The organism is Enterobacter sp. 6722112 (assembly GCF_058661685.1).
In genome coordinates this window covers 1144041-1374726 of sequence record NZ_JBZWGR010000007.1, presented here as the reverse complement: position 1 = coordinate 1374726, position 230686 = coordinate 1144041, and the positions used below count along the sequence as shown (strand labels likewise).

Genomic DNA, 230686 nt, shown 5'->3' with positions numbered 1-230686 from the left:
CCGGGCCGGGATGCTCCTCATGGGTCATCACGCCGTAGACCGTCGGCATGCGGACAGTCCCTTCCCGCGCCAGCATCGACATTTTCCAGGCCAGCTGTCTGGCGACGCCCGGCGAGGTAAAACTTCTGGCCATCAGCGGCATGGGGTTTCCCTGACTGTCGTACAACGACCAGAGTGCGGTGTCGGCCTTTTCATTCACGCATTCCACCCGGCTTAGCTTTTCGCCAAGGAGATGGCTGAGTTCAGCACGCAGCTGTTCCATATGAGATTACCCCCATTAAGACTACTGCTTTTATAATGAGCGCGCGAAACCCGGATGTCACCCGGTAGAGATCAATAATGAAAAAGAAAAGGAAAATAGCCAGGCGGGAGAGCATCCCCCCAGACGAGGGGATGCCAGCGAATTAACGCATTTCGACGCGTACGCGCTCGAGATCTTCAGGGGTATCCACGCCGGTGCCTGGGATTTCCTGGGCAACCGCAACGTGAATTTTCTCGCCGTACCACAGCACGCGAAGCTGTTCGAGCATTTCAATATGCTCCAGCGGGCTTGGTGCCCAGGCGACGTAGCGACGAATAAAGCCGGCGCGGTAGCCGTAAATACCGATGTGGCGCAGGAAGGTTTCGCCGATTGTCTCTTTCGATTGCGCGAAACGATCGCGATCCCACGGAATGGTGGCGCGGGAGAAATAGAGCGCGTAGCCCTCTGCGTCCATGACCACTTTCACCGCATTCGGATTGAACGCCTCTTCAGCGTGGTGAATCGGCACCGCGAGGGTCGCCATCCCGACCTGACGCTGAGCCAGGTTGTCGGCCACCTGACGGATAATCGCCGCCGGGATCATCGGCTCATCGCCCTGCACGTTCACAATCACCGTCTCGTCGCTGAAACCGCATTTTTCGACGACTTCCGCCAGGCGCTCGGTGCCTGACTGATGATCGGCACGGGTCATGCACACTTCCCCACCCGCGGCCTCAACCGCGCGCGCAACATCCGGGTGATCGGTGGCGACGATGACGCGTCCGGCGCCCGATTCGCGTGCCCGTTCAAGGACATGCACAATCATCGGTTTGCCATTGATATCCACCAGCGGTTTACCTGGCAGGCGCGTTGAAGCATAACGCGCAGGGATAATGACAACAAAACTCATGGTTTGATCTCTTCTGCCACCAGGGAACGGGCTTCATTTTCCAGCAGGACCGGAATACCGTCACGCAGCGGGAACGCCAGGCTGTCCAGTTTGCAAATCAGCTCTTGTTTATCCTGGCTGTAATACAGTTTGCCGTTGCACACCGGGCAGGCAATAATTTCAAGTAAACGGTGATCCATAGTTCCTCCGTATGGGTAATCGCTAAAGCTTATCACATTCCCTTTTCAGGGAGTGCCTGTTTCCCAGCCACCTCGACAGGTCGTAAACAGCCCCGCAGGCACGCGACCGAGTACAATTTCATGCGCCCCCTGCCAGCGCGCAAATTCACTGAGCGCAGTCGTTAACCCTTTTTCCAGGCCAGCCGTCACCTTTATGCCCTCTTCAAGCCAGAGCGCGATAATTTCAAGTATGCCGGTTTTACGGTGCATTTTAGCGTCCATGCGCCCGACTAGCTGGCCTTTGTGCAGCAGCGGCAAAACAAAATAACCATATTGCCGTCTGGGCGCCGGGGTGTAGCATTCCAGACGGTAGCTGAAATTAAACAACTGCCCGGCCCGCTTTCTGTCCCAGACAACGGGGTCGAACGGCGACAGCACGGCACTGTGGGTCGCCTGGAGTTTGCCCTCCTGCGCCTGCGCCAGCAGTGGGAATAAATCCGCATGCAACCACATTTCACCTAACGACTCTACCGAGACCGGCATGACGCGCTGTTCGCGCTGCCACAATTCCAGCAGTGGTTTTAGCTGCGGCTGACGCAAACGATAATAATCCGCCAGCCACTGTGGGCGGAAGATGCCAAGGCTGCGGGCGCTATTCCCGAGCATGATGGCTTCGGCTGCGTCCTGAGACAGCAGGTCACGCGTATCGTCCCAGTGAGGCATAACGCGGTGTGTGAGGTCATAGACGCGCTGAAAGTTGCGACGCTCGACCACCATCACTTTGCCCGACGTAAACAGCCCTTCAAGATGGCGTTTGTGCGGTTTCCACTCCCACCATCCACTTGCCCCTTTTCGCGGGTGTTCAAAATCCGCGGAGCGTACCGGCCCGTTTTCCTGAATATGGGCAATCAGTTGCTCTATTTCATCCGCGTGTTCCACCATCCACTCCTGACGGTATTTCCAGCCCATTTTGTCCGGGGCGAGCATGCGGTGACGCACCAGTGCAAAATCGCTTCGCGGGAGAAAACAGGCTTCATGCGCCCAGTATTCCATCAGTTCGCCCTGACTTAGCGCATTATCCAGCCACTGCGGAGGATAGTTTCCCAGGCGGCTAAACAGGACCAGATACGGGCTACGCGCCACGATGTTAATGGTGTCGATTTGCAGCAACGACATGCGTTGCACGGTAGAGAGGATATCCGCTGGCTGCGCGCGGCGACGGGGCTTTTTCAGAAGCCCCTGGGCGGCAAGATGCAAGTTTCGTGCGGCTGCAAGTGAGAGTTGCGGTAGAGACATGCGTTTTCCTGTCAGTCAAAGCGCCACCGGAACCGCGTAGAAGTTACTGCACTAACGCGAGCAGTTCCTTGAGCAAATGTTCCGGCTGTTCGCCGCTGAGTTCAGCGTCAACCGGCAGATACCACCAGTTTTCTTTCGCAAAGGCCCGGCATTTTACCGCGTCTTTTTCCGTCATGATCAGCGTCTGTCCCGGCGCTGCCAGCCTTTCAACCTCTTCGGCAACTAACGCCTGGTGATCGGCGAGCGGCACCCGTTTATCAAGCTTTGCGCCGCACTGCTCCAGCGTTGCGAAGAAACGCGGCGGATGACCTATACCGGCCATCGCAACCAGATGTTCCAGTTGCGCGACGTCTTTACGCACGCCGGTCAACATATTCACGGCCTGTCCGGGACGAAGATGCATCGGGATTTCGCCCGCTCTGGCTTCACCACCGTTTACAATCACAGCATCGACGCTCTTCAGGCGCGACGCACGCTCACGCATTGGACCGGCTGGCAGCCGCCAGCCGTTGCCAAAACGCCGCACGCCGTCAATGACCACGATCTCTTTGTCACGCGCCAGCGCGTAATGCTGCAAACCATCATCGGTAATAACGATTTGTACGTCATGCTCCGCAAGCAGTGCCTTCACGGCATCACTGCGCACCGGCGATACCGCAACCGGCGCGCCGGTACGCTGGTAAATGAGTACCGGCTCATCACCGGCTTCAGCGGTTGTCGTAGCTGGGCTCAGCACCAGTGGATACTGCGCCGCTTTACCACCGTAACCGCGTGAGACAACTCCCGGGCGGATACCGCGCCTCTGGAGCTGTTCTACCAGCCAGATCACCACCGGGGTTTTGCCGTTTCCACCCGCCGTCAGGTTGCCGACCACCACCACAGGTACCGGTGCGCGCCAGGCGCGCTTGATCCCGAGGCGGTAAAGCAGACGAATAGCACCGCTCACCAGGCCATACAGCCAGGAGAGCGGGAGAAGCAGCACCCACAGAGGGGATTCACCCGACCAGATGCGTGCAATCATTGACCGAACTGCATTTTATGAAGCTGCGCGTAAACACCACGCTGTTCCAGCAGGTCCGCATGGCTGCCGCGTTCAACGATCACGCCATCTTCCACCACCACGATTTCGTCAGCCTGTTCGATGGTCGACAGACGGTGCGCAATAACCAGCGAGGTACGGTTTTTCTGTAATTCATCCAGAGCAGACTGGATAGCGCGTTCAGATTCCGTATCCAGTGCGGACGTTGCTTCATCGAGGATCAGAATCGGGCTGTTGCGCAGCAGCGCACGGGCAATCGCGATACGCTGACGCTGACCACCGGAGAGCAGCACCCCGTTTTCGCCAATGATCGTATCCAGACCGTTATCCATTTTGTTAATGAAGTCCATCGCATAGGCCATACGCGCCGCATTCTCAATCTCTTCACGGCTGTACTCTTCGGTACGGGCATACGCAATGTTGTTCGCCACCGTATCGTTGAACAGATGCACGTTCTGCGAGACCAGCGCGACCTGGTTACGCAGCGACTGGAGGGTATATTCCCGCAGGTCGTGACCATCAAGCAGGATCTCGCCCTGGTCGATATCGTAGAAACGGGTAATCAGGCTGGCAATGGTCGACTTGCCCGAACCGGAACGACCGACCAGCGCAACGGTTTTACCCGCCGGGATGGACAGGCTGATATCACGCAGCGCCGGCACTTCACGGCCTGGATAGGTAAAGGTGACGTTACGGAATTCCAGGTCGCCTTTAGCGCGCTCGATCACGCGTGTACCTTCATCTTTTTCCTGTTCGGAATCGAGGATGCTGAACAGCGTCTGACAGGCTGCCATCCCGCGCTGGAACTGGGCGTTGACGTTAGTCAGCGATTTCAGCGGACGCATCAGCGCAATCATGGATGAGAACACCACGGTAATGGTACCCGCAGTCAGGGTTTCCATGACGCTCGGGAAACTGGCGGCATACAGGACGAAGGCCAGAGCCAGAGAGGCAATCAGCTGAATGATCGGATCGGAAATCGACGAGGCCGATACCATTTTCATTCCTTGCAGGCGCATTCTGTTGCTGACCTTGTCAAAGCGTTTGGTTTCGACTTCCTGACCGCCGAAAATCAACACTTCCTTATGGCCTTTCAGCATCTGCTCGGCGCTGGTCGTCACCTGCCCCATCGTATTCTGCATATTTTTACTGATGTTGCGAAAACGCTTTGATACCACGCGGATCGCGATGGAGACAATCGGCGCCAGCACAATAAGGATCAGCGACAGTTGCCAGCTGTAATAGAACATCATCGCGAACAGGCCGATGATGGATGCGCCTTCACGCACAACGGTAATCAGTGCGCTGGAAGAGGACGACGCCACCTGCTCTGAATCGTAGGTAATACGCGACAGCAGGGTGCCGGTTGACTGTTTGTCAAAGAATGAGACCGGCATCCCCATCATATGGCTGAACAGCCGGCGGCGCATGGTCATCACCACTTTACCGGATACCCAGGAGATGCAGTAGCTGGATACATAGCTGGAGATTCCGCGTAAGATCATCAGCCCAATAACCACCAGCGGCATCCATAGCAGCACTGAACGATCCGTTTTACCGAAACCGTCATCCAGTAACGGTTTGAGAAGCGATAACATAAACGTATCGCTGGCTGCGTTGAGGATTAACGCTACGCCCGCCACGATCAAGCCTGCTTTGAAAGGAGCAATCATCGGCCAGAGCCGGCGGAACGTTTGCCACGTGGAGAGATCTTTGTCGTTATGCATTCAAAAAACCAGCATTTGTTGAAATAGCCGCATATTCTACCCGTTATCTACGGGCGCGCCAAACCACTGATGATACCAACGCGGTAAATAGTGTTCGCGTAAGCGACGAATTTGCCGACTATGGTGCGAAAAGGTCACAGATATCTGCCCGGAATGCGGGGTATCAAGCCAGAGATATCCCTCCGTTCGATAGCGCCGGACCACTTTAATAGAAGGGAAACGCCACGCGTTATAGCGAGCCATCGAGGCCAACGAAACCTGCCCCTCTACGCGCTGTAGCAACGGTGTTGAAGATGACGTGTTACTTCCATGATGTGGCACCTGGATCAGTGTAGACGCAAGCTGACGCCAGCGATGGCTTAGCATTGCCAGTTCTGCCTGCGCTTCAATGTCTCCGGTCAGTAAAACGCTCTGTTCGCCGTCATCGATTTTTACCACGCAGGAGCGGTTGTTACCTTTCGCCGAGGTGTTTTCGGGTGGCCAGTGCACGGAGAACGTTAAACCCTGCCACTGCCATCGCTGTCCTCGAAAGCACGGAAGATGTCCGGACCAGGATAAGGGGCTCCTGATCCACATTGCGGGCCAGGCAGCTTTTAGCGATGCCAGTCCCCCCGCGTGGTCGAGATGTTCATGGCTCAGGATCGCCCCTTCCGGTTTCAGATGATGCCAGCGTAGCCAGGGGATAATCAGCTGCTGCGCACTGTCCCCACCGGGCCATGCCAGCCCGGTGTCATACAGAATGGCCTTCCCGTGACGCTCAATGACCATCGCCAGCCCCTGCCCTACATCCAGCATATGCAGGGACCAGCTGTCTGTTTTAACCCTGTGCCAGAGGGGAAAGGCCAGCACCACGCTGCCTGCCAGACAGACTGCGGGTGCTGCGCTGAAGGCCCTGAATCGCCAGCCAATGACCAGCAGCCACGGCAGTAACGTCAGGTATTGCCAGCGTTCATCAACGTCCTGCCAGCCATTCGGTAAACGCATCAATAGCCTGAAAAGCCCTGCCAGAGATTTATCAGTAGCCAGCCAGACGATACTTTCCAGCGCAGCGACCGGAAACAGATGCAGAAACATGCCGAGCAGGATCAGCGGAACTGAGATAAACGTGACCAGAGGAACGGCAAACAGGTTCGCTACCAGCGAGGAGAGGCTGAAACCATGGAAAATCAGGACCTGAAGCGGCAACAGAAGCAGCAGCATTCCGACCTGCAAATACACTAGCGTCGCCAGCGGCCGCAGGCACCGGCCACGTTGCCAGTGCGGGAGAGGCAACCACTGATACCAAAAAATAAGCGCGGCGACCGCAAACGCTGACAACGCCAGGCTTTGTGACAGGACCGCCAGTGGATCGAAAATCAGGATCGCCGCCACGCAGGTAAGCCATACCTGCCAGGGCGACCACTGGCGACCACTCATTTTTAATGCAGCCAGTACCACAAGCGCGATAACCGTGCGCAGCGCGGGCGGCTGCAAGCCCGTTAGCCATGCGTAAAACGCGGCAAAAATCAGCCCTGCCAGCAAGGGGATTTGCCAGATAATCCAGCGGCCCGTCAGGAAGAACTGAATGCCCCGCGCCAGAAACCAGATGACAGAAGCGGCCAGCGCAATATGTAGTCCCGAGATTGCCATCAGATGCATCGTTCCGGTATCACGCATCAGGTTTTTTATCTCCCGCGAGACCGACAGCCGCTCCCCCATCCCCAGCCCCAGGATCACGGGTCCCCACTGATATGCTGAAAGAGTATTCTGTAGTGATGTCAGGTATTGCGCACGCAGACTACAGCCTTCGTCAACGAGCGCCGCATGGGTAAACCGTCCACTCAGCGTCTGGTGTCGGGCAAAGGCATTTTTCTGTGAATCATAGCCGCCATCGTTGAGTTCTCCGTGTACCGCCCTGAGACGCAGGGTCATTGCCCAGCGTTGACCCACGCAGACTTTTTGCGGCAGATAGTTGCCATACAGCGCCACGCCCATGGCAGCCCACACGCGTTCTCCATTGAGGCTGACAATCTTTCCCTGATGCATCGTTGCGCCGTCCGTTGCGGTAATGACCACCTCGGCCTGCTGCGGTGCTTGCGTTAAATGGTTCATCGGCCATACGCTTTCCTGAGCGGCCAGGATCCCCCAGCACATAAAAAGCAATGCCAGGCCTGAAAACCTGAGCCATTTTCTCTGCTGTACGGATAACGCAACTCCTGCGGCAATCAGCAACCAGACAATATGCAAATCTGGCAAATCGGGTAACCAATAGAGCGGGATTATGGCCAGAATGGCGCACATACTGATGACGTGGATCCCCATCTTCACCTCCATGTTTCAGGCGATTATGCGGCGGGGCTGATGCGTCGTCAGACAGAAAAGGCGTGATTTACAGCGGGCGCTGCAACGTTTTTAAGTGTTTACAGCAAAGAGGAAATGAATATGCGGCGCGTATTCAGAAATGCAGGGGCGGGATACAAAAAAAGCACCCTAAGGTGCTTCCTTTAAACTCAGTTTAACCCTAATGATTAAACTCAGTTACCGTAAATATTGGCGCGATCGCGCAGTTCTTTACCCGGCTTAAAGTGCGGAACATACTTTCCTTCCAGCTCCACTTTATCGCCAGTCTTCGGGTTACGCCCGGTACGTGGTGCACGATAGTGCAGGGAAAAACTACCGAAACCGCGGATTTCAATGCGCTCGCCCTGGGCAAGAGTGGTAGCCATATGCTCCAGCATCTCTTTAACGGCATCTTCCACAGCCTTAGCAGGGATATGCGGTTGCTGACTGGCAAGTCTTTCAATCAATTCTGACTTGGTCATGATTCCTCCGGTTCCTTTCAAACCCATTAGCTGAACAGCTTATTAAACAAGGGCGGCCGTAGCCGCCCTTTGTTATTGATTACAGGACGAATCCTGCAATCTGTCAAGTCTGCTCTCCATCCTTCGCGCTGTAAATGCGTTACAGCTCAAATGATGGTGCGAACCTGAACTTACTCGCCTTTAGCTGCTTTGAAAGCTTCAGCCATTGCGTTGTTAGAGAAGTTTGCATCTTCCTGTTTGTTCACAGTTGCGATTGCATCTTTCTCATCAGCTTCGTCTTTAGCACGAACAGACAGGCTGATTGCACGGTTCTTACGGTCAACACCGGTGAACTTAGCTTCAACGTCGTCACCAACGCTCAGAACCAGAGTTGCATCTTCAACGCGGTCACGTGAAGCTTCGGAAGCGCGCAGGTAACCTTCAACGCCGTCAGCCAGTTCTACGGTTGCGCCTTTAGCGTCAACAGCAGTCACTTTACCGTTTACGATTGCGCCTTTCTTGTTCAGTGCAACCCAGTTGTTGAACGGATCTTCTGCGAGCTGTTTAACGCCCAGGGAGATACGCTCACGCTCTGCGTCAACTTGCAGAACAACTGCTGCGATTTCGTCGCCTTTTTTGTATTCACGAACTGCTTCTTCGCCTGCAACGTTCCAGGAGATGTCAGACAGGTGAACCAGGCCATCGATGCCGCCGTCCAGGCCGATGAAGATACCGAAGTCAGTGATAGACTTGATTTTACCTTCAACACGGTCGCCCTTGTTGTGGGTTTCCGCGAACTGCTGCCATGGGTTGTTTTTGCACTGCTTCAGGCCCAGGGAGATACGACGACGTTCTTCGTCGATATCCAGAACCATCACTTCCACTACATCACCAACGTTAACAACTTTGGATGGGTGGATGTTTTTGTTGGTCCAGTCCATTTCGGAAACGTGCACCAGACCTTCAACGCCTTCTTCGATTTCAACGAAGCAGCCGTAGTCAGTCAGGTTGGTAACGCGACCAGTCAGTTTAGTACCTTCTGGGTAACGCTTAGCGATAGCTACCCATGGATCTTCGCCCAGCTGTTTCAGGCCGAGGGATACACGAGTACGCTCGCGGTCGAACTTCAGCACTTTAACAGTGATTTCGTCGCCCACGTTCACGATTTCGCTTGGGTGCTTAACGCGTTTCCACGCCATGTCGGTGATGTGCAGCAGGCCATCAACGCCGCCCAGGTCAACGAATGCGCCGTAGTCAGTGAGGTTCTTAACGATACCTTTGACTTCCATGCCTTCCTGCAGGTTTTCCAGCAGCTGATCGCGTTCTGCGCTGTTTTCGGATTCGATAACGGCACGACGGGAAACAACAACGTTGTTACGCTTCTGGTCCAGCTTGATTACTTTGAACTCAAGCTCTTTGCCTTCGAGGTGCAGGGTGTCACGGACTGGACGAACGTCTACCAGAGAACCTGGCAGGAACGCACGAATACCATTCAGCTCAACAGTGAAGCCACCTTTAACTTTGCCGTTGATAACACCGACCACAGTTTCAGCTTCTTCGTAAGCTTTTTCCAGCGTGATCCATGCTTCGTGACGTTTAGCTTTCTCACGAGACAGCAGGGTTTCGCCGAAGCCGTCTTCTACTGCGTCCAGAGCAACGTCAACTTCGTCACCAACCTGGATTTCCAGCTCGCCCTGGGCGTTTTTGAACTGCTCAGCCGGGATGGCAGACTCAGATTTCAGACCGGCGTCAACCAGTACAACGTCTTTGTCGATAGCAACAACAACGCCACGAACGATGGAACCCGGACGGGTTTCGATTTCTTTTAAGGATTCTTCAAACAGTTGAGCAAAAGATTCAGTCATGTTTAATCTTCAGGTTAATATTAACGTCCACCTGGCTCCGTGCCGGATGGGGTTGTTTCACATACCCGCCGTCAATCCATTGCAGCGGGGGTACTGCTAAATCGGTCGCGATTACGCGAGTGCCAGTTTTTGGCGCGCATATTGTAGCGCTTTTTCAATCACTTGCTCAATAGTTAAACTGGTTGAATCCAGCACTAATGCGTCTTGCGCGGGAACAAGTGGTGCGACGGCGCGGTTACGATCGCGGTCATCGCGCTCTTTTATCTCGGATAAAAGGCGATCAAAGTTAACACTAAACCCCTTTTCCTGCAACTGAAGCATGCGGCGTTGAGCACGTTCTTCTGAAGAGGCGTCAAGGAAAATTTTCACTGGCGCATCGGGGAATACCACGGTTCCCATGTCGCGGCCGTCGGCGATCAGCCCCGGCGCTTCACGGAAACCGCGCTGGCGACGTAACAGCGCTTCACGAACGCGTGGGAAAGCCGCCACCTGAGAGGCCGCATTGGCCACTTCTTGCGTACGGATTTCACCGCTGACATCTTCCCCTTCCAGGATCACTTCAAGGTTGCCATCGGTCGAGACAAAGCGCACATCCAGATGCGCAGCCAACGGTACCAGCGCTTCTTCAGACGCAACATCCACATGATGATGCAGCGCAGCCAGCGCCAGCACGCGATAGATTGCTCCCGAATCTAAAAGATGCCATTGCAATGCTTCCGCCATCGCTTTGCACAGAGTACCTTTCCCTGCGCCACTTGGCCCATCAATGGTGATTACCGGGGCAATTGCCGTCATCTTTTTCTCCTTAATTAAGGCATACCGTTTACATGAACGCCGCGCATTATACGCGCCAACGTGCGCAACTGTTACCTTTGCGTGCAAATTACGGAATGATTGAAGCAGAGTGTAGAAGAAATGAAAGAGGATGAGTGTCAGAAAGCGTAAGGAAATGCCGCATCAGGTGATGCGGCATACGATCATCAGGCCAGGGTGCTAATGCGCGCCAGCTGTTCGAAGTAGTCCGGGAACGTTTTTGCCGTACACTTCGGATCAAGGATAGTGACTGGCGTATCTGACAACGCCACCAGCGAGAAACACATCGCCATGCGGTGATCGTTGTAGGTGCCAATTTCTGCAAATTGCAGTTTTGCCGGCGGCGTGACGCGAATGTAGTCTTCGCCCTCTTCTACCTCGGCCCCCACTTTACGCAGCTCGGTTGCCATCGCGAACAGGCGGTCCGTCTCTTTCACACGCCAGTTGTAAATGTTTCGCAGCGTGGTGGTGCCTTTCGCAAACAGCGCAGCGGTGGCAATGGTCATCGCCGCATCCGGAATATGGTTCATATCCATATCGATGGCGTTCAGCTCACCGTGGGTGCAGGAGATGAAGTCATCGCCCCAGGTCACCACCGCGCCCATTTTTTCCAGCACGTCAGCAAAACGGATATCGCCCTGCACGCTGTTGCGGCCAATGCCCGTCACTTTAACCGTACCGCCTTTAATCGCGCCTGCGGCAAGGAAATAGGAGGCGGATGAAGCATCGCCTTCAACCAGGTAGTGGCCCGGGGAGTGATACTGCTGCGCTCCGCGCACCACGAAAAGCTGATAAGACTGGTTTTCCACCTCAACACCAAAGGTGTTCATCAGGTGCAGGGTGATATCAATGTACGGCTTAGAAACCAGGTCGCCTTTAATGTTGATGACGGTGTCCTGTGGTGCCAGCGGTGCGGTCATCAGCAGCGCGGTCAGGAACTGGCTGGAAACGCTACCGTCAACCTCAACATTGCCGCCAGTGAATCCCCCGCGCAGACGCAGGGGCGGGTAATTTTCCTGCTCAAGATAATCAATCTGCGCGCCGCCCTGACGCAGGGCATCCACCAGATGGCCGATCGGACGCTCTTTCATTCGCGGCTCACCGGTCAGCACAATATCGTTACTCCCCAGACACAGCGCTGCGGCCAGAGGACGCATCGCGGTACCGGCGTTACCCAGGAAAAGCTCCAGCGCTTCAGCAGAATGTAACGCGCCGCCGTTACCGGTGACTTCACAACGGGTACGATCGTCAGACAGCGCGTACTGAACGCCCAACGCTTTCAGTGCATTGAGCATATGGCGCACGTCATCGCTGTCCAGCAGATTAGTGAGGACGGTGGTGCCGTTTGCCAGAGCTGCCAGCAGCAGAGCGCGGTTCGAGACACTTTTTGAACCAGGCAGATTAATGGTGCCATCTACCCGCGCGATAGGTTGTAACGTCAGGGATTCCATGAAACTCAACTCTCAACTCAACATAATAAAAACCCCGCAGGAACGCTGCGGGGGTGAAAAACAGCCAATTAACCGTGACGACGTTCGAAGTCGATCATGAAATCAGTCAGGGCTTTAACGCCCTCCAGCGGCATGGCGTTATAGATAGAGGCGCGCATTCCGCCTACCACACGGTGGCCTTTCAGCGCATGCAGACCCGCCGCGAAGGACTCTTCCAGGAACACGTTATCCAGGTTGCTGTCCGCCAGCTGGAACGGCACGTTCATGCGCGAACGGTTAGTTTTGGCGACATCGTTACGGTAGAAATCGCTCTTGTCGATCACGCCGTACAGCAGTTCAGCCTTTTGCTGATTGATCTTATCCATCTGCGCCACACCGCCTTTTTGCTTCAGCCATTTGAAGACCAGGCCGGAGAGATACCAGGCAAACGTTGGTGGGGTGTTGAACATGGAATCGTTGTCGTTCAGGACGGTGTAATCCAGAATTGACGGGCAAGACTTATGGGCTTTCCCCAGCAGGTCTTCACGCACAATAACGATAGTCAGACCCGCAGGACCGATGTTTTTCTGGGCACCCGCGTAGATGACGCCGTAGCGGCTGACATCCAGCGGGGTGGACAGAATGGTTGAAGAGAGATCCGCCGTCACAATGACATTTTCGCCAAAGTCTGGCTCTTCGTGAATGGCAATACCGTCGATGGTTTCGTTCGGGCAGTAGTGAAGATACGCGGCGTTGTCAGAAAGCTGCCACTCACTCATCGGCTTCACGGCGCGCAGACCGTCAACGGTCACTTTGGCATCGATGACATTCGGCGTGCAATATTTGTGCGCTTCTTTTACCGCACTGGCCGCCCAGTAGCCGGCATCAACGTAATCAGCGGTGGTTTTGTCGCCCAGTAGATTGAGCGGGATACCCGCAAACTGGCCGCGTCCACCGCCATGACAGAACAATACTTTGTAGTTCGAGGGAATGTTCAGCAGATCGCGAAAATCCTTTTCTGCTTCTTCCGCCACCTGAATAAACGCTTTACCCCGGTGGCTGACTTCCATCACCGACGTACCCAGACCGTTCCAGTCACACAGCTCCTGTTGAGCCTGTTTGAGCACGTCTGCCGGTAACATTGCCGGACCTGAACTGAAATTAAAGACTTGAGCCATTTCCCCTCACCACGCTAAAAGCCATAAGTTATAACTGTGGATATCGGTTTTATCATTCAGTGACACGCGCCGCAATGTCTAAAACTGATGGCCGAAGAAATGTGCCCCTCGTCACACAATACAATCTGCCGTACCGTTGTCACAAAACCGACAAAATCGCTGTCAGGTGTTACGTTTAGCCCGGCTAACCTTCGTCCATTCTGGATTCGTACAGCGGGGGCATAATTGATGATCGCCCGCCTGCATAACCACGACATGACTACATTTTATGCAGGCGTACTCGCCCGCTTCAGGTACAGTTTTGTATCGCTCGATGAGCATATCCGGCAGGATGCACAGGCCGGGCTTCACCTCATCGTCGGAATAGTAATAGACGCTGATTTGACCATTCGTTTCCATAATCGCCAGACGCACCTGCCCCAGTTGCTCAACGCTGCTCAAACGGAGTTCCATAAAGAACTCAAACTCCGTCATATTGGCGCTTTGCACATTCTCCCAGGCCAGTTGACCATCTTCGACAATCACCACCGGCTTCCCTTCGAGCAGATCTTCCAGTTTCTCACTTTTCGACATCAGCCACATGACCAGCCGGTACAGCAGTGCAAGCGTCACGAAGACGATAAAGACCGGCACCATCGGCACATCGTCATAAAAGGCAACGTCCCCTGCCGCCGACCCCAGCGTCAGGATGATCAGCACTTCAAACAGCGACATCTGCCGCACGCCGCGACGTCCGGTAATTTTCAGAAACAGGAAAACGAGTACAAAGGTGTACAGGCTGCGCAGCGCTACTTCGCCTAAAAACTCAGGAGGGACTTTATCAAACGCCATCCGCTGGAGATCGAAAGCTTTCATTTTTTTATGCCTTAACAGTAGGTTACTGCTTATAAGCATAGTCCAGCCATTTATTTTCGCCGGAGATAGCACCCGTCACGCAAAACCCGTATCATTGCGCGCTTTACGTACGATAAAAGTGAACGCCATGACTCAAACGTTTATCCCCGGCAAAGACGCCGCTCTGGAAGATTCCATCGCTCGCTTCCAGCAGAAACTGACCGACCTGGGCTTTAATATCGAAGAAGCCTCCTGGCTGAATCCGGTGCCTCACGTCTGGTCCGTGCATATTCGCGACAAAGACTGTGCGCTGTGCTTTACCAACGGTAAAGGCGCGACCAAAAAAGCGGCACTGGCCTCTGCGCTGGGTGAGTATTTTGAGCGTCTGTCCACCAACTACTTCTTCGCCGACTTCTGGCTGGGCGAAACTATTGCCAACGGTCCGTTCGTTCACTATCCGAACGAAAAATGGTTCCCGCTGACCGAAAACGATGAACTGCCGGAAGGCATTCTCGATGCCCGCCTGCGCGCGTTCTACGATCCGGAAAACGAACTGACCGGCAGCATGTTGATCGACCTGCAATCCGGCAATGAGGATCGTGGGATCTGCGCCCTGCCGTTCACCCGTCAGTCTGACGAGCAGACCGTTTATATCCCGATGAACATCGTCGGCAACCTGTATGTGTCTAACGGCATGTCTGCCGGTAATACCCGCAACGAAGCGCGCGTGCAGGGATTGTCTGAAGTTTTCGAGCGTCATATCAAAAACCGCATTATTGCTGAATCCATCAGCCTGCCGGAGATCCCGGCTGACGTGCTGGCGCGCTACCCGGGCGTGGTGGAATCCATCGCCAAACTGGAAGCAGAAGGTTTCCCAATCTTTGCTTATGACGGCTCTCTGGGCGGCAAATATCCGGTTATCTGCGTGGTACTGTTCAACCCGGCAAATGGCACCTGCTTCGCCTCCTTCGGCGCGCACCCGGACTTCGGCGTGGCGCTGGAGCGTACCGTAACCGAACTGCTGCAAGGTCGTAGCCTGAAAGATCTCGATGTCTTTACTCCGCCAACCTTTGATGACGAAGAAGTCGCCGAGCACACCAACCTCGAAACACACTTCATCGACTCCAGCGGTTTGATCTCCTGGGATATGTTCAAACAGGACGCGGACTATCCGTTCGTGGACTGGAGCTTTGCCGGTACGACGGAAGAAGAATTCGCCACCCTGATGGCGATCTTCAACGCGGAAGATCAGGAAGTCTACATTGCCGACTATGAACACCTCGGCGTTTACGCGTGCCGTATTATTGTGCCAGGTATGTCGGACATTTATCCGGCAGAAGATCTGTGGCTGGCGAACAACAGCATGGGCGCGCATCTGCGTGAAACCCTGCTGGCCCTGCCAGGCAGCGAGTGGGATAAAGAAGATTATCTGAACCTGATCGCCCAGCTGGACGAAGAAGGACACGATGATTTCACCCGCGTGCGCGAACTGCTGGGTCTGGCGACCGGAAAAGATAACGGCTGGTACACCCTGCGCATCGGCGAGCTGAAAGCGATGCTGGCGCTGGCGGGCGGCGATCTGGATCAGGCTTTGGCCTGGACCGAGTGGACGATGGAGTTTAACCAGTCCGTCTTCTCCGCCGAGCGCACTAACTATTACCGTTGCCTGCAAACGCTGCTCCTGCTTTCTCAGGAAGACGACCGCGAGCCATTGCAGTATCTGAACGCCTTTGTACGTATGTACGGTGCGGATGCCGTTGAAGCTGCCAGCGCGGCGCTAAGCGGTGAAGAACCATTCTACGGCCTGCAAGCGGTTGACAACGATCTGAAAGCCTTCCCGGCGCATCAGTCACTGCTGAATGCGTATGAAAAATTGCAGAAGGCAAAAGCCGCTTACTGGTCAAAATAAGCGCATATAACATTAATGGCTGTAGGCGTATTCAATCGCCTGAGCTATATTACGGGGCAATTTCATTGCCCCTTTTTTTTATTTTTCCGCAATGACGTTTAATTGTAATAATTAAGTTAACCACGGGTAAATATAAAAACGCTTACCTGAGCTTTACTGTTACTAATTATAATAAATACTCCATTTTAATTAACTGTTCCACGGGAGGCTGAAGGAAAAAATTCAACTCTTTTCATAACTTTTAAAATTTATTTTTATACGGATAATCAAATACTTACTCCGCTTTTGCTGTAAAACCATACACACTGCGGGCCTATAAGCCAGGCGAGATATGATCTATATCAATTTCTCTTCTATAATGCTTTGTTAGTATCTCGTCGCCGACTTAATAAAGAGAGAGTTAGTGTGAAAGCTGACAACCCTTTTGATCTATTACTCCCCGCTGCGATGGCGAAAGTTGCCGAAGAAGCGGGTGTCTACAAAGCCACGAAACATCCGATGACGACGTTCTTTCTGGCCATTACGGCTGGGGTGTTCATCTCCATCGCTTTCGTCTTCTATATCACAGCCACCACCGGCACTGCCGGGATGCCTTTCGGCATAGCGAAACTGATTGGTGGTATTTGCTTCTCACTGGGCCTGATTCTCTGCGTCATCTGCGGCGCCGACCTCTTCACCTCAACGGTGCTGATTGTGGTGGCAAAAGCCAGCGGAAGAATTACCTGGGGTCAACTGGGGCGCAACTGGCTCAACGTTTACGTTGGCAACCTGATTGGCTGTCTGCTCTTTGTTCTGTTGATGTGGCTCTCTGGCGAGTATATGACCGCCAACGGCGGCTGGGGGCTTAACGTCCTGCAAACCGCCGACCACAAAATGCACCATACATTTATCGAAGCTGTTGCTCTCGGCATCCTCGCAAACCTGATGGTCTGCCTGGCGGTCTGGATGAGCTACTCTGGTCGTAGCCTGATGGATAAAGCCATGATTATGGTTCTGCCGGTTGCGATGTTTGTTGCCAGCGGCTTTGAGCACAGTATTGCGAATATGTTCATGATCCCGATGGGGATTGTTATCCGCAACTTTGCAAGCCCGGAGTTCTGGACTGCTGTAGGTTCAACCCCGGAAAGTTTTTCACACCTGACTATTATGAACTTCATTACTGATAACCTGATCCCCGTCACTATCGGGAACATTATCGGTGGGGGTCTGTTAGTTGGGTTGACATACTGGGTCATTTACCTGCGTGGCGGCGATCATCATTAATGGTTGTCTCAGGCAGTAAATAAAAAATCCACTTAAGAAGGTAGGTGTTACATGTCCGAGCTTAATGAAAAGTTAGCCACAGCCTGGGAAGGTTTTACGAAAGGTGACTGGCAGAATGAAGTCAACGTCCGTGACTTCATTCAGAAAAACTATACCCCGTATGAAGGTGACGAATCCTTCCTGGCTGGTGCGACTGACGCAACCACCAAGCTGTGGGACAGCGTAATGGAAGGCGTTAAACTGGAAAACCGCACTCACGCGCCAGTTGATTTTGACACCTCCGTTGCTTCTACCATCACTTCTCACGATGCTGGCTACATCAACAAAGCCCTTGAGAAAATCGTTGGTCTGCAAACTGAAGCACCACTGAAACGCGCAATCATCCCGTTCGGTGGTATCAAAATGGTTGAAGGTTCCTGCAAGGCGTATAACCGCGAGCTGGACCCAATGCTGAAAAAAATCTTCACCGAATACCGTAAAACCCATAACCAGGGCGTATTCGATGTTTACACCAAAGACATTCTGAACTGCCGTAAATCTGGCGTTCTGACCGGTCTGCCAGATGCCTATGGCCGTGGCCGTATCATCGGTGACTACCGTCGCGTTGCGCTGTACGGTATCGACTTCCTGATGAAAGACAAATACGCACAGTTCGTCTCTCTCCAGTCTGACCTGGAAAACGGCGTAAACCTGGAAGCGACTATCCGTCTGCGTGAAGAGATCGCTGAACAGCACCGTGCGCTGGGTCAGATCAAAGAGATGGCGGCTAAATACGGCTGCGATATCTCTGGTCCTGCAACCAACGCTCAGGAAGCTATCCAGTGGACCTACTTCGGCTACCTGGCCGCTGTTAAGTCTCAGAACGGTGCAGCAATGTCCTTCGGCCGCGTATCCACCTTCCTGGATGCGTACATCGAACGTGACCTGAAAGCAGGCAAAATCACCGAACAAGACGCTCAGGAAATGATTGACCACCTGGTCATGAAACTGCGTATGGTTCGCTTCCTGCGTACCCCAGAATATGATGAGCTGTTCTCTGGTGACCCAATCTGGGCAACCGAATCTATCGGCGGTATGGGCGTAGATGGCCGTACTCTGGTAACCAAAAACAGCTTCCGCTTCCTGAACACCCTGTACACCATGGGTCCTTCTCCGGAGCCGAACATCACCGTTCTGTGGTCTGAAAAACTGCCTCTGAACTTCAAGAAATTCGCCGCTAAAGTGTCCATCGACACTTCTTCTCTGCAATACGAGAACGATGACCTGATGCGTCCTGACTTCAACAACGATGACTACGCTATCGCTTGCTGCGTAAGTCCAATGGTTGTTGGTAAACAAATGCAGTTCTTCGGTGCGCGTGCAAACCTGGCGAAAACCATGCTGTACGCAATCAACGGCGGCGTTGATGAAAAACTGAAAATGCAGGTTGGTCCTAAGTCTGAACCGATCAAAGGCGACGTGCTGAACTATGACGAAGTCATGGAGCGCATGGACCACTTCATGGACTGGCTGGCTAAACAGTACGTGACCGCGCTGAACGTTATCCACTACATGCACGACAAGTACAGCTACGAAGCCTCTCTGATGGCGCTGCACGACCGTGACGTCGTTCGCACCATGGCGTGTGGTATCGCAGGTCTGTCCGTTGCTGCTGACTCCCTGTCTGCAATCAAATATGCGAAAGTTAAACCAATTCGTGACGAAGATGGTCTGGCTATCGACTTCGAAATCGAAGGCGAATATCCGCAGTTTGGTAACAACGACGCTCGCGTTGATGACATGGCGGTTGACCTGGTAGAACGTTTCATGAAGAAAATTCAGAAACTCACTACCTATCGTAACGCTATCCCGACTCAGTCTGTTCTGACCATCACCTCTAACGTTGTGTATGGTAAGAAAACCGGTAACACCCCAGACGGTCGTCGTGCTGGCGCGCCATTCGGCCCAGGTGCTAACCCAATGCACGGTCGTGACCAGAAAGGTGCGGTTGCCTCTCTGACCTCCGTTGCTAAACTGCCGTTTGCTTACGCGAAAGATGGTATCTCTTACACCTTCTCTATCGTGCCAAACGCGCTGGGTAAAGACGACGAAGTGCGTAAAACTAACCTCGCGGGTCTGATGGATGGTTACTTCCACCACGAAGCGTCCATCGAAGGTGGTCAGCACCTGAACGTGAACGTGATGAACCGTGAAATGCTGCTCGACGCGATGGAACACCCTGAGAAATATCCTCAGCTGACCATCCGCGTATCTGGCTACGCAGTACGTTTTAACTCCCTGACGAAAGAACAGCAGCAGGACGTTATTACCCGTACTTTCACTCAGTCCATGTAAGTGGAATTGACTGAAATCACGCGTTAAAAAGCGTACAATAAGGGCTCCACGCAAGTGGGGCCTTTTTAACACCCTCGCTTTATCAGTCTCTTTTGTCCGCTATCTATACTTAATGGATAACAGCCAAAACAGACTCGACATAGCCTTTGAGCTGTGCATCTACATAGGCCCCCGGATGGGCCAAATTCGGAGATATCACCGCAATGTCAATTATTGGTCGCATTCACTCCTTTGAATCCTGTGGCACCGTCGATGGCCCGGGGATCCGCTTTATCACTTTCTTCCAGGGCTGCCTGATGCGCTGCCTGTACTGCCATAACCGTGACACCTGGGACACCCATGGCGGTAAAGAAGTCACCGTTGAGGATCTGATGAAAGAGGTGGTGACCTATCGCCACTTCATGAACGCGTCCGGCGGTGGCGTGACGGCATCCGGCGGTGAAGCCATTCTTCAGGCTGAATTTGTGCGCGACTGGTTCCGCGCCTGCCACAAAGAAGGCATTCATACCTGCCTCGACACCAACGGCTTTGTGCGCCGTTACGATCCGGTTATTGATGAACTGCTTGAAGTGACCGATCTGGTGATGCTCGATCTCAAGCAGATGAACGATGAGATCCACCAGAATCTGGTTGGCGTTTCAAACCACCGTACGCTGGAATTTGCCAAATACATTGCCAATAAAGGCGTCAAGACCTGGATCCGCTACGTGGTGGTGCCGGGCTGGTCAGATGATGATGACTCTGCACATCGTCTGGGTGAATTTACCCGGGATATGGGTAACGTGGAGAAAATTGAACTCCTGCCCTATCACGAGCTGGGTAAACATAAATGGGTGGCGATGGGTGAAGAGTACAAACTCGATGGCGTGAAGCCGCCGAAAAAAGAGACGATGGAGCGCGTCAAAGGTATTCTTGAGCAGTATGGCCACAAGGTCATGTATTAACGAAAAGGCCCGGTGAAAACCGGGCCTTTTTATATTCTATTTAAAGACGCCATTAATAACGGAAGTCACAATCGCCGTACTCAGCGCAATTAAGACCAGGTCGTCACCTACCACGCGCCATTCATAGCCCGGATAGGAAGGAAGCTGACCCAGCATATCGGCTGGCACGGTTTTCTTCGCAATGCCCGGCGGCAGTGGCTTACCGCGCGCCAGGTTTTTCGCAATTCCCGGAGGCAGAGAGTCGTAGCCCGTTAAGCCGTAATTCAGTGCCAGATGGCGGGCATGATCAAAGCTCACGCGAGCATCCACATCATTACCGACATCTTTGCTGTTTTTAAAGCTCTTATCCGATTTCCCAGGGTTATCCTGACCGTTATTGTGTTTATTACCATGGTTACCAGCGTTCCCGTTACCATGATTGCCGCTATTACCTTGTCCGCCACCGTTTCCGTGACCACCGCCATTCCCGTTTCCAGGATTAGCCATGGCCGGAGCCGTTGCAAACGTTAAAGCCAACACTACGGCAAGTGCGATAGTGGAAAAACGACGAGTAGACATGATTGCTGCCTTTTAGTGGTAAACTCATTTGAATTATCGCCAGGCAGTAAAAACTCACAATAAGTAAAAGTCTTATATGTGACAGGGACAAAAAAGCCTGTCATCGACAGGCTTTTAATAAGTCATGCATGGGCCACTGGCGTTGGATGTTCGCCCACTTTGCGCAGCAGCATTAACAGATAAATAAACGACACGCTGGCGATCATAATAAACAGCAGATTGTCAGAATAATTTTGCATGAGCATAGCGGTAAAAGTCGGCCCCAGTAAACTGCCGATGGTGTAACTCAGCAACAAAGCCTGGTTCATTGCAACCAGCTGGTGATGCTCAACTTTCTCACAGGCCCAGGCCATCGCGACCGGATAGAGGGTAAAGCCCGCAGCCCCCAGAATGAACAGCGCAGGCGCCATCGCGGCGTTGCTGAGCATGGCGAGACAGCCCATGATGACCACGAAGACCTGAACGCGCAGCACCAGCAGACGACCAAAGCGGTCCGCCAGGCGGCCAATCGGCCACTGGCCGACAATCCCCGCGCTGACCATCACCGCCATCCAGAAACCGATCCCGGAATCACTGACGCCCTGATGGTTAAGATAGAGCGGCATCAGGCCATAGAGCGAGCCCAGCACAATCCCGGAAATAATGCAGCCGTTAACCCCCAGACGCGCCTGGCGCAGTCTCAGCATCGGCCAGACGTGGGTAGCTTCCTGATGCTCGCTGTTTTGATTCACAATGCGGGTAAAGAGCAGCGGCAGGATCGCCGCCAGAACCATGCCCGTCACCCACGGCAGCACGCTCATCAGGTCGGTTGGCAGTTTGCTGACCATCAGCTGTCCCAGAACGGTACCGACGTAGTAAACCATCATATAGGCCGCCAGCAGACGCCCGCGATTACGGGACGTTCCGCTGCACATTAGCGCACTTTCAACCACCACCCAGATCATGGCGCAGCCGACGCCCGCAATAAAGCGCCAGACCATCCAGCTCCAGAAGCCGACCATGAGGCCTAAACCGGCGCAGCCGACGGCAAAGATCAGCGACGCCAGATAATAACTGCGGTTAAAACCAAAGCGCTTAATGAGGCTGCCCGTTAATAAGGTGCCCAGCAGATTGCCCGTAAAAAAGGACGAGCTAACCATACCCACCTGCCAGGTCGGTAAGTTTTCATGGGCGAGCCATAGCGGGACGAGTGTGTTTAACACCGCGATCGCCAGGGTCAGCAAAAGCAGGCCACAGAGCAACAAAAGCACCGGGCGGGTATAGGTGGTCATGGATTAAAAACCGTGAGGAAGTTCAGATTTCGTGCGCATCATGCCACTGGCAAAAACAAAGTCAATCCACCGATTCAGGCGTCACGCACGTTATGCGCCTTGTCGATTTAAAAAACTCATCCTGCTAATGCAAAGCCTGCTACTGATATTAATTATCTATTTGTTTTTATTTATTTCCGGGAATTTTTACAACGAAACATCAGTCGAAAAATTTCATGAATGAAAAAAGAAAAGCCGGGCGCTATGTCCCGGCTTTTATAACAAAATCTAAAATTAGCTGGCGATAGCCATACCGACCGTCATATGCAGACCGTAAAATACGCCGCGACCAATTAACTCCCCTGCCAGCACCAGCACAAAGGCCAGGGACAGTAACGGCAGCGCAGGCGAGTAACCTTTAAGCTGAGGGGCAATCCAGCACACCAGCGCCGCCGTCAGCAGCACCACACGCCAGGCCATCAGCGAACCGTAATCCGGCACCAGCGCCGAAGCCTGCTGGATAGAGCTGTGAATGGTCGCCAGCTCCGCTCCCTGCATGAGCGCGACAACGGTACTGATTACCAGCGCCAGCAGCGAGACCGCGGGCAGCAGGCGCATCGCCCAACCATTAATGCCAGCCACACGCAGCAGCAGATAACCCAGCAGCGGCCCGCCAATAAACATGGTCAGGAAGAAGCTCATCGGCGTCCAGACGCTGTACCAGGTCGGAACGGTATCGATGGTGTTGTACACCCGGACCATCATCCAGACGAAGACAACGCCCAGTACCATGGTGACGATGAGCCACAACGCGCGTAACCCTGACGGCAGCTTTTTCACCGCTGCCAGTAACCACCCCAGCCCGCCAACGGCAAAGAAGATTGCCCCGCTGGCAATCTCGTTACTCAGCGAAGAGGCACCTACGCGGTTCAGGGAGTTGAACGCGCGCATCGGTGAGCCCAGGTGCAGCGTAGAGGCGATAAACCCAATGCCCATCAACACCCACAGGCCAAACATGCTTAACACCAAACGCTGCTGCTGTTCAGCATTGAGGTTCCCTTTTAACAGCGCCAGCGCAAGGACGATAAACCCGCCCGCCACGCACTGCCCAAAGACCGTGAAGATCATCAGCGGCCATTCATGCCATCCACTTCCCATCTCACACCTCCTTCGGGTTTGCCAGGTAGCCGGTGGTGTCACCCGTCGGACGGCTGTTGGCGTTAGGTTTAATCACAATACTCGGCTTCGTGAAGTGCGCAGACGGCAGCGGCGCGACGGCAGCAAGCTGACCGTGTTTTTTGCGCAGCTCTTCAATCGGGCCAAAGTCCAGCGCGCGCAGCGGGCAGGATTCGACGCAGATGGGCTTTTTGCCGTCCGCCACGCGGCTATGGCAGCCGTCGCACTTGGTCATGTGGCCTTTGGCGGCATTGTACTGCGGCGCGCCGTACGGGCAGGCCATGTGGCAGTAGCGACAGCCGATGCAGACATCCTCGTCCACCACCACAAAACCGTCGTCGCGCTTGTGCATTGCCCCGCTCGGGCAGACCTTGGTACAGGCCGGATCTTCGCAGTGGTTGCAGGCAATCGACAGGTAATAGGCGAAGACATTCTGATGCCAGACGCCGTTGTCCTCCTGCCAGTCGCCGCCCGCGTATTCATAGATACGCCGGAAGCTGACGTCCGGGGTCAGATCTTTGTAATCCTTACAGGCCAGCTCGCAGGTTTTGCACCCGGTGCAGCGGCTGGAATCAATAAAAAATCCATACTGGGTTGTCATCGGTTACTCCTTACGCCTTTTCAACCTGAACGAGGTTTGTGTGGGATGGGTTGCCCTTCGCCAGCGGCGACGGACGCTGCGTAGTGAGAACGTTGATGCAGCCCGCCTGATCGATACGGTTCGCATCCGGGTTATACCAGGCCCCTTCCCCCAGCGCGACAACGCCAGGCATCATACGCGGAGTCACTTTAGCTTCGATATGCACTTCGCCACGTCCGTTGAAGATACGTACGCGATCGCCATTACTGATGCCGCGCGCTTTCGCATCCATCGGGTTGATCCACATCTCCTGTCGGCAGGCCGCTTTCAGTACGTCAACGTTGCCGTAGGTGGAGTGAACACGCGCTTTGTAGTGGAAACCGGTCAACTGAAGCGGGAATTTCGCCGTCAGCGGATCGTTGTAGTTTTCGAAGCCTGGCGTATAAATCGGCAGCGGATCGATAACGTCCCCTTCCGGCAATTCCCACGTTGCGGCAATTTTTGCCAGCTCTTCGGAGTAGATCTCGATTTTGCCCGACGGCGTGGTCAGCGGATTGGCCTGCGGATCGTCGCGGAAGGCTTTATACGCCACGTGATGCCCTTCGGGATCGCGCTGCTTGTACATGCCCTGCTTGCGGAAGGTATCGAAGTCCGGCAGGTCAGGAATGGCTTTGCGTGAGAGCTCGTGCAGATGGCGCATCCACCCTTCCTGAGTACGTCCTTCAGTGAACTGCTGCTCAACGCCAAGACGTTTCGCCAGCTCGGAAGTCATCTCATAGATGGTTTTGCACTCGAAGCGCGGTTTGATGGCCTGGTCAGTGAAGATCACATAGGACATGTTGCCGCAGGAGGCGTCCAGCGCGAAATCCATCTGCTCAGACGCGGTGCAGTCTGGAAGCAGAATATCGGCATACTTCGCCGATGAGGTCATGTGGCAGTCGATCACCACAATCATTTCGCACTTCTTGTCGTCCTGCAAAATTTCATGGGTGCGGTTGATTTCAGAGTGCTGGTTGATCAGGCAGTTACCGGCATAGTTCCAGATCATTTTGATCGGCACGTCCAGCTTATCTTTGCCTCGAACACCGTCACGCAGCGCGGTCATTTCCGGGCCGCGCTCGATCGCGTCCGTCCACATAAACATGGAGATGCTGGTCTGAACCGGGTTATCCAGCGTTGGCATACGTTCAAACGGGACTTCATACGAGCCTTCACGCGCCCCGCTATTACCGCCGTGAATACCAACGTTGCCAGTCAGAATCGAGAGCATAGAAATAGCGCGGGTGGCAATTTCGCCGTTCGCGTGACGCTGTGGTCCCCATCCCTGGCTGATATAAGCCGGTTTTGCTGAACCAATTTCACGGGCCAGCTGAACAATACGCTCGACTGGAATGCCGGTAATGGTGGATGCCCACTCAGGGGTTTTCGCTACCCCGTCGCTGCCCTGACCAAGAATGTACGCTTTGTAATGCCCGTTAGCCGGTGCGCTGGCTGGCAGGGTCTTCTCGTCATAACCCACGCAGTATTTATCAAGGAACGGCTGATCGACGAGGTTTTCAGTGATCATCACATACGCCAGCGCATTGACCAGCGCCGCATCGGTACCAGGGCGAATAGGGATCCACTCGTCTTCACGTCCCGCGCCGGTATCGGTATAGCGCGGATCGACGATGATCATACGTGCGTTGGATTTGGCGCGCGCCTGCTCAAGATAATAGGTTACCCCACCGCCGCTCATCCGGGTTTCGCCTGGGTTGTTACCGAACAACACCACCAGTTTACTGTTTTCGATATCCGACGGGCTGTTACCGTCTGCCCAGCCGCCGTAGGTGTAGTTCAGCCCCGCAGCAATCTGTGCGGAAGAGTAGTCGCCGTAATGATTGAGATAGCCGCCGCAGCAGTTCATCAGGCGCGCCACCAACGTTTTACCCGGCGGCCAGGAGCGGGTCATGGTACCGCCCAGCGTGCCGGTGCCGTAGTTGAGGTAGATGGATTCGTTGCCATACTCTTTGATCAGGCGCTGCATGTTAGTCGCGATAATATCGTAGGCTTCGTCCCAGCTAATACGCTCGAACTTCCCTTCCCCACGCTTACCGACGCGCTTCATTGGGTATTTCAGACGATCCGGGTTATAAACGCGACGGCGCATTGAACGGCCACGCAGACAGGCACGAACCTGATGTAACCCTTCGTAGTTATCATCGCCGGTATTGTCTGTTTCGACATATTTGATTTCACCGTCCACAACATGCATACGCAGAGGACAACGGCTACCACAGTTAACGGTACAGGCACTCCACACCACTTTTTCCGGGGCTGAAGCGGGAGACAGAGCCTCCGCCGCCGACGCCAGACGGGTAAAAGGGAGCGTAAAGGCGCTGCTGGCAACCGCCAGACCGCCTATTGCCGTGGTTTTCATCAACCCACGGCGAGTGACCTCGGCAGCCATTAACGCTTCAGGCGCTTTGATTTTCATAAAGACTCACTTTGGTTGCTCACAAAGAAATAAAGGGCGGCATACACCGCTATATAGTTTTATGTATAGCGATATTTTTGGTTATCAGTGTTTTATGCTGACTTTCGTTCGGAGGAGTATTACTACTTTAGAGGGAGGGGTTATTGCTTCGTATCAAATCAGAGGCATAAAAAAAGCGCCCTGAGGCGCTTTTTTGTCTTAGAGCAAATAATTAGCCGATGAACTGCTGGCCTTTCATGTAAGGGCGCAGCACTTCAGGGATCTCAATGCGTCCGTCAGCCTGCTGGTAGTTTTCCAGCACAGCAACCAGCGTACGGCCTACTGCCAGACCGGAACCGTTCAGGGTATGAACCAGACGGGTTTTCTTGTCAGATTTGCTGCGGCAACGCGCCTGCATACGACGCGCCTGGAAATCCCAGACGTTGGAGCAGGAGGAGATTTCACGGTAGGTGTTCTGCGCAGGCACCCAGACTTCAAGGTCGAAGGTTTTGCAGGCACCGAAGCCCATGTCGCCGGTGCACAGCGCCATACGGCGGTACGGCAGGCCCAGCAGCTCCAGCACTTTCTCAGCATGACCGGTCATCTCTTCCAGCGCGTCCATAGACTCTTCCGGACGAACGATCTGCACCATCTCAACTTTATCGAACTGGTGCATACGGATCAGACCGCGCGTATCGCGACCGTAAGAACCGGCTTCAGAACGGAAACATGGAGAGTGCGCGGTCAGTTTGATTGGCAGATCGTCTTCGTCGATGATCTCATCACGCACGAGGTTGGTCAGCGGCACTTCCGCGGTTGGGATCAGCGCGTAGTTGCTGCTATCTGCTTCCTCGTCCAGCGGACGGGTGTGGAACAGATCGCCGGCAAATTTCGGCAGCTGGCCTGTACCGTACAGCGTATCGTGGTTAACCAGATACGGAACGTAGGTTTCGCTGTAGCCGTGCTGCTCGGTGTGCAGATCCAGCATGAACTGCGCCAGAGCGCGATGCAGATGGGCAATTTGACCTTTCATGACCACAAAGCGAGAACCCGTCAGCTTAACCGCAGCCGCAAAGTCCAGGCCCGCGTGCATTTCGCCCAGCGTGACGTGATCGCGCACCTCGAAGTCAAACTCGCGAGGCGTGCCCCAGCGTTTCACTTCAACGTTGTCGTTTTCGTCTTTGCCGACAGGCACGCTGTCGTCAGGAATGTTCGGGATCGCCAGAGCGATATCACGAATTTCAGCCTGAAGAACATCCAGTTCAGCTTTCGCCTGATCCAGCTCTTCACCCAGTTTGTTCACTTCCAGGCGTAATGGCTCAATATCTTCCCCGCGCGCTTTCGCCTGGCCAATGGATTTCGATCGAGAATTACGCTCTGCTTGCAGATTTTCAGTTTGTACCTGCAAAACTTTACGACGCTCTTCAAGAGCGCGCAGCTTATCTACATCCAGCTTAAAGCCCCGGCGTGCCAGTTTTTCAGCGACTGCGTCTGGCTCATTACGCAGCAGATTGGGATCGAGCATGCTTATCCTGTGCTTATCGAATTAAAAAAGGAAAAAGTGACCACAGCCTGCGGCCACAGAGATATATTGCCAACATTACCGCAACGATTGAACTAACGGTAGCGTTTTATAGGGCTATTTTGATCCTGTCCGGCAAGCCAGGCGAGCTTTTCGCCAATCTTACCCTCAAGACCTCTGTTTGTGGGGTGATAATAGCGGGTTTGTGCCATCTCCTGCGGGAAATACTCTTCCCCGGCGGCGTAGGCGTTGGGTTCATCATGGGCGTAGCGATACTCCTGCCCATACCCCATCTCTTTCATCAATTTGGTTGGCGCATTGCGCAGATGAACCGGCACATCGTAGTCCGGACGTTCACGTGCATCTGACATCGCCGCTTTGAAGGCGGTATACACCGCGTTACTTTTCGGCGCGCAGGCCAGATAGACAATTGCCTGCGCAATGGCACGCTCACCTTCCGCGGGTCCGACGCGGGTAAAGCAGTCCCAGGCGGAAATAGCGACCTGCATGGCGCGTGGATCGGCATTACCGACATCTTCTGACGCGATGGCAAGACAGCGACGCGCGACATATAACGGATCGCCACCGGCGGTAATGATACGCGCGTACCAGTAGAGCGCCGCATCCGGGGCGCTGCCGCGCACGGACTTATGTAATGCAGAGATCAGGTCGTAAAAACGATCGCCTTTATTATCGAAGCGCGCGCTGCGTTCACCGGCTATTTCGGTCAGCAGCTCCTGCTTTAGCACCCGCTTTCCGGCATCATCCACTTCGGCCATATCGGCCATCATTTCCAGCGTATTCAGCGCCCGACGCGCATCGCCGTTGACCAGTTCAGCGATCGCACGACGCGTGTCGTCCGGCAGAACGATATCCTGTCCGCCGTAACCCCGCGCTTTGTCCTCCATCGCCTGGGTCAGAACCTTTTCGATATCCTCTGTGGTCAGGGATTTAAGCAGGTAAACGCGGGCGCGGGAAAGCAGCGCGGAGTTGAGTTCAAACGACGGGTTTTCCGTGGTTGCGCCGATGAAGAAAATCGTGCCGTCTTCAATGTGCGGCAGAAACGCATCCTGTTGGCTCTTGTTGAAGCGGTGGACTTCATCAACAAAAAGAATGGTGCGGCGCCCGGCATTACGGTTTTGCCGCGCGCGCTCGATCGCCTCACGAATCTCCTTTACGCCGGAGGTAACCGCCGAGATGCGCTCAACGTCCGCGTTAGCATAGCGGGCGATCACTTCAGCGAGGGTTGTTTTGCCGGTGCCGGGTGGCCCCCAGAGGATCATGGAGTGCAGATGCCCGGCCTCTATGGCGCGCGGCAAGGGTTTCCCCGCAGCCAGAAGGTGTTGCTGGCCGATGTACTGCGCTAAATTTTCTGGCCGCATACGGGCGGCCAGAGGTTGAAACGCATTATCTGAAAAATCGAGCGAAAGGTTGCTCACTCATGCCTCTTACTTATTACGTTGGTCGTCCACCGTTACGCCCTGCGGCGGGGTAAAGGTGAATTTCGAAGCATCTACGGCGCCGTTTTGCTGAGACTTAAGCTGATAGCTACTGCGCTGATCGTCCTGCTCAACCGCACCGAACTGATTAATGGTACCGTTGCTGCTCACGTTAATGGTGAACTGCTTCAGGTTACCGTTGCTGCCTTTTGGCGTCAGGACGAACTCATCACCGTTTTGTTTAATGTTGTACTGCTGCCAGTCGCTGGACTGGTTACGGGCAATGAGCATAAACGGCGTATTGCTGGTCGCGTCTTTCAGCCAGGTGGCGGTCGCCTGCTCAACAAACGGGTTGTAGAACCATAAGGTTTTCCCGTCGGACACCAGCACGCTTTCATCCGGCTGGGTCATGTGCCAGTTGAAGAGATTCGGGCGTTTCACCCACAAATCCCCCTGACCTTCCTGCACCGCGTTGCCACTGCCGTCAGTCACTTTTTGCGTGAAGCTGGCGTGGAAGCTGCTCACTTTATCCAGTCGGCTTTTAAGGTCGCTGGCTGCATCAGCCCAGACGCTGCTGGCAACAAAACTGGAGAGTAATGCACAGACGATGGCGATTTTTTTCATTGTTATTCCTTAAAATACGTCTTCCCGATATGGGGGTTCCGTTTCTATTCTGGACCTGCCCGAAGGCAGGCGACAGAAGAATATGCTTAATTTTTGCTGATTTACCCTTCTTTGCAATCGCTGAAGGTTAATCAAACGGCGGTGGCGCCAGCACCTCACGGTTACCGTTATGCCCCTGTTCGCTCACAATACCCTGGGCTTCCATCTGCTCGATAATACGCGCCGCGCGGTTGTAGCCAATACGGAACTGGCGCTGGACGCCGGAGATGGACGCTTTACGTTTTTCGGTGACGAAATTAACCGCCTGGTCAAATAACGGATCCAGCTCTTCGCCGCCGTCAAAACCACCGCCGCCACCTTCGCTTTCACTGTCGGAGGTGATGCCGTCAACGTATTGCGGCCGACCGCGCGCTTTCCAGTCCTGCACCACCGCATGCACTTCCTGGTCGCGAACAAACGCACCGTGTACGCGCACCGGCGAGGTTGAGTTCGGGCCGGAATAGAGCATATCGCCCATACCCAGCAGCGACTCTGCACCGCCCTGGTCAAGGATAGTACGCGAGTCAATTTTACTCGACACGGTAAACGCGATACGGGTCGGGATGTTTGCCTTAATAAGACCTGTGATAACGTCTACGGACGGACGCTGCGTTGCCAGTACCAGATGGATGCCCGCCGCACGCGCTTTCTGCGCCAGACGCGCAATCAGCTCTTCCACCTTCTTGCCAACGGTCATCATCAGGTCGGCGAACTCATCCACCAGCACCACGATGTAAGGCAGTTTTTCCAGCACCGGATGCTGGGTATCCATGCTGTCCCCCGGCTTCCAGTATGGGTCCGGAATCGGACGGCCCATACGTGCCGCCTCAGCGATTTTCTCGTTATAACCGGCCAGGTTACGCACGCCCAGCGCAGACATCAGCTTGTAGCGACGCTCCATTTCATTGACGCTCCAGCGCAATGCGTTGGCGGCGTCCTTCATGTCGGTCACTACTTCCGTTAACAGGTGCGGAATGCCTTCGTAGACGGACAGTTCAAGCATTTTCGGGTCGATCATGATGAAACGCACATCTTCAGGCTGCGCTTTGTAGAGCATACTGAGGATCATGGCGTTCACCCCGACCGATTTACCGGAGCCGGTGGTACCCGCAACCAGCAGGTGCGGCATCTTCGCGAGATCGGCAACCACCGGATCGCCAGCGATATCTTTACCCAACACCACGGTCAGAGGGGACGGGTTGTCGCGGAATTTGGTGTTATCCAGAACTTCACGCAGATAAACGGTCTGGCGTTTCTTGTTTGGCAGCTCAAGGCCAACGTAAGGCTTACCTGGGATCACTTCCACCACGCGTACCGCCACGGTCGACAGAGAACGCGCCAGGTCACGGGACAGGTTAGAAATACGCGCCGCTTTTACGCCTGGCGCCAGGTTCAGTTCGAAACGGGTGATCACCGGGCCAGGGGAGTAGTTCACCACGTCCGCTTTAATACGGAAGTCAGCCAGACGCGCTTCCACCAGACGGGCCATCTGCTCAAGAGCAAAAGTATCCACCGGTTCGACTTCCGCTGGCGGCGGCGTTAACAGATCCAGCGACGGCAACGGCGTACTTGGTCGTTGCAGCGGACGGCTGTCTCCGTTACGCATCAGCAGCGGGTGAATCAGGCTTTCCTGCGGCTGTGGTGCTGGCTGCTGGAACTGCGGCTGCGGCGGTTGGGCCGGCGGTGTATGCGGCTGCGCATAAGCCTGCGGCGCTGGCTGTTGTGGTTGCGCATTAACCTGCGGCGCTGGCGCCTGACGCACCGGTTCCGCTTCTGGCATCACGCTCGGCGTGAACAGCGGTTCGCTCGGACCGTCATCCACCAGATCTTTCATCGGTGAAAATTCAAAATCCGAGAGCGAGAACGGGTTTGCCCCCGAAGGCTGCTCACCGGAATAACGTTGCTGCTGCGTGGCCGCAAACTGACGCGCTAATTCCGCTTCGGCAGCATCATCTTCATCCTGCTGAGAATGAACATCGTGTTGGTACTCATTCCCGTAGCGTTGAGTCTGCTGGGCGGCAAACTGACGCGCCAGCTCATCCTGATGCAGTTCGTCGGCATCATCTTCGTAGTCGGACTCACGGGCTTTTTCTTCCGCCATACGCTGGGAAGGCAGTTTAATGCCATAAGAGGCCAGCTCCCGGCGCGTCGGTACGCGCACGCGATTAGGAAGCGGCAATTGTGGACCAATGCCCTCTTTTACCTGAGGACGCGGCGCACCATCGGTTGCCGGGCTGAATAGCGGAGCGGACGCGGCAGCGGCAGCGGCTGCCGTTGCCTGCTTCACGGTTTCCGCTCTCGACGCAACGGCTGGCGCTGGGTCTACAGGTGCAACGCTCGCAGAAGGCGCTTTTACAACAGGCTCCTGCACCGGCTCAGGCACGGGCTGATACCAGGCGGCAAGCTGCTCGCGCTCTCGGGCACGGCGCTCTTCCACCTCTTCAAAATAGTACAATGGCGGACGGGATGGCTTCGCTTCCTCCACCATTTCGGGTTCAGACACCGGCGCAACGTATGGCTGTTCAGGCTCAGCGGGTTCGGGCGTATAGGCCTGATACGGCTGTTGCGGCTCGCTGGCAGGCTCAGGCGGCTGATACGGTTGCTGCCACTGTTCCTGCTGCACAGGAATATAGCTTTCAGGCTCCGGCGCAATGGTCGGTTCAGGCGTATGGTCACCTGGCGCAGTCTGCCAGTCCACCTGCGGTTGCTGGATCGCGGACTCCGGTGCCGGAACAGGCGAGGACGGCATCACGGCTTCAACAGGCGCAACATGGGCCTGCGCAGCCGTCGTTGCGGCAGCAGCAGCGGCTACCGGTTCAGTCACGGAATGACCATGCAACAGCGGATCGTATTCATCATACTCACCCGGCGTAGCTCGATGACCAGAGAACAACACATCATCAGGATCGACGGCCGCGCCGCGATACTCAATCTGCTCCTCTTCATCCATACGTTTGCCGGAGAAAAGCGCGGCATCCGTTTTACGGCCTAACGGGTTAGCAAATTTTTCAGCAACGCGCTGGCGGCGTGCCAGAGCACCGCGCAGAATACGGGCACGGCGGGATTCACGACGCTGCACGGGTGCCTCGTCCTCCTCTTCGTACTCATCTTCATATTCGTCTTCATCGACCCACGTATCATCACGACGGGTGCGATTGCTGGCAAACGTCAGCAGAGTCAGAATAAAGCTGCCGATTTTTTCGGCAATGCTCACCCAGGACCAGCCGGTAAACAGCGTCAGGCCCGCTGCCCAGATACAAAGCAGCGCCAGCGTGCCGCCGCTGCTGTGAAGCATCGGTTGTAGCGCGGAGCTCAACAGGCTGCCAATCACCCCGCCTGAGGCGAAGTACCAGATGTCATCGGCGTTGATCGCCGCCAGTCCGCAGGAGGTGAGGATCAGCGCCAGGGCGCCAATCAGGCGCAGCGAAACGGCAAAATAATCGATGTAGTCGTCGTTCTGTCGATGACGCCAGGCAAACCAGCACCCGCCAATAATGATGACGGGAAGGGTATAGGCCATCACACCGAAAATGAAGAAGAGCGTGTCCGCAAGCCAGGCACCGGGAACGCCACCTAAATTATGAATAGGCTCATGCCATGCGGTTTGCGACCAGCTGGGGTCTGAGGGGTTGAAACTGAGTAAGGCAGCCATCAGCCAGACGGCAAAAAGGGCAATAACAATCAGTAACGCCTCAAGGAGACGACGTCCGCTGCTTAGCTTAGATAATGTGACTTCTTTGTCTTCAGTGTATTCCTGGCTCAAGAAAGGCTCTCCAGGTATCAGGCATGTCCTGCCTGTGTGCTAAAACGGACAACAGCGCCGGGACTCCCCGGCACTGTTGCTGTATGGATTAACAGGAGTGTAATCAAACTACACTGATTTTGCACCTGTTCCGTGTTAGCGCGTCTTAATAACCAGACGATTGCTCTGTTTGACCTCTTCCATCACCACATAAGTACGGGTGTCGTTCACGCCTGGCAGACGCAGCAGGGTTTCACCCAGCAGCTTACGGTAGGCGGACATATCAGGCACACGGGTTTTCAACAGGTAGTCAAAATCACCGGAAACCAGATGACACTCTTGAATTTCTTCAAGTTTTTGTACAGCGGCGTTAAATTGCTCAAACACATCTGGTGCACCACGATTCAGAGTAATCTCAACAAATACCAGAAGTGAGGCATCCAGATAATGCGGGTTCAGCAGAGCCGTATAGCCCTGAATAAAACCCTGTCTTTCCAGTCGACGCACACGCTCAAGGCACGGCGTCGGGGAAAGTCCCACACGTTTTGAAAGCTCGACGTTGGAAATACGCCCATCCTTTTGCAATTCATTAAGAATGTTACGATCGATACGGTCGAGATCTTTGCCAGGGCGCTTCTTGCTATCTACCATTATTATTGTCTCTCTGTATTCCTTCCCTACTCCTGCCTGGACCCTGTGCACATCACTGTTCAGAGCCTGGACCCGTTATTCATCACATCGCCTGGTTATGTATTAGACGCGATGTAGATTCGGGTTCTGCGGTAAGAAGACCGTTGCCCGAAAGCAGTCACAGACATCACGTATGGCGTCTGTCCACACCATGCGTAGATTTCACTGACCCGGTAAAAATGGCATTTCCGTGCATGTCTATGCGGCATGCAGTTCGTGCGTCTTTTTTTCTTCCTTGAATGTTTTCGCAAAAGCGCAGGGGATTGTCAAAGCAAAACATCGATTTTTAGTACAACATGCCGGATATTCATTACGGAGGGGTATTAATCCTCATTTTATTGCCTTATAAACGCGCGGTTTTCAGTAGCAGAAGTGATGTGACCGCCTCTGACCCATAGGGCGCGTCTATTGCATATATCGGAAGCAAAACTCTCCTGCTCTTTTTTTACGGCAACAAATTCCCTACAATCCAGCCCATTGCCTGCCAACAACAATGGGGATCTCATGGGCACGACCAAACACAGTAAGCTGCTAATCCTTGGTTCTGGACCTGCGGGATATACCGCAGCGGTCTATGCTGCACGCGCTAACCTGCAACCGGTACTGATCACCGGGATGGAAAAAGGCGGTCAGCTGACCACCACCACGGAAGTGGAAAACTGGCCTGGCGACCCGAACGACCTGACCGGGCCGCTGCTGATGGAGCGCATGCACGAGCATGCCGCCAAATTCGAAACCGAAATCCTGTTCGACCACATCAATAAAGTGGATTTGCAGAACCGTCCGTTCCGCCTGACGGGTGACAGCGGCGAATACACCTGCGATGCGCTGATCATCGCCACCGGCGCCTCTGCCCGCTATCTCGGCCTGCCGTCTGAAGAAGCGTTCAAAGGCCGCGGCGTGTCAGCCTGCGCGACCTGCGACGGTTTCTTCTATCGCAACCAGAAAGTTGCGGTTATCGGCGGCGGCAACACCGCTGTGGAAGAAGCGCTGTATCTGGCAAATATTGCCTCAGAAGTACACCTGATTCACCGTCGCGACACCTTCCGCGCGGAGAAGATCCTGATTAAACGCCTGATGGACAAAGTGGCGAGCTGCAACATTGTGCTGCATACCAACCGTACGCTGGAAGAAGTGACTGGCGATCAGATGGGCGTGGCGGGACTGCGTATCCGTGATACCCAGAACACCGATAACGTCGAAACGCTGGAAGTGGCAGGCCTGTTTGTGGCAATCGGTCACAGCCCGAACACGGCTATCTTTGAAGGCCAGCTGGAGCTGGAGAACGGCTACATCAAAGTGCAGTCTGGCATTCACGGCAACGCCACCCAGACCAGCGTTCCGGGTGTCTTCGCAGCTGGCGACGTGATGGACCATATTTATCGTCAGGCGATCACCTCTGCGGGCACCGGTTGTATGGCCGCGCTGGACGCAGAACGCTACCTGGACGGGCTGGCTGAACAAGGCAAATAATCTTTACAAGTCAGTAACAAACGTAAATAAAGGCGGCCACTGGTCGCCTTTATTTTTGCTCGCGTGTAACATGCAGAGGTCTAATTTCTTATAACGTCACCTGCAAAGTACGCAATGGAAAAAACCCGTCAACAAGAGTTAACCCGCTGGCTGAAACAGCAAAGCGTTCTGTCCCGCCGCTGGCTTATGATTTCCCGCGTTTTGGGATTCATCAGCGGTCTGTTGATTGTTGCCCAGGCATGGCTGCTGGCCCGCATTCTCAACCATATGATCATGGAGAACATCCCGCGCGAAGCGCTGCTGTTGCCGTTTATCGTTCTGGTGCTGGTTTTCGTTCTGCGTGCGTGGGTGGTCTGGCTGCGCGAGCGGGTTGGGTTCCACGCCGGGCAGCACATCCGCTATGAGATTCGCCGCAAGGTACTCGACCGGCTTTCGGAAGCCGGACCTGCGTGGATCCAGGGCAAACCGGCTGGTAGCTGGGCGACGCTGATCCTTGAGCAAATCGACGATATGCACGATTACTACGCGCGTTATCTTCCGCAGATGGCGCTGGCAGTATTTGTGCCCCTGATGATTGTTATCGCCATCTTCCCTGTTAACTGGGTGGCGGCGTTGATCCTGCTGGGCACCGCCCCGCTCATCCCGCTGTTTATGGCGATGGTCGGCATGGGCGCGGCAGATGCTAACCGTCGTAACTTCCTGGCGCTGGGTCGGTTGAGCGGTCATTTCCTGGACCGTCTGCGCGGAATGGAAACCCTGCGGATCTTCGGTCGTGGTGAAGCGGAAACCGAAAACATTCGCCTGGCGTCGCAGGATTTCCGTCAGCGCACCATGGAAGTGTTGCGCATGGCCTTTCTCTCTTCTGGCGTGCTCGAATTTTTCACCTCCCTGTCGATTGCGCTGGTGGCGGTTTACTTTGGCTTCTCCTACCTCGGCGCGCTGGACTTTGGCCACTACGGTACGACGGTCACGCTCTCCGCCGGGTTCCTGGCGCTGATCCTGGCCCCGGAATTTTTCCAGCCGCTTCGCGATCTCGGCACCTTTTACCATGCCAAAGCGCAAGCGGTGGGCGCTGCCGACAGCCTGAAAACCTTTATGGAAACGCCGCTGGCGCATCCGGAGCGTGGTGAGGTAACGCTGAATACGAACGATCCGGTGACCATTGAAGCACAGGATTTTTCCGTTCTGTCGCCTGAAGGCAAAGTACTGGCCGGTCCGCTGAACTTTACCCTGCCTGCCGGGCAACGGGTGGTGCTGGTGGGTACCAGCGGCTCAGGTAAAAGCTCACTGTTGAATGCGCTGTCAGGTTTTATGGCGTACACCGGATCGCTGCGTATCAATAAAACGGAGCTGCGCGAGCTCGATCCGGATGCCTGGCGTAAACAGCTGAGCTGGGTGGGGCAAAACCCGCAGCTGCCAGCTCCGACGCTGCGCGAGAATGTGCTGCTGGCACGCCCGGATGCGCGTGAAGATGAGCTGCAATCGGTCCTCGACCGCGCCTGGGTCAGCGAGTTTCTGCCGCTGCTTGCGCAGGGTGTCGATACCGTCATTGGCGATCAGTCTGCCGGGCTGTCAGTAGGCCAGGCACAGCGCGTCGCGGTTGCCCGTGCGCTGCTGAACCCCTCTTCGCTAATGCTGCTGGACGAACCCGCCGCCAGCCTGGACGCTCATAGCGAGCAGCGCGTGATGGATGCGCTTAACGCAGCCTCACGCCAGCAAACCACCCTGATGGTGACTCACCAGCTGGAAGGTATTGCCGACTGGGATCAGATCTGGGTGATGGAAAACGGACACATTGTTGAACAAGGCGATTACGCCGCGCTTGTTGCCGCGCAGGGGCCGTTTGCGACCCTGCTGGCGAACCGTCAGGAGGATATCTGATGCGCGCCCTGCTTCCGTATCTTGCACTGTATAAACGCCACAAATGGATGCTGACGCTCGGGATCGTGCTGGCGATCGTTACTCTGCTGGCCAGCATCGGTCTGCTTACGCTTTCCGGCTGGTTCCTCTCCGCGTCTGCGGCCGCAGGCTTTGCCGGGCTGTACAGCTTTAACTACATGCTGCCTGCCGCCGGGGTGCGCGGCACGGCGATTACGCGAACTGCCGGACGCTACTTCGAACGTCTGGTCAGCCACGACGCGACCTTCCGCGTGCTGCAACACCTGCGTATTTACACCTTCAGCAAACTGCTGCCCCTCTCCCCTGCCGGGCTGGCACGTTTTCGACAGGGCGAATTACTCAACCGCGTGGTCGCAGATGTGGATACGCTGGATCACCTCTATCTGCGCGTCATTTCACCTATGGTGGGCGCGTTTGTAGTGATTGTCGTGGTCACGCTGGGGTTGAGTTTCCTGGATGTTCCCATCGCACTGACGCTCGGCGGCATCATGCTGATGACGCTGATTATTCTGCCGCCCCTGTTTTATCGTGCAGGTAAAACCACCGGGGAAAACCTGACGCGCCTGCGAGGGGAATATCGCCAGCAGCTCACCGCCTGGTTGCAGGGACAGGCCGAGCTCACCCTTTTTGGTGCCAGCAAACGGTACCGCGCCCGCATGGAAAATACGGAGCTGAACTGGCATGAAGCCCAGCGGCGCCAGTCTGAACTGACCGCGTTCTCCCAGGCGCTGATGATGTTAATTGGTGGGATTGCCGTTATCGCCATGCTCTGGATGGCCTCCGGTGGCGTGGGCGGTAACGCGCAGCCTGGCCCGCTGATTGCGCTGTTTGTTTTCTGTGCCCTGGCAGCCTTTGAAGCCTTAGCCCCGGTCACGGGCGCCTTTCAGCATCTCGGCCAGGTGATTGCCTCTGCGCTGCGCATTACGGATATTGCCGAGCAGGAGCCGGAAGTGAAGTTCAGCGCGGGTCAAACCGCTGTGCCAGAGCAGGTCGCGCTGACGCTCAGCAATGTCACTTTCACCTACGACAAGCAGGCGCAAAACGCGCTGGAAGACATCACCCTTTCTGTTGATGCCGGGCAGCGCATTGCGATCCTTGGCCGTACGGGATGTGGGAAATCGACACTTCTGCAACTTCTCACGCGCGCGTGGGACCCACAGCAGGGCGAGATTCGGTTTAACGACGTTCCGCTGTCTGGTTTTAGCGAAGCGGCCTTGCGTAAAACGGTCAGCGTCGTGCCCCAGCGGGTGCATCTGTTCAGCGCTACGCTGCGCGATAATCTTCTTCTGGCGGCACCAGACGCCTCCGACGATACGCTGCGGGCAATGCTGGAGCAGGTTGGGCTGCACAAGCTGCTTGAAGACGACGGGTTGAACAGCTGGCTGGGTGAAGGGGGTCGACAGCTTTCCGGCGGCGAACTGCGTCGTCTGGCCATTGCGCGTGCGCTGCTGCACGATGCGCCGCTGATGCTGCTGGATGAACCGACAGAAGGACTGGATGCCACGACAGAGAGCCAAATCCTTGATTTACTGGCGAATGTGATGAAAGGTAAAACCGTGCTGATGGTCACGCACCGTCTGCGCGGGCTGGTGAATTTCGATCAGATAATTGTGATGGACAACGGACACATAATTGAGCAAGGTAGTCACGCAGAGCTGTTGGCAAAACAAGGTCGCTACTACCAGTTTAAACAGCGCCTGTAGACTATATTTGTAGCGTCCTCTCTCGCGTACTGGAGTTCTGTTGTCATGCGCCTGGTGCAGCTTTCTCGCCATAATATTGCGTTCCCTTCTCCGGAGGGGGCGCTGCGTGAACCTAACGGCTTGCTGGCTCTGGGCGGCGATCTCAGCCCGGCACGGCTCTTAATGGCTTACCAGCGCGGCATCTTTCCGTGGTTTTCTCCTGGCGACCCGATCTTATGGTGGTCTCCCGACCCGCGAGCCGTGCTGTGGCCTGGACAGTTTCACCTGAGTCGCAGCATGAAGCGTTTTCATGCAAAATCACCCTTTCGCGTCACGCTTAATCACGCCTTCGGCCAGGTTATCGAAGGCTGCGCTGAAGATCGTCACGAAGGCACCTGGATAACCCGCGATATCATTATCGCCTATCACCAGCTTCATGAGCTGGGTTACGCGCATTCGATCGAAGTGTGGAGCGGCGACGACCTCGTCGGGGGCATGTACGGCGTGGCGCAGGGTACGCTGTTCTGCGGCGAGTCGATGTTCTCCCGCGCCACGAATGCGTCGAAAACCGCGCTGCTGGTTTTTAGCCAGGAATTTGCCCGACGTGGAGGACAGTTAATGGATTGTCAGGTGCTGAATGAGCATACCGCCTCGCTCGGCGCCGTTGAAATCTCCCGCCGACACTATATCGAACACCTGGAACAGTGCCGAAAGGAGACCCTACCACGCGATTTTTGGGTTCCCAGAACGCTCTTTATACCCAATGCCTAAATGTTTTCCGCATATTTTTTATGAGGGTGTTATAATTACGCCGCAGAGTAGCTTCTGCCTGTTGCCCCGCCGCCGTTTGGGACCCTCGCTTCAGATAACGTCCTTACGTTTATCCTGTCGTCTCCCCTTTACGAATGCGCTTTCCGTTCGGTTGTACCGTGACGCTTGGGCAATACGCTGAGACTGTTTTGCTGCGTTTTAAACGCGCAATTCTTTACTTAATTGAGGAATTTCGGCATTATCTTGCCGGTTCAAAACTTGGTAGTGATACCCCAGAGGATTAGATGGCCAAAGAAGACAATATTGAAATGCAGGGTACCGTACTTGATACGTTGCCTAATACCATGTTTCGCGTAGAACTGGAAAACGGTCACGTGGTAACTGCGCACATCTCCGGTAAAATGCGCAAAAACTATATCCGCATTTTGACGGGCGACAAAGTGACTGTTGAACTGACCCCGTACGACCTGAGCAAAGGCCGCATTGTCTTCCGTAGTCGCTAATTGTTTTCGCCTGTAATGGCAGATGAATATTTAAAAGGTCGGGACAATCCCGGCCTTTTTTATTTATGGCTTTAGTGTGGCTGTTCAGGAAGAGGTATTTTTGTGCGGTCTGATGCCCTCACCCTGACCCTCTCCCACAGGGAGAGGGAGAAAAGCGGACACAAAAAAGCCGGGTTAAAAACCCGGCTTTTACACTAAAGAAAATCAGTGAGCCGCTTCCGGCTTGTGCTTCGCCGCACTCTGGAAATCGTACGTCAGTTCGTTCTTCGCCTGATCCAGCCCCACCGTTACCTGGCCGCCGTCCACCAGCGAGCCAAACAGCAGCTCGTTCGCCAGCGGTTTCTTCAGGTTGTCCTGAATCACGCGCGCCATCGGACGGGCGCCCATCGCACGGTCGTAGCCTTTCTCAGCCAGCCAGTTGCGGGCCTCCTGGCTCACTTCCAGCGACACGCCTTTCTGATCCAGCTGAACCTGCAACTCGACGATGAACTTGTCCACCACCTGATGAATCACCTCGGTAGACAGATGATCGAACCAGATAATGTTGTCCAGACGGTTACGGAACTCCGGCGTGAAGATCTTCTTGATCTCTTCCATCGCATCGGTGCTGTTATCCTGGTGGATCAGGCCGATGGATTTACGCTCGGTTTCCCGCACCCCGGCGTTGGTGGTCATCACCAGCACCACGTTGCGGAAATCGGCCTTGCGCCCGTTGTTATCGGTCAGCGTCCCGTTGTCCATCACCTGCAACAGGATGTTGAATACGTCCGGGTGCGCTTTCTCGATTTCATCGAGCAGCAGTACCGCGTGCGGGTGCTTGATAACCGCGTCCGTAAGCAGGCCGCCCTGGTCAAAGCCCACGTATCCCGGAGGCGCACCAATCAAACGGCTGACGGTATGACGCTCCATATACTCGGACATATCAAAGCGCAGCAGCTCAATGCCCAGCGCTTTGGAGAGCTGAACCGTCACCTCGGTTTTACCCACCCCGGTCGGGCCGGCGAACAGGAAGGAACCGACAGGCTTGTGGTCATGCCCAAGGCCAGCACGGGCCATCTTGATCGCTTCGGTTAAGGCCTCAATGGCTTTATCCTGACCAAAGACCAGCATTTTCAGGCGATTGCCGAGGGTGCGCAGCGTATCACGGTCGCTCTGAGAAACGCTCTTCTCAGGAATACGCGCGATGCGGGCCACCACGGACTCGATATCCGCCACGTTCACAGTTTTCTTACGCTTGCTGGCTGGCATCAGGCGTGCACGCGCACCCGCCTCATCAATCACGTCGATCGCTTTATCCGGCAGATGACGATCGTTGATGTATTTCACCGCCAGTTCCACCGCCGCACGGACCGCTTTCGCGGTGTAACGCACGTCGTGGTGTGCTTCGTACTTGGTTTTCAGGCCGTTGATGATCTGCACCGTTTCGTCAACCGACGGCTCGGTAACGTCGATTTTCTGGAAACGACGCGCCAGCGCACGATCCTTCTCAAAGATGTTGCTGAACTCCTGGTACGTCGTGGAGCCCATCACGCGGATCTTGCCGCTGGAGAGCAGCGGTTTGATCAGGTTAGCGGCATCCACCTGGCCACCGGAGGCCGCACCTGCGCCGATGATGGTGTGGATCTCATCGATAAACAGGATGCTGTTGGTGTCCTGCTCCAGCTGTTTTAACAGCGCTTTGAAACGTTTTTCGAAATCACCGCGGTATTTGGTGCCCGCCAGCAGCGAGCCAATATCCAGCGAGTAGATGGTGCAGTCGGCAATCACTTCCGGCACGTCGCCCTGCACAATGCGCCAGGCCAGCCCTTCGGCAATCGCGGTTTTACCCACGCCAGATTCCCCCACCAGCAGCGGGTTGTTCTTACGGCGGCGGCACAGCACCTGGATGGCACGCTCCAGCTCTTTGTCGCGGCCAATCAGCGGGTCGATACCGCCAACGCGAGCAAGCTGGTTAAGGTTGGTGGTGAAGTTTTCCATACGATCCTCCCCGCCTGCTTGCTCTTCATTGCTGTTGATCTGTCCGCTGGGATCCGATGCCTGGTTAGGCTCGTCTTTTCGCGTTCCGTGAGAGATGAAGTTGACCACGTCGAGCCGGCTGACTTCGTGTTTACGCAGCAGGTAGGCCGCCTGGGACTCCTGCTCGCTGAAGATGGCGACCAGGACATTGGCGCCAGTCACTTCGCTACGTCCGGAAGACTGGACGTGGAAAACCGCGCGCTGCAACACCCGCTGGAAGCTGAGCGTCGGCTGCGTATCGCGCTCTTCTTCACTGGCTGGCAGCACCGGTGTAGTTTGTTCGATGAAGGCTTCGAGTTCCTGACGTAGCGCCACCAGATCCACGGAGCAGGCTTCCAGCGCTTCGCGGGCAGATGGGTTGCTAAGCAGTGCGAGCAGCAGGTGCTCGACGGTCATAAACTCATGTCGGTGCTCACGCGCTCTGGCGAAAGCCATGTTTAAACTGAGTTCCAGTTCTTGATTGAGCATAGGCACCTCCCCCAATTTTATGCCTTATCAGGCCTTTTCCAGCGTACACAGCAACGGATGCTCGTTCTCCCTTGCATAGTCGTTCACCATCGCTACTTTGGTTTCCGCAACCTCGGCAGTAAAGATGCCGCAGATCGCTTTGCCACGATAATGAACGGTAAGCATCAGTTGCGTTGCACGTTCAACATCATAAGAAAAGAACTTTTGTAGCACGTCAATAACAAATTCCATCGGCGTGTAATCATCGTTCATTAACATAACTTTATACATAGATGGCGGTTTTAGCGCGTCGCGCACTTTATCTTCCGCCAGCTGGTCAAAATCCAGCCAATCGTTGGTCTTACCCATTATGCATAACCACTTTGAATCTACCTCAGATGTTAGATAACAATCATCTATTACTGTCATCCGCGATGTCTGTCACAAACTGTTGCAATAGCGTTAACTGCCTCAAATTTTGGTTGATTATTGTCCCAACTCCAGCGCCAAACGCTTGACGGCTTCTTCCGTTTCTCTAAATTGTACAAGCGTGAGTTGGCGAGGTTTTGAACAGCCCCCACTCCACCACCGGTTCATTCCATCTTAATTTATAAGATTTACGAAGGATGTCGAAGCATGGAAATGGGTACTGTTAAGTGGTTCAACAACGCCAAGGGGTTTGGCTTCATTTGCCCCGAAGGCGGCGGCGAGGATATCTTCGCTCACTATTCCACCATTCAGATGGATGGTTACAGGACGCTCAAAGCCGGGCAGTCCGTCCGGTTCGATGTACACCAGGGGCCAAAAGGCAATCACGCCAGTCTTATCGTGCCCGTTGAAGCAGAAACGGTTGCATAGCTCTCTGATTCATTGTGTACACCCCGCAGGCAAAATGCCAGCCCGATCGGCTGGCATTTTTATTTTCGGGTTATTCCCGCGCCAGCGCATCCACCGGATCCAGCCGCGCCGCGTTTCGTGCCGGCAGCCAGCCAAACAAAATGCCGGTAAAGGTGGAGCACAAAAACGCGGTGAGGATCGCCATCGGTGAGAAGCCAATCTCCCACCCCGGTAAAAAGAGCTGGAGCGCGAAGGCGATCATCATCGAGAGCGCAATCCCCATTGCGCCTCCCACCAGACACACCAGCACCGCTTCAATCAAAAATTGCTGGAGCACATCGCTGGCTCTGGCCCCGACCGCCATGCGAATGCCGATCTCCCGCGTACGTTCGGTCACCGACACCAGCATAATGTTCATCACCCCTATCCCGCCGACGACCAGCGAAATCACCGCCACCAGCGTCAGGAACAGCTGAAGAGTACGTGTGGTCTTTTCGGCCGTTTTCAAGAGGCCGTCCATGTTCCAGGTGAAGAAATCCTTTTTCCCGTGGCGCAACGTTAACAGCCGCTCGAGCTGCTGTTCCGCCAGCGCGCTGTCGTAGCCCTCTTTCACTCGCACGGTAATGGAGTTGAGCCAGGACTGTCCCATAATGCGCCCGGAAATGGTGCTGTACGGCAGCCAGACGCGCAGGATCTTGCTGCTGCCAAACATGGACTGTTTCTCTTCCGCCACACCAATCACCGTGGCGGGCATGTTACCCACCAGGATCACTTCCCCCACCACACGGGTTTTATTGGGGAAAAGCTGTCTGCGCGAGTTAGCGTCTAACACCACCACCTGCGCCCTGCCCGCCAGCTGTTCCGCGTTGAAGGTCGCCCCTTCGCTGAAGGTCATGCCGTAGACGTTGAAGTAATCTCCGCTGACGCCGTTAGCGCTGGCCGCCACGTCGATGTTGCCGTAGCGCAGACGAAGGTTTTGCGACACGGCAGGCGTGGCGGAGTTCACCCACGGCTGCTTCTGAATAGCCGCCAGATCGTCGTATTTCAGCGCCTGCTGATACTGCGGCTCGTCGTCGCCAAAATCTTTGCCGGGGTAAACGTCGATGGTGTTAGTCCCGATGGCGCGAATATCCGCCAGCACCAGCTGTTTCGCCGCATCGCCCACCACCACAATCGACACCACCGAGGCAATACCGATAATGATGCCGAGCATGGTCAGCAGGGTGCGCATTTTGTTGGCCGCCATCGCCAGCCAGGCCATGGTCAGCGCTTCACGAAAGCCGCTGGAGAACTGTCCCCAGCCGGTGGACGCAGGTAAGGCTTCTTTCGGCGCCGCCGCTCTGGACTGACGTGGCGGCGGGTTGCTGACCAGCTCGCCGTCGTGGATCTCAATGATGCGTTCCGCCTGCGCTGCCACCTGCGGATCGTGGGTGACAATAATCACCGTATGCCCCTGATCGCGCAGCTGATGCAGGATCGCCATCACCTCTTCACCGGAATGGCTGTCGAGCGCACCGGTTGGCTCATCAGCGAGGAGCACCTGTCCGCCGTTCATCAGCGCACGGGCAATACTCACGCGCTGCTGCTGACCGCCGGAAAGCTGCGAAGGCTGATAATCAACACGCTCCGCCAGCCCAAGACGCGTTAACAGCGCCTTCGCACGTTCAAGGCGTTTTTTGCGCTCGACGCCCGCATACACCGCCGGCACCTCCACGTTCTGCGCCGCGCTCAGGTGTGAAAGCAGATGGTAACGCTGAAAAATAAAGCCAAAATGCTCGCGACGCAGCTTCGCCAGCGCGTCGCCGTCCAGGGTGGAAACATCCGTCCCGGCCACGCGATAGGTGCCGCTGGTGGGCTTATCCAGACAGCCAAGAATGTTCATCAGCGTTGATTTACCCGAGCCCGACGCCCCGACAATCGCCACCATTTCACCGGCTTCAACGCGCAGGGAGATGCCCTTCAGCACCTCCACCGGCCCGTCGCCGGACGGATAGCTGCGACGAATGTCATTCAGCTCAAGCAGCGCCGTCATGGCGTGGCTCCGGGCAGGGTTTCGCTGGTGACCACTTCCTCACCCTCTTCCAGCCCTTTTACCACCACCACATCGGTGTCGTTACGTGCGCCAATCACCACTTCCCGCTCGCGGGTTTCGCCGTTGCGCAGCACTTTCACCTTGTAGCGATTGTCCCCGGCGGATTCACCCAGCGCGGAGAGCGGAACCGTCAGCACGTTTTTCACGCCGGTCAGCTGGATATGCACCTGGGCGGTCATCTCCAGACGCAGAACGCCCTGCGGGTTTGGCACCTCAAAACGCGCATAGTAGAAGATGGCGTCGTTAACCTTCTCCGGCGTCGGCAGGATATCTTTCAGCACCCCTTCATAGCGGGTTTGCGGATCGCCCAGCACCGTAAACCAGGCTTTCTGCCCCGGCTTAAGGTGAATGACGTCCGCTTCGGATACCTGGGCTTTCACCAGCATGGTGCTCATATCCGCCAGGGTCAGGATGTTCGGCGCCTGCTGCGCGGCGATGACCGTCTGGCCTTGCAGGGTGGTTATCTGCGTCACTTCCCCGGCCATTGGCGCAACGATTTGCGTGTAATCGAGGTTGGTTTTCGCCGTATCCAGCGAGGCCTGATTCCGTTTGATTTGCGCATCGATGGTGCCAATCTGCGCCTGCTTCACCGCCAGCTCCGTGGCGGCTGTGTCCAGATCCTGTTTCGAGATAGCCTGCGTTTTCGCCAGCGCCTGCTGGCGCGTCAGGGTGACCTGAGCGAGATTACGCTCCGCCTGAGCCTGCGCGCGCTGCGCGCGCAGCTCCATCAGCGTCGCTTCCACTTCGCGGATTTGGTTTTGCGCCTGCTCAGGATCGATCACGCCCAGCAGCTGGCCTTTTTTAACCTTATCGCCAATCTCAACTGACAGGGTTTTAAGCTGACCGCTGACCTGCGCGCCCACGTCAACCTTACGTAGGGCATCCAGTTTCCCCGTCGCCAGCACGTTTTGTTGCAGCTCGCCCGGACGAACAATCAGCGTTTGATACTGTGGTACCGGCGCGTTCAGTACCTTCCATAACCAGAATCCGCCCGCTAACACCACTACCGCCAGCAGCAGAAACAGCTTTCTGCGTTTTCCCTTCAGGTTCATAAATATTCCAAATAATTGTTCTGGCTATCATCACCGTTGATTTTATCTAAACCACTCCTCAACGAAACCCCCGATCCCCGTAATCGTCGGGAATTGTTTACCCGATGTTGATAAAGCGCCTGCTGAAATAGCGATATTCCACCAGAAGCAGGATCTAACATGTCTTCCATCGTCGATACACCTTATTCAACGCTGCCCCAGCCTAAATCGGGCTGGCAACTGTTTAAAAGCCTGGCATCGGGTTCCCTCACGCCGGGGCTGGCGTGGCAAAATCCGGCCTATCGACGTAAGTTTATGTTGCGCTCGCTGGCAACGCCGTTCACCACTGCGCGCCTGCTCGAAAACCTTGCAAAACAGCCCCGTCTGATGCAGATCCTGCGCGTGCAGCCCGGCCTGCCGTGCCGCCTGCACCGGCCGTGGCTGACCGTCAATATGGGCCGTCAGACTACGCTGGACGCATTGAACGATCACTATGAGATGATGAGCCGCCATCTTCCGGCGTCGCTGCTGAATGGCTACCTCTCCAGCCAGGGCATCACGCTGGTGACGTTAACGGGCAAAGAGGAGCAGCAGTTTAGCGTTCGCCTGAGCGCGGATGCGTTTCTGGACAAAGAAGGGGAAGCGACCCTCACTTTTTGCGACCACCAGAACACGGTGCTGGCCGAGCTGACCTTTACGCTGTGCACATACCAGGGCAAGCCAACGCTCTTCATCGGCGGAATGCAGGGGGCGAAAGCGCATGTCCCGCACGAGCACATTCAGCTGGCGACCAAAGCCTGTCACGGACTGTTCCCAAAACGTCTGCTGGTTGAAGCGGTCATGACGCTGGCAGGCGCCTTCCCGGTCGAGCAGATCCTCGCGGTGAGTAACGCCACCCACATCTACCGCAGCTGGCGCTATCGCAAGAAAAAAGAGGGAAAATTGCTGGCTGACTATGACAGCTTCTGGCGCTCCCTTGGCGGACAGCAGCAGGATAACGGCAACTTTGCCCTGCCACTGACCATGCCACGCAAACCGATGGAAGAGATTGCGAGTAAAAAACGGTCCGAATACCGCCGCCGCTATGCCCTGCTTGATAGCCTGATCCAACAGGTTTCGCAGGCGACTGCCCGCTAATCGGCCCTCCCGCGAGCCAGCCAGAGGACGCGGGAGAACATTTTACGCAGCAGCGTGGGCACCGACTCCACGCCTCGCCTGCCCGCTTCCGTCGCAACTTCAATGGCCAAATCCGGTTTTGACGACCGATGGATAGCTTTGGCAATCACCCGGCGCATATTCATGGGCACATCTACCGGGATCATCGCCACGCGGTGAAAGACGTCGTCAAATCCCTGGCGGTACATAAAGTGCTCCATGTCCATCGCAGGCAGCGCGGTCAGATGTTCCCGCTCCTCTTCACGATCGTTATTGAGCAGGCTGCGCACGGTCGCCGCATATTTTTTACCCGCCTCATCGCCATCCACCAGTACGTGCCACTCTATCCCCATCCGGCGCGCAAATTTGATCAGCGGTTTTAAGCCAGACTGAGCAAATTCGATCACTTTGATCCCTTCGGCATCAAAGTGGTGTCCGCACTGGCGAGCCAGCTCGTTTATCACCCAGGTTTCCGTTTCCCCTTCCACCAGCAACCAGCAGCGGGCAAACAGGGAAGAGGCACGGTTAAAACGGATATGAAACGCAATTCGTCGGCCATCTTCGGCATTTAACCCGCCGGGCCCGAGCCGGTAGGCGGTGACCCGCGAGGATTCACGCACCAGGCGGCAGACATACTCCACCGGCGTCAGAGAGAGCAGCTCTCCGGAATTCGTGGTGGTGACTCGCTGCAACGGCAGCAAATTAAGAAGATGCCACGCCACGGAAAGCATAATCGGGTGCAGCCGCGTTTCCGGATCTTCCACCAGCAGCAGCGGGCGCGCGTCCCGATCCAGGCGCACCGTCCCTTTTGCCTGTAAAAGCGTGGAGAATAATCCCAGCAGGATCACCCGATGCGTGCGCCCGCCGGGGCGGTCGATCATGCGGTTGATAATATCGAGATAGCGCCAGCTTCGTTGTTCATCGTGCGAGCGGCGACGCATCAGACGGTGGCGCGCCTGCCCCGTTCCCTGCTCGGAGAAATAGTGCTCCAGCAGTTGCACCATGGCAGACAGTCCCTGACGGATCTGGCCGTCGGTGAGGTTCTGCGGCCGTGAGACCAGTTCACGGGCGAGGAAATCCAGTTCGCGGGCGGTCACCTCCACCTCGGGCGTATTCGGCACGGTGCCGTTACGAATCCGCCGCATAAAGCGCGCGTCTCGTAAGCGCAGCACGGGGGAGAGGCGGATAAGATGGCGGGCAAGCTCGTCAATATTATCGAGCGGGATCGGATTTCCCTTCTCATCAAGAAATTCACGCAGGGTTAACACCCCGTCGTTTTGCGCCATTTCGCCCTCAAGGCGATAGAAAATACGCTGGAAACCATCTTCACAGGGCACCCAGCAGGGCGACATAGGGCGAAAACGACGCACGCGATGGCGACCGGGCTCGGATTCGCGGAAGGTCAGAATGATATGCAGGTGTTTCTCGCGTCCGTTGACATCCCCCGGCGGAAACCAGAAGTCATCATGAACGAAGTGGTACAAGTTCTCTTCGGGCGAAAGTAGCAGCGTCAGGGCATCCAGCAGGCTGGATTTACCCCAGGCATTTTCGCCTATCAGGACGTTGTTCTGTTCCAGTTGCAGCGACAGGCGGTTAATCCCGCGAAACCCGACAATCTCCACACGTTCGAGTAGCATACATCCCCCGCAATTCGGCCACTTTTTCCTTCAAGTTATCAGCAGTATAGCGGCAGGCTGTGGGTCACGACAGCAGAATATACGCCCCCTTAATTATTGGGCTATGCTCTTATTACCTCCGATCTGAACAAGGATTGACATCACATTGCCTTAAATCAAATTTAGTGAATTTATTTGAGTGGCGAAGGGATGTTGATGGTTTCAAAATACTGGCTCTTTGAGTCGTCATCCCTTTATGGCGATATAACCCGCGCGCAGGAATGGGCGCGGACGTTTATTATTGAGGTGGTTATGTTCAGAAAATTAGCGGCAGAATGCTTTGGTACATTCTGGCTGGTGTTTGGTGGCTGCGGTAGCGCAGTACTGGCAGCCGCATTTCCGGAATTAGGTATTGGCTTTGTCGGCGTCGCGCTGGCATTCGGTTTAACTGTATTAACCATGGCATTCGCCGTGGGGCATATTTCCGGCGGTCATTTCAACCCGGCCGTCACATTAGGATTATGGGCGGGCGGACGTTTCCCGGCGAAAGATATTATTGGCTATATTATTGCCCAGGTTATTGGCGGTATTATTGCCGCGGCGGTGCTGTACGTAATTGCCAGCGGAAAAGCCGGGTTTGACGCCGCGGCCAGCGGATTTGCGTCGAACGGCTTCGGCGAACACTCTCCAGGCGGCTACTCGATGCTGTCTGCCATCGTGATTGAAATTGTGCTCACCGCAGGCTTCCTGTTGGTGATCCACGGCGCAACGGACAAATACGCGCCTGCGGGTTTTGCCCCCATCGCTATTGGTCTGGCGTTGACGCTGATCCACCTCATCTCCATTCCGGTGACCAACACCTCCGTTAACCCGGCGCGCAGCACCGCGGTGGCTATTTTCCAGGGCGGCTGGGCGCTTGAACAGCTGTGGCTGTTCTGGGTGATGCCTATTATCGGCGGTATTCTGGGCGGCGTGCTGTATCGCACCCTGCTGGAAAAACGCGATTAATTAAGTGCGGTCTGTAATGTCGGGTGGCGCTAAAGCTTACCCGACCTACGTTAGTGTGCACTTTGTAGGCCGGGTAAGGCGTAGCCGCCACCCGGCTTTTTTTGTAGCTTTACCTCACAGCCTTTATTGGGTAGTGTCTCTGGCGCTTAACTGATACTCAAAAGGACCGGCTGTTCATGTTCTCAGGACTCCTCATCATTCTTCTGCCCCTGATTTTGGGCTACCTTATTCCGCTGCGTCATGAATCGGCCTTAAAGCTTATTAATCGTTTTCTCAGCTGGATTGTTTACGTCATTCTGTTCTTTATGGGGATCAGCCTGGCCTTCCTGGATAATCTGGCGACGAACTTGCTTTCCATCCTGCATTATTCTGCGGTTACGGTAGTGGTTATTCTGCTGTGCAATATTGCTGCGCTGTTCTGGCTGGAACGCACTATTCCCTGGAAAAATCACCACCATCAGGAAAAGCTTCCCTCCCGTATTGCGATGGCGCTGGAATCATTAAAACTGTGCGGCGTGGTGGTACTCGGTTTTTTACTGGGTCTGACCGGCTGGGCATTTTTACAGCACGCAACGGAAGCCAGCGAATATACGCTTATTTTCCTGCTCTTCCTGATTGGTATTCAGCTGCGAAATAATGGCATGACGCTGAAACAGATTGTCCTTAACCGCCGGGGCATGATGGTTGCCGTTATCGTTGTGGCCAGCTCACTGGCGGGGGGAGTGATTAACGCCTTTATTCTCGATCTGCCGCTGAAAACCAGCCTGGCGATGGCGTCCGGTTTCGGCTGGTATTCGCTCTCCGGTATTCTGCTGACCGAATCGTTTGGTCCGGTGATCGGCAGCGCCGCCTTCTTTAACGATCTGGCGCGCGAGCTGATAGCCATCATGCTGATCCCCGGCCTGGTACGCCGCAGCCGCTCTACCGCGCTGGGCCTGTGCGGGGCCACCTCAATGGACTTTACCCTGCCGGTGTTACAGCGCTCGGGAGGACTGGAGATGGTTCCTGCCGCCATCGTACACGGCTTTATTCTGAGCCTGCTGGTCCCCATTCTGATGGCGTTCTTCTCAGCCTGATACTGCTTTGGCGGTAGTGAACCTGCCGCCAAAATTGCGCTAAATCAATAACCCTCCACTTAGTATAAGAAAGCACTTTTCTCCGTTGTGGCACAGGCATAACCTTAAACATGTATCTCAAATATAACTTTAACAGGTGTGATTATGTTTTGTGTGCAATGTGAACAAACCATCCGTACCCCAGCAGGCAACGGCTGCTCTTACGCGCAGGGTATGTGCGGCAAAACCGCAGAAACGTCCGATCTCCAGGATCTGCTGATTGCGGCGCTGCAAGGCTTGTCCGCCTGGGCCTTCAAAGCCCGTGAATATGGCATTGTTGATCACTATGTCGACAGCTTTGCGCCGCGCGCATTTTTCTCCACGCTGACCAACGTTAACTTCGATTCTCCACGCATTGTGGGCTATGCCCGCGAAGCGATTGCCCTGCGTGAAGCCCTGAAAGCGCAGTGCATGAATGCCGACGCCAGCGCCCGCGTGGACAACCCGATGGCGGAGCTACAGCTGGTGAGCGACGACCTGGGCGAGCTACAGCGTCAGGCCGCAGAATTTACTCCCAATAAAGACAAAGCGGCGATTGGCGAAAACATCCTCGGCCTGCGCCTGCTGTGCCTGTACGGTCTGAAAGGTGCTGCGGCCTATATGGAACACGCGCACGTACTCGGCCAGTACGACAACGCTATTTACGCCCAGTACCACAAAATCATGGCCTGGCTGGGCACCTGGCCTTCCGATATGAACGCCCTGCTGGAATGCTCGATGGAAATCGGCCAGATGAACTTCAAAGTGATGAGCATTCTGGATGCCGGTGAAACCAGCACCTACGGCCACCCAACGCCAACGCAGGTCAACGTCAAAGCGACCGAAGGCAAATGCATCCTGATCTCCGGTCATGACCTGAAAGATCTCTACAACCTGCTGAAGCAGACCGAAGGCACCGGCGTTAACGTTTATACCCACGGCGAAATGCTGCCCGCGCACGGCTACCCGGAGCTGCGTAAATTTAAGCATCTGATCGGTAACTACGGCAGCGGCTGGCAGAACCAGCAGGTGGAGTTTGCCCGCTTCCCTGGCCCAATCGTCATGACCTCTAACTGCATCATCGACCCGACCGTCGGCGCGTATGACGACCGTATCTGGACCCGCAGCATCGTCGGCTGGCCGGGCGTGAGCCACCTTGAAGGCGACGATTTCGGTCCGGTTATCGCTCAGGCGCAGCAGATGGCAGGCTTCCCGTACAGCGAAATTCCGCACCTCATCACCGTCGGTTTTGGTCGTGAAACCCTGCTGGGTGCGGCGGATTCCCTGATTGACCTCGTCAGCCGTGAAAAACTGCGTCACATCTTCCTGATCGGCGGCTGTGACGGCGCGCGCGGGGAACGTAACTACTTCACCGATTTCGCCACCCGCGTACCGGAAGACTGTCTGATCCTGACCCTGGCCTGCGGTAAGTACCGTTTCAACAAGCTGGACTTCGGCAACATCGAAGGTCTGCCGCGCCTGGTGGATGCGGGTCAGTGTAACGATGCATATTCAGCCATCATTCTGGCGGTCACGTTGGCAGAGAAACTGGGCTGCGGCGTGAACGATCTGCCGCTGTCGCTGGTGCTCTCCTGGTTCGAGCAGAAAGCGATCGTTATCCTGTTGACTCTGCTCTCTCTCGGCGTGACCAACATCGTCACCGGGCCGACCGCGCCAGGCTTCCTGACGCCGGACCTGCTGGCCATCCTGAACGAGAAATTTGGTCTGCGTTCTGTGACCAACGTTGAAGATGATATGAAGCAACTGCTGAGCGCGTAAGGAGTAACTCATGACCATGCCAACCTCACAATGTCCGTGGCGGATGCAGGTTCATCACATCCATCAGGAGACGCCGGATGTGTGGACGCTGTCGCTGCTGTGCCATGACTATTATCCGTACCGCGCGGGCCAGTATGCGCTGGTGAGCGTGCGTAATTCGGCGGATACTCTGCGCGCCTACACGATCTCCTCCACGCCGGGGGTGAGCGAGTACATTACGCTCACCGTTCGTCGTATTGATGACGGCGCAGGATCCGAGTGGCTGACCCGGGACGTGAAGCGCGGGGATTACATCTGGCTGTCTGACGCGCAGGGCGAGTTTACCTGTGACGACAAGACGGAAGATAAATTCCTGCTGCTGGCGGCGGGTTGTGGCGTGACGCCGATTATGTCGATGCGTCGCTGGCTGGCGAAATACCGACCTCAGGCCAACGTGCAGGTGATTTTCAGCGTTCGTTCCCCGGAAGATGTGATTTTTGCCGAAGAATGGCGCAACTATCCGGTGACGCTGGTGGCCGAGCACAACGCGACGCACGGTTTTGTCGCGGGGCGCCTGAGCCGCGAGCTGCTGCAAAGCGTGCCGGATATTGCGAACCGCATCGTGATGACCTGCGGCCCGGCGCCGTACATGGAGATCGTGGAGAAAGAAGTGAAAGCGCTCGGCGTGACCCGCTTCTTCAAAGAGCAGTTCTTCACGCCTGTAGCGGAAGCGGCGACCAGCGGGATGAAGTTCACGAAGCTGCAACCGGCGCAGACCTTCTTTGGCCGCGTGGGCACCACGCTGCTTGAAGCGCTGGAAAGCAACAACGTACCGGTGGCAGCGGCCTGTCGCGCCGGGGTGTGCGGTTGCTGTAAGACCAAAGTGGTTTCCGGTGAGTACACGGTCACCAGCACCATGACGCTGACCGACGCGGAAATCGCGGAGGGCTATGTGCTGGCATGTTCGTGCCATCCGCAGGGCGATCTTGTGCTCGCATAATCTGTCGTGGTTCACCTGTAGGCCCGGTAAGCATCAGCGCCACCGGGCTTTTTTGTCCGTGCAGGCCAGCTCATTTGCCTTTGAAACTCCTGTAGGCCCGGTAAGCGTCAGCGCCACCGGGCTTTTTGCCCATGCAGGCCAGCGCATATGCCTTTGTAACCCCTGTAGGCCCGGTAAGCGTCAGCGCCACCGGGCTTTTTGCCCGTGCAGGCCAGCGCTTTTGCCTTTGGAACCCTGTAGGCCCGGTAAGCGTCAGCGCCACCGGGCTTTTTGCCGGGTGGCACTACGTTTACCCGGCCTACATTGTGCCTACTGCCTGTACGGCAGTGAACGGCGCAGCGGATCGCTGAGGAATATCGGGAAATTTCTAAGCTGCCTGCACGGCAGTGAACCTTATCGATGCCAACTCGTACACCGACAGCCATTTCTAAGCTGCCTGCCCGGCAGTGAACTCAGATGGGCTACAGCATCATTAACAAGACCTGTTTCTAAGCTGCCTGCACGGCAGTGAACATGACGCCCAGGCGGTATCCGCGCGTAAGCAGTTTCTAAGCTGCCTGCACGGCAGTGAACCAGGTGCTGGCGGAGGCAAACCGCGTGGCCAAATTTCTAAGCTGCCTGCACGGCAGTGAACCTGTAGCGTTTAACAGCGCCATCTTTCACTGTTTTCTAAGCTGCCTGCACGGCAGTGAACCTTACAATCTGATCGGTGGTGATTATGCTGATTTTCTAAGCTGCCTGCACGGCAGTGAACTTGACGATAGACTCTTCTTTCGTGCGGGTAGATTTCTAAGCTGCCTGCACGGCAGTGAACTGAAACAATCTACACCTATCCCTTTGTCTGATAAACCAATACCTCAAAAACTTCCTCCAGACCCTTTTTTATTCCCCATCAGCCCAACCATATAAAATCAATAACTTATGCATCATCAGGAAAAAAGGGTCTGCAAACCCGCTTCCGCCCGCCCCAACCTCAGCCCGCTGGCGGCGCGTCGCGCAGAAAAACCACCTGTACTTAAGGAATACTGAGCAGGCAATACAGCGACTTTCTTCTAAGCTTGTAAGCGATATCACATAAAGGAGACGGACAACCATGAAACAAACCGTGGCTGCATACATAGCGAAAACCCTTGAGCAGGCTGGCGTAAAGCGTATCTGGGGCGTCACTGGCGATTCTCTGAACGGACTCAGCGATAGCCTTAACAAGATGAAAACTATTGAGTGGATGCCCACCCGCCATGAAGAAGTCGCCGCCTTTGCCGCCGGTGCCGAAGCGCAGCTTACGGGTGAACTCGCCGTCTGTGCAGGTTCCTGCGGACCGGGAAACCTGCACCTCATCAACGGTCTGTTCGACTGTCACCGCAACCATGTTCCGGTGCTGGCGATTGCGGCTCACATTCCGTCATCTGAAATCGGTAGCGGCTATTTTCAGGAGACGCATCCGCAGGACCTGTTCCGTGAATGCAGCCACTATTGCGAGCTGGTCTCATCGCCGGAGCAGATCCCACAGGTGCTGGCGATAGCCATGCGTAAGGCGATCCTGAATCGCGGGGTTTCGGTGGTTGTGCTGCCGGGGGACGTGGCGCTGAAGGCCGCACCTGAAACCGCCACCACCCACTGGTACTCTGCGCCCCAGCCAACCATTACCCCTGCCGAAGAAGAGCTGAAAAAGCTGGCACAGCTGCTGCGATACTCCAGCAATATCGCCCTGATGTGCGGCAGCGGCTGCGCCGGCGCGCATAAAGAGCTGGTGGAATTTGCCGGTAAGCTGAAGGCGCCAGTTGTGCACGCCCTGCGCGGGAAAGAGCACGTTGAATACGATAACCCGTACGATGTCGGCATGACCGGGCTGATCGGTTTTTCCAGCGGCTTCCACACCATGATGAACGCCGACACGCTGATCCTGCTCGGCACCCAGTTCCCGTACCGCGCGTTCTACCCGACGGATGCCAAAATTATCCAGATCGACATTAATCCCGGCAGCATCGGCGCGCACAGCAAGGTGGATATGGCGCTTATCGGCGATATCAAATCCACCCTCGCCGCCCTGCTGCCGCTACTGGAAGAAAAAACGGACCGCAAATTCCTCGATAAAGCCCTGAGCGATTATCGCGATGCGCGCAAGGGGCTGGACGATCTCGCCAAACCGAGCGAAAAAGCGATCCACCCGCAGTATCTGGCGCAGCAGATCAGCCACTTCGCCGACGACGATGCCATCTTCACCTGCGACGTAGGAACGCCCACCGTCTGGGCCGCGCGCTATCTGAAAATGAACGGCAAACGTCGCCTGCTTGGGTCGTTCAACCATGGCTCAATGGCCAACGCCATGCCGCAGGCGCTGGGCGCAAAGGCGACGGCACCGGAACGTCAGGTGGTGGCGATGTGCGGCGACGGCGGGTTCAGTATGCTGATGGGGGATTTCCTGTCGGTGGCGCAGATGAAGCTTCCGCTCAAAATCGTGGTCTTTAACAACAGCGTTCTGGGCTTCGTGGCGATGGAGATGAAGGCCGGAGGCTACCTCACGGACGGCACCGAACTGCACGACACCAACTTCGCCCGCATCGCCGAAGCCTGCGGTATCACCGGTATTCGGGTGGAGAAAGCCTCAGAGGTGGACGACGCCCTGCAACGCGCCTTCGCCATCGACGGCCCGGTGCTGGTGGATGTGGTGGTCGCCAAAGAAGAGCTGGCGATCCCGCCTCAGATCAAGCTGGAACAGGCCAAAGGTTTTAGCCTCTACATGCTGCGCGCCATCATCAGCGGGCGCGGTGACGAAGTGATCGAACTGGCAAAAACCAACTGGCTCAGGTAAAACATTTCACAAGACCTCTTAAATTAAAGGGATGTGAAATGATTGATTTACGTAGTGATACCGTTACCCGTCCGGGCCGCGCCATGCTCGAAGAGATGATGGCCGCCCCGGTCGGGGACGACGTCTACGGCGATGACCCGACGGTCAACGAACTCCAGCGCTATGCGGCAGAGCTGAGCGGTAAAGAGGCTGTCCTGTTCCTGCCCACCGGCACGCAGGCTAACCTGGTGGCGCTGCTCAGCCACTGCGAGCGCGGCGAGGAGTATATCGTCGGCCAGGGGGCGCATAACTACCTGTACGAAGCCGGCGGTGCGGCGGTGCTTGGCAGCATCCAGCCGCAGCCGATTGACGCCGCGCCGGACGGCTCCCTGCCGCTGGACAAAGTCGCGGCGAAAATCAAAGCCGACGATATTCACTTCGCCCGCACTAAACTGCTGAGCCTCGAAAACACCCATAACGGTAAAGTCCTGCCGCGCGAATACCTGAAAGCGGCATGGGACTTTACCCGCGAGCGTAAGCTCGGCCTGCACGTTGACGGCGCACGTATCTTCAACGCCGTGGTGGAGTACGGCTGCGAGCTGAAAGCGATCACCCAATATTGCGACTCGTTCACCATTTGCCTCTCTAAAGGGCTGGGTACGCCGGTAGGTTCTCTGCTGGTTGGCAGCGCGGACTACATCAGGCGCGCCAACCGCTGGCGCAAAATGACCGGCGGCGGGATGCGTCAGGCGGGTATTCTGGCGGCTGCCGGACTGTACGCCCTGAAAAATAACGTGTCACGCCTGAAAGACGATCACGACAATGCGGCGTGGATGGCAGCGCAGCTGCGTGAAATCGGCGCAGATGTCATGCGTCACGACACCAACATGCTGTTTGTCCGCGTCGGCGATGAGCATGCTGCCGCGCTGGGCGACTTTATGAAAGCCCGAGGCGTGCTGATTAACGCCTCCCCGGTCGTGCGGCTGGTGATGCACCTTGACGTTAACCGCGAGCAGCTGACCGAGGTGGTGAAACACTGGCAGGCGTTTTTACAGCGTTAAGGAGCATACCGTGCCGCAACGTATTCTGGTGCTCGGCGCCAGCGGGTATATCGGTCAGCATCTGACCACTGCGTTAAGCCAGCAGGGGCACCAGGTGCTGGCAGCGGCACGTAACACGGAACGCCTGCTAAAGCTACATTTGCCTGGCGTGACGTGTCACAACGTTGACCTTAGCTGGCCGAAAGCGCTTCCTGCGCTGCTGGAAGGGGTCGATACACTTTACTACCTTGTCCACAGCATGGGCGAAGGCGGCGATTTTATCGCCCACGAGCGTCAGGTGGCGATGAACGTTCGTGATGCGCTGCTGCAAACGCCGGTGAAGCAGGTGATTTTTTTAAGCTCGCTCCAGGCGCCTGAGCACGAGCAGTCAGACCATCTGCGCGCCCGACAGCTGACGGCAGAAACGCTGCGGAGCGCCCGTATCCCCGTTACCGAACTGAGGGCAGGGATCATCGTCGGCGCGGGTTCCGCCGCGTTCGAAGTGATGCGCGATATGGTCTACAACCTGCCTGTGCTGACGCCGCCGCGCTGGGTACGCTCGCGCACCACGCCCATTGCGCTGGAGAATTTACTCCATTATCTGGTGGCATTGCTGGATCACCCGGCGGAGCAGCATCGCGTGCTGGAGGCGGCAGGTCCGGAAGTGTTGAGCTATCAGGCGCAGTTCGAACATTTTATGCGGGTGAGTGGCCGCCACCGCTGGCTGATCCCCATCCCCTTCCCGACCCGCTGGATATCGGTGTGGTTTTTGAATGTGATCACCTCCGTGCCGCCGACGACCGCCAAAGCGCTTATCCAGGGGCTGAAGCACGATCTGCTGGCGGACGATCGCGCGCTGCGCGCCTTAATTCCCCAGGAACTCATCCGCTTTGACGACGCGGTGCGCAATACGCTGAAAGAAGAAGAGAAGCTGGTGAACTCCAGCGACTGGGGCTATGACGCGCAGGCGTTTGCCCGCTGGCGGCCCGAGTACGGCTATTATCCGAAACAGGCGGGCTGTACGGTAAAAACCACGGCCAGCCTGGCAGCGCTGTGGGAAGTGGTGAATCAGATCGGTGGCAAAGAGCGCTATTTCTTCGGCAATATTCTGTGGCAAACGCGCGGCGCGCTGGATCTGCTGGTCGGTCACCGGCTGGCAAAAGGCCGCCCTGCCCATCCCTGGCTGAAGGTGGGCGATACCGTCGACAGCTGGAAAGTGATTATTGTTGAGCCTGAAAAACAGCTGGCGCTGCTGTTTGGCATGAAGGCGCCGGGGCTGGGGCGGCTCTGCTTCACCCTCAAGGACAACGGCGACCATCGTGAACTGGACGTTCGGGCATGGTGGCATCCGCACGGAATGCCGGGTCTGTTTTACTGGTTGCTGATGATCCCGGCACACCTGTTTATCTTCCGCGGAATGGCGAAACGGATAGCGCAACTGGCAGAACAAAAGCGGGAAAATAACTAAATAAAACTCTTAATCTTTCACCTTTCCCATTGCAACACATCGTAATTCACGAAAGAATGCGCACGAAATTCTTTTCAACACAGTGGATTGTTATGAAGGTACTGGTTACCGGGGCGACCAGCGGCTTAGGCCGAAATGCGGTCGAGTTTCTGCGCAACAAAGGCATCAGCGTGAGGGCCACCGGTCGCAATGAGGCGATGGGTAAGCTCCTGCAAAAAATGGGCGCTGAATTTGTCCATGCCGATCTGACGGAGCTGGTCTCCTCTCAGGCCAAGGTGATGCTCGCCGGTATCGATACGCTGTGGCACTGCTCCAGTTTTACCTCTCCGTGGGGTACCCAGGAAGCCTTTGATCTCGCCAACGTGCGCGCCACGCGTCGTCTGGGCGAATGGGCCGTCGCCTGGGGCGTGCGTAACTTTATTCATATCTCCTCCCCGTCGCTCTATTTCGACTATCACCACCATCGTGATATTCAGGAAGATTTCCGCCCGGCGCGCTTCGCCTGTGAGTTTGCCCGCAGCAAAGCGGCGGGCGAAGAGGTGATCGACCTGCTGGCCCAGTCAAACCCGCACACCCGCTTTACCGTGCTGCGTCCGCAGAGCCTGTTTGGGCCGCACGACAAAGTCTTTATCCCGCGACTGGCCCAGATGATGCACCACTACGGCAGCGTGCTGTTACCGCGCGGCGGCGATGCGCTGGTGGACATGACCTATTACGAAAATGCCGTTCACGCCATGTGGCTGGCGAGCCAGCCGGAATGCGATAAGCTGGTGTCGGGCCGCGCGTACAACATCACCAACGGCGAACCCTGTACCCTGCGCAGCATTGTGCAAAGGCTGATTGACGAGTTAAAAATCGACTGCCGGATCCGTTCTGTTCCTTACCCGATGCTGGACATGATTGCCCGCAGCATGGAGCGCTTTGGCAGTAAATCGGCGAAAGAGCCTGCGCTGACGCATTACGGTGTGTCGAAGCTCAACTTTGATTTTACGCTGGATATTTCGCGGGCGGAGAACGAGCTGGGATATAAACCGATTGTATCGCTGGATGAAGGGATAGTGCGTACGGCGGCGTGGTTACGGGATCACGGGAAACTTCATCGTTAGCCTTTTGCCCGGTGGCGGCTGCGCCTTACCGGGCCTACAACTGCACCGTACTGTCCCCTCGCCCCCCTGGGGAGAGTGTTAGGGTGAGGGGAAAGAGCAGACACTAAAACGGCAACCCTGGGGGTTGCCGTTTGCTGTTTATAATGCCGTCCAGGCTTCAGCCCATGCCAGACCTGCGCCAGGTTCATAGTACGTCGGCGCATTGTTACACCAGCCGCTGTACGGGAACGGTTTGCACTGGAACAGTTTACCGTGGTTGTTCACGATATCACCGGCGTTGTACTTGCTATTCGCGCTCCATGCCGGGTAAGACGTATCTTCTCCGGATGGCGTTGCCGCTTTCGCTTTCACGTTCAGCAGGTAAGACGTGGTGCTGCTCAGTTCGCCATCGCTGACGGTCAGGCTCACTTCATACTGCTGCGCCGTCGCAGACTCTGGCGCTGTAAAGGTCACAACCGCTTTGTCCTGACCGGTAACAGTCTGACCATCCTGGGAACGCCAGGTATACGTCAGCGTGTTACCATCTGGATCGGTAGAGCCTTCGGCGCTCAGAGAAACCTGCGCACCCGCTTCCACTGCACCGATCGGACCGGCAATCTGCGCAACCGGCGCGTGGTTCACCACAACCGGCGTTTCATCCGGCGTTGGGGTTGGTGCCGGCGTTTCATCGTCGGATGGCGTCGGTGTTGGCGTGACCGGCGTTTCGTCCGGGGTCTCGGAAGAACCCTCGTCGTTAACAATTTTCACGTTAAAGAAGTGCTGCACGCACTTGCTGTAGTCACCGTCTTTAAATGCGCTGAACGGGGTCTGGTAACCCACCAGCTGGCAAGAGTAGGTTTTGCCGTCCGGGGTATCCGCGCTCCATCCCCAGTCCTGTTCCCAGTAAATCTTCTGGGCGCCTGCGCCACCTTCGTCGAACTGCTTCATGTTAGCGCAACCCAACACTTCGTTCGCCGGAACAGGCACTTTCAGGTAGTTCGCGAACTCTTTGTAATACTTGATACGGTTTTGAGACTGCGCAATTTCAGTCGGGCCGCCGCACTCAACGCCGCCGTTGATGATCTGGGTGGTCACACCAAAGCCCGGAACCAGACCGTTGGCTTTATCGTGATCGTTCGGCTGCCATGTACCGTCGATCACCTGCAACATGCTTGGTTTTGGCGGCTGCGGATAGGCGAAGAAGAAGATCGCACTCGCCAGGTTCAGCCAGGTGTCCGCCACCAGCTCAGGTTTGTCAAGCAGCGTACGCACGTCGCCGTACATCGCTTCAGAGAATGGACCGTAGTTGTAATTGTAGGACAACTGTTTCGCACCACGACCGAAGTAGCTCAGGAAATCGCCGTCTTTATCTTTACCGCAAGGCCAGGTCTGCCCCTGCCAGACGTCCGGGTTACATTCGCCGTTATAACCGCCCTTCTGCCCTTCGCTCCAGCCCATTTCACGTACGTGGACCAGCGCCTGACGCCATTCGGCTTCCGGACGCCAGCTTTCGTGGCCGCCGGTCTCCTGGGCAAAGTGGGCAAACATGGTGGCCAGCTCTTTGCGGCAGATGGCGTCGCTGTCACGACCGTCATTGTAGGTCTTACACAGCGCCGGGAATTTACCCACGGCCTTCAGGAAGTTGCTGTAGGTATAGGCCTGCGCGCGCAGCGGGAAGAGATATTCCCAGTCGCTGGCTTTCACAATCCCTTCAACGCGCTTAACGTTGTCCGGGTTCGCCGCCCGGCCTGGTTCAATCAGTTCGACCTGCGCGTTATCCAGCGTCTGGATGGTCTCTTTAACCGAAGCCATCAGCGGGAAGTCCGTCAGTTCCTTCTCTTTCTTCGCCAGATCGCTGGCTTTGATGGTGTACGGCTCACTGCTGGTCTCCTTCAGGTTAGCAGCCTGAGCCATGAGTGGCGCCACGCAGGCTCCCGCAATGAGTACACTCAGTAACGTCCTTTTGTTCATTTCAGTTATCCCCGGTGAAGATACGCTGATGCAGCTGATGCGCGTGACCAACAGCACGCCGGGCGTACTGATTCAGACCACCCGCACCACCCCGGACGCGAAAATGCAGGAGAAGAAAGCCTAATGTCGACCATCTGTCTTGCGGCCCAGCGCAGCTATACAACCGGGGAAGCGGTCTGGTTTTCGTACCGTCTCCCCAGCCTTAAAAACGTATTCGGCAAAACAGTGTTATGGCTGGTCGGGCTTTGCGCCATGCTGGTTGTCGGCCTGTATATGCACGTCTACTGGAACCTACGCCACCCGGCGCCTGAACCGGTCAACGCCAGCGTTGCGAAACCGGAAACGCAGCTTTCGGATATGCATTACGTGTACGTGAGTAAACCGTTCCCGCATCCGCAGCCTAAAGCTGCGCCAGTGCCAGTTGATGTTCCATCGATGCAGGATCTGCCGATCAACAGTGATGATGGCGACTGGCAGCAGGCGCCCGACGGCGCGGTGCCACACGACGCCTCGCGGGATACCTTACCCGGGACCGAAGCGCATGAGCACGATAACGCTCCCGCCAGCACGGGCAGTGAAGAGTCATCATTAACGGAATTATTTAAGCAGGCGCTAAAAGAGCAGGAGCAGGATTATTCTCAAGGAAAAATTCCCGAGCCGCCGGTTGACGAAACGCAGGATAATTCACAAGCCAGTGTAAAAAACAGTGGAAATAGCCGTTCTCCTTTCAGTGAAAAAGGAGACGGCGGGAGCAGGTATTAATATTTTTCAGGCAGTGCGGTAAGGTTAAGCAGTCGACCTTTTTCCACCACAATATATTGACCCTTTTTCAGTTCGGAGAGGATTTTAATAATAGTGCTACGTGCCAGGTTAGTGTATTCCTGAATGTAATCATAAACGTTAATATCACGCTGTTGTTGAACAATCAGGTCGTTAATCTCATATAAAAATTCGCGGACAACGGAATACGCACTGCGGGCAACCAGAACATCATCACGTTTGCTCAGCATGCAGATGCACCAGGAAAGGACTTTGGTCAGTTCTGGCCACAGATTTTTTTCGGTCATCAGCTGGGCGAAGACCTCTTTCTTGATCGAGCGAACAACCGTATTCGTCCGAACAAGGCCGTACATATGGGTGGCGTTGTAATACATTGACGACAGGCCGAAAATGCATTGCCCGGTGACGGTGAACATGCACAGTTCGTCAGATTCACGTCGAAATTCGACTTCACCGCTGACGATAATATGAATATAGCCGGAATCAGAGGTGGAAATTTTCTGCCATTTTTTTAACGTTCTTTCTTCAACGCCTGAGGTTGCAGAAATGATCTTTTCCATTTCATGTTGCGGACGTAATTTTTTTCCATAGATGCTTAACATTGTTATACCCGATTTAAGATGTGATTTTTAAAAAGCATGGCCACGGTGTTGTTACCGAGCCATAAATATTTTTCCTGATGAAAACGTCAAGAATAAACAAAAAAAGAGTGAAGCTTTTTATTAATTCGCCAAATTACTTAGCGCGCTATGTGTCCATCTTAAATCGGGATAATTTTAAGTCAATTAACTAAAAATGAAATGAGTTTGTACTTAGGATTAATCTGATAGGAACTTACGAAAATATACTTATTCGGGGGTAATCCGAAGGTTTACCCCTGTCCGTATTTCTCTAAAAGTGCTTCGGCAATCGCCATGGTTTCCACATCCGCTACGCCATTCCATAACTGCGGACGGAAATGCATCTGGAAAACCATGATGATGCGTTTTTGCTGTTCGGGCGTACTGTTTTCTGGCACCTCGTAACCGTAGCGCGCCAGCAAATCGAGCAGTGCTGCGGTATCAACCTGCTGATAATGTGGTCGCCCGTTGATATAAAAATTCACGCGCCCCGGATCGGGCCAGGCTCCGATACCCTGCTGCGCCAGTTCGCGCCAAGGAAACAGTGGCCCAGGATCGTCTTTACGCTGCGGGGCGATATCCGAGTGTGCCACCACGTTCTGCGGTTTAATGTCGTAGCGGGCGATGATGTCTCTGGCAAGCGGGATCAGCGCCGCAATTTGCCCCGGTTCGAAGGGGGTAAAGGTTTTCACGTCACCGGTTTTCCGCCAGCCGCGGTTTTCCAGCTCAATGCCGACGGAGGTATCATTTATGCGGTTGGTGCCACGCCAGAAGCTGATGCCCGCATGCCAGGCCAGTTCGCTCTCCGGGACCAGCTGCCAGATACGCGGTTTGCCCTGCGGAGCTGGCGGCTTTGCGGGGATGAGATAGTGAGAGCTGACGTTTTTATCGGTCAGGGTCGCAAGCGAAGTGTCGAAATCATCGGCGGTGTAGTGAATAACCAGCACCTTTATACGCGGGTAGGCCGCCTGCGCCTGATGGCGCGTATCCAGCTCGTACGCGCCTTTATCAACAATGCCCTCTTCCGAGGCGCATCCTGCCAGCAACATCGCCAGCAGGAGGGTTGAGAGCGAACGCTTCATCGACGGGTTTTCACCGCCGTACCGCTTACGCTCACCATCAGCATGCTGGCATCTTTCCCGACCGTTTCGTAGTCGATATCAATGCCCACCACCGCATCCGCGCCCAGCGCTTTGGCCTGCTCGCCCAGCTCCTTAAACGCAATCTCGCGCGCCTTACGCAGCTCTTTCTCGTACGCGCCGGAACGACCCCCGACGATATCCCGAATGCCGGCAAAGAAATCGCGGAAAATGTTGGCGCCGAGAATCGCCTCACCGGTGACCACGCCGCAGTACTCGGTAATCGGTTGACCTTCCAGGGTTGGCGTTGTTGAAAATTGCATACTTTCTCTCCTTCTTTAGCGTTCAATGCGTTAGCGACAGCATTATCGGTTCGTTACGCTATGATTGAAAGGATAGTTAATAAATAAGGAAATCAACATGCGCTACTCTGCTTTAACGCTTTTAGTGCCATGCGCGCTGGTGCTCAGCGCCTGCACAACGCCGGTCACGCCAGCCTTTAAGGATATCGGAACCCGCAGCGGCCCTTGTATTGAGGGTGGCCCGGATGCCGTGGCGCAACAATTTTATGATTACCGTATTCAGCATCACGGTAATGACCTGACCGCCCTGCGCCCGTACCTGAGCGATAATCTGGCGAAACTGCTCACCGACGCTTCGCGCGATCCGCAGCACAACGCCCTGCTGTCATCCGATCCGTTCTCCAGCCGCGCCACGCTGCCGGACAGCGCCGACGTTGCCAGCGCGTCCACCATACCGAATACCGACGCACGCAATATTCCCCTGCGCGTGAAGCTCACCCAGGGGACGCAAACATGGCAGGATGAGGTGCTGATGATCCGTGAAGGCCAGTGCTGGGCAATAGACGATGTGCGCTACATTGGCGGCAGCGTTCATGCCCCGGCGGGCACCCTTCGCCAGTCGATTGAGAACCGCTAACGCCTCCGTTAAATAAACGTTAACCCCGTAAAATGTCCGGCATTTCCTGCGGAATGCCGACATTTATACTCGCCCCCCATTCCCGTCGCTATTTTGTGCTATGTTTAAGAGGAAACACGGGTTATATTTAACTTTTAACGCAGAAATATTGCATAACTATTCTGTCAACGGTACTATCTGCGGCCTCAATTGCTATAGATTGCCTGGATGAGTAAAGACTGCCCCGATGAGTATTAAACTAAACGGCATTAACTGCTTCTACGGCGCACACCAGGCGCTGTTCGACATTACGCTGAGTTGCCCGGAGGGCGAAACGCTGGTTTTGCTCGGCCCAAGCGGCGCGGGAAAAAGCTCCCTTCTGCGTGTTCTTAATCTGCTTGAAATGCCCCGTTCGGGGACGCTGGCCATCGCCGGTAACCATTTTGACTTCGCGAAAACCCCGACTGATAAAGCGATTCGTGAACTGCGTCAAAACGTGGGCATGGTTTTCCAGCAATACAATCTCTGGCCGCATCTGACGGTGGTGCAAAACCTGATTGAAGCCCCGTGCCGCGTGCTTGGCTTAAGCAAAGACCAGGCGATGGCGCGTGCGGAAAAGCTGCTCGAACGTCTGCGTCTGAAACCGTACAGCGACCGGTATCCTTTACACCTCTCTGGTGGTCAGCAACAGCGTGTGGCGATCGCCCGTGCGCTGATGATGGAGCCGGCGGTGCTGCTGTTTGACGAGCCAACCGCGGCGCTGGACCCGGAAATTACCGCCCAGATCGTGAGCATTATTCGTGAGCTGGCGGAAACCAACATTACCCAGGTCATCGTGACCCACGAGGTGGAAGTGGCGCGCAAAACCGCCAGCCGCGTGGTCTATATGGAAAACGGGTATATCGTTGAGCAGGGTGACGCGAGCTGCTTCACTAACCCGCAAACCGATGCCTTCAAAAACTACTTATCACACTAATGTGTTAGGGAAATTATAATGAAAAAAGTATTGATTGCCGCGCTGCTTGCTAGCGTCAGCCTTTCCGCTACCGCAGCCCAGACCATCCGTTTCGCCACTGAAGCGTCCTACCCTCCGTTTGAATCCATTGATGCGAACAACAAGATTGTTGGCTTCGACGTGGACCTGGCAAACGCCCTGTGTAAAGAAATCGACGCGACCTGTACCTTTAGCAACCAGGCGTTCGACAGCCTGATCCCAAGCCTGAAGTTCCGCCGTATCGACGCCGTAATGGCCGGAATGGACATCACTCCGGAGCGTGAAAAGCAGGTTCTGTTCACCACCCCTTATTATGACAACTCGGCCCTGTTCATCGGTCAGAAAGGTAAATACGCCTCCGTTGACCTGCTGAAAGGCAAGAAAGTCGGCGTGCAGAACGGCACCACGCACCAGAAATTCATCATGGATAAGCATCCGGAAATCACCACCGTGCCGTATGACAGCTACCAGAATGCGAAGCTGGACCTGCAAAACGGTCGTATCGATGCGGTGTTCGGGGACACGGCTGTTGTGACTGAATGGCTGAAAGCGAACGACAAGCTGGCCGCCGTGGGTGACAAGGTGACCGATAAAGACTACTTCGGTACAGGTCTGGGTATTGCCGTACGTCAGGGCAATACCGAGTTGCAGCAGAAATTCAACGCTGCGCTGGAAAAAGTGAAGAAAGACGGCACCTACGAAACCATCTACAAAAAATGGTTCCAGAAGTAATTCCTGATGAATGAAATTTTTCCTTTAGCAAGCGCCGCCGGGATGACCGTCGGCCTTGCCGTTTGTGCACTGATTATCGGCCTCGTACTGGCGATGTTCTTTGCGGTGTGGGAGTCCGTTAAGTGGCGCCCTGTCGCATGGCTCGGTTCAGCGCTGGTGACTGTGCTGCGTGGACTGCCGGAAATTCTGGTGGTCCTGTTTATCTATTTCGGCTCCTCACAGCTGCTGTTAACGCTGTCGGACGGCTTCACGATTAATCTCGGCTTTGCGCAGATCCCGGTGCAGATGCAGATTGAGAACTTCGACGTCAGCCCGTTCCTGTGCGGCGTGATTGCGCTCTCCCTGCTCTATTCGGCCTATGCGTCACAAACGCTGCGCGGCGCGCTGAAAGCGGTACCGCAGGGTCAATGGGAATCCGGCCAGGCGCTGGGTCTGTCGAAAGCGGCGATCTTCTTCCGCCTGGTGATGCCGCAGATGTGGCGTCATGCCCTGCCAGGGCTGGGTAACCAGTGGCTGGTACTGCTGAAAGATACCGCGCTGGTGAGCCTGATCAGCGTGAACGATTTGATGTTGCAAACCAAAAGTATCGCCACCCGTACGCAGGAGCCGTTTACCTGGTACATCGTCGCGGCGGCTATCTACCTGGTGATCACGTTGCTGAGCCAGTACGTTCTGAAGCGTATTGATCTGCGCGCAACGCGTTTTGAACGGAGACCAGGCTGATGCTGGATTATTTACCCGAACTGATGAAAGGGCTGCACACCAGCCTGACGCTGACCGTCGCGTCTATCATCGTGGCGCTGATCCTGGCGCTGATCTTCACCATCGTCCTGACGCTGAAAACGCCGGTGCTGGTGTGGATTGTACGTGGCTACATTACGCTCTTCACCGGAACGCCGCTGCTGGTGCAGATCTTCCTGATTTACTACGGCCCGGGCCAGTTCCCGTCGTTACAGGAATATCCGGTTATCTGGCATCTGCTCTCTGAGCCATGGCTCTGCGCCCTGATTGCCCTCTCCCTGAACAGCGCGGCCTATACCACGCAGCTGTTCTACGGCGCCATTCGCGCGATCCCGGAAGGCCAGTGGCAGTCCTGCGGGGCGCTGGGCATGAGCAAGAAGGATACGCTGGCGATCCTGCTGCCTTATGCCTTTAAGCGCGCCCTCTCTTCCTATTCCAACGAAGTCGTGCTGGTGTTCAAAAGTACCTCTCTGGCCTACACCATCACCCTGATGGAAGTGATGGGCCACGGACAGCTGCTGTACGGACGCACCTACGACGTGATGGTGTTCGGTGCGGCGGGTCTGGTCTATCTGGTGGTCAACGGTCTGCTGACCCTGATGATGCGTCTTATCGAGCGTAAGGCGCTGGCGTTTGAGCGCAGAAATTAATCGACTTAATGCATAAAGCTGTTTTCGTAGTGCGGGTAACCTGATGGGTTACCCGCATTTTTTTATGCATTAAATAATATTTAATCATATTTATTGCATATAAATTCATTGAGTGGCATTGTACATCCATGCCGCAGACACGGCGCATAATGACAAGATTGACAGACGGGAGCATTACAATGAAAAAGTTAGTTCTGGCCGCATTCCTCGCAACCTTCGCCGCTGGCGCATCCGCCGCCGATAAAATCAATTTCGGCGTTTCTGCCACCTATCCGCCGTTTGAATCGCTGGATGCCGGCAACCAGATCGTCGGCTTCGACATCGACCTGGCGAAAGCGCTGTGCAAGCAGATGCAGGCCGACTGCACCTTTACTAACCACGCATTTGACAGCCTGATCCCGTCCCTGAAATTTAAAAAGTACGACGCGGTGATCTCCGGCATGGACATCACGCCAGAGCGCAGCAAGCAGGTCGCGTTCACCGACCCGTACTACGCGAACTCTGCGGTGGTGATTGCGAAGAAAGGGGCTTATAAATCTTTCGACGAGCTGAAAGGCAAACGCATCGGCATGGAGAACGGCACCACGCACCAGAAATACCTCCAGGACAAGCATCCTGAAGTGAAAACCGTGGCCTACGACAGCTACCAGAACGCCATTATCGACCTGAAAAATGGCCGTATTGATGGCGTATTTGGCGACACCGCGGTCGTGAATGAGTGGCTGAAAACCAACCCGCAGCTGGGTACAGCGACGGAGAAAGTGACCGATCCGCAGTATTTCGGCACTGGCCTCGGTATTGCCGTGCGTCCGGATAACAAGGCTCTGCTTGAGAAACTGAACGGCGCGCTGAAAGCGATCAAAGCTGACGGCACATACCAGAAAATCAGCGAGCAGTGGTTCCCGCAATAACCTTTTTTGCCGGGTGACCTGGCCTACGGGGGTGGTCTGTAGGCCGGGTAAGGCGAAGCCGCCACCCGGCAATTTCTTAAAGCGGCACAAAGAACCTGAACCGTGCCCCGCTCACGGACTCCATCAGCCTGATCCCCCCGCCGTGCAGCTCCAGCATTCTTTTCACGATTAACAGCCCTAACCCGCCCCGGTGCTCCCGCGAGGCCTGTGGATTTAACGCTGACGGACGCTGGAACAGATCGTCCCGTAATGCGGCATCAACACCCGTTCCGCTGTCGGCCACTTCAACCTGTAACCGGTCGTTCTCCTGCCACACCGCCAGACGAATGTCTCCACCTGCTGGGGTATGGCGTATCGCATTATCCAGCAGATTCGTCACCACCCGTTCAATCATGGAAACATCGGCCAACACCTGCGGCAGCGGACCCGGGACGTCAATGTGCAGATTTAACTCACGCGTGCGGGCAGCGAGTTCAAACTTTTGCGCCACGTCGGAAATCAGTTCAGCCATGGCAAAACGCTCGCGCTGGGGCTTGATGCCGCCGTGCTCAAGACGCGCCAGCTCGAACAGCTGCTGCGACAGATGGCGTACCTTTTGCCCCTGACGCAGCGCGGTAGCGAGGTACTGCTGATGCTCCTGCGGCGACAGCGTTGCGGATTTCAGCGACAGCGTTTCCAGATAACCCAGCAGCGACGTCAGCGGGGTGCGTAAGTCGTGCGAAATGTTGGCGATAAACTCCCGGCGCTGGCGGTCGCTGTCGGCCAGCCGATCCCACTGAGAGGTGATTTTGCGCGCCAGCTCGATAAAGGTATTGCGCAGGATCGCCACTTCATCCTGGCCGGCAGGCTCAAGCGGCTGGGCCGCCAGCTGCTTAATCGCGCTGATGCTGTCCTGCTCCAGCCCGGCCACGTCCAGCGTGAGCTCTTTAACCGGGCGCGTCACCCAGTACCAGAGCAGCAACCCCGCCAGCAGACCAAACAGCGCCACCAGCAGCATCGACCACAGCGCCGTACTCCAGAGCGCTTTGTGCCAGGCCATCTCCGCCAGCGCGTTGGACTCCTCCCCCTGCAAAATAATGTACAGATACCCCTTCAGCTCACCGTCCTGCCGCAGCGGGGTGGCGCTGAAGACTTTCTTATTCTGGCTTCGGGGATCGTCGCCAAACACCGGCATCACCGTCCCGCTGAGGAAATTCTGTATCGGCACGAGGTCAATTTTTTGCCGCTGAATGTGCCCTGGCGGGGCGGCATCGGCCAGGATATCGCCATCTGGCGAGACAACATACAGCTCGACGCTCGGATTAAAGGTCATCAGCCGGTCGAACAGCGGTTTTAAGGCGCTGCGATCCACCCTGCCCTGCGCATCCACAATCGCTTCCCGCTGCACAATCTGCTGCGCCAGCCCGCCGGAGAGCCGCTGCACCATCGCATTGCCGTACTGCATGCTACTGTAGAGCTGCACCGCACAGGCGACGGTGGCGCAGAGCAGCAGTAACGCCGTAAACAGCAGCGTCAGGCGCTGGCTCAGGCTAAAGCGACGCATCATGATTCTGCTCCGCAAATTTGTAGCCTTTGCCCCAGACGGTGCGAACGATCTCCGGCTCGGCGGCATCTTTCTCTATTTTAATGCGCAGGCGGTTAATGTGGGTATTGACGGTGTGTTCGTAGCCTTCGTGCTGATACCCCCATACCTGCTCCAGCAGTGCCAGCCGCGAAAAGACCTCTCCGGGATGGCGGGCAAAGAAATAGAGCAGTTCAAATTCGCGCGGGGTGAGATCGACGTGTTGGCCGTTAAGGCGCACGGTGCGCGCCAGCGGATCGATATTCAGTCCGTGCGCCTGAATAATGCCGTCCGTCTGCGCCTGGCCCATCGCCTGCTGACGGCGAAACAGCGCCTTAATGCGGGCAATCAGCTCCTGCACCGAGAAAGGTTTTGCCAGATAATCATCCGCCCCGGTTTCCAGGCCGGTAATACGGTCAGTTTCACTGCTGCGGGCGCTAATGATGATAATGGGCAGGTAGCGGGTCATCTGGCGGATACGGCGGCAAATCTCCAGACCATCGACATTCGGCAGCATCAGATCGAGGATCACCGCGTCCCACGGCTGTGTTTCAAGACGCTGTAAGGCGTTGCCCCCGTCGGGCTCGTGGGTAATGGCATAGCCTTCATCTTCCAGGTTAAGACGCAGGAGTGCCGCGATATCGTGGTCATCTTCTACCAGCAGGATCTGCTTCATGGGTAAGCCTTCAATCATTTGTTATGACGTAAGCTTACCTGATTTCGAGCGGGGGAAGAGTTCACATTTTGTTGAACATTGTGCGGGGTTTATGCCGGGTGACGGCTTCGCCTTACCCGGCCTGCGCTTTGGTTAACAACGTGAGCTGACAGGCTATTTTGCCGACCAGTTGAAAGCGCCACGCTGGCTTAAAACAGAGACGGGAGTCGCATTACTGGGTTGAGCAAACAAAGCCGGGTGGCGGCTACGCCTTACCCGGCCTACTCCGGATCGTAGGCCCGGTAAGCGCAGCGCCACCGGGCGATGTTGAGGATTAGCGCGTTTTCACCAACAACGTCAGCACTTCATAATGGGCGGTATGCGGGAACATATCGAAAAGCTGCACGCGTTCAATGCGGTAGCCCGGTAGATGAGCGATATCCTTCGCCATGGTCTGCGCGTTACAGCTGGAGTAGACAATGTACTCCGGCGCCATCTGGCTCAGGTAGTCGCAGAGCGCCTGGCCGATACCCCGGCGCGGCGGGTTCACCAGCACCAGCTCCGGCACGTTGCCCTGTCCGGTGGCGAACCGGGTCGAGTCCAGCGCCTGGAAGTGCAGATTCGTCAGCCCCAGCTCTGCGGCGGACTGCTTCGCGCAGGCAATCGCTTCGGCGGAGATCTCAATTCCGGTGAGCTGCATGTCTGGCGTGGCACAGTGCAGGCCAAAGCCGCCGACGCCGCAGAACAGATCCCACATGTGATGAACCTGTAACGCACGCACCCAGTCGCGCGCGGTGGCATACAGCGCGCTGGCGACGGTGGGGTTAGTCTGAAAGAAGCTTTGCGGACGGATCCACAGCGGCACGCCGTTAAAACGCTCCGCCAGCGCATGCTGTTCGGTGAAGAAAATCTCTTTCTCCCCTTCCATGATCGCCATATGCACCGGCTGAATATTCGCGGTGATAACCTTGAGCTGCGGAAGCTGTTCCTGCAACTCCGGAAGCGCCGCGCGCAGCTGCTCCAGCTTGTTTTCCGAACGCAGCACAAAGCGCAGCATCATCCCGCCGTCGATCTGGCTTTCGGTCAGCAAAAGGTATTTCAGCTCGCCTCGCCTGCGGGCAACGTTATAGGGCGTTAACCCCGCCCGGGCGATAAACGGCTTCAGCGCGCTAAACACCGGCTCAAACGAGGCGGGATACAGCGGGCAGTCGGTTAAATCTTCCGGGGTGCCGTCGCGGTGCAGCATCCCCAGCAGCGGCTTTTCAACGCTGCCGCTGACCACCATTTTGGCTTTATTGCGAAAGCCCTGTTCCGGGCCACTGACGGGTGCGCACCACTCGCCCACCGCATGTGCTGTCAGCAGCTGTTGCAGGTCGGCCATTTTGGCGGTGAGTTGTTGAGAGACCGGCTGTTCTATCCACTGACAGGAGCGGCAGCGTCCGGCGTCATAGAGTGCGCACTGCATATGAAAACCTTAAGAAACACGAGGGCTGCGATTATACACATTATTGCAGGCGGAAGAACCGCCGACTGGAAGCCGGGAGATAAAGCAGGCAGAGCACCAGCATATCCGGCAGTTTTTGCATCACCAGTGAATGGAAAATCTCGCGTCGCGACTCACCGGGTATGCTGAACAGCTCCGGATAGCCATAGCCCAGCGAGGCGGCCCACAGGTAGCCTGCGGCGGTGATCTGCGTAAGCAGATACACCCAGCGCGCCCAGTTACGTCCTTTCACCAGCGAGAACGCACAGTAGATCTCAATAAACACCAGCATCAGGCTGCTGAGAAACACCAGCGTCAGATTCCACGTCTGCGCGCTGCGGTGAATAAATTCCCCCATTCCGCGCGGACCCAGCGTGTTCATTATCATCAGCACATCCAGGCAGCGGATCATAATAATGGCGAGCGCCGCCACCTGCACCAGTGCAGGGACGTTCGGACGAGCGTGCGAATGACGTGTTTTTTGTAAGAATCCCACTGTTTTTACTTCCCTGAAAAACAGTGCCACGTCATACGCGGCACATCACTGGAAATAGTAATTCCTTCAGCCGCGTCTTGCACGCTGGATATCGCGCACACGCTGTTTTTCCGCGCGCGCCATCAAATACCAGGCGATAAATCCGACAATTCCGACCACGCCAAGGATGATGGACGCCAGGGCGTTGATCTCCGGATTCACCCCCATCCGCACGCTGGAGAAGACCAGCATCGGCAGCGTCGTCGCGCCCGGTCCCGACACAAAGCTGGCGATAACCAGATCGTCGAGCGAGAGCGTGAACGCCAGCAGCCAGCCGGAGATCACCGCCGGCATAATCATCGGCAGCGTGATGATGAAAAAGACCTTCAGCGGCGTTGCGCCGAGATCCATCGCCGCCTCTTCAATGGAGCGATCCAGCTCGCGCAGCCGCGAGGAGATCACCACCGCCACATACGCCGTACAGAAGGTGACATGTGCCAGCCAGATGGTGAGCATCCCGCGATCCGCTGGCCAGCCGATGGCGTGCGCCAGCGCGACAAACAGCAGCAGTAGCGACAGGCCGGTGATGACGTCCGGCATAACCAGCGGGGCGGTGATCATAAACGCGAAACCATTGGCCCCGCGGAAACGGCCAAAGCGCACCATCACCAGCGCGGCGATAGTGCCCAGCACGCAGGCCATCGTCGCCGCCAGCGCCGCAATGGTCAGGCTCAGCCCCACCGCGCTCATCATCGCATCATCGTGGAACAGCTCGCTGTACCAGCGCGTGGACCAGCCCGCCCAGACGGTGACCAGCTTAGAGCTGTTGAACGAGTAGATCACCAGCATCAGCATTGGCGCATACAGGAAGGTAAAGCCGATAATCAGGATCGCAATTCGCCACGGGGAGCGTACTACCGGTAAGTTGTTCATCCGTGGTCTCCCATCTGTTTCTGCTGATGTTTGTGGAACCACATGATCGGCACGATCAGCAGCAGTAACATGACGATCGCCACCGCCGAGGCCACCGGCCAGTCGCGGTTATTGAAGAACTCCTGCCACAGCACGCGGCCAATCATGATGCTGTCCGGGCCGCCGAGCAGCTCCGGGATCACAAACTCCCCGACCGCCGGGATAAACACCAGCATCGATCCGGCGATGATCCCGCCTTTGGTGAGCGGCACAATGACGCTGAAGAAAGTCTTCAACGGGCGTGCGCCGAGATCCAGCGAGGCTTCCACCAGCGAGTAATCGATTCGCGTCAGCGCCGTATAGATTGGCAGCACCATAAACGGCAGATAGGCATAGACAATCCCGATATACACCGCAAGGTTGGTGTGCAGGATCGTCAGCGGCTGGTCGATGACCCCAAGCCACAGCAGGAAGTTATTCAGTATGCCGTTATTCTTCAGGATCCCCATCCACGCGTACACGCGGATCAGGAACGACGTCCACGACGGTAAAATGACCAACAGCAGTAAAATATTTCGCGTCGACGGCTTGCTGTGCGCCACTGCCCACGCCAGCGGGTAGCCCATCAACAAGCAGCAAATCGTAGAAATAGCCGCAACCTGTAACGACTGCAAATAGGCTTCGAAATAGAGCGGATCGTCGGTCAGTTGCAGGAAATTACCGAGGTTTAAGGTCAGCGTCAGCTGCCCGTCGGCCCACTCCCACAGATCGGTATACGGTGGGATCGCCCGCGCCATCTCCGCCAGGCTGATCTTAAAGACGATCAGGAACGGCAGCAGAAACAGCAGGATCAGCCAGATATAGGGCATGGCGATGACCAGCTTGCGGCCATGCGCCATCTGCATGCGCGCCAGCCAGAGCGCGAAACCGCCCGGTTTTTTGACGCGGGCTGGTGGTTCAAATGTGCTCATGGCCGCTCCTTATACCGTCAGGACTACGCAACTGTCCGCATCCCAGCAGAGGCTCACTTCGTCGCCCCAGGTTGGCTGTCCCTTGCGATAACGATGTTCGTTCTGTAACTGGGCGCTGAGCATCTGGCCGCTTTTCAGGCGCACATGGTAAATCGACAGATCGCCGAGATAGGCAATGTGTACCACTTCGCCCACGGCAAAGTTATAGCCATCGGCGGGCGGCTCATCGCAAAGCATGATTTTTTCCGGGCGCAGGGCAACGTAAACCGGCACGTTGTCCACCACGGAGTTATCAGAATCAACCTTCAGCGGGTGCACCAGCCCCGGCGATTCAATCACCAGACCGTCGTCCTGGCGTTCCTTCAGTAGCCCTTCGAAGACGTTCACCGAGCCGATGAACTCCGCGCTGTAGCGGGTTGTCGGGTGTTCGTAGATCTCTTCCGGCTCGCCGATCTGCACGAACTTACCGCGATTCATGATCGCAATGCGCCCGGCCATGGTCATCGCCTCTTCCTGGTCATGAGTCACCATCACGCAGGTCACCCCCACGCGCTCGAGGATATCCACCACTTCCAGCTGCATCCGGTCGCGCAGCTTTTTATCCAGCGCGCCCATCGGCTCGTCGAGCAGTAATAATTTTGGACGCTTCGCCAGACTTCTTGCCAGCGCCACGCGCTGACGCTGGCCGCCGGAAAGCTGATGCGGCTTACGCTTCGCAAACTCCTGCATATGCACCAGGCTCAGCATCTCTGCCACGCGCGCGGTGATTTCGGCTTTCGGCAGTTTGTCCTGCTTCAGGCCGAAGGCGATGTTCTGCTCAACGGTCATGTGCGGGAACAGGGCATAGGACTGGAACATCATGTTTATGGGCCGCTGGTACGGCGGCACGCTGGAGAGGTCTACCCCATCCAGCACGATCTGCCCGGCGGTAGGCTGTTCAAAGCCTGCCAGCATACGCAGCAGTGTGGATTTGCCGCAGCCCGATGCACCGAGCAAAGCAAAAATTTCACCTTTGTAGATCGTCAGGCTGACATCGTCCACGGCATGCTGGCCGTCGAAGGATTTGGTGAGGTTACGAATTTCAAGAAGCGGGGTCAGCGCTTTACGGACTTTCGCCTGCGGGCGGGGGATCGCGTCATTCACGGGGTGCTCTCCGGCATAGATCAACACTGGTGCAAACGCACCGTCAGGGTGCGCATCGCCGGGCGGCGCTAACGCTTGCCCGGCCTACGGGATCTGTCGGCCCGGTAAGCGACAGCGCCACCGGGCAACGATATCAAACGCCGTTACTTACCGCTTTTCACCTTGGTCCACGCGCGGGTACGCACACGGTCAATTTTCGGTTCCTGCACTTTCAGGGTGAAGAGCTTGGCAAACACATCGGCTGGCGGATAGATCGCCGGATTATTGCGGATTTCTTCGCTCACCAGCGGCACGGAGGCCTTGTTACCGTTGGCGTAGTAGACATGGTCGCTGATGTGGGCAATCACCTCCGGACGCATCAGGTAGTTGAGGAACTGATACGCTTCCTCTTTATTTTTCGCATCAGCCGGCATCGCGAAGACGTCGAAGAACGCCAGCGCCCCCTCCTTCGGAATGAAGTAGGAAACATTCACACCGTTTTTGGCCTCTTTCGCGCGGTTCGCCGCCTGCCAGACATCGCCCGCCCAGCCGATGGCCACGCAGATATCCCCGTTAGCCAGGTCGTTGATGTACTGAGAGGAGTGGAAGTAGCGAATATTCGGACGCAGCTTCAGGAGCAGGTCGGTCGCCGGACCGGTGTAGTCGTCGGCCTTGCTGCTGTTTGGATCTTTGCCGAGATAGTTAAGCACGGTGGCGAAAATCTCTTCCGGCGCATCGAGGAAAGAGACGCCGCAGCTTTTCAGCTTCTCGAGGTTTTCCGGCTTCAGCACCACGTCCCAGCTGTCCAGCTTGACGTCCGGGCCCAGCGCCGCTTTGACTTTATCCACGTTATAGCCAATACCGGTGGTCGCCCACAGGTAAGGCATCGCGTATTTATTCTCCGGATCGTGCTTCGCCACCAGCTTCAGCACGTCCGGATCGAGGTTTTTCCAGTTTGGTAATTTGCTCTTGTCCAGCGGCTGGAAGACACCGGCGGTCAGCTGACGCTCCAGGAAGCTTGCCGACGGCACCACCAGATCGAAACCGGTGCTGCCCGCCATCAGTTTGCCTTCCAGCACTTCGTTGGAATCGAATACGTCGTAGACAACCTTAATGCCGGTCTCTTTTTCAAAATTCGCGACGGTGTCCGGCGCAATATAGTCAGACCAGTTATAGACGTGCAGCGTTTTTTGTTCCGCAGCGAGCGTGCCGGCAGAGACGGCCATCAGAGCACCCGCAACCAGACCCGATAACCATTTTTTATTCAAGGCGATCATATTGTTATTCCTTCTGAAAGTTCGTTAACAAACGAACCAAATCTGTGCAGCCTGAAGATATGCAATAATCATGCATAGTTTGTCGCTCTGCCCGAAATAAAATACCCCCCTCATTCCGGCAGGTTCCGCTCGCTTTTTTAAGCACCGCAAGAATAACTGTAGCCCGTGTCTCCGGCTATAGCCCAGACGAAAAAACGCCTTTTATCAATTTTTTATGCAGATTATGTCTACGTGATAAGCCGAAACGGCCGCAGAGGAGGTGAAAAACTCTTTAAAGAAAGGTTAAAAGCAGCAGAAAAAACGGTGTTATGCAGCCGCTCTGGCAGCGACTGCGCAAAAGTCAGACAGGCTTAGTGGAGAAAATTGGGAGATGCATCATTATTCTCGGCGTCATCTTCCGCGCTATACAGCAGGTGATGTGCGTTGGCTTCCATCATTACCATGGAAATTTGCTCTTCGCTCAGGCGCATAAACCAGGCGAACTGCTTGAAGGAGAGCCCCGCGCCGGAGAATAAAGACTGGCAAACCACCAGCTTTGGCAGATTATCATCCTGTATGTCGAGAAACGCTTTCACCGTCAAAGAACTGGCGTTGATCGCTGACAGATCAGACGCCAGCGCCAGCAGCGCAGAAGGCTTTACTTCAGCCAGCGCCGAGAACAGGATCACGTCGTTAATCAGATCGATTTTGGCATCGAAAATGCCATCGAAATTTTGCATGTGAGGCAGATGCAGCGCCTGGCAGGAGTCGCATTCGAAGAAAGTAATACCGGCATCATCGAGCCATTGACGTAACGTATCCAGTGTAGGTACGACCTGTAAATCCATCGCTGTGCAGCCTCTTAAATAAAAACGTTGTCCAGATTACGCAAAAAGTGCGCGCCGATCCATTTAACCGCCCGTTTTCAGGCAAAATCCCGGCGTCGCATGGCGTTCAATCCATGCGATCATTTTACCTGCAATATCGACGCCTGTGGTTTTTTCCACCCCTTCCAGCCCCGGCGAGGCGTTGACTTCCATCACCAGCGGCCCGCGCCCGGCACGCAGCAGATCGACCCCCGCCACGTCCAGGCCCAGCGTCTGCGCTGCTTTCACCGCAATCTCGCGCTCGCGCTCGCTAATAAGGGCCACCCGCGCGATACCGCCGCGGTGCAGGTTAGAGCGGAAGTCGCCCTCTTTTGCCTGCCGCTCTATGGCGGCCACCACCTCATCGCCCACCACAAAGCAGCGGATGTCGCACCCGTTGGCCTCTTTAATATACTCCTGCACCAGAATATGGGCATTCAGACCGCGAAACGCGTCGATCACGCTTTCCGCCGCCTGACGCGTCTCCGCCAGTACCACCCCAATACCCTGCGTACCTTCCACCAGCTTAATAACCAGCGGCGCACCGCCCACCATGTCGATTAAATCGCTGGTGTCGTCCGGGGAGTGGGCAATCCCGGTGACGGGCAGATCGATCCCCTGGCGCGCCAGCAGTTGCAGCGAGCGCAGCTTATCGCGGGCGCGGGAGATCGCCACGGACTCGTTGAGCGGATAGCTTCCCAGCATTTCAAACTGGCGCAGCGCAGCCGTACCGTAATAGGTGATCTGGGAGCCAATGCGGGGGATCACCGCATCAAAATGCGGGAGTTTGCGGCCTTTGTAATGAATCGACGATGCCGCAGGGTCGATGTTCATATAGCAGGACATCGGATCGAGGATCTCAATCTGATGTCCGCGTTTCGCCGCCGCTTCTCGCAGGCGTTTACATGAATAGAGCGTTCCATCCCGGGACAATATGGCAATTTTCACCCTGCACCTCTCTAAAGACATGGTAAAAGCCTGCCTATCATACACGAGGCGCAGGAGGAATGGACTACCGCGTTGCCCAGCCCTGTTTGTGCAGATAATCAAGAATGAACGGGCGGTTCTCCTTGATGATGGTGCGACGAATATGGTCGCTCCAGGTGTCGCGGCGGTTGTTGCTGTCGCGCGTCAGATAGTAGTTCGCCAGTTCTTCATCGTATTGATGCAGAACGTCCTGATCGACCGGCTGGTAGTGATTTTCATGCACCAGCATCGCAGCAGGAATGCGCGGCTTCAGATCCGGGTTATCCGCCGGCCAGCCGAGGCACAGACCAAACAGCGGCAGCACGTGTTTCGGCAGCTTCAGCAGTTCCGTCACGCTTTCGATGTTGTTACGCAGCCCGCCAATATAGACGCCGCCAAGCCCCAGCGATTCCGCCGCCGTGAACGCGTTTTGCGCCATCAGCGCCGTATCCACCACGCCCAGCAGCAGCTGTTCCGCCAGCCCCAGCTCGGCCTCGGGGCAGATTTGCAGATGACGGTTAAAATCGGCGCAGAACACCCAGAACTCAGCCGCCTGGGCAACGTGCTTTTGTCCGCCCGTCAGCGTTACCAGCTGCTCACGCATCGCCGGATCGGTGATGCGGATAATGGAGCTGCACTGCAAAAAGCTGGAGCTGGAGGTGCCTCTTGCGCTGTCGATGATCGCTTCCCGCTGCGCCTGGGTAATCGGCTCATCGGTGAAATGGCGAATGGAACGGTGGGAACGAAGCAGGTCAATGGTTGGCGTCATTTTGTCTCTCTTTGTGTTGCGTAAAACGTATGGCAGCCAGTATAGGCAATGATCCACCTGATGTAATTGGCGAAACATAGCCTGACTGTATCAAAGTGACAGGTGAAACCTTCTTTCCATGACGGCAGGTTATCGTGCACTATAGGCGCCATTCGCCGTCAGGCTTGTTTTTTGAGGAGAGAGAAATGTTTGCAGTAATTTTTGGTCGTCCAGGATGCCCTTACTGTGTACGCGCGAAAGAGCTGGCAGAGAAACTGACTGAAGAACGTGATGATTTCAACTTCCGTTACGTGGATATCCACGCGGAAGGCATCACTAAAGCCGATCTGGAAAAAACCGTGGGTAAACCGGTTGAAACCGTGCCGCAGATCTTCCTCGATCAGAAACACATCGGCGGCTGCACCGATTTTGAGGCCTACGCCAAAGAACACCTGGGCCTGTTTGCGGCTCAGTAATGCGAAGACGCCCTCACCCTGAGGGCGTTTTTATTTACGGTGCTTCCTCTGTTGCAGCAGGCTGCGCGTAAATAAGAAACAGAGCGCGCCCAGCGCACACCAGAAAACGCCACTCAGTAGCCACGCCACTTCCTGCCAGACGCTTCTCGACGAGAGAAACAGCACGCGCATCAGAAGCAGGCAGAGCGGGGCCGCAAGCATTGCCCCAATAAGCGGCATCACCACCTCGCCTTTACGCGAGAGAAAACCGGCGACTACCCCCGGCAGGATGAAGAACAACAGGCCCAGCTCGGGATGACCGGACGCTCTGAAGGCGCCTTTCACGTTAAAAGCGAGCGACATGCAAACGACCGTAAACAGCAAAAAACAGCTGATTACGCCAGCCCAGTTTCGTTTAAAGTTCAAACTATCCTCCTGACTTATCTCTATCAAATACAAAAATCGTCCGGTGGACGCCCAGTCAGATAAAGCAATGCGGCAATCCTTGCCAAAGCACGCACAGAAGTCGTGCGATAATAGGTGGCTGTCGGTAGCTATTACGATTAAACTAACCGACTGCTAGTGTTTAGGGTATTTATCAGGAAGCAGGGAGATGCAAAGTGATTCCCTGACTCTGAAAACAGTAGCCCAAATAGTCCTTTCATTCAACAACTTACTGGTAAACAAGAAGTTAGCCTCCGTGAATATAAACGTCGCAGACTTGTTAAATGGGAATTACATCCTGTTATTATTTGTGGTACTGGCGCTGGGCCTTTGTCTGGGTAAATTACGCCTGGGTTCAGTTCAACTTGGTAATTCCATTGGCGTTTTAGTCGTCTCCCTGTTATTAGGTCAACAACATTTCAGTATTAACACGGACGCGCTTAACTTAGGTTTCATGCTGTTTATTTTTTGCGTAGGCGTGGAAGCCGGTCCGAACTTTTTTTCCATTTTCTTCCGAGACGGCAAAAATTACCTGATGCTGGCGCTGGTGATGGTCGGCAGCGCCCTGCTGATTGCGTTAGGACTGGGCAAACTGTTTGGCTGGGACATCGGCTTAACGGCCGGTATGCTGGCAGGCTCGATGACCTCCACGCCGGTGCTTGTTGGCGCGGGGGATACGCTTCGTCATTCTGGCATGGCAGGCACGCAGCTTTCCTCCGCGCTGGACAACCTGAGTCTGGGCTATGCCCTGACCTATCTGATTGGTCTGGTGAGCCTGATTGTTGGCGCGCGCTATCTGCCAAAACTTCAGCATCAGGATCTCCAGACCAGCGCCCAGACCATCGCCCGCGAGCGCGGCCTGGACACGGACTCCAAACGTAAAGTTTACCTGCCGGTGATCCGCGCCTACCGCGTCGGGCCGGAGCTGGTTGCCTGGACCGACGGGAAAAACCTGCGCGAGCTGGGGATCTACCGTCAGACCGGCTGCTACATCGAACGTATCCGTCGCAACGGCATTCTGGCAAACCCGGACGGTGACGCGGTGCTCCAGATGGGCGATGACATCGCCCTTGTTGGCTACCCGGACGCCCACGCGCGTCTCGATCCGAGCTTCCGCAACGGGAAAGAGGTGTTTGACCGCGACCTGCTGGACATGCGTATCGTCACCGAAGAGATTGTGGTGAAAAACCACAACGCCGTGGGCCGCCGTCTGGCACAGCTGAAGCTGACCGACCACGGCTGTTTCCTCAACCGCGTGATCCGCAGCCAGATTGAAATGCCTATCGACGATAACGTGGTGCTCAATAAAGGCGATGTGTTGCAGGTCAGCGGCGATGCCCGACGGGTTAAAACCGTTGCCGACCGTATCGGCTTTATCTCGATCCACAGCCAGGTGACGGACCTGTTAGCCTTCTGCGCCTTCTTCATTGTCGGCCTGATGATCGGGATGATAACCTTCCAGTTCAGCAACTTTAGCTTCGGCATTGGTAACGCAGCCGGTCTGCTGTTCGCCGGGATCATGCTGGGCTTCCTGCGAGCGAACCATCCCACCTTCGGCTATATCCCTCAGGGGGCGCTGAACATGGTGAAAGAGTTCGGTCTGATGGTCTTTATGGCGGGTGTCGGATTAAGCGCCGGGAGCGGCATTGGCAACGGCCTGGGCGCGGTCGGCTGGCAAATGTTGGTTTCCGGACTTATCGTCAGCCTGGTACCGGTGGTGATCTGTTTCCTGTTCGGCGCCTACGTGCTGCGCATGAACCGCGCCCTGCTCTTCGGCGCGATGATGGGCGCGCGCACCTGCGCACCGGCGATGGAGATCATCAGCGACACCGCGCGCAGCAATATCCCGGCGCTGGGCTATGCAGGCACGTACGCAATCGCCAACGTGCTGCTGACGCTGGCGGGTACGCTGATCATCATTATCTGGCCTGGACTCGGATAAATCTCAAGTTTGCGTGTAGCTGAAAAAATTTTCGTTACGCGCAGAACTTTTTACGCAGGGTGCAGTCATAACTAGTGCCACTGCTTTTCTTTGATGTCCCCAATTTGTGGAGCCCATCAACCCCGCCGTTTTGGTTCAAGGTTGATGGGTTTTTTGTTGCCTGAAGAAATACAAATTTAAGATTCAGGATTGTAGGCCGTGTAAGGCGAAGCCGTCACCCGGCAAGCAGGGTAGTCGAATCGACTCCAAGCAAAAGTTCTGGGCCGGTAACATCATGGTGCCCTTCTGCTAATCGCGTGGCATCTGCTCACGGGCAATCCGCCCCACCATCACCCGGATCTCTTCCCGAGTTAACGGCGACCGATCGGTCACAAAATGCAGCGTCATCCCCTCGATAAACGCATCCAGCGCGCGGGCGGTGGCCGGATCAAACCACTGCTCCAGCGTAGCCTGGCTCATCTTCATCCAGTCCTGCATCACCGTTTTCAGCGCGGCGCTGCGGTGCATAAACGCGTACAGCTGATACATCAGCGCCATATTGTGTGGCGTGGTCACGGCTGAACTGTGGATCAGCGTGGTAATGGCCTCGCACGCCCTCTCGCGCCCCGTAACCCCCGCGAAGAAATCCCGGTACTGCTGAGACATCTGCTGCGTAAACCACGTGAATGCCTCCTCCAGAAGCGACTCCATCCCGTCGAAATAGTAGGTCATCGACCCCAGCGGCACGCCTGCGCAGGTGGCAATTTTGCGGTGCGTGACGGCATGAATACCGTGCTCAGCAATGGTGTCCAGCGTCGCCTGGAGTATCTTCTCGCGGCGGTTAGGGTCGTTCGGTGGTCTGCTCATAAAATCCTCATCCGGTTTATGTACAAATGTACACAAAGTTGCTAGTGTTGTCGCTATTGTTGTACTTCTGGTGCTGATCCCAATGACGCTAACTTCTCCTCGCAAAGCCCTGCATCTGCGCATGTGGGCGCTATTTATGTTCTTCTTCATCCCCGGGCTGCTGATGGCTTCCTGGGCAACGCGCACCCCGGCAATCCGCGATACGCTATCCGTTTCGACGGCGGAGATGGGGATCGTGCTGTTTGGCCTGTCGATTGGCTCGATGAGCGGCATCCTCTGCTCGGCCTGGCTGGTGAAACGCTTTGGCACGCGCGCGGTGATCCGCACCACCATGTGCTGCGCCGTGGTGGGAATGCTCGGTCTGAGCGTGGCGCTGTGGTTCGCCTCGCCGCTGATGTTTGCCCTTGGGCTGATGGTATTTGGCGGCAGCTTTGGTGCGGCGGAAGTGGCCATTAACGTCGAGGGGGCCGCCGTTGAACAGGCGATGAACAAAACGGTGCTGCCGATGATGCATGGCTTTTACAGCCTCGGCACGCTGGCGGGCGCGGGCATAGGGATGGCGCTGACGGCGCTGGGCATTGCGGCCAATGTGCACATTTTACTCGCGGCGCTGGTCTGTATTATCCCGATCCTCACCGGCATCAGGGCTATTCCCGCTGGCACAGGACAAAATGCCTCGGACGAACAGAAGTCTGCGGCAAAAGGGTTGCCCTTCTATCGCGATTTCCAGCTGATGCTGATTGGCGTGGTGGTACTGGCGATGGCGTTTGCTGAAGGCTCCGCCAACGACTGGCTACCGTTGCTGATGGTAGACGGGCACGGATTTAGCCCCACCTCCGGCTCGCTGATTTACGCCGGGTTCACGCTCGGCATGACCGTCGGACGCTTTACCGGGGGCTGGTTTATCGACCGTTACAGCCGCGTGGCTGTCGTCCGTGCCAGCGCCCTGCTGGGTGGGCTGGGCATCGCGATGATTATCTTTGTGGATGTGGACTGGATTGCCGGCGTGTCGGTGATCCTGTGGGGACTGGGCGCCTCCCTTGGCTTCCCGCTGACCATTTCCGCTGCCAGCGATACCGGCCCCGACGCGCCGACGCGCGTGAGCGTCGTGGCGACCACGGGCTACCTCGCTTTCCTGGTGGGCCCGCCGCTGCTTGGATTCCTCGGTGAGCACTACGGGTTACGCAGCGCGATGCTGGTGGTATTAGGGTTAGTCATTATTGCCGCCCTGGTGGCGCGAGCGGTGGCAAAACCGGAAGCAGAAACAACGTCAATGGAGAAGGGATATGAGCGTTAAACTGATTGCAGTCGACATGGATGGCTCCTTCCTGAGCGATGCGAAAACCTATAACCGCGCGCGTTTTCTGGCGCAGTACGCGCGCATGAAAGCGCAAGGCATCCGTTTTGTGGTCGCCAGCGGAAACCAGTACTACCAGCTGATCTCATTTTTCCCGGAGATCGCCCATGAAATTGCCTTCGTTGCCGAAAACGGCGGCTGGGTGGTGGATGCGGGCGAAGACGTGTTTAACGGCGAACTGTCGAAAGAGCATTTTCTGACCGTCGCCACCCTGTTAAACGACGTGCCCGGCATTGAGATAATTGCCTGCGGAAAAAACAGCGCCTACACGCTGAAAACGTATAACGACCTCTTCAAAGAGATTGCTGCGAAATACTATCACCGCCTTGAAAGCGTCAGCAGCTTTGACAACCTCAACGATATTTTCTTCAAATTCGGGCTAAACGTCTCTGACGACGAAATTCCGCGCATTCAGGCGCTGCTGCATGAGAAGCTTGGCGACATCATGGTGCCGGTGACCACGGGACACGGCAGTATCGACCTGATTATCCCCGGCGTACACAAAGCTAACGGCCTGCGGATCCTGCAAGCGCGCTGGGGCATTGAGGACAGTGAAGTGGTGGCCTTTGGCGACAGCGGTAACGACGTGGAGATGTTGCGCCAGGCTGGGTTTGGCTTCGCGATGGCCAATGCCAGACCGCACATTAAGGCGGTGGCCCGCTATGAAGCGCCGAACAATAATGACGAAGGGGTGCTGGACGTAATTGATAGGGTGCTGGACGGGGAGGCGCCGTTTAATTGATTCCGTGCGCTCTGGTGCCCTCATCCTAACCCTCTCCCACAGGGCTAAGGGTTCCCCACAAAATAATGCCTGCACAGACGGCCCCCTCTCCCTTGAGGGAGAGGGCTGGGGTGAGGGGGAACATACGGCTCTGGTGGTCATTCCGTTCACTTTATGTTCCTTGCTACTCTGTCACGACATGACCGGTGAACGTGCCAGGGTGGCTCAGTCGCCACCACCCTGGCGACCCGGGCTTCCGGCGGAAAATCGCCGCTTCGCGGTGCCTTCGGCTTATTCCCTCCGGCTTATCGGGGACGGGCGGAGGTAACATCCCTGTAAAGCCCGCCCTCTCGGCGCATCCCTGCGCCTCGCCCCGGCCTACAGGAAACGCCTCAGCGATTTACAGCCGGACCGAGGCATCGCTGAAAGCCCTCAGTTATTCTGAGGCAACGTTATAGCTTTTGCTTTCAAATTACTGGGGATCCCTCGGCCCACAGGGAGAGGGGACTGTCCCGAGCTCGCCCACGGGGTAGAGGGAATAAGGATTACGGTTGCAGGGCGTTTCCGACGCGTTTGTCTTTCAGGAATACCACCATCAGGGCAATCCACAGCACGCCGTTGGCGAGGTTAAACAGGCTGAACAGTCCGTTACCGCCGAAAGCATAGGCATGCTTGCTCACCTCAATACCGACGGTGAAAATCAGCATTTGCAGCATCCCCATCGCGGCAGACACCGTGCCTTTACTCATTTCACTGGCGAACAGCGTCAGGCGTACCAGACCGGCATTCGCCACGCCAATACCAAACGCGTAAACGCTCAGCCCCGCCGTCATCCACAGGTACGCATGAGACGAGGCTACGGTCGCCACCGCCGCGATAATCAGCCCTGCCGCAATGGGCCAGCCGCCCATAATAATCAGCGAACGCACGGTACGACGCGACGTCAGACGCGCCAGCACCAGGTTACCGATAATCAACGCGCCAAAAATCGGCACCTGTAACAGGCCATACTCATAGCTGCTAAGCTGCTCGCCGCTGATGATAATAACCGGCGACTGGGCAATCCACGCCAGCAGCGGCAGGCTGACAAAGCCCGTCGCCAGCGCGCCCGCGACAAAACGGCCGTTTTTCAGCACCGCCTTATAATCACGCCCCAGCTCTTTAAGCGAGAGCTTTTCGCCCAGGCGGGTGGCGGTCTCCGGCATCGCACGGTGCAGCCCAAAGAAAGAGATGGCCGCAAGCGCGGCAAAGAGGACGAACATCCCTTCCCACGGCGCAACGTGGACCCATGCGGCTCCCACCAGCGGCCCCAGAAGCGGCGCAATCAGCGCCACGTTCGCCATCAGCGCGGTTATTTTGATACATACCGCCTCCTCAAACGACTCCTGAATAGCGGCGTAGCCCACGGCGCCAATAAAGCAAAGGCTCACGCCCTGAAGGAAACGCAGCAGCGTGAATTGCTCAATGTTCTGCGCCAGCAGCGTGGCGAGACAGGTGACGATAAACCACACCACGCCCGTCAGCATCACCGGGCGGCGGCCAATACGATCCGACAGCGGCCCTAAAAGCCACTGTAAAAACATGCCGCCCGCCAGATAGGCGGTCATGGATGTAGGTACCCACTCAATACCTGCGTTGTACTGCTCAACCACAGCCAGCATGCCTGGCTGGATCATGTCGTTGCCGATGTAGGTAGAGAATTCGTAAAGCACCAGACACAGAGGAAAAAGTAACGCCTGACGACCCAGACGATTACCGGAAGAAGAACGGTTTATCATGCAATCTCTTTAGTATGAAAAAATCGCGATGAGTGTAATGAATTGCCGCTGTCTGAGATAGCATAATCACGTGAAAACACAGAAATAAAGCACTTATCGTTGTTGTTTAAGGTTTCCTTAAGTTGCCCTCCCTATGATAGTGCTATTTCACGTTATTGACCGAAACTATGACACACGCCGTCAGCCCTTCAGAATTATCTAAGTTACCGACAAATAAGACAAAACGCCTTTACCGTTTGCCTGCCCGCTTTTATGGTTATCAGCTTTTCGGGCTGATCGTCCTTGCGCTGCTTTTTACCTGGCTTTCGCGCGATGAATCGCTTGACCGATGGATCACCGGCTTCTGGTATGACGCGGCGGCGCATCATTTCCCGCTACAGCAAAACCCGCTACTGGATCTGCTCAACCATCGGCTGGCGAAATATGTGGCCATTGCGCTGGCTGCCGTATCGCTGATTTACGGCGCTTACAAACGCAATGCCCGGCTGGTGACGGCCGCGCTTCTGATGGGGCTGGGGGCGCTGATAGTTGGGGTGCTGAAAAGCATAAGCCACCACAGCTGTCCGTGGGATCTGGTGGAGTATGGCGGCAAAGCCGTCTCGTATCCCCTGTTCAGCGCCGTTCCGGCAGACAGCGGACCGGGACGCTGCTTTCCCGGCGGCCACGCCTCAAGCGGGTTTATGGTGATGGGGTTGTTTTTTGCCTTCTGGCGTGAACGTCCGCGCCTGGCATGGTCCTTTGTCGCGTTAGGCGTTGTTATGGGGCTGCTGATGGGATTCGGGCAGGTCATGCGCGGCGCGCATTTTTTCTCTCACAACCTGTGGGCCGGGTGGTGGGTCTGGTTTTCCCAGGTGCTGGTTTACGGGCTGGTTTCCACCTGGTTTGCTAAAGAGTAACGAGATTATGTTAGAAAATCTGAACTACGAACTGTTTTACCTGCTCAACGCCACGCCAGCATCACCGGAATGGATGATCGATCTCGCCACCTTCATTGCGAAAGATGTGATCAGCATTGTACCGGCGCTGGCGGTGATCCTCTGGTTATGGGGACCTCGTACACAGGTCACCGCCCAGCGCCATCTGGTGATCAAAATGGCGATGGCGATCGGCGTGAGCGTGCTGGCAAGCTACGTGCTGGGCCACGCCTTCCCGCACGATCGTCCGTTTGTCGATCGCGTCGGCTACAACTTCCTGCACCATGCGCCGGATGACTCGTTCCCGAGCGATCACGGCACGGTGATCTTCACCTTTGCGCTGGCCTTCCTGTTCTGGCATCGCCTGTGGTCCGGCATGGTGCTGATGGGGGTGGCGGTCGCCATCGCCTGGTCCCGCGTCTACCTGGGCGTGCACTGGCCGCTGGATATGGTCGGCGGTTTCCTGGTGGGGCTGATGGGCTGCGTCAGCGCAGCCATCCTGTGGAGCCTCTTTGGTCCGGCGCTTTATCGTGGATTATCACAGGCCTATCGCGTTCTGTTTGCCCTTCCGATCCGCAAAGGCTGGATACGTGACTAACCCCGGTCCGTCAGGTTACACTTGAGCCCCCGCCCTGCGGGGGCTCACTTTTTTAGCCCGAGGATCTATGGAAACACGTCGCGATGACCGCATTGCTCAGCTGCTTCAGGCGCTGAAGCGCAGCGATAAGCTGCATCTTAAGGAAGCCGCTACCCTGCTTGGCGTGTCTGAAATGACCATTCGTCGCGATCTGAACAGCGACAGCGCCCCCGTTGTGCTGCTTGGCGGGTATATTGTTCTGGAGCCGCGTAGCGCCAGCCATTATCTGTTAAGCGATCAAAAAACACGCCTGGTGGAAGAGAAGCGCAAAGCCGCGCGGCTCGCCGCCTCGCTGGTGCAGCCGCATCAAACGCTGTTTTTTGACTGCGGTACGACAACCCCGTGGATCATCGAGGCCATCGACAGCACCGTTCCCTTTACCGCCGTCTGTTATTCGCTAAACACCTTCCTGGCCTTGCAGGAGAAACCGGCGTGCCGGGTGATTTTGTGCGGCGGCGAGTTTCATGCCAGCAACGCCATCTTCAAGCCGCTGAATATTCAGGACACGCTGAGCAATGTATGTCCGGATATCGCCTTTTACTCTGCGGCGGGTGTGAATGTGAAACAGGGGGCAACCTGTTTTAATCTTGAAGAGTTACCGGTGAAACAGTGGGCGCTCAACGCCGCACAGCAGCATGTGCTGGTGGTTGATCACAGTAAATTTGGCAAGGTTCGTCCGGCAAGGATGGGGGAACTGTCGCGCTTTGACGCCATCGTCAGTGATTGCCGCCCGGATGACGAGCTGGTGTCGTATGCAAAGGCGCAGCAGGTGAAGTTGATGTATTGAGGTTATGCCGGGTGGCGCTTCGCTTACCCGGCCTACAACAGCTCGAACGAAGGCCGGGTAAGCGCAGCGCCACCCGGCAAAAACCTAGCTGAACCAGCTGCCAAACCAGCCGTGGAACTTCATTAACACAAAGTCCCACATCCGGCTGAAGAAGCCCCCCTCTTCCACCGCTTCCATCACCACCAGCGGACGCTGCTCAATGGATTTGCTGTTAAGCTGGAAATCTATCGTCCCGACCACCTGGCCTTTTTTCAACGGCGCGGTCAGCTGTGGCTCGGTCAGGGTATAGCTGGCTTTCAGGTTTTTCAGCTGACCGCGTGGAATGGTGACGGACCCCGCTTCACCTGCCCCCAGGTTCACTTCACTTTTATCCCCAAACCAGACGCGCTGGCTGACGAAGGTGGCGTCCGGCTTAATCGGCGTGACGGTTTCAAAGAAGCGGAAACCCCAGGTCAGCAGTTTTTCGGATTCATTAAAACGAATGCGGTCGGTTTTCGTCCCCAGCACCACCGAGATCAGGCGCATGTCGCCCTGCGTCGCAGAAGCCACCAGGTTGTATCCGGCCCCGGCGGTCGTCCCCGTTTTCATGCCGTCCACGTTAACGTTACTGCTCCAGAGCAGACGGTTACGGTTAGGCTGGCGGATATTGTTGAAGGTAAACTCTTTCTCTTTATGGATGGCGTACTCATCCGGCACGTCATGGATCAGCGCTTTGCCCAGCAGCGCCATATCGCGCGCGGTACTGAACTGACCGGGCGCATCCAGGCCGTGAACGGTTTTAAAGGTGGTGTTGGTCAGACCCAGTTTTTGCGCGTAGCCATTCATCAACCCAATGAATGAGTCCTGACTGCCTGCGACGTAATCGGCCAGCGCAATACAGGCATCATTTCCCGACTGAATAATGACCCCTTTATTCAGATCGGAAACGGAGACCTGATCGCCGGGCTTCAGGAACATGACGGACGAGCCGCGCAGCGCCGGGTTACCCGTCGCCCAGGCATCTTTGCCGACGGTGACCATGTCATCCAGCTTGATCTTGCCCGCTTTCAACGCCTGGCCGACAACATAGCTGGTCATAATTTTCGTCAGGCTCGCCGGGTCGAGTTTTTCGTCGGCGTTACCTTCCGCCAGCACTTTCCCGCTGGCGTAATCCATCAGGATCCAGGCGCGCGCATCGACAGGCGGCGCTTCGGGCGCCGTCTGTTCCGCCGCATGGAGCGTTGGGGCAAAAAGGAAAAGCAGCGCCGAGCCTGCCGCCAGGCTGCGCAGAGAAGAAGTTTTTTGCGTCATAAATGCCACCCGAGTGTCCATTCTAAAAATCACGTCACAATCACCGTGTCGCAAGAAGCGATGAGTAATAGCGCACTACAGCGTTCAAAGAAACCTGTTCCAGGTAAAGTTTTTAAAGTTTATGCAATAACATTCAGATACGCTTTGATTGCGGCGTTTTTTTTAGCATCTGTTGCGTAATTGTTAGGTTTATCTCACCATGGCGAAAAGCTGACTCGGATTCACATCTCATCGGGAGTAAATATGATTACGCTGTGGGGCAGGAACAATTCGACTAACGTGAAGAAAGTGCTCTGGACGCTGGAGGAACTGGATTTACCGTTCAACCAAATCATGGCTGGCATGGCGTTCGGGGTGAATAAAGACGCCGACTATCTGGCGATGAACCCAAACGGACTGGTGCCGTTGCTGCGCGATGACGAGACAGACGCCACGCTGTGGGAGTCCAACACCATCGTGCGTTATCTCGCCGCGCAATACGGCCAGGGTCGCCTGTGGGTGGAAAATCCGGCCCGGCGCGCGCAGGGCGAAAAATGGATGGACTGGGCAAACCAGACGCTTTCCCCCACGCACCGGGTGATCCTGATGGGGCTGATCCGCACGCCGGAAGCCGAACGTGATTATCCCGCCATTCATGCCGCCCAGGACGCCTGCGAATCCCTGTTCGCGATGATGGACGACGAACTGGCGAAGCACGCCTGGTTCTCCGGCGACACCTTCGGCGTGGGCGATATCGCCGTCGCCCCCTTCGTCTGGAACCTCACTAACATGGGTCTTAGCTGGAGCCCGCGCCCTCACCTGGAGCGCTGGATCCAGCAGCTTAGCGAACGCCCGGCGTATCGCAACGTGGTGATGATCCCGGTGACCTGATTACGACCTGGACGGGCTGACTTTCAGCAGTTGCCCGTCCGTCTCGTCAGCCAGCACGTACAGATAGCCATCCGGCCCGACGCGCACATCGCGAATACGCTGATCTTTATCGCCCAGAATGCGTCCGTCCTCCGTCACGCTATTGCCCTTCACGCTCAGCACGATGACGTCTTTCTCCTTCAGCGCGCCGATAAACAGCTTGTTTTTCCACTGCGGGAAGACGTCGCTGTTGTAGAACGCCATGCCGCTGACGGCGGGCGATACTTTCCAGACAAACAGCGGCTTTTCGGTGCCCTCAACGTGCTCGCCTTTCGCTTCCGGGATTTTCAGGCCGCTGTAATTAATCCCGTGCGTCGCCAGGGGCCAGCCGTAGTTTTTGCCCTTCTCAGGAATGTTAATCTCATCCCCACCGCGTGGTCCGTGTTCGTTGAGCCACAGCGTGTCGCTCCACGGATTCATCGCCATCCCCTGCGGGTTGCGAATGCCATAGGACCAGATTTCAGGGCGCGCACCGGCGGTGTTCACAAACGGATTATCCGGCGGCACTTTTCCGTCCTCCGTCAGGCGCACCACCTTGCCCTGAAGCTTGTCCAGCTCCTGCGCCGTCGGGCGCTGGTTGTTTTCACCCAGGCCAATAAAGAGATAGCCTTTGCCGTCGAACACCAGCCGTCCGCCAAAGTGGTTGCCGGTAGAGAGCTTCGGCATCTGTCGGAACACCACCTGGAAGCCCTCAATGCGCGAAATGTCATCGCTCAACCGCCCGTAGCCCACGGCGGTACCCGCTTTGCCATCATTACCTGCCTCGGCGAAGCTGAGCCAGACCCGCCGTGACTGTGCAAAATCCGGGGCCAGCGCGACGTCCAGCAGTCCGCCCTGGCCGCTCGCCCACACTTTCGGCACGCCGACAATCGGATCGGAGAGCCCTTTTCCAGCCTGCCAGTGCTTAAGCTGCCCGTCTTTGAGCGTGATGAGCAGCCCCTTGTTATCTGGCAAAAACGCCAGCGACCAGGGGTGATCCAGTTTTGTCTGTAGCACGTCGACTTTAACCGTCCCAGGCGCTGCAAGCAGTGAAAGCGGGAATAACAAGACTGGAAGGAAAATCAACGAGGATCGAGGCATAACGCACTCCTTTATCGACATATGGCTTAAAGATTAGCCACTGTTCCCGGGTGCGTTACCACTTTTACAAAAGCTTAATCAGAAGGGGGAGTTGCCTCCCCCGGGTTCAGTGCCGGGCAAGCGTTTCCGGCTTGTTCAGACACATGATGCAAAGCGCGAGCGTGGTCAGGCAGTTTTCAAGCTTCTCCGCGTTAACGGCAATAAAATTCGGGCAGTCGTGACGTCCGTTCATCAAACAGACTCCGGCGATGGAGAGCACCTCGGCGGCGCGGCGCAGCGCCACTAATTCGCTTTCAGCGCAGTGCGCTTTCAGGATGGGTGCTTTTTCACGCATGAAATTGCAAAGTTCAAAGAAGTTATCACGCAGATTTTCGCTTTCGCTGACTGACATATACCCTTTCGCCTTGCGGAGTTGCAGATATGCGGCCAGGTCGATTCGGGCGTTGATCAGCTTGTTAAGCAGATCGCGTTTCAGTCTGTCAACGGACATGCTACTTCCTCCCCTGTCAGCCATGTTACCTTATTAAGGATAAGGTCATTTTTTGTACAATGTAATGCCTGAGATCAATAAACGATAACTGATTAACATTCTTTACAATGTTACAACGATTGCCCGCCTCAACTGCGCCATCAAGAGTGTATAAATCCCCCGCGATACGCTGTAAAATCCCGCCCTGATAACTCCATAATTGATGAATTTTTAACCTATGAGCAATGTTACGCACCCGCCGAAAATCGGCTTTGTCTCCCTCGGCTGCCCGAAGAACCTGGTGGACTCCGAACGCATCCTGACTGAACTTCGCACTGAAGGCTATGACGTGGTGCCAAGCTACGACAACGCCGACATGGTGATCGTCAACACCTGCGGGTTCATCGACAGCGCGGTCCAGGAGTCACTGGAAGCCATTGGTGAAGCCCTGACGGAAAACGGCAAAGTGATTGTCACCGGCTGCCTGGGCGCGAAGGTGGATCAGATCCGCGAAGTGCACCCGAAAGTGCTTGAGATCACAGGCCCGCACAGCTACGAGCAGGTGCTGGAACATGTTCATCACTACGTCCCCAAACCAAAGCACAACCCGTTCCTGAGCCTGGTGCCGGAACAGGGCGTGAAGCTGACGCCGCGCCACTACGCCTACCTGAAAATTTCCGAAGGCTGCAACCACCGCTGTACCTTCTGCATCATCCCGTCGATGCGTGGCGATCTGGTGAGCCGTCCGATTGGCGAGGTGCTGGCAGAAGCCAAACGCCTGGCCGACGCGGGCGTGAAGGAGCTGCTGGTCATCTCCCAGGACACCTCCGCCTACGGTGTGGACGTCAAACACCGCTCCGGTTTCCACAACGGCGAGCCGGTGAAAACCAGCATGGTCGGCCTGTGCGAGCAGCTGGCTAAGCTCGGGATCTGGACGCGCCTGCACTACGTCTATCCTTACCCGCACGTTGACGATGTGATCCCGCTGATGGCGGAAGGCAAAATCCTGCCGTATCTGGATATCCCGCTACAGCACGCCAGCCCGCGTATTCTGAAGCTGATGAAACGTCCTGGCTCCGTGGATCGCCAACTGGCGCGCATCAAGCAGTGGCGTGAGATCTGCCCGGATCTGACCCTGCGCTCCACCTTTATTGTCGGCTTCCCGGGTGAAACCGAAGAAGATTTCCAGATGCTGCTCGACTTCCTGAAAGAGGCGCGTCTGGATCGCGTCGGCTGCTTCAAGTACAGCCCGGTTGAAGGCGCAACCGCCAACGAGCTGGCGGACCAGGTGCCGGAAGAGGTAAAAGAGGAGCGCTGGAACCGCTTTATGCAGCTGCAACAGCAGATCTCGGCTGAACGCTTGCAGGAGAAAGTGGGCCGCGAAATTCTGGTGATTATCGACGAAGTGGACGAAGAAGGCGCGATTGGCCGCAGCATGGCGGATGCGCCTGAAATCGACGGCGCGGTGTACCTGAACGGCGAAACACAGGTTAAGCCGGGTGATATTATTCGCGTGAAGGTTGAAAACGCGGATGAGTATGACCTGTGGGGTAGCCGGGTTTAAACACCCTGCTTCCCTTTTGTAGGCCGGGTAAGGCGTAGCCGCCACCCGGCACATTTCACTGCACTACCCCTTAATCCTCGGATCCAGCGCGTCGCGCAGCCCATCCCCCAGCAGGTTAAACGCCAGCACGGTCAGGAAAATCGCCAGGCTCGGGAAGATCGCCACGTGTGGCGCAATCACCATATCCGCCCGCGCCTCGTTCAGCATCGCCCCCCACTCCGGCGTCGGCGGCTGTGCCCCTAACCCCAGAAACGACAGGCTGGCCGCCGAGATAATCGACACGCCTATGCGCATGGTGAAATAGACCACGATAGACGAGACCGTTCCCGGCAGAATATGGCTGAACAGGATGGTGGCATCGCTGGCTCCCATGCTGCGCGCCGACTCGATAAAGGTCTGCTGCTTCAGCACCAGCGTGTTGCCACGTACCAGACGCGCGAAAGCGGGAATCGAGAATACCGCCACGGCGATAATGACGTTCGCCATGCCGCTGCCCATCACCGCCACCACGGCAATCGCCAGCAGAATACCGGGAAAGGCAAACAGCACGTCGCAGATACGCATGATGATGCGGTCCCACCAGCCTTCGTAGTACCCGGCCACCAGCCCCAGCACGGTGCCAATTGCTGCGCCCATCAGCACCGCGAAGACCCCGGCCGCCAGTGAGATGTGCGCCCCTACCAGCACGCGGCTAAAAATATCGCGCCCGAGCGAGTCCACGCCAAACCAGTGCATCATCGACGGACCATCGTTCAGCCGGTCGTAGTCGAAGTAGTTTTCCGCATCAAACGGGGCTATCCAGGGGGCGATAATCGCCACCAGGATCAGCAGTAACACAAACAACCCGGCGACCATAGCGACGGGCTGACGACGGAATCGACGCCAGAACTCAACCCACGGGGTGCGAATATGGTCCGGCCTGATCCCCGGCATAGCGTTTAAAATGGCCTGGCGACGCCAGTTCAGTAATCGCATCTTACTTATACCTGATGGCCGGGTTAATGGCGGCGTACAGCACATCCACCACTAAGTTGATAAGAATAAACTCCAGCGAGAAAAGCAGGACTTCAGCCTGAATAACCGGATAGTCACGCATATCGACCGAGTCGACCAGCAGGCGCCCCAGCCCCGGCCAGTTAAAGACCTTCTCAACCACGATAGAGCCCCCCAGCAGGAAGCCGAACTGTAGCCCCATCATCGTGACCACCGGGATCATCGCATTACGAAAACCATGCTTCAGAATGACCCATTTCTCACTCACTCCTTTTGCCCGCGCGGTGCGAATGTAATCTTCGCTCAGCACGTCGACAAACGAGGCGCGGGTAAATCGGGCCATAACCGCCGCAACGGCCGCGCCTAGCGTCATAGAGGGCAGAATGTAGTGCTTCCAGGTGTCGGCCCCGACGGTCGGCAACCAGCCCAGCTCGACGGAGAAAATCTGCATCAGCAGCATGCCCAGCGCAAACGCCGGGAAAGAGATGCCGGTGACCGCCAGCGCCATACCGAGCTTATCCGGCCAGCGGTTGCGCCAGACGGCGGCGACAATCCCCGCGCCCAGGCCAAAGACAACCGCCCAGCTCATACTGGCAATCGTTAACCAGAAGGTAGGCATAAAGCGGCTGGCAATCTCCTCCGACACCGGACGACGCGACACCATTGAGATGCCGAAATCGCCCTGAAGGACATTGCCAATGTAACGCAGAAATTGCCTGTACAGCGGCTGGTCAAGACCGAGCTGTTTACGCACCAGTTCAATAACCGTCGCATCCGCTTCCGGTCCGGCAATCAAACGCGCCGGATCGCCGGGCAGCATATGGACAAACAAAAACACCAGCACGGCCACAATCAGCAGCGTCGGGATAAGCCCCAGCAGGCGTTTACACACATAATTCAGCATGAGTTTTATTTCAAATCCGCGTCATCAAAGCTAAAGCCCGTATCCGGCATGATGTAAAAACCGGTCAGCGCTTTGTTGTGGGCTGAGACCAGTTTTTCCACCACCAGCGGCACCCACGGCGACTCTTTCCAGATAATGTCCTGCGCCTCTTTGTACAGGCGTGCTTTCTCTTCCGGTTTGGTGGTTTTCAGGGCATCGGCCAGATCTTTATCCACCTGCGGATTACTGTAGAACGCGGTATTGAACAGCGTTGGCGGCCAGTTCTGGGAAGCAAACAGCGGCGACAGGGACCAGTCCGCTTCTCCGGTTGAAGCCGTCCAGCCGGTGTAGAACATCCGCACGCCGCTCTCTTTCTGTCCTTTGCCTTCCACTTCCGCCGCTCGCTGTCCGGCATCCATCGCCGTAACCCTGGCTTTAATGCCCACCTGCGCCAACTGCTGCTGGGTAAATTGCAGCACCTTCTGCGCGGTACTGTGGTTATGCGACGACCACAGCGTAGTGCTAAAGCCGTTCGTATAGCCCGCCTCTTTCAGCAGTTCCCGCGCTTTCGCCGGATCGTAAGGCCACGGCTGATAGCTTTGCGCGTACTCAATGGTTGGCGGCATCACGCCCGTCGCCGGGGTGGCGTAGCCGGCAAAGGCCACCTTCACCAGCGCCTGGCGGTTAATGGCGTAGTTGATGGCTTCACGCACCTTCGGGTTATCAAACGGTTTCTGCGTAACGTTCATGCTGATGTAGCGCTGCATGATCGACGGGCTGGCCACCAGTTCCAGCTTGCTGTTTTTCGCCAGCAGCGCCGCCTGTTCGTACGGGATCGGGAAGGCAAACTGCGCTTCGCCGGTTTGCAGCATTGCGGCGCGGGTATTATTGTCCACTACCGGCCGCCAGGTGATGGTATCCAGCTTCGGCAGCCCCTGCTGCCAGTATCCGGCGAATTTTTTCACCTTCACAAAATCGGTCTGGTTCCAGGTGAGCAGTTCGTACGGTCCGGTCCCCACCGGGTGGAATCCAATCTCTTTGCCGTATTTTTTCAGGGCGGCGGGCGAAATCATCGCCGTCGCGGGATGCGCCAGGATATTGATAAACGCCGAGAACGGCTCTTTGAGGGTGATCTTCACCGTTGCCGGATCAACCACCTTGGTTTGGGCGATATTTTTATACAGGTTGTAGCGTTTAAGACCGTTTTCCGGATTGCTGGCACGATCCAGGTTGACCTTAACCGCCTCGGCGTTGAAGTCGGTGCCATCCTGGAACTTCACGCCGGTACGGAGCTTAACGGTATAGACCAGCCCGTCGTCCGACACGGTATAGCCTTCCGCCAGCACGTTTTTCAGCTTCATTTCGCGGTCCAGGCCGAACAGCCCCTGGTAGAAGGATTTTGCCACCGCCTGAGAAAGAGTGTCGTTGGCATCATACGGATCCAGGGTCGTGAAGTTAGACCCCACAGCCACCACCACATCTTTCGCCGCGAACGCGGGGGCGGCGGCCAGCGCAGCCGTCACGCTCGCGGCCAGCAGCCATTTACGAGCAACAAAAGGAACCATTGTGTTCTCCTGCCTGTTGTAAGTTATAACCGCGAGAATGCATTGCCCTGACGCGGTGGTGCGACAAAATGACCGGGTCCCACCTCACGCAGCGCCACGCGCTCCAGGGTTTCGCCCCGTTTACGAATATTGCTCGGCATTTCGTCCTGCAACAGCACGCGCTGGGCGTGACGATGCTCAGGATCGGCAACCGGTACGGCAGCCATCAGCTTGCGGGTGTAAGGGTGCTGCGGGTTTTCAAACACCGCCCGACGGGGGCCGATTTCAACAATTTGCCCCATGTACATCACCGCCACGCGATGGCTGATCCGCTCCACCACCGCCATATCGTGGGAGATAAACAGAAACGCAATGCCCAAATCCCGCTGTAAATCGAGCAGGAGATTGATAATTTGCGCGCGGATAGAGACATCCAGCGCTGACACGGACTCATCCGCAATCACCACTTTCGGATTGAGGGCCAATGCCCTCGCAATGCAGATACGCTGACGCTGACCGCCAGAAAATTCGTGCGGATAACGCCAGGCATGCTCCGACTTCAGGCCCACGCGCTCCAGCAGCCATGCGACGCGGCGCTGCGCGGCTTCACCGTCGAGCAGGTTATGCACCCGCAGCGGCTCCATAATCGAGTACCCCACCGTATGGCGCGGATCGAGCGACGCATAAGGATCCTGGAATATAAACTGAATATCCCGGCGCACCGCCTGCAATTTACTGTTAGGGAGCGTGTCGATGCGCTCACCGTTGAAGGTGATGCTCCCCTCCTGCGACGCCACCAGCCTGAGCAGCGCCCGTCCGGTGGTGGATTTACCGCAGCCGGACTCCCCCACCAGCGCCAGCGTTTCGCCCGGCCAGAGATCAAAACTGACGTTTTCAACCGCATGCACTTCGCGCTTCACGCGATTGAGGATCCCGCTACGCAGCGGGAAACGGGTCACCAGGTCACGCACTTCGAGAATTGGCCTGCCGGGAACCACCGTATCCTGTTCGGTTTCGTCTTCCTGCTGGCCCTGTTCGGTCTGTGAGATCAGCGGAAAACGGCGCGGAAAATCACTGCCATTCATGGCCCCCAGACGCGGGACCGCCGCCAGCAGCGCTTTGGTATAAGGATGCACCGGCGCATGAAAGACCTGCTCCACCGTGCCGGTTTCCACGGCATTGCCCTGATGCATAACCAGCACCCGATCGGCAATATCCGCCACCACCCCCATATCATGGGTGATGAAAATCACCCCCATCTCCATCTCCTGCTGCAACACCTTAATCAGTTGCAGGATCTGGGCCTGAATGGTGACATCCAGCGCCGTGGTGGGTTCGTCCGCAATGAGCACCGCCGGACGGCACGACAGCGCCATCGCAATCATCACCCGCTGGCGCATGCCGCCGGAAAGCTGATGCGGATAGCGGGACAAAATCGCGTGCGCCTCAGGGATACGCACCAGCTCCAGCATCCGTTTTGCTTCGTTGAGCGCCTCATCACCGCTCAGTCCCTGATGCAGGCGGATAGATTCGGCAATCTGCTCGCCCACCGGAAAAACCGGGTTCAGGGAGGTCATCGGCTCCTGAAAAATCATCGCAATATCTGCCCCGCGCACCCCCTGCATCTGGGACGCACTGAGCTCGTTGAGATCGATAACCTGACGGTTGCGACGGCGCAACAGCATCCGCTCGCTGGTGACCTGCCCGCCCGTCTGCTCAAGCAGACGCATCAGCGCCAGCGCGGTAACGGATTTACCGGAACCTGATTCGCCAACAATCGCCAGCGTCTCGCCGCGCCTGAGCGAAAACGATAAATTCTGTACTGCGGGGATGAACTGCCGCTCTTCCTGAAACGCAATATTCAGTTGGTGGACAGCCAGCACTTCGCAGTTGTCCAGCTCTTCACGGTGCGGCACGCAATGCCCCCTTATTCACGATAAATGCCTGTGCTGGGCGCATCGCCAGCATACCCCCACGCCCGGTACATCCCTTCACTGTTGAACGGCAGAGCCACGTTGCCCTCCCGATCCACCGCAATTAAGCCGCCAATCCCGCCCAGCGCCGGCAGTTTCTCCATCACTACCCGCTCGCAGGCCTCACTCAGGCTTAATCCGCCGTAATACATTAGCGCGGTAATGTCGTAGGCCGCCAGCGCGCGGATAAACACTTCGCCGGTGCCGGTGCATGACACCGCCGCGGTGGCGTTATTGGCGTAACACCCGGCCCCCGGCAGCGGGCTGTCGCCGACGCGACCGGGAAGTTTGTTGGTCATACCGCCTGTCGACGTCGCGGCGGCGAGGTTACCGGCTTTATCCAGCGCCACCGCGCCTACCGTGCCCATTTTGCTGCGTTCATCGAGCGGCGCGGCATGGTCCAGCTGCGTCATCCCCGCTGTACGGGCGTCCAGCAGTTGCCGGTAACGCTCCTCGGTGGAGAAAAGATCGGGCGAGACCGTGTCCATCCCGTGCTCGACGGCAAATTTTTCCGCCCCCGCCCCGGCCAGCAGCACATGCGGGCTTTGTTCCATCACCAGACGCGCGGCCAGCACCGGATTACGCAGACGGCTGACACCCGCTACCGCGCCCGCCTTCAGGGTGACGCCGTCCATCACGCAGGCATCCAGCTCGTGCGTTTCATCGCGCGTAAAGACCGAGCCAATACCGGCATTAAACAGCGGGCACTCCTCCAGCAGACGTACTGCTTCGGTCACCACGTCCAGCGCGCTGTCGCCCGCTTCCAGCATCCGCTGGCCTGTTTCCACAATGGCGTTCAGCGCATCAATATAACGCTTCTCCTGCTCGGGACTGAGCTGTGCACGGGTGATTGCCCCGGCACCGCCATGAATTGCGATAACCGCTTTACTCATTTCGCATCACCCATCAGCCTGGCTGGCTGCTTTTTCTATAAATATCATTATCGTCGACGAATCTTCAGATGATTTTTGAATATAGAAAGACGCAACTGTGATGTAAAGCGTACACCCATCGGGTCATACAGTTAGCCGCACTTTTCTGCCATAATGAGCGCTTTCGTTGTTACTCCGCAGGAGCCCACCATGGATTTTACCGCCGGACTGATGCCGCTTGAGACGGCACTCTCGCAGATGCTTGATCGTATTACTCCACAGCACGACGTTGAGACACTGCCGCTTGTGCGCTGTTTTGGCCGTATTGCCGCGCGCGATATCGTCTCGCCGCTGAACGTGCCGGGGTTCGATAACGCGGCGATGGACGGCTATGCCGTACGTCTGGCGGATCTGCAAACGGGTCAGCCGCTGCCGGTGGCAGGTAAAGCGTTTGCCGGGCAGCCGTTCAACGGTGAGTGGCCAGCGGGCACCTGCGTGCGCATTATGACCGGGGCACCGGTGCCAAAGGGCTGTGAAGCCGTGGTGATGCAGGAAGAGACCGAACAAACGGACGACGGCGTGCGCTTTACCGCCAGCGTCAAAGCGGGACAAAATATCCGCCACATCGGGGAAGACATTACCCTGGGCGCAACGGTCTTTGCCGCCGGGCAAAAGCTGACGGTCGCCGAACTGCCGGTGCTGGCATCGCTTGGCATCGCGGAGATTGACGTGGTCCGCAAAGTGCGCGTGGCGGTGTTCTCCACGGGAGACGAGCTACAGCTTCCGGGTCAGCCACTGAACGAGGGGCAGATTTACGACACCAACCGTCTGGCGGTGCACCTGATGCTTGAGCAGCTGGGCTGTGAGGTGATTAACCTCGGTATCATTCCTGACGATCCGCAAAAACTGCGCGCGGCGTTTATCGACGCTGACGCCTCTGCCGACGTGGTGATCAGCTCCGGCGGCGTATCGGTTGGCGAAGCGGATTACACCAAAACCCTGCTTGAAGAGCTGGGCGAAATCGCCTTCTGGAAGCTGGCGATTAAACCGGGCAAACCGTTCGCGTTTGGCAAACTTCCGCACAGCTGGTTCTGTGGCCTGCCGGGTAACCCGGTCTCCGCCGCGCTTACCTTCTACCAGCTGGTGATCCCGCTGCTGGCGAAGCTTTCAGGCAACAATGCCAGCCCGCTGCCGGAGCGTGTGCGCGTGCGGGCGGCAACGCGCCTCAAAAAATCACCGGGCCGTCTCGATTTCCAGCGCGGCATTCTGGCGCGCAACGCCGACGGCGAGCTGGAGGTGAGCACTACCGGGCATCAGGGTTCGCACATCTTTAGCTCCTTCAGTCAGGGGAACTGCTTTATCGTGCTGGAGCGCGATCGCGGCCACGTTGCGGCGGGCGAATGGGTTGAAGTGGAACGCTTTAACCACCTGTTCGGAGGCTGACATGACGGTGGAACTGAGCGACCCGGAGATGATGCGCTATAACCGCCAGATCGTGCTACGCGGGTTTGATTTCGAGGGCCAGGAAGCGCTCAAGGCGGCCAGCGTGCTGGTTGTGGGCCTGGGCGGGCTGGGCTGCGCAGCGGCGCAATACCTGGCTGCGGCGGGTGTCGGCAGCATGACGCTGCTGGATTTCGACACCGTGTCGGTGTCCAACCTGCAACGCCAGACGCTGCACAGCGACGCGACGGTCGGTCAGCCTAAAGTGGAATCAGCACGCACGGCGCTGGCGCGCATTAACCCCAACGTTCAGTTCACCCTGATTGACGCGATGCTGGATGACGACGCGCTGTTTGCGCAGATTGCACGGCATGACCTGGTGCTGGACTGCACCGATAACGTCGCCATTCGCAACCAGCTCAATGCGGGCTGCTTTGCCCGTAAAACGCCGCTGATTTCCGGCGCGGCCATTCGCATGGAGGGGCAAATCACCGTCTTCACCTACGCTGAAGGAGAGCCCTGCTACCGCTGCCTGAGCCGTCTGTTTGGCGAGAATGCGCTGACCTGCGTCGAGGCGGGCGTGATGGCGCCACTGGTTGGCGTTATCGGTTCCTTGCAGGCGATGGAGGCGATCAAAGTGCTGGCGCACTACGGCACGCCCGCAGCGGGTAAAATCGTGATGTATGACGCGATGACCTGCCAGTTCCGCGAGATGAAGCTGATGCGTAACCCCGGGTGTGAGGTGTGTAGCCAGTAAAAAAGTCGGGTGGCGGCTTTGCCTTACCCGACCTACAACGGCCCGAGCGTAGGCCGGGTAAGCGTCAGCGCCACCCGGCAACAGCGTCAAATAGACGTCCGTCCAAACGCCCCCTGCCAGTCCTGCTCAAACTTCACAATTGCCGCATCCACGGCCGGAGAGGTAATAAACTGCTGCGCCACGTCCAGCGGCAGCGTGATGGATTCGCACCCTGCCAGCAGGCAGTCCAGCGCCTGGCGCGGGGTTTTAAAGCTCGCCGCCAGCACTTTTGACTGCGGGGCATGCAGGGTCAGCAACTGTTGCAGTTCGACCACCGTCTGGATCCCATCCCCGCCCTGCGCGTCCACGCGGTTCACATAAGGAGCCACATACTCAGCCCCCGCCAGTGCGGAGAGCATCCCCTGTGCTGCGCCGTACACCGCCGTACCCAGCGTCGGGATCCCTTCTGCTTTCAGCATTTTGATCGCCGCCAGCCCTTCAGCGGTCACGGGCACTTTCACCACCAGGTCATTGATTATCGCGCGCAGCTTACGTGCGTCTTCCACCATTCCCTCGGCGGTCTTCGCCATCACCTGAGCGAACAGCCGGCCCTTGCCGCCCAGCGCGTCGTGCAGCGCGGGCAGCAGCTCTTCCAGAGGCGTTTTACCCGCCGCCACAATGCTTGGGTTAGTGGTCACGCCCGCCAGCGGGAAGATACGCGCCAGCTTTTTGACTGCCGCAACGTCAGATGTGTCGAGATAAAGTTCCATGATGTCACCCTCAAAATTAGCCTGCACTTACCCTATCACAGCAAAACCTGCTCAGGAATTGACCCATATCAAGATAACTTTCATTCGAAAGTAATTTAATCTTCATATGTAATTCGAGGGCAAGAAAATGATCTTCAATATACAGCGTTACTCCACCCACGACGGTCCCGGTATTCGAACCGTGGTATTCCTGAAAGGCTGCTCGCTGGGCTGTCGCTGGTGTCAGAACCCGGAAAGCCGCTCCCGCACGCGGGACGTCCTGTTTGATGCCCGTCTGTGCCTGGACGGCTGTGACCTGTGTCAGCAGGCCGCGCCGGGGTGTGTTGAACGCGCGCTGAACGGGCTGGTCATTCATCGTGAGAAGCTTAACGACGAGACGCTCACTGCCCTCACCGACTGCTGCCCGACCCAGGCACTTACCGTCTGCGGTGAAGAGAAGCAGGTGGAGGAGATTATGGCCGCCGTGCTGCGCGACAAGCCCTTCTACGACCGCAGCGGCGGCGGGATCACCCTCTCCGGCGGCGAGCCGTTCATGAACCCGGCGCTGGCACATGCCCTGTTTAAAGCCAGCCATGAACAAGGCATTCATACCGCCGTTGAAACCTGCCTTCACGTACCATGGCATTATATCGAGCCGTCACTGCCGTATGTCGATCTATTCCTGGCGGACCTGAAACATGTGGACAGTGACGTATTTAAACAGTGGACCGATGGCTCAGCCAAACGGATCCTGGACAACCTGAAGCGCCTGGCCGCCGCCGGGAAAAAAATCACCATTCGCGTGCCGCTGATCCAGGGCTTTAACGCCGATGAAGCGTCGGTTACCGCCATTACCAATTTCGCCGCCGACGAACTCGGCGTTCACGATATTCATTTTCTGCCGTATCACACGCTGGGCATGAACAAATACACCCTGCTCGGCCAACCCTACTCTGCCCCTGACAAACCGCTGGATAACCCTGCCCTGCTGGACTTCGCGCAGCAGTATGCCTGCCAGAAAGGGTTAACCGCGACCTTACGAGGATAAACTTATGACCACCCTGAATCTCAACACCCTCAGCGAGCGCATCAAGGCGCACAAAACGGCGCTGGTGCATATCGTTAAGCCGCCGGTCTGTACCGAGCGCGCGCAGCATTACACCGAAATGTATCAGCAGCACATGGACAAGCCGATCCCGGTACGTCGCGCCCTGGCGCTGGCGCATCACCTGGCCGAGCGTACCATCTGGATCAAGCATGACGAGCTGATTATCGGTAACCAGGCCAGCGAAGTGCGCGCCGCGCCGATCTTCCCGGAATATACCGTCTCCTGGATTGAGAAAGAGATTGACGATCTGGCGGACCGCCCGGGCGCAGGCTTTGCGGTGAGCGAAGAGAACAAGCGCGTGCTGCATGAGATCTGCCCGTGGTGGCGCGGCCAGACGGTGCAGGACCGCTGCTACGGCATGTTCACCGACGAGCAGAAAGGCCTGCTGGAAACCGGCATCATCAAAGCGGAAGGCAACATGACCTCCGGTGACGCACACCTGGCGGTGAATTTCCCGCTGGTGCTGGAGAAAGGGCTTGACGGCCTGCGCGCGAAAGTGGCCGAGCGCCGGTCGCGCATCAACCTGACGGTGCTGGACGATCTGCACGGCGACCAGTTCCTGAAAGCCATTGATATCGTGCTGGAAGCCGTAAGCCTGCACATCAAACGCTTTGCCGACCTGGCGCGTGAAATGGCCGCAACAGAAACCCGCGACAGCCGCCGCGACGAGCTGCTGGCCATGGCGGAAAACTGCGACATCATCGCCCACCAACCGCCAAAAACCTTCTGGCAGGCGCTACAGCTGTGCTACTTCATTCAGCTGATCCTGCAAATTGAGTCCAACGGTCACTCCGTCTCCTTTGCCCGTATGGACCAGTACCTTTACCCGTACTACCGCCGCGACGTGGAGCTGGACCAGAGTCTGGATCGCGAGCACGCCATTGAGCTGCTGCACAGCTGCTGGCTGAAGCTGCTGGAAGTGAACAAAATCCGCTCCGGCTCGCACTCCAAAGCCTCTGCGGGCAGCCCGCTGTATCAGAACGTCACCATCGGCGGCCAGAAGCTGGTCAACGGTGAACCGATGGACGCGGTCAACCCGCTCTCTTACGCCATTCTCGAATCCTGCGGCCGTCTGCGCTCCACCCAGCCGAACCTGAGCGTGCGCTACCACGCGGGCATGAGCAACGACTTCCTCGACGCCTGCGTGCAGGTGATCCGCTGCGGCTTCGGGATGCCGGCGTTTAACAACGATGAAATCGTGATCCCGGAATTTATCAAGCTCGGCGTGGAACGAGAGGACGCGTATGACTATGCGGCGATTGGCTGCATCGAAACCGCCGTCGGCGGCAAGTGGGGCTATCGCTGCACCGGCATGAGCTTTATCAACTTCGCCCGCGTGATGCTGGCGGCGCTGGAAGGCGGTCGCGACGCCACCAGCGGCCAGGTGTTCCTGCCGCAGGAAAAAGCGCTTTCTGCCGGTAATTTCGGGAATTTCGATGAGGTCATGGCGGCGTGGGATAACCAGATCCGCTACTACACCCGCAAATCCATTGAGATCGAGTACGTGGTGGACACCATGCTGGAAGAGAACGTCCACGATATTCTCTGCTCGGCGCTGGTGGACGACTGTATCGAACGCGCGAAAAGCATTAAGCAGGGCGGCGCGAAGTATGACTGGGTTTCCGGCCTACAGGTGGGGATCGCCAACCTTGGCAACAGCCTGGCAGCGGTGAAGAAGCTGGTGTTTGACCAGGGCGTTATCGGTCAGCAACAGCTGGCGGCGGCGCTGGCGGATGACTTCGAGGGGCTGACCCACGAGCAGCTGCGCCAGCGCCTGATCAACGGCGCGCCGAAGTACGGCAACGACGACGACAGCGTGGACCTGCTGCTGACCCGTGCTTATCAGACCTACATTGAAGAGCTGAAGCAGTATCACAACCCACGCTACGGCCGCGGCCCGATTGGGGGTAACTACTACGCGGGCACGTCGTCTATCTCCGCAAACGTGCCGTTTGGCGCAGCAACCATGGCGACGCCGGACGGCCGTAAAGCCCACACCCCGCTGGCGGAAGGGGCAAGCCCGGCCTCCGGTACCGACCACCTCGGCCCGACGGCGGTGATTGGCTCCGTGGGTAAACTGCCGACGGAAGCGATTCTCGGCGGCGTGCTGCTAAACCAGAAGCTGAACCCGTCGACGCTGGAAAACGACAGCGATCGCCAGAAGCTGATGGTGCTGCTGCGCACCTTCTTCGAGGTGCATAAAGGCTGGCACATTCAGTACAACATCGTCTCCCGCGAAACGCTGCTGGAAGCGAAGAAACACCCGGATCAGTATCGTGACCTGGTGGTGCGCGTCGCGGGTTACTCGGCGTTCTTCACCGCCCTGTCGCCGGATGCGCAGGACGATATTATCGCCCGTACTGAGCATACGCTGTAAAAAAACGCCCGGTGGCGCTTCGCTTACCGGGCCTACATTGTCCCCCCGTAGGCCGGGTAAGGCGAAGCCGCCACCCGGCTTTCTGACTTTCATTCGAAATTAAATTTGTGCTCCCCGTCACCTTGTTATTAGAATGTTTCAAACGCAGTGACCCAGGAGCACAGTATGACCGTAAAAGTTATCGTCACCGATATGGACGGAACTTTCCTTGATGATGCCAAGCAGTACGATCGTGACCGCTTCCAGGCACAGTTTGAGCAGCTTAAAGCCCGCGACATTGAATTTGTTGTCGCCAGCGGCAACCAGTATTACCAGCTCATCTCCTTCTTCCCGGAGCTGAAAGATCAGATCTCCTTCGTCGCGGAAAACGGCGCGCTGGTCTTCGATCACGGCGAACAGATTTTCCACGGCGAACTGACGCGTCATGAGTCGCAGATCGTCATTGGCGAGTTGCTGAAAGACAAAGGGCTGAACTTTGTGGCCTGCGGGCTGGAGAGCGCGTACGTCAGCGATAAAGCACCAGAAGCGTTCGTGAAGCTGATGTCGAAACACTACCATCGCTTAAAACCCATCAGCGATTACCGCGAAATTGACGACGTGCTGTTTAAATTCTCCCTGAACCTGCCGGACAGCGATATCCCGAATCTGGTTGATAAACTGCATGTCTCCCTGGACGGCATCATGAAGCCGGTCACCAGCGGCTTCGGTTTTGTCGATTTGATTATCCCCGGCCTGCACAAGGCCAACGGCATCAGCCGCCTGCTTAAACGCTGGAAAGTCTCACCTCAGGCGTGCGTCGGCATTGGCGACAGCGGCAACGATGCGGAAATGCTGAAGCTGGTAAAATACTCCTTTGCGATGGGCAACGCGGCGGACAGCATTAAAGAGGTCAGCCGTTACACTACCGACGATAACAACCATCAGGGCGCGCTGAATGTGATTCAGTCCGTGCTCGACGCGCACTCCCCGTTCGACGCCTGATCCCCCTACCTGCCGGAGCCTCGCTCCGGCCTCTCACTCTTTTCCCATCCTGTGGCACCCGTCAAGGTTTTAAACTTGCATTAACTTTTTTTTAACTTAAAGTATCACTTGTAGACACTTTTACTTTCGAATGAAAGATGCGAGGCAGTTATGACCTTTACCAGCGAAACGTTGCCAGCGGACCATAAAGCGGCAATCCGTCAGATGAAACGTGAATTATGCGCGCAGATCGGCGACGTGCAGGCGGTGTTCGACCGGCTCAGCGATAAAATCGCCACCCGCGTGGCGGAAATCAACGCTCTCAAAAACAAAGGCGAAACCGTCTGGCCAGTGATCCCTTTTGCCGACGTGAAAAACGGCACGATCACCGCCGAACAGCGCGAAGCCGTTAAACGTCGCGGCTGCGGGGTGATCAAAGGCCACTTCCCGCGCGAGCAGGCGCTGGCGTGGGATCAGTCGATGCTCGACTACCTCGATCTGAACAAATTTGACGAGGTGTACAAAGGACCCGGCGATAACTTCTTCGGCACCTTAACGGCCTCTCGTCCGGAGATTTATCCGATCTACTGGTCTCAGGCGCAAATGCAGGCGCGCCAGAGTGAAGAGATGGCGCAGGTACAGTCATTCCTGAACCGTTTATGGACATTTGAGAGCAACGGTAAACAGTGGTTCGACCCGGACGTGAGCGTGATTTACCCTGACCGCATCCGCCGCCGCCCGCCGGGAACCACCTCGAAAGGACTTGGCGCACACACCGATTCTGGCGCGCTGGAGCGCTGGCTGCTGCCCGCTTATCAGCAGGTGTTCGCCCGCGTGTTTGACGGCAACGTCGAGAAATACGATCCGTGGAATGCCGCGCATCGTACCGAAGTGGAAGAGTACACCGTCGATAACACCACCAAATGCTCGGTGTTCCGCACCTTCCAGGGCTGGACGGCGCTGTCGGATATGATCCCCGGCCAGGGGCTGCTGCACGTGGTGCCGATCCCGGAGGCAATGGCTTACATTCTGCTGCGTCCGCTGCTGGACGACGTGCCGGAAGACGAGCTGTGCGGCGTGGCGCCGGGGCGCGTGCTGCCGATTTCTGAGAAGTGGCACCCGCTGCTGATCGAAGCGTTAACCAGCATTCCGGCGCTGGAAGCCGGTGATTCCGTGTGGTGGCACTGCGATGTGATCCACTCCGTCGCGCCGGTGGAAAATCAGCAGGGCTGGGGCAACGTGATGTACATTCCTGCCGCGCCGATGTGCGAGAAGAATCTCGCCTATGCGAAAAAGGTCAAGGAAGCGCTGGAAACCGGCGCGTCACCGGGCGATTTCCCGCGCGAGGATTATGAGAAAAGCTGGCAGGGCCGCTTTACCGTGAACGATCTCAACATCCACGGCAGGCGCGCGCTGGGCATGGCTTAACCGTCATACAGCCCTTCCCGCTCAACGGCGGTGCGTCGTTTCCCCTGACGTATCCGCCGTACCGACTCCCGCACGGTCAGCGTGCCGTTTAGCAGCAATGTTCCCACCGGCGCATCCGGGCGCATCAGCCGCTGCTGGAGCATATGCACCGCTTCCGTTCCCAGCTCATCACGCGGAACATGTACCGCGGTTAAGGGCACATCCTGAATCGCCGCGAGATTAAAGCCGTCGATGCTCATCACCGAGACATCATGCGGCACGCGCAGACCGTGGTTTTGCAGCGCGCTGATGGTCCCCGCCGCCATAAAATCGCCACCAACCAGGAACGCCGTCGGCAGGTCCTTCCCTTTCTGCTGGTGAAGCCACTCGCTTACCAGCTGCTCCGTCTCTCTGGCGCTGAAGCTGGACACCATCAGCAGGTCGCGCCTGTCGCTGAACCTGAGGTTATGACCGTGCCACGCGTCGCGGATCCCGGACAGGCGCAGCTCCATGGTGTAGCGACGCAGGCACAGCACGTTCATCACCTCCCGGTGCCCCATCTCGAACAGGTACTCCGCCGCCCGCTCGCCAATCGCGCGATGATCCGGCGCGACGGCGGGCAGGCGCATGTGGCGGTCCCGGCAGTTAATCAGCATGCAGGGTTTGCCCACGTCTACCGCCAGATCGTGGATATGCGGATCGTCGATACCGAGGAGGATCGCCGCCTGGGTGTCCGCTTCGTTCATGCGGGCCAGAAACAGCTGGGCATCGCTGTCGTTCTCCTCCAGCGCACAGTAGCGCAGACGCACCTCGTGCGAGGCCAGCCCTTTGCTCACGCTCTGGATGACACGGTAGTAAAAGATGTCGGACCGCTCGTCAAACGCCCGCTGCGGGGCAAACACCACCAGGCTGTTAAGCAGCAGACGCCCCGCCGCCATGCCGTCCATTACCCCCAGCTCCCGCGCGCACGCCAGCACCTTTGCCCGTGCTTTTTCGCTGGTGTTTGCCTTCCCCGCCAGCACGCGAGAAACGGTGCTGATGGAGAGCTGCGTCCGGGCGGCGATTTCGGTGATTTTAAGCCTTTTGTCCATTTTGTGATCTGGCTCCGGATGTGAAATGAAAAAATTTTCACAACTTGTTTATCAGGTAATAACTTGCAAGAAGGCCATAATGCCGAAAATTAAACCTCGGTTATGAGAAATTTTGCACAAAATCCACTATTCCCTGCCCAATTTCTTTCTTAAGGTGAACCTGTCACACAACTTCCATACTAGTTGTATAGCAGCTTAGCGCTCTAAAACAGATAACTTTCAAACGCCTGACGCTGTGTGACACCTGAACCTTTGTCCCCTTACCGTCCGTCTTGTGGAGAAGAAAATGAGTCAGGACATCAATAACACCGTAGCGACAAGCAAAACACGTCGCGTCATCAGGAACCTGCGCTGGTACGTACTGGTGCTGTTTCTTCTCGGCGTGACCGTTAACTACATCACCCGTAATTCGTTAGGTATTCTCGCCCCTGAACTGAAAGAGAGCCTCGGGATCACCACCGAGCAGTACTCCTGGATCGTCGGCGCGTTCCAGATCGCCTACACCATTTTCCAGCCCCTGTGCGGCTGGCTGATTGACGTTATCGGCCTGAAAATCGGCTTTATGGTCTGCGCCGGGATCTGGGCGCTGATGTGTATCTTCCACGCGGGTGCCGGAAGCTGGCTGCACCTGGCGATTCTGCGCTTCTTTATGGGTGCCTCTGAGGCCGCCGCCACGCCAGCGAACGCCAAAACCATCGGTGAATGGTTCCCGAAATCAGAGCGCCCTGTTGCCGCAGGCTGGGCGGGGGTAGGCTTCTCCATTGGGGCCATGCTGGCCCCGCCTATCATCTACTTTGCTCACGCGTCGTTCGGCTGGCAGGGTGCGTTTATGTTTACCGGCGTGCTGGCGCTGCTGTGGGTGATCCTGTGGTGGGCGTTTTATCACAACCCGGAACAGCACCCAAACCTGAGCCGCGATGAGCTGGCGTTTATCAAGCAGGATAACGAACCTGCGCTGGTCAAACTGCCCTTCCTGACCGCGCTGAAAACCGTCTCGAAGAACAAACGGTTCTACGGTATCGCCATCCCGGCCTTTATGGCGGAACCGGCCTGGGCCGTGCTGAGCTTCTGGGTGCCGCTGTACCTCGCCAAAGAGCACGGCATGGACCTGAAGCAGATCGCGATGTTCGCCTGGCTGCCGTTCCTGGCCGCCGACCTCGGCAGCGTGGCGAGTGGCTACCTGACGCGTCTTTACACGCGTCTGTTCGGCTGCTCCCGCGTTAACTCGGTCGTTGCCAGCTCCGTGACGGGCGCGTTCCTGATGATCTCGCTGGGCATCGTGGCCATCACCCGCGACCCGTATATCACCATCGTGCTGATCTCCATCGGCGGCTTCGGGCACCAGATCATCTCCTGCATGCTGAGCGCCCTGGTCGTGGAGTCGTTCGACAAAGGCCAGATGGCGACCGTCAACGGCATGCGCGGCTCGGCGGCGTGGATCGCCAGCTTCCTGTTCTCCCTTTTGATTGGGGTGACCGCCGACAAAATCGGCTTTAACCCGCTTTTTATTGCCATGGGCTTCTTTGACCTGATTGGCGCTGTCTTCCTGGTAGCATTTATTGCTGAACGTCGCGCCAAGCGCGCCTGATAGTGGATGTATTGCATATGAAAACCCTGAAAAACTGGACCGTCGATACGCAGTCGGCGAATCATCTGGAACTGCTAATCGATAACCAGCACCGCCTGTGTCTGTATGTGCTGGAAGAGAATCTGTTCCGTGTGCTGATCAAACGTAAAGGCGAGCTGGCGCTGAACCGCACCTGGAGCATCGCGCCGGAACAAGATGTGCCGTGGGAAGGCCGCCGTCGTGACGATGTCAGCGGCTTCACCTGCCCTGCCTGGACGCTGACGCAGCAGGACGACACGTTAACCGTAGCGACTGAACAGCTGCGCGTCACCGTCCACCAGCCGCTGTGGCTGGAGTGGCACTACCGCAATGAGGCGGGCGAGTGGCAGCCGCTGGTCAATGACCGCCCGACCAGCGCCTACCTGCTGAACGCCCACGGTGACGGCGTGGCGCACTATCTTAGCCGTCGTAAGGATGAACGTTTTTACGGTCTGGGTGAGAAAGCGGGTGATTTACAGCGCAACGGCAAACGCTATGAGATGCGTAACCTGGACGCGATGGGCTATAACGCGGCCAGCACCGATCCGCTTTACAAGCACATCCCGTTCACCCTCACCCGTCGCGATGACGTGAGCTACGGCCTGTTCTACGATAACCTGAGCAGCTGCTGGCTGGATCTGGGTAACGAGATCGACAACTATCACACCGCCTACCGCCGCTGGCAGGCGGAAGCGGGCGATATTGACTACTACCTCTTCACCGGCAAGCGCGTGCTGGACGTGACCAAAGCCTTCGTGCGCCTGACGGGGAAAACGCTGTTCGGACCGAAGTGGAGCCTGGGCTACAGCGGCTCGACCATGCACTACACCGACGCGCCGGACGCGCAAAACCAGCTGATGAACTTCATCCGCCTGTGCGATGAGCATGCCATTCCGTGCGACTCGTTCCAGCTCTCCTCCGGCTATACCTCGATTAACGGCAAGCGCTACGTCTTTAACTGGAACTACGACAAAGTGCCGCAGCCGAAGGTGATGAGCCAGGCGTTCCACGACGCGGGGCTGCGGCTTGCGGCCAACATCAAGCCGTGTCTGTTGCAGGATCATCCCCGCTACAGCGAAGTGGCGGAACGCGGCCTGTTCATTCGTGATTCAGAAACCGATGCGCCTGAACGTTCCAGCTTCTGGGATGACGAAGGATCGCATCTCGACTTCACCAACCCGCAGACGGTGCAGTGGTGGCAGCACGGCGTGACCACGCAGCTGCTGGAGATGGGCATCGACTCCACCTGGAACGACAACAACGAGTATGAAGTGTGGGACGGGGAAGCGCGCTGCTATGGCTTCGGTCAGGAAATCGCCATCAAGCACATTCGCCCGGTGATGCCGCTGCTGATGATGCGCGCCTCGCTGGAAGCGCAGCAGCGCTTTGCTCCGGAGAAACGTCCGTATCTGATCTCCCGCTCCGGCTGCGCCGGGATGCAGCGCTACGTTCAGACCTGGAGCGGCGACAACCGCACCAACTGGGACACCCTGCGTTATAACATCCGCATGGGGCTGGGCATGAGCCTGTCCGGACTGTTCAACGTCGGTCACGACGTCGGCGGTTTCTCCGGCGACAAGCCGGATGCCGAGCTGTTCGTGCGCTGGGTACAGAACGGCGTGATGCACCCGCGCTTTACCATTCACTCGTGGAACGATGATCACACGGTGAACGAGCCGTGGATGTACCCGGGCGTCACGCCTGCGATTCGCAGCGCCATTGAACTGCGCTACCGCCTGCTGCCGTATCTCTACACCCTGCTCTGGCAGGCGCACGCCGACGACGAGCCGATGCTGCGCCCGACCTTCCTCGATCATGAGCACGATGCACAGACCTTTGAAGAGTGCGACGACTTCCTGCTGGGCCGTGACCTGCTGGTGGCCAGCGTCGTCGAAGCCGGGCAGCGCGAGCGCCGCGTCTGGCTGCCGGATAACGAAACCGGCTGGTACGATTTTTACACCCACGCGTGGTATGCGGGCGGGCAAGCGATCGTCCTTGATGCGCCGCTGGAAAAGCTGCCGCTGCTGGTACGCGCCGGGGCCGGTTTGCCGCTCAGCGAACGCATCCGTCACGTGAGCGCCGATAAAGATGATACCCGTGAGCTGAAACTGTTCCCGGTGAAAGGCGTCGGCACCACCGCCGGGCTGCTGTTTGAGGATGACGGCGAAAGCTGGGGCTACCAGAACGGCAATGCGCTGTGGGTGGAATGGGAGATGGTGTGCGACGGCGCAAGTATCAACCTGAAGGTGAATGCGCGCGGCGACTATCGTCCGGCATGGAAGGCGCTGAAGGTGTCATTACCGGCGGGGGAAAAACGTACGCTGCGGGTGAACGGGGTTGAAGGGGGCGAGTGGGTGGTATAGTGCGGCCTGTTGCCCTCACCCTCTCCCACAGGGAGAGGGGATAGAACGTAGGCCGGGTAAGGCGAAGCCGCCACCCGGCTATTTTTTTAACTCTCGATACCTTTACTGCGCAGGTAATCTTCGTAGTTACCGGTGAAGTCCACCACGCGCTCTGGCGTAATTTCGATCACGCGGGTCGCCAGCGAGCTGACGAACTCCCGGTCGTGAGAGACGAAGATCAGGGTGCCCTGATACATCTCCAGCGCCATGTTCAGCGACTCAATAGATTCCATATCCAGGTGGTTGGTCGGTTCGTCCATCACCAGAATATTCGGTTTTTCCATCATCAGCTTGCCGAACAGCATACGGCCCTTTTCACCACCGGAGAGCACTTTGGCGGGCTTTTTGATATCGTCCTGGCTGAACAGCAGACGCCCCAGAATGCTGCGTACCGCCTGCTCGTCGTCGCCTTCCTGCTTCCACTGGCTCATCCAGTCGAAGACGGTCAGATCGTTTTCAAACTCATATTCATGGTCCTGCGCGTAGTAACCAATCTGCGCGTTTTCAGACCATTTCACGGTACCGTTATCCGGTTGCAGTTCACCGACCAGGGTTTTCAGCATAGTGGATTTACCCACGCCGTTGGCGCCGAGGATAGCTATCTTCTCGCCCACTTCCAGCAGCAGGTTGAAGTTTTTGAACAGCGGGCCTTCATCGAAACCTTTGGTGAGGGCTTCCACTTCCAGCGCGTTACGGAACAGCTTCTTGTCCTGCTCGAAGCGGATGAACGGGTTCTGACGGCTGGAGGCTTTAACCTCTTCCAGCTTGATTTTGTCGATCTGACGGGCACGCGACGTTGCCTGGCGCGATTTAGAGGCGTTGGCGCTGAAGCGGCTGACGAAGGATTGCAGGTCAGCAATCTGCGCTTTCTTCTTGGCGTTGTCGGCCAGCAGACGCTCGCGCGCCTGGGTTGCCGCCGTCATGTACTCATCGTAGTTGCCCGGATAAACGCGCAGCTCGCCGTAGTCCAGATCCGCCATGTGAGTACACACCATGTTCAGGAAGTGACGGTCGTGCGAGATGATGATCATGGTGCTGTCGCGATCGTTCAGCGTCTGCTCCAGCCAGCGGATGGTGTCGATGTCCAGGTTGTTCGTCGGTTCGTCGAGCAGCAGGATGTCCGGATTAGAGAACAGCGCCTGTGCCAGCAGCACACGCAGCTTCCAGCCTGGCGCGACTTCGCTCATCGGGCCGTAATGCTGTTCAACCGGAATACCGACGCCCAGCAGCAGTTCGCCCGCACGCGCTTCCGCAGAGTAGCCGTCCATTTCGCCGTATTGCGTTTCCAGGTCGGCCACTTTGTAACCGTCTTCTTCGCTCATCTCAGCGAGACCGTAGATACGATCGCGCTCCTGCTTCACTTCCCACAGCTCCGCGTGCCCCATGATCACGGTGTCGAGCACGGTGAACTCTTCGAAGGCGAACTGATCCTGACGCAGCTTACCGATGCGCTCGTTAGGGTCGAGCGACACGTTACCGAGCGTTGGCTCCAGGTCACCGCCGAGGATCTTCATAAAGGTGGATTTTCCGCTACCGTTGGCACCAATCAGGCCGTAACGGTTGCCGCCGCCAAATTTGACGGAAATGTTTTCGAACAGCGGCTTACTGCCAAACTGCATAGTGACGTTGCTGGTAACTAACACGGAGAGATTCCTGCGAAAAGTGTGATAAACGCGGCATTATGCCACAATTCCGAATTGAGATCCCGTGTTGCGGTAATCCACTAAACTTTAACAAAATCGAAAAAAATGTGATTTCGTACACATCTGAATTCCCAGTTAACGGGAATGCACATATAATGCGCTCCCATTACCGATTCAGACTTATCAACTCATCGCCAGAATGGCTTAGATACCTCGCATAACATGAACATGAAATTAACAACGCTTTTTGCGGCGGCGTTAGCCGTAGTAGGTTTTTGTAAGACCGCGTCTGCGGTGACGTATCCCCTGCCGACAGACGGAAGCCGTCTGGTGGGTGAAAACCAGGTGGTGACGGTGCCGGAAGGGAACTCTCAGCCGCTGGAATACTTCGCGGCGCAGTATCAGCTCGGTCTGTCGAACATGCTGGAGGCGAACCCGGGCGTTGACCCGTATCTGCCGAAAGCGGGTACCGTACTCAACATTCCACAGCAGCTGATCCTGCCGGATACCGTGCACGAAGGTATCGTGATTAACAGCGCCGAAATGCGTCTGTATTACTACCCGAAAGGCACCAACACCGTGATCGTGCTGCCTATCGGTATCGGTCAGCTGGGTAAAGACACTCCGCTGAACTGGACCACCAAAGTGGAGCGTAAGAAAGCGGGCCCAACCTGGACGCCGACCGCCAAAATGCACGCTGAGTACATTGCTGCCGGCGAACCGCTGCCAGCCGTTGTGCCTGCCGGCCCGGATAACCCGATGGGTCTGTACGCGCTGTACATTGGACGTCTGTATGCCATTCACGGTACTAACGCCAACTTCGGTATCGGCCTGCGCGTAAGCCACGGCTGCGTGCGTCTGCGTAATGAAGACATCAAATTCCTGTTCGATAACGTGCCGGTCGGTACGCGCGTGCAGTTCATTAACGAACCGGTGAAAGCGACGTCAGAGCCGGACGGCAGCCGTTACATTGAAGTGCATAACCCGCTGTCCACCAGCGAAGATCAGATCAACAACAACGAAATCGTACCGATTAAGCTGACCAGCGCGGTGCAGTCCGTCACCTCTCAGGCGGATGTTGACACGACCATCGTTGATCAGGCGATTCAGAACCGTTCCGGTATGCCGGTGCGTCTGAACTAATCGTGAGAATTAAAAAAGCGGGCCGCGGGGCCCGCTTTTTTTTATCCGTTATTCACGATAACGATGCCGCCATGGTCATAGCGATAGTGACAATGGGCGTACTCCAGCGGCGTACCATCTTCAAGATAGATCACCTGCTCTACCTCCAGCACCGGGTCGGTTGGCTCGCAGACAAGGTGTTGCATATCCAGCGTACTGGGCTTCAGCGCCCGCACCACCCGATACGATCCCATGATCTTCAGCCCCAGCGTCTCCTGTACATACCGGAATACCGAACTTTCAAGATGGGTTTTGTTCAGACCGGGCACCAGATTGAGCGGCATTACCGTAGCGTCCAGAGACATCGGCTCACCGTTCAGTAAACGCAGACGGATAAAGTCATAGATCGGCGTATCCGGATTTATCATCAGCGACGCCTGCTCTTTCTCGTTCGGGAAGCGCAGTTCGAAGTGCACCACCTGACTCGTCACCGTGCCTAAATGTTCCCAGGTTTTGGTCGCCCCGAAGTAGTCGCTGCCGGAGAGATCCCACTGGGAAAGCTGGAGGAAATTTTTGCGGATGAACGTGCCCTGCCCCTGTCGGGTATAAACCAGCCCTTCTACGATCAGCTGACGCATCGCCTGCTGAATAGTCATCCGGCTGGTGCTGAACTCCGCCGCCAGCGCGAACTGGTCCGGCAGAGGTTCATTGGCGGCGTACTGCTGGGTGATAATGCGTTTCTTAATTTCCCGCGCTATGGTGATGTACTTCGCCGCCATCGTCCTTCCTTAAATTAGTGTTCTGTCCCGCTGTTTTTCAACGCCACTCGCTCGGCAACTTTGAGGAAAGGCAGGTAGAAGAATACACCAAATACGATGATTGCCAACTGCACCACCACCGCCCGCCAGTCCCCCGCCGTCGCCAGCCAGGCGCTGAGGATCGGCGGGGTCGTCCACGGGATCATCACCACGCAGCGCGACATGAGCCCCAGCGTGGTACAGAGCCACGCAAAGTAAATCCCGATAGCGGGCAGCAGCACAAACGGGATCATCAGCGGCAGGTTAAAGACTATCGGCAGGCCGAAAATCACCGGCTCGTTGATGTTAAACAGACCCGGCGCCAGCGACAGACGCGCCACCTGCTTCGCTGATTTCTGTCTTGAGAAGATGAAGATAGCAATCAGCAATGAGATTGTGCTGCCCGTCCCGCCCACCATGCCAAAGGTCGGCACAAAGATGTTGTTGATGATGTGCGGGATCGGCTGGCCGTTGGCAAAGGCCAGCATATTCTCATTGGTATTGATCAGCAGAAATGGCTCCAGCACCACGCTGTTGACCACCGACTGATGAATACCGAGCGTGAACAGGAAGTTACCGAAGCTGTAAATGAAGATCGTCCCGGGCAGGCTGGTGTTGATCAGCCGCAGCGGCTGCTGAATAAATGTCGTAATGAGATGGATCAGATCCGTGTGCAGCACGTTCGCCAGTATAGCCGCCAGCACCGCAAACAGGGAGAGCGTGAGGATCGTCGGGATCAGCGCGGTAAAGGATTTGCTCACCGCTGGCGGTACGTTCTCCCCCAGCGAAATGTGCAGCGCCTTCAGCCGTGAAATGGCGATAAACAGCTCGGTTGAGAGCAGCCCAATCAGCACCCCGGCGAAAATCCCGGTGGAACCGATATTGGCGAACGTCAGCACCTGGGTAACGTTTACCGTGGCGTCGCTGCCGACGGGAGTAATCTGTAAGCGCATCGGCATCATGATGATGAAACTGCTGACGGCGATAACCACTGCCGAGACCGGATTGTCGAAATCTTTGTTGCGCGCCAGCGACCAGGCAATCATCGGCGCCAGCAGCAGCGCGGCGATGTTCAGCGTGCCGTTGATGATCGCCTCGCCCCACACCTTAAACTGCGTGAGCGTGTCGCCCTCTAAGATCCAGGGGAACACCACGTTATTCACCAGCACCGCCAGACCGGCAAGGATGAAAATCGGCATTACCGTGGCGAAGGCATCGCGCAGGGAGCGAAGATGCACCTGGTTTGCCAGGCGCGCCGAGAACTCAACAAATTTATCGACAAAAGACTGCATGTGCGGTGTTATTTTTGTTTCAGACATAGCGGATAGTTCCCATCAATCAGTCACAAAAACGGCCCGGCAGCGTACGGCTTACATCTCGCGTCCGTTGGTATGGATTACCTGTTTTAACCACGCATAGCTCTTCTTCGGCACGCGCTTCAGGTCTTTCAGGTCGTGGTTTTCACGGTTGACGTAGACCACGCCGTAGCGCTTGCGCATGTCACCCTGGGAGCTGAGAATGTCAATCAACCCCCAGCCGAGATAGCCCAATACCTCTGCCCCGTCCTCGAACATCGCCTCTTTCATGGCCTCGATATGCGCCCGGTGGTAGTCGATGCGGTAGGTATCCTCTATGGGGTTTACGCCATCCCAGGACTCAATCACCCCAATCCCGTTCTCAATCGGGAATACTGGCATCCGCCAGTCGTTGGCATAGCGGGTGATGATGGTGCGAAAGCCCAGCGGATCGATCTGCCAGTTCCACTCGGTGGCCTTCAGGTACGGATTGTTTTTCTCGCCGTGCAGCAGGTAATAGTTCACCGGCGTGCCTTCCGGGATGGCATCGCTGTCCAGCGTTTTGCTGGCGTAGTAGCTGAAGGCCATAAAGTCGTTCTTCGTGCGCGCAAACAGCGCGAGATCGTCTGCGCGGTAGATATCGCCGAAGCCTTCCTGCTCCACCACCGCCATCACCGCCGGGCTGTAGCCCTGGCCCGCGAAGACGCGCAGCAGGTTCTGGTTGAGGAATTCGTCGTACTGCTGGGCGCAGAAGATGTCACGCGGTTTGCAGGTGGCCGGATAAATCAGCTGGTGCGCCAGCATGCCGCCCATCAGCTTGCCCGGCTTAGTCTGGTGGAGGTACTCGGTCAGCGCCATGTGCGCCACCATGGTGTGATGCTGCACTTCGTACAGCTCGCGCAGGGTTTCCTCCCCCTTCATATAGCCGGAGATGCGGAAGGCTATCGGCATGTGGAAAATATTCTGCTCGTTAAAGGTCAGCCAGTACTTCACCCGGTCACCGTAGCAGTCGATCATCTTTTTGCCGTAGCGGATAAACGCCTCCACCACGCGACGATCGTTAAATCCGTTGTACTCCTGCGCCAGCGCCAGCGGCATATCGAAATGGTAGAGGCAGACCATCGGCTCGATACCGCGGGCGATCAGATCGTCGATAAAGCGGTCGTAAAAGGCGATACCCTCGTCGTTAAAATCGCCGTCACCCTGCGGGCAGACGCGGCTCCAGGAGATCTGGAAGCGGTAGCAGTTCATGCCCAGATCCTGCATCAGGTCGAAATCTTCCCGGTAGCGGTGGTAGGAGTCGGTGGCCACTTTCCAGTCAGAGATATTTTCACCGGCTTCGCGAATGTCGTACACCGACATCCCCTTTCCGCCCTCATTCCAGGCCCCTTCCGTCTGCATGCTCGACACCGAGTTGCCCCATAAGAAGTTGGCTGGCAGTGATTGATTCATGGTTGCCTCCTATATGACTAGTCATTTAAATGATATGACTAGTCATATAGCCGGAGATGAAATTTCGATCAAAGGGGAGGAACGATTTTTGTGAGATGGGTTTGAATAATGACGAGGGATGTCTTGCGAACTGCGCCCTGGCAGCAAGTCATATTGCTGCCAGACGTAAATGAGTCTGCGCAATTCAGGGGAAAGATACCGAACCGCCGAACTCCATATAGATTTTTGCCAGATTATTTAACTGGTTAAAGCGATTTTCATACAGTGCCAGTTCGGCCTGACGGCGTTTCTCCTGAGCATCAAGCCAGAAAGAAATTCGCACCGCGCCCTGGCGATAGCGAACTTCGTTTAGCCTCTCTGATTTTTTCGCCAGTTCCAGGCCTTCACGTAGAAGCGTCTCCTGTTCCAGGAGTTGATGACGCAAAGCAAGCGCATCTTCTATGCTACTCATCGCCTTGTAAAGTTCCTGTTTAAACTCCAGAACCCGTTGCTCGTAGTCGTTGCGGGCAATCTTCACGTCCATGCCCCTTTCTCTCCATTCCAGGAACGGCAGGGTCAGGTTTGCTCCAACAGAGCCTACAGGATTTTCCAGGAAGGCCATAAGGCTGCTGCTGCTGGTGCCAAGCGAGCCGGTCAGACTAAACGCTGGATAAAATGCAGTACGCTGGACATCAACGGTGGCCAATGCTTCCCGTACCCGCCACTCTTTAGCGCTGATATCGGGTCGATGCCGCAGCACGTTGACCGGGATCTTTCCACTGACCTGCGGCAGTGGTCCCATTGGTAACGCTTTCGGTTCGACTATCGCGCTGCCCGGCGCGGTTCCAAGCAAAACGGCTTGCTGATTGAGCGCCTGTAAACGTTCATTCTTCAACGCCGCCAGCCTGTTTTCCTGCGAAAGCACGCCCTGCTGAGCATCCACAACATCCAGAGAGGAGGCACCGCCCGCGGCATAACGCGCGTTAGCCAGGCGCAGCGTCTCTTTTGCATAGTCGATGCTTTGTTGCAGGACAGACAGCTGCTGGTTAATAAAGCCTAAGCGCCAGTAATTATTACTGGCATTTGAAAGCAGCGTCAGGCGTGCAGAACGCAGATCTTCTTCCGAGGCAAAACGTGCCCACGCCTTCGCATCGCGCTGCCGCGCTATTTTGCCCCACAGATCCAGCTCATAGCTGGTATTAATACTGGCAACGCTGCCCCTGCTCCAGTGGGCTGAGCTGTTCAGCTGTTTTTTACCGTCAAGCGCGAGCGAACCTTTTAGTCCCGGATCGTTTGTGATGCCAATCCGCTCTTCTTCCAGGCGGGCGCGATAAACACGCAATACTGCTCCAGCGACATCGTTATTGCGCACCATCACCTGCCGCAGCCAGCCGTCGAGGTCTGGATCGTTAAAGGCCTGCCAGTCGAACGGCATCCTCTCCTCCGCAGCATCCGCCTGATACCAGTTGGCAGGATATTTCACCTCAGGAGGCTGATAGTCGCTTTTCAGAGAGTCGGCGCAGCCAGCACTAAGCAGGACAGCAAGGCATACCGTTAAAGGGGATAATATTTTCATGGGTTACTCGCTGGCCAGTGAAACGACCGGATCCATCCTTGCTGCCTTGCGGGCAGGGAGATAACCAAAGATCATGCCGATTAAAGTTGAGCAGAAGAATGCGGCAGCAGCGGCCTGCCACGAATAAATGGCGGTGAAAATGCCCCCTGCCAGCGCGGTGAACAGCGCTCCGGCGGCATACGACAGTGCAATACCTAACACTCCGCCTATTAGACATACCAGCACAGCCTCAATCATAAACTGCTGCATGATATCGCCCTGACGCGCACCGACCGCCATTCGTACGCCAATCTCATGGGTCCGTTCCGTGACCGACACCAGCATGATATTCATCACCCCAATGCTGCCGATCATCAGCGAGATGCAGGCCACCATCAGAATCAGGATGCTAAAGGTCATTGAGGTCCGTTCGATTGATTGTCGAATCTGCTCGAAATTATAAAGCTGGAAGTCTTTCACGCCGTGGCGTTGAGTGAGAAGCTGAGAAATAGCGCTGACCGCTGCCTCGTTGGCAACATCATCCTTAAGCCTTACGCTGATGTTGGTCAACACCGGTTTTCCTGTCATTCGATACATCACCGTGCTGTAAGGCATCCAGACGTTAATGCGATTAGGCGCATAGCTTCGGCTGTTCCCTTTGGCGATGCCGACAACCCGTGCAGGCACGGAACCCAGAAAAACGATTTGCCCAAGTGCCTTGAGTCCCGCATCGTCAAATAACGCCTTGCGGGCGTTTTCATCAATGATGACTTCCTGCGAGGCATTTCGATCGTCCTGGAAAGTTGATCCCTGCAACAGTTCAATACCGTTTACGCGAAAATGATCGCGCCCAACGCCATTGATCGTGGCGGTAGCGGATTTACCCAGAAAGCGAATGTTGTCGGAAGCGTTAACTTCGGGGCTGACGCTGTCAACAAACCCCTGCTTTGCTAATGCTTCGGCGTCTGCCGGGACCAGTGTACGAATGGCTTCAGTGCTGTCGTCAAAGAAATCCCTTCCCGGGTAGATGCTCACCACGTTGGTTCCAAGCTCCTTGATATTATCAAGGGTTCGCTGTTTCGCGCCTTCTCCCAGTGCCACCACCGTAACAACCGCGGCGATACCAAAAATAATGCCCGTCATGGTTAACGTCGTGCGCAGGCGATGCGCATTCATCGCTTTTAACGCCATGTGCAGGGATTCACGGGTACGGTCAACAATACTTTGCCACCAGCTTTGCTGAACGCTGTCAGGTCGTTTAAGGGCAACCCCGGAGGTAACACGACTGCCGGTATCAGAAATAATTTCACCGTCACGCAGCTCAATAATACGGTTAGCATGCTGCGCTACCTTCATATCATGTGTCACCATAACCACGGTATGGCCACGCTGATTCAGTTCACTGAGTATTGACAGTACCTCCTGACCGGACTGCGTATCCAGCGCGCCGGTGGGTTCATCCGCCAGAATGATTTCACCGCCGTTAATCAGCGAGCGGGCAATACTCACACGCTGCTGCTGGCCGCCTGAAAGCTCTCCCGGCTTATGATGTTCACGACCTTCCAGCCCGAGTCTCCCAAGCAATGTCGCCGCGCGCAGACGGCGCTTTTCGCGCTCACTGTTGGCATAAATCGCCGGAATTTCAACGTTACTTAACGCGCTCAGGTCGGGCATTAAATGATAACGCTGGAAGATAAAACCGATGTGCTCACGGCGGATCCTTGCCAGATCGTCAGGTGAAAGCTGGGCGGCATTTTGACCGCTGATAAAGTAATCGCCACAATCAGGGACATCGAGACAGCCCATAATATTCATCAGGGTTGACTTACCGGAACCGGAGGCGCCGATGATCGCGACCATCTCCCCAGCAGCGATAGTCAAATCAATCCCTTTAAGCACGGTGAGATCCTGTCCACCGTTCCTGTAGGTGCGGCTGATGCCCTTGAGTTCTATGATATTACTCAAGATACAAACCCTTCCCCGGGCGCTTTTTCACCCGGCTGCGATAACACAACATGTTCCCCGACTTTTACACCGTCCAGGATCTGGATATCCACACTGTTAGTAATGCCGGTTTTGACCTCACGGGTTTCCAGCCGCTTATCACTGGTCAATATCTGCACCTGCTGTTTGTTGCCACTCATCTTGTGCACAGCCTGAATCGGCACCAGTAACGTATTTTTAGCTTCTCCAGCCAGCAAGGTCACCTGTGCTGTCATGGCAATTCGCAGTCGATTTTCTGGATTGGGGACATCCAGCAGCGCGTTGTAGTACACCGAAGCATTTGACGTGCCTGACCCTGAGGCTGAGCTACTGCTGGCAAGGCTATCATCTTTCATAACCGACTCAGGTGCCAGTTCAACGGTACGTAACGTGGCGTCATAATGCTTATCCGGCTCAGAGAAAATGGTGAATCTGGCTTTCTGTCCCGGTGAAATTCGCGTGATATCCGCCTCAGAGATCTGGGCTTTAATTGTCATCACGTCCAGACGTGCGAGTTTGATAATGGTCGGCGCACTTTGGCTGGAGTTAACCGTTTGGCCCTGTTGGGTGACAACGGCAATAACAATGCCGTCCATGGGAGCAACAACTTTTGTATAACCCAAATCGACCTTTTTCTTGTCGACATCAATTTGCGCCTGGACGAGTTTGGCATTCAGAGCCGATAGCTCAGCGCGGGTACTGGCCAGCGTGGTTTCAGCCGTTTCGAAATCTTCTCTCGAGCTGGCATCCTCATTTAACATCTGGCGCTGGCGCTTAAAACGCAATGAGGCTTGCTTCAACTGCGCCTGCTTAGCCTGAAGGTCCGCTTTTACCACGTTGAGAGCAGCTTCTGCGTTGCGTAAATCATTCCGCTGCGGCACGTCATCAATTTCAGCGATGAGCTGTCCTTTAGTGACACGATCGCCTAACTTCACCTTCAGCGACTTAACCTGGCCAGAAACCTGTGCCCCAACGTTGACCCGCTCAATCGCATCAATTCGACCGGTAGCAAGTACGGCGTTTTCAATATCGCCGATGCGTACTGGAGCGGTAACATACTCAGGAACCTCGGGGCTTCTCAGGAAAAAGAACAAGGCGATGCTAAAAATAATTAGCAGAGCCGCAGCACAGGTCATTACGCGTCGGAGAGGGAATTTTGTTAACATTACGCAGGTTTTCCATAACGATAAATAGCAGTGAATCAGGCATCATAGTAACATCGCCAGTATTTACGGGAGGTAAACCCGCGCTATTTGGTGAAGTAGCGTCATCGTAGACCCCCGCCATCAATTACACAGAATCACCAGGTCCGCCTGTAAACCGCCGCAAGCGTGGGATTTTGTGCCTAAATCCACAGAGTCCCCTTTTGCTGAGCCCCACCTGCGATTTTTCCCATAATCGATTCATTGTGCATTAAGTGCTTAATTATAGTTGCAACCCACATATGATAATAGTAATTATTATCATTAGCATTTGCACTGATGGTTTATCTGGCAAGGTATACAGAGGTATCAGGAAACAAGCCTCTCCAGGTTTGTTGAACGGTCTCACACTCAACAAATGCATCTGAACACCGCGGCGTGGCAGCACGACGCCTGGGCTGTTCAAAAGGACAACGGCGCGTAAGCGTTAATGGAAGCCGGGACAAGGAATTCCAGATTCACCAGCCTACGTCACGGAATAGTCAGCGACAGGACCGTTCGTAAGGCTGGTGAAACTCAAAAAGGACGCAGCGTCTGTCAAAGCAGGCTTAACGAAAATTAACGTCCTGCTGCTGGCATATGACTGCGTCGACTTCCTGATTTAGTTCGTCAAGCGGAGAGGGATTTTCTCATGCGTATTTTGTTTGTAGGCCCGCCTCTCTATGGGCTGCTGTATCCTGTGCTGTCTCTGGCACAGGCGTTTCGCGTTAACGGCCATGAAGTGCTGATCGCCAGCGGAGGAAAATTCGCCCAAAAAGCGGCAGAAGCAGGGCTGGTGGTATTTGACGCCGCACCCGGTTTTGATTCTGAAGCTGACTATCGCCGCCGCGAGGCACAGCGAAAAGAAAGCAACATCGGCACAAAAATGGGCAACTTCTCATTCTTCAGCGAAGAGATGGCCGACCACCTGGTGGAGTTTGCCGGACACTGGCGGCCCGATCTCATCATCTACCCGCCGCTCGGGGTCATCGGGCCTCTGATTGCCGCCAAATACGATATACCGGTCGTAATGCAAACCGTCGGCTTCGGCCATACGCCCTGGCATATCAAAGGCGTAACGCGTTCGCTCGCGGACGCCTATCATCGCCACGGCGTTGGGGCCGCACCGCGCGATATGGCCTGGATCGACGTAACACCACCGAGCATGAGCATTCTTGAAAACGACGGAGAACCCATTATTCCCATGCAGTACGTCCCGTACAACGGCGGCGCGGTGTGGGAACCGTGGTGGGAGAGGACGCCCGACCGTAAACGTCTGCTGGTGAGTCTCGGTACCGTCAAACCGATGGTCGACGGCCTTGACCTGATCGCCTGGGTGATGGATTCCGCCAGTGAAGTCGATGCCGAGATCATCCTGCATCTTTCGGCCAATGCGCGGTCGGATCTGCGCTCACTGCCCTCAAATGTTCGCCTGGTCGACTGGATACCCATGGGAGCCTTCCTGAACGGCGCAGATGGCTTCATTCATCATGGTGGCGCGGGCAATACCCTGACGGCGCTGCACGCCGGTATTCCACAGATCGTCTTCGGCCAGGGTGCCGATCGCCCGGTAAATGCCCGCGCTGTTGTCGAACGCGGCTGCGGGATCATCCCCGGCGACGACGGCCTGTCGAGCAGCATGATCAATGCTTTCCTCGACAATCGCGCGCTTCGCGACGCCTCTGAAGAGGTAGCGGCGGAAATGGCAGCGCAACCCTGTCCGAGCGAGGTGGCGAAAAGCCTGATCGCGAGGGTACAGAAAGGGTAGCCACTACGCCGTCATGACGATCATACGCCAGCACGCATCCAGGAGATACGCCCGTAACAATGCGGGACCGGATCGGGCTGGCGCTTTTTTTTGCACAGCGATCCGACTTGGATCCTATTGTTTACAGACGGAGGAGGCTTAATGCCTGCGACTCACTCTCCCACTCCTGCGCGGTCCTGGATAGTTCGCCTGGCACGCGTGTGCTGGGAACGTAAGAAACTTAGCATCATCGTAGTGGTAGCGTCGGTCTCGACCATTCTGCTGGCCGCGCTGACGCCGTTGCTGACAAGGCAAGCGGTGAACGACGCGCTGGCGGGCAATCCGACTCGTCTGCCGTGGCTGGCCTGCGGGCTATTGCTGATTGCCTTTTTTGATTTCATCGGTAACTACGTGCGCCGCGGTTATGCCGGGGAGCTCTCGCTCTGGGTGCAGCACACCCTGCGAGGACGGGCATTCGACAGTATTCAAAAACTTGACGGCGCAGGCCAGGACGCACTGCGCACCGGGCAGGTGATTTCACGGACCAACAGCGATCTGCAGCAGGTGCATACCCTGCTACAGATGTGCCCGGTGCCGCTGGCGGTGTTCACTTATTACATTGCCGGCATTGCCGTGATGCTGTGGATGTCACCCGCCATGACGCTCATCGTCGTGTGCGTACTGGCATGCCTGGCTATCACTGCGCTGCGCGCGCGTCGCCGGGTCTTTGCGCAAACCGGGCTGGCCTCGGACCGACTGGCAAATCTCACCGAACATATGCGCGAGGTGCTGGCGCAGATCTCAGTGGTAAAATCCTGCGTGGCGGAGCTGCGTGAAACGCGCTGGCTGGATCGCCAGTCGCGGCAGATGGTGCGGGTACGCATCGGCGCGGCCATCTCGCAGGCGATGCCAGGTGCCACCATGCTGGCGCTACCGGTGCTCGGGCAAATCGTCCTGCTGTGCTACGGCGGCTGGTCGGTTATGCACGGGCGCATCGATCTCGGCACCTTCGTGGCGTTTGCCAGCTTCCTCGCGATGCTGACCGGGCCAACCCGTGTACTGGCATCGTTTCTGGTTATCGCCCAGCGCACCCAGGCGTCCGTGGAGCGCGTGTTTGCTCTGATCGACACCCGTTCGCAGATGGAAGACGGGACGGAGGCGGTTAACGGTCAGGTTATCGGGCTGCAACTGGAGAATATGAGCTTCGAGTACCGTGGCGGCAGACGCATCCTCAGCGATGTCTCCTTTTCCCTGCACGCCGGTGAAACGGTGGCGGTAGTGGGCGCATCGGGTTCCGGGAAATCCACGCTGCTGATGCTGCTGGCGCGTTTTTACGATCCCAGCGCCGGAGAGATATGGCTCAACACCAGCGCAGGCCGACAGAACCTCCGCGATCTCAGGCTGGAGGCGCTTCGTCGTCGGGTAGGCGTTGTGTTTGAGGATGCTTTTCTGTTTGCAGGTACGGTGGCGGAAAATATCGCCTACGGGCACCCTCAGGCAACGGCGGACGACATTCGCCTCGCGGCGAGGGCAGCAGGAGCCAGCGATTTTATCAACGCCCTGCCGAAAGGTTTCGATACCCAATTAACCGAACGCGGTACGAATCTTTCCGGCGGACAGAGGCAGCGAATCGCGCTGGCACGGGCGCTCATTACCGCGCCGGAAGTGTTGATCCTCGATGACACCACCTCGGCGGTCGATGCCGGTACTGAAGCGGAGATCAACACCGCGCTGAGTCGCTATGCTGACGAAAAGCATATGCTGCTGGTGATTGCCCGACGCCGTTCGACGCTTCAGTTAGCCAGCCGGATTGTGGTGCTGGATAAGGGCCGGGTGGTGGACACCGGAACCCAGGCAGAACTTGAAGCGCGCTGTCCGGCGTTCCGCGCGCTGATGACCGGTGACGGCGATTTCCTCGCGCCTTCCCACAGTGGGCCTAACGGATTGTGGCCGACCGTACCAGCGGCACAAGACGATGCGGCGCAGACGGGGGATAAAGGCTTTGTCGCCCGTATGACGCGCGTGCCGGAAAATGCAGTACAGCAGGCGCTGGCCGGTAAAGGCCGCAAAGTCACGTCGCTGCTGAAGCCCGTGGCGTGGATGTTCGTCATCGCCGCCCTGCTGATCGCCCTCGATTCGGCGGCAGGCGTCGGGGTACTTATACTGTTGCAGCGCGGCATTGACTCCGGCGTTGCCACAGGCGATATGTCGACTATCGGCCTCTGTGCCCTATTCGCCCTGTGCCTGGTGGCCGTGAGCTGGTGTTGTTATTCACTACAGACTGTCTTCGCCGCCAGAGCGGCAGAGTCAGTCCAGCATACGGTGCGCTTGCGCAGCTTCGGCCATATGCTGCGTCTTGGTCTCCCCTGGCATGAAAAGCATGTCGATTCGCGTCTGACCCGCATGACCGTAGATGTGGACTCTCTCGCCCGCTTTCTGCAAAACGGCCTTGCCGGTGCAGCCACCAGCCTGGTGACAATGTTCGCCATCGCCGCCGCCATGTTCTGGCTCGACCCGCTCCTGGCGCTGACGGCATTAAGCGCGGTGCCAGTGGTCGCACTGGCAACCTGGATTTATCGCCGCCTCAGCTCCCCTGCTTATGCGCAGGCGCGGCTGGAAATAGGCAAAGTCAACAGCACCCTGCAGGAGAAAGTCTCCGGCTTGCGCGTTGTGCAATCGCATGGCCAGCAGGAACAGGAAGCCGCCCGGCTGCGCGCGTTATCGGATCGGTTCCGTGCGACCCGCGTACGTGCGCAAAAATACCTTGCCGTCTATTTCCCGTTCCTGACCTTCTGCACCGAGGCCTCCTATGCCGCCGTTCTTCTGGTGGGTGCATCGCGAGTCGCCGAAGGCGAAATGACCGCCGGGGTGCTGGCGGCTTTCTTCCTGCTGCTGGGGCAATTCTATGGGCCAGTGCAGCAGTTATCAGGAATTGTCGACGCCTGGCAGCAGGCGACGGCCAGCGGCAAACATATCAATGAACTGCTGGCGACCGAAGGCACAGAGAACATCGAGCCCTCTTCCGCACCGCCCGCCACCGGCGCGCTGCATCTTAATGAGCTCACGTTCAGTTATCCCGACAGTCCTCAACCCGCGCTGAACAAACTTACCCTGACAATCCCTGAGGGAAGGGTCGTCGCGGTCGTTGGTCGCAGCGGTGCGGGTAAGTCAACGCTGATTAAGCTGATCGCCGGATTGTATTCCCCCACCCACGGCAGGATCAGCATTGGCGATCGGATAATTGATGATGCCTCGCTTGCCGATTACCGTCGCCAGATTGGGCTGGTCGATCAGGATGTGGCGTTGTTTAGTGGTGATATCGCGGAAAACATTCGTTATTCACGGCCATCCAGTACCAATGACGACGTTGAGATTGCCTCTCAACAGGCAGGGCTGTATGAGACGGTGCGCAATCTGCCGCAGGGATTCCGCACACCGGTGAATAACGGCGGTGCCGATCTGTCCGCAGGTCAGCGCCAGCTGATTGCGCTGGCCCGCGCACAACTGGCGAATGCTCACATCCTGCTGCTCGATGAAGCCACGTCACGCCTGGATCGCACATCCGAAGAGCGATTGATGTCATCGTTAACAGACGTCGCGCACGCCGGGAAGCACCTGGCGCTGATTGTGGCGCACCGTCTGACCACCGCGCAGCGCTGCGATCTGATTGCCGTTATCGATAAGGGGCAGCTTGCGGAATACGGCACCCACGAACAGCTGTTAGCGGCCGGCGGCCTCTACACCCTCTTGTGGCATGACAGCGTCGGCAGCTCTGTTCCCCATCGCCAGCACGACATCACGGGGGAAATCGTGGAAGAGTAATTGCGCACGTAAGACATTACAAAACACGCGCTAAAGCGGCTGTTCCCGGAATAGCCGCTTTAGCTATTTATACTGACACCCTTCATATTCAAAGAGAGTGAATGCTGAACATGCAACAACATCCCTCTGCTATCGCCAGGCTGCGCAGCCAGCTGGCAGCAGGCCACATTGCTAACCTTTCTGACTTCTGGCGAGACGCTGAGTCGCTAAATGTACCGCTGGTGACGCCAGTCGACGGAGCGAAAGACGAGCGTGATGTGACATTTCTGTGGCGCGCCAGGCACCCTCTACAGGGCGTTTATCTGCGTCTGAATCGGGTGACGGATAAAGAGCACGTGGCGAAAGGGATGATGACCGCCCTTCCCGCGACGGATATCTGGACTCTGACACTGCGTTTACCCGCAAGCTACTGCGGCTCCTATTCGCTGGTGGAAATCCCCCCCGGCACCCCGGCCGAGACGATTGCACAGTCCGGAGGCCGCTTTGCTACCCTCGTCGGGCACGCCGATCCGCTAAACAAAACGCCGGGGATCAACGTTCGGGGAAGCACACAGGAGTCGGTGCTGGCGCTTGATAAAGCCCCCGCCCAGTCCGAATGGCGCGGCGGGTCACCCAGCGGGCAATTGCTTACCTCGGCGCGCACTCTCGCCGGGGAATCGCGCCGGGTTCGGCTCTATCTGCCGGACGTTGATGTTTCGCAGCCCCTCGGCCTGGTGGTACTGCCCGATGGTGAAACCTGGTTCGATCACCTTGGCGTATGCGCGGCAATTGACGCCGCCATAAACAACGGACGCATCGTGCCTGTGGCTGTACTTGGCATCGACAATATCGATGAACACGAGCGAACTGCGATACTCGGCGGGCGCAGCGAGCTGATAAAGGATATCGCCGACCAGTTGTTGCCGACGATCCGCGCCGAACACCCGCAGCGGCGGTGGGCAGACCGTTCGCGCACCGTGCTGGCCGGACAGAGCCTCGGCGGGGTCAGCGCGCTCATGGCCGCTCGTTACGCACCGGAAACGTTCGGGCTGGCGCTCAGCCACTCCCCTTCGATGTGGTGGACGCCAGAGGGTGCCAGCCGGCCAAACGTGTTCAGCGAAACCGATACGTCATGGGTGAGCGAACATCTGCTTTCTGCCCCGCCGCAGGGCGTGCGCATCCGCCTGTGCGTGGGATCGCTGGAAGGTTCGACGGTACCCCACGTTCAGCGGCTGCATCAGCAGTTGCTTACCGCTGGCGTCGACAGCCATTGCGCAATGTATACCGGGGGTCACGATTACGCATGGTGGCGCGGCGCACTGATTGACGGGCTTGGTTTACTCCAGGGTTGACTTGACCCGCGAACACTTTCAGGCAACTGTACAGGCTTCCTGAATAAAGAAAATGTCACCTGCGGAAAAGGAATAAACATCAGATGAATGCCCGCGAGTATCGCCCAACACGCTCACGCAAGGCGCTTGTCACTCTTCTTTCTGGTCTCACCCTTATCTGGAATGCGCACGCTTTCGCAAAGCCGGATATGCAGCCACTGGGGCCGAATATCGCCGATAAAGGCTCTGCGTTTTACCATTTCAGCGTCAACTCGTTCGACTCCGCCGATGGCAGCCGCCATTATCGGGTATGGACGGCCGTGCCAAATAAAGCCGCACCGGCGTCGGGCTACCCGATTTTATATATGCTCGACGGCAACGCAGTTATGGACCGCCTGAACGACGACCTGCTCAAACAGCTGGCAGAAAAATCACCGCCGGTGATTGTGGCTGTCGGGTATCAGACCAACCTCCCCTTCGATCTCAACGGCAGGGCCTACGACTATACGCCAGCAGCAGAAAGCGGCAAAACGGATACCCGCAACGGGCGTTTTAGCCGTAAGAGTGGGGGTAGCAACGACTTCCGCCAGTTACTGGAAACGCGTATAGCGCCAAAGGTGGAACAGGGATTGAATATCGATCGGCAGCGTCGCGGCCTGTGGGGGCACTCCTACGGCGGCCTGTTCGTGCTGGATGCATGGCTGTCTTCCCCTTATTTCCGGACGTATTACAGCGCCAGCCCGTCGTTGGGCAGAGGCCATGATGCGCTACTGAGCCGCATCACGGCGGTTGAGCCGTCGCAATACTGCGCCAGGCGCCTGATGATAATGGAAGGTTCGGCGACACCGGGCGATAACCGGGAAACGCATGCTGCCGGAGTGCTGACGAAAATTCATGCCACCCTCGCCACGCTGGAAGATAAAGGCGTCAATGCCGCCTTTTGGGATTTCCCAAACCTGGGACACGGGCCGATGTTCAACGCCTCCTTCCGCGGAGCGCTGTTAGATATCAGTGGTGAAAACGCAGGTAACACAGCAGGCTGTCATTCATTAAGCCGCTAAACACTGCCCGCCTTGACGCGGGCAGTACACCTGTAACACTACGATCAAAATGACGCGGTAACACCGGCATAATAAGCCCGGCCAGGCTCGTTATAGGTATTCGCCCCTTCGGAAGATCGGTAAATCTGTTTATCTAAGATATTGCTGACACCAACGTTAAGACGCAGATTTTTATTAATATCGTAATTGAAGTTCGTCCCCACCAGCGAATAAGCGCCCAGCTCTTTACCTGACAGACCGCCAGTATCTTCACTACGAGTTTCCGAATGAGTACGCGGTTTTTGTCTGCCGTATAACGTCCAGTTGACGCTGGCAGAGAACGCCTGGGTGATGGTCCAGTCAAGCGAGTTATTAATGGTGTATTTCGGGATGATCGACAGCGGATTACCGGTGTCTTTTTGCTCCGAGGTGATCATCCAGGTGGCATTGGTATTCCAGTTCAGACGATCTTTCACCAGCGGGAACGCCATGCTGGCTTCGATACCGTCCACCAGCGCTTTCCCGCCGTTCTGCCACTGGAGAATATATGCGCCGGAAGCGGTTTGCCCGATAACATTATCGCCGGCCACGATCTTATTCTGGTAGTCATTGCGGAAGTAGGTCACGCTGGCATGGTAATCTTCCCAGGCGAACTCCAGCCCAATTTCTTTATTGATGCTAATTTCCGGATCGAGATCTTTATTACCGATCAGGTAGCAGCCGCCCGATGTAATATCTTTTGGACAACCGTTGCCTTTCGAGTAGAGCAGATAACCTTCGCTGGATTGATACAGGTTTGGTGCTTTAAAGGTTCGGGCAATCCCCGCTTTGACTTTGAAGTAATCGCCCAATTCCTGCGAGAGGTTCAGGCTGGGGCTGAAGTTACCGCCGGAATCGTTGAGATAATCAAAGCGCAGGCCGGGAATGATATTCGTGCCGGGAACCGGCTCAATATTATCTTCAATATACAGCGCACTGATTTGGGAATGGTTTTTACTGCTGCGATCCGCAGCCGAGCCAGAAATGCCGCCGATATCACTGTCATCCACGGTCAGGCTGGTAGAGGAAGGATCGTCGAGCTCATCGCGGCTCCACTCCGCACCCACGGTCAGCGTTTGATCGACCAGCGCATTCAGCGGAATATTAAGCTCGCCGCTGGTTCGCCAGGAGCTCAGGCGATTGGTCGTGAACTTTTCATCCGCCGAAATACGCCCTTCACCGCCACCGGATAATCCTTCATTCATGCGGGTGTTATTGGTTTTCTCGTAATAGACACCAAAACGGCTTTGACCCCAGTCCCAGATACCATTGTGCGTAACGCCATAATTCTGCCGGTAAAGGCGGTTCGTCTCCTCGCCGGATTTCGCCAGGCTTTCAGTGACGGCACTGGAAGAACTGTTTTGCGTATCGCCCGCATAGATATTCCCCTGGCGGCTATATCCGGCTTCGAAATCGATAATTTGCTGCGGATTTAATTTCCACGAGACAACGCCGTTGATATCTTTGTTGCGCACCCCTTCATGCCCGGCCGCGTTTTTCGTACCGGCCGAGGAGTTAATATCCCAGCTGTCGGCATCGGTTTTATTCAGGTTTCCGTACAGGCGCATGGTCAGCGCATCGCCAGCCAGCGGCCCGCTAAGGCTGAAGTTGGCGCGACGCGTAGCGCCTTCGTCGCTGCTTTCCGGCTGGTTGGTGTATAACGACAGCGAACCGTGCCAGTCGTTGGTAGGGCGTTTGGTAATGATGTTCACCACCCCTCCCGCTGCGCCCGAACCGTAGCGTGCCGCTGCAGGGCCGCGGATCACTTCAATACGCTCAACCTGTTCCGGTGGCACCCAGTTGGTGTCGCCGCGGGTATCACGCTCTCCACGCCAGCTATAACGCACGGCGTTGCGCGACGTCACCGGCACACCATCAATTAAAATTAAGGTGTTCTCCGGCCCCATGCCGCGAATGTCGATCTGGCGGTTATTACCACGTGTACCCGAGGCGCTGTTGCCGGTCAGATTGACACCGGGCATTTTGCGAATAATATCGGAGAGATCGTTGACCGGAGGGTTCTTTTTAATATCTTCGCTGGTAATAATCGACACGCCCGGCTGCTGTTTGAGTACCTGCTCAGCGGTGGCTTCCACCACCAGGGTCTCGTCGTTATCATCGGAGGATTTTGCCAGTGATACCTGACTGTTCAACCCTGCCAGGAGCGCAGTGAGCGGCCAGAAGATCTTGATAATTCTCATACCCATTCCCTAATACATGCCTAACGTAAAAGTGATCGATCGTTAAGCTCACATCCTTGCCAGATATTTTAAACTGCCATTATTTTTATAATAAGAATGATAATTAATATCATTTGGAGAGGATTAAGGCAATCCTTAATACACGGATGCGCGCATTAATGAAACGCACGCATTGGCCCGGAGTGATTCTTCCCGGGTACCGCCCTGTGCGTTCGTAAAGCTGGCATACTGAAACAGCGGAAGAAGAGAACAGCCCATTGGTATTTCGTGTAGTGACATAACGTTAATATGTCATTACAAGGGAACGCAGCCCCGGTAAGCGCAAGCGCCACCGGGGAAAGAAAGGTTATTGTTGCGCTAACTGATTGCGACGGTACTCGCCCTGGCGCTCCAGCATCCAGCCAGGATACTCGCGCGGCAGCGCGCTGACCGCATCCAGCTGTTTCAGCTCATCATCGCTCAGCTGAATGCCGGTTGCGGCAATGTTGTCATCCAACTGATCGACGCGTTTCGCACCAATAATGACGCTGGTCACCGCTTTCTGGTGCAGCAGCCACGCCAGCGCGATTTGCGCCACGGAAACGCCTTTACTTTCGGCGATGGTACGCATCACGTCCACGCAGTCGAAGGCGCGATCTTTATTCACCGGCGGGAAGTCGAACGCCAGGCGACGACTACCGGCCGCGCTCTGCCCGTCGCGATCGTATTTTCCGCTCAGCAGACCACCCGCCAGCGGGCTCCATACCATCAACCCGACGCCTTCGCTCTGCATCATCGGCACCAGTTCGCGCTCAAGGTCGCGCCCGGCGATGGTGTAGTACGCCTGCAATGAGGCAAAACGCGCCAGCCCCAGACGCTCAGAGATGCCGAGCGCTTTGGCAATCTGCCATGCCGCCCAGTTCGAGACGCCGATATAGCGTACGTGACCGTGCTGCACAAGATTATCCAGCGCGTAAAGCGTCTCCTCGATGGGGGTCGCGGGGTCGAAACCGTGCAGCTGATAGAGATCGATATGATCCAGCTGCAAGCGACGCAGGCTCTCCTTCACGCCGCTGATGATGTGATAGCGCGAGCTACCGCGCGAGTTCACCCCCGCTGTGCCGGTTTCACCGAACACCTTGGTGGCAACGACCACGTTTTCGCGCGGAATTTTCAGGTTCTTCAGCGCCTGCCCGGTGATCTCCTCTGAACGCCCTTCCGAGTAGACATCTGCCGTGTCGATAAAATTGATCCCGGCGTCCAGCGCGCGGCCCACCAGCTGCTCGGCGTCGCTTTGCTGAAGCTGACCAATTTTGCCCCACATGCCGCCTTCACCGCCGAAGGTCATGGTGCCGAGGCAGAGTTCAGAAACAAACAGTCCGGTATTGCCCAGTTTTTGATAACGCATAACGCTTTCCTCGCATGTCGATTGGGTGTCTGTTAGTTATACCCGCCCCCCAGCCATCGCGAATGTGGCGTTCCTGTCCGTTTCTTGCCCAATCCTCTGAATCTATCCGCGTGGGGCGTCGCCAAAGACGCTGTAGTCTGGCAGCCGCACCTGCTGATACGGCTCCCAGCCGCCGCCGAGGGCTTTGTAGAGCGCCACCAGATCAAGCGCGCTCTGCACCTGCGCCTGCGCCCGCTGCTGTTCGGCCTGAGCGAGCTGACGCTGGGCGTCCAGCACGTCAATAAAGCTGGCGATCCCCTGCCGGTAGCTGTCGCTGGCGAGATCAAAGGCGTTTTGCAGCGCGTCGATGGTTTTCGCCAGGCCCGCTTCACGCTGCTGGTCGGTGCGATAGCTCACCAGCGCGTTTTCAACGTCGCCGAGCGCCGTCAGTACCGTCTGGCGATAGTCCAGCACTGCCGCCCCCTGCTGCGCGCGCGCCACCTTGACGCTGGAGACCAGCCGACCGCCCTGGAAAATCGGTATGGAAACCTGCGGGCCAAAGCTGTAGAAGTGGCTGCTCCAGTCGGTCAGCCAGTTAGATTCACTGTTGCGCAGGCCAAACTGTCCGGAGAGGGTAAAGCTCGGGAACAGTTCTGCCACCGAGACGCCAATCTGCGCCGTGGCGGCATGGAGATTCGCCTCGGCTTCGCGCACGTCCGGGCGACGGCGGGCCAGCGTCGACGGAATACCGGTCTGCACAATATCCGGCAGCGCGGGCATCGGCTGCACGGATTGCAGTTCGGCATCCAGCGCGCCCGGCGGTTTGCCGAGCAGGATCGCCAGCCCGTTCATCGCCTGGCGTTCCTGCGCCTGATACTGCGGCAGCTGCGCTTCAAGATTGCCCAGCTGCGCCCGGGCGTTCTCCACGTCCATCTGCGGCGACAGCCCGCCCCGCTGGCGGCTTTCGGTCAGATCCAGCGTCTGCTGTGCGCTTTCAATTTGCGTATTAAGCGTGGCAATGATGCTCTGCGCCCCACGCAGCTGTAGCCACGCCCGCGCCACTTCGGCTTCCAGCGAGACCAGCGCATCGTTACGCTGCTCGATCGCCGCCCGCTGCTGCGCCTCAGCCGCTTCTACCTGACGGCGCACCTTGCCCCACAGGTCGATTTCCCACTGGGCGTCGAAGCTGCCCTGATAGAGATTAATCGGCTGCGTCAGCGGGCCTAACGCGCCCCGCAGTTCAGGATCGACATTATTCAACTGGTCATACACGCCGTGGGATTTCAGCTCCCCTTCCAGCCCAAGCTGCTGGCGCGTCGCCTGCACATTGCCATTCACCGACGGGAAAAACGCCCCGCCGGCCTGGTTAATCTGTTCGCGCGCGCCGGCAATGCGTAATACCGTTTGCTGTAGCGTCAGATTCCCGGCGATGGCGCGTTCAATCAGGCTGTCGAGCTGCGGCGAGCCGAAGGTTTTCCACCAGCGCGGGTTAGTGGCCGCGGAGGAAGTTTGCGATTTCACCGCGCTGTCGCCCTTATCGTTCCAGTGCGTGGTGGCGGGCGGTGCAGGCTGTTGGTAGTCCGGCCCGACGGCGCAGCCCACCAGCAGCATCATTATCATCAGAGGGTGTAAACGTCTGTGTATCATCAGTGTGCTCCTGCACTCCCCTCGCTCTTAACCGGCGAGAGCAACAAACAAAACGGAATCAGTAATAGGGCCACCGCGCTCAGAATGGTGAAGACGTCGATGTAGGCCAGAAAGCGCGACTGCTCGATCATCGTCTGGTACATCCGCCCGGTGGCAATGCCGGTCGGATCGCCCACCTGAGTGGTGAAGTTCTGGATCGCCTGGGCGCTTTCGCGAATCGCCAGCTGGAACTGCTCGTTAAACGGCGAAGCGTGGTAAGCCAGATGCGCGCTGTGCGCCTGCGAGCGCTCGGTGATCGCCGCCGTCGAGAGCGAAATCCCAATCGAACCCGCCACGTTGCGGAACATGGTAAACAGCGCCGCTGCGTCGGCATTGAGCCGCCTCGGGATCGAGATAAAGGCGATGGTGGTCAGCGGCACAAACAGGAACCCCAGTCCAATCGACTGCGCGCTGCGGAACAGCACCAGCGTTTCGAAGTCGATATCCGGCGTCAGCGTGCGGGACCAGAAGAACGACACCGCCAGGCAGGTAAAGCCGAAGGCGATGATCCAGCGCGTCTGCACCACCGGCATCAGCTTCAGCACCAGCGGGATGGTCAGCACAATCAGCACCGCGCCGGGCGAGAGCACCAGCCCGGACCAGGTGGCGGTATAGCCCAAATCCTGCTGCGCCAGCTGCGGAATAACCACCGAACTGCCGTACAGGATCATCGCCATCCCCGCCATCAGCAGGCTGGAGATCGCAAAGTTGCGGTCCTTCATACAGTGCAGATCCACCACCGGCTTTCTGGCATACATCAGCCAGTAGATCGCGCCGATAATGCCGACCAGCGTCAGTACTGCGAAGGTGCGGATAAAGTTCGAATAGAACCAGTCATCATCTTCGCCCCGGTCGAGCATCACCTGCAAACAGCCAAGACCGAGGGCGATCAGGCCGATCCCCGTCCAGTCGACGGTGAGCTTCTCTTCCGACTTTTTCTCCCACGGCGGATCTTCCAGCAGCTGATAGATAGCCAGCACCGTCACAATCCCTACCGGGATATTGATAAAGAACACCCAACGCCAGGAGTAGTTATCGGTGATCCAGCCCCCCAGCGTGGGGCCGAGTACCGGCGCGACGATAATGGCAATGGATGAAAGGCCAAAGGCTTTGCCCCTGTCCTCCGGCTTAAAGTAGTCGAGTAGCACCGACTGCTGGGTAGGCTGCAACCCGCCGCCAAAGAACCCCTGCATCACGCGGAACAGGATGATTTGCCATAGCTCGGTGGCGATGCCGCACAGGAACGAGCAGATGGTGAACATCACAATGCAGATCAGAAAGAACTGCTTGCGGCCAAACAGACGGCTCAGAAAGGCCGAGATAGGCAGCACGATGCCGTTCGCCACCAAGTAGCTGGTGAGCACCCAGGTGGATTCGTCATAGCTGGCCGAGAGCGACCCCGCGACGTGGGGCAGCGCCACGTTGACGATGGTGGTGTCCAGAATTTCCATAAACACCGCCAGGGTGACCACAATCGCCACCGCCCACGGGTTACTGGCGGGCTTCCAGTTATCGTGGCTGTGATCCGTCATTCCACGGTGACCTTCGGTTCAACCGACAGCCCCAGCGGCAGCGGCTTATTCGGATCCAGCCCTTTATCAATGACGATTTTCACCGGCACGCGCTGAACGATCTTCACAAAGTTACCGGTGGCGTTTTCCGACGGGAAGGCGGAGAAGCGCGAGCCGCTGCCCTGCTGGATGCTGTCGATATGGCCTTCCAGCTCCATATCCGGCCAGGCATCGACGGACACGGTCACTTTGTCGCCCGGCTTCATGCGCTCAAGCTGCGACTCCTTGAAGTTCGCCACCACCCACACGTTCGGGGAAACCAGCGAGAACAGCGCCGTACCTGCCTGCACCAGCGTACCGGGCTGGACGTTGCGTTTGGTGACAAAACCGTCGAACGGGGCGCGGACTTCGGTATAAGAGAGGTTCAGGTTGGCGGTTTCCAGCTGCGCTCTGGCCTGATCGACCTGCCGTTCGCGGGCTTCGACGTTGGTCTCCTGCTGGCGGATTTGCAGCTGAACCTGCTCCGCCACTTCCAGCTGCGCCTGCGCGCTGGCCAGACCCGCCTGGGCACTCCGCAGTTGAGCGTTCGCGGCATCGATACTTTGTTGCGTGGTCGCGCGCGGGTCAACGCCGCGCTGACGGCGGTACTCCGCCTGCGCATTGGCCATATCCGCCTGGGCTTTCAGTACCTGGGCTTTGGCTTCATCGCGCTGAGCGGGATATTGCACCTTCGAGAGCGCCAGCTGCGCCAGCGCCTGATGCAACTGCGCAACCGCCAGCCCAAGCTGGGCCTGGGCCTGATCGCGCTGGGCGGTGGTATCACGCGGATCGATCACCACCAGCACATCCCCTTTCTTCACGCGCTGGTTATCCCGCACGCGAAGTTCGGTGACGTAGCCTGCCGTTTTTGGGGCAATGGTCACTACGTCGCCGTCGGTGAAGGCGTCGTCGGTGGTCTCTTCGTTACGGGTTAAAAACCACCAGACCAGCGCCACAATCACCATCACGATGACCACGATACCAAGGATAATTAACGGTTTTTTCCCCGGGCGCTTGCGCTCGTTATTGTTTTGATCCTGCTCGTCAGCAGGTGGGTTTTGATCTTCTGCCATAGTTCAGCAACGGTCCTGTCAGTGAGCGGCATCACACTATGCCGTTCACTAAAGCTAGGACGTTGCTATACATTTGCCAGGAAAAACTGACAAATTGCGCACTATATGAGAAGGAATAGTCCGAAACCCACCGCCGCTGACCAGAGCAGCATCGGGATTGACCATAAATGGAAGCGCCACCAGATGCGGCGATCGTTGGCCATCCGCAGGGCGATGAGGTTAGCCAGCGAGCCAGGCAGCAACCCAAAGCCGCCGACGTTGACCGCCCACGCCAGCAGTACCGTTGGGGGAACATAGTTAAGCAGCAAAATGGTGGACGGCACGTTACTGATCACCTGCGAGAGACCAATCGCCGTCAGCCATAATCCCGGCTGTGACAGACCGCTGACGCTATGGAGAACGTTCTGCAATACAGGGAGCTGGATCAGGAGATGGACGTCAATAAACATCGCCATAAACACCAGCAGCAGCGTCCAGTCAACGCTCACCAGCACCCGCCGGGCGAGGAACAGGAAGCCGCACGCCACCAGCAGCGCGCCCGCCAGCGCCTGGTTTAACTCCAGCGCGATAAGGAAAACGATATACAGCCCCAGGCAGCTCCAGACGAGACGCGGCTGCCACTGGGGGCCGGTTGTACCGCTGTGGTACTGCAACGATTTATTCGGGAAAGCAAACCAGCCCACCGCCAGCAGCGACGCCACGATCGCCAGCGCCAGCGGCGCCATCTGCCCGGTAAACGCGGTAAACGACAGGCCGGAGCGTCCCCACAGCAGAATGTTCTGCGGGTTACCGATAGGCGTGAGCAGCGAGCCCGCATTGACGGCCAGCGCTTCAAAGATAATCAGACGGGTAACCGGTATTTCGCACAGCTTACGCAGCGTGAGCGTAAGCGGCACCACGATAAAAAGCGCCACGTCATTAGTGAGAAACGTCGACAACAGCGCCGCCGAAAAGACCATAAACAGGGCCAGCTTGCGCTCGGTGGCGAAGCGGCGCACCATTTTGCGCCCCAGCACGTCAAAATAGCCGCTCAGCTCCACGCCTTTGGTGAGCATCATCAAACCGCTCAGAGTAATAATGGTGCGCCAGTCTATGGCCGCCGGCCAGGTGTGCGGCGTGAAGGGCACAAAGACGCTGAGCCCAACGCCAGTGATCAGTAAAAGATGGAAAAAGCGATCGCGTTTCAGGGCCTGCAAGCCGGGGATGTTCATTCAGCGGAGGGACCGTATTTGAGCGTAAACTCGCGGAACTTCAACAGCGTCTCTTCACTGACGTGGTGTTCCATACCTTCGGCATCCCGACGGGCAATTTCCGGGCTGACGCCCAGCACCAGTAAAAAATTCTCGACGATCTGGTGGCGCTCGCGGCTCTCCTGCGCCAGCTTTTCGCCCTCAGCGGTGAGAAACACCCCGCGCCAGGGGATCATCTCGATCAGCCCGACCGACGCCAGACGTTTTAACATTTTTGCAACGGTTGGCTGCGACACCCCAAGGCGTGCGGCCATATCCACCTGGCGCGCTTCTCCAACCTCACGGATCAGATCAGAGATCAGTTCGACATAATCATCAATCAGCTCCCGGCGGTGCGCCTCACGCACCTGGCGGAAGCCTTCCACATGCTCTTCAACGTTCACCAGTTGCGTCGTTTTTTTTGTTGTTGGCTTACCTGCGCGACGGTTCATTGTGCTTCCTCAATGGGGTTGACGCTTCCAGCGCCCTGTAACGGAGCGCACATTGTAAACCATAGCTCTACAAGCACAAAAAATTAACGAATTAGCCATAGCTATACAATATAGCCTGTGCTATATCTGTATGTAATGCAGTCACCCTTCACGGATCGAAGGGATCATGAATCAGGAGGTCTTATGAATGAATTCAAGAGGTGTATGAACGTGTTTACCCACTCTCCTTTTAAAGTGCGCCTGATGCTGTTGAACATGCTGTGCGATATGTTTAACGCCAAACCGCAGCAGGACGACAATTCTTCCCACTAAGCGGCGTCGCGGTACGCCGCTTCATTTTCCCGTCACACTTACGTTGTAAACTGGCCTGTTCCCGATTATTTTTGCGGATTTGCAGCCCCCTTCGCAAAACATCTGTTTAGCAACTGTTGACCTTAATTCACGCTCGCACTATCTTCTTGCAGCCCTGCACAATTTGCGGCTCGCTGAAGCGGACCTCTCATTCCCTTTCCACGCACTGTCCGGCAGGCTTTGACCCTTGACGCCAGGGTGAGCACATGGCGTTTTCGTGATAGTGATCTATGAACGTAACCCTGATTGATACACTTGTTACCCGCAGCCGGGCCTTAAGCCCGTGGACGGGATTCTATTTTTTGCAATCGCTGTTGATTAACTTTGCTCTTGGCTACCCCTTTAGCCTGCTTTATGCCGTCGGATTCACCTGTATTCTTCACCTGCTCTGGCGAAGCGCACCGCGCGTGCAGAAAGTGCTTATCGGGATCTGTTCTCTGATTGCTGCCGCCTATTTCCCGTTTGGCCAGGCCTATGGCGCGCCGAACTTTAATACTCTGCTGGCGCTCCACTCCACCAATATGGAAGAGTCCACAGAGATCCTGACGATCTTTCCGTGGTACAACTACGTGGTTGGCCTTTTCATTTTTGCCCTCGGCGTGATTGCGGTTCGTCGTAAGCCCGTCGGGAAAAAGGCATGGGGTAAAATTGAAAGCCTGTGCCTGGCCTTTAGCGTGGTGACGTTTTTTGTTGCACCGGTACAAAATCTGGCCTGGGGCGGCGTGTTTAAGCTTAAAGATACCGGGTATCCGGTGTTTCGCTTCGTCAAAGACGTGGTGGTGAATAACGAGGAAGTGCTCGACGAGCAGGCGCGTATGGCCGAGCTTTCCACCATGAAAGACACCTGGAATGTGCTGGCGGTGAAACCGAAGTATCACACCTACGTGGTGGTGATCGGTGAAAGCGCGCGTCGCGATGCGCTCGGCGCGTTTGGCGGTCACTGGGATAACACGCCGTTTGCCAGCGCCGTTAACGGTACGCTGTTTACCGACTACGTGGCGGCCAGCGGCTCGACGCAGAAATCACTCGGTCTGACGCTCAACCGCGTGGTGGATGGAAAACCGCAGTTTCAGGATAATTTTGTCACCCTGGCCAACCGGGCAGGTTTTCAGACATGGTGGTTCTCTAACCAGGGACAGATCGGCGAGTATGATACCGCCATCGCCAGCATCGCGAAGCGTGCCGACGAGGTACAGTTCCTGAAAAGCGGTGATTTCGAAGCCGATAAAAACACAAAAGATGAAGCGTTGCTAAAAATGACGGCGCAGGTCTTTGCTACTCAGCGCACCCAGCCGCAGCTGATTGTCCTGCACCTGATGGGGTCACACCCGCAGGCATGCGATCGTACCGGGGGAAAATATGCGGAGTTTGTGCAATCCAAAGAGACCTCGTGTTATCTCTACACCATGACGCAAACCGACGATCTGCTCAGCAAGCTGTACGCACAGCTGCGCAACAGCGGCGACAGCTTCTCGATGGTCTATTTCTCTGACCACGGTCTGGCATTTAAGGAGCGCGGTAAACAGGTGCAGTATCTGGCACACGATGACAAGTTCCAGCAAAACTTCCAGGTACCGTTTATGGTGCTGTCGAGTGATGACAAAACGCATCGCATCATCAAAGCGCGCCGTTCCGCGAACGATTTCCTGAAATTCTTCTCACAATGGACGGGGATTAAGGCGAAAGAGATAAAAAATGATTACCCGTTTATCTCCGGGAAGAAGGGCCCGCCAGTTTACATTACCAACTTTAAGTTACAGAAAGTCGACTATAACCATCTTGGGACGGATATTTTCGATATTAAGAGTAAGTAATTTCTGCCGTTTCGTGCGGGCTGATGCCCTCACCGGCCCTCTCCCACGGGGAGAGGGTACAAACAAAAAAAATCCGCCACATTGGGCGGATTTTTTACTGGCTCACCGAAGTGATTAGAAGCGGTAACCTACGCCCGCGATCCAGGTGCCAACGTCAACGTTGCGGATACGGCTCTGCTCATAGGAGAAGTCCAGAGCAACGTTTTCGATTGGGTTGAACTGCATACCTGCGCCATAGGAGAAACCATAGTCGCTGTTGCTTGCAGTACGGTTCAGACCTTGGTTTTCGGTCTGCTGGAATTTACCGTAGCCAACACCTACAACACCGTAGATGCTTGCCCAGTCATTCAGGCGGTAAGCAGGACCCGCGGTGATGCCGTAGTACTGACCTTTATTGTAAGAGCCATTTTCAGTACGATCTTTCTCGGTGTAAGTGAAAGAACCGATCACACCCAGCGGGTTGTTGTCTTGCTCGTAACGGTACTTCAGGTTGAAACCGTTGGTTTTGTTCATCACGCCCTGCATATCGCTCTGAGCGTAACCACCGGTTACAGTAGAAGTTGCCGCTACAGCGGTACCTGCGGAAACAGCCAGAACAGCTGCCAGTGCTGAAAGACATGCAATTTTTTTCATAACCACCTCAAATGTGCTTCAAGTAAGTCCGTAAGTTTTAAATATATCAAAAAATTCTGTGAAACTCTTTGTCATTCACGATGTCTAATGCGACCTTTCCTGTAACAGAACATTTCCAGCACCAGCTATCTCGTTCAAATAACTCCAGATTTTCACCTGTAAATGCTAATAGTGCGCGTCATCGCCATTTAGTTCATCCAGATTATTCCTAATCTTTCAGGCGATAAAATCATCAACGTTTTCTCATTTTACGGATTTTCCCTGGATTTTTTTCAACAGTAGCTCAACCGTTGCAGCTTATTTCCATTACACTGCGACTTTTACCTCATTTGACATAAATTGACAGGAGAAAGGATGCCAGGTTTACCTCGTAAATCGTCGGTCTGGATGCCGGTGGCAGTCATACTTATCGCGATGATGTCCATACAAAGCGGCGCGTCGCTGGCAAAATCGCTGTTTCCGCTGGTTGGTGCGCCCGGCGTCACGGCGCTGCGTATCGCATTAGGCACCCTGATCCTCGTGGTTGTTTTTAAACCCTGGCGGCTACGGTTTAAAAAGGAGCAGCGACTGCCACTGCTTTTTTATGGGCTGGCGCTGGGAGGGATGAACTACATGTTCTATCTCTCTATTCAGACGATCCCGCTGGGGATCGCGGTCGCGCTTGAATTTACCGGCCCGCTGGCGGTTGCCCTCTTCTCTTCTCGTCGTCCGGTAGACTTTATCTGGGTCGTACTGGCCGTGCTGGGGCTATGGTTCCTGCTGCCGCTCGGGCAAAGCGTTTCACAAATCGATCTGACAGGAGCAGCTCTGGCGCTGGGCGCGGGGGCATGCTGGGCGGTGTATATTCTCACTGGCCAGCGTGCGGGGGAAGAGCACGGCCCCGCGACGGTCGCCTTAGGCTCGCTGATTGCCGCCGTTATCTTTGTCCCGATTGGAATGGCACAAGCGACAGACTCAATATGGCAATGGTCAATCCTGCCGGTTGGGCTGGCGGTTGCCATTCTCTCCACGGCGCTGCCCTACTCTCTGGAGATGATCGCCCTGACGCGCCTGCCCACACGCATTTTTGGTACGCTCATGAGCATGGAGCCCGCGCTGGCCGCCATCTCAGGAATGATTTTCCTCGGTGAAACCCTGACCCTGGTACAAACGCTGGCGCTCTGTTCCATTATCGCGGCGTCTATGGGCTCCACCCTGACCATGCGTCCGGAACCTAAAGTGGAAAAAATAGACCTCAACTAAGCCTTAAATTCTGCATGGCTAACCCGCCATGCAGAATATACGCCACGTCAGTAGCTCAAATAATTTCTTACAAACTCTCTCATATTGCCAAAATATTTCACCTGCTCGCCTTCCGGGAAAGCGAATTAAGATTGATCTGTATCAATTTAAATAAACCACTTACTTTTCAAATATTTGATAATACAACCTTCCTTTCGCTATTAAACCGATAGGCAGAGCCAAACCGCAGAGAAAAAATCCGGTGCTATACTTAGTCCCGTAATTACCTGGGACACAAACATCAAGAGGATATGAGATTATGAGTACCGCTAAACTGGTGAAAACGAAAGCGTCTAATCTGCTTTATACCCGTAACGATGTATCGGATAGCGATAAAAAAGCGACCATCGAGTTGCTGAATCGCCAGGTGGTCCAGTTCATCGATCTTTCGCTGATCACCAAACAGGCCCACTGGAATATGCGCGGTGCAAACTTTATTGCCGTTCATGAAATGCTGGATGGCTTCCGCACAGCACTGGTGACTCACCTGGATACCATGGCCGAACGCGCCGTACAGCTGGGTGGCGTGGCACTGGGTACCACACAGGTGATCAACAGCAAAACGCCACTGAAAAGCTATCCGCTGGATATCCATACCGTTCAGGATCACCTGAAAGAGCTGGCTGATCGTTACGCGATTGTGGCGAACGATGTTCGTAAAGCGATTGGCGAAGCCAAAGACGAAGATACCGCTGATATCTTCACTGCCGCATCACGCGACCTGGATCAGTTCCTGTGGTTCATCGAGTCCAACATCGAATAATCCCTGCGGATTGTCCGAATAACCCTCGCCCCTGGCGGGGGTTTTGCACATTTATGGTGCGCACTTTTGCCCGCAACGGCCGCAAAAGTGAATAAAATGTAATAATCACCTCACACAACCGTTAACGGAAGATTGTTTTTTCGTCAGATTCTGCGCTAAATATCCCCCTGTCAGAAGACCTTAACGAAGCGCACCAAAACGGTGCTCCATTCTGGAGCAACCTGGCAAAATTGCCACGCTTTTTGTGCAATGCGTGACATCATCCCCTTTGCAAAACAACAGCTTGTAAAATTGGCACGATTTTTTCATTGTGCCTGAGGTTCTCGCAGGGGATCGCCCCGTGGATATAAAAGGAAATGCTATGAAGTCTGTATTAAAAGTTTCACTGGCTGCACTTACCCTGGCGTTTGCGGTGTCCTCGCAGGCTGCCGACAAACTGGTTGTGGCGACTGACACGGCGTTCGTACCGTTTGAATTCAAACAGGGTGATAAATACGTTGGTTTTGACGTGGATCTGTGGGCCGCTGTCGCAAAAGAACTCAAACTGGATTACACCCTGAAGCCAATGGATTTCAGCGGCATTATCCCGGCACTGCAAACCAAAAACGTTGACCTGGCGCTGGCAGGCATCACCATTACCGAAGAACGTAAAAAAGCCATCGACTTCTCTGACGGCTACTACAAAAGCGGCCTGCTGGTGATGGTGAAAGCGGATAACAACGACGTGAAAAGCGTGAAAGATCTCGACGGTAAAGTGGTCGCCGTGAAGAGCGGCACCGGCTCCGTTGATTACGCGAAAGCCAACATCAAAACCAAAGACCTGCGTCAGTTCCCGAACATCGACAACGCTTACATGGAACTGGGCACCAACCGCGCTGACGCGGTGCTGCACGACACGCCTAACATCCTTTACTTCATCAAAACCGCCGGTAATGGCAAGTTCAAAGCGGTAGGTGATTCCCTGGAAGCTCAGCAGTACGGTATTGCGTTCCCGAAAGGCAGCGACGACCTGCGTAACAAAGTTAACGGCGCGCTGAAAACCCTGAAAGAGAACGGCACCTATAACGAAATCTACAAAAAATGGTTCGGTACCGAGCCTAAATAATTTCACCTGACTTCAGGTTTGTAACGCCCGGTGGCGCTTCCGCTTACCGGGCCTACGTTTTTTGTTTTTCACCACGGTATACAGGAATACATCATGCAGTTTGACTGGAGCGCCATCTGGCCTGCCATTCCTCTCTTGCTTGAAGGCGCTAAAATGACCCTGTGGATTTCGGTCCTCGGTCTGGTTGGCGGGTTGATTATCGGTCTGGTGGCCGGTTTCGCCCGCACCTACGGCGGCTGGATTGCAAACCACATCGCACTGGTTTTCATCGAAGTGATCCGCGGCACCCCCATTGTGGTGCAGGTCATGTTCATCTACTTCGCCCTGCCGATGGCCTTCACCGACCTGCGCATCGACCCGTTCAGCGCCGCCGTTGTCACCATCATGATCAACTCCGGCGCCTACATTGCGGAAATTACCCGCGGTGCGGTGCTGTCGATTCATAAAGGCTTCAGCGAAGCTGGCCTGGCGTTAGGTCTTTCCCGTCGCGAAACCATTCGTCACGTGATCCTGCCGCTGGCGCTGCGCCGCATGCTGCCGCCGCTGGGTAACCAGTGGATCATCAGCATTAAAGACACCTCGCTGTTTATTGTTATCGGCGTGGCCGAACTGACCCGTCAGGGCCAGGAGATCATCGCGGGTAACTTCCGCGCTCTGGAAATCTGGAGTGCGGTCGCCGTTGTCTATCTGATTATCACGCTTGTCCTGAGCTTTGTTCTGCGTCGTCTTGAAAGAAGGATGAAAATCCTGTGATTGAATTTAAAAACGTTTCCAAGCACTTTGGCCCAACCCAGGTGCTGCACAATATCGATTTGAACATCAGGCAGGGCGAAGTGGTGGTGATCATCGGGCCGTCTGGTTCCGGTAAATCCACCCTGCTGCGCTGCATTAACAAGCTTGAGGAGATCACCAGCGGCGATTTGATCGTCGATGGTCTGAAGGTTAACGATCCGAAAGTGGACGAGCGCCTGATTCGTCAGGAAGCGGGCATGGTGTTCCAGCAGTTCTACCTGTTCCCGCACCTCACGGCGCTGGAAAACGTAATGTTTGGTCCTCTGCGCGTGCGCGGGGCCAGCAAAGCGGCAGCGGAAGCGCTGGCAAAAGATCTGCTGGCGAAGGTTGGTCTGGCGGAGCGTGCCCACCACTATCCTTCCGAGCTGTCCGGCGGCCAGCAGCAGCGCGTGGCCATTGCCCGTGCGCTGGCGGTGAAGCCAAAGATGATGCTGTTCGATGAGCCAACGTCGGCTCTCGACCCGGAGCTGCGTCACGAAGTGCTGAAAGTTATGCAGGATCTGGCGGAAGAAGGCATGACGATGGTGATCGTTACCCACGAAATCGGCTTTGCCGAAAAGGTGGCGTCCCGTCTGATCTTCATTGATAAGGGCCGTATCGCGGAGGACGGGAATCCGCAGGCGCTGATTGCGAACCCACCAAGCCAGCGCCTCCAGGAGTTCCTGCAACACGTCTCCTGATAGCCACACCCAGAGCCGGGCATGCCCGGCTTTTTTACGCCGGATTGTTCCCAAAAACTCCCCTCCGCTCCCCGCGCTCTATACTTATCATTTTGCACGATATTTTTGTCGGAGGACGCCGTGCCGTGGATCCTGTTGCTACTGTTTAGCCTGTTTAGCGCGCCATCACTTGCTGTAACCCTTCCCGGCGTTACCACCGGAGCCACCGCCACCCAGCAAAATGCGCCGCCAGAGCCAGACGCTGAAAAGAAAAAAGCCGCCTACGGCGCGCTGGCCGACGTGCTTGAGAACGACACGTCCCGACAGGAGTTGATCGATCAGCTGAGGAAAGTGGCCGCCACGCCGCCTCAGGATCCGGTTCCTGCTATTGCGCCGCCGGAAGCCGAAGAAGAAAAAACGGTGCTGGAAAACGTCACCGACATCAGTCGCCGCTACGGGGAAGCCCTGTCGTCGCGTTTTGCCCAGCTCTATCGCAACCTGGTTGGCACCTCACATAAGCCTTTTAATCCTCACACCTTTTCCGCAGCCGCCACCCAGTTTGCTATTCTGGCTGGCGCCGTGTTCATTTTTTACTGGCTGTTGCGCCTGTCTGTCTGGCCGCTTTACCGGAAAATGGGCCAGTGGGGACGCAAAAAGAATCAGCATAAAAGCAGCTGGCTGCATCTTCCGGCAATGATTACCGGGGCGTTTGTCATCGATTTGCTGCTGCTGGCTCTGACGCTGTTTGTCGGCCAGATGCTGGCCGACCGACTTAATACCGGAAACAAAACCATCGCGTTTCAGCAGGGACTGTTCCTCAATGCGTTTGCCCTGATTGAGTTCTTTAAAGCCCTCCTGCGGTTGATCTTCTGCCCACGCGTGCCGGACCTTCGCCCCTTCGCCATTTCGGATCAGAGCGCCAAATACTGGGCGGTGCGGCTCAGCGTGCTGAGCGGGTTGATTGGTTATGGCCTGCTGGTTGCCGTGCCGATTATTTCCAACCAGGTTAACGTGCAGTTCGGCGCGCTGGCGAACGTGCTGATCATGCTGTGCATTACCGTCTGGGCGCTGTACCTCATCTTCCACAATAAAAAAGCGATCACCGACAGCCTGCTGCACCTGGCCGATCGCTCCCTCTCCTTTTTCAGCCTCTTTATTCGCGCCTTTGCGCTGGTGTGGCACTGGCTGGCCAGCGCCTATTTTATTGTGCTCTGTTTCTTCTCCCTGTTCGATCCGGGCAATAGCCTGAAATTTATGATGGGGGCGACGTTCAAAAGCCTGGCGATTATCGGCATCGCGGCCTTTGTCTCTGGCCTGCTCTCCCGCTGGCTGTCGAAAACGATCACCCTGTCGCCGCAGGTTCAGCGTAACTACCCGGAACTGCAAAAGCGGGTGAATGGCTGGATGACGGTATCCCTGAAGGTGGCGCGTATTCTGACGGTCTGCGTGGCAATTATGCTGCTGCTGAACGCGTGGGGGCTATTTGATTTCTGGAACTGGCTGCATAACGGCGCGGGGGAGAAGACCGTTGATATTCTTATTCGTATCGCGCTGATCCTGTTCTTCTCCGCCGTCGGCTGGACGCTGCTGGCAAGCCTTATCGAAAACCGTCTGGTGTCGGATGTCCACGGCAGGCCGCTGCCGAGCGCACGCGCCCGCACGCTGCTGACCCTGTGCCGCAACGCGCTGGCGGTTATCATCAGCACCATCACCATCATGATTGTGCTGTCGGAAATCGGCGTGAATATCGCCCCGCTGCTGGCGGGTGCCGGCGCCCTGGGGCTGGCGATCTCCTTTGGTTCGCAGACGCTGGTGAAGGATATTATCACCGGCATTTTTATCCAGTTTGAGAACGGGATGAACACCGGGGATCTGGTGACCATCGGACCGCTCACCGGCACGGTGGAACGCATGTCCATTCGCTCCGTCGGTGTGCGTCAGGATACCGGCGCGTACCACATTATTCCGTGGTCATCGATCACCACCTTTGCCAACTTTGTGCGCGGCATTGGTTCGGTGGTGGCGAATTATGATGTCGATCGTCACGAAGATGCAGAGAAGGCGAAACAGGCGCTGCGGGATGCGGTGAGCGAACTGATGGAGATGGAGGATATTCGCGGGCTGGTGATTGGTGAACCGTCGTTCGCGGGCATCGTCGGGCTGACGAACACTGCCTTTACCCTGCGCGTGTCGTTCACCACCCAGCCGCTTAAGCAGTGGACGGTGCGCTTTGCCCTCGACAGCATGGTGAAAAAACACTTCGATCTGGCGAACGTGAGAGCGCCGGTGCAGACGTATCAGGTATTGTCGCCGCCCGCTTCGCCGCTCCCTCCGCAGGAGCCGACGCTGTAACCGAGCCGGGTGGCGGCTTCGCCTTAGCCGGCCTGCGATGGGGGGCTATTTGCGGCGTTTGTTGTCGTCCATAAAGGTCCAGGCGATAAAGCGGCTCTGCTTCTGGCCCTGCGCCATCTCTTTTTTGACCACTTTCACCGCGCCGACGTCGGTCAGGGCGCGGTAAAGCGGCGGCAGGTTATCACCGCGGGAGACCAGCGTGGTAAACCATTTCACCTGACGACCGAAGCCCTTACTCTCGGCAATCATGCGCAGAATAAATGCCACTTCCCCGCCCTCGCACCACAGCTCCTGCTGCTGGCCGCCAAAGTTCAGCGCGCCATCTTCAGCCTGGCCCAGGTTACGCCGCTTGCGTTCACTTCCCGCACGAGCGGAGGCGGCGGAGTCGTGGAATGGCGGGTTGCACAGAGTGGCATCATATTGTTCGTTCTTGTGAATAATGCCGTTGAAAATAGCAGCGGCATCCTTCTGACGACGCAGACGAACGGCCCGGCTTAACCCTGGGTTAGCGTTGATAATGGCCTGCGCGCTGGCGAAGGCTTCGGCGCCGATCTCGCTGCCGGTAAACCGCCACTGGTACTCATGTGCGCCTATCAGGGGATAGATCAGGTTCGCGCCCGTACCGATATCAAGCACGGTGGCCTGTTTCGGCACCACGCCGCCGTTATCATCCGCCAGCAGATCGGCAAGATGATGGACATAATCCGCACGGCCTGGTACCGGTGGGCAGAGAAAGCCATCCGGGATATCCCAGTGCGTAACGCCATAAAAATGGGCCAGCAGCGCTTTGTTCAGCGTTTTAACCGCCAGCGGATCGGCAAAGTTTACCGACGGTTCACCGGCTGGTGTCTGAACAATAAAATCCTGCAATTCTGGGCAGCTCAGGCACAGGGCTTTCATGTCGTAGCGGCTACGGTGGCGGTTACGCGGGTGCAACCCCGGCTTTTGGGAAGTCATGGCATTCTCCTTTAAACAGCCGCGTAAGATACCCTGTGACGGCGCGGGGGTAAATATCTGTCTGCGCGGCACAAAAAATCGACGAAAATCAGCAACCTGTATGTCTATGATCTGTCAGCAAATTGTCAGAATTTATCGTTCAAAAAATAAGCAGATCATCATCAAATTTTTGCGCTAAATCACACACGTCAGGCTTCTAAACTTAAGAGGAATCACCTGTTGTTTCCCCTGAGGATGTGATTATGAAAAAGTATCTGACCTTTATTATTGCGGGTGCGCTGGCAGGCGCATCGTTCTCAGCCTGGTCCGTTCAACCGCTGACCGACAGCAACGACACCAGCCAGCTACGTGCGGCGGGGACGGTCTCTGTCAGCCGGGCAAGCAACCTTGATGACCTTCAGGACAAGCTGGCCGAAAAAGCGCGTCAGGAAGGGGCTAAAGGCTTCGTGGTGAACGCCGCCGGTGGCGATAACCATATGTACGGCACCGCGACCATCTATAAATAATCGATTTCCTTCCCGCACTGCATCTGCCAGGCAGATGCAGTTCTCATTCCCTTCCTTCGCCTTGACTGTGCGTTTTTTAACCCCATATTAAGATGAATGGCTTAAACAGATCAGGAGAACATGATGGCTTCCGGCTGGGCGAATGACGACGCCGTTAACGAACAGATCAACAGTACCATTGAAGATGCGGTCGCGCGTGCTCGCGGTGAAATTCCGCGCGGCGAAAGCTTGACGGAATGCGAAGAGTGCGGAGATCCGATTCCTGAGGCACGGCGTAAAGCCATTCCTGGCGTACGGCTATGTATTGCCTGTCAGCAGGAGAAAGATTCAAAAAATGCGACACATTCAGGATATAATCGCAGGGGATCGAAAGACAGCCAGTTACGTTGACTTTCCTTTACCGAAGTTAACCGCGCCAGTCGTTTACTTTACGCTCACGACTTTTAGCGAAACGCGTAGCAAAACGTGCCCTTCCGATGGCTTCTGTAAAGCGCATCCACAAGAAGTGTCAATTGCGCTTCTGAATTTATTAATAATCAATAAGTTATTTGTCATTCAATTTTTTTGAGCAACCACGTCAATTCTCTTCGATTTTATCTTCCGCTAAAAACCGTGATACTTATCACATCGACGGAACATCGTCCCCTTAACATAATAACCTGCGAGAATTGACCTATGAAAACCATCAAATATGCTGTTGCCGCTGTTGCCCTGTCCGCTCTGTCTTTCGGCGCTTTCGCCGTAGAGCCAGTCTCCTCTACTCAGGCACAGGATCTGAACAAAATCGGGGTGGTGAGTGCTGAAGGCGCGACCACGCTGGACGGTCTGGAAGCAAAACTGGCGGAAAAAGCTGCCGCTGCCGGCGCAAGTGGATACACCATCACCTCCACTAACGGTAATAACAAACTGAGCGGTACTGCGGTTATCTACAAGTAATCGAACAAATTATGCTCCACCCTCACCATACCCTCTGGTGAGATGCTCCAACCCTCATTGACCCTGTTGTTGTTACCCTTGTTTGCCCGTCCGCCACTGGACGGGCTTTTTTTTTGCTTAAAACGACTGCGCCACGCGCTGCAACCCGGCGTCCACGGACGCCACTTCCCCTGCCGCCAGCAGACAGCAGGCCATTTGCAGCTTGATAGACTGCGGAACCGGCACCTTTCCGGCCAGACACTGTACGATCCAGTGCGCGGTGACTTGCGGATCTTTCGACTCAGGCAGGATCACATCGCTGTTCTCTTCCCCACGTTCGAGCACGACCCGCGTCCCGGCAGGCTCAATCAGCATCAGCTGTGGACAACGCTGCGGGTTGGCGTAAACCTCCCCTTCAGTCCCGTGCATCAGCAGCGCTCGCCCGCCGATTTCGGCAAAGAATTGACCGACCCGCGTCACGTACTCCGGATGGGAGACGCTGGAAAGACGCAGCGCGGCGTCTTCGGCAAACGGCGTCGCCAGCTTCGCCAGGGTGTGGGCGCTGTTACGCACCCCCATGCGCCAGCGCATGTCCAGCTGCTTTTCCAGCGGCGGGCAGAGCGCGCGCACGGGAATATAGACCGGCTGGTTCCCCTCCAGCTTTGCCTGCGCCTGGCCAGCATGGAGAGTGGGTTCGATGCCTAATAATTCCAGAATGGTTTCTGTCAGCACGCGCGTCGGATCTTCGCTCACGCCATGCACCACCACCGGGAAACCGAGTTTCTGCAACAGAATAGCCAGCAGCGGCGTGAGGTTTGCCTGCTTACGCGCGCCATTGTAGGTCGGGATCACAATCGGCATCGGCTTCGTGACGGGCGGGGTTAAACGCATCGTCTGCGACTGCATGGCCTCATAAAAACCGCGCATCTCCGCCTCACCTTCCCCTTTGATGCGCAGCGCAATCAGAATGCCGCCCATTTCCAGATCCGGCACGTCGCTATTCAGCATATGCGTGTACAACGCACGGGCCGTTTCCTGGTCCAGATCGCGAGCATGGTTTTTCCCACGCCCTACCTCTTTGATAATTTTGCGGTAATCCACGACATTTCTCCTGACAGCATCATCTTGTTAACAATATAGCCCGATGAACACGCACCCGATAGTGTTTTGTGATCATTATCAACCTGCTGTTTTCAGGTAAAAAAATAAACTCAAGCACTATTTGCATTATTTGTGATTGGAACTAAAGATTCGTACCTGCCCTTTTTTTGATTAAATAAACATCGGAAAGTTATTAAGGGTCAACGGTAAAAACGTCCAGGCAACGTTTTTGCCAGAAACACATTGGGATTTACTATGAACAAGGTTGCATTAGGGTTGTTTATCGCCACAACGGTGGGATGTTCTGCATCCGCATTTGCGGCAACCAACGGTGAAGGGCAGATTAATTTCACCGGAGAAATTATCGATTCTGCTTGCCAGGTCGTGAATGGATTAAGTAATCCATTAGATGTTCAGTGAGGAAAAGTATCTAAAACGGTATTTACCGGCGCAGGCTCTACCAGCACACTCACGAAGTTTGATATTAAGTTAACCAATTGTCCGGAAACCGTAACCTCGGCTGCGATTAACTTCGGTGGTACCCCGGATGCGGATAATAATGCCACGCTGGCATTAACGCCCGATACCGATGCGGCTACTGGTGTAGCTATTCAGCTAATGGATGCTTCCGGGCAGCCTGTCACTCTGTATACCCCTTCGAAGCAATATCCTTTAGCCTCCGGAACGGAGGTTAACGACCTGGAGTTCGGTGCGCGTTATATTCAAACTCAGGCGGCAGTTACTGCGGGCCCTGCTAACTCTGTATCGACCTTCACCGTTATTTATAACTGATCTTATCAATCCTGAGATATTAATGCTCTTGCGGGCATTAATATCTCATCTTTTTATTGAGAAATCTTTATGCGCCACGGTTATTTACTGAGCACTCTTTTACTGGTAGCAGCCTCGGCACAGGCGGGTGTCGTGATCAATGGCACCCGTCTGGTCTATCAGGGAGATAAAAAGGAATCATCTCTTGGTCTTTCAAACCCAGATACCACGGATTATCTGGTGCAGTCCTGGGTCGATTCCGGTGGTAAAAACCTGGCCAAAGCCCCGTTCCTGATCACCCCGCCGCTTTTCCGACTGGATGCGAAAGAAGATAACGTACTACGCGTGGTGCGTACGGGAGGAAATTTACCGGAAGACAGGGAATCTCTGTACTGGCTGAATATTAAAGCGATCCCTTCCTCAAAGCATGTTGAAGGCGTAAATACGCTGCAAATTGCCATTAACACCCGAATTAAATTGCTCTATCGCCCGTCAGCGGTAAAAGGCAAACCAGAAGATATGGCCGATAAACTTGAATGGCATCGCGAAGGGAATGATTTAGTGGTGAACAATCCCACGCCTTTCTATATGAATTTTCAGGCTGTCACCCTGAATGGTCAGAAAATCACGAAAGCCACCTGGGCTGTGCCAAAAACTGAAACGCATTTTGCTTTACCTGGCAATGTCGGAGGCTCGACCGTCGTGTATTCCATTATTACGGATTACGGCAGCATCAGCCAGACATGGTCTAAACCCGTTCATTAATTATATTGCCCGGTAATAAAATCATCATGTACAGCCATAAAAAGCCGTTCACCTGCCGATTTTCGTCATTGCTGATGACTTTTTGTTGCCTGGCAATGGCGATCTTTGCGCAGCAGGTTTTGGCTGATGATTATTTTAACCCTGCCCTGCTGGACATTGATAACCCGCAGCAGGAAAAGACCGATCTGTCTGTCTATGAAAAAGGTCCCGGTCAGGCGCCAGGTAAATATCAGGTCGCGGTATTTATCAATAACAATAAAATTGATACCCGTGACGTGACCTTTAAGATTGTTAAAGATCCACAGGGCACCAGCACACTTCAGCCTTGTTTTACACTGGACGAATTAAAGAGCCTCGGGATCAAAACGCAAAAATATCCGCAGCTGAGGGCAGAAGGTCAATGCGCCGATCTACACGCCATCCCTTCGGCATCCGCGACCTTTCGCGTGCGCAATCAGCAGCTGCTGCTGAGCATTCCGCAAAAGGCGCTCGGACAGGTGCCACGCGGTTACATCGACCCGAAAGAGTTTGACGAAGGGATCAACGCGGGCCTGCTTAATTACAGCGTCAACGCCAGCCAGAGCCATGCGCGCCAGCAGGGTGAAGAGGATAGCAGCAGCCAGTACGTTAACCTGCGTCCCGGCTTCAACCTCGGGGCATGGCGCGTTCGTAACTACTCCACCTGGAATCGCAGCACCACGGGCCACGAGGAGAAACAGAAATTCACCTCCGTTTATACCTATGCGCAACGCGATATGGTGGCGATGAAAAGTGACGTGACGGTGGGCCAAAGCACCTCACCTTCCGACGTTTTTGACAGCGTCCCCTACACCGGCGTGGAGCTGAAATCCGACAACGACATGCTGCCGGACAGCGAAAAAGGCTATGCCCCTATTATTCGCGGCACCGCCCACAGTAACGCGCTGGTGATGGTCCGCCAGAACGGGTACGTGATATATCAGAACACGGTCGCGCCGGGCGCATTCGAAATTAACGACCTCTACCCCACCGGCAGCAGCGGCGACCTCCAGGTCACGGTGAAAGAAACTGACGGCAGCGAAAGTCATTTCGTGGTGCCGTTTGCCTCCGTGCCGGTATTGCAGCGTGAAAAAAACCTGCGCTACAGCGTAACCGCCGGGCGTTATCGCTCTTATGACAAAGACGTTGAAAAGACCCCGTTTGCCCAGGGAAGCGCCATCTACGGTTTACCTCACGGCTTCACGGCCTACGGCGGCGTGCAGCAGAGCAGCCACTATCAGTCCCAGGCGCTCGGCGCCGGGAAAAACATGGGCGATCTCGGGGCGTTCTCCATTGACGTGACCCGCGCCAGAGCCCTGCTGAAAAAACAGCAGTCCAGCAAGGGCCAGTCGTGGCGCGTACGCTACAGCAAAGATTTCGCCGGTTCAGGCACTAACTTTTCGCTTGCGGGCTATCGCTATAACAGCAAGGGGTTTTACACCCTGGACGACACTATGGAATCGTATACCCGCGCCGACGACTGGTCTGCTCCCCAGCAGCGCCGCGCCCGTACAGAAGCCACCATTGACCAGACGCTGCCAGAAGGTTGGGGGTCGGTGACGCTGAGCATGGTGAAGGAAACTTACTGGAGCCAGAGCCAGAACATGACCTCCCTGAGCGTCAGCTACAACAACAGCTGGCACGGCGTGAGCTACAGCCTCAGCTACAGCATGAACAAAAACACCCACGACAGCGATGAAGACGGTAATGAGGTAACAAACGACAACCAGTTCTCGCTGAGCGTTTCGGTTCCGCTGGATCGCTGGATGCATAACACCTGGGCCACGTACAACCTGAACAACACCAAAGATGGCACCACGCAGAACATCGGTCTTAACGGTACGGCGCTGAAAGAAGACAACCTGAACTGGAATATCCAGGAAGGGCTCAGCAGCACCGGCAGCGGTAACTCCACCAGCATCAACGCCGATTACAAAGCGACCTACGGCGAAGTGAGCGCAGGCGTCAGTCAGGATAAGTATCAGCAGACCCTGAACGTCGGTTTGCAGGGCGGCGTGGTGGCCCACGCTAACGGGGTAACCCTGAGCCAGCCGCTCGGTGACACCATCGCGCTGGTGAAAGCGCCGGGTACGCACGGCACCCATATCACCAACCAGACAGGCGTGGAGACTGACTTCCGCGGCTATACCGTCGTGCCGTTCGTGACCGCGTATCGCCATAACACCATCGCACTGGATACCGAAACGCTGCCGGAGGATGCCGACGTCACCCACGCGGCGCAAATTGTGACGCCGACCCGAGGGGCCGTGGTGCGCGCCAGCTTTACTACCCGCGTGGGTAATCGCGTCCTGATGACGCTTACACAAAATGGTAAACCGCTGCCCTTCGGCGCAACGGTCACCACCGGGGATAAGGACAGCGAATTTATTGTCGGAAATGACGGCCAGACTTACCTCTCGGGTCTGCCACAGCAAGGGCATCTCAACGTTTCCTGGGGACAGGAGGCGAGCGAGCACTGCGTCGCTGACTATGCGCTAACGGATGAGAAAGAGAAAACCAGCATCATTAACGCTGCCGCGCAGTGTCATTGATTACCGTTCAGGCTAACGATTATGCAAATGATTAAACAGTGCTTTTTCTTACTGGTTCTGGGAACCGCCGCGTTATTTATGCCGCATGCGAAGGCGACCTGCACCACGCCGGATCTGCCCAAAATGATTAACGTGGCCTCCATCTCTGTCCCGACGACGCTGGCCGTTGGCGCAACTATCCCGGGTACAGAGCAAAGCGTTCATGTTGCCGGGCACTGCGATCAGAGTATTGACAGCGGTCTGGAAATTGTTTCCTGCTACTACGGCACCGGCGCGGAAATTCCTGGGCTCAGGGGCGTTTATGATTCCGGCGTACCGGGGATTGGGGTCGCACTAATGAACGATCAGGGTCAGCGAATCAGCTGAGCAGGCGGAGTACAGTGCGATTCACGCGGAACGCCTGTTGCCTATGTTTCTACCGATGGCACACAGTCGTTTAACTTTGACGTCACGCTTGAACTGGTGAAAACAAGCGACGCCGTGACATCCGGCACGCTGGTGCAGTCTCAGACCGAATTCGGCATTGGCGTTTTTGGCCATGAAGGGATCGGCAGCCCTAATCATATTGCGTATGCAGGTAACGTCATTTTGCATCAGGTCACCTGCTCTGTTTCGCCAAAAAATCTCACCGTTAATTTGGGCGATTTTCCCGTCAGTGATTTTATGAGCGTGGGGTTTTTATCCAGCCCCGCTCAGACGTTTAATATCACCGTTAACTGTGACACAACCGTTCAGCCTGAGCTAAAAATCACCAGTGCAAACGGGTACGAAACGGCATTTGAGGGAGTGATCAAACTGACGAAGCAGACGGGCATGGCAAGGGGCGTCGGGGTAAGAATGCTGTTTGATGACCATATCGCGACCTTTGACTCCTACGTCAACACCCAAAGCCAGGCCGTTGCCAATGAAACGCTGGATATCCCCTTTCAGGTTCGCTACGAGCAGACCAGCGATGTGGTGACGCCCGGCCCCGCCAACACCGTAGCAACCATCACTCTCGCCTATAAGTGACAAACATGAAAAAGACAATCGCGTTTCTGGCGGTGGGCTTACTGGCCCAGGCTCACGCAGACGACATTCAGATCCAGATGACGGGAAATATTTACGCCAATACCTGCGTCATTGACAGCGCCAGCCGCAACCTGACGGTGGACTTAGGCCAGGCGGTGTCGGGCAGTTTTAGAGATGTGGGGGATACCGGCGAGTGGAAAGACTTTTCCCTGTCAGTATCGCACTGCCCAGCCACGCTGGCGCTTGCCACGGCCTTTTTCTATGGCCAGGCAGACAGCGTGCATCCGACCAAATTTGCCAATATCGGTAGCGCAAAGGGACTGGCGCTGGAGCTGGCAGACCGACAGGACAAAATACTGATTGCCCCGCAGGCCGCCTTTAACGCCGCCATCAATCCGAGCGACCACACGGCAACCTTTCCTCTGTCCGCACGCTACTACGCCACCTCAATGCCCGTCACTGCCGGGACGTTCAGCAGCGTGATTCAGGTGACATTCACTTACCAGTAGGACCGCGCCTCTTTGCACGGATGCTTTTTGTACGCCCGGCAGAGGGTTTTGCCGGGCGTTTTTTTACCTCCGGCACTTCTGGCTGCTCAATCGGGAAGATCGGCAGCGCATTCAGCAGCCGCTGGCCATAGTTTTTGGTAAGCAGGCGTTTGTCATAAATCACCACCTCGCCCCAGCATCCGTGGCTACGGATCAGGCGCCCGACCTGCTGGATCAGGTTAAACGACGCCGCAGGCAGGCTTTGCACTTCAAACGGATAACGGTTAAGGCTTTTCAGCCATTCGCCTTCGGTGATCACCACCGGGCTGTCGATGGGCGGGAAGGCAATTTTATGGATATGCACCTGCGTCAGGTAGTCGCCTTTTAAATCCAGCCCTTCCGCAAAGGACTGTAGCCCCACCAGCACGCTACGCTCGCCGTTATCAATGCGTTTACGGTGGGTTTCCACCAGCCGATAGCGCGGCTGATCGCCCTGCACCAGCAGGAGTAAGCGCAGATCGGTGACGTGCTCCAGGAAGCGTTGCATCGCGCGGCCGCTGGCAAACAGCACCAGCATACCGGGGTATTTTTTACTCTCAACCTGCTCGCGGAAGTAGGCCGCCATTTCCGCAATATGCTGCTCTTCGTTATCGATAAGCGGCTCATAGTTCATGCGCGGGATCACCAGCTTGCCCTGCTCACAGTGGTTGAACGGCGAGTCCAGGGCCACAAAACGGTCCCCCGCTTTCTCTTTCAGGCCGCTCATTTCCTGTAACCTTGAGAAGCTGTTCAGGGAACGCAGGGTTGCCGACGTCACTACCACGTGCGGCACGCTGCGCCAGATCAGCTTTTCCAGCTGATCGGCCACGCGGATGCCCACGCAGTGGAAGAACAGATGTACCTGCCCGTCTCGCACTTCGCGGGTGGCCCACTTTGTCACTGGCGCCCCGGACGCCTGCGCCATCGAGGCCAGCCGCCAGAGTTTGCTCTGCGCCTCAAACATGCCCAGCGCGCGGTTCATTTGCAGCAGAATGCGGTGCAAGCGCACCACGTCATGGGTACCGGTTTTCTCGCTGAGATCGTTCAGGAACATCTCCGCCAGCCCGCGCAGCTTTTCAAGGTGCTTCGCCAGCTGCTGGCAAATCTCCATCACTTCCTGTGGCAACTCACCCATCGCAAAGCGGTGTTCCGCTTCCTGGGTGGCGGGGAGATACAGGTTGAGAATGTTATTCAGCGAGGCGATGAGGCCGTACACCTCTTCACAGTGCTCGCTCAACCGCTCCGGGACCGCCAGCGGCGGCGTGGTTTTCGGGCGGAACTGCTCCATGCAGGTTGCCACCAGCTTGCAGAACAGATCGAGTTGCAGGCGAAACCACGGGGCGGTAATTTCTGCACTCATCTCCAGCGCATCCCTCGCCACGTCGGGCAGATGATGACCTTCATCCAGCACCAGCAGCAGGTTTTTGGGCTCCGGCAGGACCGCTTCACTCTCCAGGGCAGCCATCACCAGCGCATGGTTGGCGACAACCACCTCCGCTTCCTGAATCTCACGCCGGGCGACAAAGAACGGGCACTCGCGATAGTAATGACAGTTACGGTTCAGGCAGCTCGCTTTATCGGTGCTGAGCCTGCGCCACAGGTCGTCGCCGATCGCCTGGCTGGTGTGATCCCGCAGGCCGTCCCACCTGTAGCCGTCGAGATCGGCCTTTAGCTTTGCGCACTGCTCCTGCTCCGCCTTGTTGTTTGGCGTCAGCTCGTCATCAAGAAACGCGAGCAGATCCTGCTGGGAGGGTTCACTGCTGGCCAGCGCCGCCAGATTGCGCGGGCAGACGTAGCGCCCGCGACCAAAGGCGGCGGTGAACCGTAAATCGGGGATAATTTTGCGCAGCAGCGGCAAATCTTTGCTGAAGATCTGATCCTGCAAGGCCACGTTAGCGGTACTGACCACCAGCGTTTTGTCTTCTTCCCGCGCGATGGCAATGCCGGGAATGAGATACGACAGGGTTTTCCCGACGCCGGTCGGGGCTTCAATCGCCAGATGTCGTCCGTCGTCCCCGGCGAGCGTTTTGGCCACGTCGGCAATCATCTGCCGCTGCGGGGCTCGGGGGATAAAATCGGGGATCTGCTGTTGTAGCGCCTTATACCATGCGCCAATTTGCGCCTTGAGCGCAGCGGTTAAAGCCATCGGAAAACCTGAAATACTGTATAAACAGCCACTATTGTGGCACTTTCTCTCCGCTGCCGCAAAAAGAAAAGCCCGGCTTTACGACCGGGCTTCCAGATTACTGCGGGTTAGCAGGTTTACGCGGGCGGCGTCGGCGCTGCCCCTCGCCTGCCGGTTTCCCTTCGCCGCTACGCCACGGGTTTTCACCGGCTGGTTTGCTGTCGTTATTACGACGCGGCGGTTTGCCCGAAGATTTCGGCGCGCCACCTTCGGCACGACGCGGCTGCTGACCGCGACCACCGCCACCCTGACCGCGACCGCCGCCCTGACGACCGTTCTGAATTGGCTCAGCTTTGATCGACGGGTCCACTTCATAACCCGGGGTTTCAATGCGCGGGATCTCTTTCTTCAGCAGACGTTCGATGTCGCGCAGCAGCTTGTGTTCATCCACGCAGACCAGAGAAAGCGCTTCCCCGGTTGCCGCCGCACGGCCGGTACGGCCGATACGGTGCACGTAGTCTTCCGGCACGTTTGGCAGCTCGTAGTTCACCACGTGCGGCAGCTCTTCAATGTCCAGGCCACGGGCGGCGATGTCGGTTGCCACCAGCACACGTATGTCGCCGGATTTAAAATCAGCCAGCGCGCGGGTACGCGCACCCTGACTCTTGTTGCCGTGGATCGCCGCGCTGCGAATACCGTCTTTATTCAGCTGTTCCGCCAGGTGGTTAGCGCCGTGCTTGGTGCGGGTAAAGACCAGTACCTGCTGCCAGTTGCCCTGGCCGATCATCTGGGAGAGCAGTTCCCGCTTGCGCTTCTTATCCACAAAGTGCACGTGCTGCGTCACCTGCTCGGAGGCGGTATTGCGGCGCGCGACTTCCACTTCCAGCGGGTTATGCAGCAGCTTTTCCGCCAGTGCCTTGATCTCGTCGGAGAAAGTCGCGGAGAAGAGCAGGTTCTGACGACGCGTCGGCAGCTTCGCCAGCACGCGGCGAATGTCGTGGATGAAGCCCATATCCAGCATACGGTCGGCTTCGTCCAGCACCAGAATTTCGATGTTATCGAGCTTCACCGCGTTCTGGTGTTCCAGATCCAGCAGACGCCCCGGCGTTGCCACCAGCACGTCCACGCCGCCGCGCAGCTTCATCATCTGTGGGTTAATGCTTACCCCGCCGAAAACCACCAGCGAACGAATGTTGAGGTAGCGGCTGTATTCACGCACGTTCTCGCCAATCTGGGCCGCCAGTTCGCGGGTTGGGGTGAGGATCAGCGCACGCACCGGACGACGGCCTTTGGCGTGCGGCTGGTTTTTTACCAACAGCTCCAGCAGCGGCAGGGTAAAGCCTGCGGTCTTACCGGTACCGGTCTGCGCGCTTGCCATCAGGTCACGGCCCTGCAAAACGGCCGGAATGGCCTGCTGCTGGATAGGGGTTGGCTCAACGTAGCCCTGCTCTGCGATGGCGCGCAGAATTTCCGGGTTCAGACCAAGGGAATCAAAAGACATAAAAACTCCGAACCGCCCCGACCATCACAGGTGTAGTTTTCAGGGAGATATAACGAATAGAAGGACAAAAACCACAATGTCGCGAAGGAGCGGAGTGTAGCAGCTTTTGTGACGTGGCGCATAAAATATCCCCGGCGATGACTCGACGTTTGCGCAAATCAGGCATAATCTTAATCAATCGATTGATTAATTTTTAATGCTGCTATGAATACAACCCCAACGACAACCAAAGGCGAACAGGCGAAAAGTCAGCTTATCGCCGCCGCGCTGGCGCAGTTTGGCGAGTATGGTCTGCATGCCACCACGCGGGATATCGCCGCTCAGGCCGGACAGAATATTGCGGCCATCACCTACTATTTTGGCTCAAAAGAGGATTTATACCTTGCCTGCGCCCAGTGGATCGCGGATTTTATCGGCACCAGCTTTCGCCCGCACGTGGAAGAAGCCACCGCGCTGTTCAGCCAGCCAGAGCCTGACCGGGCTGCCATCCGCCAGCTGATCCTTAACGCCTGTCACAACATGATCCGCCTGCTGACGCACGACGATACGCTGAACCTGAGCAAATTTATCTCCCGCGAGCAGCTCTCCCCCACTGCCGCGTACCAGCTGGTGCACGATCAGGTGATCGCCCCGATGCACAGCCATCTGACCCGGCTGATCGCCGCCTATACCGGACGGGACGCCAGCGATACCGACACCATTTTGCATACCCACGCCCTGCTGGGCGAAGTGCTCGCCTTCCGTCTGGGGCGTGAGACCATCCTGTTACGTACGGGCTGGACACAATTCGATGAGGATAAAGCTGCGCAAATTAGCCAGGTCATTACCTGTCACGTTGATCTGATCCTGCAAGGCTTAACGCAAAGGAGCCAGAAGTCATGAAAAAACCTGTCGCCATCATTCTGGTGGTTGTTGTGTTACTTGCTGCGGGAATCGGTGGCTGGCTGTGGTATCAGAGCCAGCAGGATCGTGGCCTGACGCTGTACGGCAACGTGGATATCCGCACCGTGAACATGAGCTTCCGCGTCGGCGGACGGCTGGCCTCGCTGAACGTTGACGAAGGCGATGCCATCAAAGCCGGGCAGACGCTGGGAATGCTGGACAAAGCCCCGTTTGAGAACGCGCTGATGCAGGCAAAAGCAGGCGTCTCCGTCGCACAGGCGCAATACGACCTGATGCTGGCGGGCTACCGTGACGAAGAGATCTCCCAGGCGGCCGCTGCCGTTAAGCAGGCAAAAGCCGCCTATGACTATGCGCAGAATTTCTATAACCGTCAGCAAGGCTTATGGAAAAGCCGTACTATTTCCGCCAACGACCTGGAAAACGCGCGCTCATCCCGCGACCAGGCACAGGCGACGCTGAAATCTGCCCAGGATAAGTTAAGCCAGTACCGCACCGGTAACCGTGCGCAGGACATTGCCCAGGCGAAGGCCAGCCTTGAGCAGGCGCAGGCGCAGTTAGCCCAGGCGGAGCTGGATCTGCACGACACCACGTTAATCGCCCCGTCTGACGGCACGCTGATGACCCGCGCCGTGGAGCCGGGCAGCATGCTCAGCGCGGGCAGCACCGTGTTAACGCTCTCCTTAACCCGTCCGGTGTGGGTGCGCGCTTACATTGATGAGCCAAATCTTGGCCAGATGCAGCCGGGCCGCGAACTGCTGCTCTATACCGACGGTCGCCCGGACAAGCCGTATCACGGCAAAGTGGGCTTCGTCTCCCCTACCGCCGAGTTCACGCCAAAAACCGTTGAAACCCCGGACCTGCGTACCGACCTGGTGTATCGCCTGCGCATCATCGTCACCGATGCGGACGACGCGCTGCGTCAGGGCATGCCTGTTACCGTGACCTTAAACGACGGGGAACGACATGAATGATGCGGTTATCCAGCTCAACAATCTGGTCAAACGCTTCCCGGGAATGGCCAAACCGGCGGTCGCACCGCTGAATTGTACGATTCAGAAAGGCTATGTGACCGGGCTGGTGGGGCCGGACGGCGCGGGTAAAACCACGCTGATGCGGATGCTGGCGGGATTGCTGAAGCCGGATGAAGGCAGTGCCAGCGTGCTTGGCCTCGATCCGATCAAAGACGACGCGGCGCTCCACGGCATGCTCGGCTATATGCCGCAGAAGTTTGGTCTGTACGAAGATCTGACGGTAATGGAAAACCTCAATCTGTATGCCGATCTGCGCAGCGTTACCGGCGAAACCCGGCAGAAAACCTTCCAGCGTCTGCTGGCGTTTACCTCCCTCGGCCCGTTCACCGACCGGCTGGCGGGCAAACTTTCCGGCGGGATGAAGCAGAAGCTGGGGCTGGCCTGCACGCTGGTGGGCGAACCGAAGGTGCTCTTGTTGGATGAACCCGGCGTGGGCGTGGACCCGATTTCCCGCCGCGAGCTGTGGCAGATGGTGCACGAGCTGGCGGGTGACGGCATGCTGATCCTCTGGAGTACCTCTTACCTTGATGAAGCAGAGCAGTGCCGCGACGTGCTGCTGATGAATGAAGGCGAACTGCTCTATCAGGGCGAACCCACCGAGCTGACGCAAACCATGGCCGGGCGCAGTTTTCTGCTGCACAGCGCGCAGGAGTCCAACCGCAAGCTGCTGCAACGGGTACTGAAGCTGCCGCAGGTGAGCGACGGGATGATTCAGGGCCGTTCGGTGCGCGTGATCCTCAAAAAAGAGACTACCGCCGACGATATCCGCCGTGCGCAGGGTATGCCTGAGATCGACATGACAGAGACCGCGCCGCGCTTTGAAGATGCGTTTATCGATCTGCTGGGCGGGGCGGGAACCTCAGAATCACCGCTTGGCGCCATCCTGCACACGGTGGAAGGCACGCCGGGCGAAACGGTCATTGAAGCGAAATCGCTCACCAAAAAATTCGGCGATTTCGCCGCCACCGATAACGTCAATTTTGCCGTGAAGCGCGGCGAGATATTTGGCCTGCTCGGGCCGAACGGCGCGGGGAAATCCACCACCTTTAAAATGATGTGCGGCCTGCTGGTACCAACCTCCGGCAAAGCGCTGGTGCTGAACATGGATCTCAAAGTCAGCTCCGGCAAGGCGCGCCAGCACCTGGGCTATATGGCGCAGAAGTTTTCGCTCTACGGCAACCTGACGGTGGAGCAAAATCTGCGATTTTTCTCCGGCGTCTACGGCCTGCGGGGACGGGCACAGAATGAGAAGATCGGCCGCATGTGCGACGCCTTCGGCCTGACCGATATCGCCTCACACGCTACCGACGCTCTGCCGCTTGGCTTCAAACAGCGGCTGGCGCTGGCCTGCTCACTGATGCACGAGCCGGATATCCTGTTTCTTGATGAACCGACTTCAGGCGTGGACCCCCTCACCCGCCGAGAATTCTGGTTGCATATCAATAGCATGGTGGAAAAAGGCGTGACCGTGATGGTCACCACCCACTTTATGGACGAGGCAGAGTATTGCGACCGCATCGGGCTGGTCTATCGCGGCAAGCTGATTGCCCACGGCACCCCGGATGACCTGAAAGCGCAGGCCGCCGACGACGCGCAGCCAGACCCGACCATGGAGCAGGCGTTTATCACCCTCATCCAAGACTGGGATAAGGAGAATACTCATGCGCAGTAACGCCCTTTCCTGGCGCCGGGTGCGCGCCCTGTGCGTCAAAGAGACGCGGCAGATTGTGCGTGACCCCAGCAGCTGGCTGATTGCGGTGGTGATCCCCCTGCTGCTGCTGTTTATCTTTGGCTACGGCATTAACCTGGACTCCAGCAAGCTGCGGGTCGGGATTTTGCTGGAGCAGCAGAGCGAAGAGGCGCTGGACTTCACCCACGCCATGACCGGCTCGCCCTACATCGATGCCACCATCAGCGACAACCGGCAGGAACTGATCCAGAAAATGCAGGCCGGAAAAATACGCGGTCTGATCGTCATTCCGGTCGATTTTGCCGCCAATATGGCACGCCCGGGCGCCGATGCGCCAATTCAGGTGATCACCGACGGCAGCGAGCCAAACACCGCCAACTTCGTGCAGGGCTACGCGGAGGGTATCTGGCAGCTGTGGCAGATGCAGCGCGCCGAAGACCGGGGGGAAAATTTTGAACCGCTGATTGACGTGCAGACGCGCTACTGGTTTAACCCCGCCGCCATCAGCCAGCATTTTATTATTCCGGGGGCGGTGACGATTATCATGACGGTGATTGGCGCGATCCTCACCTCGCTGGTGATCGCCCGCGAATGGGAGCGCGGCACCATGGAGGCGCTGCTCTCGACCGAAGTGACGCGCGTCGAGCTTTTGCTCTGCAAGCTGATCCCCTACTACTTCCTCGGCATGCTGGCGATGCTGCTCTGTATGCTGGTCTCGGTATTTATTCTTGGCGTGCCGTACCGCGGCTCACTGGTGCTGCTGTTCTTTATTACCAGCCTGTTTTTACTCAGCACGCTGGGGATGGGACTGTTAATTTCCACCGTCACCCGCAACCAGTTTAACGCCGCGCAGGTGGCGCTTAATGCCGCCTTCCTGCCGTCGATTATGCTCTCCGGCTTTATCTTCCAGATAGACAGTATGCCAGCGGTGATCCGCGCCGTGACCTACATCATTCCGGCGCGCTACTTTGTGAGTACCCTGCAAAGCCTGTTCCTGGCGGGGAATATTCCGGTGGTGCTGATCATCAATACCCTGTTTTTGCTGGCGTCGGCGGTGATGTTTATCGGGCTGACGTGGATGAAAACGAAAAGAAGATTAGATTAGCCATCGGATTTTGTAGGTCGGGTAAGCGCAAGCTCCACCCGACAGGAGGACGACGCGATGTTTCACCGTTTATGGACATTGATCCGCAAAGAGCTGCAATCCTTGCTGCGCGAGCCGCAGACCCGCGCCATTCTGGTGCTGCCGGTGCTGCTTCAGGTTGTACTGTTTCCGTTTGCCGCCACGCTGGAGGTTACCAACGCCACCATCGCCATTTACAACGAAGACAACGGCAAGCATTCCGTCGAGCTGACGCAGCGTTTCGCCCGCGCCAAAGCCTTTACCCATGTCCTGCTGCTGCAAAGCCCGCAGGCGATCCAGCCCACCATCGACACGCAGAAAGCATTATTGCTGGTGCGCTTCCCGGCGGACTTCTCTCGCAACCTGGACACCTTCCAGACTGCGCCGATGCAGCTGATCCTCGACGGACGTAACTCCAACAGCGCCCAGATTGCGGCGAACTATTTGCAACAGGTGGTGAAGGATTACCAGCAGGAGCTGATGGCGGGCAAACCCAAACCCAACAACAGCGAGCTGGTGGTGCGCAACTGGTACAACCCGAACCTGGACTACAAATGGTTTGTGGTGCCGTCGCTGATCGCCATGATCACCACCATTGGCGTGATGATTGTCACCTCGCTGTCCGTGGCGCGAGAACGTGAGCAAGGTACGCTGGATCAGCTGCTGGTCTCGCCGCTCGCCACCTGGCAGATATTTGTCGGCAAGGCGGTGCCGGCACTGATTGTCGCGACGTTCCAGGCCACCATCGTGCTGGGGGTAGGAATATGGGCGTACCAGATCCCGTTTGCCGGATCGCTGGCGCTGTTTTACTTCACGATGGTGATTTACGGCCTGTCGCTGGTGGGGTTTGGGCTGCTGATTTCCGCGCTCTGCTCAACGCAGCAGCAGGCGTTTATCGGGGTGTTTGTCTTTATGATGCCGGCGATCTTGCTTTCAGGGTACGTTTCTCCAGTGGAGAACATGCCGGTGTGGTTACAGGATTTGACGTGGATAAACCCGATTCGTCACTTCACGGATATCACCAAGCAAATCTATCTGAAGGATGCGAGTCTGGATATTGTATGGGGAAGTTTGTGGCCGCTACTGGTCATCGCGGCCACAACGGGCTCAGTGGCCTATGCGATGTTTAGACGAAACATCGCGTAGCTTTTTCTCTTTGGTGAGCAATGACACCACCGCAGGCCCTGCGAGGATAGCCAGACCCGCCAGGGCCAGCAGCAGGTTGTTTTGCAGCACGCGTGACAACAGCCACAGGACGATCATTGCCGCACCAAAATACCAGGTGGTGGTGAGCTCTTCGAGCACATCACCCACTTCACGCCAGCGCGCGTCGTGGTGACGCTGTAAAAACAGCATCGACAGCACGGTCACGCCGTAAACCACGCATAACCCTAAGCCGACACGCACCAGCGTGCCGCTCATCCAGCCCATCACCAGTACGGCCACGACCAGTAAATGCAACATTATCTGCCAGCAACTCAAACCGGTTGCGACACGAACGCGTTGTTGCCACTTCATGGCTTCTCTCCTGAAGGATTTTTCTCTGCTAATTCAGACTACCGCACTTTACGGAAAATTCCGTAACGCCGCATCTTTTTGTGACGCCTACTACACTTTATTTTCATCGGGATAGTCACCCAGGAAGGTGTTTATGAGCAAAAAAACGCAGCATTTCTCGCTTAAGGTGCTGACGATAAACATTCATAAGGGCTTCACAGCATTTAACCGCCGCTTCATTTTACCGGAGCTGCGCGACGCGGTACGCACCGTCAGCGCCGATATTGTCTGCCTCCAGGAGGTCATGGGCGCGCACGAAGTGCACCCTATGCATTTCGAAAACTGGCCCGACACGCCCCACTACGAGTTTCTGGCGGATACCATGTGGAGCGATTACGCCTACGGGCGCAATGCGGTCTACCCGGAGGGGCATCACGGTAACGCGGTGCTGTCGCGTTTTCCTATCGAGCATTATGAGAACCGCGACGTCTCCGTTGGCGAGAGCGAAAAACGCGGGCTGTTATACTGTCGTATCACCCCCCCGGCGCTCGATTTTCCCATTCATGTGGGCTGTGTTCATCTTGGCCTGCGTGAAGCCCACCGTCAGGCCCAGCTACAGATGCTGGCAGACTGGACCAATGCGCTGCCGGAGGGCGAGCCCGTAGTGGTGGCCGGTGATTTCAACGACTGGCGACAACGGGCCAACCATCCGCTGAAGGTGAAGGCGGGGCTGGAGGAGATCTTTACCCGCTCACGCGGTCGTCCCGCGCGGACGTTTCCGGTGCGCTTCCCCCTGCTGCGCCTTGACCGCATTTACGTAAAAAATGCCCACGCCAGCAGCCCGACTGCGCTGGCTTTACTCAACTGGCGACATCTCTCCGACCATGCCCCACTCAGCGCGGAGATTCACTTATGAAATGCACATGGCAGGAAGGTAACCGTATTACGCTGCTGGAAAATGGCGATAACTTTTATCCGGCGGTTTTTGAGGCGATTAGCCACGCACAGCAGAAAGTCTTTCTGGAAACGTTTATCTGGTTTGAAGACGACGTGGGCAGGCAGTTGCACAGCGCACTGCTGCATGCCGCCCGTCGCGGTGTAAAAATCGAGGTTCTGCTCGACGGATATGGTTCGCCGGATCTCAGCGACGAATTTGTTAACGAGCTCACCGCCGCAGGGGTGGTGTTCCGCTATTACGATCCCGGCCCGCGTCTGTTCGGCATGCGCACCAACCTGTTCCGTCGAATGCACCGCAAAATTGTGGTGGTGGATGAAACGGTGGCCTTCGTTGGCGGCATTAACTACTCCGCCGAGCATATGTCGGATTACGGTCCCGAAGCTAAACAGGACTACGCGATCCGTATCGAAGGACCGGTGGTTCAGGACATCCAGCTGTTCGTGCTGGAAAACTTACCCGGCAAAGAGGCCGCTCGCCGCTGGTGGCGACGCCGTCATCGCCCGGAAGAGAACCGCAAGCCCGGCGAGGCGCAGGCGCTGTTCGTCTGGCGGGATAACGAGGAGCACCGGGACGATATCGAGCGTCATTACCTGAAGATGCTGGCGAACGCGAAGCGCGAGGTGATTATCGCCAACGCCTATTTCTTCCCTGGTTACCGGATTTTGCACGCCATGCGCAACGCGGCCCGACGCGGCGTGAGCGTGAAGCTTATCGTGCAGGGTGAGCCCGATATGCCGATTGTGAAGGTCGGCGCGCGTCTGCTCTATCGCTATCTGGTCAAAAGCGGCGTGCAGATCTATGAATATCGCCGCCGCCCGCTGCACGGCAAAGTCGCCGTGATGGATGACCACTGGGCGACCGTTGGCTCCAGCAACCTCGATCCGCTGAGCTTATCGCTCAATCTGGAAGCGAACCTGATCATTCACGATCGCCAGTTTAATCAGACCCTGCGCGATAACCTTCAGGGTCTTATCAATAAAGACTGCGTGCGTGTGGATGAGTCCATGGTGCCGAAACGGAGCTGGTGGAACGTGGGCATCGGCGTGGTGGTGTTCCACTTCCTGCGCCACTTCCCGGCCATGGTGGGCTGGCTGCCCGCGCATACGCCGAAACTGGCGCTGGTGGATCCGCCTGTGCAACCCGAAATGGAAACCCAGGACCGCGTAGAGGCGGAAGATGGAGGGAAAACCTGATGTCGAAATCTCATCCTCGCTGGCGGCTGGCGAAAAAAATCCTGACCTGGCTGTTCTTCATTGCCGTCGCGGTCCTGCTGGTGGTGTATGCCCAAAAGGTGGACTGGGAAGAGGTGTGGAAAGTTATTCGCAACTACAACCGGACAGTCCTGCTGGGGGCCGTTGGGCTGGTGATTGTGAGCTACCTGATGTACGGCTGCTATGACCTGCTGGGACGTGCCTACTGCGGGCATAAGCTTGCCAAACGGCAGGTTATGCTGGTGTCATTCATCTGCTACGCCTTTAACCTGACGCTGAGCACCTGGGTGGGCGGGATTGGTATGCGCTATCGCCTGTACTCCCGCCTTGGCTTACCGGGCGGCACCATCACGCGTATTTTCTCCTTAAGCATCACCACCAACTGGCTGGGGTATATCCTGCTGGGCGGGGTGATTTTCACCATCGGCGTGGTGCAGCTGCCTGCGCACTGGTACATCGATGAGGCTACCCTGCGCATCCTGGGCATCGTACTGCTGCTGATCATCGCCGCCTACCTGTGGGCCTGCGCCTTTGCCAAACGTCGTCACATGACCATTAAAGGCCAGAAGCTGGTGCTGCCGTCATGGAAGTTTGCCGTCCTGCAAATGGTGGTTTCCAGCGCTAACTGGATGGCGATGGGGGCCATTATCTGGCTGTTGATTGGCGAAGATGTGAACTACTTCTTCGTGCTGGGCGTGCTGCTGGTAAGCAGTATTGCCGGGGTGATTGTGCATATTCCGGCGGGTATTGGCGTACTGGAGGCGGTGTTTATCGCGCTGCTTGCGGGGGAGCATGTGTCTCACGGGACGATTATCGCCGCCCTGCTCGCGTACCGCATGATCTACTACTTCCTGCCGCTGGCGCTGGCAACGGTCTGTTATCTGGTGCTGGAGAGTCGGGCGAAGAAGCTGCGCGCGAAGAATGAGAGGATGTTGGCGAAGTGAATAAGTCGGGTGGCGGCTTCGCCTTACCCGACCTACGGTTCGCCTTTCGTAGGCCGGGTAAGGCGAAGCCGCCACCCGGCATAACAATCCTAGCGACGGTTGCCAAAAATACGCAGCAGCATCAGGAACAGGTTGATGAAGTCCAGATAAAGCGTCAGCGCGCCCAGAATCGAGTATTTGCGCAGGTTTGAACTGTCGCGAACATCAATTTGTTCACCGATGTTTTTCAGCTTCTGGGTGTCGTAAGCGGTTAAGCCCACGAAGATCACCACCCCGATATAGGTCACCGCCCACATCAGCGCGTCACTCTTCAGCCACAGGTTCACCAGCGACGCCAGCACGATCCCTATCAGCCCCATAAACAGCATGTTGCCGAAGCCGCTCAGGTCACGTTTGGTGGTGTACCCGTACAGGCTCATCACACCGAACATCCCGCCAGTCACCACAAAGGTGCTGGCGATGGAAGAGTAGGTGTAAACGATGAAAATACTGGAAAGCGTCAGCCCGGTCAGCGCCGAATAGAGCATAAACAGCGTGGTCGCCATACCTGCGCTGAGCTTGTGCACCAGCCCGGAGAGCACGAACACCAGCGCCAGTTGCGCAATAATCAGCCCAAAGAAGGTGATTTTGCTGGAGAAGATAAACATCATCAGTTCAGGCGTGTTTGCCGCATACCACGCGATAAACGCGGTAAGCAGCAGGCCAACCGTCATCCAGCCATACACCTGAGCCATGTAGGTTTGCAGCCCGCTACGGGTCTGCTGAACTATCGAATCGGAACGCGGAAATCGGTCCATGATTCACTCCTGATTAAGTAAACACACACGTTAAGAGTAACACATCCGCGTAAACCAACTACCAACGGCTGGCGGCATGTTTATCGCTGTCGCGTGATTCCACCCAGCGCTCACCTTCCGGCGTCGCTTCACGCTTCCAGAACGGCGCTTTGGTTTTAAGGTAATCCATGATGAACTCCCCCGCCGCAAAAGCACTCCCGCGATGGGCGCTGGTGACGCCGACAAACACAATCTCTTCGCCGGGCCACATTTCGCCGATGCGATGGATAACCGTAACGCGCCCCAGCGGCCAGCGGCCTCGCGCCTCTTCGACAATGGCCGCCAGCGATTTTTCGGTCATTCCCGGATAGTGCTCCAGCGTCAGCGCTTTTACGCTGTCCCCGAGATTATGATTACGCACTTTCCCGGTAAACGTCACGACCGCGCCGTCTTCGTCGAGCCCGGCCAGCCAGTCATATTCCGTGCCCACGTTAAAACGCTCATGGCCGACCAGAATTCGGGTTTCCGTCATCTTAACCCCCTGTGACCGGCGGGAAGAAGGCCACTTCGTCCCCATCGGCCAGCGGGTGGGTCAACTCCACCAGCGTCTGGTTCACGGCGGCCAGCAGTTTGCCTTCGTCCAGCGCCAGCGCCCAGCGGTCGCCTTGCGCCGCCAGATGCGCACGCAGGGCGGCGACATTTTCGAAAGCGCCGTCCAGCGTCAGGCTGTCGGTATTGACCAGCTCACGCACCTGGGCAAAAAAGAGCACCTTAATCATGGCTTTCCACCTTAAAATCACCGGATTTGCCGCCGCTTTTTGCCAGCAGACGCACCGGGCCAATCACCATATCTTTCTGCACCGCTTTACACATATCGTAGATGGTCAGCGCCGCCACGGAGGCCGCCGTCAACGCCTCCATCTCCACGCCGGTTTTCCCGGTTAAGCGGCACAGGGACTCGATACGCACGCGGTTATGCTCCGGCTGTGCCTGCAAATTTACCTCCACTTTGCTGAGCATCAGCGGATGGCAGAGCGGGATGAGGTCCCAGGTACGTTTAGCGGCCTGAATACCGGCGATGCGGGCGGTGGCAAACACATCACCCTTGTGATGGCTACCGTCGATAATCATCGCCAGCGTCTCCGGCAGCATGGTGACGAACGCTTCAGCACGCGCCTCGCGCACCGTTTCGGCTTTGGCGGAGACATCCACCATATGCGCTTCGCCAGCGGCGTTAATGTGGGTCAGTTGTGACATAGCTTATTTCTTTAAATGGGGATGGAAATTACACGGACGGGTACGGGCATCCAGCTGCGGGGCAATAATGTTTTCCCACGCGGTGCGGCAGGCTTTGGTCGACCCCGGCATGGCGAAGATCAGCGTCTTGTTCGCCACCCCCGCGACGGCACGGGACTGAAGCGTAGAGGTGCCAATCTCTTCAAACGAGAGCATGCGGAACACTTCGCCGAAGCCTTCCACTTCGCGATCGAACAACGGGAGCAGCGCTTCCGGCGCCTGGTCGCCTGCGGTAAAGCCGGTACCGCCAGTGATCAGCACCACCTGGACGTCATCACCCGCAATCCACTGTGAGACCTGAGCGCGAATGGCGTAACGGTTTTCTTTGACGATCGCTTTATCAACAATCTGGTGTCCGGCTTCGTGTGCCGCCTCGCGCAGCCAGTGGCCAGAGGTATCATCCTCTTCACCACGACGTTCGGAAACGGTAAGAATAGCAATGCGTGTCGGGATAAATTCCGCGCTTACCTGACTCATCTTCTGGTTCCTTCTAAAGCCTGATTACCCGCCGATATAGGACAGGTTCTGAGTAATGCCGGTGTTGCCCTGATGCAGGAAATGGGTCTGCTTTTTGTGCGTCAGCGCCTCGGAAATACGTGCTTCAAGCGCGTCCTGCTGGGCGTCATCTTCCAGCAAATCGCGCAGATCGACGCCGCCATCCCCGAACAGGCAAAGATGGAGCTTGCCGACGGAGGAGACGCGCAGGCGGTTGCAGCTGGCACAGAAGTCTTTTTCATAGGGCATGATCAGGCCGATTTCGCCTTCATAATCCGGATGACAAAAGACCTGCGCCGGGCCATCGCTGCGCTGGCGGATCTGGTGGATCCAGCCGCGTTTCAGCAGTTCGTCGCGCAGAACCATGCCGGAGATATGATGGCGACGGAACAGCTCACTGCCCTCCCCGGTCTCCATCAGCTCAATAAAACGCAGTTGAATGCGGCGCGGTTTGATCCACGCCAGGAATGTGTCCAGCTGATGGTGGTTCACATCACGCATCAACACGGTGTTGACTTTGACCTTGTCGAAACCGGCGGTGAACGCGGCATCGATGCCGTCCATCACCTGCTGGAACTTGTCCTGGCCGGTAATGGCGTGGAACTGACGGGCGTCCAGGCTATCGACGCTGACGTTGATCGCCGTCAGCCCCGCATCGCGCCAGTTCGCCACGTCACGCGCCATGCGGTAACCGTTGGTGGTCACCGCGATCTGGCGGATACGTTCGTTTTCACGCACGGCGGCAATGATGTCAGGGAAATCACGGCGCAGGGAGGGCTCTCCCCCGGTAAGACGCACTTTTTCCGTGCCAAGTTCAGAGAACGCGCGCGTGACGCGGCGTACTTCATCCACGGAGAGAAAGCCGTTATTGGTGACGCTGCCCGGCTTGTAGCCATCGGGCAGGCAGTAGGTGCAACGGAAGTTACACACGTCGGTAATCGACAAACGTAAGTAGAAAAACTTACGCGCGAAAGCATCAGTAAGTTGTGAAGCCATGTACACCTTTCCAGATCGGGAGGCACAGTCATTTCTTTCTGTACCCTGGTGGCAAATCCGCCACGGCCAGGGCGCCATATCTCTCGACACAGGCGCCAGGGCTAGAGTGTATGTTTTCAGTTTTGAAAACGTGGTTATGGCGATAGTAGCGTGGAAATCGCCACTTCGCCATTGTCGCTTTTCGCTATATAAATTTATATATAACGATGTTATCGTGCATTTTCACTACAGAATACGCAAAAACAGCGCTTTCGCATTGATATACGTCATTATGGTTTGTGAGAGGCATCGTCTTTTAGGAGTAGTTGCGTTACTGTGACGCAAGCTTAACAGGATAAGGAATAGGTATGCGCAATCGCACTTTTGCGGATCTGGACCGTGTGGTCGCTCTTGGCGGAGGTCACGGTCTGGGACGAGTGATGTCGTCGTTATCGTCATTGGGCTCGCGCCTGACGGGCATCGTGACAACAACGGACAACGGCGGCTCAACCGGGCGGATCCGACGCGCTGAAGGCGGGATTGCCTGGGGTGACATGCGCAATTGCCTCAACCAGCTTATCACGGAGCCAAGCGTGGCCTCGGCGATGTTTGAGTACCGTTTTGGCGGAAATGGTGAACTTTCAGGCCATAACCTTGGAAATCTGATGTTAAAGGCGCTGGATCACCTGAGCGTGCGCCCTCTGGAAGCGATCAATTTAATTCGTAACCTGTTAAAGGTGGATGCATTCCTGATCCCGATGTCCGAACAGCCGGTGGATTTAATGGCGATCGATGCCGACGATCACGAAGTGTATGGTGAAGTGAATATCGACCAGCTTCTTCTTCCGCCAAAAGAGCTAATGACCTACCCCAGCGTACCCGCAACGCGTGAAGCGGTAGAAGCGATTGCCGAGGCCGATCTGATCCTGATTGGGCCGGGAAGTTTTTATACCAGCCTGATGCCGATCCTGCTGGTGAAAGAGCTGGCGCAGGCGCTGCGCAGAACGCCTGCGCCCATGGTCTATATCGGTAATTTAGGCCGCGAACTCAGCCCGGCGGCGGCAAGCCTGTCGCTGGCGGATAAGCTGGACCTGATGGAACAGTACGTTGGTAAGAAAATTATCGATGGTGTCGTGGTCGGGCCGAAAGTGGATGTATCGGGGATTGGCGATCGCGTGGTGGTGCAGGAGCCGCTGGAAGCCAGCGATATTAAATATCGCCACGACCGCCATTTGCTGCGCGAGGCGCTGGAAAAGGCGATTCAGGCATTAGGTTAACAAAAACCCCGGTGGCGCTGCGCTTACCGGGGCTACAAAAGACGCTAAACCTGTAGGCCCGGTAAGCGCAGCGCCACCGGGCAAAAAACTACGATGCCGCAATAAACAGATCCCGCAGCTGATGCAGCTGATCGCGGATTTGCGCGGCCTCTTCGAACTCCAGGTTCTGCGCATGCTGCATCATCTGCCCTTCCAGCTCGTGGATCTTCTGCTGCAACGCTTTCGGCGTCAGCGCGACGGTATCCTCTTCCACCACTGAACGGGCCTTGCCGCGGCCTTTCGCTTTGGTCTTCGCAATGTTCTGACCCAGCGCCAGGATATCCACCACCTTCTTGTTCAGCCCCTGCGGCGTAATGCCGTGCTCTTCGTTATAGCGCTGCTGCTTCTCGCGACGACGTTCCGTTTCGCCAATCGCTTTGGCCATCGACGGGGTGATTTTATCCCCGTACAGGATCGCCTTCCCGTTGACGTTACGCGCGGCGCGGCCAATGGTCTGGATCAGTGAGCGCTCGGAACGCAGGAAGCCCTCTTTGTCCGCGTCCAGAATCGCCACCAGCGACACCTCAGGCATATCCAGCCCTTCTCGCAGAAGGTTAATACCGACCAGCACGTCGAACTCGCCCAGACGCAGATCGCGGATGATCTCCATACGCTCCACGGTATCGATATCCGAGTGCAGATACCGCACCTTCTCGCCGTGTTCTTCCAGATACTCCGTCAAATCTTCCGCCATACGTTTGGTGAGCGTGGTAACCAGCACGCGCTCGTTGATGACGGAGCGGGCACGTATTTCCGAGAGCAGATCGTCCACCTGCGTCGCCACCGGACGCACCTCGATAATCGGATCCAGCAGCCCGGTCGGACGCACCACCTGGTCCACCACGTCATCACCGGATTTTTCCAGCTCGTAGTTGCCCGGCGTGGCCGATACGTAGATGGTCTGCGGAGCAAGCGCCTCAAATTCTTCAAACTTCATCGGACGGTTGTCCAGCGCTGACGGCAGTCGGAACCCGTACTCCACCAGCGTCTCTTTACGCGCGCGGTCACCGCGGTACATCCCGCCGATCTGCGGGATCGTAACGTGGGATTCGTCGATCACCAGCAGGCCGTCCGCCGGAAGGTAGTCAAACAGCGTCGGCGGCGCTTCGCCCGGCCCGCGCCCGGAGAGGTAGCGCGAGTAGTTTTCGATGCCGGAGCAGTAGCCCAGCTCGTTCATCATCTCCAGATCGAACTGGGTACGCTGGCTCAGGCGCTGCTCTTCCAGCAGCTTATTGTTCGCCAGCAGCACCTTGCGGCGGTCCGCCAGCTCGGTTTTGATCTCTTCCATCGCCTGCACAATACGCTCGCGCGGCGTTACATAGTGCGTTTTCGGGTAGATGGTGAAGCGCTGGATCACCGACTCGACGTGACCGGTCAACGGATCGAACAGCGACAGGCGTTCAACCTCTTCGTCGAACAGCTCCACGCGCAGCGCCATATCGTCCGACTCCGCCGGGAAGATATCAATCACCTCGCCGCGCACGCGGAAGGTCCCGCGCTGGAACGCCTGATCGTTACGGGTGTACTGCAACTCCGCCAGACGGCGCAAAATCGCACGCTGATCGATGATCATCCCCTGCGTCAGGTGCAGCATCATCTTGAGATAGAGATCCGGATCGCCCAGGCCGTAGATCGCCGACACCGAGGCCACCACCACCACATCACGACGCTCCAGCAGCGCCTTGGTCGCCGACAAACGCATCTGCTCGATATGTTCGTTCACCGAGGCATCTTTCTCGATAAACGTGTCGGAGCTGGGAACGTAGGCTTCCGGCTGGTAGTAGTCGTAGTAGGAGACGAAATACTCCACCGCGTTTTCCGGGAAGAACTCTTTCATCTCACCATACAGCTGCGCCGCCAGCGTTTTGTTCGGCGCGAGAACCATCGTCGGACGCTGGAGATCGGCAATGACGTTGGCAATGGTGAAGGTTTTGCCCGAACCGGTAACCCCCAGCAGGGTCTGGTGCGCCAGCCCGTCCTCCAGCCCCTCTTCCAGGCGACGAATAGCCTCGGGCTGATCCCCGGAAGGACGGAAAGCAGAATTCAGTTTAAACGGTTTACTCATGGGCGACGACCTGATGACAGAATAAGCGGCAGGTGAGTAATTTTACTCGTTGTGGCCAGGATTGCCAGTAAAAAACACTGGATGAAAAACCAGTAGCGTGTCAGGATATTTAGCGTAGCGCAGAGAGGATTAGTGCGTTCGCGAGCCAAATTTCGACTGTGACAAAATAAAACACCAGCCTCAGGGGGTTATCCCCAGAACTATTACTTTTTTAACATTTGTCAAGGGCGGTTATGAAAGTTTTATGGCAACAGGTCTCGCTGGCGTTGAGGGAATTGCTTTTATCTAATTCGTTAAAAAATAAAGACTAATTTATTAAGCCGCGTTTCGCATCAATTTGGTTGTAACCCGCGTATTCTCTCGCTTATCGCGGGTTTTCTAACTCTAATGCACAAGGTTATCCACAGGAATAGTGGATAACTGCCTCCAGCCCGTACAGCATGCACTCCAGCAAATTCCCGGTTTTTCCCACGAAGCGGCAGTAAAAAATTTTTATCACTCTTTTTTGCCTGGAAAACGTTCATTTTTTCATAAGCGACTGGCGAGATCTTAATCACAATTCTGTCATTTCTCCTGCACCACAATTCGACATACGCAGCACCGGGAGTGTGCAATTCGTATAAACGTTCAGCTTTTGATAGTGAGTTATTCCTAAAAATGGCCTTTTTTTAATCATTATGAAGTTCCTGGCAGGCGTTTTGCAGACATCACTCTGTGCATCACCCCACACATTTTTAAGGAGAGAAAGATGTTGAGTCTGCGTGCTGTAAATCAGTTTTACGGAAGCCAACATACGCTATGGAACGTGAATATCGATTTCCCGCAAGGCATCTGTACGGGCATTGTTGGCCTGCCTGGCATGGGCAAATCCACGCTTATGAACTGCATTACCGGAAAGGTGCCCGTCGAGAGCGGCACCATCATCTGGCATGAGGCTGGCGCGCCGCCGCATAACTTGCTCAGCCCTGCGTCAGCATTCCCGGCGCCGCCGACGATAGGCTACGTCCCGCAGGATCGGCGAATATTTTCCCAGCTGACCGTCGATGAAAATCTGCATATCGCTATGCGGGCGACGGGGAAACCCGATCCGGCATCAAAAAGTGACGTGTATGCCCTGTTTCCGGAGCTCTATCCGCTGCGACAGAGCCGTGCCTCTGCGCTGTCCCCTGACGACCAGTATCAGCTGGCCCTCGCCAGTGCGCTGGTTAATCGTCCGCGCGTGCTGATTCTGGATGAGCCCATGCATGGCGCAGGGCACGGTTTCGCGCGCAGGCTGGGGCAGTTGCTGGTGCGGTTGAATCGGGAGCTGGGAATGACGGTGCTGTTAGCGGAGCAACAGCTGTCGTTTATCCGCCGGGTAGCGGATCGTTTCTGCATGCTCTATCGCGGACGTAACGTGGCACAGGGCCACGTTAACGAGCTGGATGACGACCTTATTGCGCACTGGATGGCGCGGGACATAAGGCGCTGAGGTCGAGATAGCGTCCGGTTTCCGCCTGCTCTGCGCCGTCGGCAAGCCACGGGATCTCGCCGAGAAACGGCGCAGGCAGCACCCGCTTCAGCGTCGCCAGATACTCAGCATGACGTTTACCCGGCGCTACCACGTCATTGGCAATCCACCCTGCCAGACGCAACCCGGCCTGCTGCACGGCCTGGGCGGTCAGCATGGCGTGATTGATACAGCCAAGCTTCACGCCAACCACCAGAATGACCGGAAGCTGCTCGGCCTGCACCCAGTCAGCAAATGTCTGCTCGTCGGACAGCGGGGTAAACCAGCCGCCAGCCCCCTCCACCAGCACCCAGTCGGCCTGCGTTTCCAGGACGCGTAACCCGGAAGAGAGCACCGAAAAATCAATCGGACGATCTTCATCGACGCTGACGATGTGCGGCGAGGTGGGTTCAGCAAAGGTATAGGGGTTCACCGCAGAATAGGCCAGCGTAAGGCTGCTGTTACGCTGTAGCGCCAGCGCATCGGTATTACGTAAGCCTTCCGGCGTCATCTCGCTGCCGGAGGCTACGGGCTTATACCCGGCCGTTGTTTTCCCCAGCAGACGCGCCGCCTGCAACAGCGCGGCGCTGGCAACCGTTTTACCGACTTCAGTGTCCGTGCCGGTAACAAAATAACGTTCAGTCACGTTCAATAATCCCATGAAAAAGATGATAAGAGAGCGGGAACCGGCCCCGCTCCTGCGGCCAGGCCAGCTCGAGACGCTGGAGTTGGCCGCGGGTAAGGGGTTTCTTCTCCCGTCCGGCGTGCAGGTGCGTCGCGCCTATGCCCTTAAGCGATCGCATGGCGCTTAACGCATCGCTAAATTCGAGGGTGACGGTCTGGACCATGCATCGATAGCGCCAGCCTGCCAGCGCCTGAGTGACCTGTTCGTGCGAGAGAAACCGGTTGGCGTGCGGCTGCGCATCCACTGCCCTCCACGCCTGATTCAGCTCTGGCAACGAACTTTCCAGCAGGGTGGTAAAGGCCACCGCTCCGCCGGGCCGCGCCACGCGGTATAGCTCGCGTAGGGCCTGCGGCAGGCTGGCGCACCACTGCACCGCCAGATGACTCCAGACAAGGTCAAACAGCGCATCCTCCAGCGGGATGGCCTCGATATCGGCCACCAGATAACGGTCTGCTGACTGCTGTTGGCGGGCCTCATCCAGCATCTGCGCGGATAAATCCAGCGCCGTGACGTGGCTACCCGTTGCGCGCCAGTAGCGGCTATTGCCGCCAGGCCCGCAGCCAGCGTCGAGCACCTGCGCAAAACGCCCCTCACCGAGCGCGGCCAGCAGCCCGCGGGCGCTCAGGCGTTGCAGCTCATCGTGCTGTGAATAGCTTTGCGCTGCCCGGCCAAACGCGGCGGCAACGGCCTGTTTATTGACAGGAGACATACAGTGCCTCCAGAAGCGTATCGATATCCTGCGGCTCGTGCGCTGCCGTGAGTGTCAGACGCAAGCGCGCGGTGCCTGGCGGCACGGTGGGTGGGCGGATCGCCGTGACCCACTGCCCGCGTTCTCGTAGCGCCTGTGCCAGCATCAGCGCCCGATGGTTTTCACCCACAATCACGGGCTGAATGGCGCTGTGCGAGTCGGTAAGCCGGTAAGGCAGTGCGCTTACCCCCCGGCGAAAACGCTGAATATGGTCGGCCAGGCGCGCCCGGCGTTCAGCGCCGTCTTCGCCGCGGATCACCGCAAGCGACGCAGAGAGCGCCACGGCCTGCGCCGGGGGCATGCTGGTGCTGTAGATCAGGTGCCGGGCGAACTGCACCAGGTAATCGGCCACCGGCTCGCTGCACAACACCGCGGCGCCGCTGACGCCGAAGCCTTTGCCGAAGGTGACCACCAGCAGTTCCGGCCTGACGCGTTGCTGGTGCGCGCTTCCGCGCCCCTCCTCGCCGGTGACGCCAATGCCGTGGGCATCGTCGACCAGCAGCCAGGCGTTCTGCTGTTTTGCGACGTCATGCAAGGTGGCAAGGGGCGCGCTGTCGCCGTCCATGCTGAATACCCCTTCCGTCACCGCCAGCTGAAGCCCTGAACAGGGTTTACCCAGCAGGACGTTCAGCTGAGAGGCATCGTTATGGGCAAAACGCCGCAGCTGCGCCGGGCTGAGACTGGCCGCTTCAAGCAGGGACGCGTGGCTCAGGCGGTCCGCGATGATGCGGTCGTCTTTGCCCATCAGGGCGGCAATCACCGCCTGATTCGCGGCAAAACCGGAGATAAACAGCAGCGCCCGCGGGTAGCCCAGCCAGTCGGCCAGCTCTTCCTCCAGCGCCTGATGCGCCGTGGTGTAGCCGCTGACGTGCCCGGAGCCACCGCTGCCCACGCCGTAACGATCCGCGCCCTGCTGCCAGGCGCGAACGATCTGCGGGTGCTGGCTCAGGCCCAGATAATCGTTGCTGGAGAAATTACAGAACCGCTCTCCTTCCCGGGAGAGAAAACGGCCTGCACCGTTTTCCACTACCCTGCGCACCCGAAACGCATCCGCCGCCCGCCGCTCGTCGAGCGCGGTCCTGATACGTGCCTGCCAGGTCATACGGCTGCCGCGTTGTAGAACTGGTCGGTGTCGGCGTTAAAAATCTGCTGCTCCAGCTGCTGCTGTTGCTCGTTATCCCCCGCCTGTACCTCGGTCTGGTGTGGGTTCAGCCCCAGCTTGCGGAACAGCTGGACATCTTTGTCCTCTTCCGGGTTTGGCGTGGTCAGCAGTTTGCAGCCGTAGAAGATGGAGTTGGCCCCGGCCATGAAGCACATCGCCTGGGTCTGCTCGCTCATCTGCTCGCGACCGGCAGAGAGGCGAACGTAAGAGGTCGGCATCATGATGCGCGCCACCGCGATGGTGCGGATGAAATCGAAGGCATCCACGTCCTCGTTATCCGCCAGCGGCGTCCCTTTTACCTTCACCAGCATGTTGATGGGCACGCTTTCCGGCGGGGTCGGCAGGTTTGCCAGCTGTAACAGCAGGCCGGCACGATCTTTTACCGTCTCGCCCAGTCCCACGATCCCGCCGGAACAGACCTTGATCCCCGCATCACGCACTTTATCCAGCGTGTCCAGACGCTCCTGATAGGTGCGCGTGGTGATGATGTTGCCGTAGAACTCCGGCGAAGTATCGAGGTTGTGGTTGTAGTAATCCAGCCCCGCCGCCGAGAGACGCTGCGCCTGCTCTTCGTTCAGCGTACCAAGGGTCATGCAGGCTTCAAGCCCCATCTCCTTCACCCCCTTCACCATCTGCTCCAGATAGGGCATGTCGCGGTCATGCGGATTTTTCCACGCCGCGCCCATGCAGAAGCGGGTCGAGCCAGCGTTTTTGGCCTTGCGCGCGGAGTCGAGCACCTGCTCGACTTCCATCAGGCGCTCGGATTCGAGACCGGTTTTATAGCGCGCGCTTTGCGGGCAATATTTGCAGTCTTCCGGGCAAGCCCCGGTTTTGATCGACAGCAGCGTGCTGACCTGAACATGACGCGGATCGAAGTGCTGGCGGTGCACCTGTTGCGCCTCAAACATCAGCTCCAGGAAAGGTTTGTTGAATAATTCAGTGACTTGCGACATCGTCCAGCGTGCGTGGTGAGCCATCGGGCTTCTCCAAAGGGTTTTGTTAATTGTCGGTTCGGTTTATACTTGTAAACCTAAAACTTTTCAAAATGGTTTACAAGTCGATTATGACCCAGGACGATCTCGCCTTCGACAAGCAGCATATCTGGCACCCTTACACCTCCACGACCCGCCCCCTTCCCGTCTATCCGGTAGCCTCGGCCCACGGCTGCGAGCTGCATCTTGCCAGCGGCGAGCGGCTTGTTGACGGGATGTCCTCCTGGTGGGCGGCGATCCATGGCTACAACCACCCGCGACTGAACGCGGCGATGAAAGCGCAGATTGACCAGATGTCACACGTGATGTTTGGCGGGATCACGCATCAGCCCGCGGTGGATTTATGCCGTCGCCTGGTAGCGATGACGCCTGAATCGCTGGAGTGCGTTTTCCTGGCCGACTCCGGCTCGGTGGCCGTGGAAGTGGCGATGAAAATGGCGTTGCAGTACTGGCATGCGAAGGGCGAAACGCGCCAGCGGTTCCTTACCTTCCGCAACGGCTATCACGGCGACACTTTCGGCGCGATGTCGGTATGTGATCCGGACAATTCCATGCACAGCCTGTGGAAAGGCTATCTGCCGGAAAACCTGTTTGCGCCAGCCCCGCAGAGCCGTTTCGACGGCGAATGGGACGAGATGGACATGGTGGGCTTCGCGCGGCTGATGGCGGCCCATCGCCACGAGATTGCCGCCGTTATTCTCGAACCGATTGTGCAGGGCGCGGGCGGAATGCGGATGTACCATCCCGAGTGGCTGAAGCGCATTCGAAAGATGTGCGACCGCGAAGGGATCCTGCTGATTGCCGATGAGATCGCCACCGGCTTTGGCCGCACCGGGAAGCTGTTCGCCTGCGAGCATGCGGGGATCGCGCCGGATATTCTGTGCCTGGGGAAAGCGCTCACCGGCGGCACCATGACGCTCTCCGCCACGCTTACCACCCGCCAGGTTGCCGATACCATCAGCGACGGCGACGCGGGCTGCTTTATGCACGGCCCGACATTTATGGGCAACCCGCTGGCCTGCGCCGTGGCAAGCGAAAGCCTCGCCATTCTGGAAAGCGGCGCATGGCAGACGCAGGTGGCGGCGATTGAGGCGCAGCTGAAGCAGCAGTTAAGCGCGGCGGCGGAGGCGGAATACGTCGCGGACGTCCGCGTACTGGGCGCCATCGGGGTAATCGAGACAACGCATCCGGTGAACATGGCCGCGTTGCAGCGCTTCTTCGTTGACCAGGGCGTGTGGGTGCGACCTTTCGGTAAGCTGATTTACCTCATGCCGCCGTACAGCATTTCTGCGGATCAGCTCCGCAAGCTGACCCGGGCAGTGGTTGAAGCCGTTAACACTTCAGCGCATTTCGCGATTTAACCCCATGCGTTACACTTTCTGAATGAGTGAGTAACGAGGGAAATCGGATGAAAATCATCAGTAAAGATTTGCGCGACGGCGAAAAGCTGCCGGAACGTCACGTGTTTAACGGGATGGGTTATCAGGGGGATAATATCTCTCCCCATCTGGCGTGGGACGATGTGCCAGCGGGAACCAAAAGTTTTGTCGTGACCTGCTACGATCCGGATGCGCCAACCGGGTCGGGCTGGTGGCACTGGATCGTGGCAAACCTGCCCGCCGACACGCGCGTGCTGCCGCAGGGCTCCGGTTCCGATCTGGTTGCTCTGCCTGACGGTGCGATTCAGACGCGCACTGACTTTGGCAAAGCGGGCTACGGCGGCGCGGCGCCGCCAAAAGGGGAAACGCACCGCTATATCTTCACCGTGCACGCGCTGGATGTGGACAAGATTGAGGTCGACGAAGGGGCGAGCGGCGCGATGGTAGGCTTTAACGTGCATTTCCATTCGCTGGGTAGCGCGTCGATTACAGCGATGTATTCGTAAAAAAAGCCGGGTGGCGGCTACGCCTTACCCGGCCTACATTTCGCACTCGTAGGCCCGGTAAGCGCAGCGCCACCGGGCATAAAATCACAGCACCGAAGGTAACAGCCCCACCAGCCGTCCTTCCTCCAGAAGCTGCATCGCCTTATCAATATCCGGCGCAAAGAAGCGGTCGTCATCGTAGTGCGTAACGTGCTCGCGCAGTTCCTGGCGCGCCTGCTCCAGCAGCGGGCTGGATTTTAGCCCTTCGCGCAAATCAATACCCTGACACGCCGCCAGCCACTCCACCGCCAGCACGCCGCGGGTGTTAGAGGCCATCTCCCAGAGACGACGCCCGGCAGCCGGGGCCATCGAAACGTGATCTTCCTGGTTGGCTGAGGTTGGCAGGCTGTCCACGCTGTGCGGATGCGACAGGGCTTTGTTCTCGCTTGCCAGTGCCGCGGCGGTGACCTGGGCGATCATAAAGCCCGAGTTGACCCCGCCGTTACGCACCAGGAATGGCGGCAGCTGGGACATGTGCTTATCCATCATCAGCGCGATTCGACGCTCAGACAACGCCCCGATTTCGGCAATCGCCAGGGCGATATTATCTGCGGCCATCGCCACCGGCTCGGCGTGGAAGTTACCGCCAGAAACCACCTCGTTTTCCTGAGCAAATACCAGTGGGTTATCGGACACCGCATTGGCCTCCACCAGCAGCACTTCTGCCGCCTGGCGCAGCTGCGTCAGGCATGCGCCCATCACCTGCGGCTGGCAGCGCAGGGAATACGGATCCTGCACCTTCTCACAGTTGTGATGCGAATCGGCAATGTCGCTGGTATCGGTAAGTACGTGGCGGTACATGGCAGCGGCATCAATCTGCCCGCGCTGGCCGCGCACCTCGTGGATGCGGGCATCGAACGGACGACGCGAGCCGAGCACCGCCTCAGTGGTCAGTGCACCGCACACCACCGCCGAGGCGAACAGATCTTCCGCTTCAAACAGACCGCGCAGCGCGAAAGCGGTCGACGCCTGCGTGCCGTTGAGCAGCGCCAGCCCCTCTTTTGCCGCGAGGGTGATCGGCGTTAAGCCAGCTTTTTTCAGCGCCTCTTTCGCAGGCAGCCACTCCCCTTGCCAGCGCGCCTGGCCTTCACCCAGCAGGAGCAGCGACATATGCGCCAGCGGCGCCAGATCGCCGGAGGCGCCGACGGAGCCCTTCGCCGGGATCCACGGATAAACTTCCGCATTGACCAGCGCCATCAGCGCCTGGATCACGCTCAGACGAATGCCGGAAAACCCACGCGCCAGGCTGTTGATTTTCAACACCATCATCAGGCGGACGATCTCATCGTCCAGCGGCTGGCCAACCCCCGCCGCGTGCGACAGCACCAGCGAACGCTGTAAATTCTCCAGATCGTGCGTGGCGATGCGGGTCTGCGCCAGCAGGCCAAACCCGGTATTGATGCCGTAGGCGGTGCGCCCCTCCGCCACAATCGCCTCCACGCAGGCCACGCTGTCGTTAATGGCACGGTGGGCGCTTTCATCAAGGGAGAGTGTCACCGGCTGACGCCAGACGTGACGCAGCTGTTTGAGCGTCAGCGAGCCGGGAGTAAGTGTTAACGCGTTCATGCAGGCTTTCCTTGTGTGGCGGGGATCATCGGCAGGTTCAGGCCCTGCTCTTTGGCACAATCAATGGCAATCTCGTAACCCGCATCCGCGTGACGCATCACGCCGGTTGCCGGGTCGTTGTGCAGCACGCGAGCGATACGCGCGGCCGCTTCATCAGTTCCGTCACAGACGATGACCATCCCGGAGTGCTGGGAGAAGCCCATCCCGACGCCGCCGCCGTGGTGCAGCGACACCCAGGTCGCGCCGCTGGCGGTGTTCAGCAGGGCATTCAGCAGCGGCCAGTCGGAGACCGCATCGGAACCGTCGCGCATGGCTTCGGTTTCTCGATTCGGACTGGCGACAGAGCCGGAGTCCAGGTGGTCGCGGCCAATGACGATCGGCGCGGAGACTTCGCCGCTGCGCACCATTTCGTTAAAGGCGAGGCCGAGTTTTTGCCGCCACTCCAGCCCGACCCAGCAGATACGCGCCGGCAGGCCCTGGAAGTTAATGCGCTCGCGCGCCATATCCAGCCAGCGGTGCAGGTGTTCGTCGTCGGCGACAATCTCTTTCACTCTGGCGTCAGTTTTGTAGATATCCTCCGGGTCGCCGGACAGGGCAACCCAGCGGAACGGCCCAATGCCGCGGCAGAACAGAGGACGAATATAGGCGGGCACGAAGCCGGGGAAGTCAAAGGCGTTATTCACCCCCATCTCTTTCGCCATCTGGCGGATGTTATTCCCGTAATCAAAGGTCGGAATACCCATCTTACTGAAGGCCAGCATCGCGGAGACGTGTTCCGCCATGGCGCGTTTAGCCGCCAGTACCGTGCCCTCAGGATCGGTTTCCGCTTTTTGCTGGTAGTCTTCCCACGTCCAGCTTTTTGGCAGATAGCCGTGGAGCGGATCGTGAGCGCTGGTCTGGTCGGTGACCAGATCCGGACGCACGCCGCGCGCCACCAGTTCCGGCAGAATATCCGCCGCGTTGCCGCACAGGGCAACCGACACGGCTTTGCCTTCAGCGGTGTACTTTTTGATGCGCGCCAGCGCGTCATCGAGGTTGTCGGCCTGTTCATCAACATAGCGGGTACGCAGACGGAAATCGATGCGGCTCTGCTGGCACTCAATGTTCAGGGAGCACGCGCCCGCCAGCGTCGCGGCCAGCGGCTGCGCGCCGCCCATGCCGCCCAGTCCGGCGGTGAGCACCCAGCGGCCTTTCAGTGATCCGTTATAGTGCTGACGGCCCGCTTCCACGAAGGTTTCATACGTGCCCTGCACAATCCCCTGGCTGCCGATGTAGATCCAGCTACCCGCGGTCATCTGGCCGTACATGGCCAGCCCTTTTGCGTCCAGCTCGTTGAAGTGTTCCCACGTCGCCCAGTGCGGCACCAGGTTGGAGTTGGCAATCAGCACGCGGGGCGCATTTTTATGGGTTTTGAATACGCCAACCGGTTTGCCGGATTGCACCAGCAGCGTTTCGTCGTTTTCGAGATTCGTCAAAGACTCAACAATCGCGTCATAGCACGCCCAGTTGCGCGCGGCGCGGCCAATGCCGCCGTAGACCACCAGCTCGTGGGGATTTTCTGCTACCTCAGGATCAAGGTTGTTCATCAACATGCGCAGCGGTGCTTCGGTGAGCCAGCTTTTTGCGGTGAGCGTGGTGCCGCGCGCGGCGCGGACATCCTGCTTGCGGTATTTATCTGACGACATTGTGTGTTCCTCATAAGGGACAGGGGATGCATTTAGATATACTTGTATAGACAAGCACACACAAGGTCGGATTTAACAAAAAAGATACAATTTTGCTATATTGCGTTAGCGATCACGCTTATAAAACTTATGACATAAAGTGGCCCTGCAACCGGTAGCGATTCCCCGGGAATAGCAGCTTCGCATGCGACACAATTTGCGAGGACGACCAGGTACGACGGCGGATCAGCAGACAGGGATCGTGCTCTTTAATACGCAACAGCACGCACTCCTGCGGCGTGGCGCGCACGGCTTCCACGATATGCTCCCCTTCCGTCAGCGGGGCGACGAGCGAGAGATACGCATGCGGTGTGGTTTGGGTGTAATCCTGGCTCAGGTAATCCGGTATCCGCTCCGCGTTGACGCAGCGATCTTCAATCTGGACCGGAATGTCGTTCTCATAATGCACCATCACCGAATGGAAAATCCGGGTGCCCTCGGTAACGTTCAGCTCGATGGCCTGTTCGGCGCTGGCCTGCGTCTCTTCAAGCACCAGCACCTCGCAGTGGTGCTGATGGTTGCGGGCGGCAATTTCATCGGCAATGCTGCGGATTTCAAACAGCGCCGACTGTCCTTTTGGCTCGGCGACAAAGGTTCCGACACCCTGCAAACGCACCAGCAACCCTTCATCGGTCAGTTCACGCAGTGCGCGGTTGATGGTCATTCGGCTAAAGCCAAACTGCGCCACCAGCTCGGCCTCGGACGGAATGCGGTCGTGCGGGCGCCAGACGCCGGCGGCGATTTTTTCGCTGATCGCCTGCTTCACCTTTTCGTAAAAAGGCGCGGGAGGGCTCGGCTGCGGCAGGGGCGAGCGTGAAAACATCATGACTCCTTGAATGTTGTTATGCCCACCAGTGAGCAATTTGCCAGGCCAGTCGGGCGGCGAGCTTAGCGCCCTGTCCGTCCCGATCGTAGTGCGGATTAAATTCCACCAGATCCGCCGCCTGTAGTTTACCGCTTCGGCAGATACGCTCAATCACCGGGAACAGATCCAGCGCCGGGATCCCCAACGCCGCAGGGGCGGACACGGCGGGCATTTCTGCGGCAGGCAACACATCAAGGTCAACGGTGAGATAAACCCGGTCTGCCTGCGCAAGCACGCTATCCAGCGCGGATAGCGCATCCCGGCGAAAATCGAGATCTTCAACCAGCGTCACGTTCAACCGCTCAGCTTCCTCCCACAGCGCCTGAGTATTCGCCGCACGGCTTACCCCCAGGCAGGCGTAGTGAAACACCCGCGACTGAGACGCGCAGTAGTGCGCCAGCTGGCGGAACGGCGTGCCGGACGTTGCCCGTTCGGCCTTGCGTAAATCGAGGTGCGCATCCAGGTTGATCACCGCAAGGCGATCGTTCGGAAAGGCGTCCAGCACGCCGCGCCCGTGCGCCCAGGCGGTTTCATGTCCACCGCCGAAAACCAGAGTACGCATCCCGGATTGCTGGCACGCGGTTATGGCCTCGCTCAGCGCCTGCTGTGCCGCCTCCAGCGCGTGGCCTTCAACATAAATAGCGCCCATATCCACGAGGCGCGCATGCCCCTGATGGCTCGCCATATTCGCCAGCGCGCCACGCAACACATCGGGCGCCTGTGCAGCACCGGGCCTGCCCTGGTTACGCTTAACCCCTTCATCACATTCAAAGCCCAGCAGGGCGATGCCTGACGGCGCGGGAGAAAAGTGTTCGCGCTGCTGTATGGTCTGGAAGAGACGTTTCGCGGTGCTGGACTCGGCGCTGTCGTCACGACCCTGCCAGACCTGCGGTGAGACGGGATGCCACAGTTTCATGCTACCTGCCCCCGAAACACGCGTTGATACATAGGATTCCGCCCCGGCTCGTAAACCATCTCAACCGGATGATTCGCCTCCCAGACGACGAAATCAGCCACATAACCGGGCTTTAACTGCCCGTGCGTCGCACCACGTCCTAGCGCCTGCGCCGCATGCCGCGTCACGCCAGCCCAGGCCTCTTCCGGCGTGAGGCCAAACTGGACGCAGGCCATGTTCATTGCCAGATGCAGGCTGGCAAACGGGCTGGTGCCCGGATTGTAGTCGGTAGCCACCGCCATCGGCACGCCCTGCTCTCTCAGCTGCGCCACCGGTGGACGCTGGCGCTCCTGAAGAAAATAGAACGCGCCGGGGAGCAATACCGCCACCGTGCCGCTTTGCGCCATCGCCTGAATACCTGCATCATCGAGATACTCAATATGATCGGCCGACAGCCCTTTATACTGGCTGACCAGCGCCGCGCCGCCGAGATTCGACAGTTGTTCTACATGCCCTTTTACCGGGATCCCGAGCGCGGCGGCGGCCCGGAACAGGCGCTCGGTTTGCGCCGGGGTAAAGCCGACGTTTTCACAAAACACGTCCACCGCTTCAAATAACTCTTTTTGCCACAGCGTGGGCATGATCTGCTCACAGACCAGCGCCAGATAGGCATCCGGATCCTGTCGGTACTCGGCAGGAACGGCGTGCGCGGCCAGCAGCGTCGGGCTGATATCGACCAGATTATTCAGGCTGAGCTGGCGGGCAACCAGCAGCATTTTCTCTTCGGCTTCGGCATTCAGTCCGTATCCCGATTTGATTTCAACGGTCGTTACGCCTTCATTCATCAGCCGCTGGAGTCGCTGCTGCGCCACCGTCAGGAGCGTTTCCGGCGAACTGTTGCGGGTGGCCGTGACCGTGGCGTTAATTCCGCCGCCCTGCGCGCTAATGGTCTGATATGACACGCCGTTAAGCCGTTGCTCCCATTCCGCTGCGCGATCGCCGCCGAACACCAGATGGGTGTGGCAATCGATCAGGCCGGGGGTAACCAGACGCCCGTCGAGATCGACACACTGACGATGCCCGGAGGGGATCTCGGATTCAGGAATAATGGCCAGAATCGTCTGGCCGCGCACAACGAGGGCATGTTGTTCTCTCAGGCCGTAGGGCTCCGCCTCCCCTGTCGCCAGGGTTGCCAGTCGCGCATTTCGCCATATCACATCATCGGGATGAAGCTGCTGCATGTGCCTTCCACTTGTCATGGGTTGTATAGACATTTATTTTCATCTGCCGCCTGCTGTCAACCGCATTGGGGGAAAATGTTATTTATTTGTGATGACTTTCCCGTCGCCTGCGGGCAAAAATGCAACTTTTCCGGTTTTTATCTTCCCGTTTCGCTCAACTTAGTATAAAAAAGCAGGCTATTTCGTCTATCCAGATAAGACTTGCATACCCAGGAGCATTACCTTGAATATTTCCAGGATTTCCCGTCTGGCGTTGGCACTCGCCTTTGGCGTGACTTTATCCGCTTGCAGTTCAACACCACCGGATCAGCAACCTTCTGAGCAGGTTGCTCCGGGCACCGCTTCCCGTCCGATCCTGTCAGCGGCTGAAGCGAAGAACTTCACCCGTGCGCACTATTTCTCGGCGATGGATCCCAATGCAGCCCCGTGGACGCCTTCTTCTATTAACCTGCCGAAACAGCCAGACTTCGTTGTCGGCCCGGCCGGGGCAGAGGGCGTTACACACACCTCTATTCAGGCAGCCGTTGATGCCGCAATTACCAAACACAGCGCATCTCGTCAGTACATTGCCATCCTGCCGGGTGAATACGAAGGAACCGTTTATGTTCCGGCGGCACCGGGAAGCATTACGCTTTACGGCCTGGGCGAAAAAGCGGTCGACGTAAAAATTGGCCTGGCGATTGATTCAGAGATCGACAGCACCACCTGGCGCCATCTGGTGAACCCGGCCGGTAAATACATGCCAGGTAAACCGGCGTGGTATATGTTTGATAACTGCCAGCGCAAGCGTGCCGCCACCATTGGCGTGATGTGTTCAGCGGTATTCTGGTCACAGAACAATGGCCTGCAATTGCAGAACCTGATCATTCAGAACACCCTGGGCGACAGCGTTGACGCAGGTAATCATCAGGCCGTGGCGCTGCGTAGCGATGGCGACAAGGTACAGATTAACAACGTCAATATCCTGGGCCGCCAGAACACCTTCTTCGTGACCAACAGCGGCGTGCAGAATACCCTTCAGAACAACCGTCTGACGCGTACTCTGGTCACCAACAGCTACATTGAAGGCGACGTGGATATGGTCTCTGGCCGCGGCGCGGTGGTATTTGATAACACCGACTTCCGCGTGGTGAATTCACGTACGCAGCAGGAAGGTTACGTCTTTGCCCCGGCCACGCAGTCTAACCTGTTCTATGGCTTCCTGGCCGTGAATAGCCGCTTTACTGCTGCTGGCGATGGCGTGGCGCAGCTTGGTCGCTCGCTGGACGTGGACTCCGCCACTAACGGCCAGGTCGTGATCCGCGACAGCGTGATTAACGAAGGCTTTAACATGGCAAAACCGTGGGCGGATGCGGCGATCTCGAAACGTCCTTTCTCCGGCAACACCGGCACGGTGGATGATAAAGACAACGTGCAGCGTAACCTGAACGACGCTAACTTTAACCGCATGTGGGAATACAACAACCGCGGTCTGGGTAGCAAAGTGGTTGCTGAGCCGAAGCAGTAAAATGCCTGCTGCCGGGTGGCGGCTGCGCCTTACCCGGCCTACCTCATGCATTAACCGCGCATAAAAAAAACCTCGCATTTGCGAGGTTTTTTTCGTCTACGGATCAATGAGCGTTAATCACAACCCACATCGGCCCTTGTCCGACCGCATAGCGTCCTTTCTCTTCCAGTAGACCCTGCACGCCCTGGATTTCATAGAGCGCAATGTGGTGGGATTTCTGCCCCGCCGCAATCAGGTATTTGCCGCTGTGATCGACATTAAAGCCGCGCGGCTGGGTTTCTGTCGGCTGGAAGCCTTCAACTGCCAGAACGCTGCCGTCTTCAGAGACGCTGAAGATGGTGATCAGACTGGAGGTACGGTCACAGGCATACAGGTGACGGCCATCCGGCGTAATGTGAATGTCTGCCGCCCAGCGTGTGTCGGAGAAATCAGATGGCATCATGTCCAGCGTCTGTACGCACTCGATCTGCCCGTTAGGATCATTCAGTTCCCACACGTCTACCGAGCTGTTCAGCTCGTTAACGACATAGGCATACTGCTGATTCGGGTGGAAGACCATGTGGCGCGGGCCTGCGCCTTCCACGGTGGTGACTTCCGCCGGGCTCTGCGCGACCAGATGGCCGTCATCGCTCAGGGTGAACAGGCAGATGCGGTCCTGCTTAAGCGCTGGCACCCACAGCGTGCGGTTATCCGGCGAAATGTTGGCGGAGTGGCAACCTTCTAGCCCTTCTACCACGTCGACGGTTTCAACGGGAATACCGTCTTCCAGGCGGGTGACGCTCACGCAGCCTGCATTGTAGGAGCCGCTGAAGATAAAGTTGCCTTTATGGTCAGTGGAAATATGGGTCGGGCTGCCCGGCAGCGGGGCTTCTGCGGTATAGGTCAGCGCGCCGTCGTCCGGGGAGATGCGGTATGCCAGCACGCGGAATTCCGGGCGTACGCCGACATAAAGAAAACGTTTATCCGGGCTGACGACCATCGGCTGCACCTGGCCTGGCACATCAACAACCTGAACCAGCGTAAGCGAACCTTCTGTATTCAAACGCCAGACATGGATCTGCTGACTTTCAGGACTGGCGGTATAAACGGTTTGTTTCATGAATACTCCTGATTATTTTTAACGGTGAATGCTGAATTGTAGTCCGGGATTTTGCAGGGTTCCGCTCTCGGTGTACCATCCCGACAGACCTTAAATTCAACATTAACCCGGAAGAAAAAATGACCTCGCGAGTGATTGCCCTGGATTTAGACGGAACACTGCTTACCCCTCAGAAAACCCTGCTCCCCTCTTCTCTTGAGGCCCTCAAACGAGCCCAGGAAGCGGGGTATCAACTTCTCATCGTAACGGGTCGACATCACGTAGCCATTCATCCTTTTTATCAGGCACTGGGCTTAGATACACCTGCAATTTGTTGTAATGGCACCTATTTGTATGATTATCAGGCAAAAAAGGTTTTAGCCTCCGATCCGCTTCCCGTTACGCAGGCGCTGCAATTGATTGATTTACTGGATGAGCATGCCATTCACGGCCTGATGTATGTGGACAACGCCATGGTGTATGAACGCCCTACCGGCCATGTGATCCGCACCAGCAACTGGGCTCTGTCTCTGCCGGAAGCGCAGCGTCCGGTGTTCACTCAGGTTTCCTCCCTGCGCCAGGCGGCGGAAGACGTCGACGCAATCTGGAAATTTGCCCTGACCGATGAAGACACCGCCAAACTGAATACCTTCGCAAAACATGTCGAGCATACGCTGGGTCTGGAATGTGAATGGTCCTGGCACGATCAGGTGGATATCGCCCGCAAAGGCAACAGCAAAGGAAAGCGTCTGACCCAGTTCGTCGAATCGCAGGGCGGATCAATGCAGGACGTAATTGCCTTCGGCGATAACTATAACGACATCAGCATGCTGGAAGCGTCCGGAACGGGCGTGGCGATGGGTAATGCCGATGACGCGGTGAAAGCGCGCGCTGACGTGGTGATTGGCGATAACACCACCGACAGCATCGCGCAGTATATTTATACCCACCTGCTGTAATCAGGCGGTTATAGAAACGCTCTTGATTTGCGCGTAAAGCCACAGGCCAGGCTTGATGCCTAGCTCATCCCTGGCCCACGGGCTGATGCGCGCCCACAGCGTTCTGTTGCCTACTTCCAGCTGCACTTCCACCTGGCCGTTATCATCAAAACACTGCGCCACTTTTGCGCGCAAAATATTGCGGATACTGGTTTGCAGCGGCGGTTGCAGGACCAGGGAGACATCCGACGCCTGAATGCGGATCCGTAACGTGGACTGAATCGGCGTATCGATTTTATTCACCCACAAATGCTGATCGCCCAGCGCCAGCGCGGTCATCGCGTAGTGCGGATGGTGCTCCAGCACGCTCACCTTCAGAATGCTGCTCTGCTGCTCCTTTGGCAGCCATGGATGCATAACGCTGCTGCCCCACACCTCCTCCAGATTGCCGAATGCCTTCACCCTGCCCGCTTCCAGCACCAGCACTTTGTCGGCCAGATGTAAAATCTCATCCAGCGAATGGCTGACGTAGAGCATTGGCACATTGATTTCCCGCGCCAGACGTTGCAGATACGGCAGCAGCTCGCGCTTGCGCGGAATATCCAGCGAGGCCAGCGGCTCATCCAGCAGCAACAGTTCCGGCGCGGTTAACAGGGCGCGGCCAATCGCCACGCGCTGTTTTTCACCACCCGACAGCGACGACGGCAGACGATCCAGCAGCGGTTCGATGCCCAGCAGCGCCACCAGCTTATCGAACTGTCCGGCCATGTTTTTTGCCATGCCGTAACGCAGGTTCCCGCGAACGCTGTAGTGCGGAAACAGGCGCGCATCCTGAAACACATAGCCGATACGGCGTTTGTCCGGTGACAGGCAGACCTTCTTCTCCGCGTCATTCAAGACGCGGTTATTTAGCACAATACGGCCAGACTGGGGACGAGTCAGGCCGCTTATCGCATTAATCAGCGACGTTTTCCCCGCCCCGGACACGCCAAAAATGGCGGTGATACCGCTGGCAGGCAGCGTTTCGTTCAGCGTCAGGGTGTGACTGCCCAGGGTTTGCGTAAAGTTGAGTTCCAGCATCACGATTTCCCCATCCGTTCACGGCTGAGGCGCGCCAGCCACTCAGACACCAGCAGCGAGACCAGAGCGAGCACAATCGAAATAATACACAGCCGGGCCGCCGCACCTTCGCCGCCCGGGGTCTGAATCAGGGTATACATGGCCGACGGGATGGTCCGCGTCTCGCCGGGAATGTTCGACACAAAGGTGATGGTCGCGCCAAACTCACCCAACGAGCGGGCGAAGGCTAACACCGTACCGACAATAATGCCCGGTAACGTGAGCGGAAGCGTAATGGTCAGGAATACCCGCCAGCGGCCTGCGCCCAGCGTGCGGGCGGCCTGTTCTAACCGGATATCTACACCTTCCAGCGCCAGGCGGATAGCGCGCACCATCAGCGGGAAGGACATCACCGCCGCGGCCAGAACCGCGCCGCGCCAGCTGAAAGCAAAGGTCAGGCCGAACCAGTCGTACAGCCATTCGCCGATAAAGCCGCGTCGACCCATGGAGATCAGCAGCAGATATCCGACCACCACAGGCGGTAAGACAAGCGGAAGATGGAGAACACTGTCGAGCAGGGCTTTGCCTGGAAACTTCACGCGAACCAGTAACCAGGCAAAGAACACCCCAAAGGGCAAACTCAGCGCAACCGCCAGGGAAGAGACTTTCAGGCTCAGCAGCACGGCCTGCCATTCAGGTTCGGTCAATATCATTCGTGAGTCGTAAATCCGTAACGTTTAAAGATCGCGGACGCTTCCGGCCGCTTCAGGTAGTCAACGAAGGCCGTCACGCTCGCATTTTTATGTCCATCAACTATCGCAACAGGATATTCCACTTTCTTATGCGAGTCTTCCGGGAAGGTGCCTACCACCTTCACACCTTTACTGGCGACGGCATCGGAGCCGTAAACGATCCCGAGTGGCGCTTCGTTACGCTCCACCAGCGCCAGCGCGCCACGCACATCTTCTGCGGGAGCCAGCTTCGGCGATAAGGTCTCCCACGCGCCCAGTTTTTGTAGCGCTTCTTTCGCATAAATCCCGGCAGGAACATGCTCCGGATCGCCTACCGCCAGACGGCCACCGTTGAGCAGCCGGGTCCAGTCCGTCTGTTTGTTGATGGCGATGTCGTCCTGCTTGCTGTTTGCGGGCGCGACCACCACCAGGCTATTTCCCAGCAGCGTTTCGCGGGTAGCCGTATCAACAGCTTTTTTCTCCACCGCGTAATCCATCCATTTCTGATCGGCAGAGATGAACAGATCCGCGGGCGCCCCCGCTTCAATCTGGCGGGCCAGCGTGGATGAGGAGGCAAACGACGAGACCACCTCGACGTTTTTCTCTTTTTTGTATACCGCAGCAATATCCTGCATCGCGTTAGTCAGCGACGCCGCCGCAAAGACCGTGATTTTTCCTTCATCCGCCAGCGCGTGGCCGGTGAGTGAGAGAGTCAGCGTGGCCCCTGCGAAAAGGCGTACCCATGAACGTGCCATTTGAAGCTCCTGTGCGTATCGTTATATACAAATAAATATAACGACATATCGCAGGCGTTCCTAGCGCTAAATCGTACCCATTAATGCGTAAACTCAAGGAACGTTGTAAAAGATATCGGCGGGAGAGGAATAAACTTGAGAGCAAAACGCCCGGGCTGGCCGGGCGTTTTGGAGGAAATCATTGCTGCTTTTTAGGCTGGTCACGACGATGACCAATGTTCGAAAAGACGTTGAACACTTCACCCAGGCCGTAGATGGCACCGAGGATGATAGCCATCACTACTGGCACCATGATTACCGCGAATACCAGACTTTTCAACAACTCTAACATGGTTTTCTCCAGATCTTGTGAACGGCTTATTCTACCCTGAAAAGTAAGAAAAACATCCCCTTTTGTGCGGTGCGCTTTCCGCCCCCGGGCATTTGGGTCACAATAGCCTTTTTGCCGGGACACTGTTATGCAGGCCGAAATTCTCCTCACCCTACGACTTCAGCAGAAGCTTTTCGCCGATCCGCGACGTATCGCCCTGTTAAAACAAATAGAACAAACTGGCTCGATTAGCCAGGGAGCTAAAAACGCCGGCATCAGCTATAAAAGCGCCTGGGATGCAATTAACGACATGAACACCCTGAGCGAACACACGCTGGTTGAGCGCGCCACCGGCGGGAAAGGCGGCGGCGGCGCCGTGTTGACGCGTTACGGGCAACGTCTGATCCAGCTCTACGATTTACTGGCGCAGATCCAGCAAAAAGCATTTGATGTGCTGAGCGATGACGACAATCTGCCGCTGGACAGCCTGCTGGGCGCCATCTCCCGTTTCTCTTTGCAGACCAGCGCCCGCAACCAGTGGTTTGGTACGGTGACGGGGCGCGATCATTCGCAGGTGCAGGAGCATATCGAGATCCTGCTCGCGGACGGTACGACGCGTCTGAAAGCCGCCATCACCGCGCAAAGTGGTCAACGCCTTGGGCTGAACGAAGGTCAGGAGGTGCTGGTATTACTCAAAGCGCCCTGGATCAGCATCGCACTCAACCCTGAGCAGGCCGCAGAGGCCGACAACCAGCTACGCGGGCGTATCAGCCACATCGAGCGCGGCGCAGAACAGTGTGAAGTGCTGATGACCCTGCCGGATGGACAGTTGCTCTGCGCCACCGTTCCGGTGAACGACGCGACCGAATTAGACGAAGGTGCTGTGGTGACCGCATATTTCAATGCAGACCGGGTAATTATCGCCACATTGTGCTAAGCGCATTGACAACCCCGTTAACACTGAGTATCCCTGACATCTCTTGCTGCAAAAAATGGGATAACACATGTCATCATTGCATATTTCGCAAGGCACGTTTCGTCTTAGCGATACCCGTACCTTATCGCTGCCAGAGTTAACCCTTCGCGCCGGAGAAAGCTGGGCGTTTGTGGGCACGAATGGCAGCGGAAAATCCGCGCTGGCCCGCGCCCTGGCAGGCGAATTAACCCAACTGAAGGGTGAACGTCGGTGCACCTTTACCCGGCTGACGCGCCTTTCCTTCGAACAGCTGCAAAAGCTGGTCAGGGATGAGTGGCAGCGTAACAATACCGATTTGCTCAGCCCCGGCGAAGAAGATACCGGCCGCACGACGGCGGAAATTATCCAGGATGAGATAAAAGATCCTGCCCGCTGCCAGCAGCTGGCGGAACAATTTGGCATTACCGCCCTGCTTAATCGCCGCTTTAAATACCTTTCAACCGGTGAAACGCGCAAAACGCTGCTGTGTCAGGCGCTGATGAGCGAGCCGGAACTCCTGATCCTGGATGAACCGTTTGACGGACTGGATGTGCAATCCCGCGCGCAACTGGCAGCGTTGCTGGCGTCGCTTAACCAGCAGGGATACACGCTTGTGCTGGTTCTTAACCGCTTTGATGAGATCCCGGATTTCGTACATTATGCGGGCGTGCTGGCGGACTGTAGCCTGACCGAAACCGGCGAGAAAGCCGTACTGCTTCGGCAGGCGCTGATTGCGCAGCTGGCGCACAGCGAGAAACTGGACGGTATTGCCCTGCCGGAGCCGGATGCGCCTTCAGCACGCCACGGGCTGGAGCCTGACCAGCCGCGCATTGTGCTGCGCGATGGGGTGGTTGCTTACGACGATCGCCCTATTCTTAATCACCTCAGCTGGACGGTTAATCCTGGTGAGCACTGGCAGATCGTCGGCCCCAACGGGGCGGGTAAATCCACGCTGCTGAGCCTGATCACCGGGGATCACCCGCAGGGATACAGCAACGATCTCACCCTGTTCGGCCGTCGCCGCGGCAGCGGGGAAACCATCTGGGATATCAAAAAGCACATCGGCTATGTCAGCAGCAGCCTGCACCTGGACTACCGGGTGAGCACCACGGTGCGAAACGTGATCCTCTCTGGCTTCTTCGACTCCATTGGTATTTATCAGGCGGTATCCGACAAGCAGCACAAGCTGGCGCAGCAGTGGCTGGATATTCTGGGTATGGATAACCGGGTCGCCGATGCGCCATTCCACAGCCTGTCGTGGGGGCAGCAGCGGCTGGCATTGATCGTCCGCGCGCTGGTCAAGCACCCTACGCTGCTGATTCTTGACGAACCGTTGCAGGGGCTGGATCCGCTCAACCGTCAGCTGATCCGCCGCTTTGTGGATGTCCTGATTAGCGAAGGTGAAACCCAGCTGCTGTTTGTGTCCCACCATGCTGAAGATGCCCCGTCCTGCATCACCCATCGGCTGGAATTTGTCCCTGACGGCGAGCAATACCGCTACCTGCTGAGCAAAATCGATTAACGCGTGGAGGGCGCTGCCCTCCGCTTTTCAGACAACCTGCAACAATACATCTCTATCTCTTTGATCTACAATGCATTCAGTCTGTGAAAAAGCGCGTGTGAAAACCAGTGTAAACGATACCACTATTTTATCCCATGTCACACTTTTCGCGTCTCTGATATGCTATGGTTAATTCATACCATAAGCCTAATGGAGCGAAATATGCGAGTTCTGGTAACAGGTGGTAGCGGTTACATAGGAAGTCATACCTGTGTGCAACTGCTGCAAAGCGGCCACGATGTCGTCATTCTTGATAACCTGTGCAACAGTAAGCGCAGCGTGCTGCCGGTCATTGAACGCCTTTCGGGTAAACAGCCGACTTTCGTGGAAGGCGACATCCGCAATGAAGCGTTGATGACTGAAATCCTTCACGATCACGCGATTGAAACCGTTATCCACTTCGCGGGCCTGAAAGCGGTTGGCGAATCGGTGGCAAAACCGCTTGAGTACTATGACAACAACGTCAACGGTACCCTGCGTCTGATCTCCGCCATGCGTGCGGCCAACGTTAAAAATTTTATCTTCAGCTCCTCCGCGACCGTCTACGGCGATCAGCCAAAAATCCCTTACGTTGAAAGCTTCCCGACCGGTACACCGCAAAGCCCGTATGGCAAAAGCAAGCTGATGGTAGAGCAGATCCTGACCGACCTGCAAAAAGCTCAGCCTGAGTGGAGCATTGCCTTGCTGCGCTACTTCAACCCGGTTGGCGCGCATCCGTCAGGTGATATGGGCGAAGATCCGCAGGGCATTCCTAATAACCTGATGCCGTATATCGCGCAGGTTGCCGTAGGGCGCCGCGATTCCCTGGCGATTTTTGGTAACGATTATCCCACCGAAGATGGCACCGGCGTGCGCGATTACATTCACGTCATGGATCTGGCCGACGGCCACGTGGCGGCGATGCAGCAGCTGGCTGATAAACCGGGCGTGCATATTTACAACCTCGGCGCCGGGATCGGCAGCAGCGTGCTGGACGTGGTGAATGCCTTCAGTAAAGCCTGCGGCAAGCCGGTGAAGTATCACTTCGCTCCCCGCCGGGATGGCGACCTCCCGGCTTACTGGGCCGATGCCACCAAAGCGGATAAAGAGCTTAACTGGCGTGTCACCCGCACGCTTGATGAAATGGCACAGGATACCTGGCACTGGCAGTCGCGCCATCCGCAAGGCTATCCAGATTAAGGATTTGTCATGACGCAATTCAATCCCGTCGATCACCCGCATCGTCGTTTTAACCCGCTCAGCGGGCAATGGATTTTAGTTTCACCGCATCGCGCCAAGCGCCCCTGGCAGGGGGCGCAAGAGACGCCTGCCAAACAGACGCTGCCGCAGCATGATCCGGACTGTTTCCTCTGCCCGGGCAATACGCGCGTGACGGGCGATAAAAACCCGGACTACCAAGGCACCTTCGTGTTTACTAACGACTTTGCCGCGCTGATGACCGATACGCCAGACGCGCCGGAAAGCCATGACCCGCTGATGCGCTGCGAAAGCGCCCGCGGCACCAGCCGCGTGATCTGCTTCTCGCCCGATCACAGCAAAACGCTGCCGGAGCTGAGCGTGGAGGCGCTGAAAGAGGTGGTCAGCACCTGGCAGGCGCAAACCGCAGAGCTGGGGCAGAGCTATCCCTGGGTGCAGGTGTTCGAAAACAAAGGCGCGGCGATGGGCTGCTCCAACCCGCATCCGCACGGTCAGATCTGGGCGAACAGCTTCCTGCCGAATGAAGCCGAGCGTGAGGACCGACTGCAAAAAGCGTATTTCGCCCAGAACGGTTCGCCGATGCTGGTGGATTACACCCAGCGTGAGCTGGCGGATGGCAGCCGTACCGTGGTGGAAACCGAGCACTGGCTTGCAGTGGTCCCTTACTGGGCGGCGTGGCCGTTTGAGACGCTGCTGCTGCCTAAAGCCCATGTTCAGCGCATTACCGAACTCAGCGACGCCCAGCGAGACGACCTTGCGCTGGCGCTGAAAAAACTGACCAGCCGCTACGACAACCTCTTCCAGTGCTCCTTCCCCTACTCCATGGGCTGGCACGGCGCGCCGTTTAACGGCGAAGAGAATCAACACTGGCAGTTACATGCACACTTCTACCCGCCGCTGCTGCGTTCTGCGACGGTACGTAAATTCATGGTGGGCTATGAAATGCTGGCGGAAACCCAGCGCGACCTGACGGCGGAACAGGCGGCAGAACGTCTGCGTGCCGTTAGCGACGTCCATTACCGCGAATCAGGAGTCTAAAAATGAGTCTGAAAGATAAAACACAATCCCTGTTTGCTGAAAAATTTGGCTACCCTGCCACCCACGTTATCCAGGCGCCTGGCCGCGTTAATCTGATCGGCGAGCACACCGACTATAACGACGGTTTTGTCCTGCCGTGTGCCATCGACTACCAGACGGTGATCAGCTGCGCGAAACGCGACGATCGTCATGTGCGAGTGATCGCCGCGGATTACGGCAACGAAATTGACGAATTTTCCCTCGATGCGCCGATCGTGACCCACGACAGCCAGCAGTGGTCGAACTATGTTCGCGGCGTGGTGAAGCACCTGCAAAAGCGTAACAAGAATTTCGGCGGGGCCGATCTGGTGATCAGCGGCAACGTGCCGCAGGGGGCGGGATTAAGCTCTTCCGCATCGCTGGAAGTGGCGGTCGGCACCGTGTTCCAGCAGCTTTATCATCTGCCGCTGGACGGGGCGCAAATCGCCCTCAACGGTCAGGAAGCGGAAAACCAGTTCGTAGGCTGCAACTGCGGCATTATGGATCAGCTGATTTCCGCGCTGGGCAAGAAAGAACATGCTTTGCTGATTGACTGCCGCTCCCTCGGGACCAAAGCGGTTCCACTGCCTAAAGGGGCGGCTGTGGTGATCATCAACAGCAACTTCAAACGCACCCTGGTGGGCAGCGAGTACAACACCCGTCGCGAACAGTGCGAAACCGGCGCGCGCTTCTTCCAGCAGCCAGCCCTACGTGATGTCTCACTTGATGAATTCAACAAGGTTGCCCACGAGCTGGATCCGGTTGTCACGAAGCGCGTGCGCCATATACTGACGGAAAATGCCCGTACCGTAGAAGCCGCCTCCGCGCTGGCGAAAGGTGACCTGAAACGGATGGGCGAGCTGATGGCCGAATCGCATGCCTCCATGCGTGACGATTTCGAAATCACCGTGCCGCAAATCGACACCCTGGTTGAAATTGTGAAAGCCACGATTGGCGACAAAGGCGGCGTGCGTATGACCGGCGGCGGATTTGGCGGGTGCGTCGTCGCCCTGGTGCCGGAAGAGCTGGTCCCTGCCATTCAGGACGCGGTGGCTAAACAGTACGAAGCCAAAACGGGCATCAAAGAAACTTTCTATGTCTGCAAAGCATCACAAGGAGCCGGACAGTGCTAAACGAAACACCAACACTCGCACCGGATGGTCTGCCGTATCGCCTGTTAACCCTGCGCAACAGCGCCGGGATGGTGGTTACGCTGATGGACTGGGGCGCAACGTTACTTTCTGCCCGCGTACCGATGCCTGACGGCAGCGTGCGCGAAACCCTGCTTGGCTGCGCATCGCCGGAGCAGTATATCGAGCAGACCGCTTTTCTGGGCGCATCCATAGGCCGCTACGCTAACCGCATCGCCAGAAGCCAGTTTACGCTGGACGGCGTAACGTATTCCCTGCTTGCCAGCCAGGGCGAAAATCAGCTGCACGGCGGCCCGGAAGGGTTTGATAAACGTCGCTGGAAGATTGTGCAGCAAAATGACGGTGAGGTCTGGTTCTCTCTGGACTCCCTCGATGGAGACCAGGGCTTCCCGGGCAATCTCACCGCAACCGCGCGCTTCACCCTGACCGAAGATAATCGCATCGCCATTGAGTATCGCGCGACCGTCGATAAGTCGTGCCCGGTCAACCTGACTAACCACGCCTATTTCAACCTTGACGGTAATCAGACCGATGTCCGCAGCCACAAACTCCAGATCCTGGCGGACGAGTATCTCCCGGTCGATGAGATGGGTATCCCTTATCAGGCGCTGAAACCTGTAAGCGGAAATAGCTTTGATTTCCGACAGCCGAAAACCATTGCTCAGGATTTCCTGAGTGATGACGATCAGCGCAAGGTGAAAGGCTACGACCACGCGTTCCTGTTGCAGGCAAAAGGCGATCTTTCTCAACCTGCCGCACAGGTCTGGTCTGCTGATGAGAAGTTACAGATGACGGTCTACACCACCGCCCCTGCCCTACAGTTCTACTCCGGTAACTATCTGGAGGGTACTACGGCGCGTGAACATGACGCCTACGGCGCCTGGCAAGGACTGGCGCTGGAAAGCGAGTTCCTGCCGGACACGCCTAACCATCCTGAATGGCCGCAGCCGGACTGCGTGCTACGTCCGGGTGAAGAGTACGTAAGCGTCACCGAGTATCATTTCATTCCGCGCGCTTAATGTCCGGCGGCGCACGGGCCTACAAATGTAGGCCGGAGAAGCGAAGCGCCATCCGGCAAAAAACCCTGGCCCTCACCGCGAGGGCTTTTTTATCTCCGCCTTGCTGAAAATAGCGGCGATCGCAGACAAAATCATAACCCTGGATTCACATGCATCTTACACTCTCGAACTATTTTCGCTATGGTTAGGGTTAAGCGTTGCTGCTGGCACAGTCACGGCAATATAATGAGAATTGTTATCATTCAAAATGCTTGAGGAGTAAGAAATGGCTAATACTAAGCTTGTCCTGGTGCGCCACGGCGAAAGCCAGTGGAACAACGAAAACCGCTTCACCGGTTGGTATGACGTTGATCTGTCCGAGAAAGGCGTGAGCGAAGCAAAAGCGGCAGGTAAACTGCTGAAAGAAGAAGGCTTCACCTTTGACTTTGCTTACACCTCTGTGCTGAAACGTGCCATCCATACCCTGTGGAACGTTCTGGACGAGCTGGATCAGGCCTGGCTGCCGGTTGAGAAATCCTGGAAACTGAACGAGCGTCACTACGGTGCGCTGCAAGGTCTGAACAAAGCGGAAACCGCAGAAAAATACGGTGACGAGCAGGTTAAGCAGTGGCGTCGTGGTTTTGCGGTCACGCCTCCAGAGCTGAGCAAAGATGACGAGCGCTACCCGGGCCACGATCCGCGTTACGCGAAGCTGACTGAGGCTGAACTGCCGCAGACCGAAAGCCTGGCGCTGACCATCGACCGCGTTGTGCCTTACTGGAACGAAACCATTCTGCCACGCCTGAAAAGCGGCGAGCGCGTCATTATCGCTGCTCACGGTAACTCCCTGCGTGCGCTGGTGAAATACCTGGACAACATGGGTGAAGATGAAATCCTCGAGCTGAATATCCCTACCGGCGTGCCGCTGGTGTACGAGTTCGACGAAAACTTCAAGCCAGTTAAACATTACTACCTGGGTAACGCCGACGAAATCGCTGCAAAAGCGGCGGCCGTGGCGAACCAGGGTAAAGCGAAGTAATATTCCCCGGACATAAAAAAAGCGTGGAGCAATCCACGCTTTTTTATTGCCCGGGACAAACTTAGCCGCGACGCGCTTTAACCGCATCCGCCAACTGATGCAGGATCGCATCGGTATCGTCCCAGCCAATGCAGGCATCCGTCACGCTCTTACCGTAGACCAGCGGCTCGTTGCCCTCCAGGTTCTGGTTGCCTTCCACCAGATGGCTCTCAATCATCACCCCAATCACTGCGCGTTCACCGCTGGCGATTTGCTGACACACATCTGCGCCGACTTCCATCTGCTTTTTAAACTGTTTGCTGGAGTTGGCATGGCTGAAATCGATCATCACCTGCGGTGCCAGACCCGCTTTCTCCAGCCCTGCTTTTACCTCCGCTACGTGTTTAGCACTGTAGTTAGGCTCTTTACCGCCGCGCAGTATGATATGGCAATCGCCATTACCGCTGGTATTCACGATAGCGGAGTGGCCCCACTTGGTCACCGACAGGAAGCAGTGCGGCGCGCCAGCCGCATTAATGGCGTCAATAGCGACTTTAATGGTGCCATCAGTGCCATTTTTGAAACCCACCGGGCATGACAGGCCAGACGCCAGCTCACGGTGAACCTGAGATTCCGTCGTACGCGCGCCAATAGCGCCCCAGCTCATCAGGTCAGCCAGATACTGCGGGGTGATCATATCGAGGAATTCTCCGGCAGCAGGCAGCCCGCTGTCGTTGATCTCCAGCAACAGCTTACGCGCAATGCGCAGGCCGTCGTTGATCTGGAAACTGTTGTCCATATGCGGATCGTTGATCAACCCTTTCCAGCCCACGGTGGTACGCGGTTTTTCGAAATAAACGCGCATCACGATTTCCAGTTCGCCTTTCAGCTCTTCACGCAGGGCGAGCAGACGCGACGCATACTCTTTGGCCGCAGCAGGATCGTGAATGGAGCACGGCCCAATGACCACCAGAAGACGATCGTCGCTACCTTTCAGGATCTTGTGGATCGCCTTGCGGGCATGAGACACCGTGTTGGCGGCATTTTCGGTGGCGGGGAATTTTTCAAGGAGCGCTACGGGAGGTAATAACTCATTGATCTCTTTAATGCGTAAATCGTCGTTCTGATAATTCATCTTCTTTCCGGCTCTGCCATATCTTTAGTAATGAAAGCAATCCTTTCAATCTAACTTGTCGGCCACGAAGTGTAAACGGGCTTTTACACTTCGCGCAGATAATTCCTGGAATTCGCCTAAAATACACAACAAAATAGCGAAAAATGAGATCTGGCCTAAGCTTTTTACTTGTAACGACTGTTTTTAAATATTTATACGCGATTCCATCCTGACATAAATCAGGAAACTGGGATCTTTCGCCACTGAACAAGATGCACTGTTGGAGAATGTTATCCAGCGTAACGATAAGAACAGGAGCACCATGATGAAAATGACGAAACTGACTACGCTTTTCCTGACGGCAACCCTTACTCTGGCAAGCGGTAGCGTACTGGCTGCTGACGCAGGCTCATCCGGCAGCAACGGCGACGCGAATGCCGCTGCCGAAGCAGGCCAGGTTGCGCCGGATGCAAAACAGAATATTGCGCCAAACAATGTTGATAACAGTAATATCAACACGGGCAATACCAACACCGGCGGGACGAACACAGGCACGATGAACCATGAGGGTATGACTACCGACGAGGTTCATAAAAACTCAGTGTGTAAAGACGGGAAATGCCCGGACCCGAATGACAAAGTAGGCAGCGATGCCAATACCAAAACGGACGGTACTACCCAGTAACCTTCCGTAAGGTAAAACAGGGAGAGCGAATGCTCTCCTTTTTTATTTAAGCTCTTAAAAACGCTACACTAAAAATAATAATAAATCAGGAACGATACCATGGCGCACTCCCACTCCCATTCCCACTCCACTGGCGATGAAAATGCCAAACGGCTTCTGCTGGCTTTTGGCGTCACTGCCACCTTTATGATAATTGAGGTAACAGGCGGGCTGATATCCGGATCGCTGGCGCTGCTGGCCGATGCCGGGCATATGCTGACCGACGCTGCCGCGCTCCTGTTTGCTCTGCTGGCCGTGCAGTTTGCCCGTCGCCCTCCCAATACCCGCCACACCTTTGGCTGGCTCAGACTGACCACGCTTGCCGCCTTTGTGAATGCGATTGCACTGGTGGTCATTACTATTCTTATCGTCTGGGAAGCATTTCAGCGTTTTCGGCATCCACAACCGGTAGCCGGGACGACAATGATGATTATCGCCATTGCCGGGTTGGTCGCCAATATTCTGGCGTTCTGGATATTGCACCGCGGCAGCAGTGAAAAAAATCTGAACGTACGGGCCGCGGCGCTTCATGTACTGGGCGATCTGCTGGGTTCCGTAGGGGCCATCGTAGCCGCGCTGATCATTATGGGCACGGGCTGGACTCCCATCGACCCGATTCTTTCCGTGCTGGTATCGTGCCTTGTATTACGCAGTGCCTGGCGGCTGTTGAAAGAGAGCGTCAATGAGCTGCTGGAAGGCGCTCCCACGTCGCTGGATATTGGCGAGCTAAAACGCAATCTGTGTCGTTCCATTCCTGAAGTCCGTAACGTTCACCACGTTCACGTCTGGCTGGTGGGTGAGAAACCGCTTATGACGCTGCACGTTCAGGTTATTCCGCCCCACGATCACGATGCGTTGCTTGAACGTATTCGGCACTTCCTTGAGCATCACTACGAAATTGCGCACGCCACCATTCAGATGGAGTATCAGCCATGTAACGGGCCAGACTGTCACCTGAACGAGGCGCAGTCCGGCCACTCACACGCCCATCACCATTAACGGGAAAGCGCGCGCGAGCCACGCTCACGCGCGCTGTTAATCCACATGCGGCTACCGTTCAGGGCAATGACCGTCAGCAGCATGTACTCCAGCGACATGGCATAAACACCCTGGCGGGCAAAAATCACCACGCTAATGACGTTGATGACCACCCACAGCAGCCAGTTCTCAACGTATTTACGGGTCATCAGGATCATTGCGGCAATCGACAACACCATCATGCAGGAATCCCAGAACGGGAAGGCATCCGGCTGAAGCTCAGGCATCGTCACATTTAATCCCAGACCCGACATGACCGAGACCGCCACGCGCGTCAGGAAGGCAAATACCGGATCAATAAAGACGGTCATAAAGCCGATAGCCACCACGCAGGCCGCGAACCAGGCGATGGCTTTTGGCAACGGCAGCCAGCGGATTTGCAGTTCCGCCTCCTGCTGACTGTTTTGCCGAGACCAGGCGTACCAGCCATAGATATTGGCTGCGAAGAAGAACAGCTGTAGAAGCAGGCTGGCGTAGAGCTGGATCTGGAAAAAGATGATCGCAAACAGCGTGACGTTTATCAGCCCGAACGCATAGTTGCTGATCTTCTCAAGGCTGGCCAGCCAGATACAGAGTAAACCGGCCAGCGTACCCACCGCTTCAATCCACGACAGGTCATAGCCGCCCGCACCAATCGGGATATGAACCAGGATGTTCTGTGTGCTAAAAAAATCCATTTTTTCTCCGGGGCGTAATAAGTTAAGTACGTAGTGTAGCCGCAAAATCCAGCATACGGTTAAGTGGAATTAACGCGCCTTCACGCAGAGCGGCATCCACATGGATCTCATGCGCTGCGCCACCGTTTTCCAGCCCCTCCGCAATCGCTTTGAGCCCATTCATCGCCATCCACGGGCAATGCGCGCAGCTTCGGCAGGTCGCCCCTTCTCCGGCGGTCGGCGCTTCGAGCAACGTTTTTTCCGGCACGGCCTCCTGCATCTTGTAGAAGATACCGCGATCGGTCGCCACAATGAGCTGCTTGTGTGACAGGGTTTTCGCAGCATGAATGAGCTGGCTGGTTGACCCGACGGCATCCGCCATGTCGACGATGGACTGCGGGGATTCCGGGTGCACCAGAATCGCGGCGTCCGGGTATAACCCTCTCATGCGCGTCAGGGCCTGGGTCTTAAACTCGTCGTGAACGATACAGGCGCCCTGCCAGCACAGCACATCCGCACCGGTTTGTTTTTGTACATAGTTTCCCAGGTGACGATCGGGCGCCCAGATGATTTTCTCCCCCAGGCTGTCCAGATGCTCAATCAGCTCAACGGCGATACTGGAGGTCACTACCCAGTCTGCCCGGGCTTTCACCGCCGCAGACGTGTTGGCATAGACCACCACGGTACGATCAGGGTGGGCATCACAGAAGGCGGTGAACTCATCAATCGGGCAACCGAGGTCAAGGGAGCATTCGGCATTCAGCGTCGGCATCAGTATGGTTTTTTCCGGGCTGAGAATTTTTGCCGTTTCGCCCATGAAGCGCACACCTGCAACCAGCAGCGTGGAGGCAGGATGTTTTGCACCGAAACGCGCCATTTCCAGGGAGTCTGAGATACAGCCGCCCGTCTCTTCTGCCAGCTGCTGAATTTCCGGGTCGGTGTAGTAATGCGCCACCATCACCGCATCACGCTCTTTAAGCAGGCGCTTAATTTTTTCACGATAGAACTGTTTTTCATCCCGGCTTAGCGGAGCGGGCTTCGGCGGGAAGGGATAGATTGCGGTTTCGGGATCAAACATCACACTCATTATGGCTTCTCGTTTTACTGGCTTAACAATATTGCCTTTGTTTTGCATGAGATAACAAAAATGAGGCAATGGTGTTTTGTATACTAAACAAGATAGCGGATTTGAGGGGGAATGTCATCGGGAATTGATGCCGGTAGCATCTGTCGGGTGGCGGCTTCGCCTTACCCGACCTACAAGGCACTGGCGAACGACAGATAGCAAAAAGGCGCCTTTAGGGCGCCTTTCAACACTGGTGGGTCGTGCAGGATTCGAACCTGCGACCAATTGATTAAAAGTCAACTGCTCTACCAACTGAGCTAACGACCCCTTGCGGGATGTACTTCAAATCTATTCAGGCTGGTGGGTCGTGCAGGATTCGAACCTGCGACCAATTGATTAAAAGTCAACTGCTCTACCAACTGAGCTAACGACCCATTCGGGTGTTGCCTGAATTATCACTCGGAACCAATAAAATTGGTGGGTCGTGCAGGATTCGAACCTGCGACCAATTGATTAAAAGTCAACTGCTCTACCAACTGAGCTAACGACCCGAGTGGTGGGTGATGACGGGCTCGAACCGCCGACCCCCTCCGTGTAAAGGAGATGCTCTACCAACTGAGCTAATCACCCACTCTGTACTGCCAGAACTGCTTTAAGTGGTGGGTCGTGCAGGATTCGAACCTGCGACCAATTGATTAAAAGTCAACTGCTCTACCAACTGAGCTAACGACCCACTTTTGCGCTGCTTTCACGTTGTTTGATATCCCGTGGCAACGGCGGCATATATTACTGATTTAAGAATTCTGCGCAACAAAAATTTCGATGAAGATCACTTAACTGCTTAGGAATCATGCTGCATGACCAGAAATGACGCGATTTCTGGTCATGCGATAATCAACCCATCGAACTTAAACGTTTTTGCGCTTGTTTGGCGCCGTCTGTACCCGGGAATTTTGCAACCACCTGCTGATAAACCGCTTTGGCTTTTGCAGTGTCGCCTTTGTCCTGCATGATCACGCCGACTTTATACATCGCATCAGGCGCTTTCGGTGATTTCGGGTAATTTTTCACCACAGAGGCAAAATAAAACGCCGCATCATCCTTTTTACCCTTGTTGTAATTCAACTGACCCAGCCAGTAGTTCGCATTTGGCTGGTAAGTGGAATCAGGGTACTTCTTAACGAAGTTCTGAAACGCAACGATAGCATCGTCCTGGCGCGATTTATTCTGCACCAGGGCAATGGCCGCGTTATAGTCCGTATTCGCGTCACCGCTCTGTACAGGCGCACCAGACGACGCGGAGGCATCTGCCGCAGGTGCAGGCGTTGCCGCACCGCTTTGATCGCCTGCTGCTGGCTGTGCTGCTGCTCCGCCGCTGTTCAGGCTATCCATCTGCAACAAAATTTGCTTCTGGCGCTCCACAACCTGATTAAGCTGATACTGACTCTCCTGGATCTGACCACGAAGGGAATCAATATCATTCTGGTTATCGGAAAGCTGCTGCTGGAGTTGAGTTAAAAGCTGGCTGTGAGCGTTAGAAATACGCTCGAGTTGAGTGACCCGGTCTTCTACCGAGCCTGAGCCGACACTACTGATTGGTGCCTGAGCAAAAGCGGCCCAGGGGGCCGCTATTCCAACCAGTAACGACAGACTCATCAGATGATGTCTGAAGTTACTGCTCATGCAATTCTCTTAGTAAACGAGTACGGCACGACGGTTTTTGGAGTAAGCCGCTTCGTCGTGACCCAGTACTGCTGGTTTTTCTTTACCGTAAGAAACGATGGAGATCTGGTCAGCAGAAACGCCTTTACCCTGGAGGTACATTTTAACAGCGTTTGCACGACGTTCACCCAGGGAGATGTTGTACTCCGGAGTACCACGTTCGTCCGCATGACCTTCTACGGTGACTTTGTAAGACGGGTTGCTACGCAGGAAGTTTGCGTGCGCATCCAGCATTGCAGCGAAGTCAGAACGGATGTCGTATTTATCCAGATCGAAGTAAACGATGTTGTTCTGCTGTAACTGCTGCATCTGAAGACGCGCTTGCTCTTCAGAAGACATATTGCCATTGCCGTTAGCGTCCATACCGGTGCCGGCACCCATCATGCCTTCGCCGCTCTGGTCATTGCTTGCATTCTTGTTAGAAGAACACGCTGCGATTGCCATAACAGGCAGAGCGATCATCAGCCCCTTCAGCACTTTGTTCAGTTGCATTTCTAAGATTCCTTTAGTAATCAATTAATTATTATTACAGATACGGCGACCAGGCAGGTGATTTTACCTGTCCATCAGTTGCCGGAAGACGCGCTTTGAAACGCCCATCTGTAGAAACCAGATTCAGCACGGATCCCATCCCCTGAGAAGAGCTGTAGATTACCATGGTGCCGTTAGGTGCCAGACTTGGCGTTTCATCCAGGAACGTTGACGACAGTACTTGTACGCCCCCCGTTACCAGATCTTGTTTGGCAATGTGCTGCTGACCACCCGCAGTACTGACCATTACCATCGTTTTACCATCGGCACTGACGTCAGCATCCTGGTTCTGAGAACCTTCCCAGGTAATACGCTGCGCTGCTCCGCCGTTGATATTCACTTTATAAACTTGTGGACGACCTGCCTGGTCAGACGTAAAGGCCAGATTCTGGCTGTCCGGGAACCAGGTTGGCTCAGTGTTGTTGCTACGACCATCCGTGACCTGACGGATCTGACCAGAACCAATATCCATCACGTACAGGTTCAGGCTACCGGTTTTAGACAGGGCAAACGCCAGTTTGGTACCGTCCGGAGAGAACGCAGGCGCACCGTTGTGACGCGGGAATGACGCAACCTGACGCACAGCACCGTTAGAGAGCGTCTGGATAACCAGCGCGGAACGGCCGCTTTCGAAGGTCACGTACGCCAGCTTAGAGCCGTCCGGAGACCATGCCGGAGACATCAGCGGCTGTGGTGAACGGTGTACGGTGAACTGGTTGTAGCCATCGTAATCAGAGACGCGCAGCTCATAAGGGAACTGGCCGCCGTTGGTCTGTACTACGTACGCGATACGAGTACGGAACGCACCTTTAATACCGGTCAGCTTCTCAAACACTTCGTCACTCGCCGTATGGCCTGCGTAACGCAGCCACTGCTTGTTCACCTTATACGTGTTTTGAGCCAGAACGGTACCCGGCGCACCGCCGGTATCCACCAGTTGATAAGCGACGTTATAGCCGCCGTCTGGCGCAGGAGTAACCTGTCCGACAACCACGGCATCAATACCCAGTGCAGACCATGCAGCAGGTTGAACTTCCTGAGCGGTACCCGGCTGCTGCGGCAGACGAGAACGATCTAAGGGGTTAAATTTACCGCTGTTACGCAGGTCAGCTGCAACAATGCCGCCAATATCTTCAGGCGCAGCGCCCGGGCCTGCCCACTGGAACGGAACGACACCGATTGGACGCGCTGAGTCGTTCCAGTCGGTAATGTCGATGCTTACTGTGGCATGCACTGCTGACGTCAACAGTACTAAAAAACCAAAAGCTAATCGTAATGCCTGCTTCATCATATCTCCCTTATCCGAACAATAAGTCCTGGATAATTTAGCAGAAGGTTAACAAACTCAAATACACAAAACTATCAGAACCCGATAACCGCAGCTCTGCTTATGGCTTAAAGTTCAGCGAAGCGTCTTTGAACACTTCATAGACAGCCTGTGACGGAGGTTTTGGCAGTTTTGCCTGATTCACTGCCACAAGTGCAGCCTGGCATAACGCGTCATCGCCTCCTTCAGACTCAACGCTCAGCACGGTACCATCAGTATGCAGTTTAATATGCAGTCTACATGTTTTCCCTGTATACAATGATTTATCGTTAAGCCTGCTGGATATAGCCGCAGCAATCTGGTTCTTGTAGTCGTTAATCTCAGCGCCAGAAGCACCGTTGTTCTTAGTGTTACCGCTTCCCGCCGGGGCTGCATTACTCCCTTTTGCCCCACCGCCAGTTTTCGGCGCATTCTTACCAGAACTCAGGTCGCCAATGATATCGTCAGCGGTGGCTGCTTCAGCGGCAGCTTTTTCAGCAGCGGCCTTCCTGGCAGCGGCTTTTTCAGCGGCAGCTTTCTTGTCGGCTGCGGCTTTTTCGGCAGCAGCTTTTTTAGCTGCGGCAGCTTTCTCGGCAGCCGCTTTTTTATCAGCCGCAGCTTTTTCAGCGGCAGCCGCTTTTTCAGCCGCAGCCTTCTCGGCAGCAGCCGCTTTCTTCGCAGCATCGGCAGCAGCTTTCTTCTCTGCTTCCTGAGCGGCTTTCTTCGCGGCTTCTGCTTCCGCTTTCTTCTGGGCATCAGCAGCGGCTTTCTTCGCAGCTTCTGCTTCCGCTTTTTTCTGAGCATCAGCAGCGGCTTTCTTCGCCGCGTCAGCCGCTAATTTCGCCTGTGCGTCAGCCTGCGCTTTTGCATCAGCCGCGGCTTTGGCTGCCGCCTCTTCCGCCTGCTTCTGCTGTTCCTGCGCCTTCTTCGCAGCGGCTTCAGCCTGCTTCTGCTGATCTGCCTGCTCTTTCGCCGCTTCCTGCGCCTGCAAACGCTCTTTCTCTAGCTGCTTCAGACGTTCCTGCTCAGCGGCCTGCTTTTCACGCAGCTCTTCCGCCTGCTGTTGCGCCTGTTTTTCTCGCTGCTCTTCAGCACGTTTAGAGCTCGCCTGCTGCTGTTGCTGACGATTATAGTTCTGAACGATCGCACCAGGATCCACCATAACGGCGTCGATGGAGGACCCCCCACCGCCGCCTGATGCATCAAGGTGCTCATCGAACGAACTCCAGATCAGCGCTGCAAAAAGAATTACGTGCAGCACTGCGGAGACGATTATCGCTCGCTTAAGCTTGTCGTTCTGTTCGGTTGCCTTTGACACTATCGGTTCCCAAAAACTACGCAGATGATCAAATAGGCTGAGTCATTAAGCCAACTGACTTAACGCCCGCGCTATGTAGCAAGTTCAGCGCTTTGATAATTTCATCATATGGTACGTCTTTCGCACCACCGATTAAGAAGACCGTCTTCGGATTTGACTCCAGGCGTCGTTGCGCTTCAGCAATAACCTGCTCTGGCGGAAGCTGATCCATACGATCTTTCTCTACCACCACGCTGTACTGCCCTACGCCGGAAACCTCAATGATGACCGGAGGATCGTCATTGGTGCTTACCGCCTGTGATTCTGTCGCATCCGGCAGATCAACTTCCACGCTCTGGGTGATGATGGGCGCCGTCGCCATAAAGATCAGCAGCAGCACCAGCAGCACGTCCAGTAACGGAACGATATTGATTTCGGACTTGAGCTCGCGACGACCTCGTCCACGCGATCTGGCCATGGTTTACCCCTTGTTGCTCTCGGTGCTGGTAAACGCCTGACGATGCAGAATCGCGGTGAACTCTTCCATAAAGTTGTCGTAGTTCAGTTCCAGTTTGTTCACGCGCTGGTTCAGACGGTTGTACGCCATTACCGCCGGAATTGCGGCGAACAGACCGATTGCGGTCGCGATCAGTGCTTCTGCGATACCCGGCGCAACCATCTGCAACGTTGCCTGCTTCACCGCCCCAAGGGCGATAAAGGCGTGCATGATCCCCCACACCGTACCAAACAGGCCGATATACGGGCTGATGGAGCCAACGGTTCCGAGGAAAGGAATATGCGTTTCAAGATTTTCCAGTTCGCGGTTCATGGAGATGCGCATCGCACGCGACGCCCCTTCTACCACGGCTTCCGGCGCATGGCTGTTAGCGCGATGTAAGCGAGCGAACTCTTTGAAACCGCTATAGAAAATTTGTTCGGAGCCTGAAAGGTTATCACGGCGTCCCTGGCTTTCCTGGTACAGACGCGAAAGCTCAATACCCGACCAGAACTTATCTTCAAACGCTTCGGCTTCGCGGCCAGCGGCATTGAGGATACGCGTTCTCTGGATGATGATGGCCCAGGATGCGATTGAAAAACCAATCAAAATCAACATGATAAGTTTAACCAGAAGGCTTGCCTTCAGGAACAAATCAAGGATATTCATGTCAGTCACTGCTTAAACTCCGCGACAATAGACTTAGGAAGCGCACGAGGCTTCATTATGGTTGGATCAACACAGACAATCAGGACTTCAGCTGAGTTCAGTACCGTGTTCTCTGCATTGACTATCCGCTGCGTGAAAACCAGTGAAGTTCCGCGCATTGATGTAATTTCTGTTTGGACTTCGAGCATATCGTCGAGTCTGGCAGGCGCAAAATACTCAAGCGTCATCTTGCGTACCACGAAGGCAACTCGCTCAGCCAACAGCACCTGTTGACTAAAGTGATGATGGCGCAGCATCTCTGTGCGTGCCCGTTCATAAAAAGCAACGTAGCTGGCGTGGTAGACCACACCACCGGCATCGGTATCTTCGTAATAGACACGTACCGGCCATCGAAACAGCGTTGTATTCACTTTACATCCTGGTAATACAAGAAAAGTTGGAGCTTTCAAACTTCGCTACTATACGCGCGGGAATGATGGTTTGGAATGGGAGAAAGTAAACGGAGAGTAAATTTTTATGGGCCAGGGTAAGCCCATAACGTTAACGGACATTTCTTATTCAGAAGAAGAAGAAAATCAAACCGGCGAGGAGAACCAGATCGGCAATCATTGGGCAGAAGATGCCCTGCCAGTGTAGCGCTTTCGGACGAAAGCCGACACCGTGAATCACGCCTGCGCACACCGCCCACATAATCAGGAAGCCGTGCCAGATTTCAAGCTCGCTGGTTTTCGCCGCGAAGCGCGACGGGTCCCAGAAGATACAGCCTGCCAGCAGTAATGCCATAATGAGGGAAAGCGCCCTCAAAGGGCGCTTATCCATTACCGCATATAACGTTGCGATAATATTCATTAGTGCTTTTCTTCACCTGCTTTGGTCGCTTCTACATGCTCAAGCGCCAGGGCAGTGATGACACCAAACGCACAGGCAAGAAGCGTCCCTAAAATCCATGCGAAATACCACATATTCAGCTCCTTACTTAGTACATAGAGTGGGTGTTGCTTTCGATATGTTCTTTAGTGATACGACCGAACATTTTCCAGTAACACCAGATGGTGTAAGCCAGAACAATCGGAACGAACACGCAAGCCACATAGGTCATTAAGTTCAGCGTCATATGGCTGGACGTTGCATCCCACATGGTCAGGCTGGCATTCATCATGGTGCTGGATGGCATCACGAACGGGAACATCGCAATACCGGCCGTCAGGATGATGCACGCCAGCGTCAGGGAAGAGAATACGAACGCCAGAGCGCCTTTCTCCAGACGAGACGTCAGCACGGTCAGCAGTGGCAGCAGCACACCCAGAGCCGGGATAGCCCACAGCACAGGGGTATTGTTGAAGTTCACCAGCCATGCACCGGCCTGACGCGCCACTTCTTTGGTCAGCGGGTTAGACGGTGCAGCATGGTTGATAGCGGACGTCACCACGTATCCATCAATACCATACACCACCCACACGCCTGCCAGAGCGAAGCAGACCAGCGTCACCAGCGCTGCCACCTGAGCGGTAGCGCGGGAACGCAGATGCAGTTCACCTACGGTACGCATCTGGAGATAGGTTGCCCCCTGGGTGATGATCATCGCCACGCTCACCACGCCTGCCAGCAGACCAAACGGATTCAGCAGCTGGAAGAAGTTACCGGTGTAGAACAGACGCATATATTCGTCGACGTGGAACGGTACGCCCTGCAACAGGTTACCAAACGCCACACCAATGACCAGCGGTGGAACGAAGCTACCGATGAAGATGCCCCAGTCCCACATGTTACGCCAGCGGGTGTCTTCAATCTTGGAACGGTAGTCGAAACCCACCGGACGGAAGAATAAAGAAGCCAGCACCAGAATCATCGCCACATAGAAGCCGGAGAACGCAGCCGCGTAGACCATCGGCCAGGCAGCGAACAGCGCGCCGCCTGCGGTGATCAGCCACACCTGGTTACCGTCCCAGTGCGGGGCGATGGAGTTGATCATGATTCGACGCTCGGTGTCATTACGACCGAGGAAACGGGTGAGCATGCCCACGCCCATGTCGAAACCATCGGTGACCGCGAAACCAATCAGCAGAACACCGATCAGCAGCCACCAGATAAAACGCAATACTTCATAATCGATCATTTGATGACTCCTGTCTTAGCGTGCCGGCTGAGTAGTCGCAACAGACTGCTCGTAGTGGTAGCGACCGGTTTTCAGGCTGCTTGGGCCAAGGCGCGCGAACTTGAACATCAGGAACAGTTCAGCCACCAGGAACAGGGTGTACAGACCGCAAATGAGCAGCATGGAGAAGATCAGGTCGCCTGCGGTCAGGGAGGAGTTCGCTACCGCTGTTGGCAGCACCTCACCGATCGCCCAAGGCTGACGGCCATATTCCGCAACAAACCAGCCGGACTCGATAGCAATCCATGGCAGTGGGATACCGTACAGCGCGGTGCGCAGCAGCCATTTTTTCTCACCGATACGGTTACGAATGACTGACCAGAACGAGGCCGCGATGATCAGCAGCATGATAATGCCGCAACCCACCATGATGCGGAACGCGAAGTACAGCGGCGCAACGCGTGGAATAGAGTCTTTGGTTGCCATCTGAATCTGCGCTTCCGTCGCGTCGGAGACGTTCGGGGTATAGCGTTTCAGCAGCAGACCGTAACCGAGGTCTTTCTTCACGTCGTTAAATTGATCGCGAACGGCCTGGTCGGTAGAGCCGGCGCGCAGCTGTTCCAGCAGCGAGTAGGCTTTCATCCCGTTACGGATACGCTCTTCATGCTGCACCATCAGATCTTTCAGGCCAGTCACCTGTTTGTCGACGGAGCGCGTGGCGATAATACCCAGAGCGTAAGGAATTTGAATGGCGAAGCGGTTTTCCTGCGCTTCCTGGTCAGGCACACCGAACAGGGTAAACGCTGCCGGTGCCGGCTGGGTTTCCCATTCAGCTTCAATTGCGGCGAGTTTGGTTTTCTGCACGTCGCCCATTTCATAACCGGATTCATCACCCAGAACAATAACGGACAGAATCGCGGCCATACCGAAGCTTGCTGCGATAGCAAAAGAACGCTTGGCGAACGCGAAGTCACGGCCGCGCAGCATATAGTAGGAGCTGATGCCCAGCACGAACATCGCGCCGCACACATAGCCAGACGCCACGGTGTGAACGAATTTAACCTGAGCAACCGGGTTCAGGACCAGCTCAGCGAAGCTGACCATCTCCATACGCATGGTTTCGAAGTTGAAATCAGATGCGATTGGGTTTTGCATCCAGCCGTTCGCCACCAGGATCCACAGTGCGGACAAGTTGGAGCCTAATGCCACCAGCCAGGTTACCGCCATATGCTGGACTTTACCCAGACGGTCCCAACCGAAGAAGAACAGACCTACAAAGGTGGATTCGAGGAAGAAGGCCATCAGACCTTCAATGGCCAGCGGCGCACCGAAAATATCCCCTACATAGTGGGAATAGTAAGACCAGTTTGTCCCGAACTGGAACTCCATGGTCAGACCGGTTGCCACGCCCAGCGCAAAGTTGATACCAAACAACTTGCCCCAGAACTTGGTCATATCTTTATAAATCTGTTTGCCGGAGAGGACGTAAACCGTTTCCATGATGGCCAGCAGGAACGCCATACCGAGCGTCAGCGGCACAAACAGGAAGTGGTACATCGCGGTCAAGGCAAACTGTAAGCGCGACAGTTCGACTACGTCTAACATTATGACTCCTTGCTCATCGCATGAAGACTCCGAGAGTGAACCCCGTTAGATAAGGATCCACACGCATGCCCCAATACAAAGTTATCTGCTTCCCTTCTTCGTTGCTTATTCTCTTCAGGAGGAAAAAGCAATGATGAAAGGTTACAAATACGTTAAGAAAAAACCAAATTGATCCCGTAAATATAATACGCTGCAAAACCCTTACAATAAACAGGTTTTTATTCGAACAGATTTACGTTTTTCGACGGCGATCAATTTATAGCAAAATTACCACTTTTCGGCCATTTTGATCGGGAACAATTTAACGCCTTTCGGAGCCTTTTTCCAAGTATTAAACATTGATTTAAATCAAAAACAGTCAGAGCTGTTAATGATGTTTCTTTGTGGTGCGGATAGTAAAAACCTTGTTAACAATATGTATATTTAAAGGCGTTATTGGTTATAAAAGCCAGAAGATAATATAAACAGTTGTGATTTTTATTAACGCGCAAGAAAAAACGCATTTTGCCGGAAGATAAACATATAATGTTATCTGCTTCACAGTATTTTTCTTTCGCTTTGCTACCCGCCGAAGCGATTACATTTCATTCACCTTTAATAATCTTAAAATTAACACCCTTTCGTGACTATTTGATGAAATAAAGGCCGCATTCCTGCGGCCTTTATTTTGTTCGGAGGATTACCTTTCAATTTTTATGCTAAAGGTGCGTGACTGGCATGGCCGGAACGACCCCGTAATGGCTGAACCCTCCTCCCCTTGCGCCTTGCGCACCTCATTCATGTCCGTTTCGCAACAGGCCTGGACCTCACGGTTCACAGACAAAGCCACGTCACCGGAGCGGGTCTCCGCAGGGTTGTACAGACGAAGAATCATCTCGTCACGATCCTCCGCTTTTTTCAGCGCACTGAGTACGCATCCGTTAGGCGCCAGCGTTAACAGGCTATAGCTACAAGGGGTGGTGAAAGAGGCGCGGTTAAGCTTCATCGCATCCCACGGGATTTTGTTATAGCAGTGCACTGGCGTTAACCACGACTTCGCCTGCTGCGCAACGCCAGCACTGACGGGCGTACCATTAAAACTGAACAGGCTAAAGCGACAGGTTAACTGGCCCCGCATCTGCGAATCAGGCACCGGCATTTTGATCCCGGACGGTCTGCCGGGGCGCAGCAGTAAATCTTCCTTCCCAAGCACCCCCACGCCGCGAAGCAACGTCAGGGCAAACGTTTTTTGACGCTCGCCAGTCACTTCAAATTCGCGCAACCCTTCGGTAAACAGCGCCATCCCGTTACGCCGTTCCTGGAGCACAGCGTAGTTAAGCAGATTCCACACCGGCAGCGGCGCTTCCTTCCAGCCCTCCTCCTGCCAGTTCGCCATCGCTTCATCCTGTACAGGACGCGTCAGCGAACCGAACTGGGTATCGGCTAACACCGTGTCTGTGGTAAATGGCGTCGGGATCAGCACCCGCACACGGTGGTCATCCGCGTGATTTCCGAGACGCGCCTCAACGTCGATACGTCGGCTGTTATGGCTGAGCGTGACCGTGAGTTCTGCCTCAAGCGTTCCCGTCTGCTGACGCGCAGAACGTTCGGCGAGATCCGCCGGCACCGCCATGCGATGGCGGATCACCGCCCTGCTCTGCCAGGCCTCGTGGATCACCTCAACCTCATGCTCGCCCTGAGCGGAAGTGAGTCTCCACTCTTCCCGTGAAGGCGAGTAGTCGTACTCATCGCCATCATCCGAGCTCTCTTCTATTTCCAGCGCGCGGTCATAGATAAGCCCGGACGCTTTATCGAGCAGACGCAGGGTGCCGTCGTCGTTTAACGTTATTTCCCAGAAAGCATTTTCCAGCAACGCCTCCGACGATTTTTCTGCCGCCAGCAGCTTGCCGGCCACGTGCGGCTCGATATAGAGCGTGCGGTAACCCATTGATGGCAGGATCTGATTGAGCTGGATATCAAACTCCATAAAGGGATCGTAGTTGCCGTAATGCACAATCTGCCGGTCAATCAAGCCGGGGTCGATTTCACGCGCGCTGCGCAGGCAGTAAGGGATTTCATTCCCCCTATCGTCCAGCAGGCGGAACTGGCTGGCGCGCAGACGTATCGTGGTGTTAATCACTTCCTCACGCGGCCAGGGCGTGAGGTTAAACATCACCAGTTTGTCTTCCTCGCTCTGCGGCATGTTGTCGACAATCTTGCGCATATAGAAGCACGTCAGGTTATCGGCCATGTCTTCCGCCAGCTCGAAGCGGGACATCACCTCACGATGCACTTTGTCACTACAGCAGCAGCCGATACTGTCATGGGCGTGATTCTTGAGGATCTCTTTCCACATTTTTTCCAGCAAGCCGTGGTGATACTCGAAGCCCAGCGTCCAGGCAAGCGTGGCCAGCGGCTCAAGGACGTTGACGATTTTATTCTCTATCCGGGCATGGGCGATTTTGATATCCATCCGCGTGGAGCCTATCGTCCGGTGCACGCGCATATATTTACCGTCAATAAACTCTCCTTTCAGCGTCGCCAGTTCATCGCGGTGCGCGTCAATGTGGTCAAACACCTCCTCGAAGCGGCTCATCACAAACTGACGCTGCGGATAGATTTCGCGCAGCTTATCCATCACCGCAAAGATGTTCTGCTGGAGCGGCATCTGATCATGGCCGTTAGGCAGTAAGATTTCTTTCGTCACGGAGGCTTTTTCAAGCACCTCGAAGTACGTGTCGAGCCGTTTGCGCAGCCCGGCCTCATCCTCCGGTAAGTACTTACCAATCGCGTAGCCCAGCGGTAGCACCTGTGCCGTCACTTCGCTGCCGTCCTGGCTTTGCCAGAGAAATTCGGTTTTATCGGTACCGTGCCGCTCGGAACACCCGCGCCAGAACATGGTACGCGTGATGCCAAAACCGTTGTAAATGTGCGGCAGTTGGGAGGACATGCCGAAGGAGTCCGGCAGATAGCCAATTTTCATCGGCTCGCCAAAGGCCAGACAGTCGCGAATGCCGTACATCAGATTTCGGACAATCGACTCGCCAGAAACAAGGGTGGTGTCCGTCTGGGTATACCACGGCCCGATAATCAGCTTCCCGGCCGCCACCAGCGCCTTCACGCGTGGCCTGTTTTCCGGTTTCACGGCAAAATAATCTTCCAGCACCGCCGTCTGGCCGTCGAGTACGTAGTATTTATACTCTGCGTCCTGCTCAAGACGAGTGAGGATCTCTTCCATATTATTGACCAGAAGAATACGTGATGCTTCGGTGGTGAAGTACCACTCCCGGTCCCAGTGCATATGTGGCGTGATATGAACGCGAGATACAGCTTTCATCTTCGTTTCCTGTCAGTGCGTGTTTAGGAGGGTATGTCTTCAGTCACGTAGGTGCCGCTCTTCACGGCCTGGCGTCGCCAGAGCAGTAAAATGAGCGTAGAGATTGCGGCGCCAATCAGCGCGGCGCCAAACCAGCCGACAGCGGCCATCACGCCGCCCAGCCCGGCATCATGCAGTAAGAAGAGCGAGAAAATGCCCGCGCCGGGGGTGGATAGCCCAATCCCCATCGCCCCGACAATCGCTCCGGTCACCATTGACCCCAGAACAAATGAGCCAATGACCCGCAACGGATCCTCGATAGCCATCGGAATTGCCCCTTCGGTGATGCCCGCCAGCCCCAGCAGCCAGGTGGACTTCCCGGTTTCAATTTCGAACTGTTTGAACAGGTTCGGAGCCAGCATCGTTGATGCCGTCACGGTAAAGGCCGATACCATTTTGACGGAGGCAAAAATCGCATAAGGCCCGTATACGCCATTGGCCATCGCTCCCAGACAGAACGCGTAAGAGGCTTTGTTGACCGGACCGCCCAGATCGAACGAGCACATAAAGCCCAGGATCGCCCCCAGCAGCAGCGCATTCGCGCCGGACAGACCGTTAAGCCAGGCGGTCAGGGCGTTATTGATCCAGGCCACCGGTTCGCCGATCACAAACAGCATCAGGCTGCCTGCGCCCAGCACGCCAATCACCGGATAGAGATAAAAGGTCAGAAAGCCGTTGTAGCGGCTACTCAGCCGGATGTGGTTTTTCACCCAGCGCATCAGGTAGCCCGCAATCAGCCCGCCGACGATGGCCCCGAGAAAACCAGAGCCGATCATATTGGCGGCAAGACCCGCCGCAA

General features: G+C 56.4%; 201 protein-coding genes, 5 tRNA genes, 2 pseudogenes and 1 riboswitch (2 of these 209 only partly in view). Of the genes and pseudogenes, 90 read left to right on the top strand and 118 right to left on the bottom strand.

Annotation, left to right across the window (positions count from 1 at the left end; all coding sequences use genetic code 11):
- The 13 genes from AC4OVU_RS08000 to AC4OVU_RS07940 all read right to left on the bottom strand — a co-directional run.
- Positions 1–262 carry the 5' portion of a YcbJ family phosphotransferase gene (locus AC4OVU_RS08000; RefSeq protein ID WP_003858216.1) on the bottom strand. 632 nt of this gene lie to the left of the window's left edge, so 262 of the gene's 894 nt are visible here — the first part of the coding sequence; it begins with the start codon at positions 260–262; its stop codon lies beyond the left edge, outside the window.
- A gap of 142 nt (positions 263–404) precedes the next feature.
- A complete protein-coding gene (gene kdsB / locus AC4OVU_RS07995) occupies positions 405–1151 on the bottom strand; it encodes a 3-deoxy-manno-octulosonate cytidylyltransferase (protein ID WP_015570964.1) in 747 nt (248 codons plus the stop codon).
- A complete protein-coding gene (ycaR, locus tag AC4OVU_RS07990) occupies positions 1148–1330 on the bottom strand; it encodes a protein YcaR (RefSeq protein WP_003858220.1) in 183 nt (60 codons plus the stop codon). Before ycaR ends, kdsB begins: the two co-directional genes overlap by 4 nt.
- A 45-nt stretch (positions 1331–1375) precedes the next feature.
- Positions 1376–2605 (bottom strand): winged helix-turn-helix domain-containing protein, encoded by a 1230-nt coding sequence (locus AC4OVU_RS07985; protein WP_110292996.1) that lies wholly within the window; start codon positions 2603–2605, stop codon positions 1376–1378.
- A 43-nt stretch (positions 2606–2648) separates the two neighbouring features.
- Positions 2649–3626 (bottom strand): tetraacyldisaccharide 4'-kinase, encoded by a 978-nt coding sequence (lpxK, locus tag AC4OVU_RS07980; protein ID WP_110292997.1) that lies wholly within the window; start codon positions 3624–3626, stop codon positions 2649–2651.
- A complete protein-coding gene (msbA, locus tag AC4OVU_RS07975; RefSeq protein WP_003858227.1) occupies positions 3623–5371 on the bottom strand; it encodes a lipid A ABC transporter ATP-binding protein/permease MsbA in 1749 nt (582 codons plus the stop codon). The genes lpxK and msbA overlap by 4 nt, the downstream gene beginning before the upstream one ends.
- A 36-nt stretch (positions 5372–5407) precedes the next feature.
- Entirely contained in the window at positions 5408–7672 is a 2265-nt protein-coding gene (locus tag AC4OVU_RS07970; RefSeq protein WP_110292998.1) for a ComEC family protein, read from the bottom strand.
- A 212-nt stretch (positions 7673–7884) separates the two neighbouring features.
- Positions 7885–8172, bottom strand: coding sequence for an integration host factor subunit beta (gene ihfB / locus AC4OVU_RS07965; protein WP_003858233.1), 288 nt, complete (start codon positions 8170–8172; stop codon positions 7885–7887).
- Between the two features lie 170 nt (positions 8173–8342).
- Entirely contained in the window at positions 8343–10016 is a 1674-nt protein-coding gene (rpsA, locus tag AC4OVU_RS07960; RefSeq protein ID WP_003858235.1) for a 30S ribosomal protein S1, read from the bottom strand.
- A 111-nt stretch (positions 10017–10127) separates the two neighbouring features.
- Positions 10128–10811 carry a (d)CMP kinase gene (cmk, locus tag AC4OVU_RS07955; protein ID WP_015570968.1) on the bottom strand — a complete coding sequence of 228 codons (684 nt, stop codon included), beginning with the start codon at positions 10809–10811 and terminating at the stop codon, positions 10128–10130.
- Between the two features lie 185 nt (positions 10812–10996).
- Positions 10997–12280: a 3-phosphoshikimate 1-carboxyvinyltransferase gene (gene aroA / locus AC4OVU_RS07950; RefSeq protein WP_023296223.1), complete on the bottom strand. Its 1284-nt coding sequence runs from the start codon at positions 12278–12280 to the stop codon at positions 10997–10999.
- Between the two features lie 68 nt (positions 12281–12348).
- Positions 12349–13437, bottom strand: coding sequence for a 3-phosphoserine/phosphohydroxythreonine transaminase (serC, locus tag AC4OVU_RS07945; RefSeq protein ID WP_017384829.1), 1089 nt, complete (start codon positions 13435–13437; stop codon positions 12349–12351).
- Positions 13438–13599: 162 nt separating this feature from the next.
- The gene (locus tag AC4OVU_RS07940) at positions 13600–14292 is read right to left on the bottom strand and encodes a DUF421 domain-containing protein (RefSeq protein ID WP_017693700.1); all 693 of its coding nucleotides are present in this window, start codon (positions 14290–14292) and stop codon (positions 13600–13602) included.
- Positions 14293–14419: 127 nt separating this feature from the next.
- Between AC4OVU_RS07940 and ycaO the strand changes: the two genes are divergently transcribed.
- The 4 genes from ycaO (at position 14420) to pflA (ending at position 20721) form a co-directional block, all read left to right on the top strand.
- Entirely contained in the window at positions 14420–16180 is a 1761-nt protein-coding gene (gene ycaO, locus AC4OVU_RS07935; RefSeq protein ID WP_015570974.1) for a 30S ribosomal protein S12 methylthiotransferase accessory factor YcaO, read from the top strand.
- A gap of 405 nt (positions 16181–16585) precedes the next feature.
- Positions 16586–17443, top strand: a complete 858-nt coding sequence (gene focA, locus AC4OVU_RS07930) for a formate transporter FocA (RefSeq protein WP_017384832.1) — start codon at positions 16586–16588, stop codon at positions 17441–17443.
- A gap of 51 nt (positions 17444–17494) precedes the next feature.
- A complete protein-coding gene (pflB, locus tag AC4OVU_RS07925) occupies positions 17495–19777 on the top strand; it encodes a formate C-acetyltransferase (protein WP_015570975.1) in 2283 nt (760 codons plus the stop codon).
- Between the two features lie 203 nt (positions 19778–19980).
- Entirely contained in the window at positions 19981–20721 is a 741-nt protein-coding gene (gene pflA / locus AC4OVU_RS07920; RefSeq protein WP_003858250.1) for a pyruvate formate lyase 1-activating protein, read from the top strand.
- Positions 20722–20757: 36 nt separating this feature from the next.
- Here pflA and AC4OVU_RS07915 read toward each other — a convergent pair whose 3' ends face one another.
- The 10 genes from AC4OVU_RS07915 to lrp form a co-directional block, all read right to left on the bottom strand.
- The gene (locus AC4OVU_RS07915) at positions 20758–21279 is read right to left on the bottom strand and encodes an anti-virulence regulator CigR family protein (RefSeq protein WP_047717603.1); all 522 of its coding nucleotides are present in this window, start codon (positions 21277–21279) and stop codon (positions 20758–20760) included.
- 122 nt (positions 21280–21401) lie between these two features.
- Entirely contained in the window at positions 21402–22550 is a 1149-nt protein-coding gene (locus AC4OVU_RS07910) for an MFS transporter (RefSeq protein ID WP_003858254.1), read from the bottom strand.
- 273 nt (positions 22551–22823) lie between these two features.
- The gene (locus AC4OVU_RS07905; RefSeq protein ID WP_017693703.1) at positions 22824–23687 is read right to left on the bottom strand and encodes a dimethyl sulfoxide reductase anchor subunit family protein; all 864 of its coding nucleotides are present in this window, start codon (positions 23685–23687) and stop codon (positions 22824–22826) included.
- Between the two features lies 1 nt (position 23688).
- Positions 23689–24306, bottom strand: coding sequence for a DMSO/selenate family reductase complex B subunit (locus AC4OVU_RS07900; RefSeq protein ID WP_017384545.1), 618 nt, complete (start codon positions 24304–24306; stop codon positions 23689–23691).
- A 10-nt stretch (positions 24307–24316) separates the two neighbouring features.
- Positions 24317–26761, bottom strand: a complete 2445-nt coding sequence (dmsA, locus tag AC4OVU_RS07895) for a dimethylsulfoxide reductase subunit A (RefSeq protein WP_015570977.1) — start codon at positions 26759–26761, stop codon at positions 24317–24319.
- A 211-nt stretch (positions 26762–26972) separates the two neighbouring features.
- A complete protein-coding gene (gene serS, locus AC4OVU_RS07890) occupies positions 26973–28265 on the bottom strand; it encodes a serine--tRNA ligase (protein ID WP_003858266.1) in 1293 nt (430 codons plus the stop codon).
- A gap of 92 nt (positions 28266–28357) precedes the next feature.
- Positions 28358–29701 carry a replication-associated recombination protein RarA gene (rarA, locus tag AC4OVU_RS07885; RefSeq protein WP_006809396.1) on the bottom strand — a complete coding sequence of 448 codons (1344 nt, stop codon included), beginning with the start codon at positions 29699–29701 and terminating at the stop codon, positions 28358–28360.
- Positions 29702–29710: 9 nt separating this feature from the next.
- On the bottom strand, positions 29711–30325 hold the full coding sequence (gene lolA / locus AC4OVU_RS07880) for an outer membrane lipoprotein periplasmic chaperone LolA (RefSeq protein ID WP_017384837.1): 615 nt from the start codon (positions 30323–30325) through the stop codon (positions 29711–29713).
- Between the two features lie 127 nt (positions 30326–30452).
- The gene (locus AC4OVU_RS07875; RefSeq protein WP_491928652.1) at positions 30453–34127 is read right to left on the bottom strand and encodes a DNA translocase FtsK 4TM domain-containing protein; all 3675 of its coding nucleotides are present in this window, start codon (positions 34125–34127) and stop codon (positions 30453–30455) included.
- Positions 34128–34262: 135 nt separating this feature from the next.
- Positions 34263–34757, bottom strand: a complete 495-nt coding sequence (gene lrp, locus AC4OVU_RS07870; protein WP_000228469.1) for a leucine-responsive transcriptional regulator Lrp — start codon at positions 34755–34757, stop codon at positions 34263–34265.
- Positions 34758–35300: 543 nt separating this feature from the next.
- Between lrp and trxB the strand changes: the two genes are divergently transcribed.
- The 5 genes from trxB to infA all read left to right on the top strand — a co-directional run bounded on the left by trxB (position 35301) and on the right by infA (position 41124).
- Positions 35301–36269 carry a thioredoxin-disulfide reductase gene (trxB, locus tag AC4OVU_RS07865; RefSeq protein ID WP_110292410.1) on the top strand — a complete coding sequence of 323 codons (969 nt, stop codon included), beginning with the start codon at positions 35301–35303 and terminating at the stop codon, positions 36267–36269.
- 114 nt (positions 36270–36383) lie between these two features.
- Complete coding sequence (cydD, locus tag AC4OVU_RS07860; protein WP_110292409.1) at positions 36384–38150, top strand: heme ABC transporter permease/ATP-binding protein CydD; 1767 nt, start codon at positions 36384–36386, stop codon at positions 38148–38150.
- Positions 38150–39871, top strand: a complete 1722-nt coding sequence (cydC, locus tag AC4OVU_RS07855) for a heme ABC transporter ATP-binding protein/permease CydC (protein ID WP_110292408.1) — start codon at positions 38150–38152, stop codon at positions 39869–39871. The genes cydD and cydC overlap by 1 nt, the downstream gene beginning before the upstream one ends.
- Before the next feature lie 45 nt (positions 39872–39916).
- On the top strand, positions 39917–40621 hold the full coding sequence (gene aat, locus AC4OVU_RS07850; RefSeq protein ID WP_040117448.1) for a leucyl/phenylalanyl-tRNA--protein transferase: 705 nt from the start codon (positions 39917–39919) through the stop codon (positions 40619–40621).
- Positions 40622–40905: 284 nt separating this feature from the next.
- Entirely contained in the window at positions 40906–41124 is a 219-nt protein-coding gene (infA, locus tag AC4OVU_RS07845) for a translation initiation factor IF-1 (protein ID WP_002211347.1), read from the top strand.
- Between the two features lie 204 nt (positions 41125–41328).
- Here infA and clpA read toward each other — a convergent pair whose 3' ends face one another.
- Together clpA and clpS are read right to left on the bottom strand one after the other, a co-directional pair.
- On the bottom strand, positions 41329–43608 hold the full coding sequence (clpA, locus tag AC4OVU_RS07840; RefSeq protein ID WP_006809407.1) for an ATP-dependent Clp protease ATP-binding subunit ClpA: 2280 nt from the start codon (positions 43606–43608) through the stop codon (positions 41329–41331).
- 27 nt (positions 43609–43635) lie between these two features.
- The gene (clpS, locus tag AC4OVU_RS07835; RefSeq protein ID WP_006174393.1) at positions 43636–43956 is read right to left on the bottom strand and encodes an ATP-dependent Clp protease adapter ClpS; all 321 of its coding nucleotides are present in this window, start codon (positions 43954–43956) and stop codon (positions 43636–43638) included.
- Between the two features lie 267 nt (positions 43957–44223).
- Between clpS and cspD the strand changes: the two genes are divergently transcribed.
- A complete protein-coding gene (gene cspD, locus AC4OVU_RS07830) occupies positions 44224–44445 on the top strand; it encodes a cold shock-like protein CspD (protein WP_006809408.1) in 222 nt (73 codons plus the stop codon).
- A 70-nt stretch (positions 44446–44515) separates the two neighbouring features.
- Here the strand turns inward: cspD and macB are convergent, their stop codons facing one another.
- A complete protein-coding gene (macB, locus tag AC4OVU_RS07825) occupies positions 44516–46456 on the bottom strand; it encodes a macrolide ABC transporter ATP-binding protein/permease MacB (RefSeq protein WP_110292407.1) in 1941 nt (646 codons plus the stop codon).
- Positions 46453–47568 carry a macrolide transporter subunit MacA gene (gene macA, locus AC4OVU_RS07820; protein WP_110292406.1) on the bottom strand — a complete coding sequence of 372 codons (1116 nt, stop codon included), beginning with the start codon at positions 47566–47568 and terminating at the stop codon, positions 46453–46455. Before macA ends, macB begins: the two co-directional genes overlap by 4 nt.
- 159 nt (positions 47569–47727) lie before the next feature.
- Between macA and AC4OVU_RS07815 the strand changes: the two genes are divergently transcribed.
- Positions 47728–48684, top strand: coding sequence for a VirK/YbjX family protein (locus tag AC4OVU_RS07815; protein ID WP_047746883.1), 957 nt, complete (start codon positions 47728–47730; stop codon positions 48682–48684).
- On the opposite strand, the gene AC4OVU_RS07810 is transcribed toward AC4OVU_RS07815, so the two are convergent.
- Entirely contained in the window at positions 48681–50339 is a 1659-nt protein-coding gene (locus tag AC4OVU_RS07810) for an ATP-dependent endonuclease (RefSeq protein WP_058700435.1), read from the bottom strand. The genes AC4OVU_RS07815 and AC4OVU_RS07810 overlap by 4 nt on opposite strands.
- A 291-nt stretch (positions 50340–50630) precedes the next feature.
- Here AC4OVU_RS07810 and aqpZ point away from each other — a divergent pair, with 291 nt between their 5' ends.
- The 10 genes from aqpZ to AC4OVU_RS07760 all read left to right on the top strand — a co-directional run bounded on the left by aqpZ (position 50631) and on the right by AC4OVU_RS07760 (position 61583).
- Positions 50631–51326 carry an aquaporin Z gene (gene aqpZ, locus AC4OVU_RS07805; RefSeq protein ID WP_026080729.1) on the top strand — a complete coding sequence of 232 codons (696 nt, stop codon included), beginning with the start codon at positions 50631–50633 and terminating at the stop codon, positions 51324–51326.
- Positions 51327–51502: 176 nt separating this feature from the next.
- Positions 51503–52402, top strand: coding sequence for a LysO family transporter (locus AC4OVU_RS07800; protein ID WP_110292404.1), 900 nt, complete (start codon positions 51503–51505; stop codon positions 52400–52402).
- A 144-nt stretch (positions 52403–52546) separates the two neighbouring features.
- Positions 52547–54199, top strand: coding sequence for a hydroxylamine reductase (gene hcp, locus AC4OVU_RS07795; RefSeq protein ID WP_110292403.1), 1653 nt, complete (start codon positions 52547–52549; stop codon positions 54197–54199).
- Positions 54200–54209: 10 nt separating this feature from the next.
- Positions 54210–55178, top strand: coding sequence for an NADH oxidoreductase (gene hcr / locus AC4OVU_RS07790; RefSeq protein WP_017693710.1), 969 nt, complete (start codon positions 54210–54212; stop codon positions 55176–55178).
- 131 nt (positions 55179–55309) lie between these two features.
- The gene (locus tag AC4OVU_RS07785) at positions 55310–55528 is read left to right on the top strand and encodes a hypothetical protein (protein ID WP_193143560.1); all 219 of its coding nucleotides are present in this window, start codon (positions 55310–55312) and stop codon (positions 55526–55528) included.
- A 247-nt stretch (positions 55529–55775) separates the two neighbouring features.
- Positions 55776–56087: a hypothetical protein gene (locus AC4OVU_RS07780; RefSeq protein WP_410028386.1), complete on the top strand. Its 312-nt coding sequence runs from the start codon at positions 55776–55778 to the stop codon at positions 56085–56087.
- A gap of 184 nt (positions 56088–56271) precedes the next feature.
- A complete protein-coding gene (poxB, locus tag AC4OVU_RS07775; RefSeq protein WP_110292401.1) occupies positions 56272–57990 on the top strand; it encodes a ubiquinone-dependent pyruvate dehydrogenase in 1719 nt (572 codons plus the stop codon).
- Between the two features lie 38 nt (positions 57991–58028).
- Entirely contained in the window at positions 58029–59030 is a 1002-nt protein-coding gene (gene ltaE, locus AC4OVU_RS07770) for a low-specificity L-threonine aldolase (RefSeq protein WP_045142254.1), read from the top strand.
- A 10-nt stretch (positions 59031–59040) separates the two neighbouring features.
- The gene (locus AC4OVU_RS07765) at positions 59041–60477 is read left to right on the top strand and encodes an SDR family oxidoreductase (RefSeq protein ID WP_110292400.1); all 1437 of its coding nucleotides are present in this window, start codon (positions 59041–59043) and stop codon (positions 60475–60477) included.
- A 92-nt stretch (positions 60478–60569) separates the two neighbouring features.
- Positions 60570–61583, top strand: a complete 1014-nt coding sequence (locus AC4OVU_RS07760) for a 3-beta-hydroxysteroid dehydrogenase (protein ID WP_017384852.1) — start codon at positions 60570–60572, stop codon at positions 61581–61583.
- 138 nt (positions 61584–61721) lie between these two features.
- Here AC4OVU_RS07760 and AC4OVU_RS07755 read toward each other — a convergent pair whose 3' ends face one another.
- A complete protein-coding gene (locus AC4OVU_RS07755; RefSeq protein WP_110292399.1) occupies positions 61722–63533 on the bottom strand; it encodes a glycoside hydrolase family 19 protein in 1812 nt (603 codons plus the stop codon).
- Here AC4OVU_RS07755 and AC4OVU_RS07750 point away from each other — a divergent pair.
- A complete protein-coding gene (locus tag AC4OVU_RS07750; RefSeq protein WP_181419212.1) occupies positions 63502–63657 on the top strand; it encodes a hypothetical protein in 156 nt (51 codons plus the stop codon). The genes AC4OVU_RS07755 and AC4OVU_RS07750 overlap by 32 nt on opposite strands.
- Positions 63657–64295: a type II secretion system protein GspB, cryptic system variant gene (locus AC4OVU_RS07745; RefSeq protein WP_032619999.1), complete on the top strand. Its 639-nt coding sequence runs from the start codon at positions 63657–63659 to the stop codon at positions 64293–64295. The genes AC4OVU_RS07750 and AC4OVU_RS07745 overlap by 1 nt, the downstream gene beginning before the upstream one ends.
- Here AC4OVU_RS07745 and AC4OVU_RS07740 read toward each other — a convergent pair.
- The 3 genes from AC4OVU_RS07740 to AC4OVU_RS07730 all read right to left on the bottom strand — a co-directional run bounded on the left by AC4OVU_RS07740 (position 64292) and on the right by AC4OVU_RS07730 (position 66335).
- On the bottom strand, positions 64292–64915 hold the full coding sequence (locus AC4OVU_RS07740) for a helix-turn-helix domain-containing protein (RefSeq protein ID WP_110292397.1): 624 nt from the start codon (positions 64913–64915) through the stop codon (positions 64292–64294). The genes AC4OVU_RS07745 and AC4OVU_RS07740 overlap by 4 nt on opposite strands.
- A 269-nt stretch (positions 64916–65184) precedes the next feature.
- The gene (locus AC4OVU_RS07735; RefSeq protein WP_023296195.1) at positions 65185–66015 is read right to left on the bottom strand and encodes an N-acetylmuramoyl-L-alanine amidase; all 831 of its coding nucleotides are present in this window, start codon (positions 66013–66015) and stop codon (positions 65185–65187) included.
- A complete protein-coding gene (locus AC4OVU_RS07730; RefSeq protein ID WP_006174327.1) occupies positions 66012–66335 on the bottom strand; it encodes a heavy metal-binding domain-containing protein in 324 nt (107 codons plus the stop codon). Before AC4OVU_RS07730 ends, AC4OVU_RS07735 begins: the two co-directional genes overlap by 4 nt.
- A 97-nt stretch (positions 66336–66432) precedes the next feature.
- Between AC4OVU_RS07730 and AC4OVU_RS07725 the strand changes: the two genes are divergently transcribed.
- The 6 genes from AC4OVU_RS07725 (at position 66433) to artJ (ending at position 70958) form a co-directional block, all read left to right on the top strand.
- Positions 66433–66951, top strand: a complete 519-nt coding sequence (locus tag AC4OVU_RS07725; protein WP_023303369.1) for a lipoprotein — start codon at positions 66433–66435, stop codon at positions 66949–66951.
- 226 nt (positions 66952–67177) lie between these two features.
- A complete protein-coding gene (gene artP, locus AC4OVU_RS07720) occupies positions 67178–67906 on the top strand; it encodes an arginine ABC transporter ATP-binding protein ArtP (RefSeq protein WP_110292396.1) in 729 nt (242 codons plus the stop codon).
- Positions 67907–67924: 18 nt separating this feature from the next.
- Positions 67925–68656, top strand: a complete 732-nt coding sequence (artI, locus tag AC4OVU_RS07715) for an arginine ABC transporter substrate-binding protein ArtI (RefSeq protein WP_006174322.1) — start codon at positions 67925–67927, stop codon at positions 68654–68656.
- Between the two features lie 6 nt (positions 68657–68662).
- A complete protein-coding gene (gene artQ / locus AC4OVU_RS07710; RefSeq protein ID WP_003858367.1) occupies positions 68663–69379 on the top strand; it encodes an arginine ABC transporter permease ArtQ in 717 nt (238 codons plus the stop codon).
- On the top strand, positions 69379–70047 hold the full coding sequence (gene artM / locus AC4OVU_RS07705) for an arginine ABC transporter permease ArtM (RefSeq protein ID WP_003858369.1): 669 nt from the start codon (positions 69379–69381) through the stop codon (positions 70045–70047). Before artQ ends, artM begins: the two co-directional genes overlap by 1 nt.
- A gap of 179 nt (positions 70048–70226) precedes the next feature.
- Complete coding sequence (gene artJ / locus AC4OVU_RS07700; RefSeq protein WP_047637463.1) at positions 70227–70958, top strand: arginine ABC transporter substrate-binding protein ArtJ; 732 nt, start codon at positions 70227–70229, stop codon at positions 70956–70958.
- Between the two features lie 76 nt (positions 70959–71034).
- Here the strand turns inward: artJ and AC4OVU_RS07695 are convergent, their stop codons facing one another.
- From AC4OVU_RS07695 to nfsA, 11 genes are all read right to left on the bottom strand, one after another.
- Positions 71035–72504 (bottom strand): sensor histidine kinase, encoded by a 1470-nt coding sequence (locus tag AC4OVU_RS07695; protein WP_045341375.1) that lies wholly within the window; start codon positions 72502–72504, stop codon positions 71035–71037.
- Positions 72488–73195: a response regulator transcription factor gene (locus AC4OVU_RS07690; protein ID WP_110292394.1), complete on the bottom strand. Its 708-nt coding sequence runs from the start codon at positions 73193–73195 to the stop codon at positions 72488–72490. The genes AC4OVU_RS07695 and AC4OVU_RS07690 overlap by 17 nt, the downstream gene beginning before the upstream one ends.
- 313 nt (positions 73196–73508) lie before the next feature.
- Positions 73509–74639: a 23S rRNA (uracil(747)-C(5))-methyltransferase RlmC gene (gene rlmC / locus AC4OVU_RS07685; RefSeq protein WP_129541525.1), complete on the bottom strand. Its 1131-nt coding sequence runs from the start codon at positions 74637–74639 to the stop codon at positions 73509–73511.
- 40 nt (positions 74640–74679) lie between these two features.
- A complete protein-coding gene (locus tag AC4OVU_RS07680; RefSeq protein WP_110292412.1) occupies positions 74680–75177 on the bottom strand; it encodes a YbjO family protein in 498 nt (165 codons plus the stop codon).
- A 42-nt stretch (positions 75178–75219) separates the two neighbouring features.
- Positions 75220–76065: a putrescine ABC transporter permease PotI gene (gene potI / locus AC4OVU_RS07675; protein ID WP_003858378.1), complete on the bottom strand. Its 846-nt coding sequence runs from the start codon at positions 76063–76065 to the stop codon at positions 75220–75222.
- A complete protein-coding gene (potH, locus tag AC4OVU_RS07670; RefSeq protein WP_045142264.1) occupies positions 76062–77015 on the bottom strand; it encodes a putrescine ABC transporter permease PotH in 954 nt (317 codons plus the stop codon). The genes potI and potH overlap by 4 nt, the downstream gene beginning before the upstream one ends.
- A 9-nt stretch (positions 77016–77024) precedes the next feature.
- A complete protein-coding gene (potG, locus tag AC4OVU_RS07665; protein WP_017693732.1) occupies positions 77025–78158 on the bottom strand; it encodes a putrescine ABC transporter ATP-binding subunit PotG in 1134 nt (377 codons plus the stop codon).
- A gap of 143 nt (positions 78159–78301) precedes the next feature.
- Positions 78302–79414, bottom strand: coding sequence for a spermidine/putrescine ABC transporter substrate-binding protein PotF (gene potF / locus AC4OVU_RS07660; protein ID WP_015571013.1), 1113 nt, complete (start codon positions 79412–79414; stop codon positions 78302–78304).
- 350 nt (positions 79415–79764) lie between these two features.
- A complete protein-coding gene (locus AC4OVU_RS07655; RefSeq protein WP_003858385.1) occupies positions 79765–80241 on the bottom strand; it encodes a YbjN domain-containing protein in 477 nt (158 codons plus the stop codon).
- A gap of 63 nt (positions 80242–80304) precedes the next feature.
- A complete protein-coding gene (gene rimK / locus AC4OVU_RS07650; protein WP_017693733.1) occupies positions 80305–81207 on the bottom strand; it encodes a 30S ribosomal protein S6--L-glutamate ligase in 903 nt (300 codons plus the stop codon).
- A 64-nt stretch (positions 81208–81271) separates the two neighbouring features.
- Complete coding sequence (nfsA, locus tag AC4OVU_RS07645) at positions 81272–81994, bottom strand: nitroreductase NfsA (protein WP_015571015.1); 723 nt, start codon at positions 81992–81994, stop codon at positions 81272–81274.
- 185 nt (positions 81995–82179) lie between these two features.
- On the opposite strand from nfsA, the gene AC4OVU_RS07640 reads away from it, so the two are divergent.
- On the top strand, positions 82180–82449 hold the full coding sequence (locus AC4OVU_RS07640) for a GrxA family glutaredoxin (RefSeq protein ID WP_006809455.1): 270 nt from the start codon (positions 82180–82182) through the stop codon (positions 82447–82449).
- 30 nt (positions 82450–82479) lie between these two features.
- On the opposite strand, the gene AC4OVU_RS07635 is transcribed toward AC4OVU_RS07640, so the two are convergent.
- The gene (locus AC4OVU_RS07635) at positions 82480–82854 is read right to left on the bottom strand and encodes an inner membrane protein YbjM (RefSeq protein ID WP_017384878.1); all 375 of its coding nucleotides are present in this window, start codon (positions 82852–82854) and stop codon (positions 82480–82482) included.
- A gap of 274 nt (positions 82855–83128) precedes the next feature.
- Between AC4OVU_RS07635 and AC4OVU_RS07630 the strand changes: the two genes are divergently transcribed.
- Positions 83129–84814, top strand: a complete 1686-nt coding sequence (locus tag AC4OVU_RS07630) for an aspartate:alanine antiporter (protein WP_026080732.1) — start codon at positions 83129–83131, stop codon at positions 84812–84814.
- 288 nt (positions 84815–85102) lie between these two features.
- Here AC4OVU_RS07630 and AC4OVU_RS07625 read toward each other — a convergent pair whose 3' ends face one another.
- Positions 85103–85660 carry a TetR/AcrR family transcriptional regulator gene (locus AC4OVU_RS07625; protein WP_032647831.1) on the bottom strand — a complete coding sequence of 186 codons (558 nt, stop codon included), beginning with the start codon at positions 85658–85660 and terminating at the stop codon, positions 85103–85105.
- An 82-nt stretch (positions 85661–85742) separates the two neighbouring features.
- On the opposite strand from AC4OVU_RS07625, the gene AC4OVU_RS07620 reads away from it, so the two are divergent.
- Positions 85743–86957, top strand: a complete 1215-nt coding sequence (locus AC4OVU_RS07620; RefSeq protein ID WP_017384883.1) for an MFS transporter — start codon at positions 85743–85745, stop codon at positions 86955–86957.
- Entirely contained in the window at positions 86947–87759 is an 813-nt protein-coding gene (locus tag AC4OVU_RS07615; RefSeq protein WP_022650681.1) for a Cof-type HAD-IIB family hydrolase, read from the top strand. The genes AC4OVU_RS07620 and AC4OVU_RS07615 overlap by 11 nt, the downstream gene beginning before the upstream one ends.
- A gap of 524 nt (positions 87760–88283) precedes the next feature.
- Here the strand turns inward: AC4OVU_RS07615 and AC4OVU_RS07610 are convergent.
- Positions 88284–89516: an MFS transporter gene (locus AC4OVU_RS07610; RefSeq protein WP_032647826.1), complete on the bottom strand. Its 1233-nt coding sequence runs from the start codon at positions 89514–89516 to the stop codon at positions 88284–88286.
- Between the two features lie 167 nt (positions 89517–89683).
- On the opposite strand from AC4OVU_RS07610, the gene AC4OVU_RS07605 reads away from it, so the two are divergent.
- From AC4OVU_RS07605 to deoR, 3 genes are all read left to right on the top strand, one after another.
- Complete coding sequence (locus AC4OVU_RS07605) at positions 89684–90412, top strand: phosphatase PAP2 family protein (protein ID WP_110292723.1); 729 nt, start codon at positions 89684–89686, stop codon at positions 90410–90412.
- A gap of 7 nt (positions 90413–90419) precedes the next feature.
- Positions 90420–91028, top strand: a complete 609-nt coding sequence (gene ybjG, locus AC4OVU_RS07600; RefSeq protein ID WP_015571025.1) for an undecaprenyl-diphosphate phosphatase — start codon at positions 90420–90422, stop codon at positions 91026–91028.
- 67 nt (positions 91029–91095) lie between these two features.
- On the top strand, positions 91096–91854 hold the full coding sequence (gene deoR / locus AC4OVU_RS07595) for a DNA-binding transcriptional repressor DeoR (protein WP_017384886.1): 759 nt from the start codon (positions 91096–91098) through the stop codon (positions 91852–91854).
- A gap of 84 nt (positions 91855–91938) precedes the next feature.
- On the opposite strand, the gene dacC is transcribed toward deoR, so the two are convergent.
- Positions 91939–93144, bottom strand: a complete 1206-nt coding sequence (gene dacC / locus AC4OVU_RS07590) for a serine-type D-Ala-D-Ala carboxypeptidase (protein ID WP_110292724.1) — start codon at positions 93142–93144, stop codon at positions 91939–91941.
- 243 nt (positions 93145–93387) lie between these two features.
- Here dacC and AC4OVU_RS07585 point away from each other — a divergent pair, with 243 nt between their 5' ends.
- Entirely contained in the window at positions 93388–94014 is a 627-nt protein-coding gene (locus tag AC4OVU_RS07585) for a glutathione S-transferase family protein (RefSeq protein ID WP_023296183.1), read from the top strand.
- Here the strand turns inward: AC4OVU_RS07585 and AC4OVU_RS07580 are convergent, their stop codons facing one another.
- Together AC4OVU_RS07580 and bssR are read right to left on the bottom strand one after the other, a co-directional pair.
- Positions 94015–95133 carry a PQQ-dependent sugar dehydrogenase gene (locus tag AC4OVU_RS07580; protein WP_491928651.1) on the bottom strand — a complete coding sequence of 373 codons (1119 nt, stop codon included), beginning with the start codon at positions 95131–95133 and terminating at the stop codon, positions 94015–94017.
- A gap of 106 nt (positions 95134–95239) precedes the next feature.
- Positions 95240–95623, bottom strand: coding sequence for a biofilm formation regulator BssR (bssR, locus tag AC4OVU_RS07575; RefSeq protein WP_032620009.1), 384 nt, complete (start codon positions 95621–95623; stop codon positions 95240–95242).
- Positions 95624–95840: 217 nt separating this feature from the next.
- Between bssR and rimO the strand changes: the two genes are divergently transcribed.
- Positions 95841–97166, top strand: a complete 1326-nt coding sequence (rimO, locus tag AC4OVU_RS07570; RefSeq protein WP_017693743.1) for a 30S ribosomal protein S12 methylthiotransferase RimO — start codon at positions 95841–95843, stop codon at positions 97164–97166.
- 63 nt (positions 97167–97229) lie between these two features.
- On the opposite strand, the gene gsiD is transcribed toward rimO, so the two are convergent.
- The 5 genes from gsiD to iaaA are packed head-to-tail and all read right to left on the bottom strand — an operon-like array spanning position 97230 to position 103452.
- Positions 97230–98141, bottom strand: coding sequence for a glutathione ABC transporter permease GsiD (gsiD, locus tag AC4OVU_RS07565; RefSeq protein ID WP_110292722.1), 912 nt, complete (start codon positions 98139–98141; stop codon positions 97230–97232).
- A 1-nt stretch (position 98142) separates the two neighbouring features.
- On the bottom strand, positions 98143–99063 hold the full coding sequence (gene gsiC / locus AC4OVU_RS07560) for a glutathione ABC transporter permease GsiC (protein WP_006809475.1): 921 nt from the start codon (positions 99061–99063) through the stop codon (positions 98143–98145).
- A 5-nt stretch (positions 99064–99068) separates the two neighbouring features.
- Complete coding sequence (gsiB, locus tag AC4OVU_RS07555; protein WP_110292721.1) at positions 99069–100607, bottom strand: glutathione ABC transporter substrate-binding protein GsiB; 1539 nt, start codon at positions 100605–100607, stop codon at positions 99069–99071.
- Between the two features lie 23 nt (positions 100608–100630).
- Positions 100631–102502, bottom strand: coding sequence for a glutathione ABC transporter ATP-binding protein GsiA (gene gsiA / locus AC4OVU_RS07550; RefSeq protein ID WP_032620016.1), 1872 nt, complete (start codon positions 102500–102502; stop codon positions 100631–100633).
- A gap of 11 nt (positions 102503–102513) precedes the next feature.
- Positions 102514–103452, bottom strand: coding sequence for a beta-aspartyl-peptidase (iaaA, locus tag AC4OVU_RS07545; protein ID WP_110292720.1), 939 nt, complete (start codon positions 103450–103452; stop codon positions 102514–102516).
- 189 nt (positions 103453–103641) lie between these two features.
- Between iaaA and moeA the strand changes: the two genes are divergently transcribed.
- Together moeA and moeB are read left to right on the top strand one after the other, a co-directional pair.
- Positions 103642–104874 (top strand): molybdopterin molybdotransferase MoeA, encoded by a 1233-nt coding sequence (moeA, locus tag AC4OVU_RS07540; protein WP_017384894.1) that lies wholly within the window; start codon positions 103642–103644, stop codon positions 104872–104874.
- Position 104875: 1 nt separating this feature from the next.
- Positions 104876–105628, top strand: coding sequence for a molybdopterin-synthase adenylyltransferase MoeB (gene moeB / locus AC4OVU_RS07535; RefSeq protein ID WP_017384895.1), 753 nt, complete (start codon positions 104876–104878; stop codon positions 105626–105628).
- An 86-nt stretch (positions 105629–105714) separates the two neighbouring features.
- Here moeB and fsa read toward each other — a convergent pair whose 3' ends face one another.
- Positions 105715–106377, bottom strand: a complete 663-nt coding sequence (gene fsa / locus AC4OVU_RS07530) for a fructose-6-phosphate aldolase (RefSeq protein ID WP_017384896.1) — start codon at positions 106375–106377, stop codon at positions 105715–105717.
- A gap of 127 nt (positions 106378–106504) precedes the next feature.
- Between fsa and AC4OVU_RS07525 the strand changes: the two genes are divergently transcribed.
- The 4 genes from AC4OVU_RS07525 to AC4OVU_RS07510 all read left to right on the top strand — a co-directional run bounded on the left by AC4OVU_RS07525 (position 106505) and on the right by AC4OVU_RS07510 (position 112229).
- Complete coding sequence (locus AC4OVU_RS07525; protein WP_023296177.1) at positions 106505–107404, top strand: glycyl-radical enzyme activating protein; 900 nt, start codon at positions 106505–106507, stop codon at positions 107402–107404.
- Between the two features lie 4 nt (positions 107405–107408).
- Complete coding sequence (locus tag AC4OVU_RS07520) at positions 107409–109841, top strand: formate C-acetyltransferase/glycerol dehydratase family glycyl radical enzyme (protein WP_023296176.1); 2433 nt, start codon at positions 107409–107411, stop codon at positions 109839–109841.
- A gap of 165 nt (positions 109842–110006) precedes the next feature.
- Entirely contained in the window at positions 110007–110822 is an 816-nt protein-coding gene (locus AC4OVU_RS07515) for a Cof-type HAD-IIB family hydrolase (protein ID WP_032620018.1), read from the top strand.
- 150 nt (positions 110823–110972) lie between these two features.
- Positions 110973–112229 carry a DUF1479 domain-containing protein gene (locus tag AC4OVU_RS07510; protein ID WP_491928650.1) on the top strand — a complete coding sequence of 419 codons (1257 nt, stop codon included), beginning with the start codon at positions 110973–110975 and terminating at the stop codon, positions 112227–112229.
- Here the strand turns inward: AC4OVU_RS07510 and AC4OVU_RS07505 are convergent.
- A complete protein-coding gene (locus tag AC4OVU_RS07505) occupies positions 112226–113299 on the bottom strand; it encodes a LacI family DNA-binding transcriptional regulator (RefSeq protein ID WP_032653065.1) in 1074 nt (357 codons plus the stop codon). The two genes, AC4OVU_RS07510 and AC4OVU_RS07505, sit on opposite strands and share 4 nt — an antisense overlap.
- 286 nt (positions 113300–113585) lie before the next feature.
- On the opposite strand from AC4OVU_RS07505, the gene AC4OVU_RS07500 reads away from it, so the two are divergent.
- Together AC4OVU_RS07500 and AC4OVU_RS07495 are read left to right on the top strand one after the other, a co-directional pair.
- Positions 113586–114887, top strand: a complete 1302-nt coding sequence (locus AC4OVU_RS07500) for an MFS transporter (RefSeq protein WP_110292719.1) — start codon at positions 113586–113588, stop codon at positions 114885–114887.
- Between the two features lie 17 nt (positions 114888–114904).
- On the top strand, positions 114905–117268 hold the full coding sequence (locus AC4OVU_RS07495; protein WP_129541528.1) for a glycoside hydrolase family 31 protein: 2364 nt from the start codon (positions 114905–114907) through the stop codon (positions 117266–117268).
- 86 nt (positions 117269–117354) lie between these two features.
- Here the strand turns inward: AC4OVU_RS07495 and AC4OVU_RS07490 are convergent, their stop codons facing one another.
- Complete coding sequence (locus AC4OVU_RS07490; protein WP_003858434.1) at positions 117355–118950, bottom strand: ABC-F family ATPase; 1596 nt, start codon at positions 118948–118950, stop codon at positions 117355–117357.
- A gap of 222 nt (positions 118951–119172) precedes the next feature.
- Between AC4OVU_RS07490 and ldtB the strand changes: the two genes are divergently transcribed.
- Positions 119173–120093 (top strand): L,D-transpeptidase, encoded by a 921-nt coding sequence (ldtB, locus tag AC4OVU_RS07485; RefSeq protein ID WP_015571042.1) that lies wholly within the window; start codon positions 119173–119175, stop codon positions 120091–120093.
- A gap of 41 nt (positions 120094–120134) precedes the next feature.
- On the opposite strand, the gene AC4OVU_RS07480 is transcribed toward ldtB, so the two are convergent.
- The 6 genes from AC4OVU_RS07480 to etsA all read right to left on the bottom strand — a co-directional run bounded on the left by AC4OVU_RS07480 (position 120135) and on the right by etsA (position 128299).
- Positions 120135–120851, bottom strand: coding sequence for a GntR family transcriptional regulator (locus AC4OVU_RS07480; RefSeq protein WP_110292717.1), 717 nt, complete (start codon positions 120849–120851; stop codon positions 120135–120137).
- Positions 120852–120865: 14 nt separating this feature from the next.
- Positions 120866–122188: a PTS sugar transporter subunit IIC gene (locus AC4OVU_RS07475; RefSeq protein WP_023296170.1), complete on the bottom strand. Its 1323-nt coding sequence runs from the start codon at positions 122186–122188 to the stop codon at positions 120866–120868.
- Positions 122189–122239: 51 nt separating this feature from the next.
- A complete protein-coding gene (locus AC4OVU_RS07470) occupies positions 122240–123616 on the bottom strand; it encodes a glycoside hydrolase family 1 protein (protein WP_023296169.1) in 1377 nt (458 codons plus the stop codon).
- A 184-nt stretch (positions 123617–123800) separates the two neighbouring features.
- Complete coding sequence (etsC, locus tag AC4OVU_RS07465; protein WP_032620024.1) at positions 123801–125171, bottom strand: macrolide efflux RND transporter outer membrane subunit EtsC; 1371 nt, start codon at positions 125169–125171, stop codon at positions 123801–123803.
- 3 nt (positions 125172–125174) lie between these two features.
- Positions 125175–127115, bottom strand: a complete 1941-nt coding sequence (locus AC4OVU_RS07460) for a MacB family efflux pump subunit (protein WP_047734194.1) — start codon at positions 127113–127115, stop codon at positions 125175–125177.
- Positions 127112–128299: a macrolide efflux RND transporter periplasmic adaptor subunit EtsA gene (gene etsA, locus AC4OVU_RS07455; RefSeq protein WP_394337910.1), complete on the bottom strand. Its 1188-nt coding sequence runs from the start codon at positions 128297–128299 to the stop codon at positions 127112–127114. Before etsA ends, AC4OVU_RS07460 begins: the two co-directional genes overlap by 4 nt.
- A gap of 667 nt (positions 128300–128966) precedes the next feature.
- On the opposite strand from etsA, the gene iroB reads away from it, so the two are divergent.
- The 4 genes from iroB (at position 128967) to AC4OVU_RS07435 (ending at position 136254) form a co-directional block, all read left to right on the top strand.
- On the top strand, positions 128967–130082 hold the full coding sequence (iroB, locus tag AC4OVU_RS07450; RefSeq protein WP_017384908.1) for a salmochelin biosynthesis C-glycosyltransferase IroB: 1116 nt from the start codon (positions 128967–128969) through the stop codon (positions 130080–130082).
- Between the two features lie 141 nt (positions 130083–130223).
- Positions 130224–133883: a salmochelin/enterobactin export ABC transporter IroC gene (iroC, locus tag AC4OVU_RS07445; RefSeq protein ID WP_110292715.1), complete on the top strand. Its 3660-nt coding sequence runs from the start codon at positions 130224–130226 to the stop codon at positions 133881–133883.
- A gap of 101 nt (positions 133884–133984) precedes the next feature.
- Entirely contained in the window at positions 133985–135214 is a 1230-nt protein-coding gene (locus AC4OVU_RS07440) for an alpha/beta hydrolase-fold protein (protein ID WP_017384910.1), read from the top strand.
- An 83-nt stretch (positions 135215–135297) separates the two neighbouring features.
- Entirely contained in the window at positions 135298–136254 is a 957-nt protein-coding gene (locus tag AC4OVU_RS07435) for an alpha/beta hydrolase (RefSeq protein ID WP_110292714.1), read from the top strand.
- 44 nt (positions 136255–136298) lie between these two features.
- Here AC4OVU_RS07435 and iroN read toward each other — a convergent pair whose 3' ends face one another.
- From iroN to mntR, 7 genes are all read right to left on the bottom strand, one after another.
- On the bottom strand, positions 136299–138473 hold the full coding sequence (iroN, locus tag AC4OVU_RS07430) for a siderophore salmochelin receptor IroN (protein WP_086523929.1): 2175 nt from the start codon (positions 138471–138473) through the stop codon (positions 136299–136301).
- A gap of 346 nt (positions 138474–138819) precedes the next feature.
- Positions 138820–139860, bottom strand: a complete 1041-nt coding sequence (locus tag AC4OVU_RS07425) for an aldo/keto reductase (RefSeq protein WP_015571054.1) — start codon at positions 139858–139860, stop codon at positions 138820–138822.
- A gap of 102 nt (positions 139861–139962) precedes the next feature.
- Positions 139963–141486: an efflux transporter outer membrane subunit gene (locus tag AC4OVU_RS07420; protein WP_017384913.1), complete on the bottom strand. Its 1524-nt coding sequence runs from the start codon at positions 141484–141486 to the stop codon at positions 139963–139965.
- Positions 141486–143057, bottom strand: coding sequence for a DHA2 family efflux MFS transporter permease subunit (locus tag AC4OVU_RS07415; protein WP_015571056.1), 1572 nt, complete (start codon positions 143055–143057; stop codon positions 141486–141488). Before AC4OVU_RS07415 ends, AC4OVU_RS07420 begins: the two co-directional genes overlap by 1 nt.
- Positions 143054–144148 (bottom strand): HlyD family secretion protein, encoded by a 1095-nt coding sequence (locus AC4OVU_RS07410; RefSeq protein WP_110293049.1) that lies wholly within the window; start codon positions 144146–144148, stop codon positions 143054–143056. Before AC4OVU_RS07410 ends, AC4OVU_RS07415 begins: the two co-directional genes overlap by 4 nt.
- 101 nt (positions 144149–144249) lie before the next feature.
- Positions 144250–145359, bottom strand: coding sequence for an anion transporter (locus AC4OVU_RS07405; RefSeq protein ID WP_017384914.1), 1110 nt, complete (start codon positions 145357–145359; stop codon positions 144250–144252).
- Entirely contained in the window at positions 145356–145829 is a 474-nt protein-coding gene (gene mntR, locus AC4OVU_RS07400) for a manganese-binding transcriptional regulator MntR (RefSeq protein WP_015571059.1), read from the bottom strand. Before mntR ends, AC4OVU_RS07405 begins: the two co-directional genes overlap by 4 nt.
- A 183-nt stretch (positions 145830–146012) precedes the next feature.
- Here mntR and mntS point away from each other — a divergent pair, with 183 nt between their 5' ends.
- Together mntS and AC4OVU_RS07390 are read left to right on the top strand one after the other, a co-directional pair.
- Positions 146013–146141 carry a manganase accumulation protein MntS gene (gene mntS, locus AC4OVU_RS07395; protein ID WP_017384915.1) on the top strand — a complete coding sequence of 43 codons (129 nt, stop codon included), beginning with the start codon at positions 146013–146015 and terminating at the stop codon, positions 146139–146141.
- Between the two features lie 269 nt (positions 146142–146410).
- A complete protein-coding gene (locus tag AC4OVU_RS07390) occupies positions 146411–147994 on the top strand; it encodes a phosphoethanolamine transferase (RefSeq protein ID WP_017384916.1) in 1584 nt (527 codons plus the stop codon).
- A 114-nt stretch (positions 147995–148108) separates the two neighbouring features.
- On the opposite strand, the gene ompX is transcribed toward AC4OVU_RS07390, so the two are convergent.
- On the bottom strand, positions 148109–148627 hold the full coding sequence (gene ompX / locus AC4OVU_RS07385; protein WP_003858450.1) for an outer membrane protein OmpX: 519 nt from the start codon (positions 148625–148627) through the stop codon (positions 148109–148111).
- Positions 148628–148981: 354 nt separating this feature from the next.
- Here ompX and rhtA point away from each other — a divergent pair, with 354 nt between their 5' ends.
- The 6 genes from rhtA to ybiO all read left to right on the top strand — a co-directional run bounded on the left by rhtA (position 148982) and on the right by ybiO (position 155579).
- Positions 148982–149869: a threonine/homoserine exporter RhtA gene (gene rhtA / locus AC4OVU_RS07380; RefSeq protein ID WP_017384917.1), complete on the top strand. Its 888-nt coding sequence runs from the start codon at positions 148982–148984 to the stop codon at positions 149867–149869.
- A gap of 298 nt (positions 149870–150167) precedes the next feature.
- Positions 150168–150671: a DNA starvation/stationary phase protection protein Dps gene (gene dps, locus AC4OVU_RS07375; protein WP_000100801.1), complete on the top strand. Its 504-nt coding sequence runs from the start codon at positions 150168–150170 to the stop codon at positions 150669–150671.
- Between the two features lie 361 nt (positions 150672–151032).
- Positions 151033–151776, top strand: coding sequence for a glutamine ABC transporter substrate-binding protein GlnH (glnH, locus tag AC4OVU_RS07370; RefSeq protein ID WP_003858455.1), 744 nt, complete (start codon positions 151033–151035; stop codon positions 151774–151776).
- Between the two features lie 93 nt (positions 151777–151869).
- Positions 151870–152529 (top strand): glutamine ABC transporter permease GlnP, encoded by a 660-nt coding sequence (glnP, locus tag AC4OVU_RS07365; protein ID WP_003858462.1) that lies wholly within the window; start codon positions 151870–151872, stop codon positions 152527–152529.
- Positions 152526–153248: a glutamine ABC transporter ATP-binding protein GlnQ gene (glnQ, locus tag AC4OVU_RS07360; RefSeq protein ID WP_006809503.1), complete on the top strand. Its 723-nt coding sequence runs from the start codon at positions 152526–152528 to the stop codon at positions 153246–153248. Before glnP ends, glnQ begins: the two co-directional genes overlap by 4 nt.
- Before the next feature lie 120 nt (positions 153249–153368).
- Positions 153369–155579, top strand: coding sequence for a mechanosensitive channel protein (ybiO, locus tag AC4OVU_RS07355; RefSeq protein ID WP_017384918.1), 2211 nt, complete (start codon positions 153369–153371; stop codon positions 155577–155579).
- 45 nt (positions 155580–155624) lie between these two features.
- On the opposite strand, the gene rlmF is transcribed toward ybiO, so the two are convergent.
- Entirely contained in the window at positions 155625–156536 is a 912-nt protein-coding gene (gene rlmF / locus AC4OVU_RS07350; RefSeq protein ID WP_032647782.1) for a 23S rRNA (adenine(1618)-N(6))-methyltransferase RlmF, read from the bottom strand.
- A gap of 242 nt (positions 156537–156778) precedes the next feature.
- Between rlmF and mcbA the strand changes: the two genes are divergently transcribed.
- The 3 genes from mcbA to ybiJ all read left to right on the top strand — a co-directional run bounded on the left by mcbA (position 156779) and on the right by ybiJ (position 157978).
- Positions 156779–157042: a DUF1471 family periplasmic protein McbA gene (gene mcbA, locus AC4OVU_RS07345; RefSeq protein ID WP_003858470.1), complete on the top strand. Its 264-nt coding sequence runs from the start codon at positions 156779–156781 to the stop codon at positions 157040–157042.
- Between the two features lie 123 nt (positions 157043–157165).
- Positions 157166–157432 carry a DksA/TraR family C4-type zinc finger protein gene (locus AC4OVU_RS07340; RefSeq protein ID WP_003858472.1) on the top strand — a complete coding sequence of 89 codons (267 nt, stop codon included), beginning with the start codon at positions 157166–157168 and terminating at the stop codon, positions 157430–157432.
- 285 nt (positions 157433–157717) lie between these two features.
- Positions 157718–157978, top strand: coding sequence for a DUF1471 family protein YbiJ (gene ybiJ, locus AC4OVU_RS07335; RefSeq protein ID WP_003858474.1), 261 nt, complete (start codon positions 157718–157720; stop codon positions 157976–157978).
- 117 nt (positions 157979–158095) lie between these two features.
- On the opposite strand, the gene ybiB is transcribed toward ybiJ, so the two are convergent.
- Positions 158096–159058: a DNA-binding protein YbiB gene (gene ybiB, locus AC4OVU_RS07330; RefSeq protein ID WP_104879823.1), complete on the bottom strand. Its 963-nt coding sequence runs from the start codon at positions 159056–159058 to the stop codon at positions 158096–158098.
- A 255-nt stretch (positions 159059–159313) separates the two neighbouring features.
- Here ybiB and AC4OVU_RS07325 point away from each other — a divergent pair.
- The 5 genes and pseudogenes from AC4OVU_RS07325 to AC4OVU_RS07305 all read left to right on the top strand — a co-directional run bounded on the left by AC4OVU_RS07325 (position 159314) and on the right by AC4OVU_RS07305 (position 164684).
- A pseudogene (locus AC4OVU_RS07325) lies at positions 159314–159850 on the top strand (fimbrial protein).
- Between the two features lie 69 nt (positions 159851–159919).
- A complete protein-coding gene (locus AC4OVU_RS07320; protein WP_032647779.1) occupies positions 159920–160594 on the top strand; it encodes a fimbrial biogenesis chaperone in 675 nt (224 codons plus the stop codon).
- Positions 160595–160620: 26 nt separating this feature from the next.
- Positions 160621–163164 (top strand): fimbria/pilus outer membrane usher protein, encoded by a 2544-nt coding sequence (locus AC4OVU_RS07315; RefSeq protein ID WP_139157024.1) that lies wholly within the window; start codon positions 160621–160623, stop codon positions 163162–163164.
- A gap of 21 nt (positions 163165–163185) precedes the next feature.
- Positions 163186–164175: pseudogene (locus tag AC4OVU_RS07310) on the top strand (fimbrial protein).
- Positions 164176–164180: 5 nt separating this feature from the next.
- The gene (locus tag AC4OVU_RS07305; protein ID WP_015571072.1) at positions 164181–164684 is read left to right on the top strand and encodes a fimbrial protein; all 504 of its coding nucleotides are present in this window, start codon (positions 164181–164183) and stop codon (positions 164682–164684) included.
- Here the strand turns inward: AC4OVU_RS07305 and dinG are convergent.
- Positions 164671–166848, bottom strand: a complete 2178-nt coding sequence (dinG, locus tag AC4OVU_RS07300) for an ATP-dependent DNA helicase DinG (protein ID WP_015571073.1) — start codon at positions 166846–166848, stop codon at positions 164671–164673. The genes AC4OVU_RS07305 and dinG overlap by 14 nt on opposite strands.
- Positions 166849–166945: 97 nt before the next feature.
- Positions 166946–168328 (bottom strand): ATP-dependent RNA helicase RhlE, encoded by a 1383-nt coding sequence (gene rhlE, locus AC4OVU_RS07295; RefSeq protein WP_017693771.1) that lies wholly within the window; start codon positions 168326–168328, stop codon positions 166946–166948.
- Positions 168329–168532: 204 nt separating this feature from the next.
- On the opposite strand from rhlE, the gene cecR reads away from it, so the two are divergent.
- Genes cecR through AC4OVU_RS07270 form a run of 5 tightly spaced genes read left to right on the top strand, consistent with a single transcriptional unit; the run spans position 168533 to position 174221 of the window.
- Entirely contained in the window at positions 168533–169210 is a 678-nt protein-coding gene (gene cecR / locus AC4OVU_RS07290) for a transcriptional regulator CecR (RefSeq protein ID WP_003858489.1), read from the top strand.
- The gene (gene hlyD, locus AC4OVU_RS07285; RefSeq protein ID WP_017384929.1) at positions 169207–170202 is read left to right on the top strand and encodes a secretion protein HlyD; all 996 of its coding nucleotides are present in this window, start codon (positions 169207–169209) and stop codon (positions 170200–170202) included. The genes cecR and hlyD overlap by 4 nt, the downstream gene beginning before the upstream one ends.
- Complete coding sequence (locus AC4OVU_RS07280; protein ID WP_110292730.1) at positions 170195–171934, top strand: ATP-binding cassette domain-containing protein; 1740 nt, start codon at positions 170195–170197, stop codon at positions 171932–171934. Before hlyD ends, AC4OVU_RS07280 begins: the two co-directional genes overlap by 8 nt.
- Positions 171924–173057: an ABC transporter permease gene (locus tag AC4OVU_RS07275; protein ID WP_047727973.1), complete on the top strand. Its 1134-nt coding sequence runs from the start codon at positions 171924–171926 to the stop codon at positions 173055–173057. The genes AC4OVU_RS07280 and AC4OVU_RS07275 overlap by 11 nt, the downstream gene beginning before the upstream one ends.
- Before the next feature lie 57 nt (positions 173058–173114).
- On the top strand, positions 173115–174221 hold the full coding sequence (locus tag AC4OVU_RS07270; RefSeq protein ID WP_022647506.1) for an ABC transporter permease: 1107 nt from the start codon (positions 173115–173117) through the stop codon (positions 174219–174221).
- Here the strand turns inward: AC4OVU_RS07270 and AC4OVU_RS07265 are convergent.
- Positions 174183–174593 carry a YbhQ family protein gene (locus tag AC4OVU_RS07265; protein WP_003858499.1) on the bottom strand — a complete coding sequence of 137 codons (411 nt, stop codon included), beginning with the start codon at positions 174591–174593 and terminating at the stop codon, positions 174183–174185. The two genes, AC4OVU_RS07270 and AC4OVU_RS07265, sit on opposite strands and share 39 nt — an antisense overlap.
- 133 nt (positions 174594–174726) lie before the next feature.
- Between AC4OVU_RS07265 and AC4OVU_RS07260 the strand changes: the two genes are divergently transcribed.
- The 3 genes from AC4OVU_RS07260 to AC4OVU_RS07250 are packed head-to-tail and all read left to right on the top strand — an operon-like array spanning position 174727 to position 177685.
- Positions 174727–175488 (top strand): endonuclease/exonuclease/phosphatase family protein, encoded by a 762-nt coding sequence (locus tag AC4OVU_RS07260; RefSeq protein ID WP_017384933.1) that lies wholly within the window; start codon positions 174727–174729, stop codon positions 175486–175488.
- Positions 175485–176723 (top strand): cardiolipin synthase ClsB, encoded by a 1239-nt coding sequence (gene clsB / locus AC4OVU_RS07255; RefSeq protein WP_015571079.1) that lies wholly within the window; start codon positions 175485–175487, stop codon positions 176721–176723. Before AC4OVU_RS07260 ends, clsB begins: the two co-directional genes overlap by 4 nt.
- Positions 176723–177685, top strand: coding sequence for a lysylphosphatidylglycerol synthase domain-containing protein (locus AC4OVU_RS07250; RefSeq protein ID WP_015571080.1), 963 nt, complete (start codon positions 176723–176725; stop codon positions 177683–177685). Before clsB ends, AC4OVU_RS07250 begins: the two co-directional genes overlap by 1 nt.
- 89 nt (positions 177686–177774) lie before the next feature.
- Here the strand turns inward: AC4OVU_RS07250 and AC4OVU_RS07245 are convergent, their stop codons facing one another.
- From AC4OVU_RS07245 to moaA, 6 genes are all read right to left on the bottom strand, one after another.
- A complete protein-coding gene (locus AC4OVU_RS07245; protein WP_015571081.1) occupies positions 177775–178482 on the bottom strand; it encodes a Bax inhibitor-1/YccA family protein in 708 nt (235 codons plus the stop codon).
- A 58-nt stretch (positions 178483–178540) separates the two neighbouring features.
- Positions 178541–178993 (bottom strand): molybdopterin synthase catalytic subunit MoaE, encoded by a 453-nt coding sequence (moaE, locus tag AC4OVU_RS07240; RefSeq protein WP_047728023.1) that lies wholly within the window; start codon positions 178991–178993, stop codon positions 178541–178543.
- 1 nt (position 178994) lies between these two features.
- Positions 178995–179240, bottom strand: coding sequence for a molybdopterin synthase sulfur carrier subunit (gene moaD / locus AC4OVU_RS07235; RefSeq protein WP_040117401.1), 246 nt, complete (start codon positions 179238–179240; stop codon positions 178995–178997).
- On the bottom strand, positions 179233–179718 hold the full coding sequence (moaC, locus tag AC4OVU_RS07230) for a cyclic pyranopterin monophosphate synthase MoaC (RefSeq protein WP_006809528.1): 486 nt from the start codon (positions 179716–179718) through the stop codon (positions 179233–179235). Before moaC ends, moaD begins: the two co-directional genes overlap by 8 nt.
- A 3-nt stretch (positions 179719–179721) precedes the next feature.
- Entirely contained in the window at positions 179722–180234 is a 513-nt protein-coding gene (gene moaB, locus AC4OVU_RS07225) for a molybdenum cofactor biosynthesis protein B (RefSeq protein WP_015571084.1), read from the bottom strand.
- Between the two features lie 24 nt (positions 180235–180258).
- The gene (gene moaA / locus AC4OVU_RS07220) at positions 180259–181248 is read right to left on the bottom strand and encodes a GTP 3',8-cyclase MoaA (protein ID WP_017384935.1); all 990 of its coding nucleotides are present in this window, start codon (positions 181246–181248) and stop codon (positions 180259–180261) included.
- Positions 181236–181369: riboswitch (molybdenum cofactor riboswitch) on the bottom strand. It overlaps the preceding gene by 13 nt.
- A 226-nt stretch (positions 181370–181595) precedes the next feature.
- Between moaA and yvcK the strand changes: the two genes are divergently transcribed.
- Positions 181596–182504, top strand: coding sequence for a uridine diphosphate-N-acetylglucosamine-binding protein YvcK (gene yvcK / locus AC4OVU_RS07215; protein ID WP_017384936.1), 909 nt, complete (start codon positions 181596–181598; stop codon positions 182502–182504).
- 88 nt (positions 182505–182592) lie between these two features.
- Here yvcK and uvrB read toward each other — a convergent pair whose 3' ends face one another.
- Positions 182593–184608 (bottom strand): excinuclease ABC subunit UvrB, encoded by a 2016-nt coding sequence (uvrB, locus tag AC4OVU_RS07210; RefSeq protein ID WP_045142379.1) that lies wholly within the window; start codon positions 184606–184608, stop codon positions 182593–182595.
- 748 nt (positions 184609–185356) lie between these two features.
- Here uvrB and AC4OVU_RS07205 point away from each other — a divergent pair.
- Positions 185357–186079: an ABC transporter ATP-binding protein gene (locus AC4OVU_RS07205; RefSeq protein WP_017384938.1), complete on the top strand. Its 723-nt coding sequence runs from the start codon at positions 185357–185359 to the stop codon at positions 186077–186079.
- Here the strand turns inward: AC4OVU_RS07205 and bioD are convergent.
- The 4 genes from bioD to bioB are packed head-to-tail and all read right to left on the bottom strand — an operon-like array spanning position 186042 to position 189669.
- Positions 186042–186743, bottom strand: a complete 702-nt coding sequence (gene bioD / locus AC4OVU_RS07200) for a dethiobiotin synthase (protein WP_023303329.1) — start codon at positions 186741–186743, stop codon at positions 186042–186044. The two genes, AC4OVU_RS07205 and bioD, sit on opposite strands and share 38 nt — an antisense overlap.
- Entirely contained in the window at positions 186736–187491 is a 756-nt protein-coding gene (gene bioC / locus AC4OVU_RS07195) for a malonyl-ACP O-methyltransferase BioC (protein ID WP_110292731.1), read from the bottom strand. The genes bioD and bioC overlap by 8 nt, the downstream gene beginning before the upstream one ends.
- The gene (bioF, locus tag AC4OVU_RS07190) at positions 187475–188632 is read right to left on the bottom strand and encodes an 8-amino-7-oxononanoate synthase (protein ID WP_032102637.1); all 1158 of its coding nucleotides are present in this window, start codon (positions 188630–188632) and stop codon (positions 187475–187477) included. Before bioF ends, bioC begins: the two co-directional genes overlap by 17 nt.
- The gene (gene bioB, locus AC4OVU_RS07185) at positions 188629–189669 is read right to left on the bottom strand and encodes a biotin synthase BioB (RefSeq protein ID WP_023303328.1); all 1041 of its coding nucleotides are present in this window, start codon (positions 189667–189669) and stop codon (positions 188629–188631) included. Before bioB ends, bioF begins: the two co-directional genes overlap by 4 nt.
- Before the next feature lie 68 nt (positions 189670–189737).
- Here bioB and bioA point away from each other — a divergent pair, with 68 nt between their 5' ends.
- Positions 189738–191045: an adenosylmethionine--8-amino-7-oxononanoate transaminase gene (gene bioA, locus AC4OVU_RS07180; protein WP_110292732.1), complete on the top strand. Its 1308-nt coding sequence runs from the start codon at positions 189738–189740 to the stop codon at positions 191043–191045.
- Between the two features lie 47 nt (positions 191046–191092).
- Positions 191093–191569, top strand: a complete 477-nt coding sequence (locus AC4OVU_RS07175; RefSeq protein ID WP_003858531.1) for a kinase inhibitor — start codon at positions 191093–191095, stop codon at positions 191567–191569.
- A gap of 84 nt (positions 191570–191653) precedes the next feature.
- On the opposite strand, the gene hutH is transcribed toward AC4OVU_RS07175, so the two are convergent.
- The 5 genes from hutH to hutI all read right to left on the bottom strand — a co-directional run bounded on the left by hutH (position 191654) and on the right by hutI (position 197899).
- The gene (hutH, locus tag AC4OVU_RS07170; protein ID WP_015571090.1) at positions 191654–193174 is read right to left on the bottom strand and encodes a histidine ammonia-lyase; all 1521 of its coding nucleotides are present in this window, start codon (positions 193172–193174) and stop codon (positions 191654–191656) included.
- Positions 193171–194859: a urocanate hydratase gene (gene hutU, locus AC4OVU_RS07165; protein ID WP_039271306.1), complete on the bottom strand. Its 1689-nt coding sequence runs from the start codon at positions 194857–194859 to the stop codon at positions 193171–193173. Before hutU ends, hutH begins: the two co-directional genes overlap by 4 nt.
- Before the next feature lie 127 nt (positions 194860–194986).
- A complete protein-coding gene (locus AC4OVU_RS07160) occupies positions 194987–195721 on the bottom strand; it encodes a histidine utilization repressor (RefSeq protein WP_017694120.1) in 735 nt (244 codons plus the stop codon).
- A 19-nt stretch (positions 195722–195740) separates the two neighbouring features.
- Positions 195741–196679: a formimidoylglutamase gene (gene hutG / locus AC4OVU_RS07155; protein ID WP_015571092.1), complete on the bottom strand. Its 939-nt coding sequence runs from the start codon at positions 196677–196679 to the stop codon at positions 195741–195743.
- On the bottom strand, positions 196676–197899 hold the full coding sequence (gene hutI, locus AC4OVU_RS07150; RefSeq protein WP_015571093.1) for an imidazolonepropionase: 1224 nt from the start codon (positions 197897–197899) through the stop codon (positions 196676–196678). Before hutI ends, hutG begins: the two co-directional genes overlap by 4 nt.
- 223 nt (positions 197900–198122) lie before the next feature.
- On the opposite strand from hutI, the gene AC4OVU_RS07145 reads away from it, so the two are divergent.
- Complete coding sequence (locus AC4OVU_RS07145; protein WP_491928649.1) at positions 198123–199406, top strand: putative acyl-CoA thioester hydrolase; 1284 nt, start codon at positions 198123–198125, stop codon at positions 199404–199406.
- Between the two features lie 103 nt (positions 199407–199509).
- Here the strand turns inward: AC4OVU_RS07145 and pgl are convergent, their stop codons facing one another.
- Positions 199510–200505 carry a 6-phosphogluconolactonase gene (gene pgl, locus AC4OVU_RS07140; protein ID WP_015571095.1) on the bottom strand — a complete coding sequence of 332 codons (996 nt, stop codon included), beginning with the start codon at positions 200503–200505 and terminating at the stop codon, positions 199510–199512.
- Between the two features lie 119 nt (positions 200506–200624).
- Here pgl and AC4OVU_RS07135 point away from each other — a divergent pair, with 119 nt between their 5' ends.
- Positions 200625–201443, top strand: a complete 819-nt coding sequence (locus AC4OVU_RS07135; protein WP_017384949.1) for a pyridoxal phosphatase — start codon at positions 200625–200627, stop codon at positions 201441–201443.
- On the opposite strand, the gene modC is transcribed toward AC4OVU_RS07135, so the two are convergent.
- From modC to AC4OVU_RS07115, 4 genes are all read right to left on the bottom strand, one after another.
- Positions 201444–202502: a molybdenum ABC transporter ATP-binding protein ModC gene (gene modC / locus AC4OVU_RS07130; RefSeq protein ID WP_017694124.1), complete on the bottom strand. Its 1059-nt coding sequence runs from the start codon at positions 202500–202502 to the stop codon at positions 201444–201446.
- The gene (gene modB / locus AC4OVU_RS07125) at positions 202502–203194 is read right to left on the bottom strand and encodes a molybdate ABC transporter permease subunit (protein ID WP_003858545.1); all 693 of its coding nucleotides are present in this window, start codon (positions 203192–203194) and stop codon (positions 202502–202504) included. Before modB ends, modC begins: the two co-directional genes overlap by 1 nt.
- Entirely contained in the window at positions 203191–203967 is a 777-nt protein-coding gene (modA, locus tag AC4OVU_RS07120) for a molybdate ABC transporter substrate-binding protein (RefSeq protein ID WP_110292733.1), read from the bottom strand. Before modA ends, modB begins: the two co-directional genes overlap by 4 nt.
- A gap of 178 nt (positions 203968–204145) precedes the next feature.
- Positions 204146–204298, bottom strand: a complete 153-nt coding sequence (locus AC4OVU_RS07115; protein WP_003858549.1) for an AcrZ family multidrug efflux pump-associated protein — start codon at positions 204296–204298, stop codon at positions 204146–204148.
- Between the two features lie 127 nt (positions 204299–204425).
- On the opposite strand from AC4OVU_RS07115, the gene modE reads away from it, so the two are divergent.
- The 7 genes from modE (at position 204426) to gpmA (ending at position 212234) form a co-directional block, all read left to right on the top strand.
- Positions 204426–205214: a molybdenum-dependent transcriptional regulator gene (gene modE / locus AC4OVU_RS07110; RefSeq protein WP_015571099.1), complete on the top strand. Its 789-nt coding sequence runs from the start codon at positions 204426–204428 to the stop codon at positions 205212–205214.
- A 67-nt stretch (positions 205215–205281) separates the two neighbouring features.
- On the top strand, positions 205282–206754 hold the full coding sequence (modF, locus tag AC4OVU_RS07105; protein ID WP_110292734.1) for a molybdate ABC transporter ATP-binding protein ModF: 1473 nt from the start codon (positions 205282–205284) through the stop codon (positions 206752–206754).
- A 201-nt stretch (positions 206755–206955) separates the two neighbouring features.
- Positions 206956–207972, top strand: coding sequence for a UDP-glucose 4-epimerase GalE (galE, locus tag AC4OVU_RS07100; RefSeq protein ID WP_003858554.1), 1017 nt, complete (start codon positions 206956–206958; stop codon positions 207970–207972).
- Positions 207973–207981: 9 nt separating this feature from the next.
- Positions 207982–209028 (top strand): galactose-1-phosphate uridylyltransferase, encoded by a 1047-nt coding sequence (gene galT, locus AC4OVU_RS07095; protein WP_017384954.1) that lies wholly within the window; start codon positions 207982–207984, stop codon positions 209026–209028.
- A 2-nt stretch (positions 209029–209030) separates the two neighbouring features.
- Entirely contained in the window at positions 209031–210179 is a 1149-nt protein-coding gene (galK, locus tag AC4OVU_RS07090) for a galactokinase (protein WP_023324336.1), read from the top strand.
- Entirely contained in the window at positions 210173–211216 is a 1044-nt protein-coding gene (galM, locus tag AC4OVU_RS07085; protein ID WP_185846838.1) for a galactose-1-epimerase, read from the top strand. Before galK ends, galM begins: the two co-directional genes overlap by 7 nt.
- Positions 211217–211481: 265 nt before the next feature.
- A complete protein-coding gene (gene gpmA, locus AC4OVU_RS07080) occupies positions 211482–212234 on the top strand; it encodes a 2,3-diphosphoglycerate-dependent phosphoglycerate mutase (protein ID WP_006809557.1) in 753 nt (250 codons plus the stop codon).
- Positions 212235–212295: 61 nt separating this feature from the next.
- Here gpmA and aroG read toward each other — a convergent pair whose 3' ends face one another.
- Positions 212296–213348 carry a 3-deoxy-7-phosphoheptulonate synthase AroG gene (gene aroG / locus AC4OVU_RS07075; RefSeq protein WP_129541537.1) on the bottom strand — a complete coding sequence of 351 codons (1053 nt, stop codon included), beginning with the start codon at positions 213346–213348 and terminating at the stop codon, positions 212296–212298.
- A 304-nt stretch (positions 213349–213652) separates the two neighbouring features.
- On the opposite strand from aroG, the gene AC4OVU_RS07070 reads away from it, so the two are divergent.
- Both AC4OVU_RS07070 and zitB read left to right on the top strand, forming a co-directional pair.
- Positions 213653–214012, top strand: a complete 360-nt coding sequence (locus AC4OVU_RS07070; protein ID WP_003858566.1) for a protein YbgS — start codon at positions 213653–213655, stop codon at positions 214010–214012.
- Between the two features lie 99 nt (positions 214013–214111).
- Entirely contained in the window at positions 214112–215050 is a 939-nt protein-coding gene (zitB, locus tag AC4OVU_RS07065; protein WP_110292737.1) for a CDF family zinc transporter ZitB, read from the top strand.
- On the opposite strand, the gene pnuC is transcribed toward zitB, so the two are convergent.
- The 20 genes from pnuC to mngA all read right to left on the bottom strand — a co-directional run.
- Complete coding sequence (pnuC, locus tag AC4OVU_RS07060; protein ID WP_023296141.1) at positions 215047–215766, bottom strand: nicotinamide riboside transporter PnuC; 720 nt, start codon at positions 215764–215766, stop codon at positions 215047–215049. The two genes, zitB and pnuC, sit on opposite strands and share 4 nt — an antisense overlap.
- Positions 215767–215788: 22 nt before the next feature.
- A complete protein-coding gene (gene nadA / locus AC4OVU_RS07055; RefSeq protein WP_110292738.1) occupies positions 215789–216832 on the bottom strand; it encodes a quinolinate synthase NadA in 1044 nt (347 codons plus the stop codon).
- A gap of 230 nt (positions 216833–217062) precedes the next feature.
- Positions 217063–217138 (bottom strand) — tRNA-Lys (locus AC4OVU_RS07050).
- A 31-nt stretch (positions 217139–217169) separates the two neighbouring features.
- Positions 217170–217245 (bottom strand) — tRNA-Lys (locus tag AC4OVU_RS07045).
- A gap of 41 nt (positions 217246–217286) precedes the next feature.
- Positions 217287–217362, bottom strand: a tRNA-Lys gene (locus AC4OVU_RS07040).
- A gap of 3 nt (positions 217363–217365) precedes the next feature.
- Positions 217366–217441 (bottom strand) — tRNA-Val (locus AC4OVU_RS07035).
- Between the two features lie 27 nt (positions 217442–217468).
- A tRNA-Lys gene (locus AC4OVU_RS07030) sits at positions 217469–217544 on the bottom strand.
- A gap of 161 nt (positions 217545–217705) precedes the next feature.
- Positions 217706–218494: a cell division protein CpoB gene (gene cpoB, locus AC4OVU_RS07025; RefSeq protein ID WP_110293116.1), complete on the bottom strand. Its 789-nt coding sequence runs from the start codon at positions 218492–218494 to the stop codon at positions 217706–217708.
- 9 nt (positions 218495–218503) lie between these two features.
- Positions 218504–219025: a peptidoglycan-associated lipoprotein Pal gene (gene pal / locus AC4OVU_RS07020; RefSeq protein ID WP_003858578.1), complete on the bottom strand. Its 522-nt coding sequence runs from the start codon at positions 219023–219025 to the stop codon at positions 218504–218506.
- 34 nt (positions 219026–219059) lie between these two features.
- A complete protein-coding gene (tolB, locus tag AC4OVU_RS07015) occupies positions 219060–220352 on the bottom strand; it encodes a Tol-Pal system beta propeller repeat protein TolB (protein ID WP_017384962.1) in 1293 nt (430 codons plus the stop codon).
- Between the two features lie 100 nt (positions 220353–220452).
- Positions 220453–221688 (bottom strand): cell envelope integrity protein TolA, encoded by a 1236-nt coding sequence (gene tolA / locus AC4OVU_RS07010; RefSeq protein WP_110293117.1) that lies wholly within the window; start codon positions 221686–221688, stop codon positions 220453–220455.
- A gap of 28 nt (positions 221689–221716) precedes the next feature.
- The gene (gene tolR / locus AC4OVU_RS07005; RefSeq protein WP_003858589.1) at positions 221717–222145 is read right to left on the bottom strand and encodes a colicin uptake protein TolR; all 429 of its coding nucleotides are present in this window, start codon (positions 222143–222145) and stop codon (positions 221717–221719) included.
- Positions 222146–222148: 3 nt separating this feature from the next.
- Positions 222149–222841 carry a Tol-Pal system protein TolQ gene (gene tolQ, locus AC4OVU_RS07000; RefSeq protein WP_003858590.1) on the bottom strand — a complete coding sequence of 231 codons (693 nt, stop codon included), beginning with the start codon at positions 222839–222841 and terminating at the stop codon, positions 222149–222151.
- Complete coding sequence (gene ybgC / locus AC4OVU_RS06995; RefSeq protein ID WP_003858593.1) at positions 222838–223242, bottom strand: tol-pal system-associated acyl-CoA thioesterase; 405 nt, start codon at positions 223240–223242, stop codon at positions 222838–222840. The genes tolQ and ybgC overlap by 4 nt, the downstream gene beginning before the upstream one ends.
- Positions 223243–223390: 148 nt before the next feature.
- Positions 223391–223681: a cyd operon protein YbgE gene (gene ybgE / locus AC4OVU_RS06990; RefSeq protein ID WP_032653000.1), complete on the bottom strand. Its 291-nt coding sequence runs from the start codon at positions 223679–223681 to the stop codon at positions 223391–223393.
- Entirely contained in the window at positions 223681–223794 is a 114-nt protein-coding gene (cydX, locus tag AC4OVU_RS06985) for a cytochrome bd-I oxidase subunit CydX (RefSeq protein ID WP_003858598.1), read from the bottom strand. Before cydX ends, ybgE begins: the two co-directional genes overlap by 1 nt.
- A 14-nt stretch (positions 223795–223808) precedes the next feature.
- Positions 223809–224948, bottom strand: coding sequence for a cytochrome d ubiquinol oxidase subunit II (gene cydB, locus AC4OVU_RS06980; protein ID WP_023303309.1), 1140 nt, complete (start codon positions 224946–224948; stop codon positions 223809–223811).
- Between the two features lie 15 nt (positions 224949–224963).
- On the bottom strand, positions 224964–226532 hold the full coding sequence (cydA, locus tag AC4OVU_RS06975) for a cytochrome ubiquinol oxidase subunit I (RefSeq protein ID WP_003858601.1): 1569 nt from the start codon (positions 226530–226532) through the stop codon (positions 224964–224966).
- A 679-nt stretch (positions 226533–227211) separates the two neighbouring features.
- Positions 227212–229848 carry a mannosylglycerate hydrolase gene (mngB, locus tag AC4OVU_RS06970; protein WP_017694135.1) on the bottom strand — a complete coding sequence of 879 codons (2637 nt, stop codon included), beginning with the start codon at positions 229846–229848 and terminating at the stop codon, positions 227212–227214.
- Between the two features lie 23 nt (positions 229849–229871).
- A protein-coding gene (gene mngA / locus AC4OVU_RS06965; RefSeq protein ID WP_110292964.1) for a PTS 2-O-a-mannosyl-D-glycerate transporter subunit IIABC crosses the window boundary here: on the bottom strand, positions 229872–230686 show its end. 1102 nt of this gene lie beyond the right edge of the window; the window shows 815 of its 1917 coding nt (coding positions 1103–1917); its start codon lies off the right edge, out of view; its stop codon occupies positions 229872–229874.

Coding starts and splice junctions, on each gene's coding strand:
- AC4OVU_RS07910 (WP_003858254.1), bottom strand. CDS start 22,550: ATGACCACCTATACCCGCCCGGTGCTTTTGTTGCTCTGTGGCCTGCTT.
- nadA (WP_110292738.1), bottom strand. CDS start 216,832: ATGAGTGTGATGTTTGATCCCGAAACCGCAATCTATCCCTTCCCGCCG.
- trxB (WP_110292410.1), top strand. CDS start 35,301: ATGGGCACGACCAAACACAGTAAGCTGCTAATCCTTGGTTCTGGACCT.
- cspD (WP_006809408.1), top strand. CDS start 44,224: ATGGAAATGGGTACTGTTAAGTGGTTCAACAACGCCAAGGGGTTTGGC.
- AC4OVU_RS07730 (WP_006174327.1), bottom strand. CDS start 66,335: ATGCAATTTTCAACAACGCCAACCCTGGAAGGTCAACCGATTACCGAG.
- cydC (WP_110292408.1), top strand. CDS start 38,150: ATGCGCGCCCTGCTTCCGTATCTTGCACTGTATAAACGCCACAAATGG.
- rpsA (WP_003858235.1), bottom strand. CDS start 10,016: ATGACTGAATCTTTTGCTCAACTGTTTGAAGAATCCTTAAAAGAAATC.
- hutU (WP_039271306.1), bottom strand. CDS start 194,859: ATGTCGTCAGATAAATACCGCAAGCAGGATGTCCGCGCCGCGCGCGGC.
- AC4OVU_RS07425 (WP_015571054.1), bottom strand. CDS start 139,860: ATGCGTTATCAAAAACTGGGCAATACCGGACTGTTTGTTTCTGAACTC.
- dps (WP_000100801.1), top strand. CDS start 150,168: ATGAGTACCGCTAAACTGGTGAAAACGAAAGCGTCTAATCTGCTTTAT.
- AC4OVU_RS07525 (WP_023296177.1), top strand. CDS start 106,505: ATGATCTTCAATATACAGCGTTACTCCACCCACGACGGTCCCGGTATT.
- cydD (WP_110292409.1), top strand. CDS start 36,384: ATGGAAAAAACCCGTCAACAAGAGTTAACCCGCTGGCTGAAACAGCAA.
- lolA (WP_017384837.1), bottom strand. CDS start 30,325: ATGAAAAAAATCGCCATCGTCTGTGCATTACTCTCCAGTTTTGTTGCC.
- AC4OVU_RS07070 (WP_003858566.1), top strand. CDS start 213,653: ATGAAAATGACGAAACTGACTACGCTTTTCCTGACGGCAACCCTTACT.
- rhtA (WP_017384917.1), top strand. CDS start 148,982: ATGCCAGGTTTACCTCGTAAATCGTCGGTCTGGATGCCGGTGGCAGTC.
- infA (WP_002211347.1), top strand. CDS start 40,906: ATGGCCAAAGAAGACAATATTGAAATGCAGGGTACCGTACTTGATACG.
- AC4OVU_RS07160 (WP_017694120.1), bottom strand. CDS start 195,721: ATGTTTTCACGCTCGCCCCTGCCGCAGCCGAGCCCTCCCGCGCCTTTT.
- serS (WP_003858266.1), bottom strand. CDS start 28,265: ATGCTCGATCCCAATCTGCTGCGTAATGAGCCAGACGCAGTCGCTGAA.
- etsA (WP_394337910.1), bottom strand. CDS start 128,299: ATGTTAACAAAATTCCCTCTCCGACGCGTAATGACCTGTGCTGCGGCT.
- moaD (WP_040117401.1), bottom strand. CDS start 179,240: ATGATTAAGGTGCTCTTTTTTGCCCAGGTGCGTGAGCTGGTCAATACC.
- ldtB (WP_015571042.1), top strand. CDS start 119,173: ATGAACATGAAATTAACAACGCTTTTTGCGGCGGCGTTAGCCGTAGTA.
- glnP (WP_003858462.1), top strand. CDS start 151,870: ATGCAGTTTGACTGGAGCGCCATCTGGCCTGCCATTCCTCTCTTGCTT.
- AC4OVU_RS07315 (WP_139157024.1), top strand. CDS start 160,621: ATGTACAGCCATAAAAAGCCGTTCACCTGCCGATTTTCGTCATTGCTG.
- AC4OVU_RS07740 (WP_110292397.1), bottom strand. CDS start 64,915: ATGTTAAGCATCTATGGAAAAAAATTACGTCCGCAACATGAAATGGAA.
- AC4OVU_RS07405 (WP_017384914.1), bottom strand. CDS start 145,359: ATGAACATCCCCGGCTTGCAGGCCCTGAAACGCGATCGCTTTTTCCAT.
- AC4OVU_RS07940 (WP_017693700.1), bottom strand. CDS start 14,292: ATGAAAGCTTTCGATCTCCAGCGGATGGCGTTTGATAAAGTCCCTCCT.
- ltaE (WP_045142254.1), top strand. CDS start 58,029: ATGATTGATTTACGTAGTGATACCGTTACCCGTCCGGGCCGCGCCATG.
- AC4OVU_RS07725 (WP_023303369.1), top strand. CDS start 66,433: ATGCGCTACTCTGCTTTAACGCTTTTAGTGCCATGCGCGCTGGTGCTC.
- AC4OVU_RS07655 (WP_003858385.1), bottom strand. CDS start 80,241: ATGGATTTACAGGTCGTACCTACACTGGATACGTTACGTCAATGGCTC.
- moaC (WP_006809528.1), bottom strand. CDS start 179,718: ATGTCACAACTGACCCACATTAACGCCGCTGGCGAAGCGCATATGGTG.
- AC4OVU_RS07695 (WP_045341375.1), bottom strand. CDS start 72,504: ATGATGCGTCGCTTTAGCCTGAGCCAGCGCCTGACGCTGCTGTTTACG.
- AC4OVU_RS07495 (WP_129541528.1), top strand. CDS start 114,905: ATGAAAACCCTGAAAAACTGGACCGTCGATACGCAGTCGGCGAATCAT.
- modE (WP_015571099.1), top strand. CDS start 204,426: ATGCAGGCCGAAATTCTCCTCACCCTACGACTTCAGCAGAAGCTTTTC.
- deoR (WP_017384886.1), top strand. CDS start 91,096: ATGGAAACACGTCGCGATGACCGCATTGCTCAGCTGCTTCAGGCGCTG.
- AC4OVU_RS07320 (WP_032647779.1), top strand. CDS start 159,920: ATGCGCCACGGTTATTTACTGAGCACTCTTTTACTGGTAGCAGCCTCG.
- bioB (WP_023303328.1), bottom strand. CDS start 189,669: ATGGCTCACCACGCACGCTGGACGATGTCGCAAGTCACTGAATTATTC.
- AC4OVU_RS07970 (WP_110292998.1), bottom strand. CDS start 7,672: ATGGGGATCCACGTCATCAGTATGTGCGCCATTCTGGCCATAATCCCG.
- AC4OVU_RS07475 (WP_023296170.1), bottom strand. CDS start 122,188: ATGTCTGAAACAAAAATAACACCGCACATGCAGTCTTTTGTCGATAAA.
- mngB (WP_017694135.1), bottom strand. CDS start 229,848: ATGAAAGCTGTATCTCGCGTTCATATCACGCCACATATGCACTGGGAC.
- macB (WP_110292407.1), bottom strand. CDS start 46,456: ATGACGGCGCTGCTTGAGCTGAATGACATTCGTCGCAGCTATCCGTCC.
- hcp (WP_110292403.1), top strand. CDS start 52,547: ATGTTTTGTGTGCAATGTGAACAAACCATCCGTACCCCAGCAGGCAAC.
- aroG (WP_129541537.1), bottom strand. CDS start 213,348: ATGAATTATCAGAACGACGATTTACGCATTAAAGAGATCAATGAGTTA.
- cmk (WP_015570968.1), bottom strand. CDS start 10,811: ATGACGGCAATTGCCCCGGTAATCACCATTGATGGGCCAAGTGGCGCA.
- AC4OVU_RS07390 (WP_017384916.1), top strand. CDS start 146,411: ATGAACGTAACCCTGATTGATACACTTGTTACCCGCAGCCGGGCCTTA.
- ompX (WP_003858450.1), bottom strand. CDS start 148,627: ATGAAAAAAATTGCATGTCTTTCAGCACTGGCAGCTGTTCTGGCTGTT.
- uvrB (WP_045142379.1), bottom strand. CDS start 184,608: ATGAGTAAACCGTTTAAACTGAATTCTGCTTTCCGTCCTTCCGGGGAT.
- poxB (WP_110292401.1), top strand. CDS start 56,272: ATGAAACAAACCGTGGCTGCATACATAGCGAAAACCCTTGAGCAGGCT.
- ybiJ (WP_003858474.1), top strand. CDS start 157,718: ATGAAAACCATCAAATATGCTGTTGCCGCTGTTGCCCTGTCCGCTCTG.
- modF (WP_110292734.1), top strand. CDS start 205,282: ATGTCATCATTGCATATTTCGCAAGGCACGTTTCGTCTTAGCGATACC.
- artM (WP_003858369.1), top strand. CDS start 69,379: ATGCTGGATTATTTACCCGAACTGATGAAAGGGCTGCACACCAGCCTG.
- AC4OVU_RS07175 (WP_003858531.1), top strand. CDS start 191,093: ATGAAAATCATCAGTAAAGATTTGCGCGACGGCGAAAAGCTGCCGGAA.
- AC4OVU_RS07275 (WP_047727973.1), top strand. CDS start 171,924: ATGCGCAGTAACGCCCTTTCCTGGCGCCGGGTGCGCGCCCTGTGCGTC.
- rlmF (WP_032647782.1), bottom strand. CDS start 156,536: ATGACTTCCCAAAAGCCGGGGTTGCACCCGCGTAACCGCCACCGTAGC.
- AC4OVU_RS07270 (WP_022647506.1), top strand. CDS start 173,115: ATGTTTCACCGTTTATGGACATTGATCCGCAAAGAGCTGCAATCCTTG.
- artJ (WP_047637463.1), top strand. CDS start 70,227: ATGAAAAAGTTAGTTCTGGCCGCATTCCTCGCAACCTTCGCCGCTGGC.
- cpoB (WP_110293116.1), bottom strand. CDS start 218,494: ATGAGCAGTAACTTCAGACATCATCTGATGAGTCTGTCGTTACTGGTT.
- cydA (WP_003858601.1), bottom strand. CDS start 226,532: ATGTTAGACGTAGTCGAACTGTCGCGCTTACAGTTTGCCTTGACCGCG.
- kdsB (WP_015570964.1), bottom strand. CDS start 1,151: ATGAGTTTTGTTGTCATTATCCCTGCGCGTTATGCTTCAACGCGCCTG.
- clpS (WP_006174393.1), bottom strand. CDS start 43,956: ATGGGTAAGACCAACGATTGGCTGGATTTTGACCAGCTGGCGGAAGAT.
- yvcK (WP_017384936.1), top strand. CDS start 181,596: ATGCGCAATCGCACTTTTGCGGATCTGGACCGTGTGGTCGCTCTTGGC.
- AC4OVU_RS07735 (WP_023296195.1), bottom strand. CDS start 66,015: ATGAAGCGTTCGCTCTCAACCCTCCTGCTGGCGATGTTGCTGGCAGGA.
- cecR (WP_003858489.1), top strand. CDS start 168,533: ATGAATACAACCCCAACGACAACCAAAGGCGAACAGGCGAAAAGTCAG.
- pflB (WP_015570975.1), top strand. CDS start 17,495: ATGTCCGAGCTTAATGAAAAGTTAGCCACAGCCTGGGAAGGTTTTACG.
- bioF (WP_032102637.1), bottom strand. CDS start 188,632: ATGACCTGGCAGGCACGTATCAGGACCGCGCTCGACGAGCGGCGGGCG.
- pnuC (WP_023296141.1), bottom strand. CDS start 215,766: ATGGATTTTTTTAGCACACAGAACATCCTGGTTCATATCCCGATTGGT.
- gsiC (WP_006809475.1), bottom strand. CDS start 99,063: ATGCTGAATTATGTGTGTAAACGCCTGCTGGGGCTTATCCCGACGCTG.
- rhlE (WP_017693771.1), bottom strand. CDS start 168,328: ATGTCTTTTGATTCCCTTGGTCTGAACCCGGAAATTCTGCGCGCCATC.
- AC4OVU_RS07515 (WP_032620018.1), top strand. CDS start 110,007: ATGACCGTAAAAGTTATCGTCACCGATATGGACGGAACTTTCCTTGAT.
- AC4OVU_RS07620 (WP_017384883.1), top strand. CDS start 85,743: ATGACGCTAACTTCTCCTCGCAAAGCCCTGCATCTGCGCATGTGGGCG.
- fsa (WP_017384896.1), bottom strand. CDS start 106,377: ATGGAACTTTATCTCGACACATCTGACGTTGCGGCAGTCAAAAAGCTG.
- nfsA (WP_015571015.1), bottom strand. CDS start 81,994: ATGACGCCAACCATTGACCTGCTTCGTTCCCACCGTTCCATTCGCCAT.
- AC4OVU_RS07750 (WP_181419212.1), top strand. CDS start 63,502: ATGAGTACACTCAGTAACGTCCTTTTGTTCATTTCAGTTATCCCCGGT.
- aroA (WP_023296223.1), bottom strand. CDS start 12,280: ATGGAATCCCTGACGTTACAACCTATCGCGCGGGTAGATGGCACCATT.
- AC4OVU_RS07785 (WP_193143560.1), top strand. CDS start 55,310: ATGCAGGCCAGCGCATATGCCTTTGTAACCCCTGTAGGCCCGGTAAGC.
- AC4OVU_RS07280 (WP_110292730.1), top strand. CDS start 170,195: ATGAATGATGCGGTTATCCAGCTCAACAATCTGGTCAAACGCTTCCCG.
- AC4OVU_RS07420 (WP_017384913.1), bottom strand. CDS start 141,486: ATGATACACAGACGTTTACACCCTCTGATGATAATGATGCTGCTGGTG.
- AC4OVU_RS07115 (WP_003858549.1), bottom strand. CDS start 204,298: ATGTTAGAGTTGTTGAAAAGTCTGGTATTCGCGGTAATCATGGTGCCA.
- AC4OVU_RS07500 (WP_110292719.1), top strand. CDS start 113,586: ATGAGTCAGGACATCAATAACACCGTAGCGACAAGCAAAACACGTCGC.
- artI (WP_006174322.1), top strand. CDS start 67,925: ATGAAAAAAGTATTGATTGCCGCGCTGCTTGCTAGCGTCAGCCTTTCC.
- ycaR (WP_003858220.1), bottom strand. CDS start 1,330: ATGGATCACCGTTTACTTGAAATTATTGCCTGCCCGGTGTGCAACGGC.
- bioC (WP_110292731.1), bottom strand. CDS start 187,491: ATGTCTCCTGTCAATAAACAGGCCGTTGCCGCCGCGTTTGGCCGGGCA.
- msbA (WP_003858227.1), bottom strand. CDS start 5,371: ATGCATAACGACAAAGATCTCTCCACGTGGCAAACGTTCCGCCGGCTC.
- mcbA (WP_003858470.1), top strand. CDS start 156,779: ATGAAAAAGTATCTGACCTTTATTATTGCGGGTGCGCTGGCAGGCGCA.
- AC4OVU_RS07745 (WP_032619999.1), top strand. CDS start 63,657: ATGTCGACCATCTGTCTTGCGGCCCAGCGCAGCTATACAACCGGGGAA.
- AC4OVU_RS07135 (WP_017384949.1), top strand. CDS start 200,625: ATGACCTCGCGAGTGATTGCCCTGGATTTAGACGGAACACTGCTTACC.
- pal (WP_003858578.1), bottom strand. CDS start 219,025: ATGCAACTGAACAAAGTGCTGAAGGGGCTGATGATCGCTCTGCCTGTT.
- AC4OVU_RS07580 (WP_491928651.1), bottom strand. CDS start 95,133: ATGCCTCGATCCTCGTTGATTTTCCTTCCAGTCTTGTTATTCCCGCTT.
- iroN (WP_086523929.1), bottom strand. CDS start 138,473: ATGAGAATTATCAAGATCTTCTGGCCGCTCACTGCGCTCCTGGCAGGG.
- AC4OVU_RS07815 (WP_047746883.1), top strand. CDS start 47,728: ATGTCTTCCATCGTCGATACACCTTATTCAACGCTGCCCCAGCCTAAA.
- lpxK (WP_110292997.1), bottom strand. CDS start 3,626: ATGATTGCACGCATCTGGTCGGGTGAATCCCCTCTGTGGGTGCTGCTT.
- AC4OVU_RS07250 (WP_015571080.1), top strand. CDS start 176,723: ATGTCGAAATCTCATCCTCGCTGGCGGCTGGCGAAAAAAATCCTGACC.
- AC4OVU_RS07905 (WP_017693703.1), bottom strand. CDS start 23,687: ATGGGAAGTGGATGGCATGAATGGCCGCTGATGATCTTCACGGTCTTT.
- AC4OVU_RS07800 (WP_110292404.1), top strand. CDS start 51,503: ATGTTCTCAGGACTCCTCATCATTCTTCTGCCCCTGATTTTGGGCTAC.
- galK (WP_023324336.1), top strand. CDS start 209,031: ATGAGTCTGAAAGATAAAACACAATCCCTGTTTGCTGAAAAATTTGGC.
- cydB (WP_023303309.1), bottom strand. CDS start 224,948: ATGATCGATTATGAAGTATTGCGTTTTATCTGGTGGCTGCTGATCGGT.
- AC4OVU_RS07205 (WP_017384938.1), top strand. CDS start 185,357: ATGTTGAGTCTGCGTGCTGTAAATCAGTTTTACGGAAGCCAACATACG.
- AC4OVU_RS07810 (WP_058700435.1), bottom strand. CDS start 50,339: ATGCTACTCGAACGTGTGGAGATTGTCGGGTTTCGCGGGATTAACCGC.
- AC4OVU_RS07640 (WP_006809455.1), top strand. CDS start 82,180: ATGTTTGCAGTAATTTTTGGTCGTCCAGGATGCCCTTACTGTGTACGC.
- iaaA (WP_110292720.1), bottom strand. CDS start 103,452: ATGAGTAAAGCGGTTATCGCAATTCATGGCGGTGCCGGGGCAATCACC.
- gsiD (WP_110292722.1), bottom strand. CDS start 98,141: ATGCGATTACTGAACTGGCGTCGCCAGGCCATTTTAAACGCTATGCCG.
- pflA (WP_003858250.1), top strand. CDS start 19,981: ATGTCAATTATTGGTCGCATTCACTCCTTTGAATCCTGTGGCACCGTC.
- lrp (WP_000228469.1), bottom strand. CDS start 34,757: ATGGTAGATAGCAAGAAGCGCCCTGGCAAAGATCTCGACCGTATCGAT.
- galT (WP_017384954.1), top strand. CDS start 207,982: ATGACGCAATTCAATCCCGTCGATCACCCGCATCGTCGTTTTAACCCG.
- artQ (WP_003858367.1), top strand. CDS start 68,663: ATGAATGAAATTTTTCCTTTAGCAAGCGCCGCCGGGATGACCGTCGGC.
- AC4OVU_RS07435 (WP_110292714.1), top strand. CDS start 135,298: ATGAATGCCCGCGAGTATCGCCCAACACGCTCACGCAAGGCGCTTGTC.
- potI (WP_003858378.1), bottom strand. CDS start 76,065: ATGAACAACTTACCGGTAGTACGCTCCCCGTGGCGAATTGCGATCCTG.
- AC4OVU_RS07605 (WP_110292723.1), top strand. CDS start 89,684: ATGACACACGCCGTCAGCCCTTCAGAATTATCTAAGTTACCGACAAAT.
- bioA (WP_110292732.1), top strand. CDS start 189,738: ATGGTTTACAAGTCGATTATGACCCAGGACGATCTCGCCTTCGACAAG.
- macA (WP_110292406.1), bottom strand. CDS start 47,568: ATGAACCTGAAGGGAAAACGCAGAAAGCTGTTTCTGCTGCTGGCGGTA.
- clsB (WP_015571079.1), top strand. CDS start 175,485: ATGAAATGCACATGGCAGGAAGGTAACCGTATTACGCTGCTGGAAAAT.
- mntR (WP_015571059.1), bottom strand. CDS start 145,829: ATGAACCGTCGCGCAGGTAAGCCAACAACAAAAAAAACGACGCAACTG.
- AC4OVU_RS07470 (WP_023296169.1), bottom strand. CDS start 123,616: ATGAATCAATCACTGCCAGCCAACTTCTTATGGGGCAACTCGGTGTCG.
- iroB (WP_017384908.1), top strand. CDS start 128,967: ATGCGTATTTTGTTTGTAGGCCCGCCTCTCTATGGGCTGCTGTATCCT.
- dmsA (WP_015570977.1), bottom strand. CDS start 26,761: ATGAAAATCAAAGCGCCTGAAGCGTTAATGGCTGCCGAGGTCACTCGC.
- AC4OVU_RS07260 (WP_017384933.1), top strand. CDS start 174,727: ATGAGCAAAAAAACGCAGCATTTCTCGCTTAAGGTGCTGACGATAAAC.
- AC4OVU_RS07985 (WP_110292996.1), bottom strand. CDS start 2,605: ATGTCTCTACCGCAACTCTCACTTGCAGCCGCACGAAACTTGCATCTT.
- ybjG (WP_015571025.1), top strand. CDS start 90,420: ATGTTAGAAAATCTGAACTACGAACTGTTTTACCTGCTCAACGCCACG.
- etsC (WP_032620024.1), bottom strand. CDS start 125,171: ATGAAAATATTATCCCCTTTAACGGTATGCCTTGCTGTCCTGCTTAGT.
- AC4OVU_RS07755 (WP_110292399.1), bottom strand. CDS start 63,533: ATGAACAAAAGGACGTTACTGAGTGTACTCATTGCGGGAGCCTGCGTG.
- AC4OVU_RS07265 (WP_003858499.1), bottom strand. CDS start 174,593: ATGAAGTGGCAACAACGCGTTCGTGTCGCAACCGGTTTGAGTTGCTGG.
- AC4OVU_RS07480 (WP_110292717.1), bottom strand. CDS start 120,851: ATGGCGGCGAAGTACATCACCATAGCGCGGGAAATTAAGAAACGCATT.
- AC4OVU_RS07585 (WP_023296183.1), top strand. CDS start 93,388: ATGATTACGCTGTGGGGCAGGAACAATTCGACTAACGTGAAGAAAGTG.
- moaA (WP_017384935.1), bottom strand. CDS start 181,248: ATGGCTTCACAACTTACTGATGCTTTCGCGCGTAAGTTTTTCTACTTA.
- bssR (WP_032620009.1), bottom strand. CDS start 95,623: ATGTCCGTTGACAGACTGAAACGCGATCTGCTTAACAAGCTGATCAAC.
- hutH (WP_015571090.1), bottom strand. CDS start 193,174: ATGAACGCGTTAACACTTACTCCCGGCTCGCTGACGCTCAAACAGCTG.
- serC (WP_017384829.1), bottom strand. CDS start 13,437: ATGGCTCAAGTCTTTAATTTCAGTTCAGGTCCGGCAATGTTACCGGCA.
- moaB (WP_015571084.1), bottom strand. CDS start 180,234: ATGAGTCAGGTAAGCGCGGAATTTATCCCGACACGCATTGCTATTCTT.
- clpA (WP_006809407.1), bottom strand. CDS start 43,608: ATGCTCAATCAAGAACTGGAACTCAGTTTAAACATGGCTTTCGCCAGA.
- moeB (WP_017384895.1), top strand. CDS start 104,876: ATGACGGTGGAACTGAGCGACCCGGAGATGATGCGCTATAACCGCCAG.
- AC4OVU_RS07625 (WP_032647831.1), bottom strand. CDS start 85,660: ATGAGCAGACCACCGAACGACCCTAACCGCCGCGAGAAGATACTCCAG.
- AC4OVU_RS07615 (WP_022650681.1), top strand. CDS start 86,947: ATGAGCGTTAAACTGATTGCAGTCGACATGGATGGCTCCTTCCTGAGC.
- aat (WP_040117448.1), top strand. CDS start 39,917: ATGCGCCTGGTGCAGCTTTCTCGCCATAATATTGCGTTCCCTTCTCCG.
- modB (WP_003858545.1), bottom strand. CDS start 203,194: ATGATATTGACCGAACCTGAATGGCAGGCCGTGCTGCTGAGCCTGAAA.
- hlyD (WP_017384929.1), top strand. CDS start 169,207: ATGAAAAAACCTGTCGCCATCATTCTGGTGGTTGTTGTGTTACTTGCT.
- aqpZ (WP_026080729.1), top strand. CDS start 50,631: ATGTTCAGAAAATTAGCGGCAGAATGCTTTGGTACATTCTGGCTGGTG.
- dacC (WP_110292724.1), bottom strand. CDS start 93,144: ATGACGCAAAAAACTTCTTCTCTGCGCAGCCTGGCGGCAGGCTCGGCG.
- mntS (WP_017384915.1), top strand. CDS start 146,013: ATGAATGAATTCAAGAGGTGTATGAACGTGTTTACCCACTCTCCTTTT.
- potF (WP_015571013.1), bottom strand. CDS start 79,414: ATGATCGCCTTGAATAAAAAATGGTTATCGGGTCTGGTTGCGGGTGCT.
- dinG (WP_015571073.1), bottom strand. CDS start 166,848: ATGGCTTTAACCGCTGCGCTCAAGGCGCAAATTGGCGCATGGTATAAG.
- modA (WP_110292733.1), bottom strand. CDS start 203,967: ATGGCACGTTCATGGGTACGCCTTTTCGCAGGGGCCACGCTGACTCTC.
- AC4OVU_RS07505 (WP_032653065.1), bottom strand. CDS start 113,299: ATGGACAAAAGGCTTAAAATCACCGAAATCGCCGCCCGGACGCAGCTC.
- AC4OVU_RS07340 (WP_003858472.1), top strand. CDS start 157,166: ATGGCTTCCGGCTGGGCGAATGACGACGCCGTTAACGAACAGATCAAC.
- AC4OVU_RS07305 (WP_015571072.1), top strand. CDS start 164,181: ATGAAAAAGACAATCGCGTTTCTGGCGGTGGGCTTACTGGCCCAGGCT.
- AC4OVU_RS07610 (WP_032647826.1), bottom strand. CDS start 89,516: ATGATAAACCGTTCTTCTTCCGGTAATCGTCTGGGTCGTCAGGCGTTA.
- AC4OVU_RS07520 (WP_023296176.1), top strand. CDS start 107,409: ATGACCACCCTGAATCTCAACACCCTCAGCGAGCGCATCAAGGCGCAC.
- tolB (WP_017384962.1), bottom strand. CDS start 220,352: ATGAAGCAGGCATTACGATTAGCTTTTGGTTTTTTAGTACTGTTGACG.
- AC4OVU_RS07410 (WP_110293049.1), bottom strand. CDS start 144,148: ATGGCAGAAGATCAAAACCCACCTGCTGACGAGCAGGATCAAAACAAT.
- gsiB (WP_110292721.1), bottom strand. CDS start 100,607: ATGGTTCCTTTTGTTGCTCGTAAATGGCTGCTGGCCGCGAGCGTGACG.
- ybgE (WP_032653000.1), bottom strand. CDS start 223,681: ATGAATATTATCGCAACGTTATATGCGGTAATGGATAAGCGCCCTTTG.
- pgl (WP_015571095.1), bottom strand. CDS start 200,505: ATGAAACAAACCGTTTATACCGCCAGTCCTGAAAGTCAGCAGATCCAT.
- AC4OVU_RS07690 (WP_110292394.1), bottom strand. CDS start 73,195: ATGAAGCAGATCCTGCTGGTAGAAGATGACCACGATATCGCGGCACTC.
- glnH (WP_003858455.1), top strand. CDS start 151,033: ATGAAGTCTGTATTAAAAGTTTCACTGGCTGCACTTACCCTGGCGTTT.
- zitB (WP_110292737.1), top strand. CDS start 214,112: ATGGCGCACTCCCACTCCCATTCCCACTCCACTGGCGATGAAAATGCC.
- ihfB (WP_003858233.1), bottom strand. CDS start 8,172: ATGACCAAGTCAGAATTGATTGAAAGACTTGCCAGTCAGCAACCGCAT.
- galE (WP_003858554.1), top strand. CDS start 206,956: ATGCGAGTTCTGGTAACAGGTGGTAGCGGTTACATAGGAAGTCATACC.
- AC4OVU_RS07915 (WP_047717603.1), bottom strand. CDS start 21,279: ATGTCTACTCGTCGTTTTTCCACTATCGCACTTGCCGTAGTGTTGGCT.
- ycaO (WP_015570974.1), top strand. CDS start 14,420: ATGACTCAAACGTTTATCCCCGGCAAAGACGCCGCTCTGGAAGATTCC.
- gpmA (WP_006809557.1), top strand. CDS start 211,482: ATGGCTAATACTAAGCTTGTCCTGGTGCGCCACGGCGAAAGCCAGTGG.
- artP (WP_110292396.1), top strand. CDS start 67,178: ATGAGTATTAAACTAAACGGCATTAACTGCTTCTACGGCGCACACCAG.
- rlmC (WP_129541525.1), bottom strand. CDS start 74,639: ATGCAGTGCGCACTCTATGACGCCGGACGCTGCCGCTCCTGTCAGTGG.
- rimO (WP_017693743.1), top strand. CDS start 95,841: ATGAGCAATGTTACGCACCCGCCGAAAATCGGCTTTGTCTCCCTCGGC.
- AC4OVU_RS07245 (WP_015571081.1), bottom strand. CDS start 178,482: ATGGACCGATTTCCGCGTTCCGATTCGATAGTTCAGCAGACCCGTAGC.
- iroC (WP_110292715.1), top strand. CDS start 130,224: ATGCCTGCGACTCACTCTCCCACTCCTGCGCGGTCCTGGATAGTTCGC.
- moaE (WP_047728023.1), bottom strand. CDS start 178,993: ATGACGGAAACCCGAATTCTGGTCGGCCATGAGCGTTTTAACGTGGGC.
- tolR (WP_003858589.1), bottom strand. CDS start 222,145: ATGGCCAGATCGCGTGGACGAGGTCGTCGCGAGCTCAAGTCCGAAATC.
- hutI (WP_015571093.1), bottom strand. CDS start 197,899: ATGCAGCAGCTTCATCCCGATGATGTGATATGGCGAAATGCGCGACTG.
- AC4OVU_RS07760 (WP_017384852.1), top strand. CDS start 60,570: ATGAAGGTACTGGTTACCGGGGCGACCAGCGGCTTAGGCCGAAATGCG.
- hcr (WP_017693710.1), top strand. CDS start 54,210: ATGACCATGCCAACCTCACAATGTCCGTGGCGGATGCAGGTTCATCAC.
- AC4OVU_RS07510 (WP_491928650.1), top strand. CDS start 110,973: ATGACCTTTACCAGCGAAACGTTGCCAGCGGACCATAAAGCGGCAATC.
- moeA (WP_017384894.1), top strand. CDS start 103,642: ATGGATTTTACCGCCGGACTGATGCCGCTTGAGACGGCACTCTCGCAG.
- AC4OVU_RS07415 (WP_015571056.1), bottom strand. CDS start 143,057: ATGACGGATCACAGCCACGATAACTGGAAGCCCGCCAGTAACCCGTGG.
- potH (WP_045142264.1), bottom strand. CDS start 77,015: ATGAGCACATTTGAACCACCAGCCCGCGTCAAAAAACCGGGCGGTTTC.
- AC4OVU_RS07900 (WP_017384545.1), bottom strand. CDS start 24,306: ATGACAACCCAGTATGGATTTTTTATTGATTCCAGCCGCTGCACCGGG.
- modC (WP_017694124.1), bottom strand. CDS start 202,502: ATGCTGGAACTCAACTTTACGCAAACCCTGGGCAGTCACACCCTGACG.
- cydX (WP_003858598.1), bottom strand. CDS start 223,794: ATGTGGTATTTCGCATGGATTTTAGGGACGCTTCTTGCCTGTGCGTTT.
- AC4OVU_RS07440 (WP_017384910.1), top strand. CDS start 133,985: ATGCTGAACATGCAACAACATCCCTCTGCTATCGCCAGGCTGCGCAGC.
- hutG (WP_015571092.1), bottom strand. CDS start 196,679: ATGAAACTGTGGCATCCCGTCTCACCGCAGGTCTGGCAGGGTCGTGAC.